General features: G+C 60.9%; 234 protein-coding genes and 1 pseudogene (1 of these 235 cut by a window edge). 109 read left to right on the forward strand and 126 right to left on the reverse strand.

Annotated features, from left to right (window positions below):
* From ccmE to J2X71_RS00030, 6 genes are all read right to left on the reverse strand, one after another.
* A partial coding sequence (gene ccmE, locus J2X71_RS00005) for a cytochrome c maturation protein CcmE (protein ID WP_310377806.1) occupies window positions 1-368 on the reverse strand: 368 nt, incomplete at its 3' end.
* Window positions 365-1,531: a c-type cytochrome biogenesis protein CcmI gene (gene ccmI, locus J2X71_RS00010; RefSeq protein ID WP_310377808.1), complete on the reverse strand. Its 1,167-nt coding sequence runs from the start codon at window positions 1,529-1,531 to the stop codon at window positions 365-367. The genes ccmE and ccmI, both read right to left, overlap by 4 nt.
* 99 nt (window positions 1,532-1,630) lie before the next feature.
* A complete protein-coding gene (locus tag J2X71_RS00015; RefSeq protein ID WP_310377810.1) occupies window positions 1,631-2,059 on the reverse strand; it encodes a hypothetical protein in 429 nt (142 codons plus the stop codon).
* A gap of 121 nt (window positions 2,060-2,180) precedes the next feature.
* Window positions 2,181-3,584 (reverse strand): HAMP domain-containing sensor histidine kinase, encoded by a 1,404-nt coding sequence (locus J2X71_RS00020; protein WP_113324135.1) that lies wholly within the window; start codon window positions 3,582-3,584, stop codon window positions 2,181-2,183.
* Window positions 3,574-4,245, reverse strand: a complete 672-nt coding sequence (locus tag J2X71_RS00025; protein WP_007818507.1) for a response regulator transcription factor — start codon at window positions 4,243-4,245, stop codon at window positions 3,574-3,576. Before J2X71_RS00025 ends, J2X71_RS00020 begins: the two co-directional genes overlap by 11 nt.
* 54 nt (window positions 4,246-4,299) lie before the next feature.
* The gene (locus J2X71_RS00030) at window positions 4,300-4,548 is read right to left on the reverse strand and encodes a hypothetical protein (RefSeq protein ID WP_113324137.1); all 249 of its coding nucleotides are present in this window, start codon (window positions 4,546-4,548) and stop codon (window positions 4,300-4,302) included.
* A gap of 274 nt (window positions 4,549-4,822) precedes the next feature.
* On the opposite strand from J2X71_RS00030, the gene J2X71_RS00035 reads away from it, so the two are divergent.
* Window positions 4,823-6,037: an MFS transporter gene (locus tag J2X71_RS00035; RefSeq protein ID WP_310377815.1), complete on the forward strand. Its 1,215-nt coding sequence runs from the start codon at window positions 4,823-4,825 to the stop codon at window positions 6,035-6,037.
* A 477-nt stretch (window positions 6,038-6,514) separates the two neighbouring features.
* Here the strand turns inward: J2X71_RS00035 and J2X71_RS00040 are convergent, their stop codons facing one another.
* Together J2X71_RS00040 and J2X71_RS00045 are read right to left on the reverse strand one after the other, a co-directional pair.
* Window positions 6,515-6,826 carry a Dabb family protein gene (locus J2X71_RS00040; protein ID WP_310377817.1) on the reverse strand — a complete coding sequence of 104 codons (312 nt, stop codon included), beginning with the start codon at window positions 6,824-6,826 and terminating at the stop codon, window positions 6,515-6,517.
* An 88-nt stretch (window positions 6,827-6,914) separates the two neighbouring features.
* Window positions 6,915-7,535 (reverse strand): annotated as a pseudogene (locus J2X71_RS00045) (hypothetical protein); the annotation flags it as partial.
* A 154-nt stretch (window positions 7,536-7,689) separates the two neighbouring features.
* On the opposite strand from J2X71_RS00045, the gene J2X71_RS00050 reads away from it, so the two are divergent.
* A complete protein-coding gene (locus J2X71_RS00050) occupies window positions 7,690-7,827 on the forward strand; it encodes a hypothetical protein (protein WP_162748077.1) in 138 nt (45 codons plus the stop codon).
* 94 nt (window positions 7,828-7,921) lie between these two features.
* Here the strand turns inward: J2X71_RS00050 and J2X71_RS00055 are convergent, their stop codons facing one another.
* The 4 genes from J2X71_RS00055 to J2X71_RS00070 all read right to left on the reverse strand — a co-directional run bounded on the left by J2X71_RS00055 (window position 7,922) and on the right by J2X71_RS00070 (window position 11,264).
* On the reverse strand, window positions 7,922-8,488 hold the full coding sequence (locus J2X71_RS00055) for a TetR/AcrR family transcriptional regulator (protein WP_310377819.1): 567 nt from the start codon (window positions 8,486-8,488) through the stop codon (window positions 7,922-7,924).
* A gap of 27 nt (window positions 8,489-8,515) precedes the next feature.
* Window positions 8,516-8,977, reverse strand: coding sequence for a nuclear transport factor 2 family protein (locus J2X71_RS00060; protein ID WP_310377821.1), 462 nt, complete (start codon window positions 8,975-8,977; stop codon window positions 8,516-8,518).
* A gap of 209 nt (window positions 8,978-9,186) precedes the next feature.
* Window positions 9,187-9,555, reverse strand: a complete 369-nt coding sequence (locus tag J2X71_RS00065; protein ID WP_037105104.1) for a DUF983 domain-containing protein — start codon at window positions 9,553-9,555, stop codon at window positions 9,187-9,189.
* Window positions 9,556-9,860: 305 nt separating this feature from the next.
* Window positions 9,861-11,264 (reverse strand): PLP-dependent aminotransferase family protein, encoded by a 1,404-nt coding sequence (locus J2X71_RS00070; protein ID WP_310377824.1) that lies wholly within the window; start codon window positions 11,262-11,264, stop codon window positions 9,861-9,863.
* 401 nt (window positions 11,265-11,665) lie between these two features.
* Between J2X71_RS00070 and J2X71_RS00075 the strand changes: the two genes are divergently transcribed.
* From J2X71_RS00075 to J2X71_RS00115, 9 genes are all read left to right on the forward strand, one after another.
* Window positions 11,666-12,148, forward strand: coding sequence for an MSMEG_0572/Sll0783 family nitrogen starvation response protein (locus J2X71_RS00075; protein WP_007821628.1), 483 nt, complete (start codon window positions 11,666-11,668; stop codon window positions 12,146-12,148).
* Window positions 12,149-12,231: 83 nt separating this feature from the next.
* Window positions 12,232-13,272 (forward strand): Nit6803 family nitrilase, encoded by a 1,041-nt coding sequence (locus J2X71_RS00080; RefSeq protein ID WP_007821626.1) that lies wholly within the window; start codon window positions 12,232-12,234, stop codon window positions 13,270-13,272.
* Window positions 13,199-14,317 (forward strand): MSMEG_0568 family radical SAM protein, encoded by a 1,119-nt coding sequence (locus J2X71_RS00085; RefSeq protein ID WP_310377829.1) that lies wholly within the window; start codon window positions 13,199-13,201, stop codon window positions 14,315-14,317. Before J2X71_RS00080 ends, J2X71_RS00085 begins: the two co-directional genes overlap by 74 nt.
* Window positions 14,314-14,856, forward strand: coding sequence for an MSMEG_0567/Sll0786 family nitrogen starvation N-acetyltransferase (locus J2X71_RS00090; RefSeq protein ID WP_113323035.1), 543 nt, complete (start codon window positions 14,314-14,316; stop codon window positions 14,854-14,856). Before J2X71_RS00085 ends, J2X71_RS00090 begins: the two co-directional genes overlap by 4 nt.
* Window positions 14,856-15,833 (forward strand): sll0787 family AIR synthase-like protein, encoded by a 978-nt coding sequence (locus J2X71_RS00095; protein ID WP_310377832.1) that lies wholly within the window; start codon window positions 14,856-14,858, stop codon window positions 15,831-15,833. The genes J2X71_RS00090 and J2X71_RS00095 overlap by 1 nt, the downstream gene beginning before the upstream one ends.
* Complete coding sequence (locus J2X71_RS00100; RefSeq protein WP_310377834.1) at window positions 15,830-16,981, forward strand: MSMEG_0565 family glycosyltransferase; 1,152 nt, start codon at window positions 15,830-15,832, stop codon at window positions 16,979-16,981. Before J2X71_RS00095 ends, J2X71_RS00100 begins: the two co-directional genes overlap by 4 nt.
* Window positions 16,974-17,261 carry an MSMEG_0570 family nitrogen starvation response protein gene (locus tag J2X71_RS00105; RefSeq protein ID WP_310377836.1) on the forward strand — a complete coding sequence of 96 codons (288 nt, stop codon included), beginning with the start codon at window positions 16,974-16,976 and terminating at the stop codon, window positions 17,259-17,261. The genes J2X71_RS00100 and J2X71_RS00105 overlap by 8 nt, the downstream gene beginning before the upstream one ends.
* A 14-nt stretch (window positions 17,262-17,275) precedes the next feature.
* Window positions 17,276-18,547 (forward strand): MSMEG_0569 family flavin-dependent oxidoreductase, encoded by a 1,272-nt coding sequence (locus tag J2X71_RS00110; RefSeq protein WP_310377837.1) that lies wholly within the window; start codon window positions 17,276-17,278, stop codon window positions 18,545-18,547.
* Window positions 18,548-18,549: 2 nt separating this feature from the next.
* Entirely contained in the window at window positions 18,550-19,413 is an 864-nt protein-coding gene (locus J2X71_RS00115; protein ID WP_310380007.1) for a Pnap_2097 family protein, read from the forward strand.
* Between the two features lie 5 nt (window positions 19,414-19,418).
* Here J2X71_RS00115 and J2X71_RS00120 read toward each other — a convergent pair whose 3' ends face one another.
* A complete protein-coding gene (locus tag J2X71_RS00120) occupies window positions 19,419-19,934 on the reverse strand; it encodes a hypothetical protein (protein ID WP_310377839.1) in 516 nt (171 codons plus the stop codon).
* 80 nt (window positions 19,935-20,014) lie between these two features.
* Complete coding sequence (locus J2X71_RS00125; RefSeq protein WP_310377841.1) at window positions 20,015-21,448, reverse strand: PLP-dependent aminotransferase family protein; 1,434 nt, start codon at window positions 21,446-21,448, stop codon at window positions 20,015-20,017.
* Between the two features lie 87 nt (window positions 21,449-21,535).
* Here J2X71_RS00125 and J2X71_RS00130 point away from each other — a divergent pair, with 87 nt between their 5' ends.
* From J2X71_RS00130 to J2X71_RS00150, 5 genes are all read left to right on the forward strand, one after another.
* On the forward strand, window positions 21,536-22,399 hold the full coding sequence (locus tag J2X71_RS00130; protein WP_310377843.1) for a DMT family transporter: 864 nt from the start codon (window positions 21,536-21,538) through the stop codon (window positions 22,397-22,399).
* 44 nt (window positions 22,400-22,443) lie between these two features.
* A complete protein-coding gene (locus J2X71_RS00135; RefSeq protein ID WP_310377846.1) occupies window positions 22,444-23,160 on the forward strand; it encodes a methyltransferase domain-containing protein in 717 nt (238 codons plus the stop codon).
* Window positions 23,161-23,250: 90 nt separating this feature from the next.
* Window positions 23,251-23,940 (forward strand): glutathione S-transferase family protein, encoded by a 690-nt coding sequence (locus tag J2X71_RS00140; RefSeq protein WP_310377848.1) that lies wholly within the window; start codon window positions 23,251-23,253, stop codon window positions 23,938-23,940.
* Window positions 23,941-23,964: 24 nt separating this feature from the next.
* Window positions 23,965-24,309 (forward strand): metalloregulator ArsR/SmtB family transcription factor, encoded by a 345-nt coding sequence (locus J2X71_RS00145; RefSeq protein ID WP_310377850.1) that lies wholly within the window; start codon window positions 23,965-23,967, stop codon window positions 24,307-24,309.
* Window positions 24,309-24,770: an SRPBCC domain-containing protein gene (locus J2X71_RS00150; RefSeq protein ID WP_310377852.1), complete on the forward strand. Its 462-nt coding sequence runs from the start codon at window positions 24,309-24,311 to the stop codon at window positions 24,768-24,770. Before J2X71_RS00145 ends, J2X71_RS00150 begins: the two co-directional genes overlap by 1 nt.
* Here the strand turns inward: J2X71_RS00150 and J2X71_RS00155 are convergent.
* The gene (locus tag J2X71_RS00155; RefSeq protein WP_310377854.1) at window positions 24,757-25,377 is read right to left on the reverse strand and encodes an ABATE domain-containing protein; all 621 of its coding nucleotides are present in this window, start codon (window positions 25,375-25,377) and stop codon (window positions 24,757-24,759) included. The two genes, J2X71_RS00150 and J2X71_RS00155, sit on opposite strands and share 14 nt — an antisense overlap.
* Window positions 25,378-25,538: 161 nt before the next feature.
* Between J2X71_RS00155 and J2X71_RS00160 the strand changes: the two genes are divergently transcribed.
* Genes J2X71_RS00160 through J2X71_RS00170 form a run of 3 tightly spaced genes read left to right on the forward strand, consistent with a single transcriptional unit; the run spans window position 25,539 to window position 27,941 of the window.
* The gene (locus J2X71_RS00160) at window positions 25,539-26,249 is read left to right on the forward strand and encodes an alpha/beta hydrolase (protein ID WP_310377856.1); all 711 of its coding nucleotides are present in this window, start codon (window positions 25,539-25,541) and stop codon (window positions 26,247-26,249) included.
* A 57-nt stretch (window positions 26,250-26,306) separates the two neighbouring features.
* Window positions 26,307-27,146 carry an alpha/beta hydrolase gene (locus tag J2X71_RS00165; RefSeq protein WP_310377858.1) on the forward strand — a complete coding sequence of 280 codons (840 nt, stop codon included), beginning with the start codon at window positions 26,307-26,309 and terminating at the stop codon, window positions 27,144-27,146.
* Window positions 27,147-27,170: 24 nt separating this feature from the next.
* Window positions 27,171-27,941: an SDR family oxidoreductase gene (locus tag J2X71_RS00170; RefSeq protein WP_310377860.1), complete on the forward strand. Its 771-nt coding sequence runs from the start codon at window positions 27,171-27,173 to the stop codon at window positions 27,939-27,941.
* A gap of 6 nt (window positions 27,942-27,947) precedes the next feature.
* On the opposite strand, the gene J2X71_RS00175 is transcribed toward J2X71_RS00170, so the two are convergent.
* The 4 genes from J2X71_RS00175 to J2X71_RS00190 form a co-directional block, all read right to left on the reverse strand.
* Complete coding sequence (locus J2X71_RS00175) at window positions 27,948-28,322, reverse strand: VOC family protein (protein WP_113323020.1); 375 nt, start codon at window positions 28,320-28,322, stop codon at window positions 27,948-27,950.
* 6 nt (window positions 28,323-28,328) lie between these two features.
* On the reverse strand, window positions 28,329-28,505 hold the full coding sequence (locus tag J2X71_RS00180; protein ID WP_310377862.1) for a hypothetical protein: 177 nt from the start codon (window positions 28,503-28,505) through the stop codon (window positions 28,329-28,331).
* A 115-nt stretch (window positions 28,506-28,620) separates the two neighbouring features.
* On the reverse strand, window positions 28,621-29,055 hold the full coding sequence (locus J2X71_RS00185) for a DUF1801 domain-containing protein (RefSeq protein ID WP_310377865.1): 435 nt from the start codon (window positions 29,053-29,055) through the stop codon (window positions 28,621-28,623).
* Between the two features lie 11 nt (window positions 29,056-29,066).
* A complete protein-coding gene (locus J2X71_RS00190; protein ID WP_310377867.1) occupies window positions 29,067-29,507 on the reverse strand; it encodes a DUF1801 domain-containing protein in 441 nt (146 codons plus the stop codon).
* A gap of 165 nt (window positions 29,508-29,672) precedes the next feature.
* On the opposite strand from J2X71_RS00190, the gene J2X71_RS00195 reads away from it, so the two are divergent.
* Window positions 29,673-31,298 carry an ABC-F family ATP-binding cassette domain-containing protein gene (locus J2X71_RS00195; protein ID WP_310377869.1) on the forward strand — a complete coding sequence of 542 codons (1,626 nt, stop codon included), beginning with the start codon at window positions 29,673-29,675 and terminating at the stop codon, window positions 31,296-31,298.
* Between the two features lies 1 nt (window position 31,299).
* On the opposite strand, the gene J2X71_RS00200 is transcribed toward J2X71_RS00195, so the two are convergent.
* Window positions 31,300-32,256 (reverse strand): SDR family NAD(P)-dependent oxidoreductase, encoded by a 957-nt coding sequence (locus tag J2X71_RS00200; protein ID WP_310377870.1) that lies wholly within the window; start codon window positions 32,254-32,256, stop codon window positions 31,300-31,302.
* Between the two features lie 115 nt (window positions 32,257-32,371).
* Here J2X71_RS00200 and J2X71_RS00205 point away from each other — a divergent pair, with 115 nt between their 5' ends.
* Both J2X71_RS00205 and J2X71_RS00210 read left to right on the forward strand, forming a co-directional pair.
* Complete coding sequence (locus J2X71_RS00205; RefSeq protein ID WP_113323015.1) at window positions 32,372-33,283, forward strand: AraC family transcriptional regulator; 912 nt, start codon at window positions 32,372-32,374, stop codon at window positions 33,281-33,283.
* A 130-nt stretch (window positions 33,284-33,413) separates the two neighbouring features.
* The gene (locus J2X71_RS00210) at window positions 33,414-34,319 is read left to right on the forward strand and encodes a S1C family serine protease (protein ID WP_113323014.1); all 906 of its coding nucleotides are present in this window, start codon (window positions 33,414-33,416) and stop codon (window positions 34,317-34,319) included.
* A 56-nt stretch (window positions 34,320-34,375) separates the two neighbouring features.
* Here the strand turns inward: J2X71_RS00210 and J2X71_RS00215 are convergent, their stop codons facing one another.
* Together J2X71_RS00215 and J2X71_RS00220 are read right to left on the reverse strand one after the other, a co-directional pair.
* Window positions 34,376-35,104: an esterase family protein gene (locus J2X71_RS00215; RefSeq protein ID WP_037105163.1), complete on the reverse strand. Its 729-nt coding sequence runs from the start codon at window positions 35,102-35,104 to the stop codon at window positions 34,376-34,378.
* Window positions 35,101-36,066 carry an acetylxylan esterase gene (locus tag J2X71_RS00220; protein ID WP_310377876.1) on the reverse strand — a complete coding sequence of 322 codons (966 nt, stop codon included), beginning with the start codon at window positions 36,064-36,066 and terminating at the stop codon, window positions 35,101-35,103. Before J2X71_RS00220 ends, J2X71_RS00215 begins: the two co-directional genes overlap by 4 nt.
* 343 nt (window positions 36,067-36,409) lie before the next feature.
* On the opposite strand from J2X71_RS00220, the gene otnK reads away from it, so the two are divergent.
* Together otnK and J2X71_RS00230 are read left to right on the forward strand one after the other, a co-directional pair.
* Window positions 36,410-37,672, forward strand: coding sequence for a 3-oxo-tetronate kinase (gene otnK, locus J2X71_RS00225; RefSeq protein ID WP_310377879.1), 1,263 nt, complete (start codon window positions 36,410-36,412; stop codon window positions 37,670-37,672).
* On the forward strand, window positions 37,665-38,300 hold the full coding sequence (locus tag J2X71_RS00230) for an aldolase (RefSeq protein WP_310377882.1): 636 nt from the start codon (window positions 37,665-37,667) through the stop codon (window positions 38,298-38,300). Before otnK ends, J2X71_RS00230 begins: the two co-directional genes overlap by 8 nt.
* Here the strand turns inward: J2X71_RS00230 and J2X71_RS00235 are convergent.
* A complete protein-coding gene (locus tag J2X71_RS00235; protein ID WP_310377884.1) occupies window positions 38,297-39,106 on the reverse strand; it encodes an endonuclease/exonuclease/phosphatase family protein in 810 nt (269 codons plus the stop codon). The two genes, J2X71_RS00230 and J2X71_RS00235, sit on opposite strands and share 4 nt — an antisense overlap.
* A 70-nt stretch (window positions 39,107-39,176) precedes the next feature.
* Window positions 39,177-40,091, reverse strand: coding sequence for an SDR family oxidoreductase (locus J2X71_RS00240; protein ID WP_310377886.1), 915 nt, complete (start codon window positions 40,089-40,091; stop codon window positions 39,177-39,179).
* A 102-nt stretch (window positions 40,092-40,193) separates the two neighbouring features.
* Between J2X71_RS00240 and J2X71_RS00245 the strand changes: the two genes are divergently transcribed.
* From J2X71_RS00245 to J2X71_RS00255, 3 genes are all read left to right on the forward strand, one after another.
* Window positions 40,194-40,763, forward strand: coding sequence for a TetR family transcriptional regulator (locus J2X71_RS00245; RefSeq protein WP_310377888.1), 570 nt, complete (start codon window positions 40,194-40,196; stop codon window positions 40,761-40,763).
* A 103-nt stretch (window positions 40,764-40,866) separates the two neighbouring features.
* Window positions 40,867-42,018 (forward strand): class C beta-lactamase, encoded by a 1,152-nt coding sequence (gene ampC / locus J2X71_RS00250; protein ID WP_310380011.1) that lies wholly within the window; start codon window positions 40,867-40,869, stop codon window positions 42,016-42,018.
* A gap of 130 nt (window positions 42,019-42,148) precedes the next feature.
* A complete protein-coding gene (locus J2X71_RS00255; RefSeq protein WP_310377890.1) occupies window positions 42,149-43,657 on the forward strand; it encodes a mechanosensitive ion channel family protein in 1,509 nt (502 codons plus the stop codon).
* A gap of 3 nt (window positions 43,658-43,660) precedes the next feature.
* Here J2X71_RS00255 and J2X71_RS00260 read toward each other — a convergent pair whose 3' ends face one another.
* Window positions 43,661-44,155, reverse strand: a complete 495-nt coding sequence (locus tag J2X71_RS00260; RefSeq protein WP_310377891.1) for a YcgN family cysteine cluster protein — start codon at window positions 44,153-44,155, stop codon at window positions 43,661-43,663.
* Window positions 44,156-44,342: 187 nt separating this feature from the next.
* On the opposite strand from J2X71_RS00260, the gene J2X71_RS00265 reads away from it, so the two are divergent.
* The 3 genes from J2X71_RS00265 to J2X71_RS00275 all read left to right on the forward strand — a co-directional run bounded on the left by J2X71_RS00265 (window position 44,343) and on the right by J2X71_RS00275 (window position 47,786).
* Window positions 44,343-46,526 (forward strand): PBP1A family penicillin-binding protein, encoded by a 2,184-nt coding sequence (locus J2X71_RS00265; RefSeq protein ID WP_310377893.1) that lies wholly within the window; start codon window positions 44,343-44,345, stop codon window positions 46,524-46,526.
* Between the two features lie 131 nt (window positions 46,527-46,657).
* A complete protein-coding gene (locus J2X71_RS00270) occupies window positions 46,658-47,245 on the forward strand; it encodes a DUF1214 domain-containing protein (RefSeq protein WP_310377895.1) in 588 nt (195 codons plus the stop codon).
* Window positions 47,238-47,786 (forward strand): DUF1254 domain-containing protein, encoded by a 549-nt coding sequence (locus tag J2X71_RS00275; RefSeq protein WP_310377898.1) that lies wholly within the window; start codon window positions 47,238-47,240, stop codon window positions 47,784-47,786. Before J2X71_RS00270 ends, J2X71_RS00275 begins: the two co-directional genes overlap by 8 nt.
* Window positions 47,787-47,801: 15 nt before the next feature.
* Here the strand turns inward: J2X71_RS00275 and J2X71_RS00280 are convergent, their stop codons facing one another.
* A complete protein-coding gene (locus tag J2X71_RS00280; protein WP_310377900.1) occupies window positions 47,802-47,975 on the reverse strand; it encodes a hypothetical protein in 174 nt (57 codons plus the stop codon).
* A 541-nt stretch (window positions 47,976-48,516) separates the two neighbouring features.
* Here J2X71_RS00280 and J2X71_RS00285 point away from each other — a divergent pair.
* A complete protein-coding gene (locus tag J2X71_RS00285; RefSeq protein ID WP_310377902.1) occupies window positions 48,517-48,726 on the forward strand; it encodes a hypothetical protein in 210 nt (69 codons plus the stop codon).
* Window positions 48,727-48,982: 256 nt separating this feature from the next.
* Window positions 48,983-50,035, forward strand: a complete 1,053-nt coding sequence (locus tag J2X71_RS00290) for a DUF2336 domain-containing protein (protein WP_310377904.1) — start codon at window positions 48,983-48,985, stop codon at window positions 50,033-50,035.
* A 201-nt stretch (window positions 50,036-50,236) separates the two neighbouring features.
* Here J2X71_RS00290 and J2X71_RS00295 read toward each other — a convergent pair whose 3' ends face one another.
* From J2X71_RS00295 to J2X71_RS00310, 4 genes are all read right to left on the reverse strand, one after another.
* Window positions 50,237-51,823 carry an ABC-F family ATP-binding cassette domain-containing protein gene (locus J2X71_RS00295; protein ID WP_310377905.1) on the reverse strand — a complete coding sequence of 529 codons (1,587 nt, stop codon included), beginning with the start codon at window positions 51,821-51,823 and terminating at the stop codon, window positions 50,237-50,239.
* Window positions 51,824-51,947: 124 nt separating this feature from the next.
* Entirely contained in the window at window positions 51,948-52,286 is a 339-nt protein-coding gene (locus J2X71_RS00300; RefSeq protein WP_113322578.1) for a DUF1491 family protein, read from the reverse strand.
* 37 nt (window positions 52,287-52,323) lie between these two features.
* On the reverse strand, window positions 52,324-53,772 hold the full coding sequence (locus J2X71_RS00305) for a methyl-accepting chemotaxis protein (RefSeq protein WP_310377908.1): 1,449 nt from the start codon (window positions 53,770-53,772) through the stop codon (window positions 52,324-52,326).
* 189 nt (window positions 53,773-53,961) lie between these two features.
* Window positions 53,962-54,936 (reverse strand): oxidoreductase, encoded by a 975-nt coding sequence (locus J2X71_RS00310; RefSeq protein ID WP_310377910.1) that lies wholly within the window; start codon window positions 54,934-54,936, stop codon window positions 53,962-53,964.
* 54 nt (window positions 54,937-54,990) lie between these two features.
* Between J2X71_RS00310 and J2X71_RS00315 the strand changes: the two genes are divergently transcribed.
* Complete coding sequence (locus J2X71_RS00315) at window positions 54,991-56,058, forward strand: AraC family transcriptional regulator (protein ID WP_310377912.1); 1,068 nt, start codon at window positions 54,991-54,993, stop codon at window positions 56,056-56,058.
* A gap of 86 nt (window positions 56,059-56,144) precedes the next feature.
* On the opposite strand, the gene J2X71_RS00320 is transcribed toward J2X71_RS00315, so the two are convergent.
* Both J2X71_RS00320 and J2X71_RS00325 read right to left on the reverse strand, forming a co-directional pair.
* Window positions 56,145-57,095 carry a peptidoglycan-binding domain-containing protein gene (locus J2X71_RS00320; protein WP_310377914.1) on the reverse strand — a complete coding sequence of 317 codons (951 nt, stop codon included), beginning with the start codon at window positions 57,093-57,095 and terminating at the stop codon, window positions 56,145-56,147.
* Complete coding sequence (locus J2X71_RS00325) at window positions 57,067-58,605, reverse strand: HAMP domain-containing sensor histidine kinase (protein WP_310377916.1); 1,539 nt, start codon at window positions 58,603-58,605, stop codon at window positions 57,067-57,069. The genes J2X71_RS00320 and J2X71_RS00325 overlap by 29 nt, the downstream gene beginning before the upstream one ends.
* Before the next feature lie 450 nt (window positions 58,606-59,055).
* Here J2X71_RS00325 and J2X71_RS00330 point away from each other — a divergent pair, with 450 nt between their 5' ends.
* On the forward strand, window positions 59,056-59,595 hold the full coding sequence (locus J2X71_RS00330) for a DUF5330 domain-containing protein (RefSeq protein ID WP_310380014.1): 540 nt from the start codon (window positions 59,056-59,058) through the stop codon (window positions 59,593-59,595).
* A gap of 208 nt (window positions 59,596-59,803) precedes the next feature.
* Window positions 59,804-60,226, forward strand: coding sequence for a SufE family protein (locus J2X71_RS00335; RefSeq protein WP_310377918.1), 423 nt, complete (start codon window positions 59,804-59,806; stop codon window positions 60,224-60,226).
* Between the two features lie 97 nt (window positions 60,227-60,323).
* Here the strand turns inward: J2X71_RS00335 and J2X71_RS00340 are convergent, their stop codons facing one another.
* The 10 genes from J2X71_RS00340 to J2X71_RS00385 form a co-directional block, all read right to left on the reverse strand.
* Window positions 60,324-60,749, reverse strand: coding sequence for a YciI family protein (locus J2X71_RS00340; protein ID WP_113322572.1), 426 nt, complete (start codon window positions 60,747-60,749; stop codon window positions 60,324-60,326).
* Window positions 60,750-61,114: 365 nt separating this feature from the next.
* Window positions 61,115-61,546: a MucR family transcriptional regulator gene (locus J2X71_RS00345; protein WP_007821525.1), complete on the reverse strand. Its 432-nt coding sequence runs from the start codon at window positions 61,544-61,546 to the stop codon at window positions 61,115-61,117.
* A gap of 437 nt (window positions 61,547-61,983) precedes the next feature.
* Window positions 61,984-62,316, reverse strand: a complete 333-nt coding sequence (gene mnhG / locus J2X71_RS00350) for a monovalent cation/H(+) antiporter subunit G (RefSeq protein ID WP_007821521.1) — start codon at window positions 62,314-62,316, stop codon at window positions 61,984-61,986.
* Window positions 62,316-62,627: a cation:proton antiporter gene (locus J2X71_RS00355; RefSeq protein ID WP_310377923.1), complete on the reverse strand. Its 312-nt coding sequence runs from the start codon at window positions 62,625-62,627 to the stop codon at window positions 62,316-62,318. The genes mnhG and J2X71_RS00355 overlap by 1 nt, the downstream gene beginning before the upstream one ends.
* Window positions 62,624-63,103: a Na+/H+ antiporter subunit E gene (locus tag J2X71_RS00360; protein WP_310377925.1), complete on the reverse strand. Its 480-nt coding sequence runs from the start codon at window positions 63,101-63,103 to the stop codon at window positions 62,624-62,626. The genes J2X71_RS00355 and J2X71_RS00360 overlap by 4 nt, the downstream gene beginning before the upstream one ends.
* Entirely contained in the window at window positions 63,100-64,647 is a 1,548-nt protein-coding gene (locus J2X71_RS00365; protein WP_310377928.1) for a Na+/H+ antiporter subunit D, read from the reverse strand. Before J2X71_RS00365 ends, J2X71_RS00360 begins: the two co-directional genes overlap by 4 nt.
* A 61-nt stretch (window positions 64,648-64,708) precedes the next feature.
* Window positions 64,709-65,086 (reverse strand): Na+/H+ antiporter subunit C, encoded by a 378-nt coding sequence (locus tag J2X71_RS00370; protein ID WP_310377930.1) that lies wholly within the window; start codon window positions 65,084-65,086, stop codon window positions 64,709-64,711.
* Window positions 65,086-65,505: a Na+/H+ antiporter subunit B gene (locus tag J2X71_RS00375; protein WP_310377932.1), complete on the reverse strand. Its 420-nt coding sequence runs from the start codon at window positions 65,503-65,505 to the stop codon at window positions 65,086-65,088. Before J2X71_RS00375 ends, J2X71_RS00370 begins: the two co-directional genes overlap by 1 nt.
* A gap of 85 nt (window positions 65,506-65,590) precedes the next feature.
* Window positions 65,591-67,948 carry a putative monovalent cation/H+ antiporter subunit A gene (locus tag J2X71_RS00380; RefSeq protein ID WP_310377933.1) on the reverse strand — a complete coding sequence of 786 codons (2,358 nt, stop codon included), beginning with the start codon at window positions 67,946-67,948 and terminating at the stop codon, window positions 65,591-65,593.
* Between the two features lie 132 nt (window positions 67,949-68,080).
* Window positions 68,081-68,284, reverse strand: coding sequence for a hypothetical protein (locus J2X71_RS00385; RefSeq protein ID WP_113322567.1), 204 nt, complete (start codon window positions 68,282-68,284; stop codon window positions 68,081-68,083).
* A 215-nt stretch (window positions 68,285-68,499) separates the two neighbouring features.
* Here J2X71_RS00385 and msrB point away from each other — a divergent pair, with 215 nt between their 5' ends.
* Complete coding sequence (gene msrB / locus J2X71_RS00390; protein WP_113322566.1) at window positions 68,500-68,913, forward strand: peptide-methionine (R)-S-oxide reductase MsrB; 414 nt, start codon at window positions 68,500-68,502, stop codon at window positions 68,911-68,913.
* Window positions 68,914-68,959: 46 nt separating this feature from the next.
* Here the strand turns inward: msrB and J2X71_RS00395 are convergent, their stop codons facing one another.
* On the reverse strand, window positions 68,960-70,027 hold the full coding sequence (locus tag J2X71_RS00395; protein ID WP_310377937.1) for an FAD-dependent oxidoreductase: 1,068 nt from the start codon (window positions 70,025-70,027) through the stop codon (window positions 68,960-68,962).
* Window positions 70,028-70,103: 76 nt separating this feature from the next.
* Between J2X71_RS00395 and J2X71_RS00400 the strand changes: the two genes are divergently transcribed.
* Window positions 70,104-70,643, forward strand: a complete 540-nt coding sequence (locus J2X71_RS00400; RefSeq protein WP_310377939.1) for a GNAT family N-acetyltransferase — start codon at window positions 70,104-70,106, stop codon at window positions 70,641-70,643.
* A complete protein-coding gene (locus tag J2X71_RS00405; protein WP_310377941.1) occupies window positions 70,640-71,386 on the forward strand; it encodes a class I SAM-dependent methyltransferase in 747 nt (248 codons plus the stop codon). Before J2X71_RS00400 ends, J2X71_RS00405 begins: the two co-directional genes overlap by 4 nt.
* Before the next feature lie 69 nt (window positions 71,387-71,455).
* Here J2X71_RS00405 and J2X71_RS00410 read toward each other — a convergent pair whose 3' ends face one another.
* From J2X71_RS00410 to J2X71_RS00430, 5 genes are all read right to left on the reverse strand, one after another.
* Entirely contained in the window at window positions 71,456-72,154 is a 699-nt protein-coding gene (locus tag J2X71_RS00410) for a pentapeptide repeat-containing protein (protein ID WP_310377943.1), read from the reverse strand.
* Window positions 72,155-72,258: 104 nt separating this feature from the next.
* The gene (locus J2X71_RS00415) at window positions 72,259-72,768 is read right to left on the reverse strand and encodes an N-acetyltransferase family protein (protein WP_310377945.1); all 510 of its coding nucleotides are present in this window, start codon (window positions 72,766-72,768) and stop codon (window positions 72,259-72,261) included.
* A gap of 72 nt (window positions 72,769-72,840) precedes the next feature.
* Window positions 72,841-73,509 (reverse strand): hemolysin III family protein, encoded by a 669-nt coding sequence (locus J2X71_RS00420; RefSeq protein ID WP_007821497.1) that lies wholly within the window; start codon window positions 73,507-73,509, stop codon window positions 72,841-72,843.
* Between the two features lie 120 nt (window positions 73,510-73,629).
* Complete coding sequence (locus tag J2X71_RS00425; protein ID WP_310377948.1) at window positions 73,630-73,950, reverse strand: TraR/DksA family transcriptional regulator; 321 nt, start codon at window positions 73,948-73,950, stop codon at window positions 73,630-73,632.
* A gap of 11 nt (window positions 73,951-73,961) precedes the next feature.
* Entirely contained in the window at window positions 73,962-74,372 is a 411-nt protein-coding gene (locus tag J2X71_RS00430; protein ID WP_310377949.1) for a universal stress protein, read from the reverse strand.
* Window positions 74,373-74,570: 198 nt separating this feature from the next.
* Here J2X71_RS00430 and J2X71_RS00435 point away from each other — a divergent pair, with 198 nt between their 5' ends.
* Together J2X71_RS00435 and J2X71_RS00440 are read left to right on the forward strand one after the other, a co-directional pair.
* The gene (locus J2X71_RS00435) at window positions 74,571-75,527 is read left to right on the forward strand and encodes a VOC family protein (protein ID WP_310377951.1); all 957 of its coding nucleotides are present in this window, start codon (window positions 74,571-74,573) and stop codon (window positions 75,525-75,527) included.
* Between the two features lie 272 nt (window positions 75,528-75,799).
* Window positions 75,800-78,616 (forward strand): phospholipase D-like domain-containing protein, encoded by a 2,817-nt coding sequence (locus J2X71_RS00440; protein WP_310377953.1) that lies wholly within the window; start codon window positions 75,800-75,802, stop codon window positions 78,614-78,616.
* Between the two features lie 111 nt (window positions 78,617-78,727).
* On the opposite strand, the gene J2X71_RS00445 is transcribed toward J2X71_RS00440, so the two are convergent.
* Entirely contained in the window at window positions 78,728-79,801 is a 1,074-nt protein-coding gene (locus tag J2X71_RS00445; protein ID WP_310377955.1) for an aldo/keto reductase, read from the reverse strand.
* Between the two features lie 95 nt (window positions 79,802-79,896).
* Between J2X71_RS00445 and J2X71_RS00450 the strand changes: the two genes are divergently transcribed.
* From J2X71_RS00450 to J2X71_RS00460, 3 genes are all read left to right on the forward strand, one after another.
* On the forward strand, window positions 79,897-80,796 hold the full coding sequence (locus J2X71_RS00450) for a LysR family transcriptional regulator (RefSeq protein WP_310377957.1): 900 nt from the start codon (window positions 79,897-79,899) through the stop codon (window positions 80,794-80,796).
* An 81-nt stretch (window positions 80,797-80,877) separates the two neighbouring features.
* The gene (locus tag J2X71_RS00455; protein WP_310377959.1) at window positions 80,878-82,047 is read left to right on the forward strand and encodes an AI-2E family transporter; all 1,170 of its coding nucleotides are present in this window, start codon (window positions 80,878-80,880) and stop codon (window positions 82,045-82,047) included.
* A gap of 23 nt (window positions 82,048-82,070) precedes the next feature.
* On the forward strand, window positions 82,071-83,363 hold the full coding sequence (locus J2X71_RS00460) for an FAD-dependent oxidoreductase (RefSeq protein ID WP_310377961.1): 1,293 nt from the start codon (window positions 82,071-82,073) through the stop codon (window positions 83,361-83,363).
* Between the two features lie 65 nt (window positions 83,364-83,428).
* Here J2X71_RS00460 and J2X71_RS00465 read toward each other — a convergent pair whose 3' ends face one another.
* Together J2X71_RS00465 and J2X71_RS00470 are read right to left on the reverse strand one after the other, a co-directional pair.
* Window positions 83,429-84,211 carry a polysaccharide deacetylase family protein gene (locus J2X71_RS00465; RefSeq protein ID WP_310377963.1) on the reverse strand — a complete coding sequence of 261 codons (783 nt, stop codon included), beginning with the start codon at window positions 84,209-84,211 and terminating at the stop codon, window positions 83,429-83,431.
* A 161-nt stretch (window positions 84,212-84,372) separates the two neighbouring features.
* Window positions 84,373-84,765 carry a DUF930 domain-containing protein gene (locus J2X71_RS00470; protein ID WP_113322554.1) on the reverse strand — a complete coding sequence of 131 codons (393 nt, stop codon included), beginning with the start codon at window positions 84,763-84,765 and terminating at the stop codon, window positions 84,373-84,375.
* Window positions 84,766-84,995: 230 nt separating this feature from the next.
* Between J2X71_RS00470 and J2X71_RS00475 the strand changes: the two genes are divergently transcribed.
* Complete coding sequence (locus J2X71_RS00475; protein ID WP_310377965.1) at window positions 84,996-87,104, forward strand: S9 family peptidase; 2,109 nt, start codon at window positions 84,996-84,998, stop codon at window positions 87,102-87,104.
* Window positions 87,105-87,155: 51 nt separating this feature from the next.
* Window positions 87,156-87,683, forward strand: coding sequence for a DUF1697 domain-containing protein (locus J2X71_RS00480; RefSeq protein ID WP_310377967.1), 528 nt, complete (start codon window positions 87,156-87,158; stop codon window positions 87,681-87,683).
* Here J2X71_RS00480 and J2X71_RS00485 read toward each other — a convergent pair.
* Window positions 87,680-88,357 carry a TetR/AcrR family transcriptional regulator gene (locus J2X71_RS00485; RefSeq protein ID WP_310377969.1) on the reverse strand — a complete coding sequence of 226 codons (678 nt, stop codon included), beginning with the start codon at window positions 88,355-88,357 and terminating at the stop codon, window positions 87,680-87,682. The two genes, J2X71_RS00480 and J2X71_RS00485, sit on opposite strands and share 4 nt — an antisense overlap.
* A gap of 219 nt (window positions 88,358-88,576) precedes the next feature.
* Between J2X71_RS00485 and J2X71_RS00490 the strand changes: the two genes are divergently transcribed.
* Entirely contained in the window at window positions 88,577-89,524 is a 948-nt protein-coding gene (locus J2X71_RS00490; protein ID WP_310377971.1) for a homocysteine S-methyltransferase family protein, read from the forward strand.
* 18 nt (window positions 89,525-89,542) lie between these two features.
* On the forward strand, window positions 89,543-89,782 hold the full coding sequence (locus tag J2X71_RS00495; RefSeq protein ID WP_310377973.1) for a hypothetical protein: 240 nt from the start codon (window positions 89,543-89,545) through the stop codon (window positions 89,780-89,782).
* A 16-nt stretch (window positions 89,783-89,798) separates the two neighbouring features.
* Here J2X71_RS00495 and J2X71_RS00500 read toward each other — a convergent pair whose 3' ends face one another.
* Window positions 89,799-91,253: an MDR family MFS transporter gene (locus J2X71_RS00500; protein ID WP_310377975.1), complete on the reverse strand. Its 1,455-nt coding sequence runs from the start codon at window positions 91,251-91,253 to the stop codon at window positions 89,799-89,801.
* Window positions 91,254-91,514: 261 nt separating this feature from the next.
* Between J2X71_RS00500 and J2X71_RS00505 the strand changes: the two genes are divergently transcribed.
* The 3 genes from J2X71_RS00505 (at window position 91,515) to J2X71_RS00515 (ending at window position 96,053) form a co-directional block, all read left to right on the forward strand.
* Window positions 91,515-93,017 carry a protein adenylyltransferase SelO family protein gene (locus tag J2X71_RS00505; protein WP_310377977.1) on the forward strand — a complete coding sequence of 501 codons (1,503 nt, stop codon included), beginning with the start codon at window positions 91,515-91,517 and terminating at the stop codon, window positions 93,015-93,017.
* A 32-nt stretch (window positions 93,018-93,049) separates the two neighbouring features.
* The gene (locus J2X71_RS00510; protein WP_310377979.1) at window positions 93,050-93,592 is read left to right on the forward strand and encodes a glutathione peroxidase; all 543 of its coding nucleotides are present in this window, start codon (window positions 93,050-93,052) and stop codon (window positions 93,590-93,592) included.
* A gap of 121 nt (window positions 93,593-93,713) precedes the next feature.
* Window positions 93,714-96,053 (forward strand): glucose/quinate/shikimate family membrane-bound PQQ-dependent dehydrogenase, encoded by a 2,340-nt coding sequence (locus J2X71_RS00515; protein ID WP_310377981.1) that lies wholly within the window; start codon window positions 93,714-93,716, stop codon window positions 96,051-96,053.
* 45 nt (window positions 96,054-96,098) lie between these two features.
* Here the strand turns inward: J2X71_RS00515 and J2X71_RS00520 are convergent, their stop codons facing one another.
* Window positions 96,099-96,782, reverse strand: coding sequence for a type 1 glutamine amidotransferase domain-containing protein (locus tag J2X71_RS00520; RefSeq protein ID WP_113323237.1), 684 nt, complete (start codon window positions 96,780-96,782; stop codon window positions 96,099-96,101).
* A 127-nt stretch (window positions 96,783-96,909) separates the two neighbouring features.
* Here J2X71_RS00520 and J2X71_RS00525 point away from each other — a divergent pair, with 127 nt between their 5' ends.
* Both J2X71_RS00525 and J2X71_RS00530 read left to right on the forward strand, forming a co-directional pair.
* Window positions 96,910-97,800: a LysR family transcriptional regulator gene (locus tag J2X71_RS00525; RefSeq protein WP_310377985.1), complete on the forward strand. Its 891-nt coding sequence runs from the start codon at window positions 96,910-96,912 to the stop codon at window positions 97,798-97,800.
* A 96-nt stretch (window positions 97,801-97,896) separates the two neighbouring features.
* The gene (locus J2X71_RS00530; RefSeq protein ID WP_310377987.1) at window positions 97,897-98,361 is read left to right on the forward strand and encodes a hypothetical protein; all 465 of its coding nucleotides are present in this window, start codon (window positions 97,897-97,899) and stop codon (window positions 98,359-98,361) included.
* A 49-nt stretch (window positions 98,362-98,410) separates the two neighbouring features.
* Here J2X71_RS00530 and J2X71_RS00535 read toward each other — a convergent pair whose 3' ends face one another.
* Window positions 98,411-100,423, reverse strand: coding sequence for a BTAD domain-containing putative transcriptional regulator (locus J2X71_RS00535; protein ID WP_310377989.1), 2,013 nt, complete (start codon window positions 100,421-100,423; stop codon window positions 98,411-98,413).
* 176 nt (window positions 100,424-100,599) lie between these two features.
* Here J2X71_RS00535 and J2X71_RS00540 point away from each other — a divergent pair, with 176 nt between their 5' ends.
* Window positions 100,600-100,842: a DUF1127 domain-containing protein gene (locus tag J2X71_RS00540; RefSeq protein ID WP_310377991.1), complete on the forward strand. Its 243-nt coding sequence runs from the start codon at window positions 100,600-100,602 to the stop codon at window positions 100,840-100,842.
* Between the two features lie 75 nt (window positions 100,843-100,917).
* Here J2X71_RS00540 and bla read toward each other — a convergent pair whose 3' ends face one another.
* The 3 genes from bla to dmeR form a co-directional block, all read right to left on the reverse strand.
* On the reverse strand, window positions 100,918-101,802 hold the full coding sequence (bla, locus tag J2X71_RS00545; protein ID WP_310377993.1) for a class A beta-lactamase: 885 nt from the start codon (window positions 101,800-101,802) through the stop codon (window positions 100,918-100,920).
* A 71-nt stretch (window positions 101,803-101,873) separates the two neighbouring features.
* Window positions 101,874-102,833 (reverse strand): CDF family Co(II)/Ni(II) efflux transporter DmeF, encoded by a 960-nt coding sequence (gene dmeF, locus J2X71_RS00550; RefSeq protein ID WP_310377995.1) that lies wholly within the window; start codon window positions 102,831-102,833, stop codon window positions 101,874-101,876.
* A gap of 23 nt (window positions 102,834-102,856) precedes the next feature.
* On the reverse strand, window positions 102,857-103,129 hold the full coding sequence (gene dmeR / locus J2X71_RS00555) for a Ni(II)/Co(II)-sensing transcriptional repressor DmeR (RefSeq protein ID WP_007816163.1): 273 nt from the start codon (window positions 103,127-103,129) through the stop codon (window positions 102,857-102,859).
* 114 nt (window positions 103,130-103,243) lie between these two features.
* Between dmeR and J2X71_RS00560 the strand changes: the two genes are divergently transcribed.
* From J2X71_RS00560 to J2X71_RS00580, 5 genes are all read left to right on the forward strand, one after another.
* The gene (locus J2X71_RS00560) at window positions 103,244-103,885 is read left to right on the forward strand and encodes a MarR family winged helix-turn-helix transcriptional regulator (RefSeq protein WP_310378001.1); all 642 of its coding nucleotides are present in this window, start codon (window positions 103,244-103,246) and stop codon (window positions 103,883-103,885) included.
* 41 nt (window positions 103,886-103,926) lie between these two features.
* Window positions 103,927-104,643, forward strand: a complete 717-nt coding sequence (locus J2X71_RS00565; RefSeq protein WP_310378004.1) for a hypothetical protein — start codon at window positions 103,927-103,929, stop codon at window positions 104,641-104,643.
* Between the two features lie 151 nt (window positions 104,644-104,794).
* Window positions 104,795-105,340 carry a TlpA family protein disulfide reductase gene (locus tag J2X71_RS00570; protein ID WP_310378006.1) on the forward strand — a complete coding sequence of 182 codons (546 nt, stop codon included), beginning with the start codon at window positions 104,795-104,797 and terminating at the stop codon, window positions 105,338-105,340.
* A 205-nt stretch (window positions 105,341-105,545) separates the two neighbouring features.
* Window positions 105,546-106,040, forward strand: a complete 495-nt coding sequence (locus J2X71_RS00575; protein WP_310378008.1) for a GNAT family N-acetyltransferase — start codon at window positions 105,546-105,548, stop codon at window positions 106,038-106,040.
* A gap of 40 nt (window positions 106,041-106,080) precedes the next feature.
* Window positions 106,081-106,659, forward strand: a complete 579-nt coding sequence (locus J2X71_RS00580) for a type 1 glutamine amidotransferase family protein (protein ID WP_113323213.1) — start codon at window positions 106,081-106,083, stop codon at window positions 106,657-106,659.
* 19 nt (window positions 106,660-106,678) lie between these two features.
* Here J2X71_RS00580 and J2X71_RS00585 read toward each other — a convergent pair whose 3' ends face one another.
* The 4 genes from J2X71_RS00585 to J2X71_RS00600 all read right to left on the reverse strand — a co-directional run bounded on the left by J2X71_RS00585 (window position 106,679) and on the right by J2X71_RS00600 (window position 109,268).
* Window positions 106,679-106,957: a hypothetical protein gene (locus J2X71_RS00585; protein ID WP_113323212.1), complete on the reverse strand. Its 279-nt coding sequence runs from the start codon at window positions 106,955-106,957 to the stop codon at window positions 106,679-106,681.
* Between the two features lie 39 nt (window positions 106,958-106,996).
* Complete coding sequence (locus tag J2X71_RS00590; protein ID WP_310378011.1) at window positions 106,997-107,911, reverse strand: cytochrome c; 915 nt, start codon at window positions 107,909-107,911, stop codon at window positions 106,997-106,999.
* 143 nt (window positions 107,912-108,054) lie between these two features.
* Window positions 108,055-108,498, reverse strand: a complete 444-nt coding sequence (locus J2X71_RS00595; protein WP_310378013.1) for a cytochrome c — start codon at window positions 108,496-108,498, stop codon at window positions 108,055-108,057.
* Between the two features lie 134 nt (window positions 108,499-108,632).
* Window positions 108,633-109,268 (reverse strand): LysE family translocator, encoded by a 636-nt coding sequence (locus tag J2X71_RS00600; RefSeq protein ID WP_310378015.1) that lies wholly within the window; start codon window positions 109,266-109,268, stop codon window positions 108,633-108,635.
* Window positions 109,269-109,395: 127 nt separating this feature from the next.
* Here J2X71_RS00600 and J2X71_RS00605 point away from each other — a divergent pair, with 127 nt between their 5' ends.
* The gene (locus J2X71_RS00605) at window positions 109,396-110,097 is read left to right on the forward strand and encodes a YafY family protein (protein ID WP_310378017.1); all 702 of its coding nucleotides are present in this window, start codon (window positions 109,396-109,398) and stop codon (window positions 110,095-110,097) included.
* Between the two features lie 38 nt (window positions 110,098-110,135).
* Here J2X71_RS00605 and J2X71_RS00610 read toward each other — a convergent pair whose 3' ends face one another.
* Complete coding sequence (locus J2X71_RS00610; protein WP_310378019.1) at window positions 110,136-110,906, reverse strand: SDR family oxidoreductase; 771 nt, start codon at window positions 110,904-110,906, stop codon at window positions 110,136-110,138.
* Window positions 110,907-111,065: 159 nt separating this feature from the next.
* On the opposite strand from J2X71_RS00610, the gene J2X71_RS00615 reads away from it, so the two are divergent.
* Window positions 111,066-111,980, forward strand: coding sequence for an AraC family transcriptional regulator (locus tag J2X71_RS00615; protein ID WP_310378021.1), 915 nt, complete (start codon window positions 111,066-111,068; stop codon window positions 111,978-111,980).
* Here J2X71_RS00615 and J2X71_RS00620 read toward each other — a convergent pair.
* Window positions 111,977-112,822 carry a metallophosphoesterase gene (locus tag J2X71_RS00620; protein WP_310378023.1) on the reverse strand — a complete coding sequence of 282 codons (846 nt, stop codon included), beginning with the start codon at window positions 112,820-112,822 and terminating at the stop codon, window positions 111,977-111,979. The two genes, J2X71_RS00615 and J2X71_RS00620, sit on opposite strands and share 4 nt — an antisense overlap.
* A 141-nt stretch (window positions 112,823-112,963) precedes the next feature.
* Between J2X71_RS00620 and J2X71_RS00625 the strand changes: the two genes are divergently transcribed.
* Entirely contained in the window at window positions 112,964-113,422 is a 459-nt protein-coding gene (locus tag J2X71_RS00625) for an NUDIX domain-containing protein (protein ID WP_310378025.1), read from the forward strand.
* Between the two features lie 51 nt (window positions 113,423-113,473).
* On the opposite strand, the gene J2X71_RS00630 is transcribed toward J2X71_RS00625, so the two are convergent.
* From J2X71_RS00630 to J2X71_RS00645, 4 genes are all read right to left on the reverse strand, one after another.
* A complete protein-coding gene (locus J2X71_RS00630; RefSeq protein ID WP_310378027.1) occupies window positions 113,474-113,695 on the reverse strand; it encodes a hypothetical protein in 222 nt (73 codons plus the stop codon).
* Window positions 113,696-113,736: 41 nt separating this feature from the next.
* Window positions 113,737-114,147: an SRPBCC domain-containing protein gene (locus J2X71_RS00635; protein WP_310378029.1), complete on the reverse strand. Its 411-nt coding sequence runs from the start codon at window positions 114,145-114,147 to the stop codon at window positions 113,737-113,739.
* Window positions 114,144-114,467, reverse strand: a complete 324-nt coding sequence (locus J2X71_RS00640) for a metalloregulator ArsR/SmtB family transcription factor (RefSeq protein WP_310378030.1) — start codon at window positions 114,465-114,467, stop codon at window positions 114,144-114,146. Before J2X71_RS00640 ends, J2X71_RS00635 begins: the two co-directional genes overlap by 4 nt.
* Window positions 114,468-114,626: 159 nt before the next feature.
* Window positions 114,627-115,229, reverse strand: a complete 603-nt coding sequence (locus J2X71_RS00645; RefSeq protein ID WP_007827154.1) for a superoxide dismutase — start codon at window positions 115,227-115,229, stop codon at window positions 114,627-114,629.
* A gap of 504 nt (window positions 115,230-115,733) precedes the next feature.
* Here J2X71_RS00645 and J2X71_RS00650 point away from each other — a divergent pair.
* From J2X71_RS00650 to J2X71_RS00660, 3 genes are all read left to right on the forward strand, one after another.
* Window positions 115,734-117,275 carry a hypothetical protein gene (locus J2X71_RS00650; RefSeq protein WP_310378035.1) on the forward strand — a complete coding sequence of 514 codons (1,542 nt, stop codon included), beginning with the start codon at window positions 115,734-115,736 and terminating at the stop codon, window positions 117,273-117,275.
* A 135-nt stretch (window positions 117,276-117,410) separates the two neighbouring features.
* Window positions 117,411-118,079 carry a class I SAM-dependent methyltransferase gene (locus tag J2X71_RS00655; RefSeq protein WP_310378037.1) on the forward strand — a complete coding sequence of 223 codons (669 nt, stop codon included), beginning with the start codon at window positions 117,411-117,413 and terminating at the stop codon, window positions 118,077-118,079.
* 164 nt (window positions 118,080-118,243) lie between these two features.
* Window positions 118,244-118,975, forward strand: a complete 732-nt coding sequence (locus J2X71_RS00660) for a sulfite exporter TauE/SafE family protein (protein WP_310378039.1) — start codon at window positions 118,244-118,246, stop codon at window positions 118,973-118,975.
* On the opposite strand, the gene J2X71_RS00665 is transcribed toward J2X71_RS00660, so the two are convergent.
* Window positions 118,972-119,319: a nuclear transport factor 2 family protein gene (locus tag J2X71_RS00665; protein ID WP_310378040.1), complete on the reverse strand. Its 348-nt coding sequence runs from the start codon at window positions 119,317-119,319 to the stop codon at window positions 118,972-118,974. The genes J2X71_RS00660 and J2X71_RS00665 overlap by 4 nt on opposite strands.
* Window positions 119,320-119,512: 193 nt before the next feature.
* On the opposite strand from J2X71_RS00665, the gene J2X71_RS00670 reads away from it, so the two are divergent.
* Window positions 119,513-120,742, forward strand: coding sequence for an MFS transporter (locus J2X71_RS00670; RefSeq protein WP_310378043.1), 1,230 nt, complete (start codon window positions 119,513-119,515; stop codon window positions 120,740-120,742).
* Window positions 120,743-120,745: 3 nt separating this feature from the next.
* On the opposite strand, the gene J2X71_RS00675 is transcribed toward J2X71_RS00670, so the two are convergent.
* On the reverse strand, window positions 120,746-121,354 hold the full coding sequence (locus tag J2X71_RS00675) for a TetR/AcrR family transcriptional regulator (protein ID WP_310378045.1): 609 nt from the start codon (window positions 121,352-121,354) through the stop codon (window positions 120,746-120,748).
* Window positions 121,355-121,464: 110 nt separating this feature from the next.
* Between J2X71_RS00675 and gstA the strand changes: the two genes are divergently transcribed.
* Both gstA and J2X71_RS00685 read left to right on the forward strand, forming a co-directional pair.
* Entirely contained in the window at window positions 121,465-122,148 is a 684-nt protein-coding gene (gstA, locus tag J2X71_RS00680; protein ID WP_310378047.1) for a glutathione transferase GstA, read from the forward strand.
* A gap of 153 nt (window positions 122,149-122,301) precedes the next feature.
* Window positions 122,302-123,267, forward strand: a complete 966-nt coding sequence (locus tag J2X71_RS00685) for an NADP-dependent oxidoreductase (protein WP_310378049.1) — start codon at window positions 122,302-122,304, stop codon at window positions 123,265-123,267.
* A 51-nt stretch (window positions 123,268-123,318) separates the two neighbouring features.
* Here the strand turns inward: J2X71_RS00685 and J2X71_RS00690 are convergent, their stop codons facing one another.
* Window positions 123,319-124,221, reverse strand: coding sequence for a LysR family transcriptional regulator (locus J2X71_RS00690; RefSeq protein ID WP_310378051.1), 903 nt, complete (start codon window positions 124,219-124,221; stop codon window positions 123,319-123,321).
* 137 nt (window positions 124,222-124,358) lie between these two features.
* Between J2X71_RS00690 and J2X71_RS00695 the strand changes: the two genes are divergently transcribed.
* The 3 genes from J2X71_RS00695 to J2X71_RS00705 all read left to right on the forward strand — a co-directional run bounded on the left by J2X71_RS00695 (window position 124,359) and on the right by J2X71_RS00705 (window position 128,502).
* A complete protein-coding gene (locus J2X71_RS00695) occupies window positions 124,359-125,573 on the forward strand; it encodes an HlyD family secretion protein (protein WP_310378053.1) in 1,215 nt (404 codons plus the stop codon).
* A 77-nt stretch (window positions 125,574-125,650) separates the two neighbouring features.
* A complete protein-coding gene (locus J2X71_RS00700) occupies window positions 125,651-127,273 on the forward strand; it encodes an MDR family MFS transporter (RefSeq protein ID WP_310378055.1) in 1,623 nt (540 codons plus the stop codon).
* A gap of 47 nt (window positions 127,274-127,320) precedes the next feature.
* A complete protein-coding gene (locus tag J2X71_RS00705; RefSeq protein WP_405049683.1) occupies window positions 127,321-128,502 on the forward strand; it encodes an adenylate/guanylate cyclase domain-containing protein in 1,182 nt (393 codons plus the stop codon).
* 11 nt (window positions 128,503-128,513) lie between these two features.
* Here J2X71_RS00705 and J2X71_RS00710 read toward each other — a convergent pair whose 3' ends face one another.
* Window positions 128,514-129,401 (reverse strand): branched-chain amino acid aminotransferase, encoded by an 888-nt coding sequence (locus J2X71_RS00710; protein ID WP_310378058.1) that lies wholly within the window; start codon window positions 129,399-129,401, stop codon window positions 128,514-128,516.
* A gap of 250 nt (window positions 129,402-129,651) precedes the next feature.
* Between J2X71_RS00710 and J2X71_RS00715 the strand changes: the two genes are divergently transcribed.
* Both J2X71_RS00715 and J2X71_RS00720 read left to right on the forward strand, forming a co-directional pair.
* Window positions 129,652-130,692 (forward strand): zinc-dependent alcohol dehydrogenase family protein, encoded by a 1,041-nt coding sequence (locus tag J2X71_RS00715; protein ID WP_310378059.1) that lies wholly within the window; start codon window positions 129,652-129,654, stop codon window positions 130,690-130,692.
* A 105-nt stretch (window positions 130,693-130,797) separates the two neighbouring features.
* Window positions 130,798-131,712: an adenylate/guanylate cyclase domain-containing protein gene (locus tag J2X71_RS00720; RefSeq protein ID WP_310378060.1), complete on the forward strand. Its 915-nt coding sequence runs from the start codon at window positions 130,798-130,800 to the stop codon at window positions 131,710-131,712.
* A gap of 3 nt (window positions 131,713-131,715) precedes the next feature.
* Here the strand turns inward: J2X71_RS00720 and J2X71_RS00725 are convergent, their stop codons facing one another.
* Entirely contained in the window at window positions 131,716-132,180 is a 465-nt protein-coding gene (locus tag J2X71_RS00725) for a TetR/AcrR family transcriptional regulator C-terminal domain-containing protein (RefSeq protein WP_310378062.1), read from the reverse strand.
* A gap of 89 nt (window positions 132,181-132,269) precedes the next feature.
* The gene (locus J2X71_RS00730; RefSeq protein WP_310378064.1) at window positions 132,270-133,088 is read right to left on the reverse strand and encodes a sugar phosphate isomerase/epimerase family protein; all 819 of its coding nucleotides are present in this window, start codon (window positions 133,086-133,088) and stop codon (window positions 132,270-132,272) included.
* Between the two features lie 272 nt (window positions 133,089-133,360).
* On the opposite strand from J2X71_RS00730, the gene J2X71_RS00735 reads away from it, so the two are divergent.
* The 3 genes from J2X71_RS00735 (at window position 133,361) to J2X71_RS00745 (ending at window position 135,859) form a co-directional block, all read left to right on the forward strand.
* Window positions 133,361-133,825, forward strand: a complete 465-nt coding sequence (locus tag J2X71_RS00735) for a cupin domain-containing protein (protein WP_310378066.1) — start codon at window positions 133,361-133,363, stop codon at window positions 133,823-133,825.
* A gap of 322 nt (window positions 133,826-134,147) precedes the next feature.
* On the forward strand, window positions 134,148-134,918 hold the full coding sequence (gene tam, locus J2X71_RS00740) for a trans-aconitate 2-methyltransferase (protein ID WP_310378067.1): 771 nt from the start codon (window positions 134,148-134,150) through the stop codon (window positions 134,916-134,918).
* Window positions 134,919-135,136: 218 nt separating this feature from the next.
* Complete coding sequence (locus tag J2X71_RS00745) at window positions 135,137-135,859, forward strand: hypothetical protein (protein ID WP_310378068.1); 723 nt, start codon at window positions 135,137-135,139, stop codon at window positions 135,857-135,859.
* A gap of 59 nt (window positions 135,860-135,918) precedes the next feature.
* Here the strand turns inward: J2X71_RS00745 and J2X71_RS00750 are convergent, their stop codons facing one another.
* The gene (locus tag J2X71_RS00750; protein ID WP_310378070.1) at window positions 135,919-136,536 is read right to left on the reverse strand and encodes a LysE family transporter; all 618 of its coding nucleotides are present in this window, start codon (window positions 136,534-136,536) and stop codon (window positions 135,919-135,921) included.
* A gap of 149 nt (window positions 136,537-136,685) precedes the next feature.
* On the opposite strand from J2X71_RS00750, the gene zwf reads away from it, so the two are divergent.
* Window positions 136,686-138,194: a glucose-6-phosphate dehydrogenase gene (gene zwf / locus J2X71_RS00755; RefSeq protein WP_113323234.1), complete on the forward strand. Its 1,509-nt coding sequence runs from the start codon at window positions 136,686-136,688 to the stop codon at window positions 138,192-138,194.
* 23 nt (window positions 138,195-138,217) lie between these two features.
* On the opposite strand, the gene J2X71_RS00760 is transcribed toward zwf, so the two are convergent.
* The 5 genes from J2X71_RS00760 to J2X71_RS00780 form a co-directional block, all read right to left on the reverse strand.
* Complete coding sequence (locus tag J2X71_RS00760) at window positions 138,218-138,511, reverse strand: hypothetical protein (protein WP_113323186.1); 294 nt, start codon at window positions 138,509-138,511, stop codon at window positions 138,218-138,220.
* A 250-nt stretch (window positions 138,512-138,761) separates the two neighbouring features.
* Window positions 138,762-140,930, reverse strand: a complete 2,169-nt coding sequence (locus J2X71_RS00765; protein ID WP_310378074.1) for a TonB-dependent siderophore receptor — start codon at window positions 140,928-140,930, stop codon at window positions 138,762-138,764.
* Between the two features lie 348 nt (window positions 140,931-141,278).
* The gene (locus J2X71_RS00770; protein WP_310378076.1) at window positions 141,279-142,157 is read right to left on the reverse strand and encodes a MurR/RpiR family transcriptional regulator; all 879 of its coding nucleotides are present in this window, start codon (window positions 142,155-142,157) and stop codon (window positions 141,279-141,281) included.
* 81 nt (window positions 142,158-142,238) lie between these two features.
* The gene (locus J2X71_RS00775) at window positions 142,239-143,597 is read right to left on the reverse strand and encodes a metallophosphoesterase (protein ID WP_310378078.1); all 1,359 of its coding nucleotides are present in this window, start codon (window positions 143,595-143,597) and stop codon (window positions 142,239-142,241) included.
* Between the two features lie 84 nt (window positions 143,598-143,681).
* Complete coding sequence (locus tag J2X71_RS00780; RefSeq protein ID WP_310378079.1) at window positions 143,682-144,077, reverse strand: hypothetical protein; 396 nt, start codon at window positions 144,075-144,077, stop codon at window positions 143,682-143,684.
* Between the two features lie 227 nt (window positions 144,078-144,304).
* Between J2X71_RS00780 and J2X71_RS00785 the strand changes: the two genes are divergently transcribed.
* Entirely contained in the window at window positions 144,305-145,858 is a 1,554-nt protein-coding gene (locus J2X71_RS00785; protein WP_310378081.1) for a DUF853 domain-containing protein, read from the forward strand.
* A gap of 104 nt (window positions 145,859-145,962) precedes the next feature.
* Here the strand turns inward: J2X71_RS00785 and J2X71_RS00790 are convergent, their stop codons facing one another.
* The 3 genes from J2X71_RS00790 to J2X71_RS00800 all read right to left on the reverse strand — a co-directional run bounded on the left by J2X71_RS00790 (window position 145,963) and on the right by J2X71_RS00800 (window position 147,494).
* Window positions 145,963-146,265, reverse strand: a complete 303-nt coding sequence (locus J2X71_RS00790) for an alkylphosphonate utilization protein (protein WP_183735631.1) — start codon at window positions 146,263-146,265, stop codon at window positions 145,963-145,965.
* Window positions 146,266-146,438: 173 nt separating this feature from the next.
* Window positions 146,439-146,939: a metal-dependent hydrolase gene (locus J2X71_RS00795; RefSeq protein WP_310378086.1), complete on the reverse strand. Its 501-nt coding sequence runs from the start codon at window positions 146,937-146,939 to the stop codon at window positions 146,439-146,441.
* A 51-nt stretch (window positions 146,940-146,990) separates the two neighbouring features.
* The gene (locus J2X71_RS00800; RefSeq protein ID WP_310378089.1) at window positions 146,991-147,494 is read right to left on the reverse strand and encodes a GNAT family N-acetyltransferase; all 504 of its coding nucleotides are present in this window, start codon (window positions 147,492-147,494) and stop codon (window positions 146,991-146,993) included.
* Window positions 147,495-147,876: 382 nt separating this feature from the next.
* On the opposite strand from J2X71_RS00800, the gene J2X71_RS00805 reads away from it, so the two are divergent.
* On the forward strand, window positions 147,877-149,403 hold the full coding sequence (locus J2X71_RS00805; RefSeq protein ID WP_310378091.1) for an ABC-F family ATP-binding cassette domain-containing protein: 1,527 nt from the start codon (window positions 147,877-147,879) through the stop codon (window positions 149,401-149,403).
* A 55-nt stretch (window positions 149,404-149,458) separates the two neighbouring features.
* On the opposite strand, the gene J2X71_RS00810 is transcribed toward J2X71_RS00805, so the two are convergent.
* The 3 genes from J2X71_RS00810 to J2X71_RS00820 form a co-directional block, all read right to left on the reverse strand.
* A complete protein-coding gene (locus J2X71_RS00810) occupies window positions 149,459-150,235 on the reverse strand; it encodes a VOC family protein (RefSeq protein ID WP_310378092.1) in 777 nt (258 codons plus the stop codon).
* A 112-nt stretch (window positions 150,236-150,347) separates the two neighbouring features.
* Entirely contained in the window at window positions 150,348-150,812 is a 465-nt protein-coding gene (locus J2X71_RS00815) for a DUF1579 domain-containing protein (RefSeq protein ID WP_310378094.1), read from the reverse strand.
* A gap of 31 nt (window positions 150,813-150,843) precedes the next feature.
* Window positions 150,844-151,587 carry a thioredoxin family protein gene (locus J2X71_RS00820; RefSeq protein WP_310378096.1) on the reverse strand — a complete coding sequence of 248 codons (744 nt, stop codon included), beginning with the start codon at window positions 151,585-151,587 and terminating at the stop codon, window positions 150,844-150,846.
* Window positions 151,588-151,677: 90 nt separating this feature from the next.
* On the opposite strand from J2X71_RS00820, the gene J2X71_RS00825 reads away from it, so the two are divergent.
* The 3 genes from J2X71_RS00825 to J2X71_RS00835 all read left to right on the forward strand — a co-directional run bounded on the left by J2X71_RS00825 (window position 151,678) and on the right by J2X71_RS00835 (window position 153,603).
* The gene (locus J2X71_RS00825; RefSeq protein WP_310378098.1) at window positions 151,678-152,124 is read left to right on the forward strand and encodes a MarR family winged helix-turn-helix transcriptional regulator; all 447 of its coding nucleotides are present in this window, start codon (window positions 151,678-151,680) and stop codon (window positions 152,122-152,124) included.
* 107 nt (window positions 152,125-152,231) lie between these two features.
* A complete protein-coding gene (locus J2X71_RS00830; protein ID WP_113323172.1) occupies window positions 152,232-152,639 on the forward strand; it encodes a MerR family transcriptional regulator in 408 nt (135 codons plus the stop codon).
* Window positions 152,608-153,603, forward strand: coding sequence for an aldo/keto reductase (locus J2X71_RS00835; protein WP_310380016.1), 996 nt, complete (start codon window positions 152,608-152,610; stop codon window positions 153,601-153,603). The genes J2X71_RS00830 and J2X71_RS00835 overlap by 32 nt, the downstream gene beginning before the upstream one ends.
* A gap of 63 nt (window positions 153,604-153,666) precedes the next feature.
* On the opposite strand, the gene J2X71_RS00840 is transcribed toward J2X71_RS00835, so the two are convergent.
* A complete protein-coding gene (locus tag J2X71_RS00840; RefSeq protein WP_310378100.1) occupies window positions 153,667-155,211 on the reverse strand; it encodes an acid phosphatase in 1,545 nt (514 codons plus the stop codon).
* A gap of 212 nt (window positions 155,212-155,423) precedes the next feature.
* Between J2X71_RS00840 and J2X71_RS00845 the strand changes: the two genes are divergently transcribed.
* Window positions 155,424-156,722 (forward strand): cytochrome c peroxidase, encoded by a 1,299-nt coding sequence (locus J2X71_RS00845; protein ID WP_310378102.1) that lies wholly within the window; start codon window positions 155,424-155,426, stop codon window positions 156,720-156,722.
* Window positions 156,723-156,776: 54 nt separating this feature from the next.
* Here the strand turns inward: J2X71_RS00845 and J2X71_RS00850 are convergent, their stop codons facing one another.
* Window positions 156,777-157,199: an organic hydroperoxide resistance protein gene (locus J2X71_RS00850; RefSeq protein ID WP_007818814.1), complete on the reverse strand. Its 423-nt coding sequence runs from the start codon at window positions 157,197-157,199 to the stop codon at window positions 156,777-156,779.
* Window positions 157,200-157,327: 128 nt separating this feature from the next.
* Here J2X71_RS00850 and J2X71_RS00855 point away from each other — a divergent pair, with 128 nt between their 5' ends.
* Window positions 157,328-157,804 carry a MarR family transcriptional regulator gene (locus tag J2X71_RS00855; protein ID WP_310378109.1) on the forward strand — a complete coding sequence of 159 codons (477 nt, stop codon included), beginning with the start codon at window positions 157,328-157,330 and terminating at the stop codon, window positions 157,802-157,804.
* Between the two features lie 62 nt (window positions 157,805-157,866).
* On the opposite strand, the gene J2X71_RS00860 is transcribed toward J2X71_RS00855, so the two are convergent.
* Complete coding sequence (locus J2X71_RS00860) at window positions 157,867-159,267, reverse strand: MFS transporter (protein WP_310378111.1); 1,401 nt, start codon at window positions 159,265-159,267, stop codon at window positions 157,867-157,869.
* Here J2X71_RS00860 and J2X71_RS00865 point away from each other — a divergent pair.
* Both J2X71_RS00865 and J2X71_RS00870 read left to right on the forward strand, forming a co-directional pair.
* Window positions 159,260-159,400, forward strand: coding sequence for a hypothetical protein (locus tag J2X71_RS00865; protein ID WP_310378113.1), 141 nt, complete (start codon window positions 159,260-159,262; stop codon window positions 159,398-159,400). The genes J2X71_RS00860 and J2X71_RS00865 overlap by 8 nt on opposite strands.
* On the forward strand, window positions 159,390-160,352 hold the full coding sequence (locus J2X71_RS00870; protein WP_113181947.1) for a LysR family transcriptional regulator: 963 nt from the start codon (window positions 159,390-159,392) through the stop codon (window positions 160,350-160,352). The genes J2X71_RS00865 and J2X71_RS00870 overlap by 11 nt, the downstream gene beginning before the upstream one ends.
* 144 nt (window positions 160,353-160,496) lie before the next feature.
* Here J2X71_RS00870 and J2X71_RS00875 read toward each other — a convergent pair whose 3' ends face one another.
* The 5 genes from J2X71_RS00875 to J2X71_RS00895 form a co-directional block, all read right to left on the reverse strand.
* Entirely contained in the window at window positions 160,497-161,222 is a 726-nt protein-coding gene (locus J2X71_RS00875) for a L,D-transpeptidase (RefSeq protein WP_113323165.1), read from the reverse strand.
* 176 nt (window positions 161,223-161,398) lie between these two features.
* Entirely contained in the window at window positions 161,399-162,211 is an 813-nt protein-coding gene (locus J2X71_RS00880; protein WP_310378116.1) for a L,D-transpeptidase, read from the reverse strand.
* A 147-nt stretch (window positions 162,212-162,358) separates the two neighbouring features.
* Window positions 162,359-163,282 carry an alpha/beta fold hydrolase gene (locus J2X71_RS00885; protein WP_310378118.1) on the reverse strand — a complete coding sequence of 308 codons (924 nt, stop codon included), beginning with the start codon at window positions 163,280-163,282 and terminating at the stop codon, window positions 162,359-162,361.
* Window positions 163,283-163,397: 115 nt separating this feature from the next.
* On the reverse strand, window positions 163,398-165,023 hold the full coding sequence (locus J2X71_RS00890) for a cisplatin damage response ATP-dependent DNA ligase (protein WP_310378119.1): 1,626 nt from the start codon (window positions 165,021-165,023) through the stop codon (window positions 163,398-163,400).
* A gap of 3 nt (window positions 165,024-165,026) precedes the next feature.
* Window positions 165,027-166,037, reverse strand: a complete 1,011-nt coding sequence (locus J2X71_RS00895) for a ligase-associated DNA damage response exonuclease (RefSeq protein ID WP_310378121.1) — start codon at window positions 166,035-166,037, stop codon at window positions 165,027-165,029.
* A 157-nt stretch (window positions 166,038-166,194) separates the two neighbouring features.
* Between J2X71_RS00895 and J2X71_RS00900 the strand changes: the two genes are divergently transcribed.
* Window positions 166,195-166,791, forward strand: a complete 597-nt coding sequence (locus tag J2X71_RS00900; protein ID WP_310378123.1) for a DUF922 domain-containing protein — start codon at window positions 166,195-166,197, stop codon at window positions 166,789-166,791.
* 5 nt (window positions 166,792-166,796) lie between these two features.
* Here the strand turns inward: J2X71_RS00900 and J2X71_RS00905 are convergent, their stop codons facing one another.
* Window positions 166,797-167,363 (reverse strand): dienelactone hydrolase family protein, encoded by a 567-nt coding sequence (locus J2X71_RS00905; protein WP_310378125.1) that lies wholly within the window; start codon window positions 167,361-167,363, stop codon window positions 166,797-166,799.
* A 140-nt stretch (window positions 167,364-167,503) separates the two neighbouring features.
* On the opposite strand from J2X71_RS00905, the gene J2X71_RS00910 reads away from it, so the two are divergent.
* The gene (locus J2X71_RS00910; protein ID WP_310380018.1) at window positions 167,504-168,475 is read left to right on the forward strand and encodes a glycerophosphodiester phosphodiesterase family protein; all 972 of its coding nucleotides are present in this window, start codon (window positions 167,504-167,506) and stop codon (window positions 168,473-168,475) included.
* On the opposite strand, the gene J2X71_RS00915 is transcribed toward J2X71_RS00910, so the two are convergent.
* Window positions 168,476-170,773 carry an EAL domain-containing protein gene (locus J2X71_RS00915; protein ID WP_310378128.1) on the reverse strand — a complete coding sequence of 766 codons (2,298 nt, stop codon included), beginning with the start codon at window positions 170,771-170,773 and terminating at the stop codon, window positions 168,476-168,478.
* Between the two features lie 225 nt (window positions 170,774-170,998).
* On the opposite strand from J2X71_RS00915, the gene J2X71_RS00920 reads away from it, so the two are divergent.
* Together J2X71_RS00920 and J2X71_RS00925 are read left to right on the forward strand one after the other, a co-directional pair.
* Window positions 170,999-172,381 carry a TIGR03808 family TAT-translocated repetitive protein gene (locus J2X71_RS00920; protein WP_310380020.1) on the forward strand — a complete coding sequence of 461 codons (1,383 nt, stop codon included), beginning with the start codon at window positions 170,999-171,001 and terminating at the stop codon, window positions 172,379-172,381.
* Between the two features lie 96 nt (window positions 172,382-172,477).
* Window positions 172,478-173,143 carry a glutathione S-transferase family protein gene (locus J2X71_RS00925; protein WP_310378130.1) on the forward strand — a complete coding sequence of 222 codons (666 nt, stop codon included), beginning with the start codon at window positions 172,478-172,480 and terminating at the stop codon, window positions 173,141-173,143.
* A 3-nt stretch (window positions 173,144-173,146) separates the two neighbouring features.
* Here J2X71_RS00925 and J2X71_RS00930 read toward each other — a convergent pair whose 3' ends face one another.
* Window positions 173,147-174,043, reverse strand: coding sequence for a LysR substrate-binding domain-containing protein (locus J2X71_RS00930; RefSeq protein WP_310378132.1), 897 nt, complete (start codon window positions 174,041-174,043; stop codon window positions 173,147-173,149).
* A 171-nt stretch (window positions 174,044-174,214) separates the two neighbouring features.
* Here J2X71_RS00930 and J2X71_RS00935 point away from each other — a divergent pair, with 171 nt between their 5' ends.
* On the forward strand, window positions 174,215-174,409 hold the full coding sequence (locus J2X71_RS00935; protein WP_113323154.1) for a hypothetical protein: 195 nt from the start codon (window positions 174,215-174,217) through the stop codon (window positions 174,407-174,409).
* 42 nt (window positions 174,410-174,451) lie between these two features.
* Complete coding sequence (locus tag J2X71_RS00940) at window positions 174,452-174,805, forward strand: MmcQ/YjbR family DNA-binding protein (RefSeq protein ID WP_310378135.1); 354 nt, start codon at window positions 174,452-174,454, stop codon at window positions 174,803-174,805.
* On the opposite strand, the gene J2X71_RS00945 is transcribed toward J2X71_RS00940, so the two are convergent.
* Window positions 174,802-175,422 (reverse strand): glutathione S-transferase N-terminal domain-containing protein, encoded by a 621-nt coding sequence (locus J2X71_RS00945; RefSeq protein ID WP_310378137.1) that lies wholly within the window; start codon window positions 175,420-175,422, stop codon window positions 174,802-174,804. The two genes, J2X71_RS00940 and J2X71_RS00945, sit on opposite strands and share 4 nt — an antisense overlap.
* Before the next feature lie 103 nt (window positions 175,423-175,525).
* Window positions 175,526-175,882, reverse strand: coding sequence for a DUF4406 domain-containing protein (locus J2X71_RS00950; protein ID WP_310378139.1), 357 nt, complete (start codon window positions 175,880-175,882; stop codon window positions 175,526-175,528).
* 123 nt (window positions 175,883-176,005) lie between these two features.
* Between J2X71_RS00950 and J2X71_RS00955 the strand changes: the two genes are divergently transcribed.
* Complete coding sequence (locus tag J2X71_RS00955) at window positions 176,006-176,761, forward strand: DeoR/GlpR family DNA-binding transcription regulator (RefSeq protein WP_310378141.1); 756 nt, start codon at window positions 176,006-176,008, stop codon at window positions 176,759-176,761.
* Here J2X71_RS00955 and J2X71_RS00960 read toward each other — a convergent pair.
* Window positions 176,736-177,533 (reverse strand): hypothetical protein, encoded by a 798-nt coding sequence (locus tag J2X71_RS00960; protein WP_310378143.1) that lies wholly within the window; start codon window positions 177,531-177,533, stop codon window positions 176,736-176,738. The two genes, J2X71_RS00955 and J2X71_RS00960, sit on opposite strands and share 26 nt — an antisense overlap.
* A gap of 91 nt (window positions 177,534-177,624) precedes the next feature.
* Entirely contained in the window at window positions 177,625-178,629 is a 1,005-nt protein-coding gene (locus J2X71_RS00965) for an asparaginase (RefSeq protein WP_310378145.1), read from the reverse strand.
* A 197-nt stretch (window positions 178,630-178,826) separates the two neighbouring features.
* Between J2X71_RS00965 and J2X71_RS00970 the strand changes: the two genes are divergently transcribed.
* On the forward strand, window positions 178,827-180,053 hold the full coding sequence (locus J2X71_RS00970) for an MFS transporter (protein WP_310378147.1): 1,227 nt from the start codon (window positions 178,827-178,829) through the stop codon (window positions 180,051-180,053).
* Here the strand turns inward: J2X71_RS00970 and J2X71_RS00975 are convergent.
* The gene (locus J2X71_RS00975) at window positions 180,040-180,663 is read right to left on the reverse strand and encodes a metalloregulator ArsR/SmtB family transcription factor (RefSeq protein ID WP_310380022.1); all 624 of its coding nucleotides are present in this window, start codon (window positions 180,661-180,663) and stop codon (window positions 180,040-180,042) included. The two genes, J2X71_RS00970 and J2X71_RS00975, sit on opposite strands and share 14 nt — an antisense overlap.
* A 101-nt stretch (window positions 180,664-180,764) precedes the next feature.
* Between J2X71_RS00975 and J2X71_RS00980 the strand changes: the two genes are divergently transcribed.
* On the forward strand, window positions 180,765-182,222 hold the full coding sequence (locus J2X71_RS00980; protein WP_310378149.1) for an MFS transporter: 1,458 nt from the start codon (window positions 180,765-180,767) through the stop codon (window positions 182,220-182,222).
* Between the two features lie 50 nt (window positions 182,223-182,272).
* Here the strand turns inward: J2X71_RS00980 and J2X71_RS00985 are convergent, their stop codons facing one another.
* The 4 genes from J2X71_RS00985 to J2X71_RS01000 form a co-directional block, all read right to left on the reverse strand.
* A complete protein-coding gene (locus tag J2X71_RS00985) occupies window positions 182,273-183,271 on the reverse strand; it encodes an NAD(P)H-quinone oxidoreductase (RefSeq protein ID WP_310378151.1) in 999 nt (332 codons plus the stop codon).
* Between the two features lie 78 nt (window positions 183,272-183,349).
* The gene (locus J2X71_RS00990) at window positions 183,350-185,155 is read right to left on the reverse strand and encodes an EAL domain-containing protein (protein ID WP_310378153.1); all 1,806 of its coding nucleotides are present in this window, start codon (window positions 185,153-185,155) and stop codon (window positions 183,350-183,352) included.
* 153 nt (window positions 185,156-185,308) lie between these two features.
* Window positions 185,309-185,551, reverse strand: coding sequence for a type II toxin-antitoxin system ParD family antitoxin (locus J2X71_RS00995; protein ID WP_037105511.1), 243 nt, complete (start codon window positions 185,549-185,551; stop codon window positions 185,309-185,311).
* Window positions 185,552-185,763: 212 nt separating this feature from the next.
* Window positions 185,764-186,312, reverse strand: coding sequence for an HdeD family acid-resistance protein (locus J2X71_RS01000; RefSeq protein ID WP_113181968.1), 549 nt, complete (start codon window positions 186,310-186,312; stop codon window positions 185,764-185,766).
* Window positions 186,313-186,453: 141 nt separating this feature from the next.
* Here J2X71_RS01000 and betI point away from each other — a divergent pair, with 141 nt between their 5' ends.
* From betI to betA, 3 genes are read left to right on the forward strand one after another with little or no spacing between them, the layout of a single operon-like run.
* On the forward strand, window positions 186,454-187,041 hold the full coding sequence (betI, locus tag J2X71_RS01005) for a transcriptional regulator BetI (RefSeq protein WP_310378159.1): 588 nt from the start codon (window positions 186,454-186,456) through the stop codon (window positions 187,039-187,041).
* 34 nt (window positions 187,042-187,075) lie between these two features.
* Entirely contained in the window at window positions 187,076-188,539 is a 1,464-nt protein-coding gene (betB, locus tag J2X71_RS01010; protein WP_310378161.1) for a betaine-aldehyde dehydrogenase, read from the forward strand.
* Between the two features lie 52 nt (window positions 188,540-188,591).
* Window positions 188,592-190,244, forward strand: a complete 1,653-nt coding sequence (betA, locus tag J2X71_RS01015; protein ID WP_310378165.1) for a choline dehydrogenase — start codon at window positions 188,592-188,594, stop codon at window positions 190,242-190,244.
* On the opposite strand, the gene J2X71_RS01020 is transcribed toward betA, so the two are convergent.
* The 6 genes from J2X71_RS01020 to J2X71_RS01045 all read right to left on the reverse strand — a co-directional run bounded on the left by J2X71_RS01020 (window position 190,245) and on the right by J2X71_RS01045 (window position 195,186).
* Window positions 190,245-190,574: a type II toxin-antitoxin system RelE/ParE family toxin gene (locus tag J2X71_RS01020; RefSeq protein WP_310378167.1), complete on the reverse strand. Its 330-nt coding sequence runs from the start codon at window positions 190,572-190,574 to the stop codon at window positions 190,245-190,247.
* Window positions 190,534-190,815: a prevent-host-death protein gene (locus J2X71_RS01025; RefSeq protein ID WP_310378169.1), complete on the reverse strand. Its 282-nt coding sequence runs from the start codon at window positions 190,813-190,815 to the stop codon at window positions 190,534-190,536. The genes J2X71_RS01020 and J2X71_RS01025 overlap by 41 nt, the downstream gene beginning before the upstream one ends.
* Before the next feature lie 196 nt (window positions 190,816-191,011).
* Window positions 191,012-193,246 (reverse strand): methyl-accepting chemotaxis protein, encoded by a 2,235-nt coding sequence (locus J2X71_RS01030; protein WP_310378172.1) that lies wholly within the window; start codon window positions 193,244-193,246, stop codon window positions 191,012-191,014.
* A gap of 535 nt (window positions 193,247-193,781) precedes the next feature.
* A complete protein-coding gene (locus J2X71_RS01035) occupies window positions 193,782-194,252 on the reverse strand; it encodes a DUF6644 family protein (protein ID WP_310378175.1) in 471 nt (156 codons plus the stop codon).
* A gap of 7 nt (window positions 194,253-194,259) precedes the next feature.
* Entirely contained in the window at window positions 194,260-194,646 is a 387-nt protein-coding gene (locus tag J2X71_RS01040) for a DUF6152 family protein (protein ID WP_310378177.1), read from the reverse strand.
* A 93-nt stretch (window positions 194,647-194,739) separates the two neighbouring features.
* Window positions 194,740-195,186 (reverse strand): Rrf2 family transcriptional regulator, encoded by a 447-nt coding sequence (locus J2X71_RS01045; protein ID WP_007818882.1) that lies wholly within the window; start codon window positions 195,184-195,186, stop codon window positions 194,740-194,742.
* Between the two features lie 419 nt (window positions 195,187-195,605).
* On the opposite strand from J2X71_RS01045, the gene J2X71_RS01050 reads away from it, so the two are divergent.
* The 3 genes from J2X71_RS01050 to cysN are packed head-to-tail and all read left to right on the forward strand — an operon-like array spanning window position 195,606 to window position 198,806.
* On the forward strand, window positions 195,606-196,349 hold the full coding sequence (locus tag J2X71_RS01050) for a phosphoadenylyl-sulfate reductase (protein ID WP_310378181.1): 744 nt from the start codon (window positions 195,606-195,608) through the stop codon (window positions 196,347-196,349).
* A gap of 17 nt (window positions 196,350-196,366) precedes the next feature.
* On the forward strand, window positions 196,367-197,320 hold the full coding sequence (gene cysD / locus J2X71_RS01055) for a sulfate adenylyltransferase subunit CysD (protein WP_113323134.1): 954 nt from the start codon (window positions 196,367-196,369) through the stop codon (window positions 197,318-197,320).
* Window position 197,321: 1 nt separating this feature from the next.
* Window positions 197,322-198,806, forward strand: a complete 1,485-nt coding sequence (cysN, locus tag J2X71_RS01060) for a sulfate adenylyltransferase subunit CysN (protein ID WP_310378184.1) — start codon at window positions 197,322-197,324, stop codon at window positions 198,804-198,806.
* 26 nt (window positions 198,807-198,832) lie between these two features.
* On the opposite strand, the gene J2X71_RS01065 is transcribed toward cysN, so the two are convergent.
* Complete coding sequence (locus J2X71_RS01065) at window positions 198,833-199,885, reverse strand: LacI family DNA-binding transcriptional regulator (RefSeq protein ID WP_310378185.1); 1,053 nt, start codon at window positions 199,883-199,885, stop codon at window positions 198,833-198,835.
* Window positions 199,886-200,406: 521 nt separating this feature from the next.
* Here J2X71_RS01065 and J2X71_RS01070 point away from each other — a divergent pair.
* Complete coding sequence (locus J2X71_RS01070) at window positions 200,407-201,912, forward strand: DegQ family serine endoprotease (RefSeq protein WP_310378187.1); 1,506 nt, start codon at window positions 200,407-200,409, stop codon at window positions 201,910-201,912.
* 51 nt (window positions 201,913-201,963) lie between these two features.
* Here the strand turns inward: J2X71_RS01070 and J2X71_RS01075 are convergent, their stop codons facing one another.
* Window positions 201,964-203,370, reverse strand: a complete 1,407-nt coding sequence (locus tag J2X71_RS01075) for a PLP-dependent aminotransferase family protein (protein ID WP_310378189.1) — start codon at window positions 203,368-203,370, stop codon at window positions 201,964-201,966.
* Window positions 203,371-203,476: 106 nt separating this feature from the next.
* On the opposite strand from J2X71_RS01075, the gene J2X71_RS01080 reads away from it, so the two are divergent.
* Complete coding sequence (locus tag J2X71_RS01080; protein ID WP_310378191.1) at window positions 203,477-204,142, forward strand: GNAT family protein; 666 nt, start codon at window positions 203,477-203,479, stop codon at window positions 204,140-204,142.
* A gap of 141 nt (window positions 204,143-204,283) precedes the next feature.
* Window positions 204,284-205,162, forward strand: coding sequence for a glutathione-dependent disulfide-bond oxidoreductase (yghU, locus tag J2X71_RS01085; protein ID WP_310378193.1), 879 nt, complete (start codon window positions 204,284-204,286; stop codon window positions 205,160-205,162).
* Window positions 205,163-205,491: 329 nt separating this feature from the next.
* Here the strand turns inward: yghU and J2X71_RS01090 are convergent, their stop codons facing one another.
* The 3 genes from J2X71_RS01090 to J2X71_RS01100 all read right to left on the reverse strand — a co-directional run bounded on the left by J2X71_RS01090 (window position 205,492) and on the right by J2X71_RS01100 (window position 207,602).
* Window positions 205,492-205,677: a hypothetical protein gene (locus J2X71_RS01090; protein WP_310378195.1), complete on the reverse strand. Its 186-nt coding sequence runs from the start codon at window positions 205,675-205,677 to the stop codon at window positions 205,492-205,494.
* A gap of 374 nt (window positions 205,678-206,051) precedes the next feature.
* Window positions 206,052-206,765, reverse strand: coding sequence for a bifunctional 2-polyprenyl-6-hydroxyphenol methylase/3-demethylubiquinol 3-O-methyltransferase UbiG (locus tag J2X71_RS01095; RefSeq protein ID WP_113323122.1), 714 nt, complete (start codon window positions 206,763-206,765; stop codon window positions 206,052-206,054).
* A 690-nt stretch (window positions 206,766-207,455) separates the two neighbouring features.
* Window positions 207,456-207,602, reverse strand: coding sequence for a hypothetical protein (locus J2X71_RS01100; protein WP_310378201.1), 147 nt, complete (start codon window positions 207,600-207,602; stop codon window positions 207,456-207,458).
* A 218-nt stretch (window positions 207,603-207,820) separates the two neighbouring features.
* Between J2X71_RS01100 and J2X71_RS01105 the strand changes: the two genes are divergently transcribed.
* Complete coding sequence (locus J2X71_RS01105; protein WP_113323121.1) at window positions 207,821-208,024, forward strand: hypothetical protein; 204 nt, start codon at window positions 207,821-207,823, stop codon at window positions 208,022-208,024.
* Window positions 208,025-208,073: 49 nt separating this feature from the next.
* Here J2X71_RS01105 and J2X71_RS01110 read toward each other — a convergent pair whose 3' ends face one another.
* The 9 genes from J2X71_RS01110 to J2X71_RS01150 form a co-directional block, all read right to left on the reverse strand.
* The gene (locus J2X71_RS01110; protein WP_183852098.1) at window positions 208,074-209,417 is read right to left on the reverse strand and encodes an integrase; all 1,344 of its coding nucleotides are present in this window, start codon (window positions 209,415-209,417) and stop codon (window positions 208,074-208,076) included.
* A gap of 723 nt (window positions 209,418-210,140) precedes the next feature.
* Window positions 210,141-211,484 carry a hypothetical protein gene (locus tag J2X71_RS01115; RefSeq protein ID WP_310378206.1) on the reverse strand — a complete coding sequence of 448 codons (1,344 nt, stop codon included), beginning with the start codon at window positions 211,482-211,484 and terminating at the stop codon, window positions 210,141-210,143.
* Complete coding sequence (locus tag J2X71_RS01120) at window positions 211,481-211,999, reverse strand: hypothetical protein (RefSeq protein ID WP_310378208.1); 519 nt, start codon at window positions 211,997-211,999, stop codon at window positions 211,481-211,483. Before J2X71_RS01120 ends, J2X71_RS01115 begins: the two co-directional genes overlap by 4 nt.
* Window positions 211,990-212,463 carry a hypothetical protein gene (locus J2X71_RS01125; protein ID WP_310378211.1) on the reverse strand — a complete coding sequence of 158 codons (474 nt, stop codon included), beginning with the start codon at window positions 212,461-212,463 and terminating at the stop codon, window positions 211,990-211,992. Before J2X71_RS01125 ends, J2X71_RS01120 begins: the two co-directional genes overlap by 10 nt.
* A gap of 4 nt (window positions 212,464-212,467) precedes the next feature.
* Window positions 212,468-212,953, reverse strand: coding sequence for a hypothetical protein (locus J2X71_RS01130; RefSeq protein WP_310378213.1), 486 nt, complete (start codon window positions 212,951-212,953; stop codon window positions 212,468-212,470).
* Complete coding sequence (locus J2X71_RS01135) at window positions 212,946-213,248, reverse strand: hypothetical protein (RefSeq protein ID WP_310378215.1); 303 nt, start codon at window positions 213,246-213,248, stop codon at window positions 212,946-212,948. The genes J2X71_RS01130 and J2X71_RS01135 overlap by 8 nt, the downstream gene beginning before the upstream one ends.
* Window positions 213,238-213,783 carry a hypothetical protein gene (locus tag J2X71_RS01140; RefSeq protein WP_310378217.1) on the reverse strand — a complete coding sequence of 182 codons (546 nt, stop codon included), beginning with the start codon at window positions 213,781-213,783 and terminating at the stop codon, window positions 213,238-213,240. Before J2X71_RS01140 ends, J2X71_RS01135 begins: the two co-directional genes overlap by 11 nt.
* Window positions 213,784-214,092: 309 nt before the next feature.
* On the reverse strand, window positions 214,093-214,683 hold the full coding sequence (locus tag J2X71_RS01145) for a hypothetical protein (protein WP_310378219.1): 591 nt from the start codon (window positions 214,681-214,683) through the stop codon (window positions 214,093-214,095).
* The gene (locus J2X71_RS01150; RefSeq protein ID WP_310378221.1) at window positions 214,680-216,071 is read right to left on the reverse strand and encodes a replication initiation protein; all 1,392 of its coding nucleotides are present in this window, start codon (window positions 216,069-216,071) and stop codon (window positions 214,680-214,682) included. Before J2X71_RS01150 ends, J2X71_RS01145 begins: the two co-directional genes overlap by 4 nt.
* A 434-nt stretch (window positions 216,072-216,505) precedes the next feature.
* Between J2X71_RS01150 and J2X71_RS01155 the strand changes: the two genes are divergently transcribed.
* The 5 genes from J2X71_RS01155 to J2X71_RS01175 form a co-directional block, all read left to right on the forward strand.
* Window positions 216,506-216,844, forward strand: coding sequence for a hypothetical protein (locus tag J2X71_RS01155; protein WP_310378223.1), 339 nt, complete (start codon window positions 216,506-216,508; stop codon window positions 216,842-216,844).
* 439 nt (window positions 216,845-217,283) lie between these two features.
* A complete protein-coding gene (locus J2X71_RS01160; RefSeq protein WP_310378225.1) occupies window positions 217,284-217,904 on the forward strand; it encodes a hypothetical protein in 621 nt (206 codons plus the stop codon).
* A 2-nt stretch (window positions 217,905-217,906) separates the two neighbouring features.
* Window positions 217,907-218,200: a hypothetical protein gene (locus J2X71_RS01165; protein ID WP_310378227.1), complete on the forward strand. Its 294-nt coding sequence runs from the start codon at window positions 217,907-217,909 to the stop codon at window positions 218,198-218,200.
* Window positions 218,201-218,327: 127 nt separating this feature from the next.
* Window positions 218,328-219,086, forward strand: coding sequence for a hypothetical protein (locus tag J2X71_RS01170; RefSeq protein WP_310378230.1), 759 nt, complete (start codon window positions 218,328-218,330; stop codon window positions 219,084-219,086).
* A gap of 58 nt (window positions 219,087-219,144) precedes the next feature.
* A protein-coding gene (locus J2X71_RS01175) for a DNA cytosine methyltransferase (RefSeq protein ID WP_310378232.1) crosses the window boundary here: on the forward strand, window positions 219,145-220,141 show its 5' portion. 491 nt of this gene lie beyond the right edge of the window; only the first 997 of its 1,488 coding nucleotides appear in the window; the start codon lies at window positions 219,145-219,147; its stop codon lies beyond the right edge, outside the window.

Below are 220,141 nucleotides of genomic sequence, written 5' to 3' on the forward strand. Positions count from 1 at the left end.
TTGGCAAGCACGGTATCGGCGGTGAAGACAGTGCTGCCCGTCTCGAAGGCGCCTTCGGTCACCACCCCCTGCCCCTCGCGAAACAGATCCGGCAGAATGCCCTGGTAACGGACGTTGACGATCTGACCGCTCGGATCGGTCACGGCAAACCGCACGACCGAACCTTCGCCGCGCATGACGCTGCCCTCGCCGACGAGGCCGCCGAGGCGGATGCGGGTGCCGGGCGCCACCGGCGTCTTGGCGAGATCGTCCGGCATATAGAAATAGGCGACCGACTGGCTGAAGGCGAACATCACGAGCAGCACCGCGACAAGGATGAAGCTCATGCCGCCGGCAATCACCGCCAGGCGTTTCTGCTTGCGCGTCATTCCCTCAATCCTTCCGTCGCGATGCCGAGTTCTTTTGCCAGCGCGAGCAACTGCCTGCCCTCGTCACCCGATGCCGGGAAGGCGGCAAGCCCCCGCTTCAAGGCGCCGGCGGCGCGATCCTTGTCGTTCAATACGGCGTAAGAGCGGACAAGACGCATCCAGCCCTCGAAATTATCAGGATCGGCAGTCAGTTTGGCATCCAGGCTTTCCACCATGCCGCGGATCATCTGCTGCCGGTCGCCGCTATTCAGATTCTCGGCCGCCGCCACATCCTCCGCCGTCGGGCCGCCCGGAACTGACGGTCGTGCGGCAGGCTTGGCTTCCGGCCCGGCTGCAGGGGCGACCGCCGTGCCGCCGTTCCTGGCGATATGCTCGTTGACCAGCGGCAGCCACGGTGCATCATCAGGCGATTGGTTCGCCAGATCCTCGAAGGCCGTGCGCGCCTGATCCGGTTGGCCCGCCTGCTCCAGGCTCAATGCAACATAAAACCGCGCACGCGGGTTGTTCGGCTCAAGCGCCAATGACTGTTCCAGCACCTTGCGCGCATCTTCCGTCACCACGCCTTCGGCCATCGCCATCAGCGTTTCGGCAAGGCCGTCGAGGCGAGCGGGGCTTGGGCCAAGCAGGCGGATGGCGTTGCGATAGGCGGTCTCGGCATCGGAAATGCGCATGGTGCTGAAATAGATCGGCGCCAGCACATCCCAACCCTTGCCGTCGCCAGGGTTCTGCGCCAGATGCCGCTCCGCCTTGACCACGAGAACGGCCATATCATTGCCGGGATTGGCAAGCCGGGCTTCCAGCGGCTGGGACGGCAGGTCGGGCCTGCCGGTATTCATGTAAAGACAGAGCCCGATGACCGGCAGGAGCAGCACGATGAAGGCTTCGGTCAGGCGGTGATGCCTTGCAGGCTTGCGTTCTTCGGCAGGAGCAACACCGGAAACGGCGATCAGCCGGCGGCCGATCTCCGCGCGGGCGTAATCGGCCTCGTCGGCACTGATCAGGCCGCCCGAGAGATCCCTGTCGAGTTCACGCAACTGGTCGCGATAGACGGCCGCTTCACCGGCGCGCGTATCCTCAGCCGCCTTCGCCCCACGCAAAAGAGGGTAAAGCAGAATGGCGGCAACAGCCGCCGTCAGGACGGCCACGAGAATCCAGAACAGCATATCGGCCCAATTACTTGAAGCGCGCCCTCATTCCAACTGCCAATGCCGGAATGACGAAGATTTGAGGCTTTTGGCCGCAAGGATAACGAGCAAGGCCACTCAGCCGAGCGGCGACCAGGTGCCGTTTTCATTGCGACAGGCAGCACCGCGCGCCAGCGTATTCTTGCCATCGACCGTCACCGTATGGGTGTACTGACGGCAGTTCTGCGAGCCGACCTGATAGGGTGCTGCCGCCACGACGCTGCCATTGGCATCGCGACCAGTCCAGGTCACCGGCTGCCCGACGGCTGCACCTTCCAGCGCGCGGTATTCGGCTTCCAGCGCCCGCTGCTTGTCGCTGTCATCAAGCTCTACGCCGGTGCGTCCGACGATGCCACCCTGTAAGGCGGAGATGAAAGCGGCCGAAGCCGGGGGCTTGCCGCCGCCAAAGAGCCCACGCGTTGTGGCTCCCTTCGTCGTCGTGCAGCCAGAGAGCGCAACGGCGACGAGAAGGGAAGAAACGATCATGCCTTGCGAACGTAGAGTCATTGCAATCGAACCACGATCAGGGGTGTCAAAACGAGCCGATCGAAGTGCAGCGTCCCCGTGTCAGCATTAAGGCAAAGCATGCTATACATTTGCCACTATCTTTGTGACATCAAGCAGTTGCTCATGCAACATCCTTTGTCACACCTGGCAGGATAAGCTTGGCTTTCAGTCCGCCCCACTCCCCGCGCGTGAGTTCCAGGCGGCCCTGGTACTCGTTGGAAATTTCGGTCACGATCGAGAGGCCGAGGCCGGTTCCGGGCTTGCTCTCATCCAGACGCCGACCGCGCTTCAGCGCTTCGCGGATCTGGTCAGGCTCCAGGCCGGGCCCATCATCCTCGACGGCAAGCTCCACCCAATGTTTTCTGGCACTGGCTTCTGTTCCCTTCACGTCATCGCCGGCTTCGACCGCCGAGAGGCGCACCTTGCTCTTGGCAAAACGCGCGGCGTTTTCCAGCAGGTTGCCGACCGTCTCCTCGAGATCCTGCTGCTCCATGGCGACGGCCAGATGCGGCGGCTGGACAATCAGCTCGAATTCGGTATCGACATTCAGGCGACGCATGACGCGCACCAGCCGCTCGAGCGCCGGTTCGGCATCGGTGCGCGCGAGCACGGATTCACGCTGGGCGGCAATACGGGCGCGGTTGAGATAGGACTGTACCTGCCCCTGCATGGCTTCGGCCTGATTGCGCACCAGGTCGCCATGCGATCTCTCAAGCACACGCGCTTCATTGAGCAGCACGGCGATCGGCGTCTTCAGGGAATGGGCAAGATTGCCGACCTGCATGCGCGCCCGCTCGACGATACGGCGGTTGCTGTCGATCAGCGCATTGACCTCATTGGCAAGCGGCAGGATCTCGCGGGGGAAATCGCCCTTCAACTGCTCGCTTTCACCGGCGCGAATGCGCTCCAGGGCGGCGCGCGCCTTGTCGAGCGGCTTGAGGCCATAGAGAATGGCAAGCGCATTGACGATGAGACTGCCGACGCCGAAGCCGGCGAGCGCCAGATAGAGCCGGTGGGAGAAGTTGCGGACGTCGTCTTCCACGACATCGACATTGCCTGTCACGCGGAAGCGCGCGGCACGACCGTCGGTGTCGAGCACGACTTCCGTCTCGGCCACCTGCACGCGGTTCCCGGAGGCGTCCGTCACCTGATAATAACGCTCGTAATTCTTGTCGAAGGGTGCTTCCACGACCGACAACACCGGGATCGTCGCGGAGCCCAGCGAAGGCGAGACGAGCGGCGCGGTCGTATAGGTGCCGAGCGGTTCGACCACCCAGTACCAGCCGGTCTTCGGCTGGGCGAAGCGCAGGTCGCCGAGCTGCGGGCTGCCCGACAGGGCACCCTGATCGCCAATCGTGACGGAATTGATGACGTTATAGAGCTGGGCGCGCAGCAGGTCCTGAAAGCCGCGCTCGGCGCTGCGTCTGTAGAGCGTCGAGATCAACAGGCCGATCACCACCAGCGCCACCGTCGACCAGACCGTGGTCAGAAGCAGCACGCGTGCGGTGAGCGACTTAATTCGCATTGGTCGGCGCTTGGATGCGGTAACCGAGACCGCGCACCGTTTCGATCAGATCGACGCCCATCTTCTTGCGCAGGCGGCCGACGAAGACCTCGATCGTATTGGAATCGCGGTCGAAATCCTGATCGTACATATGCTCGACCAGTTCCGTGCGCGACACCACCTCGCCCATGTGATGCATGAGATAGGCAAGCAGGCGGTACTCATGCGAGGTGAGCTTCAGCGCCACGCCGTTGACGATCGCCTTCGAGGTCTTGGTATCGAGCCGCACCGGGCCGCAGACGATTTCGGAGGAGGCATGACCGGCCGCGCGGCGGATCAGCGCGCGGATGCGGGCGAGCACCTCCTCGACATGGAAGGGCTTGGTGACATAGTCGTCGGCGCCCGCATCGATGCCGGCCACCTTGTCGCTCCAGCGGTCACGGGCGGTCAGGATCAGTACTGGCACGGTGCGGCCGGCGCCGCGCCATTTTTCCAGAACGGTCACGCCGTCCAGTTCAGGAAGGCCGATATCAAGAATGATGGCATCATAGGGTTCGGTATCGCCGAGGAAGTGACCTTCCTCGCCATCGAACGCCTGATCGACGACATAACCCGCCTCTTTCAGCGTGTCGCTCAGCTGCCGGTTCAGATTGACGTCGTCTTCGACTACCAGAATGCGCATCGCTTCGCCTTCATCCGCTGCAAATCACTGATGTCATGAATAAGCCGATTCCGCCTACATCGGAACCTTTACCGTCACCTTGCGCGGACGCTGGCCATTGCCCTGAACGAGAACGGTGATGATGCAGGCATTGCCCACCGGCTGCACGGAAAGAAGCTGGCCGCCCGTCTCTTCCACGACCTGCTGGGCTGCGGCGCTGCAATCGCCCGCCACACGCAGGACAAGCGTGTGCGTATCGTCCGGTGAGGGCGCCGAAACCGCCAGGCCGGCGGCCAATGCTGCGACGCTCAGAGGAGAGGCCATGTGCTGTGCTTTCAATGTAATGCCAACTTGTCCCGAATATGTACTCACGCGACCTGAATGGCAAATGAATGCACGGTAACGCAGGTTTTTTAGAACAATTCTCGACTATTGCGCGAAATATACGTGATTTCTGAATGATGCCGCTAAGGCCTTCTGCCACTGCGAGAATCCCGACACAAGGCAAATCCGTACTGGATTTGTTCGATCAAGCCTTTCACCATCTGGTTGAAACTGCTATCGCTCGGCCGCCTTCATCCATTTCATTTTCGAATCCATGCAAAAATCACTTTCGCTTCGTACGGCGCAGACAGTTGGCGTGCTCGCAGTCACCCAGCTTATCGGCTGGGGCACCACTTTCGATATGCTCGGCGTCATGGGCCGCGTCATCGCGCCTTCGCTGGGGCTGCCGAACGAAGTGATCTTTGCCGGTCTGACCCTCATGATGGTTGTCAGTGCGTTTGCCGGTCCGACCACAGGGCGCTGGCTCGGCCGCTATGGCGCGGCGAAGGTGCTGGCCGGCTCGTCGATCACATTCGCGATCGGCCTGCTGCTGCTCGCCGCCGCCACCAATATCGTCATGTATGCGGCTGCCTGGGTCGTCATCGGGCTTGGCGGCGCACTCGGTCTTTCGGCACCCTGCTATACGGCCGTCGTGGAGCGCGAAGGAGCGAACGGCAAACGCGTCATCGCCATCCTCATGCTGTTCACGGGTCTGTCGGCCACCATCTTCTGGCCGATCCTGACGCTGCTCAACGAGAGCTTCGGCTGGCGCGTCACCTTCGTCGTCAGCGCCGGCCTGCAATTCTTCGTCTGCCTGCCGCTGCATCTCTTTGGGCTGCCAAAACCGGTCGCGAGCCACACGCAGGGAGCGGCCGCCGAAACGCCGCCGGTGGAGCTTTCGCCTGCCGACCGGCGCAAGGCCTTCCTGCTGATTGCCGTCTCCACCACACTCTGCACCTTCATCACCTTCGGCGTCTCGCCGTCATTGCTCGAAATCTTCCGCCAGTCCGGCGCATCGCCGGCCCTTGCACTGCAACTCGGCTCGGCCCGCGGCGTCATCGGCATTTCGGCACGCGCACTCGACATGCTGCTCGGCAAGCGCGGCAATCCGATCCTGACATCGGTGATGGGCGTCAGCCTGATGCTGTTCAGCTTCCTGATGCTCTTCATCGTGCCGCCATCGACGCCGCTGCTCGTCACCTTCGTGCTGCTCTACGGCTTCGGCTCCGGCGTGCTGGCGGTCGCCCGCGCGCTAATGCCGCTCGCCCTCTTCTCGGCCAAGGAATACGGGCTGCAGGCGGCGCGCCTGTCGATGCCGCAGAACCTTGCCAATGCCATCGCACCCGTCATCTTCACCGCCATCCTCGATCGCGCCGGCGCCGGTCCGACGGTCATCACCTGCGCGGTGCTTGCGGCCATCGCAATGGTTTTCGTGCTGATGCTGATGGCACTGGTGCGCAGCGCGAGGCCGAGCGAACAGCCGGCCTGACCGGCGACAAAACTGAGAACCAGCACTGTGCCTTCAGGCAGAGGAGGTTCCGGTCATACAGCATCAAGAACTGCCAAGCCGTTAAGCTTTTGAATCATTTACGGCTTTTTTCTCAAGAGCTGCTTCCGGCCCTTCACAGATTGATTCATCTGCAACGAGCGCCGATTCCAACCTCTTCCTATCCATTTGAAAATGAATAAGAATTTTCAAAATGGGCCTTTAGCGTAGTGTTTTTGGCGCTAAGTCATTGATCCTGAATAAGTGATCCACTTACCTCAAAACTTCGCATAAGGAATTTCAAAATCAGAAGCAGCGTTTGCTGAAATCGAATTATTAAAAAATTTTTGTGCCTTGGTGGATCACTTAAACACTATCAATGACTTAGCCGGAAAATCGCGGCAAAATGCACCAGCACTAGAAAATACTTATTCATTTTCAATGAGATAGATTTCGCCTCAAGCGGCGTGATCGTCATCGTCAATCCTGCAGGGGCCTGGTGACCGCTTTGCTGCTATCGAAATCGGCCGCAGTCCTCGTATCCCGAAGCGGTTTTACGGTGCGTGTGGAGAGATCATAATCGGGATGCGCCTTGTAAGCGGCAAGCGCCTCCTCGCTTTCAAATTCGCCATAAACGACGAAATCGACCGCATTGCCCCACTGGTCCGTCTTGACGTTTTCGCCGATCTCCAGCTTCAGCGCGTGCGGAATGCCTGTCAGTATGGAGAGCCCCTTGCGCACTGCCTCGCGGTTTTCCTCCGGCACGGTGAAGAAGACGATATGGCGGATCACGCGGACACTCCTGTGGCAATTCTCTGAGCTTAGGTCGGGCGATAACACGCGCCGCCTAGGCCTTCAACCGGGCCACAATGCCGCGTCAGGATGGCTTGCGCATGGCGGCAAGGAATGTCCGCCCATATTCGGCGAGCCTCTCCGCCCTGTCGGTGCCGTTGACGATGCGGCGCGCATTCACCCAGTCTTCCCTCTCCTCATTGAGGTGATCGCAAAGCCGGTGGCTGGTGAAGCTGCCGCGCAGCATGCCCTCGATCAGGATCGTCACGGCAGGCGTCATCTCCATAGCGCGGTCGGGATGAGCGACGAGATCGATGCCGGTCACCTCGCTCATCGCCTCGTAGTTTCGCTTATGGGTGAGCTGCACCAGCCCGCGGCCAAGCCAGCACTTGCCATCCTCATCCGGCCGCCAGTAAGGCGACTTCACCCAGGAGAGCCGGCCGGATGCGAAGGCGGTCTCGAGGATCTCGACGGCGCGCGAATCGCTCGTTGCCAGCGTCTCACGTACAGGCTGCATCGTGTAAGCCGTCTCATGAAACGCAGTCGCCAATATATAGGCCAGCCAGCGCCGATCGGCGGTAGCCAAATTCGCGTCCCAGTAGTCGAAGATCGCGTTCATGCCTTCGATCTGGGCAGTGGTGAGACTGCCTTTGAAGAGGGCGTTCTGCACGGTATCGAAGAAGAATTGCCGGTCGAGTGGGGCTGTCATGATACGCTTCTCTGAGGCCTGCTGTGGTTAACGTCGGCTTAATCGATTGAAATTAATTTAATCGTTTCAAGTGTGACCGGGGTAGATTTACACGCAGTTTTTGTTGTGCGATGCATCAATCCGTAAGCACACCCTTGCTGAGGAAGAGAGGCATATGATGCAGACCACCGCAGAAACTCCGACCAAGATCCCCCAGCACGTCGTCGACCAGATGGAAAACGAGTGGCGCCAGGTACGCACGCAGCGCGAGAATCCGCGCCCGGTCCGCCTGCCCTCCCAGAACGACTCTTAAGCACAATCTTGACGGGTGAGGACGTCCTGAACCCCTCACCCGCAGTTCCCCGCGTTGCCGGCATTCCTGCTCCTGCCAAGGCAGCGGCCACCGCCTATCCCCCACGTTTCGTCGCAGCCAGCCTGCCGGTCAGCCGATCCAGGGTTCTGCGGAACATATCCTTGTCATCCAGCGCCCGCGAGAGCACCAGCGCGCCCTGAATGCCGGAGACGGCCTCTTCGGCCGCGGCAAGTGCGTCATCCTCGGCGGAGCCGGCGCGGACCAGCGCCTGGCGCAGCGCCTCGATCCAGCGGACGAAATAATCCCGGATGACAGGCGAAAAGCGCTGGCGCGTTTCGTCCAGCGCAAAGGCGCCGACGAGGCAGATGCGGCTGCCGGAGCGGAAATAGTCCATCACATTCGCCCACATCGCATCGATCGCCGCTCTGGGATCGTCACGCCGCAACGGCTCGTAGATAGCGCGTTCGAACCAGGCGTCGACATCAGCAAGGACTGCGGCCGCCATCTCCTCCTTGCCGCCGGGGAAGAAGTGATAGAGGCTGCCTTTGCCGATGCCGGTGCGTTCGGTGATGCGGCTCAATGTCGTGCCCTCGTAGCCAAGCTCGCGGAAGATTTCCGCAAGCAGCGGCACGACATCGGCACGTTCATAAACGGTCTTCACAATTCACCCTCGGGTCACCTGCAGGCCTCAAAGGCCGAGGTCGGAAAGGCCCGGATGGTCATCAGGCCGCCGGCCGAGCGGCCAATGGAACTTGCGATCCGATTCCTTGATCGGCAGATCGTTGATGCAGGCGAAACGGCGCTGCATCAAGCCCTCTGCATCGAATTCCCAATTCTCGTTGCCATAGGAACGGAACCAGTTGTTGCTGTCGTCATGCCACTCATAGGCAAAACGCACGGCGATGCGATTGCCGGTGAAGGCCCAGAGCTCCTTGATCAGCCGGTAATCGAGCTCCTTCGCCCACTTGCGGGTCAAGAAGGCCACGATCTCGGCGCGGCCGGTGACGAATTCGGCGCGGTTCCGCCACTGGCTGTCGGGCGTATAGACGAGCGATACGCGCTGCGGATCGCGGCTGTTCCAGCCATCCTCTGCAAGGCGGACCTTCTGGGTTGCGGTTTCATGGCTAAAAGGGGGAAGCGGTGCAGGCATGTCTGGTCTCCTTGATTGAATTGTACCTTTCGTCACGCATTGTACCGATCGGTACATAAAATGCAAGAGGCTTTTATATCCATTTCCTGCGGCATTTTGGCTTCAGACAACGACGGCCGCTTGCGCAGCAAAAAAGGCCGCTCGATGTTCCGAGCGGCCTTTCATACGCAAAGATCAGGATATCCCGCGCGATCCTTGACTACCCGAGATCAGGCGAGTTTGCCCTCTTCGGCCTTGTAGAAATACTGGCTTGCGACCAGCCATCCCTTCAGCGGCCTCAATGGCGGAATACAGGTGGCGAACATGAAGGGGCCGGTGACCAGCAGCTGGACCCAGAGCGGCGCGGAGAAGGCAACTTCCAGCCACACGCCAAGCAGCACGCTCGGCACGCAGGCGAAGCAGATTACGAAGAAGGCCGGGCCATCGGCCGGATCGGCGAAGGAATAATCCAGCCCGCAGACTTCGCATTCCTTCTTCAGCGTGAGGAAACCCTTGAACATATGTCCCTGTCCGCAGCGCGGGCAGCGGCCCCGGATGCCGGTCTGCATCGGAGGGAGAGGAGGATATTCGGTATCCATGGCGATCTCGCTTTTCGACGTTGCGAGGCATTGGCGTAATCCATTCAATGCCTCATAATGTATGCATACAATATAATTACATTAAAAGCGGATTGCCAGTCTATTCGTCAGAATGACGCAGAGATTCTTTGAATCGGGTTTGGGGGCGTGAAGGAGTGGATGGCGGACGCACGAGCAGGCAAGCCGGAAGATCCGACGGCGGCCGTATTTTGTGCAAGGGAGAGTCATTCACCGTGCAGACGCGCGGTGGCTCGACCCTCATGACATCCCTTGTGCCGGCACGAGGGCAAAGGGATGAGGCGACATTAGAAGAACGAAGCGGACATTTCCGGCGGACCTTCCAGGGCATGAGCCATGAAGTCCAGTGCACCTTTCAGCCTGTCGCGGCTGATCGGTCCGCCAAGGCAGACGCGCACGGCTTCGGGGGCGGCACCTTCCACGGTGAATGCGTCGCTTGCCACCACACCGATGCCCGAGGAACGCATGTGGCTGCCGAAGGTGGAGCGGGTCCAGCCATTGGTGAGCGGCAGCCAGATGTTGAAGCTGATCGGATCAGCCTTGTAGCTGCCGTCGGGCAGGATATTCGCCACCATCTGCTGGCGGGCACCCGCCTCTGCACGAATGAAGCGCAGGATCGTGTCTGCCGTGCCATCCTCGATCCAGCGCGTCGCAAGCGCCACGGTCATCGGCGAGGCCATGACATTGTTGGCGCGCATGGCGCTGACGAAGGGCCAGATCGCCTTGGTGTCCGGGGCGACCACATAGGCAAGACGCAGGCCGGCGCCGATGCACTTGGCGAGACCGCCGATATGCCAGGTCAGATCGGGCGCGATAGCCGCGAGTGGCGGCGGGCCATGCAGCGGGATGAAACCATAGGCGTCATCCTCGACGATTGGCACGTGATATTTGCGGGCGACGGCAGCGATCTCCTCGCGGCGCTTTTCCGGAATGGTCAGCGTCAGCGGGTTCTGCAGGGTCGGATTGAGATAGAGTGCCTTAGGCTGGAGCCGCTCGCAGGCCTCCGCAAAGGCGTCGGGCAGGATGCCCTCCTCATCCATCGGCAGGCCCGAGAGATTGAGCCGCAACTGGGCGGCGATCGAGCGCATGCCGGGATAGGTGATGTTTTCCGAGAGCACTGTTTCGCCGGGCTTTGCCAGCAGGCCGAAGATCGCGAGCAGAGCCGGATGGGCGCCGGGTGTGACGAAGATGCGCTCCTGCGACGGCACGAGCCCGCGACGGCTGAGCCAGGCGGCGGCGGCCTCCTTATCCATGCCGGAACCGCCGAAACCCTGGTAGCGCAAGAGCGGAATGAGATTGGTCGCCACGGCCGACATGCCCTCGCGCATGCGGGCGATCAGATCCTGATCATCCGGCTCCGGCGGCAGGTTCATCGAGAAGTCGACGACGGAGGCGCGGCGCGGATCGGGCGCCGCATCGGAGGCGAAGCCGCGGCGCTCCCTGTCCTGCCCGCCAGTCACGAAAGTGCCGCGGCCGACATGCGAATCCACCAGGCCGCGCTTCTGTGCTTCCACATAACCGCGCGCCACTGTGGTGAAATCGATGCTGAGGCGCTTTGCCAGCTCGCGCTGCGGCGGTAGCCGGTCCCCCACCGCCAGCACGCCGCTCCTCAGATCCATCTCGATCAGATCGGCAATTGCCATGTAACGGGGGCTGGAGGAGCGGCTGAGGTCGGGATGCCAGTCTTTCATTTCATGTTCCGCAATTCGTGATCGACGCAGAGGGGGATTCCCGTCGACATTGACCGTATATTGTTGCATATTTCTTCTGTCACGCAAAAACAGCGTCGCGCCCATGTGCGCCAGACGACTGAATGCCGCATGCAAGCATGATATAATCGGCATCGCGCATAGCATCAATACATTGATAGCAATTTGACTGCATCCATTTCGATCTCTCTTGCATTCATTTTTTGCACGTAAATGCCCGCCTAATCGGCGTCAAATTCACCTCCCTTCAAAATTGAATGCATAATTGAATGCTTTTCTGCATAAATTGACTTCTATTTGTGCAAAGTCAATTTGGCACGGTGCTTGCAATTCAATGGCTGTACCCCGCGAGAGGGGCCTGACTTCAAACACAGGAGCCATTCATGCCCGCAGTTACCGCACCGGCCCACGCAGATGGAGACTTCTTCGTCGATTACGAGGAAAAGGTCTTCGAGGATGTCCAGGCCAAGGAGGGTGACAAAGCCCTCATCACCTTCCACACCGTCGCCTTCGAAGGGTCTATCGGCCTTGTGAACCTGCTGCAGGCCAAGCGCCTGAAGCGCAAGGGCTTCGAAACCTCCGTCCTTCTCTATGGTCCCGGCGTGACGCTCGGCGTGCAGCGCGGCTTTCCCAAACTCGGCGCGGAAGCCTTTCCCGGCCATCTGAACTTCAACAATCAGATCAAGGGATTCCTGGAAGAAGGCGGCAAGGTCTATGCCTGCCGCTTCGCGCTGCAGGCGCTCTATGGCCATGGCGAACAGGCCTTGATCCCCGGCATCCGGCCGATCAGTCCGCTCGACGTGCTGGACCTGATCCTGATCCACCGCCGCGACGGCGCCTTCATCCTCGATACCTGGACGCTCTGACTCGGCGGGAACGCTGTCGTCAGCCGCGTTCGGGAGGCGGAGTTCCCTCCTCCGCCTCCTCACACCATCAGAAGGATTTCGCCATGGAAAAGAAAATGACCGTCCGGGCCGCAGCCGCGCAGATCGCGCCGGATCTGACCTCGCGCGAAAAGACGCTGGCGCGCGTGCTGGAGACAATTGCCGAAGCCGCTACCAAGGGTGCCGAGATCATCGTCTTTCCGGAGACCTTCGTTCCCTGGTACCCCTATTTCTCATTCGTGCTGCCGCCGGTTCTATCGGGCCGCGAGCATCTGCGCCTTTATGAAGAAGCAGTCACCGTTCCGAGTGCGGCCACCGATGCGGTTGCGGCGGCTGCCCGCGAACACGGCATCGTCGTGGCACTCGGCGTCAACGAGCGCGATCACGGCTCACTCTATAATACCCAGCTTCTCTTCGATGCGGATGGCAGGCTCATCCTCAAGCGCCGCAAGATCACGCCGACCTACCATGAGCGGATGATCTGGGGCCAGGGCGATGCCTCCGGCCTCACGGTCGTCGATAGCAGCATCGGGCGGCTCGGAGCGCTCGCCTGCTGGGAGCATTACAATCCGCTTGCCCGCTACGCGCTGATGGCCCAGCACGAGGAAATCCACATCGCCCAGTTTCCGGGCTCGATGGTCGGGCCGATCTTTGCCGAGCAGATGGAGGTGACGATCCGCCACCACGCGCTTGAAAGCGGCTGCTTCGTCGTCAACGCCACGGGATGGCTGACCGAGGAGCAGATCAATTCCATTACCCCCGATCAAGGCCTGCAGAAGGCACTGCGCGGCGGCTGCATGACGGCGATCATTTCGCCCGAGGGCAAGCACCTGGCGCCACCGATCACCGAGGGCGAAGGCATCCTGATCGCCGATCTCGACATGAGCCTGATCACCAAGCGCAAGCGGATGATGGATTCGGTCGGCCACTACGCCCGCCCGGAACTGCTGCATCTCGTCATGGACGGCCGCGCCACCCAACCGATGGTCGGCTCCGCACATTCCTTCCAAACAGACACAGGGAGCAACACCGATGGACAATACGACGTTTCTGCCGACCGAGACTCTGATCAACGAGTTGCAGTCCTTCGGAGCCAGGCTCGTTGATCCCAAGGCCGGCCACGAGAGCCGCCGCGGCGGCGCCGGCCCATCCGATCACAAGGCGCTGACGATCGACGGCATGACCGTGATGGTACCGGTGCACACTGCACCCGCCTTCGAGAGCCCCTATCTGGTCGATAAACCCGATGAGGCCGGCAAGAGCCGCATCAGCCGCGATGGGCGCGTGCTCGGCGAAGTGTCCTTCCCGCTGCGCCCGCGTTTCTACGAGCGCAGCACGGCCGATGGCATTCCCTATTCGCAGATCGCCGTGCTGCATGGCCGTGACGTGCTGGCGACCACGGTGCTGCAGACCTGCATCCGCTATCAAAGCCGCACCAAGACCTGTCAGTTCTGCGCCATTGGCCAGTCGCTGGCGGCGGGCCGCACCGTTGCCCACAAGACGCCGGAACAGCTCGCGGAAGTCGCCAAGGCCGCCGTCGAGCTCGATGGCGTCAAGCATATGGTGATGACGACGGGAACGCCGAAGGGGCCGGATCGCGGCGCTTCGATCCTTGCCGACAGCGCCCGCGCCATCAAGGCGGCCGTCGACCTGCCGATCCAGGCGCAGTGCGAGCCGCCGGAAGACGACATCTGGTTTTCGATCATGAAGGAAGCCGGCGTCGATGCGCTCGGCATGCATCTCGAAGTCGTGACACCGGAGCTGCGTGAGCGCATCATGCCCGGCAAGGCGCAGGTCCCGATTTCAAAATACATGGCCTCGTTCAAGGCCGCCGTCGAAGTGTTCGGGCGCGGCCAGGTCTCGACCTACATTCTCGCCGGCCTCGGTGATACGCGCGAGGCGATCCTCGATATCTGCGAAAAGCTTGTTGCTATCGGCGTCTATCCCTTCGTCGTGCCCTTCGTGCCGATTTCGGGAACGCCGCTCGAAAGCCATCCGGCGCCGAAGCCTGATTTCATGCATTCGATCCTCGGCCCGCTCTCCAAGATGCTGGTCGATAGCGGGTTGAAGGCCGTCGACATCAAGGCCGGCTGCGGCAAATGCGGCGCCTGCTCTGCCCTTTCCTCCTATGAAAGGATGCTGACCAAATGATGCTGGAGCCCTTCTCACCCTATCGCGCCAGCGAATTCCAGGTGAAGTTTTCCACCTCGGAGTGGGAACGGCAGGAAGCGCATGCGCTGCGCCGCGCCGTCTTCTGCGAGGAGCAGAAGATCTTCGAGAGCGATGACCGCGATGTGATCGACGATCACGCCATTCCGATCGTGGCGCTGTCGATGATGGGCGTTGCCGCCGACAGGCTGGTCGGCACGGTGCGCATCCATCAGGAAGAGCCCGGCCTCTGGTGGGGCTCGCGGCTCGCCGTGCACGAGGATTTCCGCAAGATCGGCGCGCTTGGCGCAACGCTGATCCGGCTTGCGGTCTCCTCGGCCAATGCGATGGGCTGCCACACGTTTCTTGCCAATGTGCAGGTGCAGAACGGGCTGCTCTTCCGCCGTCTGCATTGGGATGTGATCGAGGAATTCGAGGTCTACGGCAAGCCGCATCTCAGGATGAAGGCGGACCTTGCCTGGTACCCGCCCTGCCCGACGCCGGAAACCGGGCTGGTGGCACTCGCCAGGAAGGCGGCGTGATGGGCGACAGGATCGATCTCACGGTGCTGGCAGCCAAGCTTTCCGCCTCCTCCGGCATCGCTGCCAAGGCGGATATCGGCACGGTTGCCGCGAGCCTTGGCCTTGCCGGTCAGCAGATACCGGTGGGCGACGATTGTGCAGCGCTGCCCGATGGCGACGGATACCTGCTCTTTGCCATCGAGGGCTTCATCAACGAGTTCGTCGCCGCCGATCCCTGGTTTGCCGGCTGGTGCGGGGTGATGGTCAATATTTCCGATGTCGCTGCCATGGGTGGCCGGCCGGTCGCCGTCGTCGATGCCGTCTGGGCGAATGGCGAGGCGGGGGCCGCACCGGTGCTCGAGGGCATGCGGGCGGCAGCCAGGACGTTTGGTGTGCCGATCGTTGGCGGCCATACGAATATCCGCACCGATCGCGGCCAGCTTTCAGTCGCCATTCTCGGCAGGGCGAAGAAGCTGCTGACGAGCTTCGATGCGAAGGTGGGCGATGTGCTGATCGCGGCGATCGATCATCGCGGCCGTTATCGCGAACCCTTCAACAATTGGGAAGCGGCAACCGATGCGCCGCCGGCGCGGCTGCGCGGCGATCTGGAGATCCTGCCCAACATTGCCGAAGCCGGATTGGCCTTGGCCGCCAAGGATATCAGCCAGGGCGGAATTATCGGCACGGCAATCATGCTGGCGGAATGTTCCGGGGTCGGCATCGATATCGATATCTCGGCAATCCCGCTGCCGGATGGCGTGGCGCTCGAGCGCTGGCTCGCGACGTTCCCAAGCTTCGGTTACCTGATCTCCACCACGCCCGAAAAGGCCGATGAGGTGATCCTGCGTTTTGCCGCCCGGAATATCAGCGCGGCCGTGATCGCCAATGTCAAAGCTGGCAGCGAAGTGGCGATATCTGATGGCACCGATCGTGTCGTGATCCACGATTATGGTGAGACACCGCTGCTGCAGCTCGGCCGGCAGGAGGATGCTGCATGAGCCGGGCGCTGCGCATCGCCATGCTTTCCCACTCCACGAACCCGCGCGGCGGCGTGGTGCATGCCATGCAGCTTTCCGAAGCACTGGCCGATCTTGGCCATGAGGTCGTGCTGCATGCGCCAGATGCCAAGAGGACAGGTTTCTTCCGCACGCCGGCCTGTGGCGCGATGTGCATTCCTGTCGGGCCTGCGCATGATGGCATGACCGCGATGGTCGAGCAGCGGATTGCCGATTATGTCAGGCATTTCGAAAGCGCAGGGGCCTGCAACTTCGATATTTTCCACGCCCACGACGGCATTTCCGGCAATGCACTGGCAACCTTGAAGGAGCGCGGGATGATCCCCGCTTTCGTCCGCACCGTCCATCATATCGACCAGTTCGCCGATATCAGGCTGATGGAGCTGCAGGATCGATCCATCGACCGGGCCGACCTGTTCTTTACCGTCAGTTCGATGTGGCGCAAGACGCTCAAGGAAACACGCGGCATCAGCTCTACCGTCGTCGGCAATGGCGTCGACACCAAGCGCTTCTGTCCCACCACCGACGGCACTGCGCTGCGCAGCAAACTCGCCTTGCCGGATGGCCCTGTTTTCCTCGCTGTCGGTGGCATCGAGGCGCGGAAGAATACGATCGCCATGCTGGAAGGCTTCGGCCAAGTGAGCGCCATCCGCCCGGATGCGCAATTCGTGATCGCCGGCGGTGCCTCACTGCTCGATCATCGCGGCTATCAGGGCGAGTTCCGCGCCGTGCTTGGCTCGCTCGGCGAACATGCGGCTGCAGTCCACATCCTCGGCGCGGTTGCGGACGAGGACATGCCGGCGCTTTACCGGCTTGCCGATACGCTCGTCTTCGCCTCGGTCAAGGAAGGTTTCGGCCTCGTGGTGCTGGAGGCGATGGCGAGCGGTGTGCCCGTCGTCGTCTCCTCGATCGCGCCCTTTACCGAATATCTCGGCCCTGAAGACGTCGTCTGGTGCGATCCGCACAATGCCGCCTCGATCGCCGAGGCCATGGCGATTTCCCTCATGCCACCGGTGCGCGCCGGACTTATCCCGCACGGGCTGAAGCTTGCCGCCCATCACAGCTGGCAGCGTACGGCTGCCGCGCATCTCCAAGCCTACGAGACATTGAAGGAGCCTGCCCATGCCTGAAATGCGTTTCGTCATCGGATGGCCGGATGGCCGCGAGGAGACCTGTTATTCGCCCTCGCTCGTCATCCGGGATTTCTTCGAGGAAGGCCAGACCTATCCGATCCGCGATTTTCTCGACCGCAGCCGCAAGGCGCTGACCATCGCCAGCGACCGGGTGGAGGCGAAATACGGCTATCCGTGTTCGCTCGCCCGCGGCCAGCTCGCCCGCATCGAGGAGGCGGGCTCCCTCTTTCTTGCCGACGTCGACGCTCGCGTGCGCTGCGAAAGCTTCATTCTCTGAAAGGAACCCGACCCATGACCTTTTCCCTCAAGCCGCATTACAGCGCCGTCGTCATCGGCGGCGGTCAGGCCGGGCTTTCGGCCAGCCACTATCTCAAGGAGCACGGCATCGACCATGTCGTCTTCGAGAAGAAGACCGTGGCGCATAAATGGAAGAACGAGCGCTGGGACGCCTTCTGCCTGGTGACGCCGAATTGGCAGTGCCAGCTGCCCGACCACCCCTATGACGGCGACGATCCGCATGGTTTCATGGTGAAGGACGAGATCCTCGCCTATGTCGATCGCTTCGTGAAAAAGGTGAATGCGCCCGTGCTGGAAGGCACGACGGTCACCTCGCTGGAAAAGGCTGGCGATCTCTTCAGGCTCTCGACTTCGGCGGGATCACTTACCGCCGACAGCGTCATTATCGCCACCAGCCTCTACAGCGCGCCGGCGATCCCACGCTCCGCCGAGCGCCTGCCGGATGATATCCTGCAGATCCACACCGCTGACTATCGCAATCCCGGCCAGCTGCCGGAGGGCGCCGTCGTCGTCGTCGGCTCCGGCCAGTCCGGTTGCCAGATCGCCGAAGACCTGCATCTTGCCGGCCGCAAGGTGCATATGGTCACCGGCAATGCACCACGCTGCGCCCGTTTCTATCGCGGCCGCGATGTGGTCGACTGGCTCGCCGATGTCGGCCAATACGACATCACGGTCGAACATGACGGCATGACCAAGAAGAAGCACGACACCAACCACTATCTGACTGGCCGCGACGGCGGGCGCGATATCGATCTGCGCAAATTCGCGCTGGAGGGCATGTCGCTTTATGGGCGCATGGAGGGTGTTTCGAGTGGGCGGATGCTGTTCGAGCCGAATCTGAAGGCCAATCTCGACAATGCCGACCGCGTCTACAACGGCATCAACGCGCTGATCGACCGGCATATTGCCGAGAAGGGCATCGATGCGCCGCCGGCCAGCCTCTACACGCCGCTCTGGGAGCCGGAAAGCGAGCCGGCGGAACTCGATCTCAGGGCGGAGGGTGTCACTTCGGTGATCTGGGCGACCGGCTTTTCGCCCGACTGGTCCTATGTCGGCCTGCCGATCTTCGACGGCACCGGCTATCCTGTGCAGCGGCGCGGCGTGACCGGCATCGACGGCGTCTATGTTCTCGGCCTGCCCTGGCTCTGGACCTGGGGTTCCGGCCGGTTCCTGGCCGTCGGCAAAGATGCCGAGCATGTGGTGAACCACCTCGCCGGCAATCTTGAGGTCACCCATCAGGTCCTGAAACAGGCGGCCAGCGCTTGAACATGAATGTCGCGATCCTCGATTTTCATCCACCCGAGCCGTCAGCGCGCGAGCTGATGGAGCAGGCGCTCGCGCCGCATATGCTCATCGGCATGCCGCACCTGACGCCGTCAGGCCTCTCGGAGACATGGGTGATGAAAGAGCTCGGGCATCGCCACTGGCTGATGCTCGCCCGCCATCTCGGCATGGAGAATGCCGATTTCCGCGCGCCCGATGGCGGCGAGGCCTATGCGGCAATCTGCGCGACGTTGCTGGAGCATGCAGACTTCGGCGCGGTTCGCGCCAATGACGTGCTGACGATACGCTCGACGCTGTCGCCCATCTCGCGCACCCAGGTTTCGACCCGCCACCGGCTTTTCGTACGTGGCAACCTGATCGGCGAGGTGGAGCTTATTTCCACTTTCGTCTGCCGCATGCGGGAGGGCGACAACTATTCGATCGCCCGCGTTCCCCTGCCCGGCCTGACGACGGCTGTGGAGGACAATGCGCTGGCAAGGACGGCAGCATTGCTGCGCGCCGGCACGCTGGAGGCGCATTTCGGCCTGCCTGCCAACCCGGCCAAGGCACTGCGCGGCTTTCGCTTCGAGCCGGATGCGTCGCAGGAGTTCAATGGCGCCGGGCTGTTCTACTTCGCCGAATTCCAGGCGCTGGCCGATCGCGCCTTCGGGCGGTGGTTTCCGGAGTTTTCGCTGGTGTCACGGCGGGAGATATTCTTTTCCGGCAATATCCGGGCGGGCGAAGCCGTGCGGGTGGAATTGATGGGGCTTTCTCCCGATCGGCGGCAAGCCCTCTGCCGGCTGCGGCGGGAAGAGGATGGCAAGGTGATCGGCAAAGCCTTCATGGAGTGGCAGGATCAGGCTGACTAGATCCCTCAATCGAACTCATCGTTGTTGATTTTGGCGATCCAGTCGGCATCCAGGTTCAGCAGAGCCTCTGCGATGTCGATATGTCCCTTCGCGACGGCTTGCGCCGCCGCCACTGCAAGAAGCATCGAGCGGTCCCAAGCGTCGTTTCGATGCAGGCTGACATTTTCGACGAGTTGCTCGAGAGCACGATGATAGTCATCGACACAGACTTCCGGAATCTCTGGTCCTCGTCCTGTCTGGCGCGCTATCTCAACGGCAGCCGGTAGCGCAAAAAATGAGAAGTCAATCGGCCCATCCGCTTCGCTGGCGATGTGCGCGATATGAGGAAGGGCAGCATAAGAAGCGGTATAGACATCGCCCTGATGGCACAGCCTGGACCAAAGGCTGAACCATGGCTCATCCTGGTAATCCGCCTTCGGCCCCGTGGATGAAGCCAATGCTTGCAGAAGATTCGGGACGTCGGCAGCCTCACCGTAAGCGTGCCGCAATTCTTTCCAACGAGGATCACTAAGGGATAACATAGGACTATCGTATCTCCCGCCACTGCTACGTCAATCTGCTGCCGCCCACGCAAACCCACTCAACCGCATGAATTCACAGTCTAATTTCCATCAGTTTTTTCCGCCTGCCTGAGCGCATCCCGAAGCACCTCAAACACCCTGTTGTCCAGTGTCTGGGAGACGTTGAAGCGCATGAAGCCGGTGGCCGATTGCGACAGGCTGAAGGCGTTGCCCGGGGCGAGCACGACGTTCTGGACGAGCGCGGCACGCGCCACCGCAGCCGCATCCAGACCATCCGGCAGGTGGCACCAGAGGAACATGCCGGCTTGCGGCTGCAGCCAGGGGCGAATGCCCAGTGATTTCAGCCGGGTCGTCACCTCGAACATCGCCTTGGAGAGCCGGCTGCGCAAGCCTTCGGCATGTTTGCGATAGCTGCCGTCGCTGAGCACGCTCAGCACCAGCTCGGCATTCAGCCGAGCGCCACCGAAAGAGGTGGCGATCTTGAGGTCGATCAGGCCCTCGATCCATTCCGGCCGCGCCGCGATGAAGCCGCAGCGTGCGGCGGCCGAAAGTGTCTTGGAGAAGCTGCCAATATGGATGACGCGATCGAGGCCGTCGAAGGCGGCAAGGCGGGGCGCCGGCGTCAGTTCGAAATCGGCGAAGATATCGTCCTCGATGATGGTGAGGCCATGTTGTTCGGCGAGCTTCAGCAATCGGTGCGCCGTGACCGGCGAGAGCGTGGCGCCGGTCGGATTGTGGATTGCGGAGTTGGTGATGTAGAGGCGCGGCCGGTGCTCGGTGAGGGCTGCGGCAAAGAGCTCGATATCTGGGCCTGAAGGCGTGTAGGGAACGCTGACGACCTTGGCGCGGTGGGCTCTCAGCAGCGCATGAAAATTGAAATAGCAGGGATCGTCGACCAGCACCGTATCGCCGGACTCGATGAGAAAACGGCAGAGGAAATCGATTGCCTGTGTGCCGGATTCGGTGAGCATGATCTTATCGGGCGCGGCCTCGATGCCGCGCTCGGCCATGCGCCTGGAAATCAGTTGGCGCAACGGCTTGAGGCCGAGGGGCGAGCCGTAGTCGGAGAGGCTTGCGGCGTCCGCACGCGACAGGGATCGCAGCGTCCGGCGAATGGCCTCCTCGGGAAGCCATGCGGGCGGCAGCCAGCCGCAGCCGGGCTTCAGATCGCTTTCCTGCGCCTCCAGCGATTGCCGCGATACCCAGAAAGGATCGACGGCGCGATCGAGCTTCGGGCCGATATCGGCCAGCGAGAGTGGCGCGGCCTGGCTCGCGACATAGAAGCCAGAACCGGGGCGCGAGAGGATCGCACCCTCGGCCACCAAGCGCTCATAGGCATCGACCACTGTGGAGGCGGAGACTTTCAAGGTTCCCGAGAGGCTGCGGATCGAAGGCAGCTTGGCTCCGGGCGTGAGGCTGCGGCCGGCAATGCGTTGGCGGATGGTCGCCATGACCATCCCGACCCGGCTAATTGCCTGAACTTGCTCGTCCATCCGTACTGCTTCTCCAACCATAACAGTTTCAGCCAACTGTATCGAACTGTGGCTGGCAGTACCAGTGCGAACGGCGGATAAGCATGGGGCAAACAAAGGAGTGCCCACATGGATCGCACAGCGACCGGATGGATCAATGGTTTTATCGGCGTGCTCATCTTCAGTGGATCGTTGCCGGCCACCCGCGTGGCCGTCATGCAGCTCGATCCCGTTTTCCTGACGGTGGCGCGAGCGGCGATTGCCGGCATCCTGGCGCTCTGCCTGCTGATCGTCTTTCGGGAAAAGCGGCCTTCGCGGCAGGATCTCATTTCGCTTGTCGTCATCGCGCTTGGCGTCGTCGTCGGCTTTCCGCTGCTGACGGCGCTGGCGCTGCAGCATGTGACCTCGGCGCATTCCATCGTCTTCATCGGCCTGCTGCCGCTGGCGACCGCGATCTTCGGCGTCATCAGGGGCGGCGAAAGGCCGAAGCCGGCCTTCTGGCTCTTCTCGCTGCTCGGCAGCGCATTGGTAGGGGGCTTTGCGCTGGCGCAGGGGCTGACCGCCTCGCCTGTTGGCGATGCGCTGATGCTGGCCGCAGTCATCGTCTGCGGGCTTGGCTATGCCGAGGGCGCTCGGCTTTCGCGCCGGCTCGGCGGCTCGCAGGTGATCTCCTGGGCGCTGGTGGTGTCGTTGCCGGTCATGATCGTCGCCGCCATCCTCTACAGGCCGCCGAGCTTTGCCGAGATCCAGACGCCGGCCATGCTGGGCCTTGCCTATGTCTCACTCTTCAGCATGCTGATCGGCTTCATCTTCTGGTATCGCGGCCTTGCGCAGGGCGGCATCGCCGCCGTTGGCCAGCTGCAACTTCTGCAGCCCTTCTTTGGCCTTGCGCTTGCCGCGACACTGCTGCGCGAGACGGTAAGCTGGTCCATGCTTGCGGTGACCGTCGCTGTCATTCTCTGCGTGGCCGGGGCACGGAAGTTTGCGAAATAGGTCGAAAATTGACAGCTCTGGTATCCTGTAATAATCAAAGTTACATGATGCGAGATCACGATTCCCCGGGCCTGCCCACACCTCATAAGACGGCATCTGCCTTTACCGGCGATGCCGTTAAATCCTATCTCGAAGGCCCTCCGCGGCAGGTTCCCGGCTTATCAAGCCTGCACCGGATGGCGACGATGCTGATGGCGGAGCGGACGCCCGACAATGGCCGCGTGCTCGTGCTCGGCGCCGGCGGCGGACTGGAACTCAAAGCCTTTGCCGAGGCGCATGCGGGCTGGACTTTTGATGGCATAGACCCCTCTGCCGACATGCTGCAACTGGCGCGGCAGGTTGCCGGAGAGCACAGCAGTCGCATCGGTTTTCACCAGGGCGGCATCGATATCGCGCCCGAAGGCCCCTTCGATACCGCCGTCTGCCTGCTGACCTTCCATCACATCCCCGTCGAGCAACGACCTGAAATACTTCAGCAAATTCGCCGCCGACTGAAAGCCGGTGCGCCGTTTGTTGTTGCGCATATGAGTTTCCCGCAAGACGAGCCGGGGCGGTCGATGTGGATCGATCGCCATATCGCCTATGGCGCTCCTGACGGAGGAGACCCTTCCCGGCAGGAGAATGCGCGCACGGCCATGCGCGAGAGGCTGCATATCCTCGCTCCGGAAGATGAGGAGGCCATGCTGCGCGCGGCAGGCTTCTCGGATGTCAGCCTGTTCTACGCCGCCTTCAGCTTCAGGGGATGGGTGGCATGCGCATAGGCGCACCTAAACTTTCCAGCTTTGGAAAGTATCTTGCGTGACAATAGCGACCGAGATATAGTTTCCGAAATTGGAAACTATAGGTGCCGTATGACGCTGACCCTTTATCTGCATCCGCTGGCCTCCTTCTGTCACAAGGTGCTGATCGCGCTTTATGAAAACGAGACCGCGTTCGACAGCCGGATCGTCAATTTTGCCGATCCGGACTCGGCTGCGGCCCTGCTCGACAAATGGCCGGTCGGCAAGATTCCGATCCTGCATGACGAGGCAACCGGGCTTACGGTCCCGGAGACGAGCATCATCATCGAATACCTGCAGGCCCATTATCCGGGGCCGGTGCGGCTTCTGCCCGATGATCCGGACGCGCTGCTGCAGGTGCGGCTCTGGGATCGGTTTTACGACCTCTATGTCAGCGTGCCGATGCAGAAGATCGTCACCGACAGAATCCGGCCGGCGGACGCCCATGATCCGCATGGCGTCACTGAAGCGAGAGGGATGCTTGATCAGGCCTACAAGATGATCGAGGCGGATATGCAGGGAAGGCTCTGGGCGACGGGCGATGATTTCACCATGGCCGATTGCGCGGCTCTGCCGGGGCTGTTCTTTGCTTCCATCGTGCATCCTTTCATAGCTGAGCAGCAGGCGCTTTCCTCCTATCTGGAGCGTCTGTTACAACGTGCTTCCGTCAAACGCGTGCTGGCCGAAGCGCAGCCCTATTTCTCGATGTTTCCCTATCGGGAGGCGATGTCAGCGCGTTATCTTGAAGCCGCGACATCTTGAGGTCGGGACATTTTGAGGCATGTGATGGCAGAACTGGCGCCAGCCGAATTCGACCGGATATTTCAGGCGCTCGCCGATCCCTATCGCCGTGGCTTCGTGGAAAAGCTTGCCAGGGGGCCGGCCTCCGTCACGGAACTGGCGGAGCCCGCCGATGTCGGCCTGTCGGCGGTGCTGAAACATCTGCGGATTCTGGAAGAAAGCGGCATCGTCATTTCGGAAAAGGTGGGGCGGGTCCGCACCTATCGCATGCAGCAGCAGGCATTCGGCGCCATCAACCAATGGATCGAGCAGCGTCAAGCTGAAATGCACGCCGCCTTCGATCGCCTCGCCTTGCTGATGGCGGAAACTCCTGAGGAAAAGGATCACTGATGGGTGTCAGCGTCAATCACCGCACCTTCGTCATCAAACGCGACCTGCCCGGCAGCGTGGCGCATTCATTCCGCTTCTGGTCGGACCATGCGCTGAAACGGCGCTGGACCGCCTGCCATCCCGACTGGCAAGTACTGGAGGATCAATTCACCTTCGAGACCGGCGGGAGCGAGCGCATGACATGGCGCATGCCCGACGGGACGGAACAGGCGATGCGCGCCTATTATCTCGAAATCCACCCGCGCGAACGCATCGTCTATGCCTATACGATGCTGACGGCGGGAAAGAGCATCTCTTCCTCGCTGGTCACGGTGGAATTCACCGGACGCGGCGGCATGACGCTGATGACCTTCACCGAACAGGCCGTCTTCGGCGATGCCAAAGACGGCGATATCAGAGAGAGCGGCACCGGCATCGGCTTCGACCGGCTCGTCGAAGAGATGGCGGCTACGCCTGTCTGATCCGGTGCCGATGTGCGGCCTGCTTGGCGCGATTACCGCACATCGCCATGCTGCACCAGCGCCGGCGATGACCACGGGTATGGTCGGCAAACAGCAGGGTGCAGACTGGTCCTTCGCAGGCCTTCACATTGGAAAAATCCTCGGTGCAGACGAAGCGGCCGAGTGCCTCGCCGACCGGTAGCAGCAATGCTTCCGGCGAGCGCCATTTGCGCATGGGCTGGAAGTCGAAGACCGCGCCCTCATCCGTCTGCCGCGCCACGACGCGGCCATAGCCTTCGTCGCGCTCCAGCAGACGGTTCAGCGGTTCGAGCTCGGCCAGGGCGTCGGGCTTCAACTGCCTTCCCTTGTGCTCGCGGACGAAGGTCCGGAACCACTCGCGCAGGTTCCTTGCCTGATCGGCGACGTTGTCGAGTTCGCCCGGCAACGCCTGGGCACGCAGGCTTTCGAGCGTTTCGCGCGGGACGAGGTTTGCCTGCTCGAGCCAGCGCAACAGTCCCTCCCCGTCCTCTATCCAATCAACAGGCGTGTCGATGGGCGTTGCCACCGAATTCAGGAAATCCAGTGCCAGCGCATCACCCAGAAAGAGGGCGGGAGAGTGGTTATCCATGACAAGTCCTATTCCGGCTGCCGACCATAGCTGTAGGGCAGCCTGCTTGAAAACGCGACTCTTATATAACCTGTCAAAAGGCTGTTGACAAGTTACCTTCCTAAGGAGTAACCGTTCTATATCGATTTAAGAGGTTACAATCCGAACGAAGGAGAAAGCAGATGTCGTCGCAGTCGATTGATCAGCAGACTATGCATATCGTGCTCGTCCATGGCGCCTGGGCCGACGGCTCCGGCTGGGCCAAAGTCATCGCTCCGCTTGTCGCCGAGGGTTTTGCGGTGACAGCAGCGCCGCTACCGATGACCTCCTATGCCGATGACGTTAAAGCCCTTGAACAGGCGCTGGACCGTGTGGATAGGCCAGTGGTTCTAACAGGCCATGCCTATGCTGGAGCGGTTATCGCCGGGGTGCGGAATGAAAATGTGAAGGCACTGGTCTATGTTTCTGCTCTCGCCCCCGATGAAGGAGAGACGGTTGCCGATGTCTTCTATCGCAGCGAACTCGATCCGCGGGCGCCGGAGCTAGCGCCTGATGAAAACGGCCTGATCTATTATCCGCATGAAGCCTTTGCCGCGGCCTATGCGCAGAATGCCACGAATGAAGAACTGGCGGTGCTCTCGGCCGTGCAGCGGCCGATCTCGCCTGCCTGCATCACGGCACCGGTCGGGCGGCCGCTCTGGAAGGATCGCCCTTCCTGGTTCCTGGTGGCGGAGGACGACCGGATGATCGCCGCCGCCAACCAGCGCTTCATGGCTGAGCGTATGCAGGCGATGCAACGGCCCTTCCCGGTCGATCATACGCCGATGGTGACGGCACCGGACACGGTGCTGCAGGTCATCCGAGAGGCCGCGGCAACAGTGGCCGCAGCCTGAATGACCGACATATCTCCCAACACATCGCCATTCATCTCAACTGAAGGAAACAGGACCATGACCAAGATCAGCTACCGCAACACCACCGTCGACGGCATCAAGATCGCCTATCGCGAGGCCGGCACCCAGGACGCTCCGAAGCTCCTGCTGCTGCATGGCTTCCCGACCTCCGGCCACATGTTTCGCGATCTGATCCCGCTGCTGGCCGATCGCTATCACATCATCGCGCCGGATCTTCCGGGCTTCGGGCAGTCGGACGATCCCGCGGTCAACAGCTTCGACAGCATTGCAGACACGATCGACCGCTTCACCGAGATCGTCGGCTTCGATCGCTATGCCGTCTATGTCTTCGATTACGGCGCTCCGACGGGCTTCCGCCTGGCGGTCAAACATCCAGAGCGGATCACGGGCATCATTTCGCAGAATGGCAATGCCTATGTCGATGGCCTCAGCGACGCATGGAACCCGGTGCAGGCCTACTGGCAGGACGCCAGCGCAGAAAACCGCGCCGTGCTGAAGGGGTTCCTCGGGCCGGAAACGACGATCTGGCAATATACGCATGGCGTTGCCGATACGACCAGGATATCGCCTGACGGCTATTCGCTCGACAATTTCTATCTCTCGCGTCCGGGCGCTGAAGATGTGCAGCTCGATCTCATGGGCGACTACAAGAGCAATGTGGCACTCTACCCGACCTTCCAGGATTACTTCCGGACCCACAAGCCGCGCTTCCTCGCCGTCTGGGGCAAGAATGATCCCTTCTTCCTGCCGCCGGGCGCGGAAGCCTTCGCCCGCGATATTCCTGACGCCGTGATCAAATTCTTCGATACCGGCCACTTCGCGCTCGAAACACATGCGGATGAAATTGCCGCTGCAATCCGCGATTTCCTTGGCTGATAATCCCGCGACAGGAGAGATATCATGTCCGATAAAGTAGCCATCATTACCGGTGCCAGCCAGGGCATCGGCCAGGCAACGGCCATCCGGCTCGCAAAGGATTTTTCCAAGCTCGTGCTCGTTGCCCGCAACAAGGCCAATCTCGCGGAGACGGCGAAAGCAGTCGAAGCGGCGGGTGCCAAGACGCTCGTCATCGATGCCGACCTTGCGGAGCCGGCCGCGGCACAGGCCGTCGTCGACAAAGCGCTTGCCGTTTTCGGGCGGATCGATGCGCTGCTCAACATTGCCGGCGCCGTGCCGCAGATCGACGTGTTCGAAATGACGGACCGGCAATGGGATGATGGCATGGCGCTGAAGCTGCATGGCGCACGGCGGCTGACCATCGCCGCCTGGCCGGCACTGAAGGAAACGAAGGGTTCCGTCGTGCTGATGTCAGGCAATTCGGCGGTCTTTCCGAAGGCGGCCTATGCTGCCGTCGGCACGATCAATGCGGCGATATCCGCACTCGCCAAGGCTTTCTCCGATCGCGGCATCCAGGATGGCGTGCAGGTCAACAGCGTGCTGCCCGGCCCGGTCATGACCGGCCGCCGGCGCAGCTATCTGGAGCACTGGGCGCCGCTGCACGACATGACGGTGGAGGAGGCGACGGCCAGATTTCCGAAGAAGGCTGGCATTGCCCGCTACGGCGAGCCGGAAGAGATCGCCGAACTCATGGCCTTCCTCGTATCGCCGGGTGCGCACTGGATGACCGGGACGACGCTTCGCATGGATGGTGGCGAGGTGAAGTCGGTCTGACGCAGACTAATCGGAGGTGACGCAGAAATTGTTGCCCTCGGGGTCGTTCAGCACGGTGTAATCGGCCGTCTCACGCACGAAGGTCGCGCCCAGAGAGATGAGGCGCGCGACCTCTTTTGTCCGGTCGCCGACAGCGATATCGAGGTGGACGCGATTGCGGGCCGGACGCTCTCCCGGGCGAAGATGGAAGCAAAGGCGCGTTCCCGGTCCTTCGACCATCACCACCGGATCGGTTTCCGGCGTCAGGCCAAGCGTGGCAAGGCGGGCGATTTCCTCATCGTCGTAGGGCAAGACCGCATAGTCATCGAGCGCTTCAGCCCAGAAGCGGGCGACGCGGGAGGGCACATCGCAATCGATGACGATTTCCTTCAGCCGCCCCATGGTCACTCACGAATTGCCGGAGCGGCGCCGAGAAACACGCTCGGCGACAGCACCACCGACTACGGGCAGCAGGGCGAAAAGGACCAGCTGTGGCGTTCCTGTCAGCGTCAAAAGGCTGGACAGGAAAATGGCCACGAGCATTCCCGCCAGTGCACCAGCCAGATAGGGAAGATAACTCTTCAAGAGAGCCTCCGTCTTAGCGGGTTTCAATCGAAATGAGCTCGCAAGGCTCCACATAGGACGCTCCGCGGCATCGGCAATGACCAGTTGTCGCCACAGACGCCTTTTACCCTCAGAACTAGGCGCTCGCTTTCTTCGATGCCGGTTTGCCCGCCGTGTTCAGCGCCACCGCGGCCTGCACCAGCGCCTTCAGCGCCGCCTCATCGATCTTATCCCCCTCGCGAATATCGATCGCCCGGCGCGTATTGCCTTCAAGGCTGGAGTTAAAAAGGTTGGACGGGTCTTCCACCGAAGCGCCCTTGGCGAAGGTCAGCTTGACCACCGCCTTGTAGGTTTCGCCGGTGCAGATGATGCCGGCGTGTTCCCAGACCGGGACGCCCCTCCACTTCCACGTCTCCTCCACCTCGGGGTCGGCCTCGCGGATGATCGTTCGGACGCGGGAGAGCGTTTCGCCGCGCCAGTCGTCCAATTCCCTGATCTTGGCATCGATGCGTTCGGAGGGAGAGATTTCTTTCGGTTCCGCTTCCTTTTTCGTCGTCGCCGCTTTCTTCATGGTCTCTCTCCTTACATTTTCTCGCCCGGCAACAGGCTTGCCTGCCTTATCCAGTCGGCGAGCTGCGCCTCGTCGATCGGGTCGTTCTCATGGATGTGGAAATAGCGCGTTTCCGCAGTCCTGGATTCTCCCGGCAGTATGGGCTGCAAAGCAGCACCGCGGAAGAATGCAAGCTTGATGTACTTGTTGAAGCAATGGATGCCAAGGAACCAGCCATCGTCCTTCATACCGTAGAGCGGCGAGTTCCATTTGACGGCCTTGTGGGCATCCGGAACAGTGCGCATGATCAATTCATCGAGGTGGCGGCCGACATTGCTTTTCCAGCCGGGCATGGCGGCGATATAGGCCTGTACCGGGCCATCGCCCTCGCCTTTGGCGATCTGCGGATTGCCGCCGGATAGCAGCTTGGGCTCTGCCGGTTTTGCCGTCTTGCTGGATATCTTATTGGCCATGGGCTCCTCCCCCTTGGGGATAATAAGGAAGCATCCCTCGATTTCCAGTCGTGCGGAATGGCCACAGCTGCAAAGATCACAGCTTGATGACGCGGAAAACCTGCGACACGGCGGCAAACCCGTGGCATAAGGGCGCCAAAATTCTCCCAAGCTCCCGCGTAAGACATGATCCGTATCGAAAATATCAGCAAGCAGAACAGCCACCGCATCCTCTTCATCGAAGCCACTGCCGCCCTCAATCGCGGCGAAAAGATCGGTCTCGTCGGCCCGAACGGCGCCGGCAAGACGACGCTTTTCCGCATGATCAATGGCGAAGAACTGCCGGATGAAGGCCAGGTCTCAGTCGAAAAGCACGTCTCCATCGGCTACTTCAACCAGGATGTCGGCGAAATGTCCGGCCGCAGCGCGGTTGCCGAGGTGATGGAGGGGGCCGGCCCCGTCAGCATCGTCGCCGCAGAGCTGCGCGAGCTGGAAGCGGCCATGTCCGATCCTGACCGCATGGACGAGATGGATCAGATCATCGAGCGCTACGGCGAGGTGCAGGCGCGCTACGAGGAACTGGATGGCTATGCGCTGGAAGGCCGTGCCCGCGAAGTTCTGGACGGCCTGAGCTTCAGCCAGGAAATGATGGACGGCGATGTCGGTGCACTCTCCGGCGGCTGGAAGATGCGCGTGGCGCTCGGCCGCATCCTGCTGATGCGTCCCGACGTCATGCTGCTTGACGAACCGAGCAACCACCTGGATCTCGAAAGCCTGATCTGGCTGGAAGAATTCCTCAAGACCTATGAGGGCGCATTGCTGATGACCTCGCACGACCGCGAGTTCATGAACCGCATCGTCACTAAGATCATCGAGATCGATGCCGGCTCGCTCAACAGCTATTCCGGCGACTACGGTTTTTACGAGCAGCAGCGGGCGCAGAACGAGAAGCAGCAGCAGGCGCAGTTCGAGCGCCAGCAGGCGATGCTCGCCAAGGAAATCAAGTTTATCGAGCGCTTCAAGGCGCGCGCCAGCCATGCTTCGCAGGTGCAGAGTCGCGTCAAGAAGCTGGAAAAGATCGAGCGCGTGGAGCCGCCGAAGCGCCGCCAGACGGTGGCTTTCGACTTCCAGCCGGCGCCGCGCTCGGGCGAAGACGTCGTCAATCTCAAGAACGTGCACAAGAAATATGGCAGCCGCACCATCTATGAAGGGCTGGATTTCATGGTCCGCCGCAAGGAGCGCTGGTGCATCATGGGCGTCAACGGCGCCGGCAAATCCACGCTCCTGAAGCTGGTGACCGGCACTGCCGAGCCGGATGCCGGCAGCGTGGCGCTCGGCGCCAGCGTGAAGCTCGGCTATTTCGCCCAGCATGCCATGGACCTGCTCGATGGTGAGCGCACCGTGCTCGAATGGCTGGAAGATTCCTTCCCGCTCGCCGGCCAGGCGCCGCTGCGAGCGCTGGCCGGCTGTTTCGGCTTTTCGGGCGACGACGTGGACAAGCGCTGCCGCGTACTGTCCGGCGGCGAGAAGGCCCGCCTCGTCATGGCTCACATGCTGTTCGACCCGCCGAACTTCCTCGTGCTCGACGAGCCGACCAACCATCTCGACCTCGACACCAAGGAAATGCTGATCAATGCGCTCGCCGACTTCGAAGGCACGATGCTCTTCGTCTCGCACGACCGCCACTTCCTTGCCGCCCTTTCCAACCGCGTGCTGGAGCTGACGCCCGACGGCATCCACCAGTATGGCGGTGGCTATACGGAGTATGTCGAGCGCACCGGCTACGAGGCGCCCGGCATCCACGCTCCCTGAGCTAGGATCTGGCGAAGGCGTCGATACCAGTCAGTTCCGCCGAGAGCGCCCAGAGACGGGCAGCCTCGTCGGGATCGACGGCGTAAGCGCGCACGCTGGTTTCCGCACCGTCATCCGAGACGGATGCGATATCGCAGTCGGCGCAATAGAGGCCGCCAAGGTCTGCAAGCTGCGGCGAGGTTGCGGCCCAGACCTGCGTCGCGGCACCCTGCTCCGGTGTCTTGAACGTTGGGTCGGCCGCATTGCCGTCGGCATCGATCCAGCCGGCGGCGACCATGTCTTCCTTCTCCAGGTGCCGTTGCAGCGGCGTCAGGATCTTGCCGGGATGCAGCGAGAAGGCACGCACGCCGGCATCCCTGCCCAACCTGTCAAGTTGCACCGCAAAGAGCGCGTTTGCGGTCTTCGCCTGTCCATAGGCCTGCCACCGGTCGTAGCCCTCGGTGAACTGGACATCGTCCCAGCGGATGGGCGTGATGCCATGGGCACCGGAGGAGACGGCAACCACACGGGCTCCCCTCGCAATCGCCGGCCAGAGGCGATTGACGAGTGCGAAATGGCCGAGATGGTTGGTGGCAAACTGCGCCTCCCAGCCCGGCCCGACCCGCGTTTCCGGGCAGGCCATGATGCCGGCGCTGTTAATGACGATATCGGCCTTGCGTCCGGAAGCGACGAAGCGCTCAGCAAACTGCCGCACGCTTTCGAGATCGGAGAGATCGAGCCTGTCGATCTCGACATTGGCGATGCCCGAGAGCGCCTTGGCCGCCGCTTCCGGCTGACGCGCGCCGATCAGCACATGCGCGCCGGCCCGCGACAGCGCTTTCGTCGTCTCCAGTCCGAGGCCGGAATGGCCGCCGGTGACGATTGCCAGTTTGCCCGTGAGATCGATGCCCGCGAGCACGTCGTCGGCTGTGGAGCGAGCGCCAAAACCGGAGCCGATGGGGTGTTGTGTGTTTTCCATGGATGCCTCCTTCTGCTTTCGGCCGGAGACTAATGCGGTGGCGTCCATACGATCTATGCGTTAAAGTCCATGATATGTTTGCGATCGTCCGGATTTCCTTATGAGTTCTGTTTCCATGGATCCGCTTTCCGATGTGCTGGCGCTCTTGAAGCCGAAGAGCTACGTCTCGCTCGGGCTCGATGCCGGCCGTGACTGGGCGATCGATTTTCCGCCGCCGCAGGGCATCAAGTTCAATGCCGTTCTCTCGGGCGGCTGCTGGCTGGAGGTGGATGGGGTCGCTGAGCCTGTGCGGCTCGAGGAAGGCGATTGTTTTCTGCTGACGCAGAGCCGGCCCTTCCGGATGATGAGCGACCGCAGCCTGCCGACGATCCCCGCCAATGACATCTATGCGCATGCTAAGGATGGTGTCGCGATCTGCAATGGCGGCGGCGCCTTTTTCCTCGTCGGCAGCCGCTTCGGCTTTTCCGGCGCAGGCGCCGATCTGCTCGTCGGCATATTGCCGCCGGTCGTCCATGTCAGCGAGCATTCGGATCAGGCCTCGGTGCTGCGCTTTGCGATCGACCAGATGGCGCGGGAGCTGCGCGGCCGCCACCCGGGCGGCTTCCTGATGACCGAGCATCTGGCGCATATCATGCTGATGCAGATCCTGCGGCTCTATCTCTCAGCACCCGATATCAAAGGCACCGGCTGGCTATTTGCGCTCGCCGACCGGCAGATCGGCATGGCGATCGGCGCCATGCATGCAGAGCCGGCGCGGCGCTGGACGCTGCAGCAACTCGCGGTCATGACCGGCATGTCGCGCTCCTCCTTTGCCGAGCGCTTCAAGGAAAAGGTCGGAGCCGCGCCGATGGACTATCTCACACGCTGGCGTATGATGCTGGCGAGCGAGCGGCTCTCCAACAGCAGCGAACCGATCGGCAAGATTGCGCTTTCGCTCGGCTACGATTCCGAAAGCGCCTTCAGCACCGCCTTCAAGCGGGTGATGGCGCGCTCGCCGCGGCAATACAGCCGGGAAGCAGCAGGGTAAAAGACCGCAGGCTGCGGGTCTTGCAGAAACGACTGTCGTTTCATACCTATAGAAGGAATGGTATGCGTCCGGCCCTTGCCGGCCCTCGCTGCATTCCGAGCCTTTGTGCCCGCCTTACGAGGATGAAACCATGAATATCGACAGGATCCTGCGGTCAGTTGTGGCCGTTCGCGCCTCCATCCCCGAAGATGCCTTCACCGCGAACACGCTGGGCACCCGCCGGGAAGGAAGCGGCGTCGTCATCAGGGAAAACGGGCTGGTGCTCACCATCGGCTACCTGATCACCGAAGCAGACGAAATCTGGCTGACGCGCCATGACGGCAAGGTCGTACCTGGCCATGCGCTCGCCTATGACCAGGAAACCGGCTTCGGCCTCATCCAGTCGCTGGCGCCTCTCGACCTGCCGGCCATCGACATCGGCGACAAGGTCAAGACGACGGTCGGCGATGCCGTGATCTTTGCCGATGGTCTCGGCGAATTCGTGCAGGCCAATATCGTCGCCAAGCAGGAATTTGCGGGCTACTGGGAATATCTGCTCGACGAGGCGATCTTCATCGCACCCGCCCATCCCTCCTGGGGCGGTGCGGCGCTGATCAGCGACGACGGCAAGCTGCTTGGCATCGGTTCGCTGCGCCTGCAGATGGTGCAGGACGAAGAGGTCGCCGATATCAACATGGCCGTGCCGATCAACCTCCTTCCGCCGATCCTTGACGACCTGCTTAACCGCGGCCAGATCGACAGGCCGCCGCGCCCCTGGCTCGGCGCCTTTTCGGCTGAAAGCAACGGGGAAGTTGTCGTCATGAGCGTTGCCAAGGGCAGCCCGGCCGCGCAGGCCGGCCTGCAGCAGGGCGACGTGATCTCGGAAATCCGCGACGGCGAAGTGGACGGGCTTGCCGATTTCTACCGTAAGGTCTGGAAGAGCGGTCCGGCAGGCGCTGAAATCCCGATGCGTGTGCTGCGGAACGGCCGCGAGGCCTGGCTGCGGATCAAATCTGCCGACCGCAACAGCTTCCTCAAGAAGCCGCTGATGCAGTGAATCAGATATAGAGCGGCGCCATCCGGCGATGCCTAGATATAAACATCCGGCGATGCTCAGATATAAAGGGGCGCCATCCGGCGCCAGGCACCGGCGCGGTGCGCCCTGCCATCCCAGAAATGCAGCCGATGGCCGACACCCATGTCAGCGAGAAGGCGGCTGAGATAGCGATTGTTATCGAGGAATGGATCCTCGTTGCCGATCGTCAGCACGATATCCACCTGCCGCAGCTTTTCCAGCCGCCAATCGCAGGCAAGGCCCGGCAGGAAATGTGTCGGCATGTGGAAATAGACCGTGTCGTCGTAATAACCGTCGAAGAGATCCGAGAAGGATTCGACCTTCATCGTCAGGTCGTAGCGGCCGGAAAAGGCCACCAGCTTGCGGAAGAGATGCGGGTGGCGGAAGACGAGGCTGGCGGCCTGGAAGGCGCCGAGGCTGCAGCCGTGGACGATGGTGCATTCGTGGCCGTTGCGGCTCTCCATCAGCGGCAGAACCTCGTTCAGCACATATTCCTCGAAAGCGATATGGCGGCGGATACGATCGGCCGGATGGCGGCCGAAGTCGTAGAAGGTTTCGCCCGCGAGGCCCTCGATGCAGAACAGCTGCAGATGACCTGCCTCGAGCTTGTCGGCGAGGCTGGCAACGATTCCGAGATGTTCATATTCCCAAAAGCGCCCTTCCCGCGTTGGGAACATCAATACTTTGGCGCCGGCATGCCCGAACACCAGAAGCTCCATGTCACGATGGAGCCGATCGCTGTACCAGCGCAGATATTCTCGGTTCATAGACCCCTGAAAAACCGCCCGACTCGCTCACGCAGCGCAGTTTGCTGCACTGCACTATCAACATAGTCGAAATGCCCGGCATCCAGGATGAAGATTTCATTAAATTTTGATTTCGGCAAAGCGTTGGCCACCGTGAACTGACAGGGGGGTGCAACCGCCGGATCGAAGAGGGCGACGGCGGCCAGCATCGGCACGGTGATGCGGGTCGCTGCCGTTGCGGCATCGAAGAGCCGCAACTTTTCGAAAACATCCGCGTGCGTCTTTGCATAATCCTGCACCGAATGGGCGCTGCCAACCGTCGGCAATGTTAGCCACAGCTTGCGGTTACCAAAGGTCGGTACCGTCAGATGGCCGCGGGCAATACGTTTATCGAAGGGAATGCCGAGCGCGCCGATGCCGCCGCCGAAGCTGATGCCGCTATAGCCGATATGGCCATCGAGCGCGGGATAGAGCGATAGCAGCGCCGACACTGCAACCCAGAGATCCTCAACGCAGCCGCCGATCACGTAATGATCGGGATCATCGATGTTGTGGAGCACATGCCAGGGCGCGTCAGGCGAAATCGGCGGATGGGCGCTGCGCGACATGCCGCGGAAACACGGAAAGAGGATGGCGGTGTCCTCGACCAGAATATCGAATTCAGGCTGGTCCCTGCCTCCATAACCGTGGCCAACGACGAGGCCGCGCTTGACCTCGCCCTTGCGGGGCGTGAGCAGCCAGCCGCCGATGCGGACGTCATCCGTGGACGTGTAGACAATATCGCGTATCTGCCAGTCCGGATGGGTATCCTTGCTTGGGCTCAAGCGCGGCTCAGGCTTCACCGCCAGCGCCCTGGCATAACGCTTCTGCCAAAAGGCATCGAATCCCGAGGGCGATTCCGGCGGGCGGATTGCCTGCAGGTCGGCAAGCGTCATGCCGTAGGTGGGGTCGAAGTCGAAAGGGTATTCTGTCGGGATGCTCATGCCATGCTTGTTGTCGCGAAACTGGTCTCGGAGCAAGGCCGACTGCCAATTCCAACCTACAATCAAACCGGACCCTCCGCCCGAAATTGCGTGACAGCCTTGCCCGGCTGGTCTTAACTAGAAACGCATCGTGCCTGCCGACTCAGGCGGCGGCGCGTTTTGGTTTGCGTTCACATCATCCGTCGGAAGGACCGCTTCAGATGAAAATCCTTGTGATCGGCGCAGAGTTTGGATGCCAGCCCCACCCTTTCGCTCGGCTTCACAGCCGAGACATCCTTTGACGACTTTATCCGCGTCCATATCGAGGACGAATTGAACAACAGACTGCCGGAGCCTGCCTGACATGCTGCTTGGAGCTATTGCCGACGATTTCACCGGCGCCAGCGATCTAGCCAACACCCTTGCCCGCGGTGGCATGTCGACGATGCAGTTCGTCGGCCCCGGCCGCGGCAAAGTGAATTGCGAAGCCGGCGTGGTGGCGCTGAAGACGCGCTCGATCTCGGTCGAGGATGCGGTGTTGCAATCCATGGATGCGGCCCGCTGGCTGCTGGATCAGGGCTGCGAGCAGATCTTCTTCAAATACTGCTCGACCTTCGATTCCACACGTGAAGGCAATATCGGCCCGGTGGCCGAGGCCTTGCAGCGGCTGACGGGCGCCGATGTCACCGTCTTCTGCCCGGCCTTTCCGGCGACCGGAAGGCGGGTCTTCATGGGCCACCTCTTCGTCAAGGACAAGCTGCTCAGCGAATCCGGCATGGAAAATCATCCGCTGACGCCGATGACCGATCCCGACATCCGCCGCTGGTTGCGGCACCAGACGCGCGGCAGTGTCGGTAGCATCACACTCGATACGGTGCGCGAAGGTTCGGGCGCCATCCGCAGCCGCCTGCGCGACGAACTGACCGATGGCAACCGCCTCGTCGTCGTCGATGCCATCGAGGATGCCGATCTGATAACCATCGGTGAAGCTGTCGCCGACCATGCGCTGGTAACCGGCGGGTCGGGACTGGCGCAGGGGCTGGTGCGTAATTTCGCCAAGCTTGGCAAGCTTTCCGGTATTCCCGCCGAAGTGCCTGTCGTTACTGGCCTCGGCGTCGTCCTCTGCGGCTCCTGCTCGATCGCCTCGCAGAACCAGGTCGCCTGTCATCTGGAGAACCATCCAGGCCTGTCGATCGATCCGGCAGCCATCGTGCGCGGCACCATGTCGGTGGAACGCGCCGCCAGCTGGGTCGCCTCCAATGCGGCCGACAATCCGATCGTTTACTCCACCACCTCGCCCGATGTCGTGAGCTTCGTGCAGCAGCGCTTCGGCCGCGAGGAATCGGCAAAGATTCTTGAGGATTTCTTCGGCGGCCTTGCCAAGCGGCTTGCCGATTCCGGCACGCAGCTGATCGTTGTCGGCGGCGGAGAAACCTCCGGTGCCGTCGTTGAGGCACTCGGCCTCAAGCATATGACCATTGGTGCGGAGATCGATCCCGGCGTGCCGGTTCTGGTGTCCGAGCGCGGCCGGCCGGCGCGGCCGATCGGGCTCGCGCTGAAGAGCGGCAATTTCGGCTCGCCCGACTTTTTCGCCAAGGCTCTAGACAGGATTGCAGGCCATGAATGAGGCAGCACTGCGCGAAGCCATCGTCCGCTGGGGAAAATCGCTTTTCGAGCGCGGGCTTACGGCCGGCTCCTCGGGCAATATTTCGGTAAAGACCACGGACGGCTATCTCGCAACGCCGACCAACTCCTGCCTGGGCTTCCTCGATCCTGAGCGGCTGTCGAAGCTCGACAAAGACGGCAAGCCCCTCTCGGGCGATGCACCGACCAAGGAACTGCCGCTGCACTTCTCCTTCTATGAGAAACGGCCGCAGACGGGCGCGGTGGTACATCTGCATTCCATCTATGCAACTGCCCTTTCCTGCCTTGCCGATACCGATCCCAAGGACGCCATTCCACCATTGACGCCCTATGTGGTGATGCGCGTCGGCAAGGTGCCTGTCGTGCCCTATACACGGCCGGGCTCGACTGATGTGAAGCCGCTGATTGCTGAAATCGCCGGCGAGCACAGCGCCGTGCTTCTGGAAAATCACGGGCCGATCGTATCGGCTGCCACGCTCGATTCCGCCGTCTTCGCGATCGAAGAACTGGAAGAGGCGGCGAAGCTTTCGATCATTACGCGCGGCATGAAGGTCCGCCAGCTCAATAGCGGGCAGATCGCCGACCTGGAGCGGCACTTCAAGCTGCGCTAGGTAAAATCAATCAAGAGAGGCCGGTGATCGGAAACTTCGGGAGCCTCCACCACCTCGAAGCGCTCCACCACCACCTCAGATGTCACCAGCATATAATCGGCAAAGCGTCCATCCTTCGGATAGAGCGAGGTGCGGGTATCGGTAAAACCCCTGCCGGTGACGAGATCGTTGAGGCCGAGGCGGCCAAGCTTTTCGAAGGTTACACTGTCAGGCAGCACGTTGAAATCGCCACAGACGACCAGGCGTTCATCACCCGGCCAGACGCGTTCGATCAGCTCGACGAGCGCATCCGCCTGCGCATGCCGGGCCGGAATATCGCCCTTGCCGGCGGGATCACGCAGGCCGTGGAGCTGTGCGATGGTGACGGAAAAGCCGCCGGCATAGTCGAACAGCCGAATGCAATGGGCATTGCGCGAACGCGGATGCTCCCCCCAGCCATTGGACGAGAAACCGCCATGGATGAAGTCCGCCGCCTGGCCGATTACTGCATGCGATTTGCGCACGAAGGTGGCAATGCCGAATTCGGTCGGGAAGACTGCCTCGCCGTGAAAGAGATCGCCCCGTGCAAAGGGGCAGAAGAAGCCGTCATGATCAGGGAGAACGCCGGCAATCTCGTCATAAAGATGGGCGCGCTGCGGCAGCACAACGCCGCCGTCACGATATTCCAGCCATCCCGGCGTATCGGTTGCGGACCGGACCACTTCCTGCAGGCAGAAGACGTCGGCCTCCGCATGCGCGAGATAGTCGATCAGTGGCGCGTGGATGCTGCCGCCCCAGGCATTCAGTGAAATGATACGTAAAGCCATGCGAGCTCCCTCTTCGTCGAGAGACTAGCAGATTCGCATGGGGATCGATCCCTCGGGCGGCAGCGTCTGATCAGCGATATCCAGTGTCATCCGCCGGCTTACCAGGTTCCTGCACTTCGGCGAGGTAACGCCAGCAGTCCGGCCGCGTGCCGTCGAGATCGGTGAAACCGTAGGCATCGGCCAGCTGGAAGCTTGAGAGCGACTGACCGTTCCATCTGTTGCGGTCGGGATCGGCGGCCAGTGCAGCCACTCCCCGGCCGGTGAAACGCGGCGTTTCCGAGATGACGAAATGCGGCTGGACTTTTGTGCCGTCGCGCCAATTTTCTTCCTTAACACCATAAATTTCCAGCATCATTTCCGAGCGCATCCAGCCGGGCGAGAGCGAGACGGCGGTGGCACCATGCGCTGCCAGGTCTTTGGCATGCGCCCAGGCCATACGGTTCGTGCCCGTTTTCACCAGATCGTAATAGGGGCAGAGCCTGTAATGTGTGGCGTTGTATTCTGCGGTGCCATCGGTCATCTCCACCAGCAATCCACCCGGCCGCTCGATCATCAGTGCCAGCGCGTAATGGGCGGTGATGAAATGGGTGTCGATCGCAAGCCGCAGCATGCGCAGGCCCTTGTCGAGGGAATGTTCCCAGACCGGCTTGTTCCACTCCGTCAGATGCTCGCCGCCCCAGATATCGTTGATGAGGATATCGAGCCTGCCCTCCTGCGCGCGGATGCGGGCAACCAGCGCTTCGACTTGCTCCGGCACCAGATGATCCACCTGCACGGCGATGCCCCGCCCACCCGCCGCGCTCACGAGTTCGGCGGTTTCCTCGATGGTCTCTGGCCGGCCATATTCGGATTGCTGCATGCGCGTCGTGCGGCCGGTCACATAGACGGTCGCGCCTGCCGCGCCCAATTCCACCGCAATGCCGCGGCCGGCGCCGCGCGTTCCGCCGGCAACAAGCGCCACCTTTCCCTTTAAGTTCGCTGTCACTTCACTGTCCTCCCCGCTAGAAACAATTAATCGGCCTAGTCGGCCTACTTGTATATAAACGAACGTTCGTTCATAAATATGGCGAACGCAAGAGGAAATTTCATGCCGCGTCCGCGCACGCTTTCCGATGAACAGCTGCTTTCGATGGTTCTCGATGTGATCCAGTCCGAGGGGCCGGATGCGGCAACCTTTGCGGCGGTCGCGAAGGCAAGCGGCCTTTCCGGCTCCACGCTGGTGCAGCGTTTCGCCACCAAAGCCGGTATGCTGCGCGCCGCCCTGCTCCACGCCTGGGACCGGCTGGACGCGGAAACGGCGCGGCTCGCCGATACGCTGCCGAAGACCGCGGATGGGGCGATCGCGCTGCTGACCGGTCTTTCCAAGGACTATGGCGATAATCCCGCTTCCTATGCGGAAGGCCTGCTTCTGCTGCGCGAGGATTTCCGCGATCCAGTGCTGCGCGCCCGTGGCGGGGCCTGGGGTGCTGCCCTGACCGCAGCGATTGCCGCGCGTTTCGAGGGACAGGGGCAAGCGCAGACCATTGCCCGGCTGATGCTCTCGCAATGGCAGGGGTCGCTGCTCTGGTGGGGCTTCTCGTCCGAGGGAGCTGTAGCCGACTACGTCCAGCGGGAACTACGGCTCTTTCTCGCCGCCCTCGAGCCCAAATTAAACTAGGGTCTCCTGCGAGTTCTTATCGTTTGTGGAGGGACAAAGGGCCACGCTATCGACCGTGTGTCGGCCATATTGCCGGATGCACAGAGAGGAACCGCTAGTGAATATGAGACACTGCCTCATCGCCCTCGCCTTGTCGGCGAGCCCGCTCCATGCAGCAGACATGACGGACAAAGCGTTCCAGGAGATGGTCGATCGCGTTTTTCAGCCGGTAATTAGGGAATACGACATCCCGGGACTGGCCGTCGGCGTGACGATCAACGGCTCAGAATTCTATTACACCTATGGTGAAGCCTCGCGCGAGACGAAAGCGCCCGTCACCAGCGACACGATCTTCGAGCTCGGCTCCGTCAGCAAAATTTTTAATGTCACGCTTGCCGCACTTGCCGAACAGCGCGGCCTGTTGTCGATGGAGCAGCCGGTTTCGACCTACCTGCCGGAGCTCAAGGGCAGCGCCTTCGACAAGATCACCCTCGTCAATCTCGCCACCCATACGTCGGGCGGCCTGCCGCTGCAGGTGCCAGACAGCGTGACTGACGATGCCGAGCTAATGACCTATCTCAAGAACTGGAAACCGGCCTACAAGGCGGGCACCATGCGCTCCTATTCCAATGTCAGCATCGGCCTTCTCGGGCAGATCTCCGGTGAGCGTTTTGGCGGCACTTACAGGCAGGCGGCCGAAGGCGAGCTGTTTCCCGCCCTCGGTCTCAAGAGCACCTTCATCGCGGTTCCGCCTGATGCCATGGATCGCTACGCCTTCGGTTATTCCAAGGCCAACAAGCCGGTCCGCGTCGGACCCGGCGTCCTCGACGACGAGGCCTACGGTATCAAGACCACGACCCGCGACATGGTGCATCTGTTGGAGCTCAATTTGAATTCGGATGCTCTAGCACCCGAATTCAAGGCCGCGATCGAGAAGACGCATACGGGCTATTTCGATACGGCCTATTACACGCAGGACATGGTCTGGGAGCAATATGCCTGGCCCGTGGCGCTCAAGAAGCTCCTCGACGGCAACTCGGCCAAGATGAGCCTGGAAAGCCAGCCGGTAAAACAGCGGGCGAAGCCGCTTGCGCCGCAAAGCGTGGTGCTGATGAACAAGACCGGGTCGACGAACGGCTTCGGCGCCTATGTCGTGCTGGTGCCGAAGGTGCATATCGGCCTGACGGTGCTGGCGAACCGGAACTATCCGAACACGGTCCGCGCCGAAGCGGGGCTGAAGCTCGTCCAGGCGCTGGAAGCTTACACGGCGAAATAGCCCAAATGGCCGGTCGGGCAAAAATCCCGGCCGGCATTGTCAACGGTCACGACACCCTATCCATTCGTGTCAGAGGACAGGACTTCTTCTTCCGTGATATAGGGTCCAACGCCCAATCAGGATGTACTGCATGTCATGGCAGATGCTGGAAGATCCGCTGTATCAGTTTATTGTTCTCGTTCTGGCCAGTGCCGCGGCGCGGTTCATTTTCGGACGGGAACCTGCCTTCCGGCTGATCGCCAACTTCATCTTCTTCGCGCTGCTGACCTTGCTGCTCGTGAAGCACGAGATTGCCCCCTATACGTCCGATATGGGCAAGGCCGACGATCTCTTCCGGCGCATCTTCGTCGGGGTCGCCAAGGCCGTCTGGTGGATAGGCGGCGCAATGGTGCTGGCGAGCTCGGTGCGGCTCTTCCTGATTTTCGAGCGCAAACCACGCGAGGGGCGCCTGCTGCAGGATCTCGTCGTCGCCATCATCTATCTCGGCGCCGGGCTTTCGGTCGTGGCTTACGTCTTCGGCGCGCCGATCGGCACGCTGATTGCTACATCGGGTGTCTTCGCCATCGTGCTCGGTCTTGCGCTGCAGAGCACACTGAATGACGTATTCTCGGGCATCGCGCTCAATCTCGGCCGGCACTATAGCGTCGGCGACTGGATCGTCCTCGACGATGGCGTGCAGGGCCGCGTGGTGGAGACGAACTGGCGTTCAACCCATCTTCTGAACGGCACCAACGACCTCGTCATCGTTCCCAACAGCGCGCTCGCCAAGGCGCGGCTGACGAACCTGACGAGCCCTGAAGAAGCCCATGGCGTCTCGCTGAAGATCCGGGTTGTTCCCTCGATCCCACCGGCGACCATCGAAGAGACGATGCGCACGGTACTTATGAGCAGCAACGCCATCCTGAAATCCCCTACCCCTGTTGTCAGCGTCACGGGGCTCGACAGCAATGCCATCGAGTTTGAGCTCTCTTTCCGTGTCTCCGGACTGGGCGAAGCGACGGCTGCCCGGAACGAAGTCTACGATCTCGTCTATCGTCACACCAAGGCGTCAGGCCTGCAGCTTGCGCCACCCGCCGGGTCGACGCTTCCCCCGGTTGCCGATCCGCTGGAAGCGGCCGGAAAGCACCCGAATTCGGCCTGGCGGCTGCTGAACGCCATCCCGCTCTTCTCAACACTGACGGAAGACGAAAAGGAGTCGCTCGCGGCCGACATGAAACGGCTGAATTTCCGCAAGGATGCGCTGATCGCGACGCAGGACACCTCGCTGACCTCCCTGATGATCGTGCGGCGCGGCGTTGCCGTCGTGGAGCGGATCGAGGGCAACGAGATCATCGAGCTCGCCAGAATTGCACCCGGCGATCTATTCGGGGAACGCGGCGTGCTGATGGGTGCGCTCGAGCCGGCCAATATCCGCGCGCTCACATCCGTCATCGTCTATGAAATCGCCAAGGACCATCTCGCCGCGATCATGCAGGAACGGCCGGCGCTTGCCGAAGAGCTGGGACTGCTGCTGTCGCGCCGGATCGAATCCGAGAAGCATCACTTCAGCGCCGGCGTATCGGCTGAAGGCAGCCATCCGACGACGCTGACGACGCGCATCCGGCATCTGTTCCAGATCCCCCATGGCACCTGGCCGTAGCGGTCAGCCGGCCTTTTCTTCGGCTTCCCGGTTTTTTTCGGCGTCCTCTCCGACCGTCAGCGGCCAGTCGACGACATAATCCTCGAAATCATCGACATCGACGTCGTTTTCGCTGATGGTGCGGCCGCGGGCCGAGATGCCGGCAGCGTGGACGGTTTCCGGATCCCCTGATACCAGCGGGTGCCACCAGTAGAGATCACGACCCTCATTGACGAGGCGATAGCCGCAGGTCGGCGGCAGCCATGCGATCTCGGAGACGTTCTCCTTGGTGAGTTGAACGCAGTCAGGTACGAAATCCCAACGGTTCGGATAGCTGGAACATTGACAGCTCTCGCTGTCGAGCAGCTTGCAGCGGACCGAGGTGAAATAAACGTCGCCGCTATCCCATTCCTCGATCTTGTTGAGGCAACAGAGGCCGCAACCGTCGCAGAGGCTTTCCCACTCCTCGGCATTCATTTCGGCAAGCGTCTTGCGCTTCCAGAAGGGCAGATCGTTCATCGTTCGTTTCTTGCAACAGCCGCCCGCAAATTCACGTGACGACCGTTCAACTCTCTTGTTCTTGTGCGCAAAATCAACCAATCATTCAACATGCTCCGGCTATCCGGAGAGTTGCGGCCCCTTTCAGGCCCCGCTCCTGCGTCCGGATTTCACGGCCGCCGAGCGTGCTCAGGCGGGAATATAGGACGTGCAGGATCCGGACAACCCAGATAATGGGCCAGACGAGCCCGAAAACGGGCAAGGCAAGAAGCCTCAGAAGCAGCAGTCGAAAAACCGACACCTGTTGCTGCGTATCGATTCATGGATCGACTCGACCGTCTGGAACGCCGGCTTCCGCGCAGCCGAAATCTGGGAAGACACGACCATCTTCTTCCGCCGCTTCCGCGTTCGCGGCTGGAAACGTGCGGTGTTCGAACTCGCCGGCGAAGGGCTGACGCTCGGCGCCGTCGGCATAGTGCTGATGCTGGCGCTCGCCCAGCCGGCCTTCGAATCCACCAAGGAAGACTGGCGCAACCGCGGCGATTTCGCCGTGACCTTCCTCGACCGCTACGGCAATGTCATCGGCCATCGCGGCGTGATCCATCAGAATTCCGTGCCGATCGACGAATTGCCGGATTCGCTGATCAAATCCGTCATCGCGACCGAAGACCGCCGCTTCTTCGACCATTTCGGCATCGACGTCGTCGGCCTCTTCCGCGCCATGGTCACCAATGCCCAGGCCGGCGAAGTCGTGCAGGGCGGTTCGACGCTGACGCAGCAGCTCGCCAAGAACCTGTTCCTCTCCAACGAGCGCTCGATCGACCGCAAGATTACCGAGGCCTTCCTGGCGTTCTGGCTGGAAGCCAACCTTTCCAAGAAAGAGATCCTCGCCACCTATCTCGACCGCGCCTATATGGGCGGCGGCACATTTGGTGCGGCGGCTGCGGCGCAATTCTATTTCGGCAAGAACATCACCGACGTAAATCTGGCCGAATCCGCCATGCTCGCCGGCCTCTTCAAGGCACCGGCCAAATATGCCCCGCATGTGAACCTGCCGGCGGCGCGCGGCCGCGCCAACGAGGTGCTGACCAACCTCGTCCAGAGCGGGCTGATGACCGAGGGACAGGTGATCGCCGCGCGACGTAATCCCGCAACCGTCGTCGACCGCAACGAGGTGGAATCGCCGGACTTCTTCCTCGATTGGGCCTTCGACGAGGTGCAGCGCCTGTCGCCGCGCTTCCATCAGCGCTCGCTGATCGTGCGCACCACGATCGACATGGGCATCCAGCAGGCGGCGGACGATTCCGTCGAGACGTCGCTGCGCGAATATGGCGAGGCCTATCACGCCAAACAGGGCGCGATGGTGATGATCGAAAACGGCGGTGCCGTGCGCGCCATGGTCGGCGGACGCGACTATGGCGAGAGCCAGTTCAATCGCGCCACCAAGGCGCTGCGCCAGCCGGGCTCCTCCTTCAAGGTCTATACTTATTCGGTGGCCATGGAGAGCGGGATGACGCCGAAGACGACGATCATCGACGCGCCCATCTCCTGGGGCAACTGGAGCCCGCACAATTACGCAAACCGTTATGCCGGGCGTATCACGCTGGAAACCGCGGTCGCTCAGTCGATCAATACGATTCCGGTGCGCCTTGCCAAGGAGAAGCTCGGCATTCAGCCGATCCGCGCCATGGCCAAGGCCATGGGCGTCGAAACGCCGATCCGCGACGACGTGACGATCCCAATCGGCACGTCCGAGGTGACGGTGCTCGATCAGGCAACGGCCTATGCGGTGTTCCCGACCGGCGGCTACCAGTCCCGCCGCCATGGCATCACGCAGATCCTCGATTACGATGGCGACGTTCTCTACGATTTCGATCGTGACGAACCGCCCGCCCAACGGGTGCTTTCCGAACAGGCGGACAGCTACATGAACCAGATGCTGTCGCGGGTGCCCTATGTAGGTACGGCGCGAAAGGCGGCGCTCGACAACGGCGTCGTCACCGCCGGCAAGACGGGCACGACGCAGGCCTATCGCGATGCCTGGTTCGTGGGCTTCACCGGCAACTACACCTGCGCCGTCTGGTTCGGAAACGACGACTATACGTCGACCAACAACATGACCGGCGGCTCGCTGCCAGCCATGACCTTCAAGCGCGCCATGGACTATGCCCATCAGGGTGTCGCGCTGCGCGCCATCCCCGGTATCGAAAACCCGCTGCCATCCGAAAAGGATGTCGCCAAGGCCCAGGCCAGCAAGCCGAAGGACGGCGTGCCGACCCTCATTCGCCCGCGCATGCTCTCGGTGCAATCGACAAACATTCTCAAGGGCATAGGCGAGAAGCTGAAGGATGCTGCACCGCTCGAAGTGCAGAAGGTCGCGAGCGCGGAGTGATGCTTCGGCTGTTTTAGTCAAACCGACATATCCGGTTTGCCAAGACTTGGGGAACACATCGCCTCACGGCATTCCACCCTGCCAGAATCAGTGGTACCCCTTTCAACTGATTTGATCTTCAAGGGCGCAAGGTGTTTCGGTTTCCCCTTTTCATCCTGATCACGCTGATCGTCGCCTTTGGCGGCGGCATCATGATTTCGCTTTATGCGCTGGATGCAACGCAGGGATTCGGGGCGATCAAGCTCGGCGCTTGGGAGGCCTTTCCGGAACTCCAGACCGTCGACGCGGACCCCTACGCAAAGTCGCATCGTGCGCGCGCAGGCAAGCTGCTCTATGGCAGTGCCGAGGGCCTGACCTTTACAGCAAGCGTCGACGATAGCGGCGAGCGGCTGAATGCTGCCTGCCATTACCGCATCATCGGCCAGACGCCGCCGGCGCGGCTGTGGACGCTGTTTACCGCCGACAATGCCGGCAACCCCGCCTCGCTGCAGCCGAGCCTGCCGGCAGCGCTGAATTCATGGACGGTGCTGCGCCAGCCCGACAGCAGCTTCACCATCGACATTGCGACACACGCTAAGCCCGGCAACTGGCTGGCGCTACCACAGGCCGGCACGTTCCGGCTGGTACTGACGCTGTTCGACACGCCGACGGCCGGTAGCTCCGGCGTGATCGATCTTTCGATGCCGAAGCTGACCAAGATCGGATGCGGCAATGCTTAGGGTGTTCTTCGCTCTCCTCACCGGGCTTTTCGGCGCAGCACTTCTGCACCTCGTCATCATTCTCGCGCTGCCGCACTTCACCGGCCGCGATGCGGCGACGCGCGTGGAGGCGGAGGGCGATTTGAACAATTTCTATCTGCTTACCGGCCGCTATGACGAGGCAGGGCTTGCCAACGGCGATCCCTTCGTACGCACCGCCGTCTGCTCCTTCGATGTGGGCGAGGCGCCGGTGCATTTCACCGCCAATGGCAATGTGCCCTTCTGGTCGATTGCGATCTATGACAGCGCCTCTAACGAGGTCTTCAGCATGAACGATCGCACCTCCGTCGGCGGCGCGCTCGACGTTGTTGCGGCAAGCCCGATCCAATTGACGGACCTCCGCAAGAACCTGCCGCAGGAACTGCAGCAGACGATCATGGTAGAGACGGCACATCCTGAGGGATATGCAGTGCTGCGCACGCTGGCGCCGCAGGCAAGCTTCGACGAAGCCGCGCGAGCCTTCCTGACGGAAGCGGGTTGCGATGAACTCGACGCCCGCTAGGGTTGTTTTCGTGAGTTACTTGTTGTTGACGCGCGGCGCAGAATGCGCCGGATTTTTCTTCGGGGTTTCGACGATCCGTTCGTAACGGACGCCGGTGAACCAGAGGATTTTTGCTTCGCGGGGCTCTTTACCCGTGGTGCGGCGCGGCTCCTCTCGCAGCCGGTCCGCCAATGCGACTACAATTGCCATTCTCGTCTCCATGCACTGCCCGAGACGGATGAACTTGCGATGGATTTCACCCTGCCCGCCATGCTGCGGGCCAGCGCGTCCTCAAGCGCCGGATGAACCGGACCGAGGGCATTCGCGCCTTTCTCACGGCACCTGACCGAAATACCGTGATGTTGCGGAGCTTCCACGATCCATATTCCCAAATCGCGTCGTTCCTGTCCGAATTGAGACACACGACCGTTAACAGATTACTAATATTCAGCCACTGCTTTGGGCAGTCTGCTCGGCACTGAGATAACGCGCAGAATGGTTGTTTGGTTTCAGTCGTGGAAAAGAAAAGATCGGCCGGAAGCCGCCGGATAAAATTAGAAACAATTCATATAGTTAACAGCTCTTTCTCGTTGAAGCGGCAGCTGCGCTGCGGGTGTTGCAAATATGCGTCATAAAAATATTAATTGTTGCAAGGGTGGATGGGTGTATTCTCACCCAATCGGCCAAAAGTTTAAGGCGTTGGCCGCTTGGGAGATTATACGTGCTCTTGCTGCCATAAGGAGAGCAACCCATGCCCCTTTTATATAGCGCCCCATTCACATCAGAAGATCTGGATATATTGCGTAGCGCGCTGGATGCGTGGTGCGCGGAAAAGCAGATCGACATCAGAAGTGTCGAAGCGCAGTTTGCTACTTCGACCGCGCTCGACCTTTTTTACCAGTCGGGCCATAACGACCACGACAAACTGCTGTCGGCACTCAGAGGCCGCAAGAGCCTCTAGATTATTTGCCGGCTATTTATCCGCATCTTTAAAAACTGGAAATCGCCCCGCTTCCGGGGCGTTTGATTTTATTTTGCCGGCTCATTAATCCGCGACACGCGAAACGTGTATATTTCTGTTGCATTTTAATAGAATCTTCAGCATCCATTAACCGTGCCGGTGTAGGATTTGTTCATAACCGTATGCCTGACATGCGTCCCGCCAGCGCTTGTCGGCCCACGGTCTCCCGCTTGTTCTGCGTTTTCGGGGTGTTCTTGTGCGTGACCGGTTTCGAGACCTAGAGGGCCCCATGGCCATCAGGAAGAAGGACGTGGTGTTAATGGCGACTGTCAGCAGTTTCGAGAACCTGTCACATCCGACACGCTCCGAACTGCGCCAGTTTGCCGAACTCTTCATGCCGCTTTTCCAGGCCTCCTCCGAAGAGGCAAGGCGCCAGGCCGTGGCCGCCCTTTCCCAATGCGAGAATATGCCGGCAGCCGTAGCCCTCTTCATCGGCAACCAGCCGATCGAAGTCGCCGCTCCTTTCCTCACTGCCTCCAAGGCAATCAGCGACGATACGTTGATCACCATCGCCCGCACCCATGGTGCTGCGCATGTGAAGGCGATCGTCAGCCGGGATTCCCTGTCGCCCAAGGTCATCGATGCGTTGGTGGCGCTACGCCAGGCCGAGCCGCGCCCATCCTCCGCCGCACCGGCGGAGCAACCGGCTATGCCGCTTTCGCCGATGCCTGCTGCACCAGAAGTGGACCAGCAGGAAGCAGAACGCATTGCCAATGAACAGGCGCTGCGCGAGCGCATCCGAAGCCTTGCCGGCCATCTCGGCCGCAACGATGAGGATCGGCTCGGCCTTCGCTCGCTGTCCGACATTCAGGAGGCGCTGCTGGTGCGCTTTGCCCGCTCGCGGGAAGCCACGCATTTCGCCACCGCACTTGCCGATGCGCTGTCTGCCAGCCGCTGGCTTGCCGAGCGCATCATGCTCGACCTCTCCGGCCAGCAACTCGCCACGACGCTGACGAGCCTCGGCATGGGCTTTCTCGATTCCGTCTTCGTGCTGGAAAAGCTCTATCCGCATCTTGCTGAAGTGCAGCACAATGTCAGCCGCGCCTTCCTTGTTCTCGATGCGCTGGACCCGGAAGAGTGCCATGCCCGTGTCGAAGCATGGCGCCGCGCCGACAACTACACCTACAATCCGCAAAGCCCGGCGGCAGCCCAGCCGGCACCCGCAGCACAGCCACAGGCCGCGCCGGCCTATCGCTTCATCCGGCAGGCGCCGGTGCGCGACCTCAAAAGCGTCAACCGGGCGCGCTAACCGTCAAACAATCGCGTCGGTCCCGCTGCGGCCCGACACCATTTATGCGCTTGAAAGCATTGCTGACGGCGCTTTCCGACGGATAGCCCGGCCAGTCGAAGACGGCCAATGCGCTTTTCGCGCTTGAGCTCGACCGACGCAGAGGCTGCCGAGCTGTTCTGGTCGCTCAGCGAAAAGCTGCTCGGCATCTCCTTCACGTAACTATCTTGCAGGCAATTCCAGCCGGCGCGTGATACCGACCATCTCCAGGAACACCTCGTCATGGCTAACGATCAGCAGTGCACCGTCATAGGCTCTGAGGCCCGCTTCGACGGCGGCGATGGAATCGATGTCGAGGTGATTGGTCGGTTCATCGAGGATCAGCAGCGCCGGCGGTGTCGCGCCGCCGAGGACGCAGGCAAGGCCGGCGCGCAGAAGCTGGCCGCCCGACAAAGTGGAAACGATCTGCAGCGCCGCGTCCGCCCGGAACATGAATCGGGCGAGCGCTGCGCGGCAGGCATTCTCATCCGATTGCGGATTCAGCCGTCGGAAATTGTCGCGGATCGACGTCACCGGGTCGAGCAGGCTGACGCGCTGGTCGAGCATCGAGACCGAGGTCAGCTGATGAACCGTTCCTTCCCACGGCTGCAGATCGCCTGAAATCAGCGCGAGCAACGTCGTCTTGCCCGAGCCGTTGGGGCCGGTAACGGCAACACGTTCGGGGCCGGTGATATCGAAGGAAAGTTTGCGGATGATGGGTTCGTCCGTCTCGTAGCCGGCCGTGACGGTGTCGATCTTCAGTACCGATCTGCTTCGCGGCAGGCCGGTCGAGGGCAGCTTGACGGAGAGCGGCTGCAGGATCTCGATGCGCTTGCGCGCCTCCTCGGCGTCCTCGAGCGCCTGCGTGTGACGCCGTCCTGCGAGGCGGGCATTCTCGCCGCTGGTATTCTCCGCCTGCCGCTTCAGCCCGCCCGCAACGATACGCGGCATGTCACCCTTGGCCGCTTTCTTCTTGCCGGCGCTGTCCTTGCGAGCCTTGCGCTCAGCCGTTTCCTGCGCGCTGCGGGCGACCTCCGCCACACGTTTCTTGGCGTCCGTCAGATCGTGCTCGGCGGCGGCAAGTTCCAGCGCCTTGCGGGCGCGGTAATCGCTCCAGTTTCCGCCATAGCGGGTGGCGCCCAAAGTCGTCAGCTCGACAACGGCGTCCATCGTCTCCAGCAGTTCCCGGTCATGGCTGACGACCAGAGCACCGTGGCGCCAGCCGCTGAGAAGCGAGATCACGGCATCGCGCCCATCCCGGTCCAGATTGTTGGTCGGCTCGTCGAGGATGAGGAAATCCGGATCTTCGAAGATCAGGGCGGCGAATGCTGCACGGGTGCGCTGGCCGCCGGAGAGCGCTGCCAGCAGCGTCAGCGGCCCGGCGGCGAGGCCGGCGCGCTCCAGTGCGGCTTCCATGCGGGCTTCGAGTGTCCAGTCGGCAAGGGCAAGCTCATCGGCGCTCGCTTCGCCACTTTCGGCGCGGTGGAGAATGGCAAGCGCCTGCGCCGCACCGAAGAGATCGGCAACCGTTTCATCCGGCCCGACCTGCACGCTCTGGCGCAGTATGCCTATCGTGCCGGATACGGCGACAGAGCCGGTCTGCGGCTGCAGTTCGTCGGCAACCAACTTCAGAAGCGTGGTCTTGCCAACGCCGTTGCGACCGACGAGGCCGGTGCGCTCAGCATTGAAGCTCAGATCGATATTGGAAAAAAGCGGCCGGCCGTCAGGCGTGGACCACGAAAGATTGGAAAGTGTAATGGATGCAGGCATGGAAATCCCCGATGGCAAGGCGAATTGGCATTGCGATCAGGTTGGAATCCATTTTGCACCGTCCTGTTGGTATTGCGGATGGCGGTAAACTAGGCGGGAATTGGCGTAAATTCAAGGCAGGCCGTCAGCCGGCCATCGGGATGAGTTCTGAGACCTTGTCTGTCTCCAACTCGACAATCCAGAGATCGGGGTCGAACTTGCGCTCGCGGTCCAGCATCTCCCGCACCTTGTCCGGCTCGGCGCGCTCCAGCCTGACTTCGAACAGGCGGTCGCCGCTGCTCTCCTCATCGAAGAAGCTCTGCGGGGCTGGCGCATAGAGGGTTTCGAGGCCGTCACGGAAGCGCTGGCGGATGAAGATGGCACCGGCCTGCTCAGCGCCCTTCTTTTCCACGGCAGCAAAATCGCCCGCGGAGAAAACCCTGCGGACGAGAGCGGAAACGTAGATATCGGCGCGCAATCTCATGGGCGCGGTATAGACCGTGCGGCAGGTGGCGGCAACGCTATACCTTGACCGCCAGCCGCAGGCCGCCCCAATGCCGGCCGCGGACGGTGATCGGGGCGGAAATATCTTTCATCATGACAAAATTGCCGCCGCCCATGTCCCGCCGATAGGTCTGGACGAGGAAGGGCGCAGTGCTCCTGCCGGCGGCAAGGCCAACGCGATCGTTGAAGATGCGGCGATTGCGGCAGTTGGCGGTATTCCAGACGACATCGCCCGGCCGCTGCGGCTCAGAGAATTTGCGGTTATGGGTCGGCAGGTAACCATTTTCATCGATGGCGGCGCAGAAGGCGATGCGTTGGTCAGAGCCGGCCACCGGCTCCTGGATCGACGGCAGCAGGCGGTCGGTGAGATCAGTGAAGGGTGCCATCATCTGTACCGGATCGGTGCCTGATATCGGCTGGTACTGGCGTTTGAACAGGCTCTCCATGCCGATTGCGCCTTCGGCAACGGCACGCTCCAGAGCATGCGATATCTGGCCAGCGACGGATTGCGCCTGTTCGATCCAGTGGCGGTCGGCGGTTTCCACGCCGGCGCTCGCGGTCAGCTGGATCAGCGTTTCCGACAGACCGACGACGCTGTCGACGCGTTTTGCCGCCTGCTGCAGTCGGCCGTTGGAATCCAGCACCTCGGCGGACATTTCGCCGAGCTTGGCGACGAAGCCGGCGCAATCGCGGTCCACGGCCTCGGTCGTATTGGCCATGACGGCGGATGAATCGAGGATGCGGGTAATGACATGCTCCATGCTTTCGAAGGCGCCGCGCATTGCCTCAGACTTTTCGCTGACGCCAGCAGCACTCTTGCGCGCGCCGCCGCCGACAGTCGAGAGACGATCGATCTTGACGCGAAGCTGCTCCAGCGTTTCCTGAATGGAGCCCGTCGCCTTGGAAGTCTGCAGCGACAAAGCGCGGATCTCAGAGGCGACGACGGCAAAGCCCTTGCCCGCCTCGCCGGCGCGGGCGGCCTCGATCGCTGCATTGAGCGCTAGAAGATTGGTCTGGCGGGCGATGGTGCTGATTTCGGCCGCCACCTTGTCGACGTCGGTCAGTGAGCGGGAGAAGCCGGAGATTTCCGTGCTGATCTCTTCCGATGACTGAACCATATGGCGGATTTCCTCGACCGAACCGGACAGACGGTCGGCCGATTCCTTCAGCATGTGGCGCGCTTGTGTGGCGGTACTATCCGTCTCACGCAGCGAAACGGCGACTGAGCGGTTGGTCTCGGCGATCGAAAGGGCTGTGCGGGTGACGTCGTCGAAGGCAGCGGCATGGCGGGCGGACATCGCCGCCATGTCCTGGATAGCGCCGGCTATATCGACGAGGTCGACACCAAGCGTGGAGGCCTCCTCGGCAAGGCGCGAGAGGATGTGGCGCAGCGCGTCGCGATCCGGTCCACCCGGTTCGTGAGCCGGACTTGCGGCATTCTCCTCCACTGCCTTCAACGCCTGCATGATCGAGCTCCCCCAAGCTACATTAGAGAAGCTTCAAACAACATGGTTAACAATTGGCTAAGAATATCGAGGGTTAGACTTAGGTCTTAGGGCCTCTGCTCTTCCGTGATTCTGGGTCTGTCTCCAGCATCTGCTGGCAGCAGATGCCAGGCACAAGGCCGAGGATGACGTCAAGTGTGGGCTCCGTCTTCAGCTCTGCGTCAGTCCCGTCAGTCTTTCGCTCATCTGCCACAAACGCTCAGCAAGCTCCGGATCGGTCGCCCAGGGGCGCACGCCGAGCAACTCCTCGGAGTTGGCTGGAACAGCCTTGGCGATATCGCAGTTCTCGCAATAGACGCCGCCCAAACCTTCCAGCTCATCGCTGACGGCGCACCAGATGGTGGTTGCGGCGCCCTGGGCGATGGTCTTCTTGTTGTTTTCGGGATCGATGACCGGATTGCCATCGGCATCCACATAACCGCTCGCCAGAAGATATTCGCGCGACTGATGGCGGATGAGATCGGTCGTGACGATGCCGCCCGGATGCAGCGAGAAGGCGCGCACGCCCTCTCTTGCGCCCAAAGCATCCAGCGAGATGGCAAAAAGCGCATTCGCCGTCTTCGACTGGCCGTAGGCGACATAGGGCTGGTATTCGCGGTTCTCGAACATCGGATCGTCGAAATCGATGCCGGCGCGGACATGGCCGCGAGAGGAGACGGCAACGACACGGGCCCCCTCCGCCTTCACCAGCGCCGGCCAGAGGCGGACGGCGAGCTGGAAGTGGCCGAGGTGATTGGTGGAGAACTGCGATTCATAACCGCGGCTGTCGCGCGTCAGCGGATTGGCCATGACGGCGGCGTTGTTGATGAGGAAATGCAGCGGTTCGCCATTCTCCAGGAAGCGGTCTGCAAAGTCGTCGATCGTGTCGGGATCCATCAGATCCATGTAGTCGAGCTTCAGACCGGGAACGACTTCTGCTGCGGCCCTCGCCTTCTCGATATTGCGGGCGGGAACGATGACCTTGGCGCCGGCGGCTGCCAGTACGCGGGCAGTTTCGAGGCCGAGGCCGGCATAACCGCCGGTGACGATCGCCACCTTGCCGGTGAGATCATGGCCGGCAATCACCTCTTCCGCCGTGGAAGCGGCGCCGAAGGCGGAGCCTATAGGAGCTTGGGGAGTGGACATAGGATGTCTCCTTTCTAGTTGGAGAACATCTATGTCCGACGCACGGGATTCTGAATGCTTGTAAATCCCGATTTCTTGCGCCATCGTACAAAGATGACCAGTGATCCCCTCTCCGAAATGCTCAGTCTGCTCGATGCCCGCTGCCTGATGGCCGGCGGGCTGATTGCCGGCGGCGCCTGGGCGCTTGCCTTTCCGCAGCCGAACCGCATCAAGATCAGCGCGGTGGCCAAAGGCCGCTGCTGGCTGGTGCTCGACAATGGCAGCGAGCCGATCCTTCTCGAAGCCGGCGACGTCGTCCTGCTTAACGGCAAGCATTCCTTCGTGTTGGCAACCGATCTTGCGATGACGCCGGCCGATGCTGTCACGACCTTCAAGGAGAAGAAGGTCAATGGCATGGCGCGGCACGGCATGGGCGAGGATTTCCTCTATATCGGCGGGCATATCGCGCTTGGACCAACCGGCACGGCATTGCTGCTCGACGTGCTGCCGCCGGTCATCCATGTGCGGGCGACCCTTGCTGAGGCCGGCGTGTTGCGCTGGCTTCTGGATCAGCTGGTGCGGGAAATGGCGGCGGGTAAACCGGGCGCACTGCTTGCCTCCACCCAGCTTTCGCAGCTCATCTTCGTACAGGTGCTGCGCGCCCATATCATGACATCGGAGCCGCTGACGGTTGGCTGGCTGCGCGCCTTCGGCGACGAGAAAATCGCGCCGGCGCTGCGACTGATGCATTCGGACCCGGCGCATGACTGGCAGCTTGGAGAGCTTGCGAAATCGGCCGGCATGTCGCGCACCAGCTTCGCGCTGCGCTTCAAGACGGTCGCGGGCGTCGCTCCGCTCACCTATCTGACCGCCTGGCGCATGCGCCTTGCAGAACGGGCGCTGCGCGAGGGCTCGATGCCTGTCTCCTCGCTGGCGCTCTCACTCGGCTATACTTCGGAAAGCGCCTTCAGCAATGCGTTCAAGCGCGTGACCGGCATTGCGCCGAAGCGCTACCGGACGTCGGCTGCCATCAATATCGGCCCGATCGAAGAAGTGGTGGATGTGGAAGGACGGGTGCCGACAGTGGACTACCGGCTCCTGCGGCTGGCGAACCAGCCATCGTCCCTTGCGCGCCAGGTTTGACGACTGGGTTGTCACCATCAGCAGCCAGTTTTGGTTCGTCTTTTCTTCCGGGAGCAAAACCGCTGCGCATGTTTGCCGGGATTGCTTTAAAGCGCGCCAATTTCCTTGAGCTTCTTCAGCACGGCTTCGCTCGGCTCGCCATTTTCCGGAAGATTATAGTGCTTCTGGAAGTGTCTGATGGCAGCGCGGGTCTGTTCGCCGGCAACGCCGTCGACGCCGACATTGGCGTAGGCCATGTTGGTGAGGCCCTTCTGGATCTTCAGCACCAGATCGACATTGGAAATGCCTGACAGCGGAACCTGTCTCGGCGCGGACGGCGCCGTCTTGACGGTCTTTTCGGCGCTGCGGATGGCAGCTGCAACCGGATCTTCCTCCGTTGCCTTCGACGTCACGTCCTCCCGCGGCTTTTCGACGGGAATGGTCGAGGGGCCGGCGGCATCGGTTCTGAGCGCTGCGAGCACTTCGGGCGTCGCGTCGCCGCTCTGCGCCATGCCGACCGTCTCCTCGAAGAAGAGGATGGCGGCACTGGTGCGCGGGCCGATGACGCCATCCGCATTGCCGTTATAGAGACCGCGGCGGATCAGCTCCTTCTGGATATCCATCACGAGCTGGTTCGGCTGCTGGCCGGCCACAGCAGGTGGCGGCGTGATCTGGCTCGTCGCGCTGGCATCGTCCGGCCGCTCGATGCGGAACGTGGTGACATCGCCTTGCGGCTCGGCCTGCGGACGAAAGCCGATAGCCGTCGGCGCGCCCGGGTCGCGCGTGCGGAAGATCGGATGCGGGTGCGAGCCCGGCTGATACCAGAGCGCATTGGCGGCGACGAAAGAGAAGATGACGACGAAAGCGATCGTGCCGCCGGCTATGGAAGGATTGCGGCCGATGACGCCGCCGAGCGCACCAGCCCCCTGGAGACCGAGGCCACCCAGCGCGGTCGCGCCCTGCAGGCCGACACCGCCGAGCGCCGCCACACCGGTCATCAAAAGGCCCGGCTGCTGCCCTTTCCTGCCTTTAGGCGATTTTCGCTTGCGCGCGGCCATCGAAGAGCCCCTCCTCCAGTTCTACGGCGACCACCGCACCCTTCAGTCGCGGCGGAAACTCGACGGGGCCCGTCTGGCCGGTATCCTCGCCGGTGCAGGCGCCGGAACCATCAGCGGCGATCTCGATGGTGATGATCGTGCCTTCGCCCGGCTGGCTGGCGATGGCGAAATGACCGCCATGCAGGGCGACCAGGCCCTTGACCAGCGAGAGACCAAGACCCGTGCCCTCGAATCGGCGGGTATAATCATTCTGGATCTGGACGAAAGGTTGGCCGAGTGTGGCGAGCCTGTCGGCCGGAATGCCGATGCCGGTATCGCTGACCGTCAGCTTGAGAATGCCGTCACGCATGGCCGCATCGACAGTGACCACGCCGCCAGCTTCGGTGAATTTCACGGCATTGCCGACGAGATTGATGAGGATCTGCTGCAGCGCGCGCTGGTCGGCCACGACCTCTCCGATACCGCGCTGGACACGGTTCGTCAGCGTGACACCCTTGCTCTTGGCCTGCAGGGCCAGCATTGATTCGCAGGAGCGGATCGATGCGCCGATATCGAAAGGCTCGAGCATCAGCTCGTAGCGGCCGGCCTCGATCTTGCTCATGTCCAGCATCGTGTTGACGACGGAGAGCAGATGCGCGCCGGATTCACGGATCAGGCCGGCATATTCACGCTGACGCTCGTTCTCGAACTTGCCGAAATATTCGCCGATCAGGATATCCGAAAAACCGAGGATGGCGTTCAGCGGCGTGCGCAGCTCATGGCTGACGGCGGCAAGGAAGCGGGATTTGGCGTCATTGGCCGATTCCGCATCGGTCGCGCGCGCCTGCGCCTCGGCGCGAAGCCGCTGTTCTACCGAGACATCATGCAACTGGGCAACGACGGCCGAAAGCATGCCGTCGATATCGCGCCGCGCGGTCATATCCATACGCAGGTAAGCGAACTGCCTGCTATCGCGCGAGACCGAGGGACGCTCCAGCCTGAGATCGACGATCGCTTTTTCCTCGCCCTGGCGTAGTGCATCCAGCGCCTGCAGGAAAAGAATGCGGTCGGAAACATGCACCTGCTCGAAGAAGCCTCGGCCCTTCAGGTCGCGCATCCAGGCGAGATAGTCGCGCTTGTCGCGGCCGCCCGTCATCGTCACGCTGCCATGCGGATCGAGGAAGAGCACGAGGCCTGGGCTCATCTCAAGGAAGAGATCGTCGGCAGTGGCTGCCGCCACGTGCTGGGGGATAGCCTGCCGAGCCAGCGCGATGCTGCCGACGGCGGAAAAGAGAAAGGCGGCGCAGACGGTGGCGACACCGGCCGGCAGTGCAACAGCGGGGCTGGTGACGATGGAGAGGCCGACCGGAGCGGCAATAAGAGCGGCAGAAGACAGGAAGACGAGGCGGCGCAGAATCGCGAGCTCACTCTGGCGCACAGCTTCGCCACCGCTCGTCCGGGAGAGCCAGCCTGCCGCTGCCCGGTCCACGAGGGCTGTCGCCCGGCCGCCGATGTCACTCAATACACGCACGCAATACCTGCCCGAAAAGGCCTTTCATTACCCCGGACAATAGGCCCCCTCGGCTTAAGGAAAGGATAAGGCAAAGTCGCCTTCCACAGCCCAAAAACGCTAAAAGTCCCGTTTTGGGCCATCCGCATGGCTCTTTGAATTTTGTGGTTAATAGCAGGTAAGCGACGGATTTTCCTCATATTTCAGCATTGCGTTAACTCTTATGGCAGAGCGGCGGGCCAAAAGCCCAACGATTGCAGGCGGCGGCTGCCACCATGCTTAACGACATCTGGTAGAATTTGACTGAAATGCCCCGAAAATACCGATCATTAAAATTCGAGACAAATTTGCCGCAAATGCCAGTGAGTTTCGAAAAGCGGCATTCGCAACTTGGCGGTAGGGTGCAAACACACCGGACAACCGGCCCGATTCGGCGACAAGACCGGACGGGAAAACAGGATGGGCAAGACAATGTGGTTTCTGATCAAAGGATCATTCTGGTTTGGCCTTGTGCTCGTCGCTCTCTCCGTTTTCAGCTCGGAGAGCTTCGACAATGCCGGCCACCCGCAATTGCAGCTTTCCGACGCCTTCACGGCGGCAAGCGGCGCTTATGACTATATGACCGGCATGTGCTCCGAAAAGCCCGAGGTCTGCACCAAGGGCGGGGAAACCCTGACGGCTCTCGGCTACCGGGCCCGCGAAGGCGCCCGTGTCGCTTATGAACTGCTCGACAGCCAGTTTAGGGATGACAGCTCCAAAATGGCTTCTGCAAAGACGGCTGCGCCGCCGGCGCCTGTGGCACTCGCCGTTCCTTCCCTGCCGGAGGCCGTCACCAACACCGTGCGCGAGGCACAGGCCGCGCTGAACCAGCCGATGCCGCACCTGCCGCAGCCCTACCGCCCGCCGGTCGATGACGGTGCCTCGGCCGAACAGGTCGTGACTGGTACTATCTCGGCTAGCACCATTCCGGCAGGCTCGATCCCGCTGCCGACGCCGAAACCGGCGATCTGACGAATTTCGCGAGCATCCGCCCGCCCCCAAGCTTGCATCGGTGGTCCGCATGACGCGGAGATGCCCCATGCCTGACGTGCCTGCCCTGTTTATTTCAGCACTTTGCTGCGCCGTGAGGATGCCCATCCCTCACGGCGTTTCTTTTTAACTGTTCAAATCTGCGGTCGTTTCACCTATATCATCCGGTAACAGTGAAAGGCCTGACAGCATGGCGACCCTCGACCAGATCATCGACGACTTCTCCTTCCTGGATGATTGGGAAGACCGCTACCGATACGTCATCGAACTCGGAAAGGCGCTGCCTGATTTGGCCGACGCAAAGAAGACTTCCGAGAACAAGGTGATGGGCTGCGCCAGCCAGGTGTGGCTGGTGACGCATACGTCAGGCAATCCCGACAATCCGGTCATGACATTCGAAGGCGATTCCGATGCGCATATCGTGCGCGGCCTCGTCGCTATCGTGCTCGCCACCTATTCCGGCAAGACGGCGTCCGAAATCACTTCGCTGGATGCCTTCGAGATCTTCTCCAAGATCGGGCTCACAGAAAACCTCTCCTCGCAGCGCTCCAATGGGCTGCGCTCGATGGTGAACCGCATTCGCGAGGAAGCGCGTGTACGCGCTGCGGCCTGAGGGCGCGTGATCGGTATAATACAGAGCTGCGATCACATACGGCTGAGCGCCCGGAGGAAATCCGCCGGGCGCCCGAGTATAATATCCCCTGATGGGATTATTTGCCGTCAGCCATCTTTTCGCGCAGGCGCTCTTCCTGCTCGACAAGCTCCGGCGTGAAGGCTTCGCCGAAATCGGCAGCTTCGAAGACCTGGCGGATCTCGATTTCGCTCGGGCCAGGCATCGGATTGGGGCAGCGCTTGATCCATTCCAGCGCTTCATCCATGTCCTTGACCTGCCACAGCCAGTAACCGGCGATCAGTTCCTTGGTTTCGGCGAAGGGGCCGTCGATGACCAGACGCTTCGGGCCATCGAAGGCAACGCGCTTTCCCTTGGAAGACGGATGCAGGCCTTCGCCCGCCAGCATGATGCCGGCATTGACCAGATCCTCGTTATACTTGCCCATGGCCGCCAGAAGCTCAGTCGAGGGCATGACGCCCGCTTCACTGTCTGCTGTCGCCTTGACGATGACCATTACACGCATTGTCTCTTCTCCTCTTATTTGCGGCGGCATGAGTGCCTGCCTGTCATCAATCTCTTTGCTTCACGCAATTCCGAACGCATAACCGCTGGGCACTTTTGCTGGAATTGCCCTAAAGCGTGTCGCGATCTTTCAGATTCACTTGCCACGCTTCAGGCTTTTGTTTTCGCATGTCGTTATCGCAAAACCGCTGCGCACTTTTGCGCGACATGCTTTAGAGACGGATGAGCAATCGCGGGGCCGACATTTTTTGCCGCGCTTTTTTTGAAGATAAATGACGAGGGCCGAACATCCCCGGAAGGGACGATCGGCAAATACAAAAAAGCCGGGCAGCAGGCCCGGCTCTTTATCGTCTAGCGGTATGATACTCAGCCGCGTCCGCGTTTGCGGCGCTGACCCAGGCCCATTTCCTTTGCGAGGCGCGAACGCGCTTCGGCATAGGCCGGGGCTACCATCGGGTAATCGGCAGGCAGGTCCCACTTCTCGCGATATTCTTCCGGCGCGAGATTGTGATGCGTCATCAGGTGGCGCTTCAAGGACTTGAAGTTGCCGCCGCATTCCAGGCACGTAATCTGCTCGTCCTGTACGGACTTGCGGACAGAGACTGCGGGCTTCTGCTTTTCGACGACCGCTGCCACCGGCTGCGGTACGGATGTGTTGCTCAATGCCGAGTGTACATCGGAAATCAGATTGGCCAGGTCGCTGACCGGGACAACGTGGTTGCTGACATAGGCCGCGACGATATCGGCCGTCAGTTCCACAAGCAGCTCCGGCGCATTGCCGGTCGCCATATCCGTCATATTCTTTCTCCTGTTAGCATGCTCAAACGGTCCTTCTCCCAAAAAGACAAAGAACCCTCGTCGCAGAGCCAAACAGCAAAAGAGCAGGTCACAGCCTTTGTTTCGAAAAACCGGAATCCACCCCTAGATTCCGAAGACCGTATTCTGCACCAATACTGCCTGAAGGTGAGCTACTACGTATTCTTCCAGGCCGTCACCCAGTTAGACATTGGCAATCAAGGCTAAGGGACTTGGAAGCAGTACGTTTCTAATTCACAATCAGAACTCTACTTGGATTTTCAAATAGCATCGTTTTCGCAAAAGGCCAATTATTAATTGTGATTTTCCTAGAAAAAAAATCCATCACAAAGAATTGGTCAGCAGTTCAGCAAGCTTTACTCGTGCTTTCGGTGCATAAGTTTGCGTAAAATTGCTTAAAATTCTGAGTAGCCCCGCCTTCAGCGCATTCGCATATCGTCACGTACTGAGATATCGGCCGGAAAATGCCCTGATATATGCGAAGCTCTCGCAAGAAGGTGTGCAGAAACCGGTGCCGTCAGAATGAAGAAGAGGAAACCGGCCAGCGCTCTTGCAAGCACAGCAAGTTCGCCCGAGTAAAGCCCGGCGGCAAGCAACAACAAGCCGGAACCGACCGTGCCGGCCTTGGAAGCGGCATGCATGCGCGTATAGAGATCCGGCAGGCGCACGATACCGATCGCGGCCACCAGCGCGAAGAAGGCACCGGCCAGCAGCAGGACGGCGGTGATTATAGCGAGCGCATAGTCCATCATCATTCGCTCCTCTTTCGCGTCTCAGGCCCCGCGTTTCCGCGCGAGAGCACGAAACGGGCGAAGGCGACGGTTGCCAGAAAGCCGACGAGGCCGAGCGCAATAGCGATATCGATGTAAAGCGAGAAGCCGGTGCGCACCGCGACGACGGCGATGAAGCCGATGGCGATGCCTGTCAGCATGTCGAGCGCCAGGATGCGATCCGGCAGGCTGGGGCCGGCAATGACCCGCCAGACCGTTATGAAGAGCGCCACGCAGAGGATGCCAAGCGCTGCGAATGCGGCAGTGGAAACGATGGCGGCGGGCGTTATCATCCGAAGGCCTCCATGATACGGCGCTCGAATCCGTCAGCAATATCGCGTCTGACGGCCAGCGGATTGGCACAGTCCAGCGCGTGCACATAGAGCGTACGCCGATCCGCTGACACATCGACCGAGAGTGTGCCGGGCGTGAGCGTGATGAGATTGGCAAGCAGAGTGATCTGGAAATCGCTCGTCACCGTCAACGGGAATGCGAGAATGCCGGGAGTAAGCTGCATACGCGGCGAAAGCACCGTCAGCGCCACCCGCCAGGCGGAAAGCGCCAATTCCTTCAGGAAAAGGCCGGCGAGCAGGAGGACATGCAAAGGGCGGATACGGCGCGGCGGCGAACGGTCGGCAAAGGCTTCGCGCACGACGGCGAGCGACAGCAGCGACAGGACGAGGCCGAAAACGAAATTATGCGGCGAGGCGCTGCCGGTCACGGCGACCCAGGCAATGGCGAGCGGCAGGCTCAGGAACAGCACGATCATCGTATAGTCCCTTCCGGAAAGACGGAAAAGATATAGGCGGAGGGATCGGCAAGCCCGTCGGCGGCCGACCGGGCGAGCTGCAGCAACTGCTCCGGCAGGACGCCGAAGCCGATGACGAGGATCGTCAATGCGGCAAGCGGCAGGCCGGTTGTCCAGCCGGTTCGCACCGGCGGGAGCGTCAGGAGGGTGGGACGCCAATAAGCAAACAGGAAGACGCGGCCACAGGCGATCGTCAGCAGGAAGCCGCCGAGCAGGATCGCGCCCGCCAGCCACCAGGCACCGACATCGAGCGAGGCCTTGACCAGCAGCACCTTCGGCCAGAAGCCGGAAAAGGGCGGCAGGCCGCAGGCGGCCAGGAGCAGCATGAGCGAAATCGCGGCAAACCAGCCGCTCTGGCGATAAAGGCCCCCGAGCGCGGCCAGCGAAAAGGAGCCGCCCCGCCTGCCCGCTTCGCCGGCCAGAAGATAGAGCGCCGTCATCAGCACCACTGAATGCAGCGCATAGAAGACCGCGCCGCCGAGGCCATCGGCGGTGCCGAGTGCGGCACCGACCAACATGTTGCCGATGCCTGATATCACCACATAGCCGAGCAGACGACGCAGGTCGGTCTCGGCGAGCGCACCCAATGCGCCGACGAGAACGGTCAGGGCTCCGACGATCGCGATCAGCAGGCTGAGCTCATCGCGCTCGGCCGGCAGCAGCATGACCAGGACACGCAGCAGCGCATAGATGCCGACCTTGGTCAGCAGGCCGGCAAAGAGCGCGGAAACGGCGATGCGCGGCGTGTGGTAGGAGGCCGGCAGCCAGAAATTCACCGGGAAGGCCGCGGCCTTCATGGCGAAGGCGAGCAGAAAGAGGCAGGCGAGCGTCATCAGTGGCGCTGTGTCGCTCAAGCCCGCTGCCCGCTCGGCAATATCGGCCATGTTGAGCGTGCCGAAGCTCGCGTAGAGGATGCCGACAGCGATGAGGAACAGCGTCGTGGCGATGAGGTTCAGCACCGCATATTTCAGCGCGCCATCGATCTGCGCCCGTTCGGAGCCGAGGATCAGCAGGCCGAAGGAGGAGATGAGCAGCACCTCGAACCAGACATAGAGGTTGAAGATATCGCCGGTCAGGAAGGCGCCGGTGACACCAGCCATCAGCAGCATCAGCAGCGGGAAGAAACCGTAGCGCCGGCCGCTTTCGGTGGTATCCGAGAGCGCATAGATGCCGGCGGCAAGGGCAGCGACCGCTGCGGCGAGCGCCATCAGCGCGCTGAAGATATCGACCGTGAAAGCGATACCGAAGGGCGGCAGCCAGCGCCCCATGACCATGGTGAGCGGACCGTGTTCGACGACCTGCCGCAGGAGAGCGGCGTCGAGAAGCAGGAGGACGGCAAGGCCGGTGACGGCGATCCATGCCTGCAGGCGGGGAAGGTCCCGCAGCATCAGGAGCAGCGCGCCGAGGCTGATGCAGAGCACGACCGGCAGGATCGCCAGCCAGTGGGCCGGCGGGACCGGGGTGGTGACCATGGCGGCAGAGAGATCGGTGATGGGGGCGGCCATCAGGGGGTGCCTCCCTTGATAGCCGACGGGCAGAGGGGGGTGAGCATCCGCACAACCATGCTCAATACCCCACAGGCGGCAGCGGCCGGTCTTCGGGTTCGGCATCGTGCATGCGGGTCGTATCGTCTGTGCCGAGCTCCTGATAGGCGCGGTAGGTCAGCACCAGCAGGAAAGCGAGGAAGGAGAATGAGATGACGATGGCCGTCAGGATCAGCGCCTGCGGCAGCGGATTGGCCGCACCTGATGGCAGCATGTCGGCCCCGGCGGGTATGATCGGCGGCACGACGCGGGTCAGCCGTCCTGCCGTGAAGATCAGCAGGTTCACGGCGTTACCGAGAATGGCGATGCCGAGCATGATACGGATCGAGAAGCGCGACAGGATCAGATAGATGGCGGCCGAAAAGAACAGGCCGACGACGATGGCAAAGAGCGCCTCCATCAGTCCACCTCCCTTTCTTCCAGCGCCAGCGCGATCGAGGCGACGGCGCCGAGCACCACGAAATAGACGCCGAGATCGAAGAGCACGACGCTGGAGAGCGGCACCTCCACGCCTGCCACGACGGGATAGACCCAGAGGCCGGTCATGAAGGGCACGGCAAAAAGGACAGAGATCAGGCCGGCGAGGCAGGAGAGCAGCAGACCGAAGCCGGCAATCGCCAGCGGGTGGAAGCGGATCGCCCGGCGTACTGCCTCAACGCCGAAGGCAATGCCGTAGATCGCCAGAGCCGAAGCGGCAATCAGCCCGCCGATGAAGCCGCCACCCGGCTCATTGTGGCCGCGCAGCAGGATGAAGACGGAAAAGAGCAGCATCAGCGCGGTGATAAAGGGAGCGATCGTGCGGAAGATGATTGTGTTCATGCGGCGCCTCCGCTTCTCTGCGTGGCCGGGCGGCCAGACACGAGAAGGCGGATGCCGACGCCGACAGGTTTTGCGAAGACCCGGCTCATGCCTCCTCCGCATCCGGATCGTTCGTCGCCAGCCGGCGCTCCGTATTGCCGCGGATGCGGATGAGGGCCAGGATGGCGAGGCCTGTCACCGCCACGACGGCGATTTCGCCGAGCGTGTCCGTGCCGCGGAAATCGACGATGATGACGTTCACGACATTGGCGCCATGGGCGATCAGCTTCGAATGGGCGTTGAAGAAATCGCTGAGTGCCGTGTTGAACGGTGGCTCCGTGGCGCGCATCAAAAGCAGCGCGAAGCCGAGGCCGCATGCGAGTGAAAGCGCGATATCGAAGAGGCGGCGGGCGCCGTGGCGCGGATCGGTCGGCGACAGGCGCAGACGGGTCATGACGAGGGCGAGGATGACGACTGCGAGCGTTTCGACCATGAACTGGGTGAAAGCGAGATCCGGAGCGCCGAAGAGCAGGAAGATCAGCGCGACAGCAAAACCCTGAATGCCGAGCGAGACGATAGCCGTCAACCGGTCGCGGGCGATCAGCACCGCGACGAGGCCGAGCATGGCGATGAGCATGATGCCCGCTTCGCGCAGGCGCAGGTCTGCGGGCCAGGCAAAGGCCAGCGGCAGTTCGTCATGGATGACGAGCGGCACGAGCAGCATCGCTGCCACACAGACAAAGGTGCAGGCGACATAGATATCGAGACGTCTCGGCTGGACGATACCGATGAAGCGGTGCGCGAAACGCACAAGCCCGGCGATGACGTGATCAAAACCGCGATCGGGACCAAGGGCGGAGCGCAGGGCATAGGCCACAAGCGCGCGGGCACGGTCGAGATGCCAGTAGACAACGACACCGAGCACTATCGTCAGCAGCGACAGGGCAAGCGGCACGCCGATATGCGGGGCCAGCGAAATGGAGATGGCCGTAGCTTCACCCGCCACGGCAGAGGCCATGGGCGAGGAAATCATGGCATGGGTGAAACCGGAAAAGAGCGCCGCGAGCAGCCCTGCGACAGCGAGGATCGCCGGACCGAACCAGAGCAGGACCGGCGCCTCATGCGGATGTTTCGGTGTTTCCACCGGCCGGCCGAGGAAGGGCCTCAGCGCCACGGCAAAGGCGATCGCAAACATGAGAGCATTGCCGAAGACGGCAAGGGCCGTGACGAGGATCGAATAGAGATCGCCGGCGGCAAGGGCTGTATAGATCTCCTCCTTGGCGAGGAAACCGAAGAATGGCGGCAGACCAGCCATGGAAAGGGCAGCTGCCATTGCGATCACAAAGGTCAGCGGCATGGCCCTTCGCAGGCCCCGCAACCGGGTGATATCACGCGTGCCGGTCTCATGGTCGATGATGCCGGCGATCATGAAGAGCGCGCCCTTGAAGAGCGAATGCGCCACCAGATAGAGCACCGCCGCTTCGATGGCTGCGTGCGAGCCGAAGCCGGTCAGCAGCACCAGCAGGCCAAGGGAAGAGACGGTCGTGTAGGCGAGCTTCAGCTTCAGGTCCGTCTGGCGGATCGCAAGCACCGAGCCGGTAACGAGCGTCAGGCCGCCGAAGACCGGCAGCAGAACCTCCCATGCGGGCGTCGCGCCCATGACCGGGTTCAGCCGCATCAGTAGGTAGACGCCGGCCTTCACCATGGTGGCGGAATGCAGGTAGGCGGAAACGGGCGTGGGCGCCTCCATGGCATTCGGCAGCCAGAAATGGAATGGAAACTGTGCCGATTTGGTGAAGGCACCGCCGAGCACCAGCAACAGGGTGGCGAAATAGAGCGGGCTGCCCCTAACGACATCGCCGAACTGCAGCAATTCGGATAGCTGCGCAACGCCCGTCAGTCCCCAGAGCAGGAGCAAGCCGGCAAGCAGCAGCAGCCCTCCCCCGCCGGTGACGACGAGTGCCTGCAAAGCGGCGCGTCGTGCCGCCTCCCGCTCATGGTCGAAGCCGATCAGCAGGAAGGAAGTGATCGAGGTGAGCTCCCAGAAGATGAAGAACATCAGGAAGCTGTCCGACACCACGACGCCGAGCATCGCGCCCATGAAAAGGAAGATGAAGGAGAAGAACCGGCCCTGATCCGGATGGCCCTTCAGATATCCGCCGGCGTAGAGCACGATCAGCGTGCCAATGCCGGTGATGAGCAGGGCGAAGGTGAGCGACAATCCGTCAAGGAACCAGGAAAAGCGCAGGCCCAAGCCCGGCACCCAGTCATAACCGCCGGTTATGACTTCGCCATGAGCGATCTGCGGTACGAGGCGCAGGAAATGCAGGAAGGCAAGCAAAGGGGCGATGGCGAGCAGCCAGGCACCGCCTGCGCCAAAGGCACGAATGATGAAGGGAGCCGCGAGAGCGCCGATCAACGGCAGACACAGGGCCAGAAATGTCAGAGCCGTGACATCGGCCATGTCCCCTCCCCGTGAGCACGGATGAAAGCCGGCAAGCAGCCTTTTCCAAGGCTTAGGCGAATCGGCTGATAGCCTCAAGCAATTTCGGCAACCCGCAATGGATGCAGGCGGCGGTTTTCACAGGCTTGGAGTTCAGGAAAGGCGTGTGACGAGACGGGAAACGGAACCGTGCAGGATGAAGAAAGCAAGCGGCAAAGGCCAGAGAATGCAGGCGATCAGCCCGCCAATGCGATGCACCGTCCAGCGGTCGTGATTGACCCAGCCTTCCAGCAGGGTCACGCCCAGGGCGATTGCGGCGACTGCGCCGTACAGAACAATCATCAGAGTATGAAACACCGTTTGTCCCCGAAACACGCAGCATTAAGCTTAATGGCACACTAAAGATAAAGCACGGGTGATTCGTCGTCTTCCCCCGAATTGGGTAGATGGCAATTGGGGCCTTGACGCGGCAGGTTTGATTGTGAGGCCTGATCCCAGACTTGATCAATCGTGCGCAGCGCACCACATTTGCGCACGAAAGAGATTGCCCCCATCGGCGAAAGGAGCACTCCATGGCCGAAACGACCACCACACCAAAAATTCACAAGACCGATGCCGAATGGAAGGAACTGCTGACCCCTGAGCAGTATCGCATCACGCGCCAGCATGGCACCGAACGCGCCTTTACCGGTCCCTATTGGGATTCCTTCGAGACCGGACTCTACCGCTGCGTCAGTTGCAATGCGCCGCTCTTCCGCTCCGACACCAAGTTCGATGCAGGATGCGGCTGGCCGAGCTATTTCGAACCGGTCTCTCCGGAGTCCGTGACCGAACACCGCGACACCACCTATGGCATGGTGCGCACGGAAATCCGCTGCGGCACCTGCGAGGCCCATCTCGGCCACGTCTTCCCTGACGGACCGCCGCCGACAGGCCTGCGCTACTGTATCAACGGGCATGCAATGGTTTTCGAGCCCGGCAAGTAAAGGCTTGTAAGTAAAAGAAAAGCGGACCCCACCAGGTCCGCTTTTTTCATATCAGCCCGGCGGATGGGATGAGCGGCGATCGCCGATCTTCCATTACATGCTCGGCGGCAAGCCGGCCGAGCAGTGGCGCGAGAATGACGCCGGGATGGCCGACGGCGACATAGGCGCCCTCGATGCCGGGCAGGAAACCGAGCCGCGGCATTCCATCGGAGAAGAAGGGCCGGTAACCTGCAGCCGCCTCGACCAGCGACACGCCTTCGGGCAGGCGCAGGCGCTCATGCATGACCTTCAAGATCCGCTGGCCGACCCTTTCCGGCGCGTTTTCGGAGGTATCGTCGATATAGCCCTTGGCGACATGCAGCATGTTGTCCGCCGACTGGCGGATTTCCAGGCCAGGGCCGCGGAGGATGCGGTTCACGACAGGCTCCGCGCAGCCATAGCGCAGGATGATGGAGGGCGAGGCTTCGACGCCTGTTCGGAAGCCCAGGCTTTCCGTTAGGCGGTCGACCGCTGTTCCGCCTGCGAGGATCACGAGATCGGCCTCGATCGCGCCATCGGCCAGACGCACGCCACTCACCCGGTCGCCCGAAAGGATGAGGCTTTCGACCTTCCGGCCAAAGGTGGCGGTTACGCCGGCGGCATCGATCAGGTCGCGTGACAGCCTTGCAGGGTCGAGCGCCAGATCGTCGGGCGAGAAGATCGCGCAGGCGGGAGGCTGACACAGATTGGGTTCCCATGCAGCAATCGCTGCGGCATCGACCAGTTCGACATCCGTGCCTGCGGCGCGATGGGCTGCGGCAAAGGCTTCGGTTTCGGCAGTACCTTTGAGCCAGAACAGAGAGCCGGGACGTGCAGCGGCAAAGGCATCCGGTAGATCGGCCTGCAGGCGGCTATAGTCGGCGAGCGCTTCCTGCACCAGGCGGTAATTGACCGCTCCCGGCGCGATGTTGATGATATTCACCCAGCCGAAGGCACGTGCCGTCACGCCGCTGCCGGCTTGCACATTCTCCTCCACCAGATGGACGGTGGCTCCGCGCCGGGCGAAATGGAAGGCGAGCGAAGCGCCGACAATGCCGGCGCCGATAATGATGACGCGTATCTTTGCAGATGCCATGACGGGAGCTCTCGTATAAATCGGGAGGAAGAGGTAGGCGCGGCTTAGGCACGCTCCATGACAGAGGGATGAAACAATGTCTATCATCCGGGAAATCCTGCGCAGCGACCGGCTGGTGTTGCGCGAAATCACCGTCGCGGACTTGCCGGCGCTCGAGCGCATCTTCGCCGATCCGCTGTGCATGCGGTATTACCCTTCCGTGAAGGATGCCGCAGCAACGCGCGATTTCTTCGACAGGCTCGCCTTCGGAAGCTACGAGAAAAATGGTTTCGGTCTCTGGGCGATGATCGATCGCGAGAGCGGCGATCTGCTCGGCGATTGCGGGATCACGCTGCAGGACACATCGCGCGGAATGGAGCCGGAGCTTGGCTACCATCTCTGGCCGGATTACTGGGGCAAGGGTTATGCCACCGAGGCCGCCCTTGCCTGCCGCGACCATGCCTTCTCGGTCATGGGACTGTCGCGCCTCGTCAGTATCGTCAGCCTGGAAAATCTTCCCTCGCAGAAGGTCGCCGGGCGGGTGCATCAGCGACGGGAGGTTTTCACCAAGCAGAATGCGGCCGGCGAGACAGTGGAACGCTATCTCTACATCAGCGAGAAGAATTCAGGCGCATGAGCACGAGTTCCGACGATCCCCTCTACCGCGATCCTTCACTTGCACAATTCTACGATACGGCCAATCGCTGGGGACCGGATTTCGACTTCTGCATGAAGCTGGCGGAAGGCGCCAATTCCGCGCTCGACCTCGGCTGCGGGACGGGCGAGCTGACGGCAGCGCTCGCCGCGACGCGCAACGTCACCGGCGTTGATCCTGCCGCCGCGATGCTCGACATCGGCAGGGCGCGGCCGGGCGGCGGCAAGGTGGCATGGGTCGAGGGTGACGCCCGCACCGTTCGCCTCAGGAAGAGATACGATCTCATCGTGCTGACGGGCCACGCGTTCCAGGTCTTCCTGACGGAAGAGGACCAGCGCGCCGCCCTTGCGACGATCGCAGCACATCTCAGCCCTGCCGGCCGGTTCGTGTTCGATACGCGCAATCCCGGTTTTTACGGGGAGCGCGACGTACGCCATAGCAGCGTGCGCCAGCTCGAGCATGCCGAACTCGGTGCGATAGAGGCCTCGGACGAGTCTCATTACGATGAGACGACCGGCATTCTTTCCTATGAGAACGGCTATCGGGTGCTCTCGACCGGCGAGCACTTCGCCGGGCGCTCGCAAATCCTCTACACGCCGCGCGACAAGCTTGCGAGAATGATCAGCGACGCCGGGCTCATCATCGACGCCTGGTATGGCGACTGGGAAGGCAACCCCTTCCATGCGCGGTCGCGCGAGATCATTCCGGTTGGTCGTCTCGCCTGAACAGGAAAGGCTTTATTGTTTCACGCAATTCCGGACGCAAAGCCGCTGCAAACTTTTGCTGGAAAGGCGCTAGTCCTGCTCTTGCGGGCAGGGCCAGCCTGAGGGGATAGAAAGCCCCGAGGGCAGCTTCGTCGAGGAATCGCCGCAAGCAAGGTCGATCTGCGCCTGCTGCAGGCCAGTGGCGGCGGACAGATCCAGCCCCTCGATGCGGGTCAGAAACATGAAGGCTCGGTCGAAGGTGATCGGACCTTCAAAGGTTGCGCCCGTCAGATCGGCGCGGGAGAGATTGGCGAGTGCGAAGCTGACGCCGGTCAGCACCGCCTTGTCGAAATTGGCTCGACCCAGCTCGGCCTTCTCGAAGTTGGCCTTCGTCAGCTGCGCCCCGGTGAAATCGGCCCGCTGCAACTCCGCACCGGCAAAGCTTGCACCATCGGCGATGGCCCTGGCAAAAGTCGATCGATAGGCTTCGATTTTTCCGAAATTCGCGCCCTGCACGGTAGCGCCTTCAAGCGAGGCGCGCACGAGGGTCGCTTTTTCGGCATTGGCGGATTTGAGGTTGGCGCCGCCGAGATCGGTCAGCGAGAAATCCGTGCCGGCCAGATTGGCGCCCTGGAGGTCACTGCCCTGAAGCATCAGGTTCTTCTTGTTGCACTCCTGCCAGTCGAGCTCCGGCGAAGCCGTGCTGCCGCAACTGGCCGCCATCACCGGCAGCGAATAGGCTGCCATAGCCAGAAAAGCCGAAAGACCGAGCACCGAGCGTCCAAACATCAACCTCTCCTCCGCGAGTCGCGCCATCAGAGATTTCTACAAGGCGCAGACTACGATAAAAATATGGTTAGTCCCCGCCAGCAATCAATCTGGAGATGGCCCTGTCAGGCTTTCGGTACGCGCAATTCCATGCAGGTGAGATCCAGCCAGCGGCCGAACTTGATGCCAACTTCGGAAAATGTGCCGGCGATGCGGAAGCCGAGTTTCGCGTGCAGTTTGATGGAGGCGGTATTTTCGGCCTCGATGCCGGCGATCATGACGTGGATATTGCCGGCGGTTGCACGTTCGATCAATGCGCGCATCAGCTTTTCGCCGATGCCGGCACCGCGGTAATCCTTGTCGACATAGACGGAATGCTCAACCGTGTGGCGGTAGCCATCGAAAGCGCGCCAATCGCCGTAGGAGGCGTAGCCGGCGACCTTGCCGTTCATTTCGGCGACGATGACCGGAAAGCCCCTGCCCTTGCGCGCCTTGAACCATTCAAGCCGGTTGTCGAGATCGACGAGCGTTTCATTCCAGATTGCCGTGGTGTGCTCGACGGCGTGATTGTAGATATCTCTGACAGCAGGAAGATCGGCTTCGGCGGCGTCCCGGATGAGAACGATATCGGTCATTTGGCAGGCCCGGTTCGGAATGGTCTTCCGCCGGGGCATACGCTGGGCGCGGGCCGATGTAAACGCCAGATATCAGAAGGCGGGGACCGAGAGGCTGAAGCAGGTCAGCACGGCCGAATAATGCACGGCGGCGGCGGCCACTACGAAGCCATGCCAGATGGCGTTCTGGAAGCGCAGCCTCTCCCAGACATGGAAGATGACCCCCAGCGAATAAATGATGCCGCCGATGATGATCAGCAGCATGGAAGCATAGGGAATGCGCGAGGCAACGGGCTCGGCCACCAATACGCCGCTCCAGCCCATGGCGAGATAGAGGAGGATCGCCAGCCGGTCATATTTGCCCGGAAAGACACATTTGACGAAGATGCCGAAGGCGGCAATCAGCCAGATGACGATCAGCATGCCAGACAGCAGCGGATCGTCGGCGCCGCGCTCCAGAAACGGCGTATAGGTGGCGGCGATCAGGATGAAGATCGCCGAGTGGTCAAGCCGGCGCAGATACCATTTGGTGCGCGATACCGGCCAGATATTATAGGAAAAGGAAATGCCGAGGGTCAGCACCAGCCCGACACCGTAAACCCAGGCGGCAACCAGCGCGCCGGCGGGGCTCCAGAGGGTGGCGTAGAAGATCAGCACGGTCACGCCGATCAGGGCAAAAAACAATCCGACGCCATGGACGATGCCGTCGGCGATCAGTTCATATCTGTCGTAGGCCCAGCGAATGCCGTTGATTTCGCCCATGCGCGCACCCCTACTCAGAGAGAGGGGATCGTCGCATTGAATTGGCCAAGGCGCAACCGGACGCCCGATGGCGTCAGGTTAAATCTTTGTGACGAGCCATGCTCGTTTTTGATGACGCGCTTACTTGCCTGCCGCGCAATCCTCGCAGAGCGGCGTCTGGGGCAGCACCGCGAGGCGAGCTTCCGATATCCTGGCACCACAGCGGGCGCAGGTGCCATAGGTCCCCTTGGCGATGCGTTCGAGGGCGGCGTCGATGGCGCGCAACTCATCCTCGCCTGCCTGGCCGAGACCTTCCAGCACTTCATCGTTCTCGTTTTCGATGGCGCGGTCGTCGTCATCGGCCTCCTTGGTGCGGCCGAGGTCCGTGTCGATCTTGCGCAGGCGCGCTGTCAGTTCGTGCCAGCGGTCGCGCAGGATCTTTTCCTGAAGTTTCATATCCATGGCTTCACGTCCTACCGATCCACCAGCACCGAGCACCTGGCATGGCGCACCACGCGGTCGGCGGTGGCACCGATGAAATAGTTGTAGAAATCGGGAATATGCGAGGCGATCATAATGAGATCGGCGCCGTGGCTTTCCGCCGCGGCAAGAATGCCGTTGGCGGGCGGGCCGTTGCGGACTTCGACGGTGGCCGGAATGCCGGTCTTGGCGACGAGTTCATTCAGCCGGTCGCGGCCTTCCTTCATGGCGCCCTCGACGACGTTTCCCGGCAATTCGATGGCGACATAGGTTGGAATATCCTCGACGACATTGAGGAGGATGATCTCACCGCCATTGTCGAGCAGCTTTGCCGCCTTGCGGAAAATCTTCTCGCCTTTTTCGATGCCGCCGATCTCAACTGGAACGATGATCTTCTTGTACATGGGATCCTCCTTGAGGTGTTGATCTTCGTCATCAACCTCCTCCCTAGATAGATAAAGCGCATTGACTGATATCAAGTGGGGCGCGAGCCATCGTCAACGTTTGCAGAACGCTTCATCGTCAAAAACGAGCCTTCTGTGAACAATGAGAATGCGCCATATAGGGATCAAGTACAGCAGCCGAGGGGAGCTTACAGGCGAATGGACCGGCGAAAATTCCTCGCGCTCGCTACGGGCGGCACATTTGCCGCCACCGCCGGTACGCCTTTTTATTCCAGGGCAGGAGATCATTCCATGACGTCATCAGAAACATCCTATGCGCTGACGCGCCCTGCCTATATCGACCAGTCGCATCTGGTCGTGAAAGACTTGGCCGCGGTTTCCGGTTTCTATCAGAAGATGCTTGGCCTTTCGGTGCTCGAAAAGACCGCAAGCGGCGAAGTTCTGGGGGTTGCCGGCCTGCCGCTGCTGACGCTGACGACGGATAACAATGCGCGCGAGGCCCCCCGCAACGCCGCCGGCCTCTTCCACACCGCTTTCCTGATGCCAAACCGCATCGAACTCGCTCGCTGGCTGCGCCATGCTGCGCACAACAATGTCACCCTCGAGGGCGCGTCCGACCACCTAGTCAGCGAGGCGATCTACCTTTCCGATCCTGAAGGCAACGGCATCGAAATCTATGCAGACAGGCCGCATGAAAGCTGGAAGTTCCATCCGGACGGCATGGTGGAAATGGCGACGCTGCGCCTCGACCTGCAGGCACTCTACAACAGCGCACCAGAGGATACCTGGACCGGCATGGCCGACGGCACCGCGATCGGTCACATCCATTTGCAGGTCGGCGACATTCCGCAGGCCGATGCCTTCTACCGCGACGTGCTTGGTCTGAAGCTGATGGCGCGTTATCCGAGCGCGAGCTTCTTTGCGAGCGGCGGCTATCACCACCATCTCGGCGCCAATATCTGGAACAGCCGCGGCGCCGGCACCCGCGCCGATCACATGACCGGCCTTTCCGACTACAAGATCCGTTTCAATGACAAGGAAACGCTCGACAAGGCCGTTGCCAAACTCGACGAACTGGAGATCAAGAGCGAGAAGCGCGACGGCGGCGTCTTCCTTAGGGATCCGTGGGGCATCGGGCTTACGCTTTCGGCCTGAAGGAATATCTTTTAAGGCACTCGGAAAGGATCGTTTTGGTATTTCGCCGAAACGGTCCTTTCTGTTTTCAGGGAACTCCCAAAACAGTCGCGGCATATTTCTCGATATTTGCTTTTAGGACGACCGAACGGTCGCGCAAGCGCTGGGCTCGACGCCATCATGCGGCTGTAATAAACTGGACGTATCTTCCCATTTTACAACCCTCAATAGATTTCGCAGCCAATCCCCATCGTACACCGACGAAATGTCCGCCATCGGACGGAGGAGGCAGAATGACAGTGGAGGACTCCCAGCGCGTCCGGCAGGTGGCGGAGCAGGTTGCGGCCGCTAGCTCGCCCGATGTTCGAGCAGATATCGAAGCGCTGATGAGCAGCGCGCAAAAGCCCGGCTGGCTTGGTGAAGCCGGCCGCGCCATGAACGTCCGTTACGGCGGCGTGCGCGCATTGATGAACCGAGATCAGCCCGTCGAAGAAGGGGTCGATATCGGCCCACCTCCGGTCGGCGACTTGGAGACGATCGTCTTTGCCGTGGGTACGCCGGTTTTCCTTGTCAGGAACAATGCCGTCGACATCGACAGCGCCCGCGAGGAAGCGAAGGCCTGGCGCCGCTTCCTCACGGACAACGCAACGAACCTGGATCGGGCGATGGTTTCGATCGGCCGTGTCGACGTCACCAATGCCGACCGCGACTATGCCGGCACGGCATGGGTAATCGATGACGGTCTTGTCGTCACCAACCGCCATGTGGCCAACCTTTTTGCGGAAGCAAGCGGCACCGGCTTCAAGTTCAAAATCGGCTTCGACGCGCGTCGCGAGATCGGCGTCAATATCGACTTCCTGGAGGAATTCGGTAACGCCGCCAGCGACGAAGTGAAGATCGAACGCGTCGTCTGGGTGGCACCTGAAACCGGACCCGATGTTGCCTTCCTGAAGCTGGCGCCGAAATCCTCGCCGGTCGGCCGCCTAAAGCTCGATCTTGCCTCCGAGGTGCCGGTGCGCAACCTGCCGGTTGCCGCAATCGGCTATCCCGCCAGCGATTCCCGCTTCTCCGATCAGAGGCTTGCCGAAAAGATTTTTGGCGGCGTATTCACCAAGAAGCGGCTTGCAGTCGGCAACCTGCTGGCGGCCGACGAGAACCGTGTCACCCATTCCTGCTCCACCCTCGGCGGCAATTCCGGCTCTCCGTTGCTCGACATCGGCACCGGCAGGGTGATGGGGCTTCACTACAGCGGAACAGAATTCATCGAGAATGACGCGGTGCCGGCAGCCGTTCTGCGGCGTTGCCTGCAGCGCGCCCAAGGATTGCTCCAACCGCCACCGAACGAGGAAATCACCGTGAGCGAAGGCGACAAAAGTGGAAGCGGCAGCGGCGGTAAAGTGACATTCACGGTGCCGCTGAAGATTACCGTCGAACTGGACACTGCAGCGTTGCAATCTTCGCTCGCAGGCGGACCGGCGACTGCGCCTTCGGGGCCGACTATCGTCATGAGCGCGACCGGTTCCGGTCCTAATCCGCCGTCCCCCTCGCCGATCTCGATGCCGACCAAGGAGCAGGTATTTGCTGCGGTCCGCAGCGCGCGATCTCTGCTTGCCAACCGTGACGACGTCGTTGCCATCAAGCCGGGCTATCGCTTCGAGAATGGCGAGATCACCGATCAGCGCGCCGTCGTGATCGCGGTCAATCGCAAGCTCGAGCTGGGCGCCCTGGAATCGCGCGGCCGCACGAAGCTGCCGGATTACATCGATGGCGTTCGCACCGACGTCACCGTCGCCTCGGCGCAGGATCTCTTCGGCATTGACATGGACGAAGCCGCGAAGCCGAGCTGGCATACGAATTACAAGAAGCGCGACGACCTGCCGCTGACCCGTCGCCCGGTCAACGGCAAATTCGTCATCCATACCGGACCTGACGCGAGCTGGCCGCAGCTCGGTCTATTCCTGGCGAAGACCCGCAAGTCGCTGGTCGTTGCCATGTACGATTTCGGCGCGACGAATGTCGCCAATGGCGTGCTAGATGCGGTCAAGGGCCAGGCCGAAACCATCTCCATGGTGCTGCAGATGGGCGGCAAGGTGCATGATGGCGATCTGACGGATGCCGAAGCGGTCGGGCAGATCCGCGATGCGAAGGGCAGCAAGTTCGATTTCGCGCCGGCGAGCGTCGGCAGGAACGGCATCTTCGATTCAGCCTACCATATCAAGGTCGCCGTGCGCGACCACAACGCCATGTGGCTTTCGAGCGGCAACTGGCAGAGCTCCAACCAGCCCAACGTGGCGCCTTTGACAAACAAGGATGACGAGGCATCGGCGCTGCGGCTCTACAATCGCGAATGGCATGCCATCCTTGAAGATGCCGGGCTCAGCAAACTCTATGAGGATCATATCCTGCGCGATCTGGAAGAGGCCAAGACGGTGACGGAGGCCGGCATCGTGTCGGAACAACTGGTCTTCCTGCCCGCCAACGTCGCCATGGACACGCTCGAAGCGCCTCAAAAGCCGCGCTATTTCCAGCCGCTGACCGGCGAGCGCACAATCGACGTGCAGCCGATCCTGACGCCCGACAACTATATCGACGTGGTATTGCCGTTCATACAATCGGCCAAGAGCCGGATCTACTTCCAGAACCAGAGCTTCAACACCAGGACTGTGGGCGACAATTATCGCCGTCTGCTGGATGCGCTGCTCGAAAAGCAGAAGGGCGGTCTCGACGTGCGCATCATCTTCCGCAGCTTCGGCTCCGAAGACCGCGACGTCATCAGCAACGCCAAGGATTACGGCTTCGATACCAATAAGATCCGCAAGCAGAAGAACTGCCATACCAAGGGAATCATCATCGACAGCGAAGCCGTGCTGATGGGCAGCCACAACTGGACGACAGCCGGCACCGGCTTCAACCGGGATGCGAGCCTGATCTTCTATGATGCGGAAATTGCCAAATTCTACGAGGAGATCTTCCTCTACGACTGGAACCGCATCGGCCCGGCGAAAATAGATGAAAATCTGCCGCCGCCGGTACTCGCACCATCAGGAGGGGAGACAGCACCGCCGTCAGGCTACATTGCCGTCCCGCTCTCGATCGCGCTTGGGCGGTGACTTCGGAGCGGCACAAACGGCGATTGGAACGCGCGGGGGCTGCGCTTTCGGAACAAAACTTCCAGACGACAAATGGCGCCGTTTCCGGCGCCATTTTCAGGTTTGTATGTTTCAATGACGGGGCTCGATGGTCACCTCGCCGAACATGACGCCGCGCGTCAGCGGCTTGGCGAGGAAGTCATGCGGGAAGCCGAGGACGATTGCGCTTGCCTCGGCGAGGCGGGTGCGATGTTCATCCGACAGCACGACATCGAGCGCACCGAGATTGTCTTCGAACTGGGCCATCGTCTTCACGCCCATGATCGGCGAAGTCACGGCGGGGTTGGCGAGCGTCCAGGCGATCGCCACCTGCGCCGGCGTCTTGCCGATCTCGGCAGCGATTTCCTTTACGACTTCGGCGATGCCGAGGCTGCGCTCGGTCAGCGAACCATTGCCGGCAGCGACATTCTTGCGGGTGCCGACGGCACTTGCGGTGCCAACGCCGATATCGAGGTCGGCACGACTATATTTGCCGGTGAGGACACCCATGCCAAGCGGCGACCAGGGGATGACGCCGAGGCCGAGTTCAGCGGCCATCGGGATCAGTTCGCGCTCCACCGTGCGTTCGATCAGGCTGTATTCGATCTGCAGAGCCACCAGCGGCGCCCAACCGCGAAGGTCGGCCAGCGTCTGCATGCGCGCGACCTGCCAGGCCGGCGTATCGGAAATGCCGGCATAGACGATCTTGCCGGCACGAACGAGATCGTCCAGTCCGCGCATGACCTCCTCGACCGAGGTCGTGAAATCCCAGGCGTGCAGATAGAAGAGATCGATGTAATCGGTGTTCAGCCGCTTCAGGCTGTCTTCCACCGAACGGACCATGCTGCGGCGATGATTGCCGCCGGAGTTCGGATCCCTGGGGCGCGAGGTGATCGTATATTTGGTGGCAATCACCAGTTCGTCGCGGCGGCCTTCGGCAAAGCGGCCGACGAGGGTTTCGGAGGTGCCGCCCGTATATTGATTGGCGGTATCGATGAAATTGCCGCCGCGATCGACATAGGCGTCGAACATGCGGCGAGACTCCTGCTCGTCAGCGCCCCAGCCCCAGTCTGTTCCGAAGGTCATGGCGCCGAGCGACAGCGGCGAAACGCGCAGGCCGGAACGGCCGAGGAGACGGTAGCGGTCAAGGGATAAAGTGTCAGTCATGGATGATCTCCTGTGTTGCAGGCAGAAGATGCGCCTTGCCGATACTGACAACAATGCTACATTATCGGCATGGCTTCTTTAGAAAAGAGAGCATAATGCGCGGCAGCGACTATGCCGAACTCAAGGCTTTTGCTGCGGTCGCCGAGCACGGCAATTTTGCCCGTGCGGCCTCCCGGCTCGGCATATCGGCCTCCGCGCTCAGCCAGACGATCCGCACGCTCGAGGAACGGATGGGCATCCGGCTGCTCAACCGCACGACGCGCAGCGTGGCACCGAGCGAGGCGGGCCAACGGCTGCTTTCAAGGCTGCTGCCGGCGCTTGCCGATCTCGACCAGGCGGTGGCGGATGTTGCGGCGCTGCGTGATAAACCGGCCGGCCTGTTGCGCATCAACGCGCCGCGAGTTGCGATCGTGCACGGGCTGGCGCCGCTGATTGCGCCCTTCCATGCTGCCTTTCCCGATATCGTCATGGACATTATCGTGGATGACAAACTCTCCGATATCGTCGCCGATCGTTTCGATGCCGGCATCCGGCTGGGCGAGATGGTGGAAAAAGACATGGTGAGCGTAAAACTCGGCGGCGAGATGCGGCTCGTCGTGGTCGCCTCGCCCGACTACATCGCGCGCCACGGCATGCCGGACACGCCGCGCGACCTGCGCGACCACTCTTGCGTCGTCTCCCGCTGGCCGACGGATGGCAGCCTCTATCACTGGGAATTCGAGCGCGGCGACGAGAAACTCGAAGTGGCCGTCTCGGGGCCACTCAGCACGACAGACAACGACCTGATGCTGCGGGCCGTGCTTGATGGCATCGGCATCGGCTATCTCTTCGACTATCACGTGGCGGAAGATCTTATCGCCGGCAGGCTGGTGAGCATGCTGGATGACTGGACACCGCCCTTCCCCGGTTTCCACCTCTATTATCCGAGCCGGCGCCAGATGCCGCCGCCGCTGCGCGCCTTCGTGGATTTCGTCGGGCGGCGGCAGGCTGCCTAGACGCATCGATACCAGGGGGGAACCTGTAGCAAGCCTGCGCGTTGATTGGCGGAGCAATGGGGCTTCGGGGACACATCGCACATGGGAATCGCCAACGGCATCCGGAAACAGGCAAACAAGATCCGCCTCGGCGAACGCCACACCAGCGCATGGGCACGAACGCTTCAGGAAGAAGCTGCTGAAGAACTTCCACCGGCACCGATGCGGCGCGTCGAGAAGGACGGGCTCGATGTCAGCATGGCCTGGGCCATCATCGGCATCTTCGGCATCCTTGGGCTTGCCGCAGTCTATATGATGTCGCTGATCCTGATCCCCATCACGCTCGCGGTGGTCGTCGGCATGATCCTCGGCATGGCGGCAGAAAAGCTTTCGAAGATGGGCGTGCCGCGGCTTGCCAATGCGGCGATCCTTTCCTCCGCTGTCGCGCTGGTCATCGTCCTGCTGATCAATTCGCTTGCCGGTCCCTTGGCGATGCTTGCCAATGAAGCGCCTGATTTCATCGAGCGCACCACCCAGCGCATCATGCCCTATCTGGAGCGGATCGAATGGCTGCACATCACGCCTGCGACCTTCCAGAGCGGGCCGATGTCCATCGATGCGCTGCTCGAAAACACCGGAAACGTGCTGCATGTCGTGACAACAAACCTGACGCCAGCGCTGGTGCAGGGGCTGATCTTCTTTGCGGCGTTGCTGCTCTTTCTGGCAAGCCGCGTGAGCCTGCGCAAGACGATCATAATGACCTTTCGCGAACGGGCGCAGCGGCTGGCAGCGATCCGCGTCATCAATGCTGTGGAACAGGCGCTTGGCTTCTATTTCGCCACGGCCTCGTTGATCTATGTGGCGCTCGGCGTCGTGATGACTGTTATCGCCTATGCGGGCGGGCTGTCCATGCCCGTGCTCTGGGGTTTCTTTGCTTTTCTTTCGAGCTTCATTCCCTATCTCGGCATTACGATGATGACCCTTGCGGTCGCCATTGCCGGCGTCATCGCCCATGACGGCGTCATTATCGGCCTTATGCCGGCTGCAGCCTTCTTCACTGTTCACCTTGTGATGGAAAACCTGATCTTCCCCGCTGTCATGGGCCGGCGGCTGGAGATCAACCCGTTCGTCATCTTCCTGGCGATCATCTTCTGGACATGGATGTGGGGCGCGGTCGGCGCGATGCTGGCACTGCCGCTCTCGCTCATCGCCATGACCATCATGGAGGAACTGGTGATCGAGGAAAGACCGCAGCCGCAGCTGCCGAAGTAACGACAGCGACTGGAGGCAAGCCTATGGCATCCGACCTGCATCTCAACGAAGCCAGCCACGATGAACTCGTAGGCGGCTGCTCGCTCTGGGGCAGGAACGGCGTGCGGCCGGCCTATCAGCCGCTCGAACAGAGCTTCAAGACCGATATCGCCATCATCGGCGGGGGGATAACCGGTGCGCTTGCCGCCGAACATCTGACGGCGCGCGGCTTTTCGGTCGTCGTCATCGACCGCGAGCAGCCGGGGTTCGGCAGTACCGCGGCAAGCACGGCCATGCTGCAATGGGAGATCGACCGCACGCTCGGTGAGCTGGAGGCCCTTTACGGCTTCGAGCGGGCGGCCGGCATTTACCGCCGAAGTGGCGCCTGTGTCGCGGGGCTGGCCAAGCTGATTGCCGCCCACGGCATTACCTGCGGTTTCCAGCCGCGCAACACGCTCTATCTTGCCAATAATCACGAGGGTGCGCGCGAGCTGATGGAGGAACGGCAGCTTCGCCGCCGGGCGGGATTGCCGGGCCATTATCTCGAACATCCCGATCTCCTCACCCAATACGAGTTCGACCGCGATGCGGCGATCCTCTCGCCGGGTTCGGCGGAGGCCGACCCGGTACTGCTCACCTGGGCCCTGCTGCAGATTGCCTTTTCCCGCGGCGCGCGCTTGCTCAACGCTTCTGTGACCAGCCTTCACAGCGAAGGCGGACATGTGACGGCCGAGACGAACGGCGCCCATGTAATCGAGGCGCGGCATGTGGTACTGGCGACCGGCTATTCCATGCCCGGCCTCGACATGCCGAAGCTGCATCGCACCAGTTCCAGCTGGGCACTCGCCACCGTGCCGCAGAAGCCTGATGATCTCTGGCGCGACGGCATGCTGCTCTGGGAAGACAGCCATCCCTATCTCTATGTGCGCACCACTGATGACAATCGTATCATCGTCGGCGGCGAGGACGATGACACCACCGATCCCGAAGAGCGCGACCTCAAGCTGCCGGGGAAGGTCATGACGATCCGGGAAAAGCTGAAGCGGCTGTGGCCGAGGGCGGATACGCGGGTGGAGCATGCCTGGTGCGGCACATTCGGCGAGACGGCGGATGGCCTGCCGCTGATCGGTTCGGTGCCCGGCATGGCCGGCGTCTACGCCGCCTATGGCTATGGCGGAAACGGCATCACCTTCTCCTACCTCGCCGGGCAGATGATCGGCGCAATGCTCGCCGGCATGTATCGCGACTGGTTCGAGGATTTCGCACTCGACAGGGATGCGCCGACTGTGCGGAGTTTCATGGCGGATCCTACACGGACCGGAGACGAACTGAGGTAAGCTCTATCTCTTTGTTTTCACGCAATTTCGGCGCAAAACCCCTGCACACTTTTGCTGGAATTGCTCTACTCCGTCGTCTTGTCTTCGCCCGTATCGGCAACATCCTGCAGCCGGACGAACTCCGTACCCTTTGCCTTGAGATCGACGAGTGCCTTGGCGACACCCTCGCCGGCCGCATGCGTCGGCTGGTTGATGTGGGAGATGACGACGTCGCCATCCTTGGCCGAGGAAATGCGCTTTTCGGTGACCGCGGCACCGAGCAGGGAACCGCCGTCGCCATTCACGGAATAACCGGCGATGCGGTAGCCCATGGCGCGGATCTGGCCGATAGCCGAGAGATCATATTTGGCGGTCGAGCCACGGAACCAGCGGGGCGCCGGAATGCCTGACGCGACCATAGCGGCGGCACCACCTTCCACCTCCTGCCTGACGGCATCGGGCGAACCGGCGGAGGCGATGCCATAGACCAGCACCGGCTTGTCGATTGCAGGTATATGCTTCTCGCCGTGATTTTCCAGTTCGAAGAGATCCGGGTTCTGCAGGAAGACGGCAACCGCCTTCGGATTGCGCTTCAGCCAGCGGGCGGTGACGAAGATCGTCGCCGGGATGCGCTCGTTGACCAGCGTCGAGACAATGCGCTCATCGGCCTCGCCCATGCAGGCATCGAAGGTCAGCGCAATGCGCGCGTGGTCAGAAATGTTGGAACGAGCGATGTGCAGGTGCGGCTCTACCAGCTTGGGACCTGCCGCGACCGGCGGACGGGCGGGTGCGGCGGGGGGCGTTTCCACGGCAAAAGCCGATGAGGCAGCGGCGAGCAGCAGTACGGAGCCGAGAAGAAAGCGGTTCATGAAGAATCAGATTCTGTTGATGTTTTAGCAGAGCTTAAAGCAAAAAAGCGACCCGAGCCATGTGGCCTGATGCCGCCCGGCGAGGACAGCTCATGTCTCAATCTGCCCGCATTCCTGTGCCTGTCACGGGAATGCGGAAGAGCCAAGAAGAGGCCAAGGCCTCAATCGTAAAGATAATATTTGGTCCACTTATCCTTCGGCACCTTGTCACCGATCTTGTACTTCAGATCGCGCACATTGATGTGTTGCGGGCCGGTGATGCAGGTATAGGAGAGATGATACCAATCGCCCTTGCTGCGGAAGACGGCGCCCGGGGCTTCGAGGCGGTCATCGCTCGGGATCGGGTCCTTGAAGGTGTAGGCGATGACCTTGTCCGGCCGGAAGCCCGTGCCGTCACTGTTGATGCGGCTCATGGCTTCCGTATCGCAGCTCTGCTCAAGGCGGGTGGCCGGATCGAGCTTTTCGAGCTGCTTCTTGATGGCGGGATCGACCGCAAGGGCGGACGAGGCGGCAAGGCCTGCAAGCGACATAAACAGGACCAGACGTTTCGGCATTACGGGGAAACCTTTACTGTTATGTACTCGTCATACTGCCGCCGACCGCTTGCCGGGACCTGACGCGGGTGCAATTTTCGCGCAATGCAGCGGACATTCTTAAACAATGTGGTGACATCAAGGCAACGCGCCGGTCATCTTGTCTCAATAAGGTTCACCGGCTGACGCTTGATCCTGATCTACAGCGCCTCTATCTCTTGCCCACCGACACCGCCCTTACGGAGCTTTCCTTGACCGCTTTCAAGAACCTGCCTGCCCCGCCCGCCGCTGAAAAAAGACCGGTCTCCGACACGCGCCACGGCATCACGCGGACCGACGATTATGCCTGGCTGCGGGCCGACAACTGGCAGGCCATGTTCAAGGATCCCTCCATCCTCGACCCCGATATCCGCGCCCATCTGGAAGCCGAAAACGGCTACATGAATGCGGCCATGGAAGACACCAAGCCGCTGCAGAAGACGCTGTTTGCCGAGATGCGCGGCCGCATCAAGGAAGACGACAGCTCAGTACCGATGAAGGATGGGGCCTATGCCTATGGCACCTCCTTTGTCGCCGGCGGCGAGCAGCCGCGCTATTTCCGCATTCCGCGCGATGGCAATGTGAAGGACGAGACGATCCGCACCATCCTTCTCGACGGCGACAAGGAAGCCGCGGGCAAGGCTTATTTCCGGCTCGCCGGCCTCGACCATTGCACGGACCACAGCCGCGGCATCTGGGGCTATGACGACAAGGGCTCGGAATTCTTCACGCTGAGGGTTCGTGATCTGGCGACCGGCGAAGACCTGTCCGACGTGCTCGAGAATACCGGCGGCGGCGGGGTCTGGGCGCCTGACGGCAGGAGCTTCTTCTATTCGGCGCTTGATGAGAACCACCGCCCCTCGAAGGTTTTTCACCACATTCTCGGCACGCCGCAGAGCGACGACCGTCTGGTCTACGAGGAAGAGGACGCCGGCTTCTTCATGGGCGTCGGCGGTTCGCTGCTCGACGACTTCATCTATATCGATATCCACGACCATGAAACGAGCGAATACCGGCTGCTTTCGACCAAGGACCTGACGGCCGAGCCGAAGCTGGTGGCGGTGCGCGAGGAAGGCATCGAATATTCGCTGACAGAGGGCGGCGACGTCTTCTACATCCTCACCAATGACGGCGGCGCCAAGGATTTCAAGATCATGGAAGCGCCGGTTGAAAAGCCGGGCAAGGAAAACTGGCGCGAGGTCGTGCCGCACAAGCCGGGCACATTGATCATCAGCCACATGGCCTATGCCCGCCATCTCCTGTGGCTGGAGCGCAAGGACGGCCTGCCGCAGATCATGATCCGCGACCGCCTGAGCGGCGAGGAGCATGCAATCGCCTTCGACGAGGAAGCCTATTCGCTCGGCCTTTCGGGTGCCGCCGAATATGACACCGACGTCATCCGCTTCTCCTATTCCTCGATGACGACGCCCTCGCAGCTCTATGACTACAACATGGTCACCCGCGCGCGCACGCTGCTCAAGACACAGGAAGTGCCCTCGGGCCATAATCCTGACGACTACGTCACCCGCCGCGTCTTCGCGCCGGCATGGGATGGCGAGAAAGTGCCGGTCACCCTGCTCTATCGCAAGGATACGCCGCTTGACGGTTCCGCGCCCTGCCTGCTCTACGGCTACGGCGCCTATGGCATCACCATTCCCGCCGGCTTCAACACCAACTGCCTGTCGCTTGCCGATCGCGGCTTCGTCTATGCCATCGCCCATATCCGCGGCGGCAAGGACAAGGGCTTTGCCTGGTACGAAGACGGCAAGATGGACAAGAAGACCAACACCTTCAAGGACTTCATCGCTGCCGCTGATTATCTGAATCAGGAGAAGTTCACGTCTTACGCGAACATTATTGCCGAGGGTGGATCGGCCGGCGGCATGCTGATGGGCGCGATTGCCAACATGGCGCCGGAGAAATTCGCCGGTCTCATCGCCGCCGTTCCCTTCGTCGATGTCTTGAACACCATGCTCGATGACACACTGCCGCTCACCCCGCCGGAATGGCCGGAATGGGGCAACCCGATCGAGAGCCGCGAAGAATACGAGCAGATCGCCGCCTATTCGCCCTACGACAATGTCGGCGCGAAACCCTACCCGCCGATCCTGGCGCTCGGTGGCCTGACCGACCCGCGCGTCACCTACTGGGAGCCGGCGAAGTGGGTCGCCAAGCTGCGCGACAAGACGACAGGCAATGCACCCATCCTGCTGAAGACCAACATGGATGCCGGCCATGGCGGCGCTTCCGGCCGCTTCCAGCGGCTTGAGGAAATCGCATTCGAATATGCGTTTGCGGTCAAGGTGGCAGGCAAGATGTAAAAGCCGAATGTGGCGTGCCTTGCGCACGCCACACAGTCAAGGGAGGGAGATATGGCCGTCTATGTCGCGCTGCTAAGGGCCGTGAATGTCGGCGGCACGAGCTCCCTGCCGATGGCGGAGCTGAGGGCGATATGCGAGGGGGTCGGCTTTTCCGATGTGAAGACCTACATCCAGAGCGGCAACGTCCTGTTCCGCTCTGATGAGGCCGAAAAGGCAGCCGAGGAGAAGCTCGACAACGCGCTGGGCAAGACGTTGGGCAAGCGGCCGGGCGTGATGGTGCGTAGCCGAAAGGAACTCGACGGCATCATAGCCCATGCGCCCTTTCCCGAGGCCAAGCCCAATTTTCTACTGGTCTATTTCCTGCCGGAAGCGGCAGCTAAAGATGCCTTGGACAAGATGGTGGCGCCCGATGGCGAGGAAGCAAAACTCGCTGGGCGCGAGATCTATGTGCACTATCCCATCGGCTCCGGCCGATCGAAGCTGAAGCTGCCGGCGCTGAAGGCGGGTACCTCCCGCAATCTCAACACTGTGCGCAAGCTCGCCGACTTGGCGGCTGAGCTGGAAGACGGCAAAACCTAAAGTCCGCCACTCCTCACCGTGCCATAGATCTGGTCGTGCCTGACGGCAACCAGCGGCGACTCAATGGCCGGCAGGAAGAGCATCCTTACGAAGATGCGCAGCATCAGCACCTGTTCGGCGAGCGTATTCGGTTCCTTCAGCGTCTTGGAGAGAACGATACCGCCTTCCAGCACTGAAGAGACCATATCGGCGAGCTGGTCGACATCCACGGGCTCGCGTGGCGTATAGACGGCCATGATCTCGCGGAACATGCGACCGAAGCGGCGCCGCCAGGCGAGTACGGCATTGCGGTTGGTCTCCTGGATCTCGCGGTCGAAGAGCCGCTCGTAGTAGCAGACAGTCGCCACGAGGCAGCCCGGATGACCGTTCGGCAGGTCGGCCACCAGTTCGGAGAGCAGCTTCAAGCCAAGCAGAAAGGACTGCAGCGGATCATCCATCAGATCGCGCGCGCGGCTGAAGATCTCGTCATAGATGCGTTCGTCGTTCTCGATATAGCGGTTGAGCAGCGCTTTCGCGAGCTCGTTCTTGTCCTTGAAGTGGTAAAAGAAGCCGCTCTTGGTGATGCCCGTCTCGGCGATCAGTTCCTCAATGGACGTGCCGCCGAAACCTTTCTGCAAGACCGCTGCTTCCGCCACATCAAGGATGCGATTCCGCGTTTCCTCGCCCTTTCGCATGTTCCCCTCCTGTACCCGCGGTACAGTTTTCTGCGCAGCAAGATCGGGCCTGGCTCCGCCCCCGGCAGCATCGGCCCATGCAAGGGATTGATTTCAATCCGCAAAATTCGAAACCTGCTATAGTATACCGCAAGTCGCCTAGTTTAGCATCAGATTAAGCGTCAGAACATCACCATCGATGGCAGCCATTACAAGCGCCGCGACAGGAGAGGTTTCACAATGGCAAAGTACAGGCATGGGCTGCCGCAGCTAAAGGGCGGCACCTTCATTAGCGATGGCGGCATGGAAACCACGATGATCTTCCACGACGGCATCGAGCTTCCGCATTTCGCCTCCTTCGTATTGCTGGCTTCCGAGGACGGACGGGAGCGCACGAAGAATTACTATCGCCGCTATCTTGATATCGCCCGGCGGCACGGAACAGGCTTCGTACTCGACACCGCCACATGGCGTGCCAATCCCGACTGGGGCCAGAAGCTCAACTATACGACCGAGGCGCTGCAAGCGGCAAACGAGCAAGCCGTCGAGCTTCTCGTGGGCTTGCGCCATGCCTATGAGCGGCCGGAGCAGCCAATCGTCATCAGCGGCGCCATCGGCCCGCGCGGCGACGGCTACAAGGCGGGCGTGATGAGCGCCGACGAGGCGGAGGACTACCACGCTTTCCAAATCGAGACCTTCGCCGGCACGGAGGCCGATATGGTCGCCGCCTTCACGCTGACCAACATCGACGAGGCAATCGGCATTGCGCGTGCAGCCAAAACGCTCGGCATGCCCTGCGCGATCTCCTTCACGCTGGAGACTGACGGCAGGCTGGTGACCGGCCGCAGCATTCAGGACGCGATCGAAACGACGGATGCGGCGTCCGGCGGATCGCCGGCCTATTACATGATCAATTGCGCCCACCCGACGCATTTCGAAGGGGCGCTCGATCACGGCAGCGCCTGGGTGAAGCGCATTTCCGGCATCCGCGCCAATGCCTCGACCATGAGCCATGAGCAACTCGATAACAGCGAGGTGCTGGATGCGGGCGATCCTGCCGATCTCGGCCGACGCTACCGCGAACTCCTTCGCCGCATGCCGCAGGTGCGGGTGCTCGGCGGCTGCTGCGGCACCGACCACCGCCATGTTGCGGCGATCTGCGAGGCCTGCCTGCCGCAGGCGGCGTGACGGGGCGAGCGGGAGGGCATGATTGTGACGATGGTGGGGGCAATGACGCGCCAGCGCAGCTGGCGTGATCTGTGGTTTGCGATCACAGGGCGGCAGACGCAAGCCGGACCGGAGGCGATTGTGGAGGTGGCATTGCAGGATATGGATCTTGCAGCTTTCGAGGACCTCGACAGCCGCATGGCCTACGGGCTTCAGGCGGACCAACGCAAGGGGCGTCCATTGTGGCGCCGGCGATTGCGGGAGCCTATCGGCCTCTAACGAAGAGGAAGGCGCCTCAGCTTCCGGCTGCGGCGCCTTTCGTCTGCTTGGCCTTATAGCCGCTGATCTCTTCGCCTGCGGTCGGTGAGAAGCGCAGGTTCCAGATGGTGGCGCTAATCGAAATGATCGCAACCACGATGAAGGCGGTGGAGAAATCACCAAGCTCGGGCGTTTCGACACCGTTGAAGGCCATGGAGGCATGCAGCGCCAGTGCACCGATGCAGATGCCGAGCGAGAGCATCAGCTGCTGGAAGGTGGTGTAGAAGCTCGTTGCCGAGCTCATCCGATCCTGGCTGATCTCATCATAGGCGATGGTGTTATAGGCTGTGAACTGGAACGACATGAAGAAGGCGCTGAGCACCAGCGCGATGAAGATCAGCGGCATCGGCCAGTCCGGCCGGAAGGCGGCGCAGAGACCATAACCGATCGTGCCGAGAATGCCGTTGATAATAAGGCTTCGGCGGAAACCGACGCGGCGGAAGACGGCCTTTGCCAGAGGCTTCATGAACAACGCACCGAGTGCCGTGGAAATGACGATCTGGCCGGCGGCAGCTGCCGAAAGGCCGAAGCCGATCTGGAAGAGCAGCGGCAGCAGGAAGGGCTGTGCGCCCTGCGTGATGCGCGTCAGCGAACCGGCTATGACCGAGGTGCCGAAGCTCGGCACCTTCATCAGCGAGAAATCCATGATCGGGGCCGGATGCCTGCGGGCATGGCGCAGATAAGCAATGCCGAAGAGCAGGCCGATGGCAATCAGGAAGATCGAGAACGAGCCCTGCCCTTCGTGGCTCGACAATTCGAAGCCGAAAAGCATCGAGCCGAGCGAGATACCCGATAGGATGAAGCCGAGCGTATCGAAGGGGCCGGCGGCCTTGCCCTTCACCTCGTCGATAAAGATCGAAACGAAGATCATGCCGATGATGCCGATCGGCACGTTGATGTAGAAGATCCAGCGCCAGTCGAGATAGGTGACGATGAAGCCGCCGAGCGGCGGGCCGACGATCGGGCCGATCAGCGCCGGCACCAAAAGCCAGGACATGGCGCTGACCATATCCTTGCGGTCGACGCTGCGCATCAGCACCAGACGGCCGACGGGCATCATCATGGCGCCGCCGATGCCCTGCAGCAGGCGGGCGAGCACGAGGAACGGCAAGGTCGGCGCGAAGGCACAGAGGATGGAGCCGATCACGAAAACGGCGATCGCAGAGCGGAAGACGGTGCGCGAACCGAAACTGTCTGCCATGCGGCCGCTGGCGGGAATGAAGATCGCCAGACTGAGCAGATAGGAGGTCAGGGCGATCGACATGGCCGGGGCGTCGACGCCGAAATCGCGCGCCATCGTCGGCAGTGCGGTCGCCAGCACGGTTGCGTCGACATTTTCCATGAGCATGGCACTCGCGACAATCATCGCGATCACCCGGAAATTGGGTGCTGCGCGCCGAACCATCGGCGCATGATAAATCTGATCCGACATCGTCAGGGATCACTCGCAAAGGCGCAGCGGAGCACACGGGGCGACAGGGCCGCGGGGGATGACATGGCAAAACTGCCAAGAGGAGATGATTTTGCTATACGCCTGCAATCATGGCGGCGCTATGTCTTTTATGGCACATCTGCTTTGCCGAGAGGTAAAGGCAGATCACCATTCCTTGCACTTTTTTGCCCTTCGTGAAGGGAATGGTTTCGGGGCCAAAATCGGCTTGCGTGACCGCACCTGCGGCCCTACCTATTAGTCATGACCTCCGCCCTGCAGAAAAAACGGCCGGATACGGCCTTCGGCTTCGACAACAGCTATGTGCGGTTGCCGCAGCGCTTCTTCGCCACGCAAGTGCCGACACAGGTAGCGGAGCCCTGGCTGATCAAGCTCAACGAGCCGCTCGCGGAAGAACTGGGGCTCGATGTCGATATTTTGAAGCGCGATGGCGCTGCGATCTTTTCCGGCAATCTCGTGCCCGAAGGCGCCGAACCGCTGGCGATGGCCTATGCCGGCCACCAGTTCGGTCACTTCGTGCCGCTGCTCGGCGACGGACGTGCGATCCTGCTCGGCGAGGTGATCGACCGTAGCGGCCAGCGCCGCGACATTCAGCTCAAGGGTGCAGGACAGACGCCCTTTTCCCGCCGTGGTGACGGGCGGGCGGCGCTTGGCCCAGTCTTGCGCGAATATATCATCAGCGAGGCGATGTTTGCGCTCGGCGTTCCCGCCACGCGAGCGCTTGCCGCGGTGCTGACAGGCGAAGGCGTGCGGCGTGAGGAGATATTGCCAGGCGCCGTCTTTACGCGCGTCGCGGCAAGCCATATCCGCGTCGGCACCTTCCAGTATCTTGCCGCTGGTGGTGACGAGGATGGCATCAAGGCGCTCGCCGATCATGTCATCGAACGGCACTATCCCGAGCTGAAGGCGGCGGATAATCCTTATCTCGCGCTTTACGAATCTGTCTGCGACCGGCAGGCGGAGCTGATCGCCCGCTGGCTGCAGGTCGGCTTCATCCATGGAGTGATGAACACCGACAATATGACGATCTCGGGCGAGACGATCGATTTCGGTCCCTGCGCCTTCATGGATATCTATGATCCGATGAAAGTCTTCTCGTCGATCGACCAGCATGGGCGCTACGCCTATGCCAATCAGCCGGGTATCGGGCAATGGAACCTGGCACGGCTCGGCGAAGCGCTGCTGCCGCTGATCGATGCCGACAAGGACAAGGCGATCGAGCATGCCAATGCCATCATCAAGGCCTATGGCGAGCGCTTCCACGCCTTCTGGCTCCAGGGCATGCGCGGCAAAATTGGCCTGAGCGCAGCTGAGGATGGCGATCTGGAACTGATCCAGTCGTTACTGGCGCTGATGCAGGCTGAGAACGCGGATTTCACGTTGACCTTCCGGCGGCTTTCAATCCTGGCAGGCGATGAGACGGCGGAGGCTGTCTTCGCCTCGAGTTTCCGGGAGCCGACTGCCACTGCCGAATGGCTGACGCGCTGGCGCGAACGGCTTTCGCGCGATTCGCAGACGCCCAGTGATCGGGCTGCCGCGATGAAGCAGGTCAACCCGGCCTTTATTCCGCGCAACCATCGGGTCGAGCAGGCGATCGAGGCGGCCGTTCAGGACGGCGATTTCTCGCTTTTCGAGGCTCTTCTATCAGTGCTTTCGCACCCCTATGACGAGCAGCCAGCATTTGCGGCCTATATGGACCCGCCGAAGCCCGAAGAGCGGGTGCTACAGACCTTCTGCGGAACCTGATTTCAGACAACCCATATTAACTGGAGACAGTGATGACCGACCTTCTCGACATTCCGGTCAAGACCGTTCAGGGGCGCGAGACGACGCTCAACGAATATCGCGGCCAGGTGCTGCTCATCGTCAACGTCGCCTCCAAATGCGGCCTGACGGTGCAGTACGAAGGGCTTGAAAAGCTCTATGCCGACAAGCGCGAGAGAGGCTTCGTCATCGCCGGCTTCCCGGCCAATGACTTCAAGGGCCAGGAACCGGGGACGGACGCGGAAATCCTCGACTTCTGCACCAGCACTTTCGGCGTCGATTTCCCGATATACTCCAAGATTTCCGTCAAGGGGCCGGACAAACATCCGCTCTATAAGAACCTGACAAGCTCCACCGTGGAAACGACTGGGGAAGGACCGATGCGCGAACGGCTGAAGGGCGCCGGTCTCGCCTCCGACGACAACGAGATCCTCTGGAACTTCGAAAAATTCCTCGTCGGCCGCAACGGCAAGGTCGTTGCCCGTTTCGCCCCCGACGTGACGGCTGCCGATAACCGCCTCGTCTCGGCGATCGACCGCGAGCTTGCAAAAGCCTGACACCGCGACCGCAACCGCTGCCAATTGTGGCGGTTGAAAGGTAAGCCTCCCGCTCTATCTGTCTGATCGGCGTATATTTTTCGCCATTCTCCGATCCGGCTAACCAGCGGGAGACTGCCTTATGGCAATCGTCATTACCTCCATCCTCTTCATCATTTTTGGACTGGCGCTGGGCACCGGCGGGCTTTGGCTCGTCACGCTCGGCGGCAGCATCTTCTATCTCTTCGCGGGGCTGATGTTCCTGCTGACGGCAGGCCTGCTTCTCATGCGCAAGGCCGTGGCGCTCTGGGTCTATGCGGTGCTCGTGGTCGTTGCACTCGCCTGGGCGATCTGGGAGGTGGGGTTCGACTGGTGGCAGCTTGGTCCCCGCGGCGGCCTCATCATCCTCTTCGGGATCTGGCTGCTGACGCCCTGGATCCGCCGGCCGCTCGGCTTTCGCAGCCCGACCGGTACCTATTACGGCGCCAATCCCTGGCCGCTCGCCATTCCGGTCATCGCTGCCATCATCGTCGCTGGCTACTCGATGACGACGGATCCGCATGATCTCGCGGGCGATCTGCCGATACAGACGGTTGCCACAACGCCAGCCTTCGGCGGCAATGTGCCCGATGGCGAATGGCACCAATATGGCCGCACGCCCTATGGCCAGCGCTATTCGCCGCTCGACCAGATCACCGTGCAGAATGTCTCCACCCTCAAGGAGGCCTGGCGCTACCAGACCGGCGACGTTAAGCGGCCTGACGATGTCGGGGAAACGACCTATCAAGTGACGCCACTGAAGGTGGGCGACACGCTCTATCTCTGCACGCCGCACAATTGGGCGATCGCGCTTGATGCCAAGACCGGCCAGCAGAAATGGAAATATGACGCCAATTCCGGCATGAACCCGGACCGGCAGCACCAGACCTGCCGTGGCGTCACCTATTACAGCGATGAGGCCACGCCGGCCGGCCAGCCCTGCAAGGAGCGCGTCTACCTGCCGACTTCGGATGCGCGGCTGATCGCGCTCGATGCGATCAACGGACAGGTCTGCACGGGCTTTGCGGAACAGGGCGTGCTGCAGCTACAGGCCGGCATGCAGTATAATCCGGCCGGTTATTATTACTCCACCTCGCCGCCAGTCGCTGTTGCGGGCAAGATCATCATCGGCGGGGCGGTCAACGATAATTATTCGACGCAGGAACAGTCCGGCGTCATTCGCGCCTATGACATCAACAGCGGCGCGCTGATCTGGAACTGGGATTCCGGCAATCCGGACCAGACGACGCCGCTGCCGGAGGGGCAGCATTACACGACGAATTCACCGAACAGCTGGTCGGTCTTCAGCGTCGATGACCAGCTCGGCATGGTCTATATCCCGCTCGGCAATCAGGTGCCGGACCAGCTCGGCATGAACCGCAGCGCCGATGTCGAGAAGTTCTCCTCCTCGGTCGTGGCGCTCGACATCAATACGGGCCAGCTACGCTGGGTGCAGCAATTCGTCCACCACGATCTCTGGGACATGGACGTCCCTGCCCAACCGGTGCTGCTTGATCTGACGAAACAGGACGGAACGGCGGTGCCGGCGCTGGTGGCATCCACCAAGCAGGGTGATATCTACGTGCTCGACCGGCGCACCGGCCAGCCGATCATTCCCTTCAAGGAAATCCCGGCGCCTGATGGCGCCATCCCGGAGGATCACACGGCGCCGACGCAGCCAATCTCCGATCTCACCTTCTCCCCGGAGCCATTGCAGGAAAAGGATATGTGGGGTGTCTCGCTGTTCGACCAGCTTGCCTGCCGCATCGAATTCCACCGCTACAAATATGAGGGCCGCTACACGCCGCCGTCGCTGCAGGGGACTATCATTTATCCCGGCAATTTCGGCACCTTCAACTGGGGCTCGGTCGCCGTCGATCCCGAGCGGCAGGTGATGTTCGGCATGCCGACCTACCTCGCCTTCACCTCGCGCCTGGTGCCGGCGGCCGATATTCCGCCGCGCGGGCAGGATGAGAAGGGAAGCGAACAAGGCCTCAATCGCAATGACGGTGCGCCCTACGGCGTGTTCATGGGTCCGTTCCTCGGCCCGCTGCAGATCCCCTGCCAGGCGCCGCCGTGGGGCTATGTCGCCGGCGTGGATCTCCGCACCGGTCGCATCGCCTATATGCACAAGAATGGCACGGTGCACGACATGACGCCGCTGCCCCTTCCCTTCAAGGTTGGCGTGCCCGGCATCGGCGGGCCGATGGTGACCAAGGGCGGCGTCGCCTTCCTGGGTGCTGCCGTCGACAACTATCTGCGCGCCTATGACGTGACGAACGGACACCAGCTCTGGGAAGCCCGTCTTCCGGCCGGCGGACAGGCAACGCCGATGACCTATACGACCGATGACAACAAGCAATATGTCGTCATGGTCGCCGGCGGGCATGGTTCTGTTGGCACCAAGCCGGGCGATTATGTGATCGCCTACACGCTGCCATAACGACTGGACCGGCCCGCTGATATCGGGCCGGTGCTCTGGCAACTGTCAGGCGGTGAGCAGATCGCGGATCGCCTCGCCGACACCGGTAGCAGATTGCGGGTTCTGGCCCGTAACGAGCCTGCCATCAACCACGACCTTGGCATTCCAATCCGGCGCCGGATGATGGCTGGCGCCGCGTTCGATGAGCGTGCTGGCGAGCAGGAACGGAACCGTCTTGTCGAGACCGACCGCCCGCTCCTCGGAATCCGTGAAGGCGCTGACGTTGCGTCCGGAAACGAGATAGCTGCCGTCGCTGAGCTTGACGTTTACCAGCGCTGCCGGACCGTGGCAGACCGCCGCGACGATGCCGCCGGTTTCGAAGATCTTCTGCGTAACGTCAAGCACAGCAGGGCTTTTCGGCAGATCCCACATGGCGCCGTGGCCGCCAGCAAAGAAGATCGCCGAATAGTTGATAGGATCGATATCAGCGAGCTTTGCCGTGCCGCGGATCGCATGGCGGAATGTCTCGTCGTTCCAGTAACGGGCATTCGTCGCATCCTCGAGATCGAGGCCATCGACCGGCGGTTCCCCGCCCTCGATCGAGGCAAACTCGACCTTGATGCCGGCCGCATCGAGGACAGCCAGCGGGTGTGTTACTTCACCGAGGTAGAAGCCAGTCGGCTGACCGCTGTCGCCTTTGACGCCATGACTGGTCAGAACGAAGAGTACGGGCTTTGTTGCGGATGTCATCGCTTTCTCCTGATGTTTGATCGGCTTGCGAAAGCCGTGATGCATTCGATGACAAAGGTTTATTATCTCCTTCAGAGAGGATAAAGCCGCACCGGCGGAAATCATCTGTTCTTAAGAGGTTATAATCATGCGGCGTTTCGATCATCTCGGCGATGTGGAAGCCTTCGTCACCGTGGTGGAAAAAGGCTCGATCAGCGGTGGCGCGATCGCTCTTGCCACCACGCCTTCGGTGCTCAGTCGGGCGATCACGCGGCTGGAGACGCGGCTTGGTGCGCAGCTCATGCGGCGCACGACGCGGCGGCTCAGCCTCACCGAGGCCGGCCGCGCTTATCTGGAGCAGACGCGAGCGGCCTTCTCGCTGATCGAAGATGCCGAGCGCGCCATTCAGGGACAGGACGGAGCGCTTAGCGGCCGCGTTCGTCTCAGCGTTTCCACCACCTATGGCCATTTCCGGCTTCCGGAGAAACTGACGCGCTTCTGTGCTGCCCATCCGCATGTGCATGTCGAAGTCAGCATCACCAACCGAAATGTCGATCTGGTCGCCGAAGGCTACGATCTGGCAATCCGCCTCGGGCCGCTGCCGGACAGCGGGCTTGTCGGCCGTAAGCTGGAAGACGCGCCGCTGCGGCTCGTCGCTTCGCCTGATTATCTCAAGCGCACGGGCACGCCCCGGACGATCGAAGACCTGGCAGGCTACAGATGCCTGCCGTTTTTCATGCCGAGCACCGGCAGGCCGGCGCCATGGCTGTTTCGAATCGATGGCGCGGAGACGGACTGGACGCCGGAGGGGACGATCGAGATCCACGACGATGTGCTGGGCGTCGTATCACTGGCCGAAGCCGGCATGGGCATCTGCCAGAGCTACGACTTCATCGTTCGCGACAGGATCGATCGCGGCAGCCTGATCGAGATTCTCCCTGACATCAGCGGGCGCTCGCGCCCTTTTTCGCTGGTCTACGCGCCGCATCGCCGTCTCTCGGCCGCGACGAGGACGATGATCGATTTCCTGCTGGATTAAGCGGCGGCCAAAGATTTGCTCGCCCTCTGGTAGAGACGCAAGCCTCAGACAGGCTCCGGGGAGAATGGTGCAGCCGGTTTTTCAGGGGGATTTTTCATGGAAATCGGTAGCAACCTCTCAATTTACTCTGGCCTCGGCTCGCTCTTCGAGCAGGGCAAATCCAAGAACAAGCAGACCGAGGAATTTGGCGGCAGCACGCGCAACCAGTCCGGCGCCGGCCTGCAGCCGAGCACCACCCCGCCGTCCATCGCCAATACGATGTGGGCGGTGCAGGCCGGCAACGAGACCTATATCAACCAACCCTCTGATGCAGAAATGGAAGCCAAGGCAGCACATAAGAGCCTGGTCGACAAATTCTCCGACTGGAGCAGCATGACGCCGGAAGAATTCATCCGCGCCCGCTATCTGGCAGCCCATAATCTCACCGAAGACGATCTGAAGGCGATGCCCGCCGACGAGCGCGCGGCGATCGAGAAGGAAATCGCCGAGCAGATCAAGCGCGAGCTCGCCGGCATTGAGAATGACGGGACCGAGACGACAGAGGACCTTCCCGCCGCCTGAGGCTGGAGCATCAACCGAGATGCGGAGGAGAGCACTCTTCGCCTCATTTCTACTCCGGCAACCCCGCCATTCGAAGAGCCTCGATATATCGGTTACGGTCGTCCGATCGCCGGAACGGTGGCAGGATATCGGCAAGGTTCGAAAGCCGGAGCGCAGGATCCAACTGGCACAGTCGAGCGATCGTTCCCTCCGCCTCCGCACTCCGCCCGCTCATGACTTGACCCGCCGCCATCACGCGCATCGCGCTCGGATAGTTCGGCTGGTGGCGTAACGATCTTGCCGCCCAGACGGCGGCATCTTCGTAATGTCCGGCGCAGAAATGAGCCAGCCCGGTGTTGAACTGCCAGGCAAACAGGCGCGGGTCCAAAGGGCTCAGGCGCATGGCGAGGGCTGCGTGTTCGACAGCCTTGTCCGGCTCGCCAAGGCAGGCTTTCACCCAGCTGCTGACGCCCAAGGCCGCAGCGAGATTCGGGTTGAGGAAGAGCGCGCGATCGATACAGGCCGCGCTATCATCAAGGTCGCCGCCGACATAGCCGAGGACATATCCACCATAGGAGAGCGCAACCGCATCGTCCCAGCCGAGTTCGACCGCTCTTCTCGCCAGTCGGGTCGCTTCGGCAATCTCCTCGGCGGGATTGGCCATCCAGCCATTGCTCTTTCGGGTCGCGTAGCATCGCGCCGCCCGGGCATAGGCTATGGCGAACTCCGGGTCGCGCTCAATCGCCTTCATGAACAACCGCAAGGCCTCGTCGATGACCGATCTGTTGGTGATCGTCCGGTCGAAGGCCGCCAGCCCGCGCAGATAATAGTCATAAGCGTCAAGGCTCTCCGTCGGCTTGCGTTTGGCGCGCTCGATCTCCGCCTCCTCCACTTTTGGCGTTATTGCGCCGACGATACTCGATGCCACCTGATCCTGAAGATCGAATATATTTGCCAGCGTTCCATCAAAACGGTCTGCCCAAAGGTGCGCACCCGTCGACGTGTCGATGAGCTGTCCGGCAATACGAAGCCGGTTACTCGTCCGGCGCACACTTCCCTCGACCACATAGCGCACGTTCAACTCGCGCCCGACCTGCTTGATATCAACGGCCTGCCCCTTGTAGGTGAAGCTCGAATTCCGCGCGATGACGTAGAGATGGCGGAATTGAGCGAGGGCGATCGTGATATCCTCCACGATGCCATCGGCAAAATATTCCTGCTCCGCATCGCCGCTCAAATTCTGAAATGGCAATACCGCAACCGACGGCCGATCGTGGTGCTTTGTCGGGGTTGAGACGACCTGCGTCTGTGGGATGACTTCAGGCCCCGGTGCGGCCCACTGATATTCGGGTCGCTGTCGCGACTGCAGCGAGACGGCCAGGGAGAACGTCTCTGCTTCGGGTTCGGCGCCGAGATGCTTCTTCACGAGAGCCCGGCAAGCCTCGAACTGGCGTATGGCTGCGTTCTCATGCCCCCTGAGAATGTGGATCCGCATCAGCGCCCGATGGGCGGCCTCCACCGTTGGGTCCGAGGCGAGCAATCTCTCGGCGAGCCCTTCGCAGGCCGGCTCTTCCGCGGAGCCCGGATCGGAGAGCATGAGGCTCAACCGCTCCACAAGCTGCAGCGCCTTGCGCCGATACGTGCTCTGGTAAGGTCCGAACCACTCATCCAGCCCGTCCGGAATGGACTCGCCCGCAAGTACCTCACCGCGGTAGAGGTCGGCAGCAAAGGCGAGATCAGCGGTTCCGCCCGCCTCCAGCTTCCGGTCGAAGATCGAAATGTCGGCTTCGTCCAAACCGGCAATCAGTACGACTGTCTCCTGATCCCCATCGACGTAGACAGTGGCGTCACTGCTCGCCGGAAACGCCCGCCTGATATCGACCAGCGCCTGCCGCAAGCTATTGCGGGCCTGCTCATTGCTTCGTCCCGGCCAGAAGGCTTCGGAAAGCAATTCCCTGCGACAACCGCGGCGGCCTGCAAGGACCAGGGCAGCAAAAAGAAGCGACGTCTTGCGCGTGGCAAAGCGTACTTGCCGGTCCTCCAGAGAGGTAACTTCGAGGCCGCCTAGCAACCTGATGCGCACAGAAAGTCTCCAGATTTGGATCGCCGCCGCAGAATAGCATTTGGGAAGACGGATTTAACACCGATTTAGCGGCGGCTTGTCGAAGTTTTCTTGGCCGTTCACGCCCAGCCGAACAGCCCGAAAACACCCGCATGGCACATTCCCGCTCACACATCTCACAAATAGGAGACTGGGAAATGGCTCACACGGAAACTCAAGCTGCCGTCAGCGCGCCGATAAAACAGGTGTCCGGGTCCACGGTGAACAGCATCACAATGTTGGCCGCTGCCGTGAGGCAGTGGCGTAGGGCCGTCGCGAGACGGAAAGTGCTGGCAGACCTGACGCCTGATCAGCTGAGAGATATCGGTCAACCAGAGATCAATCGCCCGGTGCTGGAAATCAAAGCAGGTCTGATGACGAACTTGATGTCGATGCGGTAATCGGCAAATTCCATTGCGTTGCTGCGACGAGGCAATGGCGGCTCAGCTCCCACCGAACGGCGGATCTTTCCCGTTTCAGACCATCTCGACGATCATGCGACCGATTTCGGCGAAGACGGGATTGAATTCGTCCATCTTGACCGTCGTTTCCGCCATATAGACGGCGGCGACGATGGGGCCGCGCTTCGGCGGCCAGATGATGGCGATATCACCGGCCGAACCGTTGTCGCCTGTTCCAGTCTTGTCGCCGATCTTCCAGTCGCTGGGCAGGCCTGCGCGCAGGCGCGCGCCGCCGGTCGTGTTTGCAATCATCCAGTCGACCAGCTGATTTGCAGAGGTTTCTGCCAGAACCGAGCCGAGAGCGATATTGCCGAGTGAATCGAGCATTGCATCCGGCGTCGTGGTGTCGCGCGGATCGCCTTTCGCGGCCTCGTTCAGTGCGGTTTCCATGCGGTCGAGTCTTGTCGTGCCGTCGCCGATCGAGCGCAGCCAGTCGGTAAGTGCAGCCGGGCCGCCGAAACTTTCCAGCATCAGATTACCGGCAGTGTTGTCGCTCAGTGTAATGCCGGCCTTGCAGATCTCGGCCATCGTCATGCCGTCGCCGCCCGCATGCTTTTCAGTCTCGGGGGAATAGGTGACGAGCTTGTCCTTGCCGTAAGTGACGCGCCGGTCGAGGCTCTCATCGCCCTTGTCGACACGGGCAAGAACGAGGCCGGCGGCCAGAACCTTGAAGGTGCTGCACATGGCGAAGGGCTCGCTGCCGCGATAGCCGAAGGAAACATTCGTGTCGCTGTCGAGAACGGAGACCCCGAGACGCCCGCCAATGCGCGCTTCCAGTGCTGCAAGCCGCTTGTCGATATCGTCATTCTGCTGCTCAGCGTGCACGCGGGGCGCAAAGCCCAGCGCAGGCAGCAGCAAAGCGGAGCCCATGAAGCTGCGGCGGGTGAGGCTGTGATTCATGAAGACCTCCGGGGAATCAGGATCACAGGCGTAAGGCCCGATTGCGGCGGCATCTCGGCTTTTTGGCGGGATCAGGCAGCGCGTGTGACCTCCACCGTCACATGCGACAACTCGTCCAGGCTCGCGAGCCTCTCCTTGTAGAAGGCGGTATCGCGCGGCTGCGGCGTCAGCACCGCGACGATCGCGGCATGGTGGCCGGGGCCGACCTGCCAGACATGCAGATCGGTGATGCTGTCGCCGTCTCCTTCGATTGCGCCGCGGATCTCATCCGGCAGCGTCTCACCCTCGGAGAGCACATCAAGCAGCACAGCTCCGGACGATTTCATCAGACCCCAGGACCATTGCGCAATGATGAGAGCGCCGACAATGCCCATCAGAGGATCGAGCCAGAGCCAGCCATAAAGGCTACCGAAGGTGAGCGCGGCGATGGCGAGCACCGAGGTCAGCGCGTCGGCGATGACGTGCATATAGGCGGAGCGGATATTGTTATCCGCATGACCATGGTGATCATGGCCATGGGCATGATGATGATCGTGATGGTGATCATGCCCGTGACCGTGATGGTGGTGGTCGTGGCCGCCACCGCTGAGGAGCCAGGCACTGACGAGGTTGACGGCAAGGCCGATGACGGCGACGGCAATCGCCTGGCTGAAGCTGATCGGCACGGGCGATGTGATGCGCAGGAAACTTTCCCAGCCCATCAGCAGCGCGATCATCGCCAGAATGATGGCACTCGCAAAACCTGCGAGATCGCCGAGCTTGCCGGTGCCGAAGGTGAAGCGCGGGTTGCGGGCCTGCTTGCGGGCGAAGAGATAGGCGAGCGCAGAAATGAGCAACGCGCTGGCATGGGTGGACATATGCCAGCCATCGGCCACCAGGGCCATCGAGCCGTAAATGGTGCCGGCGCCGATTTCGACGACCATCATGACCGCCGTCAACGCAATCACCAGCCAGATACGGCGTTCGTTCCGGGCATGGTCCTGGCCCAGGAAGACATGGTCATGTCCATAAGCATTCATTCCGGCACTCATCGCCATCTCCTTATCGATCCGGCTCAGCGGATATAGGTTCGCAAGACTTCCGATATTTCTTCGACTGCCTCCGCCCTCGCCTTCTCGTCGGCGGCATGCAGCACATGTTCGTGCAAATGGTCGTCCAGCACCTCGCCCGTCAGCCCCGTCAGCGCGCCGCGCACGGAGGCGAGAAGCTGGAGGATCTCGCCACATGGACGCTCGCCCTCCAGCGCGCGCTCGACCGCCTCGAGCTGGCCACGGATGCGACTGACACGGGCGATGAGTTTCTTCTTCTGATGGGTCGTATGGGACATGGCAGTCTCTAATGTAGGATAGGGGGGTACCCTATATTACCCTCCCGAAAAACGAAAGCGGCAATACAGCGCACTTGTCCTTGAAATTACATAGGACTCCTATATATTATGTGCATGGAAACGCCTAAAGACCCCACATCGATCGACAACCGCATCAGCGAAGGCCTGTCGCGCATCGCGATCGCAATGCGCAGCGACGAATGGTCGAAGGCCGAAAAGGCCGGGCTGAAGCCGACGCAGCTTGCGATCCTCGAATTTCTCGCCGGTCGCAATGGCGCACGGGTGAAGGAGATTGCGGCGCATCTCGGCGTCTCGCAGCCGACGGGGACGGATTCGATTGCGGCACTGGAGCGCAAGGGGCTCGTCGCCAAGGCGAGCGCTCCCGACGACAAGCGCGCCACCGCGATCCGCATCACGGTCGAGGGAACGGCAGCGCTCGGCTCCGTTTCGCCGATCGAAACGGCGGCGATGGAGGCCGCCCGTTCGCTCTCCGCGAGCGAACAGGAGAGCCTGCTGCTGTCACTCGTCAAGATGATCCGGCATCTGCAGGAGGCAGACGCCATACCGATCCAGCGGATGTGCACGAGCTGTCGCTACTTCCGCCCCTACCAGCATTCTGGTGCTGCCAAACCGCACCACTGCAATTTCGTGAACGCGGCCTTCGGCAGGAATGAACTGCGCATCGACTGCCGTGACCATGAAACCGCCGATCCGGCAACCCGGGCTGCCACCTGGGACGCCTTTGAAAAAGGATAGGCGCACTCTCCAGGCAACCTAGAAAGAGAAGGAAGTTCAAAATGTTAAGGCAGTTTATCACCGGCGCAGCCATCGCCGGAACGCTATCGCTTTGGCTCGGCTCAGCCGTGGCCCATCCCGTCACGGCCGAGCCGTCGAAGAGCGTGAAGGCCTCGTTCGACATCATCGAAACGCAGATTGTCACCAAGGGTGACAAGGCGATGTTCTCGACCCGCGTGCGCGGCGAGGCAGGTGCTGAAAAGCCCGCGGCAACTGGCAAGTTCGAGGGCTCCGGCGTCTATGCCTATGTCTGGCCGACCTCGCTCAACAGCGGCGATATCGGCTTCGACGAGGATCAGGGCATCGTCGCACTTGCCGTCACCTTCCATCCGGATTTCGACGATGCTGCCTACAAGGGCAAGAACCGCGACGTCTGGCATCCGCATTGGGTCGTGCTCAATAAGGACAAGGCCTGCGCCGGCGGTCTGAAGGTGACCGACATCCCTGACGGCGCCAAGCCGAAGCTTCCCGCCACCTGGCCGGGTGTTCCGCTGCTGATCGACAGTCCGGATTATCCGACGGTACTCAAGGGCGATCGCGTCGATGTCGCCATCCCGTTGTCGCTGCTAGGCGGCATCACCGGCGCCTCCTATGACGGCGTGACGGCAGGGCTGAAGATCAACGGCAACCTGCATGCACCGCTGCTCTGCGTCGACAATGTCTTCAAGGTCGCATCCGGCAATCTCAGCCTGCCGGGCAAGGTCATGCCTGCAAAGTGAGCGGGTCGCCGGTCCGTCGACTGCCATCGCCGGACCGGCTCTTTCCTCTCTCCAGGCAAATAGAGAAGAGAAACACCAGGCAGGATTATCCCATTGTGCCCCGGATGCAACTGATGATGCGAAGGCCTGCCCAACGACCAAGGATTTCGACATGTCCGATCTGACACTTGCACCGGAACTTTCCGTCAGCGAATGGTTCAACACGCCGCAACCGCTCTCCATCGCCGGATTGCGTGGCAAGGTGATTTACCTGCACAGCTTCCAGCTGCTCTGCCCCGGCTGCGTGGCCGAAAGCCTGCCGCAAGTGCGCCGCATCGAGCGCATCTTCGCCAACACGGATCTTCAAGTCATCGGCTTGCACACGGTCTTCGAGCATCACGAAGCGATGACACCAACCGTGCTCAGGGCTTTCATTCATGAATATCGGCTGACCTCGCCAATCGGTGTCGATCAGGCGGACGGGCGTTCCGACATACCGGTGACGATGCGCCGCTATGGTTTCAGGGGAACGCCCTCCTCGGTCCTGATCGGCCGCGATGGTGCTATCCTGCATCATGCCTTCGGGGTCGAAGACGATATCGCTCTCGGCGCACGTATCGGCATGGCGCTGGCGGCACCCATTCCAGCGGCGGCGCCCGGTGATAAGGCTGAAGGCTGCACGACAGGTGTCTGTACCATACCCGCCAGTGCGGCCTGATTGGCCGGCATCTGCCATTGACAAACGGGCGGTTTCGGAGAATGTATGTCGCATGATCAAGAACGCGCACCATAACCGCTCGTATTTTTGGCTGTACCTGTAAAGGGCGGCCGAGACAGATCATAATGTCAACAAGCCGCCGTCAGGCGGCTTTGTTGTATCAGCAGCGTCCTGGCGGCATAAACTCAAAAAGGACGCGAAGACCATGCTTGAAATCGAAGACAGCGAAATATCGCTCATGCGACCGCCGGTCGTGACGATCCGCGCCGCCAAACCCCGCGACATATCCGAACTCCACCAAATGATCGGCCTGCTTGCGGCCCATCACGGCGACATCTCGGCTTCCACACCTGCACAGCTCGAACGCGATCTCTTCGGCCCGACGCCGTGGATTTCGGCCCTCGTCGCTGATGGTAGCGACGGGCTGATCGGCTACGCCATCCTCGTTCCACTCTACAGGGCGCAGGAGGGCAAGCGCGGCATGGATCTGCATCACCTCTTCGTACGCGATGGCCATCGCGGCCATGGCACAGGCCAGCTTCTCGTCGACCGCGCCCGCGAAACGGCACGTATTGCGGGCTGCGATTACCTCTCCGTCAGCGCTGCAACCGGCAATCTCAAGGCTCACCGTTTCTACGAACAGATGGATTTCACCCCTCGCCCGGTCACCGGCATGCGCTATATGCAGGCTTTGTCGTAAGTGGCTACAGCCGCTCGGCCATCTTGCAAGGGAGGAAAGCATGACCCGACTGGCGGTGGTTCTGACCGAAGGCTTCGCGGACTGGGAAGTGGGGCAGCTTGCTGCCTCCGCCCGCACCCATTTCGGTTTCGATGTGGTGACGGCAAGTCCCGGCGGCGCGGAAGTGCGCTCCATGGGCGGCATGCGAGTGGCACCCGATGCGGTAGCCGAGAACCTGCATGGCGACGCCTTCGATGCGCTGGTCATCTGCGGCGGCACCATCTGGGAGACAGAAAAGACGCCCGACCTTTCGCCCGTGATCAACGACTTCATCGCACGCGGCAAGCTCACCGCTGCGATCTGCGGCGGGACGCTGGCGTTGGCGCGTGCCGGTGCTCTCGACCAGGTTGCCCATACCAGCAACGCCCCCGATCTCCTCGCCGGCGCCGAGGGCTATCATGGCCAAGCGCATTACCGTGAGGGACCACAGGCAGTTCGCTCCGGCATGATCGTCACTGCGCCGGGTTCGGCGCCGATTACCTTTACGGCAGAGATCTACCGGGCACTCGGCTTCGGCAGCGAAGAGCTCGACACCTATGTGCAGATCTTTGGTGCGGAGCATCAGCCGAAGGCGGCCTGAGCGCTAGCAAGCATGCCAATCATTTGAGCCGTCGAGCCTCTTTCGGGAGGCTGTCTCCGGGCGCCACCTCATGCACCGGGCGGCTCGCCCATTGGTGAAGCGCCCTCTTTACGAACAAAAAGGCCGCAGCCCTTGCCTGCGCCAGATCGCCGGGATCATCGAGGCGGCTCGCGATTTTTGCTTCCATGACAGCAAGTGTGTCGGAAAACCAGCGCGCAAGAACGGCATTGCGCGCGGCAAGCCGGTCCTGCATGCGAGCAATCGCAGCGTCTGTTTCCTCAAGGGTCGGGTGCTTCATGGTGGCAGTGTGGCTTGCGGCGCTTGCCCCAGGCAGACGCTACTTGCTCGGCACGGCCTTCAAATAGGCTGCGATCGCTTCGATATCGGACTGCGGCAGATGGGCGATGTTCTGCTGCACGTCGACCATCTGGCCACCGGCGGAGTCGAAATCCGGGGTGAAGCCCGTCTGCAGGTAGTTGGTTATGTCGGCCTCGCTCCAGGAGCCGACGCTCTTCGAGCCCGGCGTGATATCGGGTATGCGGCCCTTGCCTTCCGGGTTCGGCGCGCCGGCGAGCCACTGATCGCGGACGAAGCCGCCGAGGAAATCGCGTGGGGTGTGGCATTCGCCGCAATGGCCGAGGCCCTCGACCAGATACTGGCCGCGCTTGAGCTTGTCTTCGGCATTGGCGAGCACGACGCGCGGCTGGTCGTTGAAATAGAGGAGTTTCCAGCCGCCGAGCGCCAGGCGGATGTTGAAGGGGAACGGCAGTTCATGTGGCGGTGCGACGTTGCTGCTCTTCGGCAGCGTTTTCAGATAGGCGAAGAGATCGTTAACGTCCTTGTCGCTCATGCGCGTATAGGAGCCGTAGGGGAAGGACGGGTAGAGATGCTGCCCATTGGCGCCGACGCCGCGCTTCATGGCATTGCCGAACTGGGCCAGCGTCCAGCGGCCGATGCCGGCCTGTTCATCCGGAGAAATGTTGGGCACATGGAAGGTGCCGAAGGGGCTCGTCAGGGCGAGACCGCCGGTCAGCGTCAGCTTCGCATCGTCTTTCGCACCGGGCGCGGCATGACAGCTGACGCAGCCGCCGGCCCAGAACACTTTCTCGCCGTTCGCAACGTCGGGCGCGCCGAGATTGGCCCAATGGCTTTCCGGCAGCGGATCGGGCGCGGTGATAAAGTAGAAGGCTGCGCCGCCGATCACGACGATGCCGATGAGACAGAGCACAAAGCGGATGAACCTGCGGACCATGCGCCGCCTCTCCTTAATGTCGATATCAAGGGACATTCCCGGGTTAGCTGGCCCCGGCCCCGCTGCCGGGGAGAATAAGGCGATCCGCACCGGCGGCAAGGGCCGATGCGGATCGCGAGATCATACAGGAATAGCTCTATCGCCTAGTCCTTCTTGATGCGATAGAGCTGATGACAGCCACCGCAATTGCCGCCGAGCGCATTCAACGCAGCGCCGACGCCGGCGGCATCGGCCGGAAGCTGGGCGAGAACGGTTTCGGCGTCGGTAGACAGCTTCGCGGCGCGTGCCTTGAAGTCATCCATGTTTTCCCAGATCTTCGGGCTTGCTTCCTCGTCGCCCGTCTCGGTGCCCGGCTTGAACTGGTCCGGGAAGGCCTTCGCCGTGGTGGCGATCGTCGTCAGCGCCGTCTTCACGGCATCCGCATCATAGGGCTTGGTGCCCTTGGCGATGGCGGACAGCGCGCCTGCTGCGCCACCGATCTGCTTCATCATTCCAATACGTGCGTCATGCGTGCCGTCGACGGCCATGGCCGAACCGAGGGCAATGCCGGCGAACGCAACAGCCGCCGCAACTGTTTTCCAATTCATGATTCTCTCTCCATTGTTCCACCGGCGAAGCCGGTCGAGGGCAATCTGCACCGGGATCATGACAAAATCCATGTGGCCGCATAGTCACGTTTAGCCGGATCCTCATAAAAACAATGTGATAAGAATAGGCCAGATCAGGCTGTCTTCCACCCTTGCCAGAGGCTGATCGCGGAAATGAAGACCAGCAGCAGGCCGGCGAGACGGCCGATGACGGCAGTCATCTTCGGGTTCGAAACCAGGAGATCGCGGCTGCGGCCGGCCGTCATCGCAAGCGTGCCGTAGACGGCGAGCTGCGTGAGCACGGTCATGATGCCCATGATCAACCCCTGCAGCCAGATCGGCCCAAATTCCGGCTTTATGAATTGCGGATAGACGGCGAGCACGAAGATATAGGCCTTGGGATTGACGAGGCAGGTGACTGCGCCCTGCCGGAACGCCTTCCAGGTGGAGCGCGCTGTACCGGGGCCGACCACCTCGACCTTGATCGAGCTGCGCATCAACGAAATGCCGATCCAGATCATATAGGCGACGCCGGCAAAGAGCAGCACGTTGAAGGTCTGCGGCAGCATAGCGACCAGAATGCCGACGCCCGCCGCACCATAGGCCGAATGCACGGCCCCGCCGAGCATGATGCCGCTGGTGGCGGCCAGCCCGCGCTTGGTGCCGCCCGTCAGCGAGTTGGCGAGCACGAAGAGCATGTCCATGCCGGGCACGATGATGATGCCGAAGAGAAGGGTGAAATAGAGCCAGAGGCTTTCGTGGTAATTCATGTCAGTTGTCCATCCTGTATTTCCGTGCGATTTTTCAGGAAGTGCATCAATTTCAATCCGATAGATGGCTCTATACGGGAAGCCAACTGACAGTGTATTGTCAGGAGCGTTGGAGAAAGGGCGACAAATGCGCAAGGCCTCCAGGCTTTTCGAGATCATCCAGATATTGCGGCTGGCGAAGAAGCCGATGACCGCTGCCACCATGGCCGAGAGGCTGGAGGTGACGGTGCGCTCGATATACCGCGACATTGCTGCCCTGCAGGCGATGCGCGTGCCGATCGAGGGCGGGCGGGGTATTGGCTATATCATGCGGCCGGGCTTCGATCTGCCGCCGCTGATGTTTTCCATCGAAGAGACGGAAGCGATCGTGCTGTCGCTGGCGCTCCTGGAGCGCACAGGCGACGAAGAGCTGAAGCTTGCGGCGCGGCGCGTCAACCAGAAGCTTGCCGGCGCAGTACCCGCACCGCTGCGCCAGGCGATGGAGAACAAGGCGCTGTTTGCCTGGGGCACGGTCGCCCAGGCGCCTGCAGGCGTCGACCTTGCCATCGTGCGCCGTGCGATCCGCGACGAACGCAAACTCACGCTCAACTATCGCGACGAAATGGGACGCGCGACCGAGCGGATGATCCGCCCGATCGCGCTGATCTATTATTCCCAGACCGCCAATATCGTCGCCTGGTGTGAACTCAGGCAAGCGATCCGCAATTTCCGTGGCGACCGGGTGGAGGCCTGTGCCGAAGCCGACGTCTTCTTCAAGGGTGAAGGCGACAGCCTACGCACGCTGTGGACCGAGAGCTGGACGGAGAAGCCGCTGGCCGCCAACGCGTGAGCCAAGCTCGCCAACCCTCTCCTCCATCCGGCAAGAACTCAGAGTGCCATGCCGCCTGAGACCTCGATGCGCTGGGCGTTCACCCAGCGGTTGGCTTCCGTCAGCAGCGAGGCGATCATGGGGCCGATATCATCGGGCACGCCGGCACGGCCAAGCGCCGTCATGGCGGCCACCCTGCGGTTGATTTCCGGATTGTCGCGCACCATGCCGCCGCTGAAGTCGGTAGCGATGGCGCCAGGTGCGACCGTGTTGACGGCGATGCCGCGGGCGCCGAGTTCGTTGGCCATGTAGCGCGTCAGCACCTCGACAGCGCCCTTGAGCGAGCCGTAGGCCGAGGAACCCGGCACGGCGACGCGGGCAAGGCCGCTGGAAAGATTGACGATGCGGCCGCCGTCGGCGATTACGGGCAGGAGCTTCTGGGTCAGGAAAAAGACCCCCTTGAAATGGATGTTGTAGAGCTTGTCCATTTCCTCTTCGGTCGTCTCCAGGATCGAGGCGTGGTAGCTGGTGCCGGCATTGTTGACGAGAAAGTTGAAGCGCTCGCGGCCCCAGCCCTTCAGCACCGAGCGGACATTGTCCACGAAAGCATCGAAGGTGGCGACATTGCCGGTATCGAGCTGCAGGGCGGCGGCCTTGCGGCCGAGCGCTTCGATTTCCGCGACGACCTTGTCGGCCTCGGCGCGGTTGGAATTATAGGTGAAGATCACGTCGACGCTATCACGGGCGAGGCTGACGACGGTGTTGCGGCCGAGGCCGCGGCTGCCGCCGGTGACGATTGCGATTTTCGAATTTGCGTTCTGATCGGTCATCTCGGTTGCTCCTTGTTCGGATGACCGGAATCTAGGTCCTGACTCCCCTTTTCTTGAATGCCGAAAGCCTCGAACTTCTTGCCTATTCCTCCAGACAGGTTGTCGCCTCCGGTCTACGGAGTAAGATGGCGGGCAAAGGCCGCTACCCGGAGAATGACGATGTCCAATGAAATCAAGACTGTACTCAACCAGTACATGGACAGCCATGGTGGCGGCGACGGACTGTTTGCAACTGCCCTGCCCGGCTTCTACCTGATGCGTTCTTCCACGCTGACCATGCCAAAGCCTGCGATCTATCGGCCGGCGCTCTGCATCATCATCGACGGCGCCAAGCAGATCATGTTCGGAGAGCGGCTCTATACCTATACAGCCATGCAGGCGCTGGTTATCAGCGTGGAAATGCCTGCCTTCGGCCAAGTGATCGAGGCAAGCGAGGAACGGCCGATGATCGCGCTGACGCTGGAACTCGATGTCACCATTCTGCGCGAGGTTCTGGAGGCGATGGAAACTCCGCCGAAGCCTTCGGGTGAAGGCGGTCCCGGCGTTTTCGTGCAGCATTTCGGGGCAGAGCTGCAGGATTGCATCCTGCGGCTGATGCGCATGCTCAACACACCGAAATCTATCCCGATCCTGCGACAGGCGATCCTGCGCGAGATCAGCTTCTGGCTGCTGTCCGGCGAGAATGGCAGCGAGGTCAGCAAGCTGGCGCTGCCCGGCAGCCAGACGCGGCGTGTGGCGGATGCCATTCACCTGCTGCGCGACAATTTCACGGCGCCGGTGCGAGTGGAGCAGCTGGCGGCGGCAGCAAGGATGAGCCCCTCCTCCTTTCACCAGCATTTCAAGATGCTGACCTCTATGAGCCCCCTGCAATATCAGAAACAGTTGCGGCTTTTGGAAGCGCGGCGGCTCATGGTGGCCGATGGCATCAATGCTGCCAATGCCGCCTATCAGGTGGGCTATGAAAGCGCCTCGCAGTTCAGCCGCGAATATTCGCGCATGTTCGGCACACCGCCGAAGAAGGACGCGCAGGAGCACCGGGCACAGCCTGCGGCGATCGCAACGGAAGTGGCTTAGTAGTTGAGCGTGCGGCTATCCTCACGGCCGAAACCGCGGATTTCCATTCGGTTCGCGTAGACATCGACGATCGCGAAGGTGTTTTCGCTCTCGGTATCGACCACGCCCTTGAAATTGATAAAGTGGCAGAAGCCGACCTTACCGTAATTGCCGACATGGTTATGGCCGTTGAGATAGGCGACGACGTTTTCCTGCGAGGACAGAAGCTCGACGATGCGCTGCCGGTCCCACATGTCATGCTCGCAGGGCGGATGGACGGGGAAGTGATTCATGACGATCACCTTCTCGCCCGCAGCCTTCGCCGCTTCGATTTCGCCGGCCAGCCAGGCGAACTGTTCGTCGCTCAGCGATGCGTTCCACTCATGGGCGTTATCGGCGCCGGCTGCCCGCAGAGCCGCCAGACGCTCGCGGCCAAGCGCACGGTGGGGATGGCCTTCCGGCGGCGCGAAGGTGCTGACCTCATTGCCGTTGAGTACGATGAAGCGGAAACCGTGGCGCTGGAAGCTGTAATAGGGCGCCGGCATGCCGACCCGTCCCGCGACCTTTTCCAGATGCTCAGAAGCCACGCCAAAATCGTGATTGCCGAGCAGGAAGAACGCTTCGTGATGCAGCGTGTCATAGACCGGCAGGATATCGTCGAAGCTCTTGAAATCGCGGTCGATGATATCGCCGAGCGTCATGACGAAGCTCAGCTCCTCGCCATTGAAGGTCTCGATGGCGGCACGGACCTTGGGCAGGCTGTTGGCGTAGTAGCGCCCCATCTCGACCTGCGGTTCGAGGGCGGCATATTGCGGATCGGCGATGATGCCGAAGCGGAAAAGGGGGAGATCGGCTGATGACATTCGGCGTGATGTAGAGGCGGCGGATGACAGCGATGTGACGGCGCTGCCAGCCGCGGCCTTTTGGCAGCCCCGCCAATACCGCTCTTGCATCGGTCGTCCGGCCCATACAACATGGGTCTTATCTTCTGAGGAGCATTCCAGATGACATCCTACATAAGGGAGCTTCGCGGCCTGATCGGAAGCCGCTTGCTGATCCTGCCTTCGATTGCTGCTGCGATCCACGATCCCCGTGGCAATCTGCTCTTACAGGAAAAAGCTTCGGGAGAGGGATGGAGCTTGCCTGCCGGCGCAATTGAACCAGGGGAGACCCCGGAAGAAGCCGTCATTCGTGAGGTCATGGAAGAGACTGGCCTTGCAGTGACCCCTACCAACATCCTCGGCGTTTTTGGAGGTAGAGATTTTCGCTACACCTATCCAAACGGCGATCAGGTCGAATATGTCGTCACGCTATTTAAATGTCGGGTCATCGAAGATCGCGGCGGGTGGACAGATACTGAGACAAGATCACTCGAATACTTTGCACGAAACGAAATGCCCTCGCTTGCGCTGCCTTACCCTTTATCGACGCTGTTTCGTAGGCATTTCGGCAACGCAAGATGAGGTATTTACGCAGGAATGGGGACAAACCCTTTTACGGGTAGCTGCGATTCCTTACCTTGCGGCCGACGCCTGTTCCCGGCGACCGGCAAAGTAGGGCAAGGCAAACATGTAGAGGCCGCTGAACAATAGCAGAAAGAGTGGTGGTAGCGGCGAGTAAACCACAAAGGCAGGCGGAGCGCCCACCGCCATGGTGGCGAAATTGGCAATGACAGTCACCGTGAAGATGATGGACAGCCAACGGTGAAGCTGGCGGATCGCCTTGTTCCAATTCATTATTCTTCCTCCTCAAACAATCAGACGCCGTGCGTAATGCTTCAGTCGGTGCGCGCCAGCACCTGTTCCAGATTTTCGAAGAAACGCTGCCAGCCGAACTTGGCGCCCTGGTAGGCCTGTTCCTGATCCGGACGGAAGCCGGCTTGTTCCATGCGCAGATGCGTGCCTGATTCGACAGGTGTCAGTGTCCAGGTAACGGTGCTTTCGAGACCGTAGGCATCCCAGGTATAGGCGAGCGTTCGGTTCGGCTCGATTTCCAGTACCCGGCAATCGACGGAGCCCCACTCGGCGGTCAGTTTGAAGCTGTGATCGCGCACGGGCTTGAAGTCGTTCTTCATCAGCCATTCCTGGATCAGATGCGGTTGGGTGAGCGCACGCCAGATCTTTTCCGGCGGGAACGCGATTTCCCGCTCGACGATGACGGAGCGGATTTCAGTTGCGGTGTCGTTCATTGGTCCATCCTTTTGAGCAAATCTTCCAAAGCGTCGAACCGGCTCTCCCAGAAGCCGGCCATCTCCGTCGTCCAGTCGGCGAGCGGAGCAAGCGCGCGGATTTCGGCGCTGTAATGCGTCTGACGACCTTCATGGCGGTCGCGCACGAGGCCGGCGTTTTTGAGCACCGCCAGATGTTTCGAAACAACCGGCTGAGACACACCCGCGTGAGTCGTCAGAGCGCCAACCGTCTTCTCGCCCTGACGGCACAGGCGCTCGAAGATGCCCCGACGGGTCGGATCGGAAAGCGCCCTGAACAGCGCATCTTGAGCATTCGACATTTGAATTCATACCCGATTGGCTATGGATCGATCTATAGCCAATCGGGTATGAATGAGTCAAGCCATCCTTGGCGGATAGATTGCAGGAGAATAGAAGCAGAAACGAAAACACCCGGCGCTTGCGGCGCCGGGTGCTGAAAATCAGATGCTCGGAAGTGCTTACTTCGTCGCCGCTTCGTAGCGCTCCAGGACGTAGTCCCAGTTGATCAGGCTGTCGATGAAGGCTTCGAGGTACTTCGGACGCAGGTTGCGGTAGTCGATGTAGTAGGAGTGTTCCCAGACGTCGACGCCGAGGATCGGGGTGGCACCGTGAACGAGCGGGTTTTCGCCGTTCGGGGTCTTGGAGATTTCGAGCTTGCCGTTCTTGACGGAAACCCAAGCCCAGCCGGAGCCGAACTGGGTGGCGCCGGCAGCGGCGAAATCGGCCTTGAACTTGTCATAGCCGCCAAGGTCGGAATTGAAGGCAGCTTCGAGCTTGCCCGGCAGCTTGTTGCCGCCGCCGCCCTTCTTCATCCACTTCCAGAAATGGATGTGGTTGTAGTGCTGCGCAGCATTGTTGAACAGGCCGGCATTGGTGCCGAAGGACTTCTTGACGACCTCTTCCAGGGAGAGATCGGCAAGGCCGGCTTCCGCTGCGAGCTTGTTGCCGTTGTCGACGTATGCCTTGTGGTGCTTGTCGTGGTGGAACTCCAGCGTCTCCTTCGACATGAAGGGAGCAAGGGCTTCGTAGTCATAGGGAAGTTCAGGCAATTCGAAAGCCATATCAGATCTCCTCTTGGCAATAGATTGCGTCATCGGCAGGTGAGGCGGAACATAGGAGGGGAAGCATTGAGAGGCAACCGGCGAATTATCAAAAAACAACCGCTTCGAGGAAAAATTGCCTCTCGTCACGGGGTTTCTCCACACGCATAAATCACCCGGAGATGTCGCGCTTTCAGGGATATGAAAGCGGCGTGACGACAAGACGGGGACTGCCATGCAAAGGAATAAAATCCCTCTCCTCGCGGCGCTCACATTCCCGTAATCGCCCCTGGAAGATGAGGCACGCTCGGGTCCGGCAGCCGCGCTTAGGGGCGGCGGCCGTTATTTCAATAAAAAACTGTTAATTTCTTTTAGGCGCTTTTGACAGGCGATGAATAGCGCGTCTTAGATGCAATCCAGGGCTATCAAAGAGCGTTAGCGCAACCTTTGATAGGAATAGCTTAATTAGCATTGCATAAATCATTTCAGGGACTTCTGACATCAACTTCGGGGCGTGTGATGGTCATGAGCTTTTTTCGTCGTAATGAAGAACCCGTCAAGCCGGGTTTGAGAGTATCCAGCCATCGCCAGATGTTGTCCGTCACCGAACAGACGGGTCTCGTGGACAAACCGCCGGTGCAGTACAGCGTTTCGGAAGTCGATGATTTCCAGGCTTTCGGCACGGCAATCGAGGAAAACAAGCAATCTTCCGAGGAGCTGCTCGTTAGCCTGACGTCGCTGCAGGAGCGGGTTTCCTCGCTGCTCGGTGCGCACAGTCACTCGCTCAACGAAACGGGCGCTCTGAGGGCCGAATGTTCGCGTTTGAGCTCGCTGCTCGACTATGAGAGCAATGCGCGGCGCAAGGCTGACCAGGAAAACCAGCGCCTGACGGCCGACAACAAGGAGCTGAAGCTCGACGGCAGCCAGCTGCGCGTCGAGGCCGGCACTTACCGCGAAGAACTGGTGAAGCTGCAGGGCGTGCATGAGCTGACGCGGGAAGAATTCACCGTCGTCGAGGCGCGGCTGATCGATGCCGAGCGCGAGATACGCGACCGGGCACTGCAGTTCGACGAGGTTTCCTCACAGCTTCGCCGCACGCAGCAGGATCATGATGTGCGCAGCCGCGAACTGGCGAGCACCCGCGAGAAGCTGGAGCTGGAAACCACGGCCCATCAGCTGCTCGTCGAAAGCTCGCGCCGCGAAAACAGCATCCAGCTTCGCGAAATCGCCCGTCTCAACGAGGAGCGCAGCCACCTCAAGACCAATCTCTCGGAGCATGAGGCGCTGACACGCGGCCTGCAGTCCTCCGTCGCCAACCTGAAGCAGGATCTGGTCGCTTCCGAGGAACGCTATCGCCGCCTGGAAACCGAATTCGAGACGCTGGAAACCTCCTCGACGCTCGAAATCGCAAACCTGCGCACCAGGCACGAGGCGATCGGTTCGAAGTCAGAGCTTGTCGAGAAGCTGCTGTCGACCGCCAACAGCCGCAACAAGATGACGGACGAGGAACTGCAGTCGACCCGTGCGGAACTGAAGCGTACGAAGGGCGAACTCGCCACGGCGCTCGCGCGCCTGGAGCGGATGACCGACGAGCTCAACCGCGTTCGTCTCAACGGCACGGAAAGCGAAGCCGCCCGCCGCGAGCTCGCTGCCCACAGCAACGATCTGGTGATGAAGCTGCGCGAGGCCGAAAGCCAGCGCAGCAAGCGTGACCGCGAGATCGAAGCCTTCAAGCACGATCTGGATACGCGCCTCGATACCGACCGCTATGAAATCAGCCAGCTGCGGACGAGCCTCGAAATCGCAAAGTCGGAAATCCGCCAGCTCCGCGCCGAACGCGCGATCCTCAGCGGCCAGCTCGAAGTGGCGCGCGGCGATCGGCCGAGCCTCGCAGACGCCCTGCCCGTCGAAGAGCCCGTGAAGGAAGAGGTCCGCATGCCGGCCGCTACCTTCGCGCCGATGATCGACATTTCCAACAAGTCGCTGCGCGGCAACGGCGTGGTCGCCGGCTCGGTCAGTGACGAGCTCGCCGCTATCGAAACCAATCTGCGCACACCGGCGGAGTGATCGAAGCGCTCTTCGGCGGGAAGAAAACTTTCCGCCGAAGGCGAAAGCAGCACATCTGACAGCTCCTTCGTCGTGTCGCCGGAACCGGAGCCTGCCTTTACGAGTTTGAAGGCAGGGTCTGGAGGAGGCGCTCTCATGGGACAAGTTCAAAATCGGGGACAAGTTCAAAATCAGGCGGAAGACCAGCAGAAGATCTATCAGCGCTGGGCACCGGTCTACGACCAGGTCTATCGCGGTCTCCTGCGCGACGGGCATCGCACGCTGGCGCGGCTTGCCGCCCACGCCGGTACGGACATTCTGGAAATCGGCGTCGGCACCGGGCTGGTGCTCTCCCACTATCCCCGGCGATCCCGAGTGACGGGCATCGACATTTCCGAGCATATGATCGCCAGGGCGCGGGAAAAGGTTATCAGACAGAAGCTCTTCCATATCCGGCAATTGCAGGTGATGGACGCGCACGCACTGGCCTTCGAGGACCAATCTTTCGATGCCGTCTGCCTGCCTTTCGTCATCACGCTCATCCCCGAGCCGGAACGGGCGCTCGATGAATGCGCCCGTGTTCTGCGGCCAGGTGGCGAAATCATTCTGGCCAGCAAGCTCGGCGACGGCGCCGGCCTGCAGGGCGCGATCGAGGAGGCCGTGGCGCCGCTTGCCCGGCGCATCGGCTGGAGCTCCTCCTTCCGGATCAGCCGGATCATCGACTGGGCGCGAGCGAGCGGTTTCGATGCCATTGAAATATTGCCGGTTTTCCCGAAGGGCTTCTTCAAGGTCATCCGCCTCAAACGGAGCGCTCTTGACGCTTGAAACGGAACTTTTTTCACCCTCAAAGCGTGTCGCGATCTTTCAGATTCGCTGCCACGCTTTAGGTCTTTGTTCTCTGCATGTCGTAATCGCAAAGCCGCTGCACAGCTTTGCGCGACATGCGTTAGGCGTGTTTTCAGTCGAGCTTTTGCTCACCAGGGATCTTCATGACCACGGATTTCTTCCTATTCATCGTCGTCGGTTTCTGCGCGCAGATCATCGATGGCGCGCTCGGCATGGCCTTCGGCGTGCTCTCCACGACCAGCTTGCTGACGCTCGGCGTGCCGGCCGCCAATGCCAGCGCCATGACGCATGTGACTGAGCTGTTCACGACGGCAGCGTCCGGCATTTCCCATGCCTGGCACCGCAATGTCGACTGGAAGCTCGTGGCGCGGTTGGCGCCCGCCGGCATGATCGGCGGGGCGGCCGGCGCCTTCCTGCTTGCTAATGTCGATGGCAAGGTCATCGAGCCCTTCGTTTCGGCCTATCTGATCACCATCGGTCTCGTGATCCTCTGGAAAGCCTTCCACCCGACACCGAAGCGCGATGTCCGCGATTGGATGGTGCCACCCGTCGGGCTTTGCGGCGGCGTGCTGGATGCGATCGGTGGCGGCGGATGGGGACCGATCGTCACCAGCTCGCTTGTCGGCCGCGGCCACGATCCGAAGCGGGTGATCGGCTCGACCAATTTCACCGAATTCGCGGTGACGCTGATCATCTCGATTACCTTCGTGCTGACGCTTGGCTGGTCGGAACTCGGCTCAGCGGTTGGCCTTATCATCGGCGGCGTGATCGCCGCGCCCTTCGGAGCGATCCTCGTCAAGCGGCTACCGGTGAAACCGCTGATGATTGCGGTTTCGATCATCATCATCACGACATCGGCGATACGGTTTTTCTAAGCGGTGTTGCGGCCGAAATAGACATCGACGGATGCTATGCGGTCGCCATCGAAGCGGAAGCTTTCGATATTGCGGAAGGCTTTGCCATCAGTCATTTCGGCCCGGTAGCGGACGACGGCCTCATCGCCACGGACCGCCAGGAACTCGATATCGAAGGCGTTCAGCTGCGGCTCGTTCGGCCAACAGCGCTCGAAATAAGTTGCGCGGTCGATATGATCATCCTGCGGGCTGGAAAAGGTGAAGTTCTCCGTCAGCATAGCGCCGACGATATCCTTCCGGCGATCCAGATAGGCTGCATAGAGCGCGCGCAGCATCTGCGCACGGCTTTCGTCCCTGTGATCCATGATTGTTCCTCCCTTGTAATTCTGATTGCATATTGCAATCAGTTAGAGGCAAAATCGTGGCTTTCGATGCGTTTTTCCTGATGACGGCAGGTCGGATCGGCCGGAATCCGTCCTTGGCAGCCCTCAGGGCGGTGCGTAAAGTGAGGATCGCTTCATCTTGGCCACGGCCAGACTGTACCGAAGAAGATCCGCAATGACCGACACTCAATGGGACGCCGCAAAGGTGGCGCTTGGCTCCGCCTACTGGAAACGCAATCTTGTCATCTCGCTGCTTGGCTCGTTCACGACCATCGTGGCGATGACGCTGCTGCTTCCTTTCCTTCCGCTTTACGTGGAGGAGCTTGGCGTGAGTGATCATGCGGCGATCGTGCAGTGGTCGGGCATTGCCTATGGCGCGACCTTCTTTGCCGCCGCCTGCGTGGCGCCGCTCTGGGGCCGGCTGGGCGACATCTACGGTCGCAAGTTGATGCTGGTGCGCGCCAGCCTCGGCATGACCATCGCCATCTCGCTGATGGGCATGGCCGGCAGCGTCTGGCAGCTAGTGGCGCTGCGCCTCTTCGTCGGCCTGGCGGGCGGTTATGCCTCCGGCTCGATGGTGCTGGTGGCGACACAGACGCCAAAGGACCGCTCCGCCTGGGCGCTCGGCGTGCTCTCATCCGGCATCATGGCCGGCAATCTCGTCGGCCCGCTGATCGGTGGGGCGCTGCCGCCCATTATCGGCATCCGCGGCACGTTTCTCGCAGCCGGCGGCATGATCTTCTTCGCCTTCCTCGCCACCACCTTCCTCATCAAGGAAGAGAAATCGGCGGCCCGCAAACAGGCGGCCAAGGCATCCGGCGGCTGGAAATCCATTCCCGACAAGGGGCCGGTGGTCGCCATGCTTGCGACCGGGCTGCTGCTGATGCTCGCCAATATGTCGATCGAGCCGATCATCACCGTCTATGTGGCGCAGCTGGTGCCAGATCAGGGTCAGGTGACGATGGTGGCCGGGATCGTCATGTCGGCGGCAGCGCTCGGCAGCATTCTGTCGGCCTCGCGGCTCGGCAAGCTTGCCGACCGGATCGGCCACTGGCCGGTCATTGCCGGCGCGCTCGCGGTTGCCGGACTGCTGCTCATTCCGCAGGCCTTCGTCACCGGCTCCTGGCAGCTGATTGCTCTGCGTTTCCTGATGGGCGTCGCACTTGGCGGGCTCCTGCCCTGCATTACCGCCGTCATCCGGCATAGTGTGCCCGATAGTGCTGCCGGCAGCATTCTCGGCCTGTCCATCTCCTCGCAATATGTGGGCCAGGTCGCCGGGCCCGTTCTCGGCGGCTTCGTCGGCGGGCATATCGGCATGCCGGCGGTCTTTCTCGGTACCAGCGTCCTCCTGCTCGCGGGCGCGGCCTTCACATGGCTAGTGCGCACCAAGGAAGAGCAGGCCTGAACCTCAGGCTTTGCCGCAGATCATGTCCACTCCGGACTGTGCCAGGGCCTCGAGCGTTTCACGGCTATCGCCGGCCCGCGCACGGACTGCAAGCGAATGCATGACGGCGGAAGCGAGCCTTGCAAGCGTGTGAGGATCGCTTCGGTCGGGCAATTCGCCCCGTTCTATCGCGAGCTTCATGCGCTTTTCGATCTCCCCGTCGAAATCGTCGAGGCTGCGGCTCAATATTTCCCGGACCCGCTCATGCTGGATCGCCTCGGCCGTTGCTGTGCCGATGAGGAAGCAGCCACGTGCGGCGGTTTCCCCGTGGAGATAGATGGCCAGAGCGCGCTGATAGACACGCGCGAGGTTTTGACGCAGGGGCAGCGACGGGTCGAGCGCGTTCGCCAGCACGTCCATGCTTTCGGCGCGATAGCCCTCGAGAGTATCGAGATAGAGATCCTCCTTGTCGCCGAAGGCACCATAGAGGCTCGGGCGGTTGAGCTGGGTGGCGGCGCTTAGTGTGTCCAGCGACGTGCCGGCAAAACCGCGATCCCAGAACACCTCCCTCGCCTTTTCCAATGTCACCTTCGCGTCGAAGGCCCTCGGGCGGCCGCGCTTCTTCTCGCTCATTTTGTACCGTTTCGCATAAAATAATTGACCACGGGAATTTTATGCGAAATAGTACAAATGTCCAACGAATTGATGCAGGCGGTTTCACGCTGCCGCAGGAGGAGGAACCTATGAAACTCTATATGCACGCGGCCGCCTGTTCGCTTTCGCCGCATATCGTCTGCCGGGAACTGGATATCGATATCGAGCTCATCACGGTCGATCGAAAGACGCATCGCACCAGCCACGGCGAGGACTATCTCGCCATCAACGGCAACGGCTATGTGCCGGCGCTGATGCTCGACGATGGCAAGGTGCTGACGGAGGGGCCGGCGATCGTGCAGTTTCTTGCCGATAGCGCGCCTGAGGGCAGAAGGATGCTGCCCGAGATCGGCGACTTTGGCCGCAATCAGGTGCAATCCCTGCTGAATTTCATCACGTCGGAACTGCACAAGCCGATGGCAATGCTCTTCAATGCCGATTACGCCATCGCACATGAGGCGATGCGCACGGTCGTGAACAAACGCCTCGACTGGATCAATGGACGCCTTGCCGTTCCCTATCTCACCGGCGAGAATTTCACGGTCGCGGATGCCTATCTCTTCGTCTGCCTCAACTGGTCGCCCTGGATCGAAATCGATCTCGATCGTTTTCCCGCCCTTCCTGCCTTCATGAAGCGTGTCGCAGCCCGCCCGGCCGTGCGGGCGGCGTTGAGCGAGGAAGGGCTGATGGCCTTCAATGCCCGCGGCAACTTCTTTGCGCCCATCGCCTATATCCAGTCTGCCGGATATGTCGGCTCGCCGGTCCGGCCGTGATAAAATGTCGGTCCGGCAGAACGCGCGGCCGGACCGGATTATCCTCTGATGCTTGATAATCGTTCCCGAACAGCAGGGATTATCGAAAGTCTTCGATGGCGGCATCTTCACTCCATCGAAACCGGAGAGCCGGTTCACACGAAGGAGCAGAAGATGACCACGATTACCGAGAGCGAGACAAAGACGACCATGAAAGCCTACAGGGTTCATGCATTCGGACCGCCGGAAGCCATCATTGCCGAGGATGTCGAGATCCCCGCGCCCGGCAAGGATGAGGTTCTGATCAAGGTGCATGCGGCCGGGGTCGGTCCCTGGGATGGCTGGATCCGTTCGGGCAACAGCGCCCTGCCCCAGCCGCTACCGCTGACGCTCGGCTCTGATCTCTCGGGCACGGTGGAAGCGGTCGGCGAAGGTGTCACCCATTTAGCCCGCGGCGATGCGGTCTACGGTGTCACCAATCCGCGCTTCATCGGCGCCTATGCCGAATATGCGATTGCCGCAGCCGGCATGATTGGCGTGGAGCCGGCAAGCATCGGCCATGTCGAAGCCGCCTCGATCCCGGTCATCGCGGTGACCGCAAAGCAGGCGCTGTTCGACCACGCTAGGCTGACGGCTGGACAGACGGTGCTCATTCATGGCGCGGCGGGCAATGTCGGCGCCTATGCGGTGCAGTTCGCCCACAAGGCCGGGCTGAAGGTGATCGCCACGGCAAGCGGAAGCGATATCGAGACCGTCAAGCGACTCGGCGCCGATGTCGCCGTCGACTTCCGCAGCCAGCGTTTCGAGGACTTTGCCCATGAGGTCGATGCCGTCATCGATCTCGCCGGCGGGGAGACGCAGACACGCTCCTTTGCGGTGCTGAAGCGCGGCGGCAAGCTTGTTTCCGCCGTTTCGCAGCCGGATCAGGAGCTAGCTAAAACGCAGGGCGTCGAGGCCTTCTTCTTCCTCGTCAATGTCACGACCAAGGAGCTCAGTGAAATCACCGCGATGGTCGATGCCGGTCAGCTAGAAACCAATGTCGGCGATGTGCTGCCGCTCGATGCGGCGATCGCGGCGCATGAGATGCTGGAAGGCAAACGCCCGCATAGCAAGGGCAAGATCGTGCTGAAAGTCATCTGACAATGACCTTAGGGGACGCCCGGCGAGATAAACAGTCCTGCCGGACGCTTTTCATGCCATCCATTTTCGGTGTTCGGCGAAACGGTCCACCAGCATGTCGAGGAACAGCCGCACCTTGGTCGGAAGATGGCTGCGGTTCGGATAAACGGCGTTGATATGGATCTCGACGCCGCGATAATCCGGCATCATTCGCACTAGGCGGCCGGCCTCCAGATCCTCGAAGACGACGAAGCTTGGTGCGAGGAAGATGCCCTGCCCGTTCAGCACCAGATAACGCAGGGTCTCGGCGCTGTTGGAGATGATGCTGCCGCCCACCTTGACGCTTTCCTGCCGCCCCTCGGCATCCTCGAAACGCCATTCCTCGCCAAAGGGATAGTAGGCATATTGCAGGCAATTGTGCTCGGCGACCTCCGCCGGTGTCGTCGGCATGGCGTGGGTCTTCAGATAGTCCGGCGAGCAGACGAGGAAATGCCGCCAGGGCGTCAGCTTGCGCGCAACGAGGCTCGAATCCGGTGATGGCGTCGTGCGGATCACCAGATCATACCCGTCTTCGATCATATCCACCGATCGCTCGCCGATGTTGAAATCGATCTGAACCGCCGGATAGAGCGTCATGAACTCGTTGATGACGGGCAGCAGGAAGCGGACGATGGCGCTGCTCGTATAGAATCTCAGCGTGCCGCGCGGCGTCGAACTCAAGGCCCCGGCAGCGCGGTCCGCCTCTTCCAGATCGGCCAGGATCTGCGACGAGCGCTCATAATAATATTTGCCGGTTTCGGTCAGGCTGACCTTGCGCGTGGTGCGGTTCAATAGCCGTACGCCGAGGCGATCTTCCAATGATTGCACATGGTTGCCCACCATGGTGACGGACATGTTGAGGCGCCGCGCGGCAGCGGAAAAACCGCCGCATTCCACCACCCGACCGAAGACTGTGAGGCTGGTCAGCCGATCCATATTATTCCTCGATTATCCGCTGAGAGTTGATGATCCTTCCCGAAAACAGCAGATTATCAGAAAGCATGTCCGGGTCCATCTTCCGCTCATCGAACAGGGCTTCGCACTGATGAAGCCGAGACGAATGGAGAAGGACAATGGTCGAACTGCCCCGCAACGAAGTTTTCAAGAACGTCCAACAGGCCGGAACCGCCCCCACCGCAGAAGCTGCAGCACCGGCTGCAGAAGCAATGGCTGCAGCCGCCGCGGCCGTTGATACCCCTAGGAAGACCGGCCGCAAGCTCATCAAGCGCGCCGTCATCGCCGCAGCGCTGCTTGCCAGCGGCGCCTTCGCCGGTGATTTCGGCTACCGCTACTGGACAGTCGGCCGCTTCATCGAATCCACCGACGATGCCTATGTGAAGGCCGATTACACGACCGTTGCCCCAAAGGTCGCCGGTTATATCAAGCAGGTCCTCGTCAATGACAATGACACCGTCACAGCCGGGCAAGTTCTCGCCCGCATCGACGACCGCGATTTCCAGGCTGCACTGTCGCAGGCCAAGGCCGATGTGAAGGCTGCTGAGGCCGCCGTCACCAATCTCGATGCGCAGATCTCGCTGCAGCAGTCGATCATTGCGCAGGCCCGCGCAACACTCGATGCATCGCAGGCTTCGCTGACCTTCGCCCAGTCCGATGCCAACCGCGCGAGCCGGCTGATCACCAACGGCGCCGGCACGCAATCCCGCGCCGAACAGAGCCAGTCGCTGAAGGATCAGGCCGCCGCTGCTGTCGAACGCGATAAGGCGGCACTCGTTGCCGCCGAGAACAAGGTGCCGGTGCTGCAGACGCAGCGCGAGCAACTGCTCGCCCAGCGCGACCGCGCTGCCGCTGCCGCCAGCCAGGCCGAACTGAACCTTTCCTATACGGATATAGTCGCTGCCGTTGACGGCACGGTCGGCGCGCGCTCAATCCGCGTCGGCCAGTATGTCACCTCGGGCACCCAGCTGATGGCGGTCGTGCCGCTGCATGCGGTCTATGTCGTCGCCAACTTCAAGGAAACGCAGCTGACCTTCGTTCGCCCCGGCCAGACGGTAGAGATCAAGGTCGACAGCTTCCCGGATATTGCCATCAAGGGCCACGTCGACAGCGTCTCGCCGGCCAGCGGTCTCGAATTCTCGCTGCTGCCGCCCGACAATGCCACCGGCAACTTCACCAAGATCGTCCAACGCATCCCGGTTAAGATCGTCATCGATGACGAACGCCTTGCGGGCCTGCTGCGCTCGGGCATGTCTGTAATCCCCGATATCGATACCAAGGCCGCCCAGACCTCCGCGGCCGCGGAGGAAGGATTATCCACTCCTGCTGGATGATCCTTCCATCCCTTTCTCAATTATCACCCGAAAAGCGTCATGAGACAGTTTTCCGCAGAGCCGGAAGGAGATAAGTCATGGCTACGCTTCAGATCGCCGCAAACAGCAATTCGGTCGCGCGCCCCGCCCCAGCGACGGTCCCCGCTGTCAAACCCGCCATGAGCCCGCTTCGCATGTGGACCGCCGTCGTCGGCTCCACACTCGGCGCCTTCATGGCGATCCTCAACATCCAGATCGTCAATGCTTCGCTGGCCGACATTCAGGGCGCCATCGGCGCCGGCACCGACGATGGCGGCTGGATCTCGACCTCGTATCTCATCGCCGAGATCGTCGTCATTCCGCTCAGCGCATGGCTTGCCCGGGTCTTTTCGGTCCGCAACTATCTGCTGGTCAATGCTATCCTGTTCCTCATCTTTTCGGTCGCCTGCGCTTTCGCGGTCAACCTGCAGCAGATGATCATCCTGCGCGCCATCCAGGGCTTTTCCGGCGGCGTGCTGATCCCGATGGCCTTCACCATCATCATCATGCTGCTGCCCAAGCCCAAGCAACCGATCGGCCTGGCACTCTTTGCCCTTTCAGCCACCTTTGCCCCGGCAATCGGCCCGACCATCGGCGGCTACTTCACTGAAAACTGGGGCTGGGAATATATCTTCTATATCAACCTCGTGCCCGGCGCGCTGATGGTCGGCATGCTCTGGGCTTCGCTCGACCGTGCGCCGATGAATCTCGGCCTGCTCGCCAAAGGCGACTGGCCTGGCATCATCACCATGGCGATCGGTCTTGCCGCACTGCAGACCGTGCTGGAAGAAGGCAATAAGGAAGACTGGTTCGGCTCGGATTTCATCGTCCGCCTCACTGTTATCGCCGCCGTCTCGCTGACGCTCTTCCTCATCATTGAGCTGAAAGTCGCCCATCCGCTCTTGAACCTGCGCTTGTTTGCCCGCCGGAACTTCGGCTTCGGCATCCTTGCGAATTTCCTGCTGGGTATCGCGCTCTATGGCTCCGTCTTCGTACTGCCGATCTACCTAACCCGTATCCAGGGCTATAATTCCGAGCAGATCGGCCTGGTGCTTGCCTGGACCGGCATCCCGCAGCTTCTGCTGATCCCGCTGGTGCCGCGCCTGATGAAGCACTTCGATATCCGCCTGCTGATCGTCGTCGGCTTCGTTCTCTTCGCCGCCTCAAACTTCATGAACGTTCATATGACGGGCGACTATGCGAGCGATCAGCTCTTCTGGCCGAATGTCGTGCGTGCCGTCGGTCAGGCACTTGTCTTCACGCCGCTCTCGGCCATCGCCACCGCAGGTATCGAGCCGGAGAATGCCGGTTCGGCTTCCGCCCTCTTCAACATGATGCGCAATCTCGGCGGCGCCGTCGGTATCGCCTCGCTGCAGACCTTCCTGTCGAAGCGCGAGCAGTTCCACTCGAATATCCTGACCAATTCGGTCTCCGTCTTCGAGGAAGCCACCCGCGATCGCGTCGCAAAGCTCACAGGCTATTTCATGAGCCACGGCGTCAGCGACCAGGCCATTGCCACGCACAAGGCGGTCGTCGCCATCGCACTGAAGCTGCGCAAGCAGGCCAATATCATGGCCTTCAGCGACACTTTCTTCCTGCTCGGCGTCGCCCTCGTCATCGCTCTGCTCGCCTCCCTGCTTCTGAAAAAAACCGGCCAGGTCTCCGGCGGCGGCGCTCACTGAGCGCACCGTCCCAGCGAAGGAGAACACTCGTGAATAACCTGCTCGACATCGACTACGCCGTTGAAACCAGGGCACCCGCCAACAGCCTCAACACGACTGCGGTGCTCGGCCTCATCGAATGGCTGACCGGCGACGAATGTCATGCTCTCGACGAGGTCGGCCTCGTCTCCGGCCTCGGGCGCCGCCTTCGGGCGCTCGGTGTTCCAGTCGACCGGCTGACGCTGCATCTGATGACGCTGCACCCGGAATATATCGGCCGCACTATCGCCTGGGCGCCGGGCGAACCGGTGGAAATCCATGACCGCGAGCATGGCACACGGCTCGCCATTGCCAATACGCCACTGCAAAAGGTTTTCGAAAGCCGTGAACTGCTCGTCGTCGGCCCGGGCCAGAGCCCGCACGGCCGCTGGCAGCATATCGACGTCTTCGCCGGGCGTGGCCTCGTGCAGCTGATGATCGCGCCGCTTTGCAATGCCGACGGCCCGGTCAGCGCCGCGATCTTCGGCACCAAGCGGCCGGGCGGCTTCACCACCCCTGAAATGCAGGTGATCGAGCGTATCGTGCCGGCGCTGCGCAATACCAGCGAACTCCGCATTCTGCGCCAAGTCGAACTCAGCCTGCTCGACACCTATATCGGGCCGCTGACGGCAAGCCGCATCCTTTCCGGCCGCATCCGCCAGGGCGAAATCGAATCCATGCAGGCAGCCCTGCTGCTCTGCGACCTGCGCGGCTTTACCGAACTCTCCAACCGCTTGCCGGGCGAAACCGTGCTCGGATTGCTGAACGCTTATTTCGACCACGTCATTCCGGCGATCACGCGAGAAGGCGGCGAAGTGCTGAAATTCATGGGTGACGCGGTGCTCGCCTTCTTCCCCGGCTATGATGCGACCCGAACCTGCAATGCAGCGCTTTCGGCTGCCCGGGCGATCCTCGAAGCGCTGGATGGTTTCAACTACAACGGCATCGGCGCCAAGGCCGGCATCGCGCTGCATCACGGCGAGGTCAGCTACGGCAATATCGGCTCCGGCCGGCGACTGGATTTCACGCTGATCGGCGGGGATGTGAATCTCGTCAGCCGTATTCAGGGCGTGTGCAGCGAGCTTGGGGAGGCCCTGCTGATGTCTCAGGACTTTTTCAATGAGGTGGGCCCTGAGGATGCCGTGTCAGCGGGAAGCCACAGATTAAAGGGCTTCACGGATGGCGTAGAGCTTTATGCGGTGAGACGCTAGGCAGCGGCGCACTACTCCTCATTCCCCCCGCGCCCATAAGCCCAGTTCATGTAGAGTTCCAGCGCCTTGCGGGTAATCGGACCTTCCTGGAAATTGCGGCCGTCGAGCCTGTTGACGCCGACGACCTTCGAATAGTTGCCCGACGTGAAAATCTCGTCGGCACCCATGAAATCCTCGACAGAAAGTGTCGTCTCGCGCACGTCGAAGCCGGCTTTGCGCAGCAAGCCGATGACGCGCAGCCGCGTGATGCCGGCGAGGAAGGTACGGTTGGCAATCGGGGTGAAGACGACGCCGTCCTTGACCATGAAGACGTTCGAGGAAGCTGTTTCGACCACATTACCGTTCATATCGCGCATCAGCGCATTGTCGAAGCCGCGGCCTCTCGCTTCGGCAATCGCCCGGCCGCTGTTCGGATAGAGCGCGCCTGCCTTGGCATCGGTCATTGCGGTTTCCGGCGTGGGGCGGCGGTAGGGCGAGACGGTCAGCGAAGAGCCGCCATGGCCGCCCATCGCGGCTTCGAACAGGCAGAGCGCGAAGCGAGTGGATTCGCCATCAACGGCCACGACACTGCCCGGCGAACCATGCTCGCCCCAATACATCGGCTTGATGTAGATCGGCGTCTTGCCGTCGAATTTCTTCACGCCTTCCCAGGCGAGCGCCTCGATCTCTTCAGCAGTCTTCACCGGCTTCAGGCCCATGGCGACAGCAGATCGGTTGATACGCTGGCAATGCAGGTCGAGATCGGGCGCAATGCCATCGAACCAGCGGGCGCCATCAAAGACGGTGGAGCCCAGCCACATGGCATGGGAGGTCGGCCCGATCAGCGGCGGGTTGCCGGCAATCCACTCTCCGTCGACATAGGTCCAGGTGGTCGTGCGGGGTGACGTATCGACGGGCATTTGCGGCTCTCCTCATGAAGTCGGCAAAGCAAAATCCTCCCTGTCGGGGGCGGTCAAGCGCAAATTGACGGTTGAAACATCGAAGCAATAAAATGCCCGATAGTGCGCTAGGATTGAAATATTGATGCGTGTGTCATGGTTCTAAAACGATGGGTCCATAAAGGAAAATGATGGAAAGGCGACTGGATGAAAACCCTCGCCGCATGCCATCATGGATGAAGACACGCATATCCCGCCCAGGAGAAGACAGATGAAAGCCATGTATTACGAAGCTTTCGAACAGGCGCCTGATATCCGCACCGTGCCGGACCCGACGCCGACGGAAGACGGTGTGGTCATCAAAGTCGGCGCAACCGGGCTTTGCCGCAGCGACTGGCACGGCTGGATGGGCCATGATCCGGATATCCGCTTGCCACATGTGCCGGGCCACGAGCTTGCCGGCAAGATCGTCGCGACCGGCAGAGGTGTCGTGCGCTTCAAGGTCGGCGACCGTGTGACCGTACCTTTCGTTTCCGGCTGCGGCCATTGCAGTGAATGCCATTCGGGCAATCAGCAGGTTTGCCCCAACCAGTTCCAGCCGGGCTTCACCCATTGGGGTTCCTTCGCGGAATATGTCGGCATCGACTATGCCGATACCAATCTGGTGCATCTGCCCGAGAGCGTGGATGACGCCACGGCAGCGAGCCTCGGTTGCCGCTTCGCCACCTCCTTCCGCGCGGTTGCCGACCAGGCACGTACCGGCCCGGGCGAATGGATTGCCATACATGGCTGCGGCGGCGTCGGGCTTTCGGCGATCATGATCGCGACTGCGCTGGGGGCGAACGCAATTGCCGTCGATATATCCGAGGAGAAGCTTGCCTTTGCACGCGAATGCGGAGCGGTCGCGACGATCAATGCCTCCGCGGTCGCCGATGTGGCTGAAGCGGTGCGTGAAATCACCAAGGGTGGCGCGCATGTCTCCATCGACGCACTCGGCCACCCCGTCACCTGCTTCAATTCGATCAAGAACCTGCGCCGGCGCGGCCGGCATGTACAGGTAGGGCTCATGCTCGGCGAGCATTCCACGCCGCAGATCCCGATGGCGCAGGTGATCGGCCATGAGCTGGAAATCTACGGCAGCCACGGCATGCAGGCTTGGCGCTACGATGCCATGCTCTCGATGCTCGCCGCCGGCAAGATCGCGCCGCAGAAACTGATCGGCCGGCGCATCAGCCTTGCGGAGGCAGTGCCGGCACTGATGACGCTCGACAAGGCCGAAGGCACGGGCATCAGCGTGATTACGCAATTCTAGCAACGTGGGATGGTAGTCCGCGCTGGGGCGGACTACCGAAACAAGACTGCGATCCCACTTATAGAATAACGAAGCCAGTTTCGGCCGGCGGCGATAGGGGATTTCATGAGCGAGACACAACGCAAGCTGACGACGATCTTTGCAGCCGACGTGCAGGATTATACGCGCTTGATGGGCGCGGATGAGGAAGGCACGCTCGCCATGCTCAAGCATTATCGCGATGCCATGTCCCGCCTCATCGCCTCGCATGGCGGACGCGTGGTCAATACCTGGGGCGACGGATTGCTGGCCGATTTCCCGAGCGTTGTCGAAGCGGTCCGGGCGGCGATCGACGTGCAGAACGAGCTTGCGGGCAAGAATGCGGCGCGGCCCACGGATGGGCGCATGCTCTTTCGCATCGGCATCAATCTCGGCGACGTCATCCTCGAAGGCGAGGATATCTACGGCGACGGCGTCAATATCGCTGCCCGCCTGCAGGCATCCGCGCCGGCCGGCGGGATCGTGATCTCGAACACGGTCTATGACCAGGTGCGAAACAAGGTGGCTGTCGGGTTCGACTTTCTGGGGGCATTGGAGATGAAGAACGTTGCCGAGGCCGTGCCGAGCTATGCCGTGCGCATCGGCGATATCAGCGCGGAACCGCGAAAGCCGGCAGCCGCTCCCGAACGGCCCGTCGAAATGCCAGCACCAAGACCGGCCCCGGCGCTGCGCCCGCGCGGCAGGCTGCGTAAGCTCGGCGGCATTCTCGCTCTTATCGGCGCAGTGCTCATCTTCATCAACATTGTCACTTGGGAAGGCGAATTCTGGGCCGTCTGGCCGATGCTTGGCTTCGCCTTCGTGACGGCAATGATATGGGTGCGGAGGCAGGACCGGTTCGATCAGCGCGTCGCCGCGTTTGCCGTCATCGGGGTCGGCATCGTCGCTATCAACATGCTGACATGGCACGGGACATTCTGGGCAATATGGCCTCTGCTGGGGCTTTCGGTCGCCGCCGGCATTCGCTGGGCGATGCGCGACTGAGACTTAGGCGTCCTGCGACAACCGAAGGGCGGCACCCTCGATCATCATCCTGAGGCCGGCCTCGAAGAAGGCCTCGAAGAAGGCCTCGTGGCCGCAATTGCGATAATGCGTGATAGCCCGACGCGTCAGCGGGAAATCAGCGGCTGCGGCATCGAGCTTTTCCCGCTCCGGCGGCGGTTCGGCCTGCCCCTCGATGACACAGCCGACGGTGTAGCGGGCGATGGCGACAAGTAGTTCCATGGCGAATTCCGCTTCCATGCCTGCTCCGACAAGGACGGCGATATGGGCTTCGACATTGGGAAGATCCTGCGGACTGGTTTCCGTGCCGGCATGGACGCGACCCCCATCGCGATAGCTCAAGAGCGTGCGACGGAAATCACGGGCGTTTTCGAACATGAAGTCCCGCCAATTCTCAGGGACGACCGGCCAGTCGTGGGTATGGCCGCGCGCCATGATCTCCTCGGCCATGGCTTCTATAAGCGCCCACTTGCTCTTGAAATGCCAATAAAGGGCGGCGGGATGATCATCTCACCGCCCTTTTCGATTGCCTGACGCTGTTATTGAGCGAGGCCGAGCGAGGCCAGGTATTCGGCCGAAGCGATAATCTTCGACTTGTCCTTGATCTCGATGATCAGGCGCGGATTGCTTTCGACCTTAGCAAGTGCTGCGAAAACCGCACGCCAGTTGACGGTGCCTTCGCCAAGCGCCCAGTGGCGGTCGGCATAACCATCGGCATCCTGCAGATGAATGTGACCGAGGCGGTTGCCGGCGGCATGGACGTAATAATCGACCGGCGGAGCGCCGGTATAGCCATGGGCGTAATGCGCATGGCCGGTATCGATGGAGACGGAGACGGCCGGCGAGTTGAAGCTCTCCGCCAAGGCTACACGGATATGCGGATCCTTGTCTTCGATATTCTCGATGACGAGGGTGCAGCCGATTTCCTCGGCGCGCTTCACCGCTTCGCGCATCGTCTGGTGGCAGTATTCGACGATCTTTTCGCGTTCGCCCTCGTTATTGTCGAGGTTGTTATAGCTCCAGGTCGTGTAGGGGCTATGGACGACCATGTGCGTGCCGCCAATCGCAGCGCAAACATCGAGGCCCTGCAGCATGCGGCGGGAGACGACGGCGCGGATATCCGGATCCTGCGAGGCGATGATGAAGCCCCAGAACGGGCCATGGATGCCGACACGGCCCTTGTAACCGTCGAGCAGCTTCTTGACGTGATCGGCGCGCGGCGTCCAGTCGCCGTTCAGCACCTCGGCGTTGACGAAGCTCTGCAGCTCGAGATCGCGGGACTTTTCGAAGAGCCAGTCGCGATGGGTTTCGAGTTCGTCGATCGTCATGGCTGCGCCGACGACGGGAAGAGAAGACATGGGGTTGCTCCGCTGATGGTATGGCCTGATTGGCGGGGAAGGATCGGCGCGTTCTATGCGCCTCTTCTGTGTCGCCGATATTACAGAAACGGCGGTTGCCAACCTGTCGCACTTGCGAAGCGGAAAAGCCATACCGATATGATCGTCGTCGGTTTCAGGGCCCGAGAGCGCGCAAAAGCCACCTCCGCTCGCCCTTCCCTGATTTTACGACGGTTGCCAAAACGGCCGCAAAGGTCTATCGGACCGCCCCGCAAGAGCAAGAAAGAGACATCATGTCCAACTCATTTGTGAAAACAGATGCCCGGACGGAGGCAAAAAGCTTCTTCGTGCTGGGCGACAAGGTCGAGCGACGGGCTCGCCTCACAGGCAACTGGCTCAACATCTTCGACGTGACCGTTGAGCCCGGCGGCAAGACGCCGCGCCACGCCCATGCAAGCCCGGAAGTCTTCCGGATCATCGAGGGCACGCTGACGATCTGGCGACTGACCGATACCGGGCCGGAAGAGATCGAGGCGAGCGAAGGCGACATCGTCAGCATCGCGCCTTTCATGGTGCACGGCTATTCCAACAATGGAACCGTCCCCGCGGTCTTTTCTGCCATCGTCGATCGCGACATGGCCGAATTCATCGAGACCGAGGGTGTAACCGAACAGCCGCAAGGCAGCCCGTCACCGGAAACGGTGGCGCGTATGCGGGCAGCGGCAAATGCCCATGGAATCACGATCCTGGCGGCGTAAGCGCCGTCAGTTTCTCCTGATGCCGCGCAACGGCCAGCGAAGAGATCGTCATCGCCCAGTGACCGGACTGCGACGCCAACAAATGTTTCATCGAATTCTTCTACTTCGACGGCAATACATGGAAGCCCTTCAGCAAGACTGCGATCGGCGACATAGAAGTCTGTTACAAGCCGATAGAAGAAAACCTTCGCTGAATCGTGTCGAGGACCAGATACTTTCAAGCGTTGGCGCTGCGATCCTGGCTGCCTGAACCGGTCGGCCCGTATCGACAGAGTTCGCATCCGCCGCGTCGAGGACGTGGCCTGACTTCAGGAGAAAGACGATGGCATGGTCAGCCAGCCAGTATGTGAAATTCGAGGATGAACGCACCCGCCCGGCGCGCGACCTGCTGGCGCAGGTGCCCCTGACGGAGCTGCGCCACGCGGTCGATCTCGGCTGCGGGCCGGGCAATTCGACCGAGCTGATCATCGACCGCTATGGCGCGCAAAATGTGTCTGGTCTCGACAGAGACCTGAACATGCTGGAGGCGGCCCGCAAGCGCCTGCCGGGCACGGCTTTCGTAGAGGCCAACCTTTCGACCTGGCAGCCCTCCGAGCCGGCGGACCTGCTCTTTGCCAATGCCGTGTTCCAATGGCTGCCCAACCATCTCGACATCTTCGACAGGCTGATGGACGGGCTGGCGTCGGGTGGCGTGCTCGCCGTGCAGATGCCCGACAATCTCGGCGAGCCGAGCCATCTGATGATGGAGGAAACGGCTCATGCCGGCCCGTGGAAGACGGCTTTCGAGAAGAAGAGCGTGCGCCGCAATGTGCTTCCGCCACCCTCGACCTATTACAGCCGGCTGATCGGCAAATCCTCCCGCGTCGACATCTGGCACACGATCTACAATCATCCGATGGACAATGCCGCGGCGATCGTCGAATGGGTCAAGGGAACGGGCCTTCGCCCCTATCTCGACCATGCCGGCGAAGAGCATCGCGAGGCGTTTCTGGCCGACTATCTCGAACGTATCGACAGGGTCTATCCGAAGGCGGCCGACGGCAAGGTGCTGCTCAAGTTCCCGCGCTTGTTCATGGTGGCGGTGAAGGCCTGACCGGAAATTCTGATTTCCATGACGCCGGCAGCAGTCCGCTTGATCGCTGCCGGCGAAACTTTGTCAGCCATCCGCAAGCCACACGCAAAGTTTGAAGTGTAGCGGTTCGCCCTGGGATTTCTCAATCCAGACGTGCTTTCGCGACGCCGCCAGCGTCGATCGCTATCCTTTAAACGCCTTTGCGCCACCAGTGCGAGGCCCGACAAAGAGATTTTCAGATGGTTTCTTCCGTTTCCACCATGAGGCTTATGACGGCGCAGATAGCGTTGCAGACGATCAAGGGCGGCTCCTCGGAGAGCAGCTCCAGCAGCACGACCGATCACGACTATTCCAGCCTTCCCTCGCAGACGCGCTCGGCGCTATCGGTCATGCTCGACAAGATCAATGCCGGCAAGGCAGAATCGACGGACGCGTCCGGCAACACCACCGCCAGCACCGATATCACCACCGCCTCCTTCATGGCGCTGCTGCGCCAGAACATGACGGCTGCGGCAGACGCCAAGGGCGCCGGCAGCCAGGAAGCTGCCATGCTTGCCGCTTTCAAGAAGGGCCAGCTGACGGTTACCGATCCGACCAAGGGCGTTTCGATCAAGGCCTGGGACGTGACCGACCCCAAGGAAGCCGATGTCGACCAAAAGAAGGGCACGGCGATCAAGACGGACGACTGGAACGACTTCCTGCGCGACCATCTGCAGCGCGATTCGCACGGGCGCCTGGTCAGAAGCGAAAACGGCAGCTTCATCGAAAAGGGCACCGGCAACGAAGTCTATTTCGGCCAGGTCGGCACGCAGAATTACTACATCACCTGGCCGGTGAAGACCGACACGAAGCCGGCGAACGGCACAGGTGACAAGCCCGCAACCGACAAGCCTGCGAGTGATGCCGGCGCATCGAAGCCGGCCACCGATACGACAACGGACAAGTCCGCCTCCAAGGCGTAAGTTATCCATCATCTTAAAACGGCCATTGCGGAAAGACCTTCAGCAATGGCCATATCGTTTCAGGCGCCGACAAGCTCGATCAGCGACAGTATCGCAGTCGCGAGAATGACGAGGCCAAAGCAGATGTTGAGCGCCCGCTCGCTCGATGGCTCCAGCTTCACCTTGCCCAAAACAACGCCCAGCCACAGCCAGAAAATATCGACCACGATCATGATGAGGACGCAGAGCGCCCATTTGGCCTGCATGTCCAGCGCGCCATCCTGCGAAAGCCGGTAAGCGGCAAAAAGCGAGGCGAAGGCGATATAGGCCTTGGGATTGGTGAGGCCTAGCACGACACCGCCGGCGATGGTTGGCGAGGCTTGCCGCCGTGCGGCGGAGAGATCTGCACCGACTGGCGCCGATGCGATCTTCCAGGACAGCCAGACGAGGTAGACGGTGGCAGCGACTGTCATCACCATCATCGCCAGCGGGATTGCCTCGATCAACGACAGAAGGCCGGCTGCCGCCGCGGCGGCTGCAATTGCCAGGCCGATCTGCAGCCCGACATAAAAACGCAGGCCGGTCGCCATACCATGGAGGCGGCCGATTGCCAGGAGCGCAGCGATGGCGGGACCGGGCGAACCGAGAAGGGCAAGAGCCGCCATGAGGAAGAAGCCGGCGCTGACAAGATCGATCATGGATCACCCAATGACATAACGATATCTTTATGTCTTTATATATTTCTAGCACTGTGTCAAACGCTTGTTATTCTTGGGCTGCAAGGTGCTTGCGGCAGAACCGGAGCGCTTTATATTCGGCCGGGAGAATTAAGCTGGAGATGACACGCATGGACGCTCACCCCACCCCGCCCGTCACTCTCGTCATCTTCGGCGCCACCGGCGATCTGACACGGCGATTGCTGGTTCCGGCCATCATCAATCTCACCCGCAGCCATCTCGTCGGCGGGGACCTGAACATCCTCGGCGTCGGCATCGAGCCTGGTGACGATGAATTCCTGCGCCAGCGGCTGGACGCTTTCCTCACCCATCTCGATGGCGAGGAAGTAACTGGCAAGGACGAGGTCTGGGAGAGCCTGCGGTCACGGATCTCCTATCTGCAGGGCGATTTCACCAAGGATGATATCTTCCTCGAAATCGGCAAGCGCCTTGGCACGACCTGCAATGCAGCCTTCTATCTCGCCGTGCCGCCAAGCTTCTTCGGGCCGATCGTCGAGAAACTTGCGGATCTCGGACTGATGGACGAAAGCGGCGGTTGCTTCCGTCGTGTTGCGATCGAGAAGCCCTTCGGCACCGATCTCGCCTCGGCCCGCGCCTTGAATGCACGCATCCTCGCCCGCGTGGAGGAAAGCCAAGTCTACCGGCTCGACCATTTCCTCGGCAAGGAAACAGTGCAGAACCTGATGACAGCGCGCTTCGCCAACATGATGATCGAGTCGCTGTGGAACAATCGCTATATCGACCACGTACAGATCACCGCCTCGGAGATCGTCGATGTCGGTATGCGCGGGAAGTTCTACGACGCGACCGGCGCGTTGCGCGACATGATCCCCAACCATCTCTTCCAGCTTCTGGCAATGATTGCCATGGAGCCGCCGAACAGTTTCGACGCCGAGGCGATCCGTAACGAGAAGAGCAAGGTGCTGAAGGCTCTGCGCATTTACACGCCGGAGGAAGCCAAGGCGAATGGCGTGCGCGGGGCCTATACCGCCGGCCCGCTCAACGGTACCGACTTGCCCGCTTATCGCGATACGAAGGATATTTCGCCCGCCAGCAAGACCGAGACCTATGTGGCGCTGAAGCTCTACGCCGATACCTGGCGCTGGGCCGGCGTTCCCTTCTATCTGCGCACCGGCAAGGCGATGACGGCACGCGATACGGAAATCGTCATTACCTTCCAGCCAGTTCCTTTCGCGCAGTTCCGCGAAACCGAGGTCAACCGCCGTCTGCCGCCGAACAGGCTCGTCATCCAAGTGCAGCCCGATGAGGGCATGAGCATGGAGATTTCCATCAAGTCGCCGGGACAATCCGTGGACACCGTGCCAGTTTCGCTGGATTTCCGCTATGCCGACAAATTCGATATCGGCAAGACGACTGGCTATGAATCCCTACTCTACGACCTCTTCATCGGCGACCAGACGCTATTTCAGCGCGCCGACGGCATCGAGGCCGGCTGGGCGGCGGTGCAGCCCTTCCTGGACGAATGGGCGAAAGATCAGAGCGTGCCGGACCCTTACGCACCCGGCAGCATGGGACCGGCCTGCGCCGACGAGCTTATCCAGCGAGACGGGCGTGAGTGGCATGAGCTTGGCGTGATCCTGCACAAGAACGGCAAATAGCCGTTCCTGCACTGGAATTTAACTTACCGTCGGCGGCAGGCGGTAGCCAGCGTGCCGTCACGCTCGGCCGTGCGATAGGCGCTCGTGCCGGGCCGCGGGCAAGCCGTCCGGTCGGACGGAATGACGACGGTGATATTGTCGCTCTCGACCGGATCGAGCGGAATCGAAAAAGCATTACTTGATTCCGCGTCCGGCACCGTGCCGGGCGGCATGCCGCCGAAGCGTCCGGAATAGTCCATATCACCGAGGGCCTGGGAGAAGGCCGGAGCGGCGAACCCGAGGAGAATGATCGAGGCTGCTGCAATGACCGTACGCATGACCATATTCCTTCTTATCTGGCCGATATGAAACGGGATTTGGGTATCCATCGTTCCAGCCGATCCGGCCGTCGGTGAAAAAATCCGGCACCTCTTAATCTAGGAAAGGTCAGTGCGAATTTCCATCCGACGGATGGATTGATCGGCCCCTAAAGCGTGTCGCGATCTTTCAGATTCGCTTGCCACGCTTTAGGCTCTTGTTTTCGCATGTCGTCACAGCAAAACCGCTGCACACTTTTGCGCGACATGCTTAAAAGGCGATCGATGCGTTCACGAAGAATGTGCGCGGCTGGCCCACGAACTTGCCGCCATTATTGTCCGTCGAGCGGGTGAAAAACTCCTTGTCGAACAGGTTCTTCACGCCGAAGGCAAATTGCGGGGCATTCTTCTTGTTTTCCGGCTGATAGGCGACGCGCAGGTTGACGGTGCCGTAGCCCGGAATATCACCGAGGCGGCCCGTCGCATCCTCTTCCGTCACATAGGTCGCGCCGGCATCGGCAGATCCCGGCGAATGCTGCTTTGACTGGGCCTGCAGGTCGGCATTGAAGATCCAGTCGTTGTAGCGGTAGCGCGCCCCAAGTGAGGCGACCTGACGCGAATAGAACGGCAGGTCGCGGCCTTCGAAGGCGCCGGCTTCATAGGTCGCCTCGGTGTAGGTGTAGCTTGCCGACAGCGACAGGCCGTCGAGTGCGGGCACGACATCGCCGATATCGTAGTTGATGGCGGATTCGATGCCGCGGTGGCGGGTGGCGCCGAGATCGGTCCAGATGCCCTCGCCGACGATGGTGCGGCCGAGATAAAGCTCCTTGTCGAAATCGATATTGAAGGCAGTCAGCTCAGCGTTCCAGTTATCGCCCTCATAATGCAGGCCGATTTCGTAGGTCGTCGCCTTCTCGGGATGCAGGCCATCCGTGGTGGATGCGAGTTGGCTGTATTGCTGCGGGCCGAAGGAGACGCCGACATTGCCGAACACGGTCAGCTCATTGCTGAGCCGGTAGGAAGCCGACAATGTCGGCAGGGCCTCGTTCGCCTCGACCGAGGGAGAGAGCGTGCTGGTGACCGCACCGCTGGTGCCGAAATTCACGACATCGTTGTGCGTGCTGATCATCTCGTAGCGAATGCCCGGTGTGATGGTCCAGTCGCCGATCTCGATCTTGTCGTCGATGTAGAAAGCATGGGCAATCGTGCCGCCATCGCTCGCCTGGTAGGTGGGCGAGCTACGCGTGGTCGGATCGATGCCCGAGGCTCTGCTGTAGAAAGCCGTGCGGGACGCGACTTCCGAGCTTTCTTCCCAGAGATACCGATAGCCGACGGTCACCTCCTGGATAATGCCGCCGAGCTCGATCAGGCGGGAATAGCGCGGCTCGATGCCGAAATAGCTGTAGCTGCGCGGAGCAGACGTCAGGCGATAGAGACCGGCGCTGGCGCCTGTGCCCTGCTGCTCCACATGGCTGCCGCGGAAGGAATCCACGTAGTAGGTCAGCACTTCGAAATTGTTGTCGCCATCGTCATGCTGGTAGCGCAGCGAGATATCATTGCGGCGACCGCTGAAATCGTCGTAGCGGCGTGTCGACTGGTAGGGATCGGCCTCATATTCGGCGCTCGTCAGGCCGCCGGGCATCTTGCCCTCGCCCTCATAGTGATGGAACTGGATGCCGAGCTTGTCCGTATCCGAAAACTCGTAAGCGCCCTTGGCAATGATATCGTCGATATCGGTGCGGTCGTCGGCGTCACGATAGCCTTCGCCGTGGATTCCGGAATAGAGGATGGCCGCACCAAGGCCGTCGACATTGGTACCGCCGATCAGGAAATTCGGCGTCGCCTTGACGTGGCCGTTGTTGCCGGCGATCTCCGCGCCCGAGGAGAAGCGAGCGGTGAAATCCTCCGGGATCGGACGGGTGACGAAGTTGATAATGCCGCCGACATTCTGCGGTCCGTAGCGTACGGAGCCGGCGCCGCGCACGACGTCGATCGTTTCGACATTTCCGAGCGTCAGCGGAAAGAGCGAAAGCTGCGGCTGGCCATAGGGCGCGTAAGCCAGCGGGATGCCGTCCATCAATACGGTGGAGCGTGGCGACAGGCGTGAGGTCAGGCCGCGCACGCCGAGATTCAGCGACACATCGCTGCCGCCGGTACCATTGGCTTCCTGCACCTGGACGCCGGGGATCTGGTTCAACGCATCGCGGATATCCTGCGCGCCGCGTTCTTCGAACTGTTCGCGATCGAGGATCGTGCGGGCGCCGGGATGTTTCAGCACCTTCTCCTCGTTCGGCTCTTCCAGCCAATTGCCGGTGATCTTGATCGTTTCGAGCTGAGTGACGGGGCCGTTGGCTGCTTCCTGTGCGAGTGCCGATGTGGCGGATGCCAGAAGGGCGACGGTGAGAGCGAGCTGCTTTCCTTGGAGTTTGGGGGCAATCATGGGAGTTTTCCGTAGGCGTTCGAGAAATTCGGGCAACAGCGGACCTTGCCGGAAATGCCTGGGCATTCCGGTGCAAGAGACTGTTTTTGTTGAATGATTATCTGGTTATGTCAGCCATTACGCCGGTATCGGCATCTGGGCACGGTCTTATGGGAGAAGGGACGGACTTCAGCCGTCTTGCTGCGATGAAACAGGCGCGTCATGCAATAACCCCGACAGTCAACGCCGCTGCTGCACGGCATCATGTCGCGGTTACTACAATATTGTAGTTTGCATTTCAATAAACATAACTTAATTTCTCATGTTTATTTTCATGCGGATGAAATTGCAAAGATATTGCCGTGGAGGTCAGTCGTTGCGCAGCGCCTGGTCGCGCAGGTCGGCGAGACGCTTCTTGGCATCCGTCGCCTGCTGCTGGTTACGGACCGCAACGCCATAGGCAAGCAGATCGGCCACAACGATGGCGCCGATGCTCCAGCTTGCCAGCTTCGAGGGCGAACCGATACAGGTCAAAATGGCCGAGACCTTGTCGGCATAATTGGCGCGCAGCTGCACGCCGCAAACCAGAATGACCTTGCAACCAATATCCCGGAGCTGCCGAACAACGAGCTTGAATTCGGCGGTCTCGCGCACGGCATGGAACATGACGATGACGTCGGCGGGACGCAGATCGATCAGCTCATTGGCAAGCGTAAAACCCGAGGCGCCGGAACAGCGGGTGCGCACGCCGGCACGGCTGAGCGCAATTGAACAATGGCGCGCCTCGACCTCGGCTGTGCCCATGCCGATGCACCAGACGGTATCGGCCTCTTCGACGAGCGAGATGGCGGCGGCGAGCATCGCGCCATCCATCTGCTCCTCGGTGGAGGTCAGCACCTCACGGGCGGTCGCAAACATCTGCGTCGCAACCTTTTCCAGATCATCGCCGGTGGCGCGGAAACGCTGTTCCAGACGCTCGCTGGTGGAAATGGTGCGCGCCATGACGCGGCCCGATACCCGCTTCAGCTCCGGCAGGCCGGAAAAGCCGAGGCGCTTGGCCGTCCGGATAACGGTCGCATCGCTGGTGCCGGTTTCGGCAGCGATCTCCTCGGCGCTGCGGAAAATCAGCACGTCGATCGGCATCTTCACTAGATGCTCCGCCACGGCGAGTTCAGACCGGCTGAGCTTTGTCCTGTGCTCTTCGAAATGCTCTCTGAGCACCGATGACGATCGATCGCTTCCGTTCATCCGCCCTTCCCTAGATGATATTCAGAAGGCCGAATAACCGACTTTGGGGCATAGCGAAACAAGAAACCGATCAGGCGTTTTTCAGCCCGCAATACTCAGGCTCAGACTCCCGCCCATGAACGGCCGGTCGCCCTCGCCTTTCTGGCCATGGCCGATGCTCCAGCGCGACGGCCAGACAAGGCGTTGAAGCCCCGTCGAGGCGATCGCTTCGAAGGAGGACCAGGCCTTGCTGCCTTCCGTGCGCCAGAGCACGCCCCCCGGCCCCATGCCGGCATGCAGCAGGATATGGAGATCGAATTCCTCGCCCGGCGGCAGGTCCGGACCGAAGAAATAATAGGGGCTGCGCCCGGGATCGCGGCCGAGGATGAACGTCAGTTGCTGCTGCCTGCCGCGCAGGCCAAGCCATAGGGGCGCCAGCGCTTCATCGCCGAACGCCGAGAAGATCGTCTGCTGGGACGTGCAGGCGTCCGAGGCCATCCGGCCGCGCAGGTGGAATTCAACGATCCGGTCCGCACCCATCGGCCCTGTCCAGAGAGCGTTGCTGATGCCATGGGCAAGGTCGTGCCATTGATCCTCGCGTGCAAGAACGGGCGGCCATTGCAGGCGCTCGCGCGCAATGCCCTCCGTATCGAGAACCTGATAGCGCAGGCCGTCCTCATCGAGGGCCGCCTGAATGCCGTGGAGATATTCGACGCCCTCCGGCATTCTGTGCGCAGTGCCAGCGCCAGCCGTGCATATCTGCAGCACACCGCGATGGGCCTGCACGTCGAAAGCCAGGATATGGCTGCAGCAATAGGCGAAAACACCAGACGCCACGAGAATATCCCAGAAGCGATCGGCATATTCGCGGCCGATCTCGCGCTGATAGGCGCCCGCATAACCATTGACCGGAAAGACCGGATGGTGGCCGAGCACCAACTTGTAGCGGGCGTCGGCATGGGCCTTCAGCGTCGCCTCCAGCCACTCGGTCTCGACATGGCCTTCGCCGCCGAGACCTGTCCAGAGCGTATGGACGAAGACCATGAGCAGATCGCCCCGGCGCACCCAATAGGCCAGCCCCTCCTGCCCCGCCGGCCCGTTTGCCGGAAGGCCAAGCGTGTCGCGGAACACCGCCTCGCTCATCTCGTCATAGGTCGTGTGATTGCCGGTCGTGTGCCACATTGGAATGTTCGTTCGGTCGAGCCAGGCCATCTCGACATCGAACCAGTGCCGCCACTGGGCGCGCAGCGATGCTTCATCCGCCGTCAGGCCGATGATCTCATCGCCCGGAAAGAGGATGAACTGCGGCTGGGGCTCAAGCCGGCGCAGGACAGCATTCACGGATGCGAAGGTACGCTCATGCAGGGCGCCGGCAACGCCCGAGCAGGAATCGCCATAGAGCACGAATTGATGGCCGCCTGACTTGGGCAGCAATGCTTTGATCGGGGACTTATCGGGCATGGAACACACACAAAGAAAAGAGAAAATGCTTAAAAAACAAAGCCCCCGGACGATGCCGGGGGCTTAAGGAAATGATTGGTCGCCTTAGACGAACTGGCTGAGGCCGGGCACAGAGGCGACGACCTGATCGACCACCCCTTCGCCGGCATGTTCCTTGGCGATAGCGATGGTTTCCTTGGCGAGCGAGGTGATTTCGCTCATGCCGAGGCCTTCGCTCATCAGCTGCTGGCCGAGGCCCATGATGCCACCACCACCGAGTGCACTCATGAGGCCGCCGAGCAGACCGCCGCCGCTGCTGGATCCTTCTCCGTTGAACTGGGCGACGAGTTCGGTGGCGCCGGGGATCTTTTCGATCATCTCGGCGACCGGGCCGTCGGCTGCTTCGCGCTGCAGGAAGCCGAGCATCATGCCGAGCGCCTTTTCAGCCAAATCAGGCGCAATGCCCACACGATTGGCGATTTCAGTCACAATCTCATTCATCGTCTGCCTCCTGTTTTGACGTTAACGTCAACGTAATCGAATCGAGGCGGCAACTCAAGCGGCGCTTTGTGAGGCGCCTCTTTCCTGCTTTCCCTTTTAACGCAGACAGTTGTCCGTCTCCCGTCGCCTGCTTATAACAGAGAAACGATATTTGCATGACTGTGCGGAAAGAGCATCCCGCATATTCGAGAATTGAGCGGCGGCATCGACCGAGGGAGACATTCTACATGCTCGAGGACGGCAAGATTTTCATCGGCGCAAGCCGCAATCCTGACGACAGCATCAACAAGGGCGAATATCTCGACCTCAAATTCGGCAACCGCCATGGACTCGTGACCGGCGCGACCGGTACCGGCAAGACGGTGACGCTGCAGGTACTGGCCGAGGGCTTTGCGAGAGCCGGCGTGCCCGTTTTCGCCGCCGACATCAAGGGCGACCTCTCGGGCATCGCCGCCAAGGGCGAAGCAAAAGACTTCCTCACCAAGCGCGCCGAACAGATCGGCTTTACCGATTACGAATTCGAGCAATTCCCGGTCATCTTCTGGGATCTCTTCGGTGAGAAGGGCCACCGGGTGCGCACGACCATCGCCGAGATGGGACCGCTGCTGCTGGCACGGCTGATGGATGCTTCCGAGCCGCAGGAAGGCGTCATCAACATCGCCTTCAAGATCGCCGACAAGGCCGGCCTGCCACTGCTCGACCTCAAGGATTTTACCTCGCTGCTCAACTATATGGGCGAAAACGCCACCGAGCTTTCCAGCCAGTTCGGCCTCATCTCCAAGGCCTCGGTCGGCTCCATCCAGCGCGCGCTACTGGTGCTGGAACAGCAGGGCGCGGAACATTTCTTCGGCGAGCCGGCACTGAAGATTACCGACATCATGCGAACGTCGAACAATGGCTACGGGCAGATTTCCGTGCTTGCCGCCGACAAACTGATGATGAACCCGCGCCTTTACGCCACCTTCCTGCTGTGGCTACTCTCCGAGCTCTTCGAGGAACTGCCCGAAGTCGGCGATCCCGACAAGCCGAAGCTCGTCTTCTTCTTCGATGAGGCGCATCTGCTCTTCAACGATGCGCCGAAGGTGTTGACCGAGCGCGTGGAACAAGTGGTGCGCCTCATCCGCTCCAAGGGCGTCGGCGTCTATTTCGTGACGCAGAACCCGCTCGACGTGCCGGAAACGGTACTCGCCCAGCTCGGTAACCGCCTGCAGCATGCGCTGCGCGCCTATTCGCCGCGCGAGCAGAAGGCGGTGAAGACCGCCGCTGATACGTTCCGCCCCAACCCGGCCTTCGATTGCGCCACCGTCATCACCAATCTCGGCACCGGTGAGGCGCTGGTTTCGACACTGGAAGCCAAGGGTGCACCCTCGATCGTCGAACGAACGCTGATCCGCCCGCCATCCGGCCGCGTCGGACCGGTGAGCGACGTCGAGCGCCAGCAAATCATGGACCGCAGCCCGGTTCTCGGCGTCTATGACGAGGACGTAGACCGCGAATCCGCTTTCGAGATGCTGGCGGCGCGCGCCAAGAAGGCTGCCGATTCCGACGCTGCCAAGCGGGCGCAGGAAGAGGCGCCGGCGCCACAGGAGGGCAGCACCACGTCAGGCTGGACCCTACCTGGCTTTGGCGGCAGTGACGACGACAAGGCCCAGCCTCGCGGCCGCTCCGGTTATCAACGCGAAACGGTGGTGGAAGCGGCGATGAAGAGCGTGGCGCGCACGGTGGCGACGCAGGTCGGCCGGGCGCTGGTACGCGGCATATTGGGAAGCTTGAAGCGGTAAGTCTAAGCGGAGCGCGATCTTTCAGATTCGCGCCACGTTGACCTTTGTTTTTACGCGTGTCGTTATCGCAAAACCGCTTCACACTCTTGCGCGACATGCTTTAGTCACCGCTTACGGACAAATTCCGTACGCAGGACGAGACCTTTGATCGTATCGTGACGGCAGTCGATCTCTTCGGGATTGTCCGTCAGACGGATCGAGCGGATGACCGTGCCCTGTTTCAGGGTCTGGTTGGCGCCCTTTACCTTCAGGTCCTTGATAAGCGTGACGGAATCGCCGTCCTTCAACACGTTTCCGGAGGCGTCGCGAACCTCGGACGCAGCCTGTGCGGCTGCAGCCATCTCGGAGGCAGGGCGCCATTCGCCTGTCGCCTCGTCATAAACATATTCGTCGTCACCACCTGCCATCACTTCGCCCTCGATCAGGAATTTCCTCAGTCCATCGACGGCCGCTTATAACGATCACACGACGCTGTGCAACTATAGTGGCAAACAGGCAGGCAGGCGAAATGTGTCCGACCACGATCAGGGCGTTCCAGCCTTTGCGATAACCGCTGACCTGCGCGCCATCCTCCCTGTGGTCAGACCGCAGATCGACCAGCTTCGGTGCGTCGGCGGCGCATCAGGAAGAGTGCCAAGGCCGAAAGGCAGATCGAGATTTCCAGCAGGAATGTCCAGTGAAGCAGGAAGCTCATGATCCAGCTGGCATGGGTTGCGGGGACTCGAACCAGCTCGAATTCATGAAAGGAAAAAGGTGCCAACCAGAAGAGCGGTGATGCGATCGTGTCCATGACCATATGCAGCATGGCGGCGGCGAAGAAGACGCAACCTGCAGCGAGCCAGGCCGAACGAAACCATTTGAGGAGCGGCAGGATCAGGATCGCCGAGACCAGCCAGAAGAGCGGCCAATGCGTGACATAGGCATGGTGATGAACCCGGCCGCCGGAGGCGTAGAAATAGATCATGTCAAAATCCGGCATGACGCTGCCGATCAGCGCTGCCGCCATGACCGCAATGGACGAAGCCCTGCGTCGCGCGGCAGTTCCGAGAATATAGCCTGCCGGCAGATGAGCGATGAGCATGCCGTGCCTCCCTGTGACATCCGACATCGCTAAGAAGCGATTGTGTCGGGATCAAAGCGGCCGCGACATGAAGACTTCGGTGTGGCTGATTTCAGCTGGCACGGTGTGAAAAGGCGGGCAATGGGTAAAGCCGAAGGCTTCGTAGAGGGAAAGCGCGCTCTTCAGATAGGCGGCGGTATTGACGAGCATAGTGGGGCGACCGCTCTTTTTTGCTTCCTCGAACACCCGCCGCATCAGCACATTACCGATGCCCCGACCGCGAAAGGCGGGATCCACGTAGAGTTTATGGATCTCCATCGCAGCAGTCTCAAATGGTGCGAGCGCGATGCAGCCTGCCGGTGCTCCCTCCCATCTGGCCAGGAACATCATCGCTTCGTCGGAGCTATATTTCCGGGCAAGGCTTTCATGATTTTCGCTGTGGAAGAGCGTCATGACGATCTCGGCGGGGATACCATGGTCACGCCCGAGTTCCACATCCAGGGCGCCGAGTGCTTCGCAGAAGCCGGCGGCGATGACGAAATCCTCTGTGCTGCCTGCCCTTGCGATGGAAATCATCCCGCGTCCCCCGATCCCGGATGATGCAGGCCTTTCATACCATCTGAGCGTGTTTACTGCCATCATGATCCCTTGTTTCCAACCGCGAGCAATGGTATTTCCCTCTTGCAACCGAGAAAGAAGGAGGGCTGCGCGTGAATATGTATTTCCGGCATCATCGCCAGCGTGGCCCAGTCAACGCCCTGCAGATGCGTTTGCAGGGCTGACCAGAGACCGTTTCTCGCAAATCTCTTCCTGGTCTGCCCCTAGTGGCACTGCTGCACCTGAATGCCCGTCGTTCAAGCTGCAAGCATTTCATAATCCGCCAAGCATAACGCGCTTTTCCGTTGATGGCTGGAAGCCCCGGATATGCGCGATCGCTTGGCAAGACCAGGATACGATCATGACCCTCATCAATATCCGCAATCTCGGCATCGTGCTCTCCGCGCCGCTGTTTTCGAAGCTCAATCTCGTCGTCAATGCCGGCGACCGGATCGGCCTTGTGGCGGCGAACGGCCGCGGCAAATCCACCCTGCTCAACCTCATGACGGGCACGCTGGAACCGACCGAAGGCGAGATCACCAGGGCGCGTGGGCTCACCATCGGCCATGTGGAGCAGAATGTGCCGCCGGCACTTCTCGACGCCAGTTTCCGTGACGCCGTGCTTCTCGCGCTTCCTCCTGACCAGGCTGACGGCGAAAGCTGGCGTGCAGATGTCGTGCTGGAATCGCTCGAAGTGCCCGAGGAGTTGCGCGAGCGGCCGCTCCGCCAGCTCAGCGGCGGCTGGCAGCGGCTGGCACTGATTGCCCGCACCTCAGTGAACGAGCCCGACGTGCTGCTGCTCGATGAACCGACCAACCATCTCGACCTTGAAAAGATCACGCAGGTGGAAAACTGGCTGAACGCACTGCCGCGCGATACGCCCGTGATCATCTCCAGCCACGACCGCGCCTTCCTCGATGCGACGACCAACCGAACGCTCTTCCTGCGGCCGGAGCAATCGCCTGTCTTCTCCCTGCCCTACAGTCGGGCGAGAGCGGCACTCGACGAGGCGGATGCCTCCGATGCGCGGCGCTACGAGAAGGATATGAAGACGGTCGAACAGTTGCGCAAGCAGGCGGCAAAACTCAACAATATCGGCATCAATTCCGGCAGCGACCTGCTGGTGGTCAAGACGAAGCAGTTGAAGCACCGCGCCGAAAAGCTGGAGGAAACCGCAAAGCCCGCTCATCTGGAGCGTTCGGCAGGCGCGATCCGTCTCGCCAACCGCGGCACGCATGCCAAGGTTCTGGTGACGCTCGAGGATGCCGAGGTCACGACGCCTGACGGCACGCTGCTCTTCCGCACGGGAAAGCAGTTCATCTGCCAGGGCGACCGCATCGTGCTGCTCGGCCTCAACGGCGCCGGCAAATCGCGGCTCGTCTCCATGTTGCGCGCGGCAATCGCCGAGCCGGAAACGGCAAAGGCCGGCATCAAGGCCACGCCCTCGCTGGTGCTCGGCTATGGCGACCAACTGCTTGCCGATCTCAGCGATGCCGACACACCGCTGCAAACGATCATCCGCCGCTTCGATGTCGGCGACCAGCGGGCACGCTCGCTGCTTGCCGGCGCCGGCATGACGATCGAGATGCAGGGCAAGCCGGTGAAGCTGCTCTCCGGCGGCCAGAAGGCGCGGCTCGGCATGCTGGTGCTGCGGCTGACACAGCCGAATTTCTACCTGCTCGACGAACCCACCAACCATCTCGACATCGAGGGGCAGGAGGCGTTGGAAAGCGAGCTGATGGCGCATGAGGCAAGCTGCCTGCTCGTCTCCCACGACCGCAGCTTCGTGCGCGCCGTCGGCAACCGCTTCTGGCTGATCGAGCGCAAGAAACTGTTGGAGGTGGAGAGCCCGGAAGGGTTCTTTGCAAGTGTGGGAGGGGCTGGATAGAGCCTCCCCGAAGATGAGGGAGCGCGGGCGCGTGCTCCCTCCCTATTGACGACGACTACCGTTTACCCGCCGACAGGCAGAAATAGGCGCCTTGCGGATCCACCGCCTGACAGACCCAACCGCCGGGGACCTCCATCGGGCCGTTGACGACCTTGCCGCCGCCGGCGTTGACGCGCTCGATGGTGGCGTCAAGCGTCGGCACGGTGAAATAATAGGACCAGAAGGCCATGCCGACTTCCGGCGGGCGGGTCATCATGCCACCGGTCTGTTTTCCGTGCTCGGCGAAGATGTGGTAGACGCCCATCGGCCCCATGTCGAAGTCCTGATCCTTCGTCCAGCCGAAGAGTTTGGAATAGAAGTCGAAGGCCTTGGCGCCATCATTGGCGTAGAGTTCGCGCCAGCCGACATGGCCGGGCGTGTCGAAGGGCAGTTCCGGTGGCGGATTTTCCATCGGCAGTGGCGTCATGATGCAGAGCACCGCTCCATCAGGATCGGCTACCACAGCAAAGCGGCCTATGCCTGGAATATCCGCCGGCTGACGGCGGACGGTACCGCCGTTTGCCGAGAAGTCGCGTGCTGACTGATCGACATTGTCGACGGCGACATAACCGGTCCAGTTCGGCGGAATGCCCTGCCCTTCCAGCTCTGCGGGAAAGGGCATCATGCCGGCGACCCTGACGCCGTTTGCCTCGAAAATGGTGTATTCCGGCTGGTCTGCCGCCGGCATTTTGCTCGACGTCCAGCCGACGACCGAGCCGTAGAATTTCGCCGCCGCATCGGGATCCGGCGTCATCAATTCGCACCATATGAACTTGCCATGCGTATTGGACATCGTGTTCTCCTCGGTCCACGCTTGAGTTCTATCTCTTTGTTTTCACGCAATTCCGAACGCAAAACCGCTCTCGCACTTTTGCTGGAATTGCTCTTGATGTGCCCCGGCGATTTCAGCCCTTGCGGGTATATTTGACTTCCATGAACTGCTTCCAGGTGCCGTCAGCTTCCTTGGCGCTCGATGTGAAGGTTCTGACGTTGTCGTCGAGAAAGGCGATCTGCTCGCGATAATCGGCAAGGCCGTCGCCTTCGAAGGCCGGCCCCCTGGTGTAGAGCGACAGAACATTACCCGAGGGCTCGACCTCGCCCTCATAGATCCACATGTAGTCCATCATCGAGCCGATCCAGCTGCCGACATATTTGCTTTTGCTCGAGTCGTAGCCGAGGGTCAGGATCGTCGTTGCCTGCTTGCCGTCGCTCATTTCACCGGCTCCTTCGGCAACGAACCAGATGCCTCGCAGGGAGCGCACGGTCTCCTCCCAAGGCTTGTCGCCGGTCATGTCCGAAGCGGCGACGGTCCAGTGACCGACCATTCTCTCCAGAAAAGCATGCTCCTTCAGCACTTCTGCAGTCTTCATCGTCCTTCTCCTCCGGATGATGTGGCTGGGTCTAGTGGCAGCTGGATGAGGCTTGGGGGGCTTCCTCATATTCATCGTGACGCTTCACGAAATCCATGGTCGAATCTTCGTTGCGGCCCTTGGGCGCGTGATCCAGGATCATCAGCGTGCCGAGGATTTCCTCCGCGCCGCGGGCATAGCTCGAATAGGTATGGAACACTTCGCCCTTCTCATTTCGGTAAAAGGCCGAAAGTCCGGGCAGTTCGTCATTGGCGTCAGAGGGCGCTATCGGAGAGAAATTATAAAAGACCTTGTCTTTGGCAAGGTCCTCCGGCGTGAAAGATACGTGATAATCGAAGTTGAAATCACTGCCGAAGGACGAAACCCACGGGAATTTCCAACCCATGCGCTGCTTGTAGGCCTCGATCTTGGCAAGCGGCGCACGGGCGACGGCAACAAGAGTGACGTCGTGGTGGTTCAAATGCGGCAGCGTGCCGTCGAGATGATCGGCGAGGAACGAGCAGCCGGGGCAACCGGCCTCCCATTCGGGGCCGAACATGAAGTGATAGACCATGAGCTGGCTGCGGCCATCGAAAAGCTCGGCGAGCGATTTCGGCCCCTGAGGCGTTTCGAACGTGTAGTCCTTGTCCACTTTCACCCAAGGCAAAGCCATGCGCTCGGCATTCACTTTGTCTCTGAGATGGGTCGCCTCTTTCTCTCTCAAGAGCAAAGCTCGGCGGGCTTCAAGCCATTCCTCACGGGAAACGACGGGATTTTGGGTCACCTTGTTCAACATGATCTACGCCCTCCTCCGGCGCGGCCGGCATTTTCCGGCAGATAGTCTCCTCTTCTTGACTAAATACATTGATATCAATAGAAATAGATCATGTCAAACTCGATCGCGATTCCTTTTTCTACGACGCTTCTGGTGCGGGATACGTGCCTGTGCCTGCATGTGCAGCGCGCTGCCCGTGCGCTCGCAAGGCTGTTCGACGATGCACTGCGGCCCGTCGGCCTCACCAACGGCCAGTTCTCCCTGCTGATGTCCCTGAACCGGCCGGAACCGCCACCGATGGGACCGGTCGCAAGCCTGCTCGCCATGGATCAGACGACGCTGACGGCGGCACTAAAGCCGTTGCAGCGCAAGGGCTTTGTCGATGTGGTACCAAACCCGAGGGACCGGCGTGGCCGTCTTCTGCGCCTGACGGATGACGGGCGGGCAGTCCTGCAACAGGCGCTGCCGATCTGGGAAAGCACGCATGCGGCACTCGAGACCAAATTGCCTGAGGGCAACGGCGATCACCTGAGACGCGACCTGCAATACCTAACGTGACCCTGCAGAGTCCGTGGCGGTCGCAAAATTAGCCACAAAAAGCCTATTGACTTAGAGTGCACTCGAAGCCGTAGCTTCCTTGGCGTTGTGACGAGAACAGGTGTCTCATGAAGATCAGTGACCTCGCGAAACGGTCAGGTTTGTCGGCTCATACGCTGCGTTACTACGAGCGTATCGGCCTGCTTCCCTATGCCGATCGCGACCGATCCGGACAACGCGACTACGACGCTTCCATCCTTTCCTGGATCGAGTTTGTCGGCCGTCTGAAGACGACCGGCATGCCGATCCGCGACATGCTCCTTTATGCGAAGCTTGCCGATAACGGGAAAGCCACTTTCAGTGAGCGTCGAGAGATGCTTAGGGAGCATCGTGAGCGTGTCCGGGCCCATGTGGCCGATCTCGAAACCTGCCTTCGCGTCCTCGACGGCAAAATCGCCTCCTATGAAGAGGCGGAAGAAAGGATGAGAGATGACAGACTCAACAATGCGGACACGCCGGCTCGGGCAAGGACTTGAGGTCGGATCGATCGGCCTCGGCTGCATGGGTATGAACTGGGCCTATGGCGCGACCGCCGCCGACAGGGGCGAGGCGATCGCCACGATCCATCATGCGCTTGATCGTGGCGTAACCCTGCTCGATACGGCCGATAGCTATGGCCCGCACACCAACGAAGAACTCGTGGCGGAGGCGATCAAGGGCCGGCGTGACCAAGTGGTACTGGCAACCAAGTTCGGCATCGTGCGGGCAGCTGGAGCGATACCAGGCGTCAGCGCCCAGACGACCAACGGGCGGCCCGAATATGCAAAGGCATCCTGCGAAGGGTCTCTACGGCGGCTCGGCGTCGACCATATCGATCTCTACTATCTCCACCGTGTCGATCCCGATACGCCGATTGAAGAGACCGTGGGCGCGATGAAGGAACTCGTCGAAGCCGGCAAGGTCAGACATATCGGTCTCTCGGAAGCCCGCGCTGACACAATCCGCCGGGCACATGCCGTGCATCCCATTACCGCCGTTCAAAGCGAATATTCGCCCTGGTCACGCGATCCGGAAGACGGCGTGTTGCAGACGCTTCGTGAACTCGGGATTGGGCTTGTGGCCTATTCGCCGCTCGGACGCGGCTTCCTGTCCGGCGCGATCAAATCCGTCGATGAACTCACGCCCGATGACTACAGGCGGACCTCGCCGTGGTTCATGGGTGACAATTTTAAGCGCAATCTCGAGCTCGTCGCCCTGTTCGAAGAGATTGCACGCCGCAAGGGCGCAACACCGGCGCAACTGGCTCTCGCCTGGGTGATGGTTCAGGGCGAAAATATCGTGCCCATTCCCGGCACCCGCCGCCGCGCGCGACTGGACGAGAATCTTGGAGCGGCTGGCGTTGATCTTACACCACAGGATCTCGAGGAAATCGCCAAGGCCCTGCCCCGCGCCGTCGGAGATCGCTACGGCGAAATCGGCATGCGGGCGCTCAACGGATAAACATCCGGAAGTCGAAGTCTTCTCCCCAACCTGTGGGGAGAAGACATAGCGTTGTCGCGACGATCAGCGCGACAGATCAAGCGCTGCCGTCAGGTTGCCCATCGGCGCCTCGCTGTTCAGCGCCAACGCCTTATCGCGGGTGAGCAGGCCCGGCAGCACCGGCAGGTCGTAACGGGCGGTGATCAGGCGCAGGATCGAAGTCGTATCATACTGGGTGTGATCGACCATGCCGCCCTTGGCGTAGGGCGAGATGATGAAGGCCGGTATGCGGTTGCCCGGGCCCCAGCGGTCGGCCTTCGGCGGAGCGACGTGATCCCAGAAACCGCCGTTTTCGTCATAGGTGACGATGACCAGCATGTGCTCCCATTGCGGGCTCTTTTCGAGATGCGAGACCAGATCGGCGAGGTGCTGGTCGCCGCTCGAAACATCGGCGTAACCGCCATGTTCGTTGAGGTTGCCCTGCGGCTTGTAGAAGGAAACGGCCGGCAGCTTGCCGTCGTCGATATCCTTGATAAAGGCTTCGCCGCCTAGGCCGCCGTCCTTCAGGTGCTCGGCGCGGGCGGCCGTGCCCGGCGCATAGTTGGCGAAGTAGTTGAAGGGCTGGTGGTGGAACTGGAAGTTGGGCACCGGCGTGGCATTCTTGCCATCGAGTGCTGCCTGCCAAGCGCCGCTATACCATGCCCAGGTGACGCCCTTCAGCGACAGCAGGTCGCCGATGGTAATCTCGTGCTGCGGTGGCAGGGTGTTCGGCTGCGAGGGATCGGCATAGGCTGCATCACCGTCCTTGGCCGGGGCGTTGGCGCTCGGCTGATAAGGCGGCTGCATGGTGTTGACCGCGTAGAAATCCGGCGTCAGGTTGCCGTCGGAGACGAATTTCGGAGCACCTTCGAGGGCGGATTTCGGTCCGTTGTCGGCAACGGTCAGCGAAATGCCGTCGGCATCGACCTTGGCGATCGTCGGCTTGGCCGGGCTCTTGGCGGCATCCGCATAATAGGGCGCGCAGGCGCAGATCAGCTGGAAGTGGTTGAAGAAAGAGCCGCCGAACCCGCCCTGGAAGAAATTGTCGGCAAGGACGTATTTCTTGGCGACCTGCCACATGGGCAGGATCGAGCCGTCATAATGGCCCATGACGAGGCCACCGGAATCGGCCCAGGCGACGAACTTATCGTTCTTGCCGCCGTCGATCTGCATCTGCTCCTGATAAAAACGATGCCAGAGGTCGCGGGTGATGACGTTTGTCGTCTGGGCAAAACCCTTGGGATCGTCGATCGAGAAGACGGCGTTGGCGAGGTGAGCGGACTGGGCCTCGGTGATGGCGGGCGTGACACCCTTGGCGGTCAGGCCGCCCCAGGAAGGCGGCAGTTCGGCGAGCGGCGCGCCGTCGCGATCAAGCTGCCGTGCCTGGCTTTCGCTTGCATTGGCAAGGCCGTTGGCGCCCGGAAAGCTGCCATAGAGGTTATCGAAACTGCGGTTTTCAGCGTAGATGACGACGATATTCTGGATCTTGTCCATACCGGCGGGTGCTGCATAGGCGGCCGCGGCTGATACCAGCGGCAGCATGGCCGAGCCGGCCAGCGAAAGATTGCGGAGGAGATTCAGTCTGGTCATGGCGGGATACCTCATGGCTAAGGGGGCGTGGCTAGAGGGGGCGCCGGGCCGACGTGGAATGGCCAAGCGCAGGCGAGACGCTATTCCCGCCATCTATCAACTTTGTGACATCGGACGGGTTGCGGCTGCGGCCGGTACGCGCGCGTCATCAATCTGTTGCAGTCAGGTTCGATCATGAGGGCCCACAATGTTAACCCATTGGAATCCCTGCCATGGCGACGAGGTTTATCTGGCTCCTCCGGTCTGGCTTGGCGCTCGGTTTGGCAGCGACAGCGCTCGGTTTTGCCATTCTGCCCCTGCGGCAAAGCAGCGCGGCCGTTGCCGGCGGTGTGCATCCCGGCCCCATGTCACGGACGCAAGCCTATGCCCGCGCCGAAGCGCTGACGGAACTCGGCCGCAAGATGTTCTCCGACACTTCGCTTTCCGCCTCCGGCGTGCAGGCCTGCGCCTCCTGCCACGATCCGCATCACGGCTTCGCCCCGTCTTCCGCGACGCCGATCGAAATGGGCGGGCCGGATATGGACCAGCCGGGACTGCGCGCCGTGCCAACCTTGCGCTACCTGCAGGCGATACCCTCGTTCACAGAGCATTTCTACGATTCCGAAGACGAAGGCGACGAGAGCGTCGACAACGGGCCAACAGGTGGCCTGACCTGGGACGGGCGCGTGGACCACGGTTACGATCAGGCGAAGATCCCCCTGCTTTCGCCTTTCGAAATGGGCAACAAGGATGAGGCCCAGGTCGTCGCCTCGCTCGGCAAGGCGGTCTATGCGGAGGATTTCCGGGAGATTTTCGGCCAGGACATATTCGGTAATGCCAAGGATGCTTTCCAGGGTGCGGTCGAGGCTCTCAGCACCTTCGAGCAGAGCGGCGCGGATTTCTACCCCTACACCAGCCGCTATGACGCCTTCCTTGCCGGCAAGGGGACACTGACTGCGCAGGAGATGCATGGGCGTGAACTCTTCGAGGATCCGGCCAAGGGAAACTGTTCGAGCTGTCATTTGAGCGAGCCCGCCAACGACGGCGAGCCGCCGCAATTTTCCGACTTCGGCTTCCTGGGGCTGGCGGTACCGCGGAACATGGCGATCCCCGCCAACAGCGACCCTGATTATCACGATCTCGGCCTCTGCGGCCCTCAGCGTACCGACTTCAGGAACCGGCCGGACTATTGCGGCCTGTTCCGCACGCCGACGTTGCGCAATGTGGCGCTGAAGAAGAGCTTCTTCCACAATGGCTACTTCCATTCGCTGCGTGACGTCGTCTCCTTCTACGCCACGCGCGACAGCGATCCCGGCCGCTGGTATCCGAAAAATGCCGACGGCACGATCCGCAAATATGACGATGTTCCGCAAGCCTATTGGGACAACCTCAACCAGGATCCGCCCTTCGGCCGCAAGCCGGGCGACCCGCCGGCGCTGACGGAATCGGAAATCGACGACATCGTCGCCTTCTTGAGCACGCTGACCGACGCGGACCAGGCGCCCGACCCAACGCAGCAGGCAGCCCATTGAGCATAAAAAAGCCGGAGCAACGCTCCGGCCTTTCTTCGCTGGTGCTGCAAATAATCAGGCAACCGTGACCGGAACTTCTGTCGAGGTGCGCATTGCGTGGCTGTAGGGGCAAACGATGTGTGCCGCTGCTGCGAGCTTTTCGGCAGTTTCGCGGTCGACGCCCGGGATGTTGACGGTCAGGGCCACTTCGATGCCGAAGCCGCCGCCATCCTCACGCGGGCCGATGCCAACGGTTGCGGAGACGGTGGTTTCCTCGGGAATCTTGACCTTTTCCTTGCCGGCCACAAATTTCAAAGCACCGAGGAAGCAGGCCGAATAACCGGCCGCAAAGAGCTGTTCGGGATTGGTGCCCGTTGCGCCGTCGCCGCCGAGTTCCTTCGGCACGGTCAGCGTGACGTCGAGAACACCGTTTTCGGAAACGGCTCGGCCTGCGCGGCCACCGGTGGCGGAAGCTTTGGTCGTATAGAGAATAGGCATGACAATCTCCTTTGGTTGGCCCCGTTCGTTCGGGTTGAGTTTTTAATAACGCCCAATTAAATTGTACGCAAGTGAATTTTGCAAATTGCATTCGGAATTTGAAAAGAGGACAATGAAGACCTCTAGGGATGGCAGAGATGAAAGCGAGACCTGCGAAAGTGATGGAAATACCGGAAGAGGAAAAGCGGCTGGAGAAGCAGCTCTGTTTCGCGGTCTATGCGACGGCGCATGCCTTTACCCGCGCCTATAAGCCCATACTCGACAAGGTGGGCCTCACCTATCCGCAATATCTCGTCATGCTAGTGCTATGGGAAAAGGCCGAACTGCCAGTCAAGACGATCGGCGAGCAGCTCGATCTCGATTCCGGCACGCTCTCCCCTCTCCTCAAACGGCTGGAACAGAACGGCCTCATCAAGCGCACCCGCGATTCCCGCGACGAGCGGCAGGTTATCGTGTCGCTGACGCCGAAGGGTCAGGCGATGAGGGGCGAGGTCAATACGATCATGTCTTCGATCGGCGAGGCGATCGGCTGCACGCTGGAAGAAATGGCGGTCATGCGCGACATGCTGACCCGGCTCAGGGGAAATCTCAACGCAAGCATATAAGCCGGGACTTGATCATCGGCTGAAAGAAGATGCCCGCGCCACCCCGGCGCGGGCAATTTGCATTATTCTGCTGCCTGATAGGCCTGCGGGCGAAGCGTGGAGGTCTTCGGGCCGACAGCGGCAAGCAGGGTGATCAGGATCGCCAGCAGCGCCACGAAGACGATACCGCCGACATATGGATCCCAGCCGAAGTGCGGGGCTGCGGCGAAGATCGCGGAGGCCGCCGCAAGCACAATGCCGCCGCCGATCTGGAAGGAGGCAAAGAGCAGGCCGGAGGCAAGGCCGGACTTGTCCTCTTCGACATCAGACAGTGCGGCAACCTGGATCGCCGGATAGGTCATGGCATAACCGACGCCGAGCGGGATCTGGTTCAAGGCAACCAGGATGATCGGATCGATGTGGCCGACCAGAACGACCCAGAGGATGTAGCTGGTCGCCTGCAGGCCGACGCCGACAGCCATCAGGCCCGTCGTGCCGCGGTTCTGCGCCACAGTGGCAAAACGCGGTGCCAGGAACATGACGCAGACGCCGCCGAAGGCGAAACAGAAGCCGGTGGCAAAGGCGGACCAGCCGATGACATCCTGATAATAGAGCGTGGCGATGAACTGGAAGCCGACATAGGCGCCCTGGAACAAAGCGGCGATGGCATTGGCATGGCTGAGTTTTGCCCTGCGGAAGATATGCAGCGGCACCATGGGATCGGCATGGCGCGATTCGACGATCAGGAAGAGTGCGATCAGCACCACGGAGGCAACGAGCGAACCCCAGGTGAAGAAGTCATTCCAGCCGGCTGCGGCAGCATTGGTGATGCCGAAGACGAAGAGCAGTAGGCCGGGGGTGATCGTCAAGGCGCCCGCCCAGTCGAAATGCTTGCGTCCCTCGCCGCGCCGCGTATCCGGAGGCAGGACAAAGGGAGCGATCGCCAGCGTGAGGATTGCGACCGGAGCGCCCATGACGAGCGTTGCCCGCCAGCTCACGAGGGTGGCGGCACCGCCGAGCACCATGCCGAGCACGAAGCCGGTGGCGCCCGTGGAGGCGAAGACGCCGAGCGCCTTGGCCCGCTTCTCGCCCTCGCCGAAGACGGAGAGCAGCAGGGCAAGGGCCGCCGGGGCGGTGAAGGCTGCGGCGATACCCTTCACCAGGCGGGCAGCGATCAGCGTCGGCCCGCTATCCACGAAGCCGCCGGCAATGCTGGCGGCCGCGAAGATGCCGAGCGACCAGAGGAAAACGCGGCGGTGGCCGAAGAGGTCGGCGACACGGCCACCGAGCAGCAGGAATCCGCCATAACCCAGCACATAGGCGCTGACGGCCCATTGAAGCGAGGTTGCCGGCATACCAAGTTCGGTCTGTATGGCAGGCAGGGCGACCCCGATGGTGGACACATCCATGGCGTCAAGGAAATTCGCAGCGCAGAGCAGCAGCAACGCCAGGCCGGCTCCGCGTGGAGATGGGGAATTGGTCATCGATCTCAGTTCCTTCTTTGCTGCCGCCTTGCCGGGAGGCTGGCCGGCGGCAGGGAACGAGAAAATGTACAGCTTCCAACCCTATTGCAAATTGATAGTACCCATGTCAGGTATTACTGATAATGATGAATGACGCTATCCTTCGTAAAATCGACCTGAACCTCCTGCTCGCCTTCTCGGTGTTGATGCAGGAGCGCAACGTCAGCCGCGCTGCCGAAAGGCTGCTGCTCGGCCAGCCCGGACTTTCGGCCGCTCTCAAGCGGCTGCGCGAGGCGCTGGACGATGAGTTGTTCGTGCGCGTCGGCCGCGGCCTGCAGCCGACGGCGCGGGCGCTCGCCATCGCTCCAGCAATCGAGGATGCGCTCTCCGGCATCGAACGAGCCATCCGCCCGCCCACAGGCTTCGATCCATCAACCTGGCAGGGCGAATTTCGCGTCGGCATGTGCGACAACCTGGAAACCGCCTTCTTCGGCCCTCTGGTCGCGCGGCTGCGCCAGCTTGCGCCGGGCGCACGGCTCGTCGGGGTTGCTGCCGACAAGCGCGATGCGGCGCAGATGCTCGATGACGGCGCGTATGAATTCAGCATCTCCGTTCATGGCGAACCGGCCTCCTGGCATATCCGCATGCCGTTGTTCGAGCAGTGCTCGATCGCCATCTACGATCCGCAGCAGTTGAAGCTGAAGCCGCCGATCAGCGTCGAGGATTTCATCGCCGCGCCGCATATCGCCATCTCCTTTTTCGGCAGCGCGACGACGGCGGTCGATGCCGCGCTCGACAAGGTGGGCCTGAGCCGCAACGTGGTGGCGACCGTTCCCCGCTATTCGGCCGTGCCGCCGGCGCTGAGAGCCATGCCGTCGATCGCCGTCGTGCCGGAATCGCTGGGGCGCTGTATGGCGCAGCTTCATAATCTCGAGGTGTCGATGCCGCCGATCGAGCTGCCGGCCGATCCGGTGTCGATGCTGTATCGGCGGGTGGACAGGGCGGACGAGCGAGCGTCGTGGTTTCGGCGATTGTTTGTCGAGGTGGCGGATAAGGCACTGCTTGCTTCGGGGTGCAGAGCTGGGATTTGCGCTGAGGCGGCGTAACTATCAAGTCAAAAGAAAACCGCCCGTGTTGGGCGGTTTTTGTGTTTTGGGCGAGGCACCCTCCGGCCCTGCGCTTGCGCTTCGGGCGTTCGTCACTGCAATCGATTCACTGGATCGATTGCTCGGGCTTCGCCCGACCGTTCCTCACTGCCAAACAACGATCGGGGTTTTGTTGGGAACGCGATCGTAGAGGTCAATGATGTCCTGGTTGAGCAGGCGCACGCAGCCCGACGAGACCGCCTTGCCGATGGAGCGCCATTCCGGGTTGCCGTGCAGGCGGTAGAGCGTATCTTCGTTATTCGAGAAGATGTAGAGCGCACGCGCACCGAGCGGGTTCAGGAGGCCGGGCTCCATGCCGCCGCGGTCGATCGAGTATTTCGCAAGCTCCGGCTGGCGGGCAACCATCTCATTCGGCGGCTTCCAACGCGGCCATTTCTGCTTCCACTGGATCACGCCATTACCCGACCAGGCGAAGCCTTCGCGGCCGATGCCGACGCCGTAGCGCATAGCCATGCCGCCGGGCTGGACGAGATAGAGGAAGCGCGAGGGCGTATCGACGACGATCGTGCCGGGCGGCTGGCCCGTCGGATCCACGACCTGCTGGCGATAGTAGCGCGGATCGATCTGCTGATAGGGAACGGCGGGGATGAGGAAACCGCCGTCTTCGATTGGGCCGTACATGACGGCAAGTTCTGCTTCGCCGGGCACGCTCGTCGTCTGGAACGCGCGGAAGGGCGAACGGTAGCTGATCGACATGCCGCCATTTTCGACCGTATTCGAAGTGGAGGCGCAGCCTGCCAGCGCGGAAGCCGCTGTCAAAGCCGAAAAGGAAAGAAAGCTACGACGGGAGAGGGGTTTATCGAGGCTCATGACGCGGGACTGATTTCCTTCGTGATGCGGGGCTTGCCATAAACGCAGCTCACCCCTGATTCGTCCAATGCCGAAATCGACAAGGAAAAAATCTATCGGCTTATACTAAATAAACCATAGCATCACGCAGACGTGTCCAGCTCCAGGCAGACGATCTCGCCTGCCCTGTTGCAGCCCTACATCACAACGATCTCGGACTTGGCCGGCACACGGTCGTAGAGATCGATCACATCCTGATTGAGCATGCGCACGCAGCCGGAGGAAACCGCCTTGCCGATCGACTGCCAGTCGGGCGTGCCGTGAATGCGATAGAGCGTGTCCTGGCCGTTCTTGAAAATATACATGGCGCGAGCGCCGAGGGGATTTGCAAGGCCCGGATTCATGCCGCCATTTTCCGCAGAGAAGGGACGAACTTCCGGCTGGCGGGAGACCATTTCGACCGGCGGCGTCCAGCGCGGCCACTTCTGCTTCCACTGGATCACGCCACGGCCCTTCCAGGCGAAGCCTTCGCGGCCGAGACCGACACCGTAACGCATCGCCCTGCCATTGGGTTCGACCAAATAGAGGAAGCGGTCCTTGGTATCGACGACGATCGTGCCGGGGCGCTCGTTGGTCTGGTAATCGACCTCCTGGCGCAGATATTCCGGATGGATGCGAGTGGCGGGGATCGCAGGCAGCGTGAAGTCGCCGTCCTTCAACTGGCCATACATGCCCATGTCGAGGTTCAGCGGATTGCTGACCGGCAGACCGTAAGTCTGGTGGAACTGCGTCTTGTAGAGTTCGCGCGTCTGCGGCACCGGCTGATCGGGGATCGGCTTGACGCGGCGCGGATCGACGCCTGGCGGCTCGTAGAAGACCGGCGAGATTTCCTGCACAAAGCGCGCAGGCGAATCGGCTGCGACATCGGGCACGAGAATATTGCAGCCGCTGAGCGTCATTGCGGCAGCCGCGAGCCCGGCAAAGGGGAAAGCCCGGCGCAGAAAATTCATGAAACCACCCTCATCAGCGACAACAGAGATAGCATTATCTGCTCGCAAGATGGCATTCGCGGCTGGCGCGAGGCTGGTGGCCGAAGCTAAAATCAGCTGAAAAAGACTGATGATGCAGGTCCTTGCCGGACCCGCATCGGGCGGCTATCAGGCCGCCACACCGTGGAAGAATTGGATGCTCTGTTCGATCTCGGCCGGCAGCGCCGAGGTATGGTTGCCGGCGACCGTATCTGCTTCAATATGCGTGCCTGCCGCACGGGCGCGCGAGACGAGCAGATCGGCGCGGTCGTTGAAGTGAGACTCTTCCGTGCCGTGCAGCACGCGCACCGGGCATTTGAAGCTGTGCGCGTAGCAAAGCGCCGTGCGCACCTCGAATTCATGCGTGTTGGAATCGTCGAAGCGGATGTCTTCAGGATAGCGGTTGAAGAAACGGAAGGCATCCGCATTACCTGAAATCGGCACGGCCGCCCGAAAATGATGCGTACTCATCGCCGTCAGCATGGTCAGCGTGCCGCCGACGCTGTGGCCGGCAATGAAGAGGCGCTCGGGATCGACGCCCGGCAGATGGCGCAGGCGCTCGGTCGCGGCGAGCACGTCGTCCACCTCGTCATAGAAGCCTGAGAAATTGCCCATCTGGCCGTTTTCGCCGCGCATGGACGGCATCATCACCACATAACCGGCATCCATGTAGGGCTTCATGAGCTGCCAGTGGCCCATGCCCATGGCATTGCCGCCGTGAAGAAAGATGATGCCGGGCTTTGGCTTGCTCTCGCGCTTGTATTTGGACACCCAGGCCGTCAGTTCCAGCTCGCCGCCGTAGCCGGAGCGGTAGAAGATCCGGTTGGCATCGGCGGGTGCTGTCAGCGGCTCGTATTTGTCCGGCGCCGGCCCCTTCTGCAGCAGCTTGGTGCGGAAGTGATGGCGAACACTGGCATAGTCATGCTTGGCGAGCCTCGGAACGTCGGGAACATCGAAGGCATTCGCAAGGCTAGGCAACAAAAGAGAGCCGGCTATGCCTGCAAGCAGGCCGCGGCGTTGACGGAAAAAGACATTTCGTTCTTGCGAGCTCATACGCGGCACCCATCATTTCCCCGGCTCAAAAAATCTGCACCGGAAGAGCGTTGCCGCCAATACACATGCTGTTGAAAACGGGGGGCCTGCGTCATTGTTGCGCAGGCAGATATCGTCAACCCGCCTTGGTGTCGATCATAGCAATGAGCGTGCGCAGGCGATCGGCCTCGTAGGAGGGCTTGTCAGGGCGCAATCTCGCGATGCGGGGGAAGCGCATGGCGACGCCCGACTTGTGGCGAGTGGAACGATTGATTCCCTCGAAGGCGACCTCCACCACGAAGCCGAACTCCTTATCCGCCCGCACTGCCCTAACCGGGCCGAAGCGCTCGGTCGTGTTGTTACGCACGAACTTGTCCAGCACTTCGAGCTCAGCATCGGTGAAGCCGAAATAGGCCTTGCCGACGGGGACGAGCTGTTCGCCATCCTCGTCATCCGCCCAGACTCCGAAGGTGAAATCCGAATAATAGCTGGAGCGCTTGCCGTGGCCGCGCTGGGCGTACATCAGCACCGCATCGACATTGTAGGGATTGCGCTTCCACTTGAACCAGGGCCCCTTCATGCGGCCGGCCTGATAGATGCTGTCGCGGCGCTTGATCATCACGCCTTCGATAACGGCATCAGGCGGGGCGGCGCGCAGATCGTCCAACTGCTCCCAGGTGGAGAAAGGCACCAGAGGCGAGAGGTCGAAGCGGTCATGCGGGGCGCGGTCGATGATTTCCGAGAGCCGATCGCGACGCTCCACATAGTTCTTGCCGCGCACGTCCTGCTCGCCGTCGAAAAGCATGTCGTACGCGCGGATGAAAGCCGGATATTCCTCCAGCATCCTTGACGTCACCGTCTTGCGGTTCAGGCGCTGCTGCAGATCGGAGAAGGTGCGGGTCGGATTATTCGAACGTGCCGTTCCGCCGACCAGAAGCTCGCCGTCGATGACGCCGGAAAAGCTGATCGCTTCAAGAATATCAGGAAAGGCGCCGGAGATATCATCGCCGGAACGGGAATAGATCCTGCGCGTCTCGCCGGAGCGGGACAGCTGCACGCGGATGCCATCCCATTTCCACTCGGCGGCATAATTGGCGGGGTCGAGACTATCAAGATCACCCTCCTCCACGGGATTGGCAAGCATGACGGAATGGAAGATGGCAGGCGTTGCAAGCACCGGCTTTTCCTCGCCGCCCTCCAGCCATTTGAAGAGCGATTCATAAGGCGGCTGCAGGCCGTGCCAGAGGGTTTCGATCTCGGTGACGTCCTTGCCGCCGAGATCGGCGAGCGCCTGCTTGGCAAGGCGCGCGGACACGCCGATACGCAGCGCCCCGGTCGCGAGCTTGATGAAGGCGAAACGGCCGGAAGAATCCAAGCGGTCGAGCAGGTCGCGCACGAAGCTGCGCACCTCGGTGCGGCCGAGCGAATTCATCCTGACGACGACTTCGCCAAGACGCGGCTGGGCGAGTGCGGAGCGGTCGATATCGCGCTCATTGTCCCAGACCAGCGAGATGGTTTCGGCGAGGTCGCCGACATAGTCGTAGGAATAACGGAACAGCACTTCGTCCATGCGCTCCAGCACCAGATCGCGCAGCATGGCGGGCTTGACGTTGCGCACCTCCAGCGTGCCGGCAATGGCGGCAAGGCCATAGCCGCGGTCGGGGTCCGGTGTGTCGCGGAAATAGTCGGTCAGGAGCTTCAGCTTGCCGTTGCGGCTGGGGGTGAGAACCAGGCGGTCCAGGAGGTCGGCGAAGGCTTTCATGCTTCAATCCCCCTCATCCTCATAGCCCACCAGATGGAGCGGCTTGGCCTTGATGCCCTGCAGCTCGCACCAGCGGACCAGCGCCTCCTCGCGGCCATGGGTGACCCAGACCTCCTGCGGGGCGAGCTCGGTGATCGTCTCGGTCAGTTCCGGCCAGTCGCAATGATCGGAAATGACGAGCGGCAGTTCAACGCCGAGCTGCTTGGCGCGCTGGCGCACCATCATCCAGCCGGAGGCGAAGGACGGCAGCGGATCGTTGAAGCGGCGGGCCCAGCGGTCGGCAAAAGCGGAGGACGGGCCGACGACGACGGCGCCCTTGAAGATGGACTTGTCGCGGCTTTCGATGGTGGCCGGTAACAGTTCGCCAAGATCGATGCCCTGGCTGATATAATAATCGCAGAGCCGTTCCATGGCGCCGTGGATATAGATCGGCTCGCCATAACCGGTATCGCGCAGCAGGCGGATGACGCGCTGCGCCTTGCCAAGCGCATAGGCGCCGACGAGATGCGTGCGTTCGGGAAACTGGCGCAGTGAGGCGAGCAGCTTGCCGGTCTCGTCGATTGGATCGGGATGGTGGAAGACCGGCAGGCCGAAGGTCGCCTCGGTGATGAAGACATCGCAGGGTACCGGCACATAGGCATCGCAGGTCGGGTCCGGGCGGCGCTTGTAATCGCCCGATACGACGATGCGTGTGCCATTCTTCTCGATGGCGATCTGGGCCGAACCGAGCACATGGCCGGCGGGATGGAAGCTCACCTTCACGCCGTTGACAACAAGTTCTTCCCCGAAAGCAACCGGCTGTTCGCTGGCTGAAAAGCCGTCACCGTAGCGGATGCGCATGATGTCGAGCGTCTGGCGGGTGGCGAGCACATTCACGTGGCCTGGACGCGCGTGATCTGAATGGCCGTGGGTGATGAGCGCCCGCTCCACCGGCCGCACAGGATCGACATAGAAGCCGCCTTCCGGGCAATAGAGCCCTTCGGGGGCGGGATAGAGCAGCGCGTCTGGTCTCATGACAGCAAAGATAGTGGGAAATGTGTTTAGCGCCAGAGGGATACGCAGCGCCAAATTCAGCAGTGAAGGCGAGCCATGCGGCCCTCCTGTCCATTGCATCCGCCCACAAGCCTCGTTAGCTTCGCCCGCGCTGCAGCAAGGAGCAAATGAGAGGCGTATGAGGACTATTTTCGGATATGCATTGGCGGCGCTGGGGCTGATGCTGCCTGCCGCGGCCTCGGCAACCGGCTGGCAGCCGAGTGAGGAAGTGAAGGCTTACGCAATTACCGGCCGCACCGGTATGGAACTTTACCGATCCATCGGCGAACGCGGGCCGCAGGCTGGGCCGGGTCGGGTTATCGCACATACGACTTTCAAGCTGACCTGGACGCGCAAATATGAACAGCAGGGCAATGCCTGCACGCTGACTTTCGCAAAACCGAAGCTCACCATCATCTACACGCTGCCGAAAGCGCCAATCGACCTTCCGGCGGCGACCAAAGCAAGCTGGGACAGCTTCATCGCCGGCGTGCGCACCCATGAGCGCTGGCATGGCGAGACGATCATCGAGATGGTCAAGGAGATCGAGACGCTGAGCAACGGCTTCTCCGTGCCCGATGACCCCGGCTGCAAGAAAATCAGGCCTGAACTGACGGTGCGGCTCGGGGAGCTCTCCAACAAGCAACGCCAGCGCGGCCGGGATTTCGACCGCGTGGAAATGAGCGAGGGTGGCAACATCCAGCAGCTCATCCTGAAGCTGGTGAACGGTCCCTGACTGGTTCAGAGCGCGGCGAGGAAAGCGTCGACGCGGCTCCAGGTGGCCTCCGCCGCCTTTGCATCGTAGTCAGGCAGCGATGGATCGGTATAGAGATGACCGACGCCGGGATAGAGGAAGACCTCCGGGCTGATATTTGCTCTCGCAGCATGCGCACGCCACGCCGCCATCTCGTCCGCCGGCGCGAACTCGTCGGGCTCTGCCAGATGGACCTGCAGGGGAATGCCTTCGCGCGCATTGGCCGGAATTTCTGCGATACCGTGCAGCAAGAGAATGCCGGCTGCTTGCGGTCGGCCCGGCCAGAGGCTTGCGGCAATGCCTGCGCCCATGGAGAAGCCGCCGAGGACGGCGGATGCCGGCAAGTCGGCGACCGCCTTTTCGGCGCGCCTGCAAAGTTCGGCCCAGCCAATCTCTTTGCGGATGGAGAACCCTTCCTCAAGCGTCTGCCCTACCCTGCCTCCGTAGAGATCAGGTGTTACGACCTGATGGCCCGTTGCGCGCAGAAGTTCCGCGGCACTTCGTTCAAGAGACCGAAATCCATAGACCGAATGAAAAAGTGCAATCGCCGCCATCGCTACCTCCCTGCTTTGCGGGGTCAACATAGGGTTTCTGCAACGTGAAGGCGAGCCTTTACCCACAAAAGCCGCAAATGAGCCAAAGAACCACCGGAATCGCTTTCTAGCCATTTGCCGAGGCACGACCGGAGGGGATGATGGGACGGAAGCTCAAATATACAGGCGTGGCAGTTCTCGCCTTTGCCGCCGCAGTTTATCTCAACAATACCAGCTTTTTAGCCGAACATCGCGAGGGCAAGCCACTGCTTCTGGCGCATCGCGGCATCGCCCAGCGCTTCGACGAGACGGATCTGAAGAACGATACCTGCACGGCCACGCGCATGCTGCCGCCGAAGCATGATTTTCTGGAGAACACGATCCACTCCATGCGGGCGGGATTCGATGCAGGTGCCGACGTGGTAGAGGTCGATGTGCATCCGACAACCGACGGGCAGTTCGCCGTCTTCCACGACTGGACGCTCGATTGCCGTACAGATGGGCATGGCGTCACGCGCCAACACTCGATGGCCGAGATGAAGCTGCTCGACATCGGTTACGGCTATACCGCCGATGGCGGCAAGAGTTTCCCCTTCCGCGGCAAGGGCATCGGCCTGATGCCGACCCTTGATGAAGTTCTCTCCACCTTCCCGGACAAACATCTGCTCATCAATGTCAAAAGCCGCGACCCCTCCGAAGGCGAAAAGCTGGCGGCCGTGCTGAATGGCCTGCCGGCAGAGCGGCGCGCGAAGATCATCGTCTATGGAGGCGACGAACCAATCGATCGCATCAGGCAGCTGGCGCCCGATATCCGCACGGCTTCACGCGCCAGCCTGATGGGCTGCCTCACCGGCTATATCGGCTACGGTTGGACGGGCATTCTGCCTGATAATTGCAAGAATGTGATGATGCTGGTTCCGATCAATTATGCGCCATGGCTGTGGGGCTGGCCGGACAGGTTCCTCAACCGCATGCAGGACGCAAATACGCAGGTCTTCGTCATTGGCCCCTATCACGGCGGCGGTTTCTCGACCGGTATCGACAATGCCGAACGCTTCGCACAACTGCCCGCCAATTATTCCGGCGGCATATGGACGAACGAGATCGAGACGATCGCCGACCTGGTGAAGTGATCAGGCGCCCCGCGCCAGCAGCATGACGACGATTTCTTCCGGCGCGACAGGCTTGGAGAAGCGATAGCCCTGCGCCTCCTCGCATCTGGCATGGCGCAGGAATTCCAGCTGCGCATCGGTTTCCACGCCTTCGGCGAGTACCGAAAGCTTCAGCGTCTGGGCGAGCGAAATGACGGCCGACGCAATGGCGACGGCGGTCTTATCGGCAGGCAATGCCTCGACCAATGAGCGGTCCATCTTCAACCGGTCGAAGGGGAAGGTCTTCAGCGCGGCAAGCGAGGAATAGCCGGAGCCGAAATCATCGATCGACAGGCGGAGGCCGAGCGCACGCAGCGACAGCATGATGGCGAGCGCACGGGCGGCATCATGCATGATGACGCTTTCCGTCACCTCCAGCTCCAGCCAGCGCGCGTTCAGACGATGGCGGTCGATCGCCTCGGCAACGTGGGAAGCAAAATCAGGATCGGCGAACTGCTTGGGCGAGACATTGACGGCAATGGTCAGTGGCGTCAGCCCCATGTCCTGCCAGGCGCGGGCCTGGCGACAGGCCTCGTTCAGCACCCAAAGGCCGAGCGGCACGATGAGACCGGTTTCTTCCGCAAGCGGAATGAAATTAACGGGCGGTATCACGCCCTTGGTCGGATGGTTCCAGCGCACCAGTGCTTCGAGGCCGGTGATGCGACCGGTGGCGACATCCACCTGCGGCTGGTAGAGCAGGAAAAGCTGATTGGCGATGATCGCCTGGCGCAGCTCCTCCTGTTCGCTAAGCGGCAGATCGACGGAATTGCTCACGACGCCGTCGTGATATTGCAGCGTGTTCCGGCCGAGCTGCTTGGCACGGTACATGGCGCGGTCGGCATTGGCGAGCAACTCTTCAGGCGTCGCACCATCCCACGGGAAGGCGGCAATGCCGATGCTCGAGGTGACGGCGATCTCGCTGACCCCGGAGCGCACTGGCTTGGAAATCGCCTTCTGCAGGTCACGCAGGCGCCGCATAATGCCAGCATCGTGGCCGGACTGGTGGACGAGCACGACGAGGAATTCGTCGCCGCCGAGCCGTACGACCATATCAGAGGCGCGCACGCAGTTCGCCATGCGGGCAGCGGTCTCCTTGAGCACCTCGTCGCCGGCGGCGTGGCCGCTCGTATCGTTGATCTCCTTGAAATTATCGAGATCGATATAGGCGACGGTGACCTTGCGGTTGTTGCGCCGGGCCTGATCGAGGATCTTCGCCATGCGCTCCTTCAGGAAGGCGCGGTTCGGCAGGCCCGTAAGATCGTCGTGATGGGCCATGAAATGGATGCGGTCATCGACGCGCTTACGCTCGATGGCAATGCCGGCGATATGGGTGGCGAGCGCCACCAGCTTCATCTCGTGTTCAGTCGGGCGTCGCGTCTCTTTCGAGTAAAGCGCGAAGGTGCCGAGCACATTCTTCTGCGAGGTGCAGATCGGCGTCGACCAGCAGGAGCGGAAGCCGAACTGGCTGACCATCGCCCGGAAATCCTCCCAGAGCGGATCGGCCATGACGTCCTCGACAATGATGATTTCGCCACGCCAGGCTGCCGTGCCGCAGGAGCCTACCTTCGGGCCGATGGCAACACCGTCGATCATACGGCTGTAGGCGCCGGGCAAATTGGGAGCCGCGCCGTGGTAAAGCCGTGTGCCCTCGCTGTCGAGCAGCAGCACGGAGCCGGAAATGCCGGTCATCTGGCGCTCGATCATCAGCACCAGCGCCTCCAGGATCATCGGCAGAGGTTCATTGCGGGCGATCATTTCCAGCAAGTTCGCCTGGCCGCGATAGAGCTCCTCCTGCCGCTTGCGCCCGGTAATATCGCGGGACACACCGATGAGGCCGACGACCTCGCCGCGATCGTTGCGCAGCGGTATCTTGGAAGTCAGGCGACACATGGTGGCGCCATCCGGCAGCGGCACGAGTTCTTCCATGTCGATGCGGGGCTCTCCGCCCGACATGATCTCCTGCTCGATATCGAAATGCCGGCGGGCCGTTTCAAAATCGAACAGGTCGAAGTCACGCTTGCCGGCGATCTCTGCGGCGTTCTCCAGTCCGTGGCTGCGCGCCATCACAGCATTGGCGAAGACGAAGCGACCGTCGCGGTCCTTGACGTAAAGAAAATCAGGAAGCTCGTGGACAATCGCCTTGAGGCGGAGGTTCTCTATGCCTTCGGAAAGATGATGGGCAGTCGCCGCCATCATTGCCTCCGTGGCGGCTACGATACGTTGTGTCTCGGCACTGAAGTTATCACCAGATTCCCAACGTCGGACACCCATTCCATTCATGACGCTGTTCTCTCCCGGTAACCGCAGGCCTGTCCACAATAGTCATAATTGAAACCGCTTTCTAAAATAACGAGCATTTCCTTCGGGGTGTTTAAATGGAAAGGTGAACAAGACGACAATATTCGAGAGGTTGCGTTTGCTACTCGACCGATGGTTATTCTTCTTCTGCGGATATGTGTCGAAAAGAGGCATTCCTGCTGGCATGAATCCTGCGTGGGCACCGATATGAAGAAGGATTTCAGCAAAGTCTCCCGGCGGGATATACTTGGCATGCTGGCGGCCTCTGCAGCGGCCATGACGGCCCCGCGCGCTTTTGCGGCTCCGCTCAGTGCGGAGCCGCCCGACCTGCGCGGCTCGATCGATGCGGTGCAATACCGCGCCATTCCCGACAGCAGCGACAAGAAAAACCGCAACCTGCAGCAGATGATCGAGAAAGCGGCGCGTGAGAACGTGCCGGTCTTTCTGCCGCCTGGCACCTATCGCATCTCCAACCTCACGTTGCCGGACAATACGCGCATATCAGGCGTGCCCGGTGCGACGCGGATCGTCTATACCGGCGAGGGTCACCTCTTTGCAGCTGACAATGTCGGCCGTATCGAGCTTTCCAACCTCGTGATCGACGGATCGAACCGCTGGCTCGCCGACTACGCCGGCGCCCTCGTCCAGTTCACCGGTGTCCGCAAGGTGCTGATCGACAATTGTGAGATCGTCGGCAGCCGCAAGCACGCGCTGCAGCTCGAGCGCTGCGGCGGGCGGATCGAGCGCAGCAAGATCTCCGGCGCAGGGCAGTCCGGTATTTATGCGGTGGAATCTGCGGGGCTTTCGATATCAGGCAACACGGTTTCGGACTGCGGCAACGGCGGCATTCTGGTGCATCGCTGGAAGAAGGCCGAGGATGGCACGATCGTTTCGGGGAACCGTGTTTTCAATATCCGTGCCAATGACGGCGGTACCGGCGAAAACGGCAACGGCATCAATATCTTCCGCGCCGACGGGGTGACGGTGACTGATAACCAGATCTCCGATTGCGCCTTTACCGCGGTTCGTGCCAATTCCGGTTCCAACATCCTGATCAGCAACAACCAATGCCGACGCTCCGGCGAGACAGCGATCTATGTGGAGTTCGAATTCGTCGGCGCGGTCGTGTCAGGCAACTTGATCGACGGGGCGGCGAACGGCATATCGATTGCCAATTTCGACCAGGGCGGCCGGCTGGCAAGTGTGACGGGCAACATCATCCGCAACCTGACGCTCAAAGGGCCTTACAAACACGAGGTCGGCTTCGGCATCGGTATTGCGGCGGAGGCCGATACGCTGGTGTCAGGCAATGTCATCGAGGATGCACCGCGCTGGGGGCTGCAGATCGGCTGGGGTCCTTATCTGCGCAATGTCGTCGTCAACGGCAATGTCGTGCGCAAGTCGCCGGTCGGCTGCGCAGTCTCGGTTGCCGAGGGCGCAGGTTCAGCCGTCATCACCGACAACATCTTCCAGGAGATGGGCAAGGGCGCCGTACTGGGCTTCGAATGGGAGAAACAGGTTTCGGACGAGCTTGCGGACGGCAGCTCGCGTTACGGCCAGCTCACCGTCGAGCGGAACCGCATTTCCTGAGCGCTATCAAAAGCTTTCATCGAGATATCAGCGGCAGGTGCTTTCTTCACGACTGCGCTGGCTTTAGGGTCAGAGCGCAAAGGAAGGGGACATGCCATGCTGACAATCTACGGGGTTTACCGCTCGCGTTCCGCACGCGTTTACTGGATGGCTGAGGAACTGGGGATCGAATTCCAGTCCGTGCCGGTGCTGCAGGCCAATCGGCTTGCCAATCCGCTGTCGCCGGATGCGCCTGTTAACACGCTCTCGCCGGAATTCCTTGCGCTCAATCCGATGGCATTGATCCCTGCCATCAAGGATGGCGATCTCGTGCTGAACGAGTCTCTGGCGATCAATCTTTACCTGGCGCGCAAGTACGGGGGCGAGCTCGGCGGCAAAACCGTCGAGGAAGACGGTTTGATGACGATGTGGACGGTCTGGGCCGTTTCCGAGCTCGATGGCAACACCGGCAAGATCGTTTCGACCTATGACAACGGCAAGGAAAACACCGAAGCGGGGCGCGCGGTGATCGATGTCGCCTGCCGTACGATGAAGCGGCCGCTTTCGGTCCTCGAAAAGCAACTCGACGGCAAGGACTGGATCGTCGGCGGACGTTTCACGGTCGTCGACCTCAACATCGCGGAAGTGCTGCGTTACGCCCAGAGCGAAACCTCGCTCTTCGAGGCACATCCGAACATCGATGCCTGGATCAAGCGTTGCCAGGCGCGGCCGGCATATCTGGAGATGCAGCGCAAGCGCTCACTGGAGCCGATCGAGATTTGAGGATCAGCCGAATATCGCGGCCGTTTCAGCCATTTCCTCGCGGATCCAGGCCTTGAAGTCGCGTACCTTCTTCGGCTCGCGGCCGCCTTCGGCACTCACGAAATAATAGCCGTCGCCTGTATTGGCGCGGATGCCGAAGGGTGCGACCAGTCGGCCTTCCTGCAACGAAAAGCCCGCAAGCGTCTGCCAGGCAAGCATCACGCCCTGACCGGCAATCGCCGCATCGAGGCAAAGCGAGGCATCGTTGAAGCTGTGTCGTATGGCAGGCGGAGCGCCTGAAAGCCCCGCTGCCTGCATCCAGACATCCCATGTGAACATGGCATGGGCATCGATGACAGCCGGGAGTTTCAGGATATCGGCCGGCTTCTTCAGTTTCGCGGCCATCTCGGGAGAGCAGACGGGAAACACCAGCTGATCCAGGAGATGCTCGACCTTCACGCTCGGCCAATGGCCCTTGCCGACGCGGATGGCGACATCGATATCGGAGGCGGCCAGATTGACGAGCTTGGTGGTCGCGTCGAGCCGCAAGTTGATTTCCGGGTGGCGCTCCATGAAACGGTCCAGCCGGCAGACCAGCCAGCGGGCGGCGAGAACCGGGGCCACCGAAATGGTCAGGATGCATTCGTCCTTGCGTTGCGCCATCGAGACGGCTTCCGCAAGACGGAGGAAACCTTCGTTAAGGGCGGCAAGAACGGGAGCGCCTGCTTCCGTTACGAGCATGCCCTTCGGCGTGCGTTCAAAGAGCAGCCGACCAAGCTGGGCTTCGGCCTTGATAACCTGCTGACTGACGGCGCCGACGGAAACGCCAAGCTCATCCGCCGCCGCCTGAAGCGAGCCAAGCCGGCCGACGGCTTCCAGCGCGCGAAGGCCGTTGAGATGCACGGAGTTGAGATTTCTCATATAGTTTTCCTACAGTAGGAAACCGGTAATCTCAATTGAAAAGCAAGCGCTCGCCGCCGATATTGGCATCATAAGACGATAATCTTCACAGCGCAGCAAGATGCAAAGCGCCGGCGCAATCGAAATCCCTTGTGCCGAAAGCCGAGCCCAGCCTCAGAAAGCGAGAGCAAGATGTCATTGCTGAAGTTTTTCTTAAGCCAATCGGACCCTGCCGCCAGGGTTTCGCAAAGCGAATATGATGGAGATGAAGATCTTCTCGATCATCCCGACATCGCCTCCATGTCGCAGCGGGAGCTTGCGGATCTGCCTCTGCCGATACCCGCGCCCAAACGCCCTCTGCAACGACAACTAGAGAAATGCACTTGAATATATGATAGGTTTCCGCCGAGAACATTCAGGGCGGACAAGATGACCGAGAGCGTGAACAGCATTCTGGCGCGGTTAAAGCGGCTGGCAAAGGAGGCTGGCCTCCTCGGCATCGAGGAAAGTACATCCTATGGCAACCTGGCGCTGAAGGTCGGGGGCAAAAGTTTCGTCGCGGTCAAGAACGACGAAACGGTGGTCATCTCGATCCCGATCGACCACAAGGAACACCTATTGACGATGGCGCCCGACATCTATTTTCAGACGAACCATTATGTCGGCTGGCCGCATCTGCCGGTCCGCATCGCAGCTATCGGCGACGATGAACTCAAGCAGCGGCTGATCGACGCCTGGACCTACCGGGCGCCGAAGAAGCTGATTTCAGCCTATCGCGCTTAAGCTTTTTCGCGCGCCAGCGCACGCTGAACAGCAGGACGCTCCAGCATGCGGGCGTGATGCTCGCTGATCTTGGGGAAGCGCGCGGGATCGACGCCATCGGATGGCAGCCAGCCGGTCATGACGAAGAGATAGGGATCGGCGACTGTATAGCTGTCACCCATCACCCACGGCCCCTTGAACATGGCTGCCTCGATCAGCTCGAAGCTTTCGGCCATGGTCTGCGGCACCTTGGCCTTCATGGATTCCAGCGCGGCTTCATCATCGGCCCAACGGGAACCGCGCGGGCGGTGGGCGTGGTTCACATGCACGGTGGAAGAGATATATCCGTTGAAAGCCTGCAGCAGGGCAAACTCGAACGGGTCGTCCAGCGGGGCGAGCTTGGCGGCAGGCGCCATCTGGGCGATATAGGCGAGGATCGCCGTCGACTCTGTCAGCACGCCGCGATCGGTGGCGAGCGCGGGAACGCGGCCCTTCGGATTGATCTTCAGATAGGCTTCCGAGCGCTGCTCGTTCTCCCGCGTATTGATCTTCCTCGTATCGAAGGAAAGGCCGGATTCTTCCAGGGTAATCAGGCTTGCAAGCGCGCAGGTTCCCGGTGCGAAATAGAGTGTGAGCATGGTGAGACTCCCCTTTCGGGGAGCCTTATAGCGCGAGTTTCAGGGCCAGCGAAAGACACCGCGGCGTGTTCCCTTCTCCGCGCCGGAAAGAACGGGCAGCGCCTCAAGCGCAACCCGGAACGTCCTCCAGCCGGTACCAGACGCGAATGCCACGCTCGGTGGCGATGCGCACGTCATTATCGGCACCCTTGGAGTCGCCCGGCAAGCGCAGCACGCCCTCGCAAAGCTGCAGCAGGCGGCCGGCGACGGGATGAAAGATTTCCTCGTAGAGATCGTCACCCACCGACTTGCCGCCGGCGGCATGCCAGACCGGCAAGGCCACCCATTCGCCGATCATCGGCACATGGCCAGCTTTGAAGAGCGCGTGCGACGGCGCCTCGAGGCGCTTGAGATTGGCAGCCATCTTTGTCGGATCATCGCCCGTTCCGGACCTGTAGGGCCCGGCAATCAAAATCAACATGATCTACTCCATCAACTCCCGGCCTCATGCACGGGATTTCGCGAAAATGCACGATATTTCTTGAATGTCGAGTCAATTCGTGCGTATTCACGATGTTTCGTAAATTATCGTGCAGGAGCATTCATGCTGACCAGCCAACGCAAGGCCCTCATCCTCGACATCCTGCGCCGCGACGGGCAGGTCATCGCCAAGCGCGTGGCGGAGGATTTCGAGCTCTCGGAGGATACGATCCGCCGCGATCTGCGGGAGATGGCTGCGGAAGGGCTGCTGAAGCGCGTGCATGGCGGGGCCTTGCCCATTGCCCCTGAGCTGCCCGACTTCACAGCCCGCCGCGACGTCGCTTCCGACATCAAGGCGCGGCTCGGCGCGAGGGCGGCGCAGATGGTGAAGGCCGGGCAGATGGTATTTCTCGACGGCGGCACGACCACGGCGGAAATTGCCCGTCACCTGCCGCGCGACATTGCCTTCACGATCGCCACCCACAGCCCGACGATCGCCGCCGAGCTGGAACATCACCCGACGGCCGAGGTGATCCTCTGCGGCGGCAGGCTCTACAAGCATTCCATGGTGGCGACAGGCGCGGTCGCGATGGCGACGATCTCCGCTCTGCGGCCGGATATCTTCTTCCTCGGGGTGACGGCCGCTCATCCCGTGCACGGATTTTCGACCGGGGATTTCGAGGAGGCGGCGATCAAACGGCATATCGCCCGGTGTTCGGCGGAGACGCATGTGCTGCTGACGGCGGAGAAATTCGATCTCGTTTCACCTTGCACGGTGCTTGCCGCAGGCGAAGTGGCAGGACTGATCGTGCCCGCAGAAATGCCGGCGGAACGGCTTCAGCCCTACGTGGATCTCAATGTCGCAATTGCCGCAGCTTGACCCGCTTGCGGCGGAGCGGAGGAACAATGCCCGGCGGCAGCAGGCTGAGGAGCAGCGCGGCGATAAAAACCACAAGCACGAAAATACCGGTCAGGATATTGCCTAGCCCAAGCGTCAGCGCCTCCTGCAGGCGTGGCTGGACATTCGCAATGATGGCCGCGAGTGCCGGCATGCCTAGAAGTTTAGCCACCATCGATGAGAGCCAGTTCATTTCAGAGGCGGCGGCGAGAGCGCCATAGAGGGCAGCGGCATAAACAATCCCGCGCAGGATAGCGGAGGCGCCGAAGGGCCTGGTGTCATCGTCCTCGAAGGGAATGGCAAGATAAGCAAGCAGGGAAGCGAGAAACAGGAAAGCAAGCGGAAGCGCTTCAGATGCAGCGGACCATTGCAGGCGTTCGCCAGTTGCGATGAACAGCAGGAAGGGCGTGGAGGCTATAAACCACAGGGCTACCAGCAGCCCCCAAAGCCGCAGAAGCGAGAGGTAGCTCAACCGCAGCATCACAGCGCCAAACAGAATGCCCATCGCAGTCCAGACGCCTGCCGTTTTCAGCGTACCGGCCATGAATTGCACCACCGGCATGCAGGAGCCGGCCATCTCCACACAATTGGAGAGCTGCACCGCAAGCCAGGTGAAGTAATCGAAGCAGATCGTAAGGAACATCAGGAGGGTGATGCCTGTCAGCATCCACCACAAATAGCGGCCTGCGAACATCTCCTGCCCTCGCAGCTTCGGAGGAACCGTATTCACGCGCTCCGTCACGGCGAGAGACATGTCCGACCGCCGGACGCGCCTCCATTTATATTAGGCAATTCTTATTTTTTTATAACTTATATATCTAACAATGCAGCGATCGGGGCAGCGATCAGGCAAAGGCATCTGTCACCCTGACATCACCGACATGGATGCCGTTCCAGTTGCGCATCGATTTATTTGCCAGAGCGGTCAGCGCGGCATGCTCCTTGCCGCCCTTTTCGAAGTAGCGGGCAAGTGTCGCCGCAACCATGGCTTCGGCAGCGCGGGTGGTGCCGTCATCACACTTCAATGCGATCGCAATGCCCTGTTCCGGGATGGCAGCGCAGAAGACGCCTTCCGCGCCCGTTTTGCAAAAGATCCGGCCGGGGGCGATCTGCATCAGTACCGTGCAGGCGCGGCCGGTGCCGGCCACATAGAAGGGCTCGGCCATGCAGGCTTCGATCAGGCGGCGGGATGCCTTGGCGCGCAGAGGCTCCAGGCCGTTGCCGGTCGCCATCTTCGCAAAGCCATGAGCGAGCGCCTTAAGCGGCACGGCGTAAGTCGGAATGGAGCAGCCGTCGGTGCCGCAGACGTCATGACCGAGTGCGGCGCCCGTCAGGTTTTCCATGGCGTCACGGATCTGTTGCTGCAGCGGATGGTCGTAGCCGACATAACCCTTGCTATCGATGCCCTGATGGCAGCAGACGCAAACGAAGCCGGAATGTTTGCCGGAGCAATTGTTGTGAAGCGCGGTGGGCTTCTGCAGCGTGCGCGCTTGGTGGATCAACGTCTTCTGGTCCGAGGACCAGTGCGCGCCACATTCCAGTGCCTCCACGTCACGGCCGGCACGCGAGAGCATGGAGGCGGCAAGCGCCACATGTTCATCCTCGCCGCTATGCGAGGAACAGGCGAGCGCCAACTCCTTGTTGCCGAAGCCGTAGGCATCCGCTGCGCCGCTTTCGATCAGCGGCAGCGCCTGCATGGCCTTGCAGGCCGAGCGCGGGAAGACACTCGCCTCGACATTGCCGAGCGAAAAGGCGACACGGCCATCACCATCCACGACCGCAACCGAACCGCTGTGGCGGCTTTCGACAAGCGAGCCCCTGGTGACTTCGACGAGGATGGGATTGGACATGGGCAAGAATCCAGATTGTGGGCAAGGAAACTGCAGGCATAGCCTCTCACTCTCTGAAAGCCAATGGAATTTGCGCTACGTGTCTGCCGATCACAGCATCTAAACAGCCATCATACGAAGTGACTGTTGGTGCGGCAAACTATCGTTTTCCGTGCAGGCGCGATGGGGCTAAAGGTTGTGTGTCAGGACTTATTCTCATGCCATCCTCATTCTCTTCCATCATCCGCGACAGCCGCATCCGCATTCCAACCGTCACACTGGTGGCGCTCGCCTTCACCTATGCCTCCACGGTTCCCTACCAGTCGATTATCGGCATCAGCGAACTTGGAATGAGTGACGGCGCCTATTCGGCGCTGGTCTTCTTTGCTGCCGTCGTCAATGTCGCGATCAGTTTGACGCTCGGCATATGGTCGGACAGGCTGACGGAAAGACGGCCACTGGTGCTTGCGCTTTCCATTGCAGGCATCATCGGCTTCGGATCGATCGCGGTCATCCACAGTCCCACGATCTTCATCTTCTCGGTGCTGTTCCTCGTGCCGATGAGCAATTCCACCTATTCGTTGCTCTTTGCCAGCGTGCGGGCCCGCACCAACCAGCTGGCCCGTAGTGAAGCGGTCGCCATCACCTCGACGGTGCGCGCGCTCTATTCCGGTTCCTGGGCGGTGGCACCGGGGCTGGTCGGGCTTGCTCTGGTCACTTCGCCATCGATGACGCCGGCTTATGGGGTGGCGGCGGTGGCAAGCCTCATCTGCTTCTGCCTCTATTTCTTCTTCGCGCCCGGCAACGGCCCGGTGCGCGAGACGATCCCCAACCAGCCGGGCTTCTTCGCCTCACTGAAGCGAGTCTTTGCGCCCGATGTTTTCATCCGCGTCTTCGTCATGTCCCTGCTGCTCGGCCTGCAGCGGCTGAACGGCATGGTTTCGCCACTCATCGTCGTGCACTCGATCGGCGGCAGCGTCGTTGACGTCGGCTTTCTCTCAGGCCTGACGGCCTTCCTCGAAATGCCCTTCATGATGATGTGGGGCCTGGTACAGCGGCGCTTCCATACCGTGCATGTATTGGCATCAGGCACGGTGCTCTACTGCCTCTATCTGGTGCTGCTCGGCTTTGCCACCGCGCCCTGGCAGCTCTATGCGCTGCTCGGTCTCAACGCCTGCGGGGCGGCTGCCATCCTCAGCCTGCCGATCACCTATCTGCAAGACCTTATCGCCGATCGTCCGGGTCTTGGCAGCTCGCTGATCTCGCTCAACACTTTCATCGGCATCGGCGTGGCCGCAGGTGTTTTTGCGCTTGGAACGGCGGTGACGGACTATTCTGGCACGGCTTTCGTCGGCGCCGCTGTCGGCATCGTCGCCATTCTGATCCTGCTTTATCTGGAAAGCGGCAGCCGCATGCGCCAGCCGGCCCAAATTACCTTGGAGTAATGCGATAGGCGCAGCGGCGCGCACCGAGCAGGATATGCTCGCTACGCTCGACATTGGCCGAGAGCACGCTGCGGAAAGTTTCGAGCTCGGAACGGCAGAAGCCGGCGCAGACCGTCGCCGCAGCGCAAATCGGACAATGGTTTTCGACCAGCATCAATGATCCATCGTCCTCCTGCCAGCTATCGGCCATGTAGCCCTCACGGCTGCGGATGGCGGCCAGCCCCTCGACGCGGGCGGCCAGATCCGACCTGTCTGAGAGTTCGGCGCGATAGCGCTGCAGCGTTTCGTTTTCGCGGGCGGCGATGACGGTATCCAGCGCGGCGGGGCCGAGATGCGCGACAACAGTCGTCAGCAGGGTCGCCGTCAGTTCGGCATGGCCATCCGGGAAATGGCTGTTACCCTCAGCCGTCAGGTGCCAGAGCTGCCTCGGACGTCCCCTGCCCCTGGGGGCGACCGTTACGGGTTCCACAAGTCCCTCTTCCCCCATTTTGGCAAGCTGCTGACGGGCGGCCTCACCTGATATGCTGAGCGCATCGCCGACCGCAGCGGCAAGCTGCGGCCCTTCGGTCTTCAACAGGATCAGGATGCGGTTGACGGGAGACTGGCGCATATTTTTCCAAGCTACCTCTTGTTTTAATCCGATGCTCATGCAATTTTCCAATTCATAACTTGGAAAATAATAACGGGTCAGGAAAAACGCAAGGATTCATCATGTCCGAGACCGCCTTGGAGCCATCAGCCTCTTCAACTTCTGTCTTCCAGTTGTTTTCCCCTGCGCTGCTGCCGGCGACATTGATGCTTGGCGGCGGCATGACGATCTCTGCCGTCGAAAGCTACATCACGGCGACGATCGCGCCGAGCATCGTGCGCGATATCGGCGGGCTGGAACTTTTCTCACTCGTGACGACGCTTTATATCGCCGCGACCATACTGGGTTCGATCTTCATGGCGATGCGGCCGAGGAATATCGGGCTGCGCAGTGTCTACGTGATCGCGGCAGTGATCTTCGGCGTCGGCAGCCTGCTTTGCGCCGCAGCACCCTCGATGCCTGTCGTGCTGATCGGTCGAACGGTGCAGGGTTTCGGCACCGGTGCGCTCGCCGCCCTCTGTTACGCCTTCATTCGCTTCGTCTATCCCGAACCGCTCTGGCCCAAGGCGTCGACGCTCTATGCGGCGATCTGGGGGGTGTCGACCGTCATTGGCCCGACGCTTGGCGGCTTCTTCGCGCATAACGGCGCCTGGCGCTACGCCTTTGCCGTGCTCGTCCCGCTCAGCGTGTTGATGGCAGTGCTGGCGCCGCGGCTTTTGCCGCAGGCCGAGGACGACCGCGAACAGGCAAAGATGCCTGTCGCGCAGATCTGCCTGCTGCTTGGGGCAGTGCTGCTGGTCAGCACCGCAGGGACAACCGAGATGACGACAGCCAAGATCGGGCTGATCGCCGTTTCGGTCGTCGCCGTCGGCGTCATGCTCGTTTTGGAACGCAAGGGCAACAACCGGCTGCTGCCGTTAGGCGCGGTGACGCTGAGCCAGCCGATATCACGGGTCTATCTGACAATGATCGGCCTCAACTTCGTTCTCGTCAGCGATATCTTCATTCCCTATTTCCTGCAGGTTCTGCACGGGATAACGCCGCTGATTTCAGGCTATCTGGTGGCTCTCGTCGCCCTCGGCTGGACGGTGGCCGCCTTCTTCAGCGGCTCCTTCTCCGGCAGGAAAGCCAACGCCGCGATCGTTGCGGGCTGTGCAACCGAAGCCGCAGCGACAGCCGTGCTTGCCGTCTTCCTTGCCCGCGAGAACCCTGAAGCGCAGCTTATCATCCTTGGACCGGCAGCAGTCGCCATGTTCATGATGGGTTTTGGTGTCGGCCTCGGCTGGGCGCATCTCGTCGCCAAGGTGCTGAAGCTGGCGGCCGACAGCGAGCAGGACAAGGCTTCGGCAGCCATTCCGACGATGAGCTCGCTCGGTAGCGCCTTCGGAGCGGCCTTTGCCGGCGTCATCGCCAACGGCGCGGGACTGGTCGACCCGGGCGGAATTACGGGCGCGCTTTCGGCGGCGAGCTGGCTCTACGTGATCATGGCCTTACCGGGACTGATCGCCGTCGGCGCGGCGCTGTCGCTTACGGCATCTGCCCGAAAATCGGAATCGATTTTCGGAAAACCTGATGCGTAAATTCAAAGAGTTAGCGCGTGTTTTGTGCGTCCGAACGGACTCACGGCGCTTTAGCCGAGTTTCAGCATGATCTTGCCGATGTGGTTGCTGCTTTCCATCAGCCGATGAGCAGCTATCACGTCTTCAAAGGCAAAGGTCTCATAGATGACGGGCGCGACCGTTCCGGCTTCCAGAAGCGGCCAGACCTCGGACAAGAGATCGTCACGGATCGCCCGTTTCTCCTCCGCCGTGCGCGGGCGCATGGTGGAGCCCGTTACCGTCAGGCGCTTGACCATGATCGGTGTCAGATTGACCTTTTCGGCAACCGCACCCTGCAGAAAGGCGATGATCGAGAGGCAGCCATCTTTCGCCAGCGAGGCGATGTTCTTCTCGAAATAGGCCGCGCCGATCATGTCGAGGACGATATCGACGCCGTGGCCGGTCTCTTCCTTGATAACGGCTGCGAAATCCTCTTGCCGGTAGTTGATGGCGCGCTTGGCGCCTAGCCTCTCGCAGGCCTCGCATTTTTCCTTCGAGCCGGCGGTCGCATAGACCTCGGCGCCGAAAGCCTTGGCGAGCTGGATAGCGGTAGTGCCGATGCCGCTGGAGCCGCCATGGATCAGCACTTTCTCGCCTTCCGTCAGGCCGGCCATCTGGAAGAGGTTTGCCCAGACGGTGAAAAAGGTCTCCGGAAGAGCTGCGGCCTTCACTGCATCATAACCCCTTGGGAAAGGCAGCGCCTGACCGGCCGGCAAAAGGCAATATTCGGCATAGGCGCCGCCATTGGCGAGGCCACAGACCTTGTCGCCCAGCGAATAGCCGGTCACGCCGGGGCCGATCGCGACGACCTCGCCCGCGAGTTCCAGGCCGAGAATGGGGCTCGCATCCTTTGGCGGCGGATAGCTGCCCTGGCGCTGGGAAATATCGGGCCGGTTGATGCCAACCGCTTCGGTACGGACGAGGATCTGGCCTTCGCCGGGCACCGGCACCGGTCCGCTTGCAATGGCCATCGCCTCCGGCCCGCCGAAAGACGGCAGATCGACAAAACGCATATGCGACGGCAACGACATGGCCCGGCTCTCCCTATTCCGAAGCATTGGAGATAATTCAGGGTCTGGGACTTGGGAAGGCCGGAAGTGCCAGAGGCGTCAATTCGCCTCGCCTAACGTATGGAATACGAGGCCTTCGTCGCTCTCCTTGGCGCTCGACTTCACCTGGGCGATTTCGGCGCTGACGCGATTGATATCGTCGATAACGAGACCTTCCGGCAGTTCGAGAACGCCGATCGAGCAGCGCATCAGCGGGAAAAAGGCTTCCGCGCCGGCGCGATCGTGACCGTGGATACGGCCGGCGGCACGGTCCTCATCCGAATAGAGATCGAGCACGTCATCGTGGAAATCGCTGATGAGACGATCAAGGATTTCCGTCAGTTCCTCCTTTGTCCAGCCAACGACACCGACGAAGAAATCGTCGCCGCCGACATGGCCGAGGAAGTGACGCTCGGCAAAGAAGTAACGGCGCATCAGTGCGGCAAAGAGCGAGATCGCATGGTCGCCGAGATGAAAGCCGTAAGCATCGTTGAAGGGCTTGAAATTATCGAAGTCGCAATAGCAGAAGTGGCGCACTTCATCGCCGTCGCGTCCGGAATGGCGCATGAAATCGCGGATGGCACGGTTACCCGGCAAGCCAGTCAGCGGATTCTGGTCCTGTGCCGTCTTCAGCTGCTTCTCATTGATGACCTTGATCAACGAGGCGGCGGAGACGACGCCGGCGTAGCGCATGTTGTCGGTGAGGATCAGGCAGTTGCTGCCTTCCATATTGGCGAAGATCACCATGAGCTGATCAGCATCGCTGTCGAGGCCGACTATCGGCGCGCGCTCGACGAAATGCGAGATGGTGCGCTCATAGTCCTTGTTCTTCAGAAGGTCGCGGCCAAAGGGTTGATAGATATATTCCTTGAGGTGATGCTCGTGAATGATGCCGCGCGGCTCGCCATTGGCATTGAGAACCGGGAAATAGGCCTGGCGCGGATTGCGGCGGAACAGTTCAAAGACCGTATCAATGCCATCGCTCTCATAGACGGTCGGCAGCATTTCGATCTGCTTGCGGATGAGGATCTCGTCGAGCGACTGGCTGTTGCCCTTGTTCTTGCCTAGTTCCTGCAGGTGCGGGAAGGCAGGCACGAGTTCGGAGAGATGTGTGGACGGACGCGAGATGAACCAACCCTGCACGAGATCCACGCCATAATCGCGGCAGACGATGAACTCGGCTTCCGTCTCGATGCCCTCGGCGATCACACGAGTGCCGAGCACGTGGGCCATGTTGACGATGCTCTTCAGCAAGTGGCGCTTGCGCGGGCTGCGGTCGATATCGGCGACGAAATGGCGGTCGATCTTCAGGTAATCAACGGAATAGTCGCAGAGCAGCTTCATCTCACCATGACCGACGCCGAAATCGTCGATCGCCAGCTTGAAGCCGGCCTTGCGCAGGCGCGACACGAGATCGGCGAATTCGGGTACGCTGGTATTGTCGAAGCGCTCGGAAAACTCGAAACAAACGGAGGACGGCGGGATATTCGCCGTTTTCAGCTGCAGCAGCAGGCTCTCGACAAGACGATTGCCATGCGGGATGAGGCGAACGTCGAGATTGAGGAAAAGCGTGGCCGTCGCGAAGTTCGAGAGCGTCGCGAATTTGGCGAGCGCGCGGTTCGCGACCATCTGCTCGAGCTGCAGGAGCTGGCCGGTCTCATGGGCTTCGTCGAGGATTTCGATCGGCGTTTCGAAGCCGATACGCTCCTGTCCGCGCATGAGGGATTCATAACCGAAGACCGTGCCCGTACCGGCTTCGACAATCGGCTGAAACGCATTTTCAACGACAAGTTTGGCGAGGGTAACGATCTGATCGCTGGCATAACGACGCACGACACCCGGTTCGACGCTGGCAGCCAAAGACATGCCAATCTCCACAGTGACCTTTTCTTTTTCGGCCGGACAATGGAGCAGAAGGGTCAACGAACCCTTTCCTCAGTATGAAACTTTCATGAACGCGCAACCGCTCATGCACGCCAAGCGCTTATTAGATTTTCGAGTTTACAATCAACGGCTTATTCAGGCCGAACGGCGATGCTCGGCTTCATGATCGGCGAACATATCGGCGACGCATCTGCCGCCGCTGGGTGCGCTTTCATCGGCCAGGACTTCGCTGCGATATTCGCCCAATTTGCGGGCGGCATCCCACAAGCGCAGTGCCTCGCGCACGACTTCGCTGCTCGATGCATATCCGCCTTGATCGACAGCATCGCGAATGCCGGCTGCCTGGAGCGGTGAGATGGAAACGGTGACCATCGGCATGGAATTCTCCTCCCATTCTTTTTCGGCAGAGACTGCCTCGGGGGTCCATTTTCGGCTTCTGGGGCGACAAGCGCCAATGCCGAAGTGCCTTAGCACAGGAGGCGGCTCTTCTGCGGAGCCGGCCTTCAATCGCAGAATTTTAGTACCCCACCATGTTCTTGTCAAAAAAGAAACGGCCGAATCGGAACATCGACCCGCCTCTCTCCACAGTTTCAAGAACGGATACCTAGGCCGAAGGCGAGCATTGTCCAGCCCTGAACGACGAGATCGACCGCCAGGAAGAGACCGAGGATCCAGAGGCTATTGACGGGCCAGCCAAGCGCGATCACGAAGCCTGCGAGAGCTGTGATGAGGCCGCTCGCAACAATCCAGCCCCAGCCCTTGAGCGGCCGCATGCGCAGTCCGACGAAGAGGCGGAAGACACCGGCAATAAGCAGCGCGATGGCCAGAAACAAGGTCAAAGCGGCGGACGTGAGGATGGGGTTGATGAAGGCACAGACGCCAGCGAGCACATAGAGGATGCCACTCAACGCCCAGAAGAGCACATGATCCCAGCCGCGCACCTGGAAGGCGTGGATGAGATAGATGACACCGCCTGCCAGCATCAGCATGCCGACATAAAAGACCGAAGCGACTGTCGCCATCAGCAGGTTGCTGAGGGCGATGAGGCCACAGATGAGAAGCAGCACGCCGAGACCGACGAACCATACCCATTTCGACCGCAGCGGGGATTCGGGCATTCCGTCGTAAATATTGGCCATTGGCGCACCTCCTGATTGCTGGAGATATGCTGCAGCAATTTCTCACGAAAAGAGGTGATCCGGATCAATCCCGCGAAAGATTTTTGTTGATTGACCAGTCAATCAAAAATACGCTTCAATCCATTCTCGGGAGAAATGAGCTTGCCGAAGGTTGGAATGGAACCGGTGCGCCGCAAGGCGCTTGTGGATGCAGCGCTGCGGGTGATCGGCGATCACGGCTCGCTGACCGTCACCATGTCCGATATCGCCCGGCGGGCGGGGGTGTCGCCTGCCCTTGCCCACCACTATTTCGGCAGCAAGGAACAGCTGCTGATCGAGACAATCCGTTCCCTCTTACGCCAGCTGCGCGACGACGCGGTGACGGCACTGGGACAAGCGGCAACGCCACGGCAGCGGATCTCGGCCATCATCCGCGTCAGCTTTAACGCCGACCAGTTCGCGCCGCAGACGATTGCCGCCTGGCTTGCCTTCTATGCCGAGGCGCAGCGATCCGAAGAGACACGGCGTTTCCTCGTCATCTATGCGCGGCGCCTGCGCTCCAACCTGCTTGCGGCCCTCAAGGCGCTTTGCCCAGACGATGCCGCAGAACGCATCGCGGAGGGCGCGGCCGCGATGATCGACGGACTCTATATCCGGCAAAGTCTGAAATCGGCGCCGATCAGCATTACAGCCTCGATCGCGCTGACGGAGGATTATGTAACGATGCAGCTCGACCGCATCGGCAAATGAACAACCTCATGCCAACCAGCCAGGGAACAGCGACATGAAAGCCCAGCCGAAAGCATCGCACTTCATCGACGGGGAATATGTCGAGGATGACAGCGGCACCCTGATCGAAAGCATCTATCCGGCAACCGGTGAAGTGATCGCCCGGCTTTATGCCGCAACGCCCGCGATTGTCGAGAAGGCGATCGCGGCTGCCAAACGCGCTCAGCCGGAATGGGCGGCACTGAGCCCGATGGCGCGCGGGCGCATCCTGAAGCGCGCGGCCGAGATCATGCGTGAGCGCAACCGCGAACTTTCAGAGCTGGAAACGCTCGATACCGGCAAGCCGATCCAGGAAACTGTTGTCGCCGACCCGACCTCGGGCGCCGACGCCTTCGAGTTCTTCGGCGGCGTAGCACCGGCGGGACTGAACGGCTCGCATATCCCGCTCGGCCAGGACTTTGCCTATACGAAGCGCGTGCCGCTCGGTGTGTGCGTCGGCATCGGCGCCTGGAATTATCCGCAGCAGATCGCCTGCTGGAAGGGTGCGCCGGCGTTGGTGGCAGGTAACGCCATGGTCTTCAAGCCCTCGGAGACCACGCCGCTCGGCGCGCTGAAGATTGCCGAAATCCTGCACGAGGCCGGTCTGCCGAAGGGGCTCTACAACGTTATCCAGGGCGACCGGAACACCGGGCCGCTGCTCGTCAACCACCCCGACGTCGCCAAGGTTTCGCTGACCGGCTCGGTCCCGACCGGGCGCAAGGTGGCTGCCGCGGCAGCAGGCCAGCTCAAGCACGTGACGATGGAGCTTGGCGGCAAGTCGCCGCTGATCGTCTTCGACGACGCCGATCTCGACAGCGCCGTCGGCGGCGCGATGCTCGGCAATTTCTATTCTACGGGCCAGGTCTGCTCCAACGGCACGCGCGTCTTCGTGCAGAAGAAGATCAAGGGTGAATTCCTGAAACGGCTGAAGACGCGAACCGAAGCGATCCTCATCGGCGACCCGATGGATGAAGCCACGCAGCTCGGCCCGATGGTGTCCTGGGCGCAGCGCGAAAAAGTGCTGTCCTACATCGAGAAGGGCAAGGCCGAGGGCGCAACGCTGGTGACTGGCGGCGGTATCCCGAACCATGTGACGGGCGAAGGCTATTTTGTGCAGCCGACCGTCTTTGCCGACGTGACCGACGGGATGACGATCGCACGCGAAGAGATCTTCGGCCCGGTCATGTGTGTGCTCGATTTCGACGATGAAGCCGAGGTGATCAAGCGCGCCAATACGACGGAGTTCGGCCTCTCTGGCGGCGTCTTCACCGCCGATCTGACACGCGCTCACCGCGTCGTCGACCAGCTGGAGGCCGGCACGCTCTGGATCAATACCTACAATCTCTGCCCGGTGGAAATCCCCTTCGGGGGATCGAAGCAATCGGGCTTCGGACGGGAGAATTCGCTGGCAGCGCTTGAGCACTATAGCGAGCTGAAGACGGTTTATGTCGGCATGGGGCCGGTCGCCTCGCCGTACTGAGCCCATCCAAAATCGACGCATCCGTTGCACACGACAATCCAAAGGGAACAGCATGCAACAGGCAGATTTCGTCATCGTCGGCTCCGGCTCGGCAGGCTCGGCGCTGGCCTACCGGCTTTCGGAAGACGGGAAGAACACGGTCATTGTCATCGAGGCGGGCGGCTCGGATTTCGGGCCGTTCATCCAGATGCCGGCCGCCCTTGCCTGGCCAATGAGCATGAAGCGCTATAACTGGGGCTATCTTTCCGAGCCCGAGGCCAACCTCAACAACCGGCGCATCACCGCGCCGCGCGGCAAGGTGATCGGCGGTTCCTCCTCCATCAACGGCATGGTCTATGTGCGCGGCCATGCGGAAGACTACAATCGGTGGGAAGAGCTCGGCGCGAATGGCTGGGCCTATGCGGATGTGCTGCCCTATTTCAAGCGCATGGAGAACTCGCACGGCGGCGAGGAAGGTTGGCGCGGCACGGACGGCCCGCTGCATGTGCAGCGCGGCGTGGTGAAGAACCCGCTGTTTCACGCCTTCATCGATGCCGGAAAACAAGCGGGCTTCGAAACGACCGAGGATTATAACGGCTCGAAGCAGGAAGGCTTCGGGCTGATGGAACAGACCATCCATCGCGGCCGGCGCTGGTCGGCGGCAAGCGCCTATCTGAAGCCGGCGCTGAAGCGGCCGAACGTTGAGCTCGTCAAAGGCTTTGCGCGCAGGATCATCATCGAGAATGGCCGCGCGACGGGCGTGGAAATCGAGCGCGGCGGCGCAACCGAGATCGTCAAGGCTAATCGCGAGGTGATCGTCTCGGCCTCCTCCTTCAATTCGCCGAAACTCTTGATGCTCTCCGGCATCGGCCCCGGCGGGCATCTGCAGGACATGGGCATTGAGGTAAAGGTCGACCGGCCGGGCGTCGGCGCCAATCTGCAGGACCATATGGAATTCTATTTCCAGCAGATCTCGACCAAGCCGGTGTCGCTCTATTCCTGGCTGCCATGGTTCTGGCAGGGTGTCGCCGGTGCACAATGGCTGCTTTCCAAGGGCGGGCTTGGCGCTTCCAACCAGTTCGAAGCCTGCGCCTTCCTGCGTTCCGCGCCGGGGCTGAAGCAGCCTGATATCCAATATCATTTCCTGCCGGTCGCCATTAGCTATGACGGCAAGGCGGCGGCCAATACGCACGGCTTCCAGGTGCATGTCGGCTACAATCTATCGAAATCACGGGGCAACGTTACGCTGCGCTCCGCCGATCCGAAGGCTGATCCGGTGTTGCGTTTCAATTATATGAGCCATGCCGAAGACTGGGAGAAGTTCCGTCATTGCGTGCGCCTCACCCGCGAGATTTTCGGCCAAAAGGCCTTCGACCACTATCGCGGCCCGGAAATCCAGCCAGGCGAGAAGGTTCAGACGGACGAACAGATCGATGCGTTCCTGCGCGAGCATCTCGAAAGCGCGTACCACCCTTGTGGAACTTGCCGGATGGGATCGAAGGACGATCCGATGGCCGTGGTCGATCCCGAAACGCGGGTGATCGGCGTCGATGGCCTGCGGGTCGCCGACAGCTCGATCTTCCCGCATGTCACCTACGGCAACCTCAACGGCCCATCGATCATGACCGGTGAGAAGGCCGCGGACCATATTCTCGGCAAACAGCTGATGGCCCGCTCCAATCAGGAGCCGTGGGTCAATCCGCGCGCGGCGGTAAGCGACCGGTGATCAGTGGTAGTCTTCTTCGCGGTGGTGACCGACGGCGAGCACGATGACGGTCGCTTCGTCGATCACTTTGAGAAGAATGTCATATCCAGCTGGGCCGAACGGCACGACGACGCAGCAGCGGACCATCCGCGGAAGCGCGTCTGGCCTCAGCGGAAAATCCTGCAGTATCATCAGAGCCTTTTCGATGCCGCTGATGGCGCGTTCCGCCAGATCCGGATTGCGTTCAACTAGAAAATCGGAGGGCCGCCCAAATCCTCGTAGAAGGTTTGGGTGTACTTTGACTCGAAAGTCATTTCTGTCGCGCGACTTTGCGGGCTTTCGCCTTTTCAAGCTTTTCGCGCATCAACTCCATGACGTCGGCCGTCGTGTGATGGATACCGGTCCGTTTCGCCTCCGCCAAGCCGGCCAGCCCTCGTGCAATGAATTCGGCCTGGATCTTTCCATAATCGATCTGATGGCGCACTGAATCCTCGATCAGAGACGACAAGCCCTCGCCTTCTTTCAGAACGCTTACGGCAGCGGCGCGCAATTCAGGATCCGCGCGAAGAGAGGGAAGCGATGCGGTTTTCATGATCCGCCCCATGCATTGCAACGGCGATGCAATATGGCGGATCGCCGTGCCATGTTCGACGTCCCTCTGTCGAAGGGCATAAAAAACTAGAGCGGGATGCCAGAAAGTGTGCGCGGTTTTCGGCATCTCGCTCTTATCTTTTTGATTGAGAGACGGGTCCAGATTTCAGGTCGATGCGACCTGAAATCATCCGGCTTCAGGCCGCGCGAGATACCTTTCGGCCTTGCTCTCTCTGCGTTCGCATCTGGAACTGGGCCAGCAGTTCGGAAAGACGACCGCTTTCTTCCGCGAGACCTGCTCCGGCGGCGTTCATCTCTTCGACCATCGCGGCGTTCTGCTGCGTGACCTGATCCATATGGTTCACGGATGTATTGATTTCCGAAAGACCGGATGCCTGTTCCTTGGCGGCAACTGCGATCGCTTCCATATGCTGGTTTATCGCTACAACCAGTTGCGCGATTTCCTTCAAACCGTCGCCGGTATTGTTGACCAGAGTAACACCCTGATTGACCGCAGCCTCGGAGTTGCCGATCAGCGTCTTGATTTCCTTGGCCGCCTGGGCCGAACGCTGGGCAAGCTCACGAACCTCCTGAGCCACAACCGCAAAGCCCTTACCGGCTTCGCCCGCCCGGGCTGCCTCGACACCGGCGTTCAGCGCAAGAAGGTTGGTCTGGAACGCGATCTCATCGATGACACCGATGATGTTGCTGATCTGGCTGGATGCGGTTTCGATCTTCTGCATGGCATCGACAGCGTTCGATACCACTTCCCTGGAGGTTTCCGCACGAGCGCTCGCATGACGGACCATCTCGCGTGCTTCGCTGGCGCGTTCCGATGTCTGCTTGACGTTGGTCGTGACTTGCTCCAGCGCGGCGGCCGTTTCTTCCAGCGACGCAGCCTGCTGTTCGGTGCGCTTGGAAAGCTGGTCCGAGGCGGTCGAAATTTCGCCGCTGCCGCTGCGAACGCTGCGCGCAGTATGGCTCACACTTTCAAGCGTAGTACGCAACTGGCGCACGGAATCGTTGAAGTCGTGGCGAAGCGTCTCGAATTGTTCGCTGAAGACCTCGTCGATCTCGCACAACATATCGCCGGAGGCGAGGCGCTTGAGACCGTCGGCAAGTCCCGATGTCGCCTGCGTCAAACGCTCTTCCGCCTCGCGTTCCACCTTTTGCTGGATGGCGATACGCTCGATCTCGGACGCCTGGCGCGAACGCTCCGCTTCTGCTTCCAGGTTCTTGTTGTGAAGCGCGGCCTGCTTGAACACTTCGACCGCGCGGGCCATCTCGCCGATCTCGTCCGTTCGGTTGGCGCCGGAGACGACAACCGAAAGGTCCCCGCTTGCCAGCTTGCGCATGACCGCCGTCAGCATGCTGATCGGATTGGCGACACGGAAAACTACCATCATGATTCCGGCGATCGACAGAGCAAATGTAAGGAGCGTAGCGACACTATAAATAATGATCGACTGCGTTGCGGCGGAAACATTTTCAGACGTTGCGTTGGTCATCTCCGTCAGCGCCGCTGCTGCGATGTCAGCGAGCGAAGCCTGCGCCGGGCCTGCAGGTTTGCGCCATTCGTCGACAGCGATGTTCATCGGCTGACCGGCCTGGAAAGATTTGATCGCTGCTACCCGCTGATCCGCAAAGGGTCCGGCAAAGTAGGTCGTCTGCGCGGTGTCGTACAATTTCACGAGCCGCGCAGGCGTTGCCGGGCTGCGTACTATCTGCGTGATGACACTCCATGCAAAATTGACCTTCGCATCCAGGAGAGCGATTTCCGCAAGCTTGCCGGCGGGCAAAGCTTCTTTGGCGATAATCGCACCCACAAATGTCGAGTTTGCCGATCCGGCATTGGTGCGGGCCGACCATGCAAGCGAGCGAAGCTGCGTGAACATCATCATTCCGGGCTCGCGCGCATTGATGGCAGCCTCGACGTCGTTGGCGGCCTTTTCGAGGTCGCCCAGCATCTTATCCGCCAGTGGCAGAACCTGCGCGGCCAAGGCGGGGTCACGATTGGCGACCGGCATTTTCAGAGCCGCGTCGATCTGCTGACGGAAGGACATCCATTGACTGTACCCCTGAAGGACAGGGGAAAGCGAGGTCCGCAGCGCGGTCGAACCGCTGTCGTCATTCAAGTCTTTGATCGCTGCAAACGCGGGATCGACACTCTTTCGCCCCGCTTCGAGGTTGACCAGGCTGGATTGCGTTTCAGAGGGCTCGAGTTTGATGGCCGACGAAATAGCGCCGCGCTCGCCGCGCAATCCGAGCAGTGCATCGAACAGCCTCGCGTCGAGCTGAGCGAGCTCCGAAAGCCGTGTGGAATTCTGATAGACGCGAACTTCCTGCTGCAGCATGCTGCCGACAAGTCCAATGACTGCAAGACTTAATCCCACAAAGGCTAGAACCAAAGTGTGCTTGATCGAAATTTTCACTTTAACTACCCCAAAAAGACAGCAATCACGGCCCGAATTATGCTTCGTCGAAGCTCAACAAATGCTTCCTGCAGCAACCGAATTGCCTACCCGCAACCCGTTGCGTTCAAAGATATTATGAGCTTGCGCGAAAACGATAAAAATTGAATTAAACGCTTGCAGGTTACAATATGACTGGCTGGCAGCTCTCAGTTTTTTCGCCAGATGCCATGCGCAGGTACCGACGCAACTTTCGACCGACGATCGTCAGTGTGCGAATGGACACTGAGTCCCGCGTCTTGCACTCTTTGGCGAATGAGTCATGCATGCCTAACTGAGACTAGCGCTACTTTGGCGGATCGAGGGTTAATCAACCGACAGGTGGGAAGGCATGTCCTCTAAGGAGGACGGGCCATGGATTGGGATGCTGCCTGACGGAATGGTTGACGCCATTTGTCGATCTGCCTGGTCACAAGAAACGGCGGATGCTCGTCGGCGCCGTTCCGGCAGGGGCTGCCCGCCGACGGCGCAGCTGAGCGACATCAGGACGATCACGTCAGAGAAAACCGATCCACCTGCCGGTCACAACGGCTGCGATCCATATCATCGCAGAAAGAGCTGCGGAGAGCCGTATGGCGGGATGGATGGTGCCGATCGTGATTGCGGTTTGCCATCCCTGCCCAGCATGAACCAGGAGCACATTGAGGATGCCGAAAGCGATCAGTCCGAGCTTGGCAAGGAAGGCGGGATTGGCGGCATATTCGCCCGGGCGGACGCTGAAGAGGCAGAAGCCGGTGAGCAAAGCCAGGGCGAGGCCGACACCGGCCGAACGGGACAGGAATGGCGCAACGACCTCCACCGGAACCTTACCAAAAAAGCCGGCGAGCCTGAGATCAAGCGGCAAGATGGCGCCGACCAGAAGACCGATCGCCAGGATATGGGCAGCATTGACGAACATGTAGAGCGTCGCGGAGCGCCGAAGCTCGACCGCGAGCGTAGTGGCAGCCAGCCATTCGAGAAGCTCCATGACGACATCAGTTCGTCTGGATGCGTTCCGGATAAATATCGTAGCGCTTTTCACCAATGGTGATGCGCACCGCCTTCAGCCGCTTCTCGGTGCGGTCCTGCGACCGGTTTCCGAGCGCTATGACCTGATCGCCCGGCTTTGCGACACCTTCCACGAAACCTGCGCGTTCCGTCTGGCGCGGATTGCCGAGCTCGACGCGCCAGACACCGTCATCGACGGTTGCGACATCGAGCGTCGGATGCGGCCCGCCCATCGAGATCTGCTGGATGGTGCCGCGAAGCTCGATCTGGTCGGCTTCCGCCCATGACCAACCGTGATGGGCCGCAGCACTGGTTGCGACTGTAGCCGACAGCAGGACAGCTGCCAGCGCTCTCTTTCCCGAAAGTGCAAACATGATGTTTCTCCCTACCCGAATGCATGGGCAGGTGGAACATGTCAGGCAGATGGAAAGGTCACTCACCGAATCTTGAAGGCCGGCGAGAGGGGATCAGGCAAGCAGACGGGTGACTTCCGCGCCACGCTTGGTGCCGACGGCATCGGCAATCGTCGTGGAGAACAGGACCTTGCGGGTGGCGTCCGCTACCTTGGCGAAGACGTGGCGAATTTGGCAAGTCTGCTCGCCGTCGCAATCATCGCACTTGCGGTAGGCGGTGATCGACAGGCAGGGTAGTGGTGCGATCGGGCCATCGATGATGCGCAGGATCTCGCCGAAGGTGATGCTGTGGGCAGGCTTCAGCAGCAGATAGCCGCCCTGCTTGCCGCGGCGGCTGACGACGATGCCGTGATGTTTGAGGTCGAGCAGGATCTGTTCCAGAAACTTCTTCGGGATCTTTTGCTGCACGGCAATGTCGGAAATCATGACGGGTTCGTCGGCCGCAGCTTCCGCCAGAACCGTCAGCGCCCGCAGCGCATATTTTGCCTTTTGCGTAATCATCTCGGACCGTCGACACACACAGAGCGGTGTCGAATCCCGACATCGCCAAAAAAGCTAATTGCCTCTATTGCACGGCCAGCATGAACGGAATTTGAACAAGCCGGAAAAGCCTTGAGAGACAAGTATTTTGGCCCTGTTTTTCACCCTCGGCCAACAGCTGATAATCTATGTCAAAAGAGGACAATTTTCATCATCGCCGCCATCAATTCAGATTTCCAATTGACAGGCGCCGTGTAACACTACTATTTCTATAGACATTGAGTTCGAGGCGCCACTTCTGCGCCTGCGGCTGCTTTTCTGCATTGCGGCAGGATGGGAGAGATATTTGCTCCGCTAAGCAGTCCTTTCGAAATCCCTTTTTCTGTCCGATCCGTCCTTCAGCTGTAATACTCCGGCCAATATCAAGGACAGGATCCCCCATGACTGTTATCAATCCGATCGAAGAAGCCGAGGCTTTGGCTGACAAGCTTTCGGGTCTCGACCTCGCCGGCCGGCTTTCGTTCGTCGCCGGCCTTGGCGGGCGTGTGGTCTTCACCACCTCGCTCGGCATCGAGGACCAGGTCATCACCGCCGAGATCGGCACGCATCGCCTGCCGATCGACGTTGTCACGCTGCAGACAGGGCGGCTTTTCCCCGAAACGCTCGCGCTAATCGACGAGACCGAGAGCCAGTACGACATTCACATCACCCGCTATGAACCGGAGCAGGCCGATATCGACGCTTACGCGGCGAAATACGGCATAAACGGTTTCTATGAGAGCGTCGAAGCCAGACATGCCTGTTGTGGCGTGCGCAAGCTGAAGCCGCTTGCGCGGGCGCTAGCAGGCGCAACAATCTGGATCACCGGCCTGCGCCGCGGCCAGTCGGCCAACCGCGCCGAAACGCCCTTTGCTGAATATGACGCCGAACGCCACCTTCTGAAGGTCAACCCGCTCGCAGACTGGGATATCGAGAAGATCAAGGCCTTTGTCGCCGACAATGGCGTGCCGGTGAACCCGATGCATGCACGTGGCTATCCCTCGATCGGCTGCGAGCCCTGCACGCGCGCCATCAAGCCCGGCGAGCCGGAACGCGCCGGCCGTTGGTGGTGGGAACAGGATGAGAAGCGCGAATGCGGTCTGCATGTCGCCGAAGAGGCGACCGCGATCGCCGTGCAGCAATAAGAAGTCTGGAGTACGAAATGCCCGATACCCGTCAGGATACGGAACTGAACAATCCGCAGAGTGCCAAGCCGCCACTCGACCCGCATCTGAAAGCCCTGGAAAACGAAGCGATCCACATCTTCCGCGAAGTTGCCGCCGAATTCGAGCGTCCGGTGATGCTCTATTCGATCGGCAAGGATTCCTCCGTCCTGCTGCATCTTGCCCGCAAGGCCTTCTATCCCGGCCGCGTGCCCTTCCCGCTGCTGCATGTGAATACCGGCTGGAAGTTCGCCGAGATGATCACCTTCCGCGACGAGATCGTGAAGAAGTACGATCTCGATCTCATCGAGCACATCAATCCGCGCGGTGCAGCTGAAAACATCACGCCCTTCACCTATGGCTCGGCCCGCTATACCGATATCATGAAGACGGAAGCGCTGCGCAATGCGCTGGATGCCGGCCAGTACGACGCCGCCTTCGGCGGCGCACGGCGCGACGAGGAAGCCTCCCGTGCCAAGGAACGCATCTATTCCTTCCGCACGCCCGACCATCGCTGGGACCCGCGCAACCAGCGCCCGGAGCTCTGGAACGTCTATAACGGCCAGATCCGCAAGGGTGAAAGCGTTCGCGTCTTCCCGCTCTCGAACTGGACCGAGGTCGACATCTGGCGCTATATCCAAGCCGAGGATATTCCGATCGTGCCGCTCTATTTCGCGGCCAAGCGCCCCTATGTCGAGCGTGACGGCATGATGATTGCGGCCTCCGATCCGCGCCTAGAACTGCTGCCCGGCGAAACGAAGCAGGAAGACTTCATCCGCTTCCGCACGCTCGGCTGCTTCCCGCTGACGGGCGCGATCCGCTCGACCGCCACCACCCTTGAAGAGATCATCGCGGAGCTGGAGATCGCCACGGTTTCCGAGCGCCAGGGCCGCGCCATTGACCGTGACCAGTCCGGCTCCATGGAAAAGAAGAAGCGTGAAGGATATTTCTGAGATGACTGCAGCAGTTCCCGCAAACGTCGTCGCCGTGCCCGCCGCCGAGCCACTCAAGGCCGTGCGCGACTCGCGCCCGTTGCGCCTCATCACCTGCGGCAGCGTCGATGACGGCAAGTCCACCCTGATCGGCCGCCTGCTCTGGGACACAAAGGCAGTCAAGGAAGATCAGGCGGCGACGCTTCGCCGCGATTCCACCGGCAAGCAGAACGATCTCGGCCTGCCCGATTTCGCACTGTTGCTCGATGGGCTGCAGGCCGAGCGCGAACAGGGCATCACGATCGATGTCGCCTATCGCTATTTCTCGACCGACAAGCGCTCCTTCATCGTTGCCGACACGCCCGGCCACGAGCAGTATACCCGCAACATGGCGACTGGCGCATCCACGGCCGATCTCGCCGTGCTGCTGGTCGATGCCCGCGCCGGCATTCTCGAGCAGACGCGCCGCCACGCGACGATCGCATCGCTGCTCGGCATCAAACAGTTCGTGCTTGCCGTCAACAAGATCGACCTGACGAATTACGACCGCGCCGGCTTCGACAAGATCACCCACGAGTTCAAGGAATTCGCACTTTCGCTCGGCGTCAAGCAGATCACCGCGATCCCGATGTCGGCGCTGAAGGGCGAAAACGTCGTCTATTCCGGCCAGGCAGCAATGCCCTGGTATAGCGGCCCAACGCTGGTCGAAACGCTGGAACATGCAACCGTGCGCTCCGGCCAGACGACCGGTTTCCGCCTTTCGGTTCAGCGTGTTTCGCGTCCGGGCGAAAGCTTCCGCGGCTATCAGGGCACGGTTGCCGGCGGCTCTGTGAAGCCAGGCGACAGCGTCATGATCCTGCCCTCGGGCATGGTTGCAAATGTCACAAAGATCGTCACCTTCGATCTGGTGCGTAATGCGGCAGTTGCCGGTGATGCGATCACGCTCGTTCTCGACCGTCAGGTGGACGTCGCACGCGGCGACATGATCGTTTCGATCGACTCGCAGCCGCAGACCGGCCTTTCCTTCGATGCACAGGTCGTTGCGCTGCAGCCTGAGGGCATCGAGGCCGGCAAGCGCTACTGGCTGAAGAGCGGCTCGCGCCGCCAGCGTGTTCAGGTCGAGCCCGTCAGCCAGCTGGAGCTCAAGACCGGCACATGGAATTCCGCCCAGCGGCTTTACATGAACGCCATCGGCAAGGTGCGTCTCGTTTTCGACGAAGCGGCAATCTTCGATCCCTACGAGCAGAACCGCGCCACCGGCTCCTTCATCCTGATTGACCCCGAGACCAACAACACCATCGCCGGCGGCATGGTGACCGGCAAGCGCGCCGATGTCAGCGGCCTGCATGGCAATGATGCCCGCGTGATCCTGTCGCTTCCGGCGGACCTTGCCGAGCAGATCATGGCAAGCGAGTTGTTCGCCAAGCGTAGCCACGAAGCGGAGGTGCGCCGCATGACGGCATCGGAAGCGGCCGAGCTCTGGTCGAGCGCCGCCAGCGATATCTAAGAAAAAAGGGGCCGGTCGGCCCCTTTTTATTGCTTCGGCATCGAGCGCGTCGACCCGCGCTCGATGATCGAAAAGCCGAGATCGACCCTGTGCTCCTCTGCCGGCTCTTCGCGGATGGCGCGTAGCAGCATATCGGCGACGCGGCGGCCAAGATCATGACGCGGAACATGCACCGTCGTCAGAGATGGCGAGGTGAACTGCGCGAATTCCAGATCGTTGAAGCCGCAGATACCGAAATCATCGGGCACGCTGATACCGCGTTCATTGCATTCGATCAGCGCGCCGAGGGCGAGATCATCATTTTGCGCAAGGATCGCATCGAGATCCTGCACCCGCTCCAGCAGCTCGCTGAACAGGCGCCGTCCGAGACCAATGCTGGTGGAACCGTCTTCGCCGTGTGTCAGCGACGGATTGTCGAGACCGGCCCGGCGCATGGCCTCCTCATATCCCGCACGACTGCGGCGCGAGCGGATATCGCTGAGCCCGCCAATGAAACCAATCCGCTTGTACCCTTTCGACAAAAGGAACCGGGCGGCGGCGGCGGCGGCGACATGATGCGACATGCCGACAAGCAGCGTTTCCGGCGGCTGGCTGAGATCGGCAACGTGGGCGACCGGAAAAGCGGCCGCATCCATCAGCGTCGCAAGGCCGTCGTAATATTCCGCGTTGACGAGGATGATCCCGGCCGGCTTCTGCGCCAGGAAGGATTTGAACTGGTTGATCTCCTGATCGACGTCGTTGAGCGTGTTGGCATATTGCACGCGCAGATCCGTAGCGCGCAACCGCTCCTCGATGCCCATCATCACACCGGTGAAGCAGGGATGATGAAGCGACGGCGTGATGACGCCGACGATGCCGCTGTGGCGGCCGGCAAGAGCGCGGGCGGCAAGATTGGGGATGTAGCCCATCTCGTCGACTGTGCGCAGGATGACCTCTCGCAGCTCTTCAGAGACGATTTCGGGATTGCGAAGCGCACGCGAGATTGTGATCGGACTGACCCCTACCCTCTTTGCAACATCACTCAGCTTTACATGGGAACCGCGTTTATTTTCCCGCCCCGGCTTCACTGAATCCCTCATCGCTTCCCGCATGCCGCCGCGAGCCTGGCTCTCCGCCGATTCGCAGCTTTCTCTTTCTGAAGAAAAATTAATTTAGAGTCTACTAACATTTTAATGTTCTGCCTCAACCAAACCGCGAAAAAACATCAACAACCGTTGCGAATTGTTCGATTTAATACGCGCTGGCAAGCCGGCAGATCACGGGAAAGTGGGATATATTTTACTATTCTGGCACCTTGCGGTGCGGGCAACAGCAGGCGCGGAGAGAATTGCGGCAATGCTTGGTCACCAAGATTAAATTATAGTAATATCTTACGATACCGTAATATAAACATGATCAATGTTTAATTTGTAAATCCCGCATAACGGGTCATATAGGTATCAAGCGCCAGTTCTTCCCGAACACAGTATTCGCCGCATCATACAGGCGAAATCCAGGTAATATACGGTAAAAGCTAGCGGCAATACTTATCGACGCCAAGGTCCATGGCATGGAACCAAGACGCCACTCAATGCCAACGCTCTCGCAAGGGACTTCCACCATGTCAAACATTCTTCGCAAGCATCGGGCCGCAGCACTTGTCGGAGCGGCCATCGTTCTCGGCGCGGCCTCCCTGCCCTTCGCCATCTCCTCTTCCTCGACGGCTCTTGCTGCACCGGCAGAGACCGGCGGCATTCTTGCCTCCAGCGGCTCGTTTGCTTCCATCGTCGATGCCGACAAGCCGGCCGTGGTGACCATTACCACGACGATGAAGGCGACCAACGCCAGCGCCGACAGTTCACCGATGGACGAGCAGTTCCGCCAGTTCTTCGAACAGCAGGGCATTCCTCTGCCGCACCAGGCACCACAGCAGCAGCAGCAATCGCAGCATGCCATGGCGCTCGGTTCCGGCTTCGTCATCAGCCCCGACGGCGTGATCGTCACCAACAACCACGTCATCGACAATGCCATCGACATCAAGGTCACACTCGATGACGGCACCGAACTGCCGGCCAAGCTGCTTGGCGCCGATGCCAAGTCCGACCTCGCGGTTCTGAAGGTTCAGGCTCCGCATCCGCTTGCGACCGTCGCCTGGGGCGATTCAGACAAGCTGAAGCTCGGCGACCAGATCCTTGCCATCGGCAACCCGTTCGGCATTGGCACGACGGTGACGGCCGGCATCGTCTCGGCCCGCGGCCGTGACCTGCATAGCGGCCCCTATGACGACTTCATCCAGATCGATGCACCGATCAACCACGGCAATTCCGGCGGCCCGCTGGTCGATCGTGACGGTAATGTCGTCGGCATCAATACCGCCATCTACTCGCCGAACGGCGGCAGCGTCGGCGTCGGCTTCGCTATTCCTTCGTCTGAAGCAAAGACGATCGTCGCCAAGCTGCAGAAGGACGGTTCGATCGATCACGGCTATCTCGGCGTGCAGATCCAGCCGGTCACCCAGGATGTCGCCGATGCTGTCGGCCTCTCCAAGGCTGAAGGCGCGCTGGTTGCTGCCGTTTCCAACGAAGCGCCCGCAGCGCATGCCGGCGTGAAGACCGGCGACATCGTGACGGCCGTCGGCAGCGAAAGCGTCAAGACGCCGAAGGATCTGTCGCGCCTCGTTGCCGATCTGTCCCCAGGTGCGAAGGAAACGCTGACTGTCTGGCGTGACGGCAAGACGGTCGATCTCAACGTCACCGTCGGCGGTAATGAAGACACCCAGAAGCAGGCTGCCGTCGAAAGCAGCGACGACCAGGGCCAGGCTGCCGGCCAGCCGAGCCTCGGCATCGGCCTTGCCGACCTGACGCCCGATGTCCGCCAGCAGCTTAATCTGCCTCACAGCGTTGCCGGCGCAGTCGTTGCCAACGTCAACCCGGACAAGTCGGCGGCAGCGGCCGGCATCCAGCCCGGCGACGTGATCGTCTCGGTCAACGACAAGCCGGTGCATGATGCCCGCGACGTCAAGACCGCCGTTGCCGATGCCGGCAAGTCCGGTCGCAAGTCGGTGCTACTGTTGATCGAACGCGGCGGCAACAAAACCTTCGTGGCCGTGCCCTTCGCCGCCGCTTGAAGGGCATCCACGCGAGCGCTGCGCCCGGACCAGGTCCGGGCGCAGTTGTTTCTAACCAAGCATCAACTTCAGATCGGCTGCCAGTCTTTGAACGGCAGCCGCTTCCGCTTGCGAGATACCAAAGAGGATGCCGGGGGCAGATTTGCCGATAAAGAAACCCGACATCGGCATCAGACCATAGCCTGATGCATTCACCTTCCCGACGACCGCCCGGTCATCCACCGTCTCATCGCGAAACCAGGCAGCAAGCTGCAGTCCGCCATTGCCGCCCGAAATGACAAGTCTTCCGCCAAAATGGCTCTCCAGCATCCCGATCGTCCGGGCCATGCGCTCGGCATATTGCTGGTTCATACGCCTCAAATAGGCGCGCAGACGGCCCTCATTGATGAAATCGGCAAGTGCCGCCTGGATATGGGTGGAGACGGCAACGCCCCTGCGATGCAGCGCCTCCGAAGCCTCTGATACCAGCCAGCGCGGCACGACGGCATAGGCGACACGCAGGCCGGGCGCCAGCACCTTCGAGAAGGTGCCGACATAAGCCACGACCTCCGCCCTGTCGATGCCCTGCAAGGCGGCGATCGGCCGCGAGCCATATTGAAAATCGCTGTCGTAATCATCCTCGACGATAAGGCTTTCGTGACGGCGCGCTGCCTCCAGCAGCGCCAGCCGGCGCGGCAGGCTGAGCGTGGCGCCGGTCGGATATTGATGGGATGGCGTCACGTAGATCAGCGCCGGCTGCGAGCCTTCCGCCCGGGAAACGTCGATGCCGTGCTCGTCGCAGGGAACCGGCACGATGTCGGCGCCGGCATCGCCGAGCAGCAAGCGCGCAGCAGCGTAGCCAGGATCTTCCATCCATGCGGTCTTGCGCCCGCTCCTGCTCAGCATTGACCTCGCTAGCATGTCGATCGCCGCGCGCGTGGAGGGCATGATCATGACCTGCTCCGGCTCGGCGACCACGCCGCGCGTCGCCGAGATATGCTCGAGGATGGCTTTGCGTAGTTCGCGGATACCGGTCGGGTTCTCATAGCCGAGATGATGGCTGCGCAGCGAACGGCTGCAGGAAGCAAGGTGGCGGCTCCAGGCTGCATGCGGGAAATCCGATACGTCAGTCACACCGGGCCGGAACAGGCCACGATAGGAAGGCTGATCCGATCTCGCCTCCTCAATGGGAGCGCTATCGTCCCTCTGGCGTTCCGGCCACATGCGTTCGAGTGCGACAACCCGCGTCGCAGTACCCGCAGAGGCCTCGATATAACCTTCGGATCTCAGGCGGTCATAGGCCTCTACCGCCGTGGAGCGTGCAACACCGAGCGAAGCCGCAAAGGCACGGGTCGATGGCAGCTTATGGCCGGCCGGAAGCTGGCCGAGCAGGATGCGGTCGCGCAGGCTTCGATAGATCTGGCCAGTCAGATCGCCGCCGTTTCGATCGAGGCTCAGCCATGTGGGTGCGGATGTCATCAGTCAACTGGTCTGCCAAAAAGATCAAAAGTGGACTTTTACTCCAGTCCATTAGCAAGGCAAGAGCAGCCGGAGTTCAATGCAGCAGTTCAATGGAATAATGGATATGACAAAGGATCTTGCCGACTGGAAGGGCGTTGCCCGCCCCGCCCGCGCCCCGATTGAGGGCCGCTACACACGCCTGGAACCGCTGGACGCCGCAAAGCACGGCGCCGATCTGCTCCGCTCGGCGCAGCAGCCGGGCGCAGAGGACCGCTTCCGCTATCTCTTCGAAGCAGCACCGGCCGATATGGCAGCCTTCACGCCCTGGCTGGAAAGGTCCGTCGCCAGCGAAGACCCGCTGTTCTTTGCCGTCATCGACAAGGCAACGGGACGCGCCGAGGGCCGGCAGGGGCTGATGCGCATCGATACCGCCAATGGCGTGATCGAGATTGGCAATATTCTCTGGGGGCCTGAAATCGCCCGCAAGCGCGTGGCGACCGAAGCGCTCTATCTCTGCGCCGCTTATGTCTTCGACACGCTCGGCTACCGGCGTTTCGAATGGAAGTGCAACAATCTCAACGAGCCGTCAAAGCGCGCGGCACAGCGTTTCGGCTTCGCCTTCGAAGGCATCTTCCGCCAGCACATGGTGCAGAAGGGCCGTAATCGCGATACCGCCTGGTTTGCCATCACGGACGGCGATTGGCCGAAGCTGAAGGCCGGCTATGAGGCATGGCTGGCGCCCGAAAACTTCGATGCCGAGGGACAGCAGAAGAGCAAGCTCAGCTTTTAAAAACGCTCTGGTGGCGGCAATTAAAAAGCCGCCGCCCCGATGACAATAACTTCATTGCTACCAATATGTTCATGGGTCCCAATTGAGGTTAAGGGTTGGGCCTTTCACGCAAAGCACGAAGTTATTCTGTCAGGAGCTCATATGACCAGTTCGTCCGAGTACACGCCCCCCAAGATCTGGACCTGGGACAAGGAAAGCGGCGGCCAATTCGCCAGCATCAACCGCCCGATTGCCGGGCCGACCCGTGAAAAAGAGTTGCCGATCGGCCGTCACCCGCTGCAGCTTTATTCACTTGGAACACCGAATGGCGTGAAAGTGACGATCATGCTGGAGGAGCTGCTGGCGCTTGGTCATAGCGGCGCGGAATATGATGCCTGGCTGATCAGGATCGGCGATGGCGACCAGTTCGGCAGCGGCTTCGTCGAGGTCAACCCGAACTCCAAGATCCCGGCACTGATGGACCGCAGCGGTGAAAAGCCGGTGCGCATCTTCGAATCCGGCGCGATCCTTACCTATCTCGCGGAAAAATTCGGCGCCTTCCTGCCGACCGATCCGGCCAAGCGCGCCGAATGCTTCTCCTGGCTATTCTGGCAGGTCGGCAGCGCGCCCTATCTCGGCGGCGGCTTCGGCCATTTCTATGCCTACGCGCCGACGAAGATCGAGTATGCGATCAACCGTTTCGCCATGGAAACCAAGCGCCAGCTCGACGTGCTCGACCGGCGTCTGGCCGAAAGCGAATATATCGCCGGCGACGAGTTCACCATCGCCGACATGGCGATCTGGCCCTGGTATGGCGGCCTCGTGAAAGGCTGGATGTATAATGATTCCGCCGAATTCCTGCAGGTGCAGGAATACAAGAACATGAAGCGCTGGGCTGACCTGATCGGCGAGCGCCCCGCCGTCAAGCGCGGCCGCATGGTCAACCGCGTCAGCGGCGAGCCCTCCAGCCAACTTCACGAACGCCATGACGCCAGCGACTTCGATACGAAGACGCAGGACAAGCTGCAGGCAGCCGGCTGACGACATCAGAAAGGCAGGCTCGCCGTTACGACGGCGTGCCTGCCCTTGCCAAAAAACGGCGCCAGGCCGAAATCGCAAATTTTCCCACTAAAAATTATGGTTTTTTAAGCGAACTGTACCGAATCCGGCAAAAGTGCCCTCGCCTCATTCTTCCAGTCTTGCTGAAATGCCCAAGCTCTCCTGCCACCTTTCGGAGAGCTTTCCCCATCTACCCCGCCGAAAGCCACCGGCGGGGCTTTTTATTTCAAGCATCTGGGAAATCTCTTGGCCGTGTCAGAGCGGGCTGACGCCGACATCACATTCATAGCTCAGGTGAAAAAGCTTTCGCTCTAACGCCACTTCGGCTGAGGCGTGGAAGCGTTCGCCTGGATCTCGTGGAGTGGCGCCCGATGGCCCAGGAGCTTCTTCAGCTTCTTCTCCTCGGCCGGGCCTATCCCGAATTTTCGGCAATGCTCCGTGATATCTTGATCTTTCGGGCCGGGGATTCGAACTTGTCGATTGTTCATCTTCTTCATTGATGCTTCCTCCTCCGAAGGAAACCAGCTTAGCGCCAATTTGTTCGTTAGCAACATCTAAAATTTAACGTTTTGGCTATTTCAAATCGGTGGGCGGAGGAGGAAACAGAGCCTGTCGGGCTACGGTGAATACCGGCGCCGGTGAAGTCGGCCTTGCTGATCCTAATGCCGGTGACCCCTATGTTGGGCGATTTTAGACAACGGCGTAAAGCCGGCCGCGAACAGCAGGGGCTACCGCGGATCGGTGGTGACCGACATGAACAGCCGTGTCGTTAGCTGGGCCACCAGCAATCTGTACTTGGCCGTTCAGACCGCCGGCTATTGGGATCGCCGCGGGAAGGACGATTGAGGCGGGCGGGCTTCGACCCGCTCTATCAATCAGCTTTGCAAAGTGCTCCCGCCATATAGACCATGTTCCTCGTGGCAAACTTCGGAGCGATTCTCAGGAGTTTTTGGCGAATTTGGTACTTTAGCCATCCCTTTGCCCGTCCAGCCAAGTACTGTTCGTATTGAATGTCGTGGGCAAAAACCATTAGACGCTCGACCTTAAGGCCACACGTCTTCAGCAAGTTCTCGAAGGAGCCTGGCGTATAAAAGTTGATATGGCCGTAGGGACCGGATTCTCGGATAGACTTCGAAAGATCGTTGGTAAGTTCAAGCGGCACCTCGACATAGAGGTTTCGACTGACACGTTTGGCCTCCCGCAGAAACATCCGTTCATGCTCGACATGTTCGAGAACGTGGATTGCCAGACCCAAGTCGAATGTCTTGTCTGGATGTGGGATTGAATAGCCGTCGAATTGGTCGACCGCTGCCAGAGCTTCGATCTGGCGTGCCCGTATGGCCTCTATACCTGATCGAGATAGCTCCACTGCCGCGAAACGATTGGCAAAGCCATTGTCGGCAAGTTCCGAAAGAACCGCGCCCTCGCCTGCGCCGATATCGATGATTGATTGGAAGCTCTGATCTGCTGCAACTTGCTTGATGTGTCCAACGGACTGCTTCGCGGCGATTGCGCGTTTCTCAGCGACTTCGCCGTCAGTATAATAGTCCGAATACATTTCGATTATTTCAGCGCTGCTGATCATCCCCGTTCCTCCCCAAGGGGATTATGCGCACCCAACACGCATTAGCAAGTTAGAATTTTCTAAATACACACCAAAGTTGCGTCGGCTATCGCGCGAGCGATCGTCATTTCTTGATACGCGGGGCAGATCCGTGCCGGCAAAGGGGTGGCGTTCGGGTTGCCTATTCCCGCCGGAGCATCCTGTGGATGGCAACCCAGAGCGAAAAAGTACCTTGGGCGATATCGCAATACTCAGCGGCTTCCTTGCGACCAAAGAGGCGTGGCTCAGTAGTCATCTAAAATCTCTCATCAAAACACGTTGAGGCTTTTGCCGCCGGCGCGAACGCCGAAAGCATATTTTTCCATGTCTCCTCAGTGTGGCGACGTGCGGGTTGGTGGGCCGCTGTTAGAAGTGATTGAAGCGAAATAGAGCGGTCAAGTGTTCGTGATGGCTCTCGCATCCGTCTGAGGGAGCGACATTTTGCGTCCAGGCGCTTTGCCACGGGAAGGTGACCATGATGAGCAGAATTCGGACACTGATAATAGGCGTTACGTTGATCGGGCTGACCACTCTGGCCTCAGCGTGCACGACGCACCAAACCTCAAATCGTGCCGATTTCCAGTATCAGCCCAGGACTTCCGTGAATCCTGCCTGTAGCCAGGGCTTCAGGCCGACCAACGCGCTGTCCTGCAGCTATTGAAGATGAAGCGGTCAAGCCGGGTGGCGAAGTTGAACGCCGGGGCCGTTGCCGTTCGAGTCGATGAAGATAATGCCGGCAGCTTCGAGGGCGTACTTTACAGCCTGAAGTGTGCCGATGCGTGGATCGGACTCGCCCCGCTCGATGTTCTTGACGCTCATCTCCGACAGCTTTGGCCGCTGGCATCGACTAGGCGCCAAATATGTCGCCGAGTACAACGGCAAGCCGCCCGATCCGAAACGTGCGTTCAGGAACCTCGTGGATGTCGTGATGGGCGATGATGCGAAAGGCGTTGTCAGGCACACGCTGTGGCACCCGGCCGCCACCTGGCTAATGCAAGCCGCGGCCGATAAGTGGAAAGCTTCGGGCTCACTTAGACATGACCCTTAGACGCCCGAGAAAACCTACGGCCATCAGCATCCCGATCATCAAGCAAATATCGGTGCAGCATTCACCACTGGCCGCGCAGGAAGAAGAAGTGACTATTCATTGCCGCAATCGTTGCCGCGAATTTTCATGCAGCAAAGCCGGAAAAGAAAAAAGCCCGCAGAAGCGGGCTTTTCGGCTGGTCGGAGTGGAGTGATTCGAACACTCGACCCCCACGTCCCGAACACGATACATAAGTAATGTTGTTACGCTGCCTTCTTTGATTTCATTGATCTTTTTGAAAACGGGATAACGGCTGGTTTCGTCTCGTTTTTCGTCATTCTGTCGGTAACCGTCGGTGCGGATTGCTGATAGCTCCATCCGTCGTAGCCATCCACATTGTATTTGTCGCGCCCGGCATGGCCGCGAGTCATCGCCAGATCGATTCCCGTCTGATGGTGAGTGCGGTGCTTGCCATAGACGCGCTCAAGGACTTCGAGGGACATGCCCAAGAATCCGCTGATGTCATGAATGGACAGCTCGGGCTGGCGCATGAGCCATGTCGCAGCGGTGTGCCTTAGTGTATGTCCGACAACCTTGCGCTGCTCTCCGAAGACGGCGTTTTTCACAGACGAAAACGCCCTTACATCGATCACCTGCTCACCGTTATACTCAATGGGGTACCGAGCGCCCTTGTCATACCAGCGGCGCATATGTGCCAGAAGTCGTCGGGGGATGCGGATCGTGGGGGCGCGTTTGTTCGCGGCTACGACCTCTCCCGGCGCGGCTCTGTGATACTCTCCGCGGCGCAGATCGATCCATGGCTTGCCTTCCTCGCGAACGAAACTGGCTCGCACGATGCGATCTTTGCGAGTGCCTGTATATAAGGCAATCAAGACATAACGGCACACATGCCGCCACGGATAGAAACTGGTAGCGACGACCCGACCTGCCAGTCCGGTGTCCGCCGATTTTGTGGCATTGTGCGTGTAATTGCGACGATGCCGCCACGCTTTCCAGAGCAACATGGCGACCTCGTCGCGTTCCAGAAATTCCTCGCGTGGCTTCGCCTTCGGCGGCAGCGTGACCTTCACGGCCGCACGCAGGACCCCGTCGGCATGTGCCTGGTTCACCGCGTTACGGAGGTAGTCCAGACGATTGCGAGCGGCGAGCGGCGAGCGGCATGTTTCGGTGAACTTGCGGCAGTTCTCCTTCGTGATCTCATCGACGGTCTTGTCACCCCACCATTCGAGCAGATCCTCCATGTATTTCAGGATCTCGTTCGGGCGCGAAAACGGCTTGTATTCCGAGCCTGGCTTGGGCGGCAGCCGTTCCTCGATGAAGTGCGCGATGATGTCGGCGATAGGCACCTCATCGGCCTTGCGATCCTTCTGGATTGGCTCGTCAGACAGCTTTTCCGTCAGCCATTTGGAGAAGTATTTTTGCGCTGCTTCAGCTTCGCTAGGGCCAAATCCCGTGCTGAACTTAACTGTTTTTCCCTTTCCCTCGTCATAATATTTGACGACCCACTTTGCGGCTTCGGTGCTACCGTTCTTGTTCTTGCGCTCTGCTTCGAGCTGTAGCCGAGGGGGTTCGCGACGTCTTGCCATGCCATCCATTCCTTGATCAGTGTTCGTGAAATTCTGTGAGACCCCCGGCGAGACGCGGGGTGAAGCTGCAGCCGTCCCTCTGCGATTGCCGTTCGAACCGCGTAGACGGTCACGGTCTTGCTCGGGATCGCCGTGCCGTCCGAGAAGAGCCGCCCACCGAGTTCCGGTAGACATACTGCCTCAATGATCGTCAGCGGCTCGTGCGGATCCACATCGCGAAGCTGCTTGGCCACCGGAACGGGCGGACCCTCGGATCCCAGGTTCAGTGCGCGTCGAATGTCGTTGAGAGCTTCAATGGCGTCGTCTTGATCACGGATCTGCCGAGATACGAGGCTCTCGAACTCAATCATGATGCGATCGACTTCACGGTCAAGGGCACTCACGAACGACTGGGTGTCGGGATCGGGGTACGGCCCAAGCATTCCTTTCGAAGCGAGATAGCTTTCGTATTCGACCGCTTCGCGCTCATCCTCTTCGAGCTGCCACGCTCTCTCAGCTAGATAGAGTTCACGGTTCCGCTCGGCTTCTTCGAGCATGTCGACAAACGGCTTAATGTTGACAACGTCAATCACGGACTACTCCGCAATATGTTGACAATGATTTCTGTAATGACACGATTTTTCGATGCCTTCCGTTTCAGGTTCCCTGGCGAAACCCATAGAAAAGGCATATCGGAACGCGAAAGGTTTGTCCGGGGGATTTCTGTCGGTAAGCGTGGATTAGTTAATGCCGGGTTTCATCGTCATCGTCCGCGCTCTCGCCGAGATTGTCGAACAGGCCTGCAGCTTGTGCTTCTTTCATCGCATCGACGCCATCTCCGAAGTCGTCGAGGAAGTGCTCAAGCTCTGCCGCCTGCCGGACTCGGATGCGCTCGCACTCAGCGTCAACGAGTTCACGGAGATACCCGCGCAGGAACTGCTTGTCGTCGTCCGACAGCGGCTGGACGCTCGACCACCCATCGACCTCCTCGCGGACGTAGTTGTCGAGGAATTCCGGCTTCACAACGCTCCCCACCGCGGAGTGTTCGAGAGCACCGCAGAATTCGAACAACAGCTCGTGCTCGCGACCGGTCCTCGTCTCCAAGTCGGCTTCAATTCTACGGGCGATGAAGCCGCCAAAGCTGTCCTCGTCGAGCACGTGCATCGTCGCCCGCGGTCGCACAGGGTTCATGCCTTTGAGGAACTCGGCTGATGCGGCGGGGTAGTCATCGTCTATCCAGTTGTACGGATCCGCCTGAGTTCCATCGTCATCACGCAGGGCGCCGAGAACGTCGACGTGCTTCTTGCAGAGCGTTTTCGCATACCCGCCAAGCCGCAGCCGACCAGGGTTGCCGCAAATTTCGCAGACCGACAAAGACGTCAGCCGGATTTCTTCACGGAGGCGCTCGACTTCACTACGACAACCGCGCGCGGAGTAATCGCAATCGACGGACAGAACGAGGCACCCCAACTTCTCCTTGCCGCTGACGATCTTGGCCCTCCACGCCGCCGGATAGGATTCGATGCGGGTAGCTGCGCGCTGGAGAAGCGCAGCCCAACCGATATCCATCCGGAACTCGGCGTCCTCTGCGATCGCCGCGGGATTCAGGCTGCGAAGATGAGAGAACGTGCTTGCCCGGAGTTCGGCGTGCGCCGTCTTCAACCGGGGCCACAGTTCCGTCAACACGATATCGCGGAAGAGATCCCAGTCTTCGATGGGGAGGTCACTCTCATTGAGAGCCTTTCCGACTGCAGCATCAAACTCGAGCTGATCGAAGTCATAGGCCCGCGATGCGGAGTCCATCTTGAAGAGCGCGACAGTCTGCGCGATCAGGATCCGATACCGTGAGCGCAACTCCCCTTCACGGCGCTCTCGAATAATCTTCTCGACTTCGCGGACGGTTTCATCTCGAAGATACGCGTGATCGTCCGAAGACAGCTCGTGAAGATAGTCGTATTCGTTGGCCAACGCATGAGCGACCTCGGGCTCATCAAACGTCGATCGCTTGTCGGCGATCCACATGGCGACCTCACGGATGCGATCCATGTAGGCTCCGCGCAGCCAGTCCTTACGCTTCTGATCAATCACGATGCAAACCTCCGTCCAAGCTTCATCCATCCTCTATCTGTCAGAGCCATCCGCTTATCCCTGTTGAGGTACAGAAGCCGGAACCACTCCGTGATGCAGTCCCACGACGGGTGGTAGACGATGCCTGACAGCTGCCACTCAGCCGGACGCGCGCCGCTCTGGAAAAGCGTCAGCGACCACGGCTGAAGCATCGGCGCGCGATAGATTTCCTCGGCCGTCGGCTCCGTTTCCCGCGACAGTCTGAATTCAGGCGGAGGCATGACATATCCGTCCGGCGATGCAAGTTCGAGCAGGCGCCGCCCGATTCTGAACACGACACCCGGGTGTTTGACGATCAGCCAGCCAACCCTCTGTGCAGTGGCACGGTCAGCCACCCAGTCGATCTCGAGCATTCTTTCGAGTTCAGGGCAGCGATTGATTGCTTCACAGATACCCGTTTCGATGTCCATCGCTTCGGGCGTCAGAGATCCCCATCGGTGGCGCCGGAAAGCCCTCTGTGCGTCGCTCATTCCCATGTCGGTTTCTCCGATTCCACAAAAAGATCGAGTTCAGGATCGTATCGCCGCCATCCAGCCCCGGACTTAATGAACAGTTCCGCTGGCGGATCCAGCGGCACCGCCATGCGTCCCTCGTAGAGCGCGTGCTCATCGCACGTGGTCGTATAGTAGCCCTCGCGATTCCGCAGAACGCCCGGCTGCCCGCACCATTCGCAGACGTGGTAAGAGCGCGCTTCAGCAAGCTCGCGAGCAGCGGCGATGGTCGCGACGACCTCATCGGGCACGCCCTCGATGTCGTCGTAGAGGCGCAGCGTCCCCATTTTTTCTTTGACCTGCCTGATCTTGTACGATCCGGAAGGCGGAAGGACATGGTCGACGACGGCAAGGAAGGCATCGATGATATCGACCCAGCCGCTCCTGTGCTCGAACCAGACGCGGCCGAGCAGCCGCGGATATTTCGCCTTCAATTCTTCCAAAGTCATCACATCACCTCGACCTCGCCGGCGGCTCGCTCGGAACCATCACATCGGCGTCCTCGTCGTAGCGGTACCACTGCCCTTCGACCTGCTCGTAGCCGTACATCGGACCCTGAAGCCGGGTGCCCCAACTGCGCTGATCCTCGGATGCGTGCTCATCGCAGAAACACTGCCACCACGCATATCTGCCAGGCGGCGGACGGCGGACGAAACCGGGTTCGCCGCAGATCTCGCATCGATACGTGCTCTTGATCTCAGCCTTCGCCTTCGCTAGCCGGGCGCCGATAACCGGGGTATCGCTCCAAATTCGAAGGGCTCCCCACTTCGACTTCACCTCGAAAACGGACAGGCTCGGATCCATCGGCAGGGCGGTCTCGATGAATTCCCTGATGATCGGCAGCCAGCCGATCCCGACGTCGACGTATCGAGCGACGTCGAAGACTCCGGGAAAGTCCTGCTGCATGTCGTCGAGCTTGAGACGGGGGAACTCATGCATCGCAGGATACCTCCTCGCACGCGTCACAGGTCACGACGCGGCGGTCTCCGCGATCCCGGCCGGAGCCGCTTCCGCAGCACATGCACGTCGAGAGGCTCTTCGTGACAAAGCCCTGGATGCGGCGATCAAGGATCAGACGCCCGGTCGGTGTAAGGGAGCTGTCGTCTACGCGAACATGGAGCCAGCCGCGATCTGCCGTCATTTCGGTCACGGCGACATTCGGATATGCCATCTGCAGCGTCATACGCAGCTCGGTCACGAGGTCGAGCCAGCCGATCGGCAACTTATCGGTCATTGAGCGTCTCCTGAATTTCTCGAAAAGTCATCGGTGCGAAATTGGCGTCAGGGCAGTCGATACCGACATCACGGCTGCGGCCGATCGGCGGCAGATTGCCGTGGCTATGTCCGTAAAGGTGGTAGCTTCCGTGGTGCGCGGCAGGCCAAGTCCGGCATGCGTAGTGATGCAGGTAAAGGCGGCAGCCTTCGTCCGTAGTCTCAAGCGCGTGCGTTGGCGGCTGATCCCAAGAGAGATCGCGGATTACCTTCTTCAGGCGCCCCTTGCGGTCGAGATCGTGGTTACCGAGCACGAGGATCTTGCGGCCGTTGATCTGATGAAACAGATGGCGGACGTATTCCGCGTTGGTGCAGATCGCGAAGTCTCCAACGATGTATAGGATGTCGGACGGTTCGACGCGCTCGTTGATCCTGGCGATGATGGCCGCGTCCATGATCTCGACGGTCTCAAAGGGGCGAGTTGCCGGGCAGTGCTGAAGGATCTGATGGTGACCGAGATGAAGATCGGCGGTGTAGTATTTGGCAGTGAAGGACATGCGAGAACTCCGAAAATAGACAAACGATGGCGGCTCCGCGGCGGGGCGGATCAAGCTATCGGGGCTATTCGGAGTGCCTTCGTCATTGATGTTGTCCTTTGTTCTCGGCTCTACTTAGCAGGACCCGGAAGAGTTGTGAGCCCGTCCCAGACAACTTATTCCAGGGAGAGTTAAAAATCCACGATCGGATAGCGGATAGGTCCGTGCGGCGGGAATCGCTTATATTGAAAATAATATTAAATCGGCAGGATATATCGTTCTCAATATCGAGGAATGAGAAAAGGGATCCTCACCGGATCCCTTCAGTTGTCATGCACGATAGGTTGTGACCGTGTATCCAGCTTGCATCCGCGCATCCAGTCGTGCTCGCTCAGCTATTGCTCGCTGTTTGTCTTCCTCGCCCAGCTTCGTGCGTCGCGCTTTCTCGAGGACGCGGTACTCCTCGCGAGCCTTTGCAATGGCCTCTGGAGCGTAGCCCGCGAGCACTCCTTGGTGAGCGACGTAGTCAGCAGCCTCGTAAGGCGTCTTGAGGCTGTACGACATGCGCAACTCATCCGGTCGCATGCGCAGCCATTCGTACGGCAAGTCGCGGGTATCAACACCTGATGGGCAGTCGTCGACGACCCGGCTGAGCGGCGTGTTCAGGATTGCCACAGCAGCTTCAAACTCAAGCTTCTCCATCCGGACGATCCGCTTCGCGATGTGGACGGCATCGGAGAAGAAGCCGGGCGCCGCGCTCGTGCAGAGTTGATCAGGCGTCGACAGGCCCTCGATCGTAGACCGTGTCCATTCGACTAGCCGCAGGAACCTTGCACGGTGCGCATCTTGATCGCGATCGCTCTCTTCGGCGAGAGCAAGAAGATTGGATCTCAGGGTGGCTTTGGATAGATTCTTGCTCATTTCAGGAACTCCACTGTTTCGATGATGTCGTCAAAGTCGCGCACGAATAGCGCGATGTCTGTTTGAGTTGCCGCAACTTCGAAGTCGCGATGGCCGCCGAACCATTGCAGTCGCAGCGTCTTCGTTTTCGCCGCCGTCCATCGGAAAGACCCCACTGCAGGCGCGAACACGCTTTCGACCTCAGCGGCATCGCTTCCGCCAGCAAGACCGAAAAGGATCCTGCTTGCTGTGTCGAACGCGATGTCCTCGTCGGTGGGCGTCCACTCTTCCTTTTGAATCCAGGTCTCAAAGGCTTCGGACTGACTGCCGTTTTCCAGGTCGTGGATGACGGCGGCGTCGCCTTCGGTGATAGCGTTCGTCCAGCTGATCGCAATTTCGGTCGCGGTCTTGCCGAGGCGAGTTGCTGCACGCCGTAGAGCGTCTTCGCCTGGCATCTGTTGGTCATCGACCATCGCCTTCGCTGCGATGTTGCGCACCAGGCCACGGTCTTTCTTCGTCAGGTTCGACTTTTCGAATTCATCCGCCGTTTTCACCGATCTGCCGACCACGATCTTGACCGCGGTCACGGGGCGACCACGCGTATCGGCTCGGTCGTAAGACCACGAGATCGAAAACCTGCGCACGTGGCGCTGGATGTCGTTCAGGACCGGGAGAAGCACGCGGGCCTCGAAGTTTGAGAACTTGAACTCTCCGGACCAGCGACACCCCAGCTCTTCTGCAAGCTCTTCAGGAGTCCAGATCATAGGTGGTCGCATGTCACGACCCGCCATCAGCGCGAGCTTTTCATAGAGCCGCCAAGTGTACTTCGAAGAGAATTTTGGGAAGGCGCCCAGTTCAAGGTGAGTATATGCGCCGTAGCCGAGGATCACCTTCCGGACGGATGGATGCAGTGAAAAGACTATCGAGCGCACGCCTGTCGGAGAGACATCTTCTTCGAATTGGATGAGCTGCACCCGACGTCCGATCCGTCTGGATCCGTCTTCTGTAGACAAGAAGTCGTAGGACACCCAGACCTTGGCTAGGGCATCGACTTGCTCCAGGAGTCGAGATGTCTTCTCGATCTTGAGATAGGCCTTAGCATCAGCGAAGCTCACTTGGTGCTCAGTGTTGTCCTTCATCGACAGCCGGGCCGAAGCCATGAGAAATTGGTAGAGAGCGGCAACGGACGCCGTCATCGCCTCGGCTGGCGTATTGCCTTCGCGTTCACCGTAGTATCGGACTGAGTGGATGAGCACTGCCGGACGCTCCAGCGTCGGCTCCCTGTCGACGGAAGGACGGCCGTCTTCCAAGTCCTCATTGTGATCGATGACGAGCCGCAGATCACCTCGGACTCCGCGTCTATCGGATCCAGCGACGTGTCGCCTTGTTGCATAATGTTGTGCGTCCATGCCCACCTCCATGCAATTATGGTCATCGCCGGCGGAGCGCGAAGCAAGTGTTTAAGATGCATGTCGGCAAAAATGTAGCTGAGACGGCCAAAGTGTAGCTTAGACAGGCCTCGTTTCGGCCAAAGTGTAGCCAAAACACGTTGACACGGTGAAGCGGTAGAGGTGTTTTTCTTTGTCAACTCTCGGGAATCCGAAAAGAATTTTTTGGATACCTACTCTGGGGCAGGATTTGATCCTTAAGGATCGGGGGACGCTTCGCCCTGCTACGCTCGACACACGGTGCTTCACCCCCTCATTCCTACCTTCCCGTTCTCTCCGCGGCCCTGCCGCCGGCGGCTCCATCGGCGTTGGTCGCTTGCAAGCCACCGCGTGAATATCTCACGTAGTGACGCGAGGGACATGCCTGACCGTCTCGTAGTGACGGGAGGAGAAACATGCCGAGACCGAAGAGCACCGTGCCCAGGCTGCTCCGTAAGGCAGAGAGACAGGCCAAGTACCGCGCGCGTCTGCAGGATGCAGGGCGGCCGGAGGCGTCTCAGGTTGACGTGGCGGTGGCAGCCGCAACCGCGAAGGCGGTGCGTTGGCTGTTCACCGGGCTGAAAGACGGAAAGATCGACGAGCGGGATTCCCGCCGGTTCCTCTTGGATAGCATCGTCGCCGATTCCGCGAGGATCCTGGTCGATTCCGGATGCTCGCAAGAGGAAGCGACGGCGAAGCTGAGGTCTCGTCTTCGTTCTGCAGGGAAGCCCCGTCTTCCCCCCATTACTTCTTAAACGAGAATCGTTTTTCTAGGAGACACATAGTGATGCGTCACACTCCGATCTTCAGACCACGATTCCGTCCGCGCCCCGACCCTCGGGCGGATAAGCTTCGCGAGGCTCTCCTCGTTCTCGGCGCAGTCGCCGCTGAAGATGCGGACCACGCGAAAACCCGCAACGGCAAGGGCTTCAGCAAATCTGACTCGATGAAAGGGCATGCGTTGTCGAAGGTCTCTCTTTCGTCTGCCTTGCAGGACCATGCGCTCTCGTCCGCGGTGTTGGCGATGGCTGCTCGGTATCGCCGGCAGGCATCACGCATTGCTCAGGGCAGGCTGATCTAACCTCCTTGGACGTCATCTCAAATTGCGTACATTCGATTCAGGTTCACCGGCTGCCGGCGATTGAATCTTTCACCGGGTTGGCTTGATCATGGATCAACACCCGGAGATCCAGCATGGCCGAGAAGAGCGCCGACATTCAGACCCTTGCCCCGCGCATGCACATCATCGAGGACCGCGTAGATTGGCTGATAGACAACCGCGGCGGCGGAAGCGATCCGTCGGAGTTGCTGAAGAAGCTTTACCGCCAGCTCGTGTGGGGCGCTCAGCCCGGCGCAATCGACAGCGACGTCTGGAACCACGACACGGCCTATACCGACCCGATCGGTGAAAAATCGATGCACATGACCCTCTTTGGTCTCGGATCCACGAACGCCGAGGCGTGTCAGTGGAACGGCAAGGGTTTGTACGAGTGGATATTCGCTGCGGGTGAGACGCGGTGGTCGGTCGATGGCGAGACGAACAACTTTGCTTCTGACGTGTTCGGCGCACGCCTCGGATCCGGGAACACATATCTCGAGAACCTTCGGTCGAACAACCTGTCGCTCGCCAAGGCCGTCTTCGGCGACGTCTCGACGATCGGTCCCAACAGGTCGGATTCTGTTATGGGCAGGATCGAGCAACTGGAAACGCAGCTGGAAGACCTCGCTTCGAACTTCGAGGGCGTTGTAGCCGATCTGCAGAACCAGATTGACGCGGTGAACGAGCGTATCGATCACATCATCGAAAGCTCTTGACAATGACCGACCTCTCCCCGCGCGAAGTCATCCTCGCTTACCTCGGCCACGAATTCGTTCCGGCTGAGACCCTGCGCGCGGCGGTTGCTCAACTCGTCTATGCTTACGATTCTATCGTCGACCTTGCTTCCGACGCCGCGGACGATCCACACTCCAAGACCATCATCAACGCGCTGGCATCCGAGCTACTGATGCAGCAGACGCTCCTTGAGGACTACTTGGTACTCGACGCGGCGGCGACCGCTCTGCCGGATCTCGTCCGCAGCCGCCGGGCGAGCGCAAGGAGCACGACGTGAATCCACTTGCGCCCCGATCCGCCGACGCACACCATTCTCATACCCGCGGAATTCTCTTCGGTTCTTTCCAACTCGGCCCCGTGCTGCGCATCCATCGCGCGCCGGGGTTTTCTTTTGAGGTGACGTGATGGCGAAAAATGCATTCGGCATAGAATTCGACACCAAGTCCTTCGAGCGCTCACTGACGAAGCTCGAGAAGCAGGTGCTGCCGCAGGCGCAGGCAGGATTCCTCAATGGCTTGGCTTTCGGCGCCCGCAAGGACTTGCTGTCATACGCCAACAAGACCATCGAAGGCGGGCCGACGCCGTGGACGAAACGCGGCTTCGTCGTTGACAAGGCCGCCGCTGGCAGATCACCCGCGGCTGTTGTGAGGATCCAGGATCAGCAAGCTGGGTACATCGACTATCTCGTCAACGGCGGGAAACGAAGGAAAGGCGACCCCGGCTCCACCCCGTACGACGTCCTCACCGACGCCCCTGACGGCGAGAAGAACGCGTTTGGCAACCTGCCGCGCGGATACCTGAAGCGCCTCGCGCGGCAGGCCAAGACAGAGAAGTCGAAGCGCGCACGACTGCATGCGAAGCGCGACAAGCTGCGCGCTGCAGGGAAATCAACGGAGCCCGCTCGCTGGGCGAAGAACAATCCCTCCGGCAACCCGGGAATCTTCTTCGGCAAGATCGGCAACCAGAAAGGATACTGGCAGCGCGCGAAGAAGCGCGATGGCGACTACAGACTGACGCTGCTCGCCCGCCTCTCCGACGAAGCCAACTACAAGCCGTCGTTCGAGTGGGACGCGACGGTCAGTGCTTCGGTTCGAGAGCAAGATTCCCAGAAGCTCTATGCCGCCGAACTCGCCCGCGCTCTCCGAAAACTCAACGGCGCTTGATCTGCCGGCGGCGTTTACTGGAGCTCAACGGTCCCGCAGTATGGATGCGGAGATATCCGTGAGGTTCGTGGTCATGAAATTTATTGAGCTGTTTGCTGGGGCTGGCGGTCTGGGTCGAGGTCTGGAAGCTGCAGGGATGCAGCACGGTCTGTCCTTCGAGCTCAATGAGCAGGCCGCCGACGTTCTTGTTCGCTCCGGAAAGCTAGTCAGACAGACGGATCTCAATGACATCGCCGCTACCGCATTTACAATCGCTGGTCGTCCCGACCTAGTCTGCGGCGGACCTCCGTGCCAGGATTTCAGTAAAGCAGGGTCGCGCGAAGAGCGGGAGCGTGCTCGTCTCACCCCCATCTATGCAATGACCATCGCCGTCCTCCGCCCCCAATGGTTTATTCTGGAGAATGTCGACCGAGCACCATTCTCGAAGGCGTATCATCAGGCGAGAGCGATTTGGAAGAGATCCGGTTACGGACTTACGGAAGTGCTTGTCGACTGCTCGCACTACGGTGTCCCACAGCGCCGCATGCGCTTTTTCACGATTGGTCGGCTTGGAGAACGCGACGGGTTTCTCGAGTCTGCAATCGTCGATGCCGCGACACCGAAACCGATGACCGTGCGTCAAATTCTCAACCCACGTCAGTTTCCCGAAGACCGGGCCCTTCTCGATACAGGGTATTACTGGGCGCGCCCGTGGATGGGCAAGAGCGGTGAGGTTGGTGGCCGCGGCGTGAGATCGATTGAGGAACCGTGCCCCACGATAATCAGGACGACGCATGAGCCGCCGGGACCTGCTTATGTTGCACATCCGGACGACGCCATTCCTGCTAACGAAGCTCATATCCTGACCTTGAGCCAGATCGCGCGCATCCAAGGATTCCCTTCCGGGTTCGACTTCCGAAGGAAACAATTCCGATACGACAAGGACGGCTGGAGCGAGAGGTCTGTCACGCAAATGATCGCGAACGCGGTGCCATCGCCCACCGCCGAAATCATCGGTCGATGCATAATGGAGCGGGAATATAACGATGACGGCAAGTCGATCCCGGCGCTCCGCA

Source organism: Rhizobium sp. 1399 (assembly GCF_031455475.1).
In the GTDB taxonomy this organism is placed as follows: domain Bacteria; phylum Pseudomonadota; class Alphaproteobacteria; order Rhizobiales; family Rhizobiaceae; genus Rhizobium.

Coding starts and splice junctions, on each gene's coding strand:
- ccmI (WP_310377808.1), bottom strand. CDS start 1,531: ATGCTGTTCTGGATTCTCGTGGCCGTCCTGACGGCGGCTGTTGCCGCC.
- J2X71_RS00015 (WP_310377810.1), bottom strand. CDS start 2,059: ATGACTCTACGTTCGCAAGGCATGATCGTTTCTTCCCTTCTCGTCGCC.
- J2X71_RS00020 (WP_113324135.1), bottom strand. CDS start 3,584: ATGCGAATTAAGTCGCTCACCGCACGCGTGCTGCTTCTGACCACGGTC.
- J2X71_RS00025 (WP_007818507.1), bottom strand. CDS start 4,245: ATGCGCATTCTGGTAGTCGAAGACGACGTCAATCTGAACCGGCAGCTG.
- J2X71_RS00030 (WP_113324137.1), bottom strand. CDS start 4,548: ATGGCCTCTCCTCTGAGCGTCGCAGCATTGGCCGCCGGCCTGGCGGTT.
- J2X71_RS00035 (WP_310377815.1), top strand. CDS start 4,823: ATGCAAAAATCACTTTCGCTTCGTACGGCGCAGACAGTTGGCGTGCTC.
- J2X71_RS00050 (WP_162748077.1), top strand. CDS start 7,690: ATGATGCAGACCACCGCAGAAACTCCGACCAAGATCCCCCAGCACGTC.
- J2X71_RS00060 (WP_310377821.1), bottom strand. CDS start 8,977: ATGCCTGCACCGCTTCCCCCTTTTAGCCATGAAACCGCAACCCAGAAG.
- J2X71_RS00065 (WP_037105104.1), bottom strand. CDS start 9,555: ATGGATACCGAATATCCTCCTCTCCCTCCGATGCAGACCGGCATCCGG.
- J2X71_RS00070 (WP_310377824.1), bottom strand. CDS start 11,264: ATGAAAGACTGGCATCCCGACCTCAGCCGCTCCTCCAGCCCCCGTTAC.
- J2X71_RS00075 (WP_007821628.1), top strand. CDS start 11,666: ATGCCCGCAGTTACCGCACCGGCCCACGCAGATGGAGACTTCTTCGTC.
- J2X71_RS00080 (WP_007821626.1), top strand. CDS start 12,232: ATGGAAAAGAAAATGACCGTCCGGGCCGCAGCCGCGCAGATCGCGCCG.
- J2X71_RS00085 (WP_310377829.1), top strand. CDS start 13,199: ATGGACAATACGACGTTTCTGCCGACCGAGACTCTGATCAACGAGTTG.
- J2X71_RS00090 (WP_113323035.1), top strand. CDS start 14,314: ATGATGCTGGAGCCCTTCTCACCCTATCGCGCCAGCGAATTCCAGGTG.
- J2X71_RS00095 (WP_310377832.1), top strand. CDS start 14,856: ATGGGCGACAGGATCGATCTCACGGTGCTGGCAGCCAAGCTTTCCGCC.
- J2X71_RS00100 (WP_310377834.1), top strand. CDS start 15,830: ATGAGCCGGGCGCTGCGCATCGCCATGCTTTCCCACTCCACGAACCCG.
- J2X71_RS00105 (WP_310377836.1), top strand. CDS start 16,974: ATGCCTGAAATGCGTTTCGTCATCGGATGGCCGGATGGCCGCGAGGAG.
- J2X71_RS00110 (WP_310377837.1), top strand. CDS start 17,276: ATGACCTTTTCCCTCAAGCCGCATTACAGCGCCGTCGTCATCGGCGGC.
- J2X71_RS00115 (WP_310380007.1), top strand. CDS start 18,550: ATGAATGTCGCGATCCTCGATTTTCATCCACCCGAGCCGTCAGCGCGC.
- J2X71_RS00120 (WP_310377839.1), bottom strand. CDS start 19,934: ATGTTATCCCTTAGTGATCCTCGTTGGAAAGAATTGCGGCACGCTTAC.
- J2X71_RS00125 (WP_310377841.1), bottom strand. CDS start 21,448: ATGGTTGGAGAAGCAGTACGGATGGACGAGCAAGTTCAGGCAATTAGC.
- J2X71_RS00130 (WP_310377843.1), top strand. CDS start 21,536: ATGGATCGCACAGCGACCGGATGGATCAATGGTTTTATCGGCGTGCTC.
- J2X71_RS00135 (WP_310377846.1), top strand. CDS start 22,444: ATGATGCGAGATCACGATTCCCCGGGCCTGCCCACACCTCATAAGACG.
- J2X71_RS00140 (WP_310377848.1), top strand. CDS start 23,251: ATGACGCTGACCCTTTATCTGCATCCGCTGGCCTCCTTCTGTCACAAG.
- J2X71_RS00145 (WP_310377850.1), top strand. CDS start 23,965: ATGGCAGAACTGGCGCCAGCCGAATTCGACCGGATATTTCAGGCGCTC.
- J2X71_RS00150 (WP_310377852.1), top strand. CDS start 24,309: ATGGGTGTCAGCGTCAATCACCGCACCTTCGTCATCAAACGCGACCTG.
- J2X71_RS00155 (WP_310377854.1), bottom strand. CDS start 25,377: ATGGATAACCACTCTCCCGCCCTCTTTCTGGGTGATGCGCTGGCACTG.
- J2X71_RS00160 (WP_310377856.1), top strand. CDS start 25,539: ATGTCGTCGCAGTCGATTGATCAGCAGACTATGCATATCGTGCTCGTC.
- J2X71_RS00165 (WP_310377858.1), top strand. CDS start 26,307: ATGACCAAGATCAGCTACCGCAACACCACCGTCGACGGCATCAAGATC.
- J2X71_RS00170 (WP_310377860.1), top strand. CDS start 27,171: ATGTCCGATAAAGTAGCCATCATTACCGGTGCCAGCCAGGGCATCGGC.
- J2X71_RS00175 (WP_113323020.1), bottom strand. CDS start 28,322: ATGGGGCGGCTGAAGGAAATCGTCATCGATTGCGATGTGCCCTCCCGC.
- J2X71_RS00185 (WP_310377865.1), bottom strand. CDS start 29,055: ATGAAGAAAGCGGCGACGACGAAAAAGGAAGCGGAACCGAAAGAAATC.
- J2X71_RS00190 (WP_310377867.1), bottom strand. CDS start 29,507: ATGGCCAATAAGATATCCAGCAAGACGGCAAAACCGGCAGAGCCCAAG.
- J2X71_RS00195 (WP_310377869.1), top strand. CDS start 29,673: ATGATCCGTATCGAAAATATCAGCAAGCAGAACAGCCACCGCATCCTC.
- J2X71_RS00200 (WP_310377870.1), bottom strand. CDS start 32,256: ATGGAAAACACACAACACCCCATCGGCTCCGGTTTTGGCGCTCGCTCC.
- J2X71_RS00205 (WP_113323015.1), top strand. CDS start 32,372: ATGGATCCGCTTTCCGATGTGCTGGCGCTCTTGAAGCCGAAGAGCTAC.
- J2X71_RS00210 (WP_113323014.1), top strand. CDS start 33,414: ATGAATATCGACAGGATCCTGCGGTCAGTTGTGGCCGTTCGCGCCTCC.
- J2X71_RS00215 (WP_037105163.1), bottom strand. CDS start 35,104: ATGAACCGAGAATATCTGCGCTGGTACAGCGATCGGCTCCATCGTGAC.
- J2X71_RS00220 (WP_310377876.1), bottom strand. CDS start 36,066: ATGAGCATCCCGACAGAATACCCTTTCGACTTCGACCCCACCTACGGC.
- otnK (WP_310377879.1), top strand. CDS start 36,410: ATGCTGCTTGGAGCTATTGCCGACGATTTCACCGGCGCCAGCGATCTA.
- J2X71_RS00230 (WP_310377882.1), top strand. CDS start 37,665: ATGAATGAGGCAGCACTGCGCGAAGCCATCGTCCGCTGGGGAAAATCG.
- J2X71_RS00235 (WP_310377884.1), bottom strand. CDS start 39,106: ATGGCTTTACGTATCATTTCACTGAATGCCTGGGGCGGCAGCATCCAC.
- J2X71_RS00245 (WP_310377888.1), top strand. CDS start 40,194: ATGCCGCGTCCGCGCACGCTTTCCGATGAACAGCTGCTTTCGATGGTT.
- ampC (WP_310380011.1), top strand. CDS start 40,867: ATGAGACACTGCCTCATCGCCCTCGCCTTGTCGGCGAGCCCGCTCCAT.
- J2X71_RS00255 (WP_310377890.1), top strand. CDS start 42,149: ATGTCATGGCAGATGCTGGAAGATCCGCTGTATCAGTTTATTGTTCTC.
- J2X71_RS00260 (WP_310377891.1), bottom strand. CDS start 44,155: ATGAACGATCTGCCCTTCTGGAAGCGCAAGACGCTTGCCGAAATGAAT.
- J2X71_RS00275 (WP_310377898.1), top strand. CDS start 47,238: ATGCTTAGGGTGTTCTTCGCTCTCCTCACCGGGCTTTTCGGCGCAGCA.
- J2X71_RS00280 (WP_310377900.1), bottom strand. CDS start 47,975: ATGGCAATTGTAGTCGCATTGGCGGACCGGCTGCGAGAGGAGCCGCGC.
- J2X71_RS00285 (WP_310377902.1), top strand. CDS start 48,517: ATGCCCCTTTTATATAGCGCCCCATTCACATCAGAAGATCTGGATATA.
- J2X71_RS00295 (WP_310377905.1), bottom strand. CDS start 51,823: ATGCCTGCATCCATTACACTTTCCAATCTTTCGTGGTCCACGCCTGAC.
- J2X71_RS00300 (WP_113322578.1), bottom strand. CDS start 52,286: ATGAGATTGCGCGCCGATATCTACGTTTCCGCTCTCGTCCGCAGGGTT.
- J2X71_RS00305 (WP_310377908.1), bottom strand. CDS start 53,772: ATGCAGGCGTTGAAGGCAGTGGAGGAGAATGCCGCAAGTCCGGCTCAC.
- J2X71_RS00310 (WP_310377910.1), bottom strand. CDS start 54,936: ATGTCCACTCCCCAAGCTCCTATAGGCTCCGCCTTCGGCGCCGCTTCC.
- J2X71_RS00315 (WP_310377912.1), top strand. CDS start 54,991: ATGCTTGTAAATCCCGATTTCTTGCGCCATCGTACAAAGATGACCAGT.
- J2X71_RS00320 (WP_310377914.1), bottom strand. CDS start 57,095: ATGGCCGCGCGCAAGCGAAAATCGCCTAAAGGCAGGAAAGGGCAGCAG.
- J2X71_RS00330 (WP_310380014.1), top strand. CDS start 59,056: ATGTGGTTTCTGATCAAAGGATCATTCTGGTTTGGCCTTGTGCTCGTC.
- J2X71_RS00335 (WP_310377918.1), top strand. CDS start 59,804: ATGGCGACCCTCGACCAGATCATCGACGACTTCTCCTTCCTGGATGAT.
- J2X71_RS00340 (WP_113322572.1), bottom strand. CDS start 60,749: ATGCGTGTAATGGTCATCGTCAAGGCGACAGCAGACAGTGAAGCGGGC.
- J2X71_RS00345 (WP_007821525.1), bottom strand. CDS start 61,546: ATGACGGATATGGCGACCGGCAATGCGCCGGAGCTGCTTGTGGAACTG.
- mnhG (WP_007821521.1), bottom strand. CDS start 62,316: ATGATGGACTATGCGCTCGCTATAATCACCGCCGTCCTGCTGCTGGCC.
- J2X71_RS00355 (WP_310377923.1), bottom strand. CDS start 62,627: ATGATAACGCCCGCCGCCATCGTTTCCACTGCCGCATTCGCAGCGCTT.
- J2X71_RS00360 (WP_310377925.1), bottom strand. CDS start 63,103: ATGATCGTGCTGTTCCTGAGCCTGCCGCTCGCCATTGCCTGGGTCGCC.
- J2X71_RS00365 (WP_310377928.1), bottom strand. CDS start 64,647: ATGGCCGCCCCCATCACCGATCTCTCTGCCGCCATGGTCACCACCCCG.
- J2X71_RS00370 (WP_310377930.1), bottom strand. CDS start 65,086: ATGGAGGCGCTCTTTGCCATCGTCGTCGGCCTGTTCTTTTCGGCCGCC.
- J2X71_RS00375 (WP_310377932.1), bottom strand. CDS start 65,505: ATGAACACAATCATCTTCCGCACGATCGCTCCCTTTATCACCGCGCTG.
- J2X71_RS00380 (WP_310377933.1), bottom strand. CDS start 67,948: ATGGCCGATGTCACGGCTCTGACATTTCTGGCCCTGTGTCTGCCGTTG.
- msrB (WP_113322566.1), top strand. CDS start 68,500: ATGGCCGAAACGACCACCACACCAAAAATTCACAAGACCGATGCCGAA.
- J2X71_RS00395 (WP_310377937.1), bottom strand. CDS start 70,027: ATGGCATCTGCAAAGATACGCGTCATCATTATCGGCGCCGGCATTGTC.
- J2X71_RS00400 (WP_310377939.1), top strand. CDS start 70,104: ATGTCTATCATCCGGGAAATCCTGCGCAGCGACCGGCTGGTGTTGCGC.
- J2X71_RS00405 (WP_310377941.1), top strand. CDS start 70,640: ATGAGCACGAGTTCCGACGATCCCCTCTACCGCGATCCTTCACTTGCA.
- J2X71_RS00410 (WP_310377943.1), bottom strand. CDS start 72,154: ATGTTTGGACGCTCGGTGCTCGGTCTTTCGGCTTTTCTGGCTATGGCA.
- J2X71_RS00415 (WP_310377945.1), bottom strand. CDS start 72,768: ATGACCGATATCGTTCTCATCCGGGACGCCGCCGAAGCCGATCTTCCT.
- J2X71_RS00420 (WP_007821497.1), bottom strand. CDS start 73,509: ATGGGCGAAATCAACGGCATTCGCTGGGCCTACGACAGATATGAACTG.
- J2X71_RS00425 (WP_310377948.1), bottom strand. CDS start 73,950: ATGGATATGAAACTTCAGGAAAAGATCCTGCGCGACCGCTGGCACGAA.
- J2X71_RS00430 (WP_310377949.1), bottom strand. CDS start 74,372: ATGTACAAGAAGATCATCGTTCCAGTTGAGATCGGCGGCATCGAAAAA.
- J2X71_RS00435 (WP_310377951.1), top strand. CDS start 74,571: ATGGACCGGCGAAAATTCCTCGCGCTCGCTACGGGCGGCACATTTGCC.
- J2X71_RS00440 (WP_310377953.1), top strand. CDS start 75,800: ATGACAGTGGAGGACTCCCAGCGCGTCCGGCAGGTGGCGGAGCAGGTT.
- J2X71_RS00445 (WP_310377955.1), bottom strand. CDS start 79,801: ATGACTGACACTTTATCCCTTGACCGCTACCGTCTCCTCGGCCGTTCC.
- J2X71_RS00450 (WP_310377957.1), top strand. CDS start 79,897: ATGCGCGGCAGCGACTATGCCGAACTCAAGGCTTTTGCTGCGGTCGCC.
- J2X71_RS00455 (WP_310377959.1), top strand. CDS start 80,878: ATGGGAATCGCCAACGGCATCCGGAAACAGGCAAACAAGATCCGCCTC.
- J2X71_RS00460 (WP_310377961.1), top strand. CDS start 82,071: ATGGCATCCGACCTGCATCTCAACGAAGCCAGCCACGATGAACTCGTA.
- J2X71_RS00465 (WP_310377963.1), bottom strand. CDS start 84,211: ATGAACCGCTTTCTTCTCGGCTCCGTACTGCTGCTCGCCGCTGCCTCA.
- J2X71_RS00470 (WP_113322554.1), bottom strand. CDS start 84,765: ATGCCGAAACGTCTGGTCCTGTTTATGTCGCTTGCAGGCCTTGCCGCC.
- J2X71_RS00480 (WP_310377967.1), top strand. CDS start 87,156: ATGGCCGTCTATGTCGCGCTGCTAAGGGCCGTGAATGTCGGCGGCACG.
- J2X71_RS00485 (WP_310377969.1), bottom strand. CDS start 88,357: ATGCGAAAGGGCGAGGAAACGCGGAATCGCATCCTTGATGTGGCGGAA.
- J2X71_RS00490 (WP_310377971.1), top strand. CDS start 88,577: ATGGCAAAGTACAGGCATGGGCTGCCGCAGCTAAAGGGCGGCACCTTC.
- J2X71_RS00495 (WP_310377973.1), top strand. CDS start 89,543: ATGATTGTGACGATGGTGGGGGCAATGACGCGCCAGCGCAGCTGGCGT.
- J2X71_RS00500 (WP_310377975.1), bottom strand. CDS start 91,253: ATGTCGGATCAGATTTATCATGCGCCGATGGTTCGGCGCGCAGCACCC.
- J2X71_RS00505 (WP_310377977.1), top strand. CDS start 91,515: ATGACCTCCGCCCTGCAGAAAAAACGGCCGGATACGGCCTTCGGCTTC.
- J2X71_RS00510 (WP_310377979.1), top strand. CDS start 93,050: ATGACCGACCTTCTCGACATTCCGGTCAAGACCGTTCAGGGGCGCGAG.
- J2X71_RS00515 (WP_310377981.1), top strand. CDS start 93,714: ATGGCAATCGTCATTACCTCCATCCTCTTCATCATTTTTGGACTGGCG.
- J2X71_RS00520 (WP_113323237.1), bottom strand. CDS start 96,782: ATGACATCCGCAACAAAGCCCGTACTCTTCGTTCTGACCAGTCATGGC.
- J2X71_RS00525 (WP_310377985.1), top strand. CDS start 96,910: ATGCGGCGTTTCGATCATCTCGGCGATGTGGAAGCCTTCGTCACCGTG.
- J2X71_RS00530 (WP_310377987.1), top strand. CDS start 97,897: ATGGAAATCGGTAGCAACCTCTCAATTTACTCTGGCCTCGGCTCGCTC.
- J2X71_RS00540 (WP_310377991.1), top strand. CDS start 100,600: ATGGCTCACACGGAAACTCAAGCTGCCGTCAGCGCGCCGATAAAACAG.
- bla (WP_310377993.1), bottom strand. CDS start 101,802: ATGAATCACAGCCTCACCCGCCGCAGCTTCATGGGCTCCGCTTTGCTG.
- dmeF (WP_310377995.1), bottom strand. CDS start 102,833: ATGAGTGCCGGAATGAATGCTTATGGACATGACCATGTCTTCCTGGGC.
- dmeR (WP_007816163.1), bottom strand. CDS start 103,129: ATGTCCCATACGACCCATCAGAAGAAGAAACTCATCGCCCGTGTCAGT.
- J2X71_RS00560 (WP_310378001.1), top strand. CDS start 103,244: ATGGAAACGCCTAAAGACCCCACATCGATCGACAACCGCATCAGCGAA.
- J2X71_RS00565 (WP_310378004.1), top strand. CDS start 103,927: ATGTTAAGGCAGTTTATCACCGGCGCAGCCATCGCCGGAACGCTATCG.
- J2X71_RS00570 (WP_310378006.1), top strand. CDS start 104,795: ATGTCCGATCTGACACTTGCACCGGAACTTTCCGTCAGCGAATGGTTC.
- J2X71_RS00575 (WP_310378008.1), top strand. CDS start 105,546: ATGCTTGAAATCGAAGACAGCGAAATATCGCTCATGCGACCGCCGGTC.
- J2X71_RS00580 (WP_113323213.1), top strand. CDS start 106,081: ATGACCCGACTGGCGGTGGTTCTGACCGAAGGCTTCGCGGACTGGGAA.
- J2X71_RS00585 (WP_113323212.1), bottom strand. CDS start 106,957: ATGAAGCACCCGACCCTTGAGGAAACAGACGCTGCGATTGCTCGCATG.
- J2X71_RS00590 (WP_310378011.1), bottom strand. CDS start 107,911: ATGGTCCGCAGGTTCATCCGCTTTGTGCTCTGTCTCATCGGCATCGTC.
- J2X71_RS00595 (WP_310378013.1), bottom strand. CDS start 108,498: ATGAATTGGAAAACAGTTGCGGCGGCTGTTGCGTTCGCCGGCATTGCC.
- J2X71_RS00600 (WP_310378015.1), bottom strand. CDS start 109,268: ATGAATTACCACGAAAGCCTCTGGCTCTATTTCACCCTTCTCTTCGGC.
- J2X71_RS00605 (WP_310378017.1), top strand. CDS start 109,396: ATGCGCAAGGCCTCCAGGCTTTTCGAGATCATCCAGATATTGCGGCTG.
- J2X71_RS00610 (WP_310378019.1), bottom strand. CDS start 110,906: ATGACCGATCAGAACGCAAATTCGAAAATCGCAATCGTCACCGGCGGC.
- J2X71_RS00615 (WP_310378021.1), top strand. CDS start 111,066: ATGTCCAATGAAATCAAGACTGTACTCAACCAGTACATGGACAGCCAT.
- J2X71_RS00620 (WP_310378023.1), bottom strand. CDS start 112,822: ATGTCATCAGCCGATCTCCCCCTTTTCCGCTTCGGCATCATCGCCGAT.
- J2X71_RS00625 (WP_310378025.1), top strand. CDS start 112,964: ATGACATCCTACATAAGGGAGCTTCGCGGCCTGATCGGAAGCCGCTTG.
- J2X71_RS00630 (WP_310378027.1), bottom strand. CDS start 113,695: ATGAATTGGAACAAGGCGATCCGCCAGCTTCACCGTTGGCTGTCCATC.
- J2X71_RS00635 (WP_310378029.1), bottom strand. CDS start 114,147: ATGAACGACACCGCAACTGAAATCCGCTCCGTCATCGTCGAGCGGGAA.
- J2X71_RS00640 (WP_310378030.1), bottom strand. CDS start 114,467: ATGTCGAATGCTCAAGATGCGCTGTTCAGGGCGCTTTCCGATCCGACC.
- J2X71_RS00645 (WP_007827154.1), bottom strand. CDS start 115,229: ATGGCTTTCGAATTGCCTGAACTTCCCTATGACTACGAAGCCCTTGCT.
- J2X71_RS00650 (WP_310378035.1), top strand. CDS start 115,734: ATGAGCTTTTTTCGTCGTAATGAAGAACCCGTCAAGCCGGGTTTGAGA.
- J2X71_RS00655 (WP_310378037.1), top strand. CDS start 117,411: ATGGGACAAGTTCAAAATCGGGGACAAGTTCAAAATCAGGCGGAAGAC.
- J2X71_RS00660 (WP_310378039.1), top strand. CDS start 118,244: ATGACCACGGATTTCTTCCTATTCATCGTCGTCGGTTTCTGCGCGCAG.
- J2X71_RS00665 (WP_310378040.1), bottom strand. CDS start 119,319: ATGGATCACAGGGACGAAAGCCGTGCGCAGATGCTGCGCGCGCTCTAT.
- J2X71_RS00670 (WP_310378043.1), top strand. CDS start 119,513: ATGACCGACACTCAATGGGACGCCGCAAAGGTGGCGCTTGGCTCCGCC.
- J2X71_RS00675 (WP_310378045.1), bottom strand. CDS start 121,354: ATGAGCGAGAAGAAGCGCGGCCGCCCGAGGGCCTTCGACGCGAAGGTG.
- gstA (WP_310378047.1), top strand. CDS start 121,465: ATGAAACTCTATATGCACGCGGCCGCCTGTTCGCTTTCGCCGCATATC.
- J2X71_RS00685 (WP_310378049.1), top strand. CDS start 122,302: ATGACCACGATTACCGAGAGCGAGACAAAGACGACCATGAAAGCCTAC.
- J2X71_RS00690 (WP_310378051.1), bottom strand. CDS start 124,221: ATGGATCGGCTGACCAGCCTCACAGTCTTCGGTCGGGTGGTGGAATGC.
- J2X71_RS00695 (WP_310378053.1), top strand. CDS start 124,359: ATGGTCGAACTGCCCCGCAACGAAGTTTTCAAGAACGTCCAACAGGCC.
- J2X71_RS00700 (WP_310378055.1), top strand. CDS start 125,651: ATGGCTACGCTTCAGATCGCCGCAAACAGCAATTCGGTCGCGCGCCCC.
- J2X71_RS00710 (WP_310378058.1), bottom strand. CDS start 129,401: ATGCCCGTCGATACGTCACCCCGCACGACCACCTGGACCTATGTCGAC.
- J2X71_RS00715 (WP_310378059.1), top strand. CDS start 129,652: ATGAAAGCCATGTATTACGAAGCTTTCGAACAGGCGCCTGATATCCGC.
- J2X71_RS00720 (WP_310378060.1), top strand. CDS start 130,798: ATGAGCGAGACACAACGCAAGCTGACGACGATCTTTGCAGCCGACGTG.
- J2X71_RS00725 (WP_310378062.1), bottom strand. CDS start 132,180: ATGGCCGAGGAGATCATGGCGCGCGGCCATACCCACGACTGGCCGGTC.
- J2X71_RS00730 (WP_310378064.1), bottom strand. CDS start 133,088: ATGTCTTCTCTTCCCGTCGTCGGCGCAGCCATGACGATCGACGAACTC.
- J2X71_RS00735 (WP_310378066.1), top strand. CDS start 133,361: ATGTCCAACTCATTTGTGAAAACAGATGCCCGGACGGAGGCAAAAAGC.
- tam (WP_310378067.1), top strand. CDS start 134,148: ATGGCATGGTCAGCCAGCCAGTATGTGAAATTCGAGGATGAACGCACC.
- J2X71_RS00745 (WP_310378068.1), top strand. CDS start 135,137: ATGGTTTCTTCCGTTTCCACCATGAGGCTTATGACGGCGCAGATAGCG.
- J2X71_RS00750 (WP_310378070.1), bottom strand. CDS start 136,536: ATGATCGATCTTGTCAGCGCCGGCTTCTTCCTCATGGCGGCTCTTGCC.
- zwf (WP_113323234.1), top strand. CDS start 136,686: ATGGACGCTCACCCCACCCCGCCCGTCACTCTCGTCATCTTCGGCGCC.
- J2X71_RS00760 (WP_113323186.1), bottom strand. CDS start 138,511: ATGCGTACGGTCATTGCAGCAGCCTCGATCATTCTCCTCGGGTTCGCC.
- J2X71_RS00765 (WP_310378074.1), bottom strand. CDS start 140,930: ATGATTGCCCCCAAACTCCAAGGAAAGCAGCTCGCTCTCACCGTCGCC.
- J2X71_RS00770 (WP_310378076.1), bottom strand. CDS start 142,157: ATGAACGGAAGCGATCGATCGTCATCGGTGCTCAGAGAGCATTTCGAA.
- J2X71_RS00775 (WP_310378078.1), bottom strand. CDS start 143,597: ATGCCCGATAAGTCCCCGATCAAAGCATTGCTGCCCAAGTCAGGCGGC.
- J2X71_RS00780 (WP_310378079.1), bottom strand. CDS start 144,077: ATGAATGAGATTGTGACTGAAATCGCCAATCGTGTGGGCATTGCGCCT.
- J2X71_RS00785 (WP_310378081.1), top strand. CDS start 144,305: ATGCTCGAGGACGGCAAGATTTTCATCGGCGCAAGCCGCAATCCTGAC.
- J2X71_RS00790 (WP_183735631.1), bottom strand. CDS start 146,265: ATGGCAGGTGGTGACGACGAATATGTTTATGACGAGGCGACAGGCGAA.
- J2X71_RS00795 (WP_310378086.1), bottom strand. CDS start 146,939: ATGCTCATCGCTCATCTGCCGGCAGGCTATATTCTCGGAACTGCCGCG.
- J2X71_RS00800 (WP_310378089.1), bottom strand. CDS start 147,494: ATGATTTCCATCGCAAGGGCAGGCAGCACAGAGGATTTCGTCATCGCC.
- J2X71_RS00805 (WP_310378091.1), top strand. CDS start 147,877: ATGACCCTCATCAATATCCGCAATCTCGGCATCGTGCTCTCCGCGCCG.
- J2X71_RS00810 (WP_310378092.1), bottom strand. CDS start 150,235: ATGTCCAATACGCATGGCAAGTTCATATGGTGCGAATTGATGACGCCG.
- J2X71_RS00815 (WP_310378094.1), bottom strand. CDS start 150,812: ATGAAGACTGCAGAAGTGCTGAAGGAGCATGCTTTTCTGGAGAGAATG.
- J2X71_RS00820 (WP_310378096.1), bottom strand. CDS start 151,587: ATGTTGAACAAGGTGACCCAAAATCCCGTCGTTTCCCGTGAGGAATGG.
- J2X71_RS00825 (WP_310378098.1), top strand. CDS start 151,678: ATGTCAAACTCGATCGCGATTCCTTTTTCTACGACGCTTCTGGTGCGG.
- J2X71_RS00830 (WP_113323172.1), top strand. CDS start 152,232: ATGAAGATCAGTGACCTCGCGAAACGGTCAGGTTTGTCGGCTCATACG.
- J2X71_RS00835 (WP_310380016.1), top strand. CDS start 152,608: ATGCGGACACGCCGGCTCGGGCAAGGACTTGAGGTCGGATCGATCGGC.
- J2X71_RS00840 (WP_310378100.1), bottom strand. CDS start 155,211: ATGACCAGACTGAATCTCCTCCGCAATCTTTCGCTGGCCGGCTCGGCC.
- J2X71_RS00845 (WP_310378102.1), top strand. CDS start 155,424: ATGGCGACGAGGTTTATCTGGCTCCTCCGGTCTGGCTTGGCGCTCGGT.
- J2X71_RS00850 (WP_007818814.1), bottom strand. CDS start 157,199: ATGCCTATTCTCTATACGACCAAAGCTTCCGCCACCGGTGGCCGCGCA.
- J2X71_RS00855 (WP_310378109.1), top strand. CDS start 157,328: ATGGCAGAGATGAAAGCGAGACCTGCGAAAGTGATGGAAATACCGGAA.
- J2X71_RS00860 (WP_310378111.1), bottom strand. CDS start 159,267: ATGACCAATTCCCCATCTCCACGCGGAGCCGGCCTGGCGTTGCTGCTG.
- J2X71_RS00870 (WP_113181947.1), top strand. CDS start 159,390: ATGATGAATGACGCTATCCTTCGTAAAATCGACCTGAACCTCCTGCTC.
- J2X71_RS00875 (WP_113323165.1), bottom strand. CDS start 161,222: ATGAGCCTCGATAAACCCCTCTCCCGTCGTAGCTTTCTTTCCTTTTCG.
- J2X71_RS00880 (WP_310378116.1), bottom strand. CDS start 162,211: ATGAATTTTCTGCGCCGGGCTTTCCCCTTTGCCGGGCTCGCGGCTGCC.
- J2X71_RS00885 (WP_310378118.1), bottom strand. CDS start 163,282: ATGAGCTCGCAAGAACGAAATGTCTTTTTCCGTCAACGCCGCGGCCTG.
- J2X71_RS00890 (WP_310378119.1), bottom strand. CDS start 165,023: ATGAAAGCCTTCGCCGACCTCCTGGACCGCCTGGTTCTCACCCCCAGC.
- J2X71_RS00895 (WP_310378121.1), bottom strand. CDS start 166,037: ATGAGACCAGACGCGCTGCTCTATCCCGCCCCCGAAGGGCTCTATTGC.
- J2X71_RS00900 (WP_310378123.1), top strand. CDS start 166,195: ATGAGGACTATTTTCGGATATGCATTGGCGGCGCTGGGGCTGATGCTG.
- J2X71_RS00905 (WP_310378125.1), bottom strand. CDS start 167,363: ATGGCGGCGATTGCACTTTTTCATTCGGTCTATGGATTTCGGTCTCTT.
- J2X71_RS00910 (WP_310380018.1), top strand. CDS start 167,504: ATGGGACGGAAGCTCAAATATACAGGCGTGGCAGTTCTCGCCTTTGCC.
- J2X71_RS00915 (WP_310378128.1), bottom strand. CDS start 170,773: ATGAATGGAATGGGTGTCCGACGTTGGGAATCTGGTGATAACTTCAGT.
- J2X71_RS00920 (WP_310380020.1), top strand. CDS start 170,999: ATGAAGAAGGATTTCAGCAAAGTCTCCCGGCGGGATATACTTGGCATG.
- J2X71_RS00925 (WP_310378130.1), top strand. CDS start 172,478: ATGCTGACAATCTACGGGGTTTACCGCTCGCGTTCCGCACGCGTTTAC.
- J2X71_RS00930 (WP_310378132.1), bottom strand. CDS start 174,043: ATGAGAAATCTCAACTCCGTGCATCTCAACGGCCTTCGCGCGCTGGAA.
- J2X71_RS00935 (WP_113323154.1), top strand. CDS start 174,215: ATGTCATTGCTGAAGTTTTTCTTAAGCCAATCGGACCCTGCCGCCAGG.
- J2X71_RS00940 (WP_310378135.1), top strand. CDS start 174,452: ATGACCGAGAGCGTGAACAGCATTCTGGCGCGGTTAAAGCGGCTGGCA.
- J2X71_RS00945 (WP_310378137.1), bottom strand. CDS start 175,422: ATGCTCACACTCTATTTCGCACCGGGAACCTGCGCGCTTGCAAGCCTG.
- J2X71_RS00950 (WP_310378139.1), bottom strand. CDS start 175,882: ATGTTGATTTTGATTGCCGGGCCCTACAGGTCCGGAACGGGCGATGAT.
- J2X71_RS00955 (WP_310378141.1), top strand. CDS start 176,006: ATGCTGACCAGCCAACGCAAGGCCCTCATCCTCGACATCCTGCGCCGC.
- J2X71_RS00960 (WP_310378143.1), bottom strand. CDS start 177,533: ATGTCTCTCGCCGTGACGGAGCGCGTGAATACGGTTCCTCCGAAGCTG.
- J2X71_RS00965 (WP_310378145.1), bottom strand. CDS start 178,629: ATGTCCAATCCCATCCTCGTCGAAGTCACCAGGGGCTCGCTTGTCGAA.
- J2X71_RS00970 (WP_310378147.1), top strand. CDS start 178,827: ATGCCATCCTCATTCTCTTCCATCATCCGCGACAGCCGCATCCGCATT.
- J2X71_RS00975 (WP_310380022.1), bottom strand. CDS start 180,663: ATGCGCCAGTCTCCCGTCAACCGCATCCTGATCCTGTTGAAGACCGAA.
- J2X71_RS00980 (WP_310378149.1), top strand. CDS start 180,765: ATGTCCGAGACCGCCTTGGAGCCATCAGCCTCTTCAACTTCTGTCTTC.
- J2X71_RS00985 (WP_310378151.1), bottom strand. CDS start 183,271: ATGTCGTTGCCGTCGCATATGCGTTTTGTCGATCTGCCGTCTTTCGGC.
- J2X71_RS00990 (WP_310378153.1), bottom strand. CDS start 185,155: ATGTCTTTGGCTGCCAGCGTCGAACCGGGTGTCGTGCGTCGTTATGCC.
- J2X71_RS00995 (WP_037105511.1), bottom strand. CDS start 185,551: ATGCCGATGGTCACCGTTTCCATCTCACCGCTCCAGGCAGCCGGCATT.
- J2X71_RS01000 (WP_113181968.1), bottom strand. CDS start 186,312: ATGGCCAATATTTACGACGGAATGCCCGAATCCCCGCTGCGGTCGAAA.
- betB (WP_310378161.1), top strand. CDS start 187,076: ATGAAAGCCCAGCCGAAAGCATCGCACTTCATCGACGGGGAATATGTC.
- betA (WP_310378165.1), top strand. CDS start 188,592: ATGCAACAGGCAGATTTCGTCATCGTCGGCTCCGGCTCGGCAGGCTCG.
- J2X71_RS01025 (WP_310378169.1), bottom strand. CDS start 190,815: ATGAAAACCGCATCGCTTCCCTCTCTTCGCGCGGATCCTGAATTGCGC.
- J2X71_RS01035 (WP_310378175.1), bottom strand. CDS start 194,252: ATGGAGCTTCTCGAATGGCTGGCTGCCACTACGCTCGCGGTCGAGCTT.
- J2X71_RS01040 (WP_310378177.1), bottom strand. CDS start 194,646: ATGTTTGCACTTTCGGGAAAGAGAGCGCTGGCAGCTGTCCTGCTGTCG.
- J2X71_RS01045 (WP_007818882.1), bottom strand. CDS start 195,186: ATGATTACGCAAAAGGCAAAATATGCGCTGCGGGCGCTGACGGTTCTG.
- J2X71_RS01050 (WP_310378181.1), top strand. CDS start 195,606: ATGACTGTTATCAATCCGATCGAAGAAGCCGAGGCTTTGGCTGACAAG.
- cysD (WP_113323134.1), top strand. CDS start 196,367: ATGCCCGATACCCGTCAGGATACGGAACTGAACAATCCGCAGAGTGCC.
- cysN (WP_310378184.1), top strand. CDS start 197,322: ATGACTGCAGCAGTTCCCGCAAACGTCGTCGCCGTGCCCGCCGCCGAG.
- J2X71_RS01065 (WP_310378185.1), bottom strand. CDS start 199,885: ATGAGGGATTCAGTGAAGCCGGGGCGGGAAAATAAACGCGGTTCCCAT.
- J2X71_RS01070 (WP_310378187.1), top strand. CDS start 200,407: ATGTCAAACATTCTTCGCAAGCATCGGGCCGCAGCACTTGTCGGAGCG.
- J2X71_RS01075 (WP_310378189.1), bottom strand. CDS start 203,370: ATGACATCCGCACCCACATGGCTGAGCCTCGATCGAAACGGCGGCGAT.
- J2X71_RS01080 (WP_310378191.1), top strand. CDS start 203,477: ATGACAAAGGATCTTGCCGACTGGAAGGGCGTTGCCCGCCCCGCCCGC.
- yghU (WP_310378193.1), top strand. CDS start 204,284: ATGACCAGTTCGTCCGAGTACACGCCCCCCAAGATCTGGACCTGGGAC.
- J2X71_RS01090 (WP_310378195.1), bottom strand. CDS start 205,677: ATGAAGAAGATGAACAATCGACAAGTTCGAATCCCCGGCCCGAAAGAT.
- J2X71_RS01095 (WP_113323122.1), bottom strand. CDS start 206,765: ATGATCAGCAGCGCTGAAATAATCGAAATGTATTCGGACTATTATACT.
- J2X71_RS01100 (WP_310378201.1), bottom strand. CDS start 207,602: ATGAGCGTCAAGAACATCGAGCGGGGCGAGTCCGATCCACGCATCGGC.
- J2X71_RS01105 (WP_113323121.1), top strand. CDS start 207,821: ATGACCCTTAGACGCCCGAGAAAACCTACGGCCATCAGCATCCCGATC.
- J2X71_RS01110 (WP_183852098.1), bottom strand. CDS start 209,417: ATGGCAAGACGTCGCGAACCCCCTCGGCTACAGCTCGAAGCAGAGCGC.
- J2X71_RS01120 (WP_310378208.1), bottom strand. CDS start 211,999: ATGGGAATGAGCGACGCACAGAGGGCTTTCCGGCGCCACCGATGGGGA.
- J2X71_RS01125 (WP_310378211.1), bottom strand. CDS start 212,463: ATGACTTTGGAAGAATTGAAGGCGAAATATCCGCGGCTGCTCGGCCGC.
- J2X71_RS01130 (WP_310378213.1), bottom strand. CDS start 212,953: ATGCATGAGTTCCCCCGTCTCAAGCTCGACGACATGCAGCAGGACTTT.
- J2X71_RS01135 (WP_310378215.1), bottom strand. CDS start 213,248: ATGACCGATAAGTTGCCGATCGGCTGGCTCGACCTCGTGACCGAGCTG.
- J2X71_RS01140 (WP_310378217.1), bottom strand. CDS start 213,783: ATGTCCTTCACTGCCAAATACTACACCGCCGATCTTCATCTCGGTCAC.
- J2X71_RS01145 (WP_310378219.1), bottom strand. CDS start 214,683: ATGAGCAAGAATCTATCCAAAGCCACCCTGAGATCCAATCTTCTTGCT.
- J2X71_RS01150 (WP_310378221.1), bottom strand. CDS start 216,071: ATGGACGCACAACATTATGCAACAAGGCGACACGTCGCTGGATCCGAT.
- J2X71_RS01155 (WP_310378223.1), top strand. CDS start 216,506: ATGCCGAGACCGAAGAGCACCGTGCCCAGGCTGCTCCGTAAGGCAGAG.
- J2X71_RS01160 (WP_310378225.1), top strand. CDS start 217,284: ATGGCCGAGAAGAGCGCCGACATTCAGACCCTTGCCCCGCGCATGCAC.
- J2X71_RS01165 (WP_310378227.1), top strand. CDS start 217,907: ATGACCGACCTCTCCCCGCGCGAAGTCATCCTCGCTTACCTCGGCCAC.
- J2X71_RS01170 (WP_310378230.1), top strand. CDS start 218,328: ATGGCGAAAAATGCATTCGGCATAGAATTCGACACCAAGTCCTTCGAG.